The organism is Paractinoplanes ferrugineus, assembly GCF_016862195.1.
In the GTDB taxonomy this organism is placed as follows: domain Bacteria; phylum Actinomycetota; class Actinomycetes; order Mycobacteriales; family Micromonosporaceae; genus Actinoplanes; species Actinoplanes ferrugineus.
Window position 1 is genome coordinate 1 of the sequence record NZ_BOMM01000029.1, and the last position, 224087, is coordinate 224087.

General features: G+C 70.2%; 217 protein-coding genes, 1 tRNA gene and 6 pseudogenes (1 of these 224 running past the window's edge). 108 read left to right on the forward strand and 116 right to left on the reverse strand.

Annotated elements, in window-relative coordinates; translation table 11 throughout:
• Both Afe05nite_RS16220 and Afe05nite_RS16225 read right to left on the reverse strand, forming a co-directional pair.
• Nucleotides 1-616, reverse strand: a pseudogene (locus tag Afe05nite_RS16220) (hypothetical protein); the annotation flags it as partial.
• Between the two features lie 134 nt (nt 617-750).
• Nucleotides 751-1992 (reverse strand): FAD-binding protein, encoded by a 1242-nt coding sequence (locus tag Afe05nite_RS16225; RefSeq protein ID WP_203817944.1) that lies wholly within the window; start codon nt 1990-1992, stop codon nt 751-753.
• Nucleotides 1993-2068: 76 nt separating this feature from the next.
• Here Afe05nite_RS16225 and Afe05nite_RS16230 point away from each other — a divergent pair, with 76 nt between their 5' ends.
• From Afe05nite_RS16230 to Afe05nite_RS16240, 3 genes are all read left to right on the forward strand, one after another.
• Nucleotides 2069-3808 (forward strand): hypothetical protein, encoded by a 1740-nt coding sequence (locus Afe05nite_RS16230; RefSeq protein WP_203817945.1) that lies wholly within the window; start codon nt 2069-2071, stop codon nt 3806-3808.
• 219 nt (nt 3809-4027) lie between these two features.
• Nucleotides 4028-5584, forward strand: a complete 1557-nt coding sequence (locus Afe05nite_RS16235; RefSeq protein ID WP_203817946.1) for a serine/threonine-protein kinase — start codon at nt 4028-4030, stop codon at nt 5582-5584.
• Complete coding sequence (locus Afe05nite_RS16240; protein ID WP_203817947.1) at nt 5563-5796, forward strand: hypothetical protein; 234 nt, start codon at nt 5563-5565, stop codon at nt 5794-5796. The genes Afe05nite_RS16235 and Afe05nite_RS16240 overlap by 22 nt, the downstream gene beginning before the upstream one ends.
• A 49-nt stretch (nt 5797-5845) precedes the next feature.
• Here the strand turns inward: Afe05nite_RS16240 and Afe05nite_RS16245 are convergent, their stop codons facing one another.
• The 3 genes from Afe05nite_RS16245 to Afe05nite_RS16255 are packed head-to-tail and all read right to left on the reverse strand — an operon-like array spanning nt 5846 to nt 8719.
• Nucleotides 5846-6451, reverse strand: coding sequence for a GNAT family N-acetyltransferase (locus Afe05nite_RS16245; protein ID WP_203817948.1), 606 nt, complete (start codon nt 6449-6451; stop codon nt 5846-5848).
• Nucleotides 6452-6507: 56 nt separating this feature from the next.
• Entirely contained in the window at nt 6508-8019 is a 1512-nt protein-coding gene (locus Afe05nite_RS16250) for an APC family permease (protein WP_239117870.1), read from the reverse strand.
• Nucleotides 8020-8068: 49 nt separating this feature from the next.
• Nucleotides 8069-8719, reverse strand: a complete 651-nt coding sequence (locus Afe05nite_RS16255) for a GOLPH3/VPS74 family protein (protein ID WP_203817949.1) — start codon at nt 8717-8719, stop codon at nt 8069-8071.
• 458 nt (nt 8720-9177) lie between these two features.
• Here Afe05nite_RS16255 and Afe05nite_RS16260 point away from each other — a divergent pair, with 458 nt between their 5' ends.
• The gene (locus Afe05nite_RS16260; RefSeq protein ID WP_203818142.1) at nt 9178-9939 is read left to right on the forward strand and encodes a dioxygenase family protein; all 762 of its coding nucleotides are present in this window, start codon (nt 9178-9180) and stop codon (nt 9937-9939) included.
• Between the two features lie 84 nt (nt 9940-10023).
• Nucleotides 10024-11046, forward strand: a complete 1023-nt coding sequence (locus Afe05nite_RS16265; protein ID WP_203817950.1) for a TerC/Alx family metal homeostasis membrane protein — start codon at nt 10024-10026, stop codon at nt 11044-11046.
• Here Afe05nite_RS16265 and Afe05nite_RS16270 read toward each other — a convergent pair.
• The 10 genes from Afe05nite_RS16270 to Afe05nite_RS16315 form a co-directional block, all read right to left on the reverse strand.
• Nucleotides 11034-11291 carry a hypothetical protein gene (locus Afe05nite_RS16270; RefSeq protein ID WP_203817951.1) on the reverse strand — a complete coding sequence of 86 codons (258 nt, stop codon included), beginning with the start codon at nt 11289-11291 and terminating at the stop codon, nt 11034-11036. The genes Afe05nite_RS16265 and Afe05nite_RS16270 overlap by 13 nt on opposite strands.
• A gap of 165 nt (nt 11292-11456) precedes the next feature.
• Nucleotides 11457-14231, reverse strand: a complete 2775-nt coding sequence (locus tag Afe05nite_RS44560) for an AAA family ATPase (RefSeq protein WP_203817952.1) — start codon at nt 14229-14231, stop codon at nt 11457-11459.
• Nucleotides 14232-14434: 203 nt separating this feature from the next.
• Nucleotides 14435-14644, reverse strand: a complete 210-nt coding sequence (locus Afe05nite_RS16280) for a hypothetical protein (RefSeq protein ID WP_203817953.1) — start codon at nt 14642-14644, stop codon at nt 14435-14437.
• Nucleotides 14645-14790: 146 nt separating this feature from the next.
• Nucleotides 14791-15408, reverse strand: a complete 618-nt coding sequence (locus Afe05nite_RS16285) for a hypothetical protein (RefSeq protein WP_203817954.1) — start codon at nt 15406-15408, stop codon at nt 14791-14793.
• Between the two features lie 8 nt (nt 15409-15416).
• A complete protein-coding gene (locus Afe05nite_RS16290; RefSeq protein ID WP_203817955.1) occupies nt 15417-16628 on the reverse strand; it encodes an ABC transporter permease in 1212 nt (403 codons plus the stop codon).
• Nucleotides 16625-17362 (reverse strand): ABC transporter ATP-binding protein, encoded by a 738-nt coding sequence (locus Afe05nite_RS16295; RefSeq protein WP_203817956.1) that lies wholly within the window; start codon nt 17360-17362, stop codon nt 16625-16627. Before Afe05nite_RS16295 ends, Afe05nite_RS16290 begins: the two co-directional genes overlap by 4 nt.
• Nucleotides 17359-18612 carry an efflux RND transporter periplasmic adaptor subunit gene (locus Afe05nite_RS16300; RefSeq protein WP_203817957.1) on the reverse strand — a complete coding sequence of 418 codons (1254 nt, stop codon included), beginning with the start codon at nt 18610-18612 and terminating at the stop codon, nt 17359-17361. The genes Afe05nite_RS16295 and Afe05nite_RS16300 overlap by 4 nt, the downstream gene beginning before the upstream one ends.
• 81 nt (nt 18613-18693) lie before the next feature.
• Nucleotides 18694-20214 (reverse strand): sensor histidine kinase, encoded by a 1521-nt coding sequence (locus tag Afe05nite_RS16305; RefSeq protein WP_203817958.1) that lies wholly within the window; start codon nt 20212-20214, stop codon nt 18694-18696.
• Entirely contained in the window at nt 20211-20972 is a 762-nt protein-coding gene (locus tag Afe05nite_RS16310) for a response regulator transcription factor (protein ID WP_239117871.1), read from the reverse strand. Before Afe05nite_RS16310 ends, Afe05nite_RS16305 begins: the two co-directional genes overlap by 4 nt.
• Before the next feature lie 70 nt (nt 20973-21042).
• On the reverse strand, nt 21043-22374 hold the full coding sequence (locus Afe05nite_RS16315; protein ID WP_203817959.1) for an efflux RND transporter periplasmic adaptor subunit: 1332 nt from the start codon (nt 22372-22374) through the stop codon (nt 21043-21045).
• Between the two features lie 187 nt (nt 22375-22561).
• Here Afe05nite_RS16315 and Afe05nite_RS16320 point away from each other — a divergent pair, with 187 nt between their 5' ends.
• Complete coding sequence (locus Afe05nite_RS16320; RefSeq protein WP_203817960.1) at nt 22562-23137, forward strand: hypothetical protein; 576 nt, start codon at nt 22562-22564, stop codon at nt 23135-23137.
• A 119-nt stretch (nt 23138-23256) separates the two neighbouring features.
• On the opposite strand, the gene Afe05nite_RS16325 is transcribed toward Afe05nite_RS16320, so the two are convergent.
• The 6 genes from Afe05nite_RS16325 to Afe05nite_RS16350 all read right to left on the reverse strand — a co-directional run bounded on the left by Afe05nite_RS16325 (nt 23257) and on the right by Afe05nite_RS16350 (nt 28167).
• Nucleotides 23257-23727 carry a hypothetical protein gene (locus tag Afe05nite_RS16325; RefSeq protein ID WP_203817961.1) on the reverse strand — a complete coding sequence of 157 codons (471 nt, stop codon included), beginning with the start codon at nt 23725-23727 and terminating at the stop codon, nt 23257-23259.
• 104 nt (nt 23728-23831) lie between these two features.
• Complete coding sequence (locus tag Afe05nite_RS16330) at nt 23832-24833, reverse strand: LacI family DNA-binding transcriptional regulator (RefSeq protein ID WP_203817962.1); 1002 nt, start codon at nt 24831-24833, stop codon at nt 23832-23834.
• Nucleotides 24834-24910: 77 nt separating this feature from the next.
• Nucleotides 24911-25540, reverse strand: coding sequence for a methyltransferase domain-containing protein (locus Afe05nite_RS16335; RefSeq protein WP_203817963.1), 630 nt, complete (start codon nt 25538-25540; stop codon nt 24911-24913).
• A 247-nt stretch (nt 25541-25787) separates the two neighbouring features.
• Entirely contained in the window at nt 25788-26000 is a 213-nt protein-coding gene (locus Afe05nite_RS16340; RefSeq protein WP_203817964.1) for a hypothetical protein, read from the reverse strand.
• Nucleotides 26001-26118: 118 nt separating this feature from the next.
• Nucleotides 26119-27513: an MFS transporter gene (locus Afe05nite_RS16345; protein ID WP_203817965.1), complete on the reverse strand. Its 1395-nt coding sequence runs from the start codon at nt 27511-27513 to the stop codon at nt 26119-26121.
• 90 nt (nt 27514-27603) lie between these two features.
• Nucleotides 27604-28167, reverse strand: coding sequence for a histidine phosphatase family protein (locus tag Afe05nite_RS16350; protein ID WP_203817966.1), 564 nt, complete (start codon nt 28165-28167; stop codon nt 27604-27606).
• A 258-nt stretch (nt 28168-28425) separates the two neighbouring features.
• On the opposite strand from Afe05nite_RS16350, the gene Afe05nite_RS16355 reads away from it, so the two are divergent.
• The gene (locus Afe05nite_RS16355; protein WP_203817967.1) at nt 28426-28821 is read left to right on the forward strand and encodes a hypothetical protein; all 396 of its coding nucleotides are present in this window, start codon (nt 28426-28428) and stop codon (nt 28819-28821) included.
• Between the two features lie 22 nt (nt 28822-28843).
• Here Afe05nite_RS16355 and Afe05nite_RS16360 read toward each other — a convergent pair whose 3' ends face one another.
• The 5 genes from Afe05nite_RS16360 to Afe05nite_RS16380 form a co-directional block, all read right to left on the reverse strand.
• Nucleotides 28844-29728, reverse strand: coding sequence for a DUF6879 family protein (locus tag Afe05nite_RS16360; protein WP_203817968.1), 885 nt, complete (start codon nt 29726-29728; stop codon nt 28844-28846).
• Nucleotides 29729-29957: 229 nt separating this feature from the next.
• Complete coding sequence (locus Afe05nite_RS16365; protein WP_203817969.1) at nt 29958-30572, reverse strand: FMN reductase; 615 nt, start codon at nt 30570-30572, stop codon at nt 29958-29960.
• Nucleotides 30569-31648 carry an LLM class flavin-dependent oxidoreductase gene (locus tag Afe05nite_RS16370; RefSeq protein WP_203817970.1) on the reverse strand — a complete coding sequence of 360 codons (1080 nt, stop codon included), beginning with the start codon at nt 31646-31648 and terminating at the stop codon, nt 30569-30571. Before Afe05nite_RS16370 ends, Afe05nite_RS16365 begins: the two co-directional genes overlap by 4 nt.
• Before the next feature lie 733 nt (nt 31649-32381).
• Nucleotides 32382-33449 (reverse strand): anthranilate phosphoribosyltransferase, encoded by a 1068-nt coding sequence (gene trpD / locus Afe05nite_RS16375; RefSeq protein WP_203817971.1) that lies wholly within the window; start codon nt 33447-33449, stop codon nt 32382-32384.
• Nucleotides 33450-33613: 164 nt separating this feature from the next.
• Entirely contained in the window at nt 33614-33874 is a 261-nt protein-coding gene (locus Afe05nite_RS16380) for an HAD family hydrolase (RefSeq protein ID WP_239117904.1), read from the reverse strand.
• Here Afe05nite_RS16380 and Afe05nite_RS43805 point away from each other — a divergent pair.
• The 5 genes from Afe05nite_RS43805 to Afe05nite_RS16405 all read left to right on the forward strand — a co-directional run bounded on the left by Afe05nite_RS43805 (nt 33821) and on the right by Afe05nite_RS16405 (nt 39547).
• Complete coding sequence (locus tag Afe05nite_RS43805; protein ID WP_239117912.1) at nt 33821-34432, forward strand: MFS transporter; 612 nt, start codon at nt 33821-33823, stop codon at nt 34430-34432. The genes Afe05nite_RS16380 and Afe05nite_RS43805 overlap by 54 nt on opposite strands.
• 557 nt (nt 34433-34989) lie before the next feature.
• Nucleotides 34990-35775 carry an SCO2525 family SAM-dependent methyltransferase gene (locus tag Afe05nite_RS16390; protein ID WP_203817973.1) on the forward strand — a complete coding sequence of 262 codons (786 nt, stop codon included), beginning with the start codon at nt 34990-34992 and terminating at the stop codon, nt 35773-35775.
• Nucleotides 35776-35826: 51 nt separating this feature from the next.
• Entirely contained in the window at nt 35827-37671 is a 1845-nt protein-coding gene (locus tag Afe05nite_RS16395; protein WP_203817974.1) for an SCO2524 family protein, read from the forward strand.
• A 2-nt stretch (nt 37672-37673) separates the two neighbouring features.
• Nucleotides 37674-38591 (forward strand): SCO2523 family variant P-loop protein, encoded by a 918-nt coding sequence (locus tag Afe05nite_RS16400; RefSeq protein WP_203817975.1) that lies wholly within the window; start codon nt 37674-37676, stop codon nt 38589-38591.
• Entirely contained in the window at nt 38588-39547 is a 960-nt protein-coding gene (locus Afe05nite_RS16405) for an SCO2522 family protein (protein ID WP_203817976.1), read from the forward strand. Before Afe05nite_RS16400 ends, Afe05nite_RS16405 begins: the two co-directional genes overlap by 4 nt.
• 7 nt (nt 39548-39554) lie before the next feature.
• Here the strand turns inward: Afe05nite_RS16405 and Afe05nite_RS16410 are convergent, their stop codons facing one another.
• A complete protein-coding gene (locus Afe05nite_RS16410; protein WP_203817977.1) occupies nt 39555-40523 on the reverse strand; it encodes a hypothetical protein in 969 nt (322 codons plus the stop codon).
• Nucleotides 40520-41440 (reverse strand): SCO2521 family protein, encoded by a 921-nt coding sequence (locus tag Afe05nite_RS16415; protein WP_239117872.1) that lies wholly within the window; start codon nt 41438-41440, stop codon nt 40520-40522. The genes Afe05nite_RS16410 and Afe05nite_RS16415 overlap by 4 nt, the downstream gene beginning before the upstream one ends.
• Nucleotides 41441-41696: 256 nt before the next feature.
• On the opposite strand from Afe05nite_RS16415, the gene Afe05nite_RS16420 reads away from it, so the two are divergent.
• Nucleotides 41697-42683: an FAD-dependent oxidoreductase gene (locus tag Afe05nite_RS16420; protein ID WP_203817978.1), complete on the forward strand. Its 987-nt coding sequence runs from the start codon at nt 41697-41699 to the stop codon at nt 42681-42683.
• Here the strand turns inward: Afe05nite_RS16420 and Afe05nite_RS16425 are convergent.
• Entirely contained in the window at nt 42645-43178 is a 534-nt protein-coding gene (locus tag Afe05nite_RS16425; RefSeq protein WP_203817979.1) for a helix-turn-helix domain-containing protein, read from the reverse strand. The two genes, Afe05nite_RS16420 and Afe05nite_RS16425, sit on opposite strands and share 39 nt — an antisense overlap.
• Before the next feature lie 36 nt (nt 43179-43214).
• Here Afe05nite_RS16425 and Afe05nite_RS16430 point away from each other — a divergent pair, with 36 nt between their 5' ends.
• Nucleotides 43215-44102: an alpha/beta fold hydrolase gene (locus Afe05nite_RS16430; protein WP_239117873.1), complete on the forward strand. Its 888-nt coding sequence runs from the start codon at nt 43215-43217 to the stop codon at nt 44100-44102.
• Between the two features lie 79 nt (nt 44103-44181).
• On the opposite strand, the gene Afe05nite_RS16435 is transcribed toward Afe05nite_RS16430, so the two are convergent.
• The 3 genes from Afe05nite_RS16435 to pgi all read right to left on the reverse strand — a co-directional run bounded on the left by Afe05nite_RS16435 (nt 44182) and on the right by pgi (nt 48378).
• Nucleotides 44182-45546, reverse strand: a complete 1365-nt coding sequence (locus tag Afe05nite_RS16435) for a carbohydrate-binding protein (RefSeq protein WP_203817980.1) — start codon at nt 45544-45546, stop codon at nt 44182-44184.
• Nucleotides 45547-45622: 76 nt separating this feature from the next.
• Nucleotides 45623-46705 carry a winged helix DNA-binding domain-containing protein gene (locus Afe05nite_RS16440; RefSeq protein WP_203817981.1) on the reverse strand — a complete coding sequence of 361 codons (1083 nt, stop codon included), beginning with the start codon at nt 46703-46705 and terminating at the stop codon, nt 45623-45625.
• A 41-nt stretch (nt 46706-46746) separates the two neighbouring features.
• On the reverse strand, nt 46747-48378 hold the full coding sequence (gene pgi, locus Afe05nite_RS16445; RefSeq protein WP_203817982.1) for a glucose-6-phosphate isomerase: 1632 nt from the start codon (nt 48376-48378) through the stop codon (nt 46747-46749).
• A gap of 184 nt (nt 48379-48562) precedes the next feature.
• On the opposite strand from pgi, the gene Afe05nite_RS16450 reads away from it, so the two are divergent.
• Both Afe05nite_RS16450 and Afe05nite_RS16455 read left to right on the forward strand, forming a co-directional pair.
• Complete coding sequence (locus Afe05nite_RS16450) at nt 48563-50578, forward strand: ArnT family glycosyltransferase (RefSeq protein ID WP_239117874.1); 2016 nt, start codon at nt 48563-48565, stop codon at nt 50576-50578.
• A gap of 54 nt (nt 50579-50632) precedes the next feature.
• Nucleotides 50633-51982: a benzoate/H(+) symporter BenE family transporter gene (locus tag Afe05nite_RS16455; protein WP_275407480.1), complete on the forward strand. Its 1350-nt coding sequence runs from the start codon at nt 50633-50635 to the stop codon at nt 51980-51982.
• A gap of 14 nt (nt 51983-51996) precedes the next feature.
• Here Afe05nite_RS16455 and Afe05nite_RS16460 read toward each other — a convergent pair whose 3' ends face one another.
• From Afe05nite_RS16460 to Afe05nite_RS16470, 3 genes are all read right to left on the reverse strand, one after another.
• A complete protein-coding gene (locus Afe05nite_RS16460; protein ID WP_239117875.1) occupies nt 51997-52422 on the reverse strand; it encodes a pyrophosphohydrolase domain-containing protein in 426 nt (141 codons plus the stop codon).
• Between the two features lie 84 nt (nt 52423-52506).
• A complete protein-coding gene (locus Afe05nite_RS16465) occupies nt 52507-54996 on the reverse strand; it encodes a putative bifunctional diguanylate cyclase/phosphodiesterase (protein ID WP_203817984.1) in 2490 nt (829 codons plus the stop codon).
• A gap of 361 nt (nt 54997-55357) precedes the next feature.
• Nucleotides 55358-55822 (reverse strand): anthrone oxygenase family protein, encoded by a 465-nt coding sequence (locus Afe05nite_RS16470; protein WP_203817985.1) that lies wholly within the window; start codon nt 55820-55822, stop codon nt 55358-55360.
• A gap of 20 nt (nt 55823-55842) precedes the next feature.
• Here Afe05nite_RS16470 and Afe05nite_RS16475 point away from each other — a divergent pair, with 20 nt between their 5' ends.
• The 3 genes from Afe05nite_RS16475 to Afe05nite_RS16485 are packed head-to-tail and all read left to right on the forward strand — an operon-like array spanning nt 55843 to nt 59501.
• The gene (locus Afe05nite_RS16475; RefSeq protein ID WP_203817986.1) at nt 55843-57018 is read left to right on the forward strand and encodes a dipeptidase; all 1176 of its coding nucleotides are present in this window, start codon (nt 55843-55845) and stop codon (nt 57016-57018) included.
• Nucleotides 57019-57054: 36 nt separating this feature from the next.
• Nucleotides 57055-57321: a hypothetical protein gene (locus tag Afe05nite_RS16480; RefSeq protein ID WP_203817987.1), complete on the forward strand. Its 267-nt coding sequence runs from the start codon at nt 57055-57057 to the stop codon at nt 57319-57321.
• Between the two features lie 47 nt (nt 57322-57368).
• Entirely contained in the window at nt 57369-59501 is a 2133-nt protein-coding gene (locus Afe05nite_RS16485) for a M6 family metallopeptidase (RefSeq protein ID WP_239117876.1), read from the forward strand.
• A gap of 1 nt (nt 59502) precedes the next feature.
• Here the strand turns inward: Afe05nite_RS16485 and Afe05nite_RS16490 are convergent, their stop codons facing one another.
• On the reverse strand, nt 59503-60225 hold the full coding sequence (locus Afe05nite_RS16490; RefSeq protein ID WP_239117877.1) for a cyclase family protein: 723 nt from the start codon (nt 60223-60225) through the stop codon (nt 59503-59505).
• 78 nt (nt 60226-60303) lie between these two features.
• On the opposite strand from Afe05nite_RS16490, the gene Afe05nite_RS16495 reads away from it, so the two are divergent.
• Nucleotides 60304-61014 (forward strand): MerR family transcriptional regulator, encoded by a 711-nt coding sequence (locus Afe05nite_RS16495; RefSeq protein ID WP_239117878.1) that lies wholly within the window; start codon nt 60304-60306, stop codon nt 61012-61014.
• Nucleotides 61011-63392, forward strand: coding sequence for a VIT domain-containing protein (locus Afe05nite_RS16500; protein ID WP_203817990.1), 2382 nt, complete (start codon nt 61011-61013; stop codon nt 63390-63392). Before Afe05nite_RS16495 ends, Afe05nite_RS16500 begins: the two co-directional genes overlap by 4 nt.
• Nucleotides 63393-63450: 58 nt before the next feature.
• Here the strand turns inward: Afe05nite_RS16500 and Afe05nite_RS16505 are convergent, their stop codons facing one another.
• Nucleotides 63451-65295 (reverse strand): alpha/beta fold hydrolase, encoded by a 1845-nt coding sequence (locus tag Afe05nite_RS16505; protein WP_203817991.1) that lies wholly within the window; start codon nt 65293-65295, stop codon nt 63451-63453.
• 284 nt (nt 65296-65579) lie between these two features.
• Between Afe05nite_RS16505 and Afe05nite_RS16510 the strand changes: the two genes are divergently transcribed.
• Complete coding sequence (locus Afe05nite_RS16510) at nt 65580-66509, forward strand: ricin-type beta-trefoil lectin domain protein (RefSeq protein WP_203817992.1); 930 nt, start codon at nt 65580-65582, stop codon at nt 66507-66509.
• A gap of 12 nt (nt 66510-66521) precedes the next feature.
• On the opposite strand, the gene Afe05nite_RS16515 is transcribed toward Afe05nite_RS16510, so the two are convergent.
• Nucleotides 66522-68192, reverse strand: coding sequence for an FAD-binding dehydrogenase (locus tag Afe05nite_RS16515; RefSeq protein WP_203817993.1), 1671 nt, complete (start codon nt 68190-68192; stop codon nt 66522-66524).
• A gap of 55 nt (nt 68193-68247) precedes the next feature.
• On the opposite strand from Afe05nite_RS16515, the gene Afe05nite_RS16520 reads away from it, so the two are divergent.
• Nucleotides 68248-68838, forward strand: coding sequence for a TetR/AcrR family transcriptional regulator (locus tag Afe05nite_RS16520; RefSeq protein ID WP_239117879.1), 591 nt, complete (start codon nt 68248-68250; stop codon nt 68836-68838).
• A 200-nt stretch (nt 68839-69038) separates the two neighbouring features.
• Here the strand turns inward: Afe05nite_RS16520 and Afe05nite_RS16525 are convergent, their stop codons facing one another.
• Nucleotides 69039-70160 (reverse strand): Gfo/Idh/MocA family protein, encoded by a 1122-nt coding sequence (locus Afe05nite_RS16525; RefSeq protein WP_203817995.1) that lies wholly within the window; start codon nt 70158-70160, stop codon nt 69039-69041.
• Nucleotides 70130-70825, reverse strand: coding sequence for a ThuA domain-containing protein (locus Afe05nite_RS16530; RefSeq protein ID WP_239117880.1), 696 nt, complete (start codon nt 70823-70825; stop codon nt 70130-70132). The genes Afe05nite_RS16525 and Afe05nite_RS16530 overlap by 31 nt, the downstream gene beginning before the upstream one ends.
• A gap of 130 nt (nt 70826-70955) precedes the next feature.
• On the opposite strand from Afe05nite_RS16530, the gene Afe05nite_RS16535 reads away from it, so the two are divergent.
• Nucleotides 70956-72761 (forward strand): rhamnogalacturonan lyase, encoded by a 1806-nt coding sequence (locus tag Afe05nite_RS16535; protein ID WP_203817996.1) that lies wholly within the window; start codon nt 70956-70958, stop codon nt 72759-72761.
• A gap of 28 nt (nt 72762-72789) precedes the next feature.
• On the opposite strand, the gene Afe05nite_RS16540 is transcribed toward Afe05nite_RS16535, so the two are convergent.
• Entirely contained in the window at nt 72790-73236 is a 447-nt protein-coding gene (locus Afe05nite_RS16540; RefSeq protein ID WP_203817997.1) for a hypothetical protein, read from the reverse strand.
• Between the two features lie 180 nt (nt 73237-73416).
• Between Afe05nite_RS16540 and Afe05nite_RS16545 the strand changes: the two genes are divergently transcribed.
• The 3 genes from Afe05nite_RS16545 to Afe05nite_RS16555 all read left to right on the forward strand — a co-directional run bounded on the left by Afe05nite_RS16545 (nt 73417) and on the right by Afe05nite_RS16555 (nt 75309).
• Entirely contained in the window at nt 73417-74436 is a 1020-nt protein-coding gene (locus tag Afe05nite_RS16545; protein ID WP_203817998.1) for an alpha/beta hydrolase, read from the forward strand.
• Nucleotides 74437-74533: 97 nt separating this feature from the next.
• Nucleotides 74534-75004 (forward strand): hypothetical protein, encoded by a 471-nt coding sequence (locus Afe05nite_RS16550; protein WP_239117882.1) that lies wholly within the window; start codon nt 74534-74536, stop codon nt 75002-75004.
• Nucleotides 75001-75309, forward strand: a complete 309-nt coding sequence (locus Afe05nite_RS16555; RefSeq protein WP_203817999.1) for a winged helix-turn-helix domain-containing protein — start codon at nt 75001-75003, stop codon at nt 75307-75309. The genes Afe05nite_RS16550 and Afe05nite_RS16555 overlap by 4 nt, the downstream gene beginning before the upstream one ends.
• On the opposite strand, the gene Afe05nite_RS16560 is transcribed toward Afe05nite_RS16555, so the two are convergent.
• Complete coding sequence (locus tag Afe05nite_RS16560; protein WP_203818000.1) at nt 75289-77118, reverse strand: diguanylate cyclase domain-containing protein; 1830 nt, start codon at nt 77116-77118, stop codon at nt 75289-75291. The two genes, Afe05nite_RS16555 and Afe05nite_RS16560, sit on opposite strands and share 21 nt — an antisense overlap.
• Nucleotides 77119-77327: 209 nt before the next feature.
• Here Afe05nite_RS16560 and Afe05nite_RS16565 point away from each other — a divergent pair, with 209 nt between their 5' ends.
• Nucleotides 77328-78329: a serine/threonine protein phosphatase gene (locus Afe05nite_RS16565; protein WP_239117883.1), complete on the forward strand. Its 1002-nt coding sequence runs from the start codon at nt 77328-77330 to the stop codon at nt 78327-78329.
• Nucleotides 78330-78373: 44 nt separating this feature from the next.
• Here Afe05nite_RS16565 and Afe05nite_RS16570 read toward each other — a convergent pair whose 3' ends face one another.
• Complete coding sequence (locus Afe05nite_RS16570; RefSeq protein WP_203818001.1) at nt 78374-79147, reverse strand: NPP1 family protein; 774 nt, start codon at nt 79145-79147, stop codon at nt 78374-78376.
• Nucleotides 79148-79407: 260 nt separating this feature from the next.
• On the opposite strand from Afe05nite_RS16570, the gene Afe05nite_RS16575 reads away from it, so the two are divergent.
• Complete coding sequence (locus Afe05nite_RS16575; protein WP_203818002.1) at nt 79408-80565, forward strand: LCP family protein; 1158 nt, start codon at nt 79408-79410, stop codon at nt 80563-80565.
• Here Afe05nite_RS16575 and Afe05nite_RS16580 read toward each other — a convergent pair.
• Nucleotides 80562-81770: a DUF1501 domain-containing protein gene (locus Afe05nite_RS16580; RefSeq protein WP_203818003.1), complete on the reverse strand. Its 1209-nt coding sequence runs from the start codon at nt 81768-81770 to the stop codon at nt 80562-80564. The genes Afe05nite_RS16575 and Afe05nite_RS16580 overlap by 4 nt on opposite strands.
• 11 nt (nt 81771-81781) lie before the next feature.
• The gene (locus Afe05nite_RS16585; RefSeq protein WP_203818004.1) at nt 81782-83092 is read right to left on the reverse strand and encodes a DUF1800 domain-containing protein; all 1311 of its coding nucleotides are present in this window, start codon (nt 83090-83092) and stop codon (nt 81782-81784) included.
• 51 nt (nt 83093-83143) lie between these two features.
• Between Afe05nite_RS16585 and Afe05nite_RS16590 the strand changes: the two genes are divergently transcribed.
• The gene (locus Afe05nite_RS16590; RefSeq protein WP_203818005.1) at nt 83144-83818 is read left to right on the forward strand and encodes a DUF3632 domain-containing protein; all 675 of its coding nucleotides are present in this window, start codon (nt 83144-83146) and stop codon (nt 83816-83818) included.
• Nucleotides 83819-83949: 131 nt separating this feature from the next.
• Here the strand turns inward: Afe05nite_RS16590 and Afe05nite_RS16595 are convergent, their stop codons facing one another.
• The 4 genes from Afe05nite_RS16595 to Afe05nite_RS16610 all read right to left on the reverse strand — a co-directional run bounded on the left by Afe05nite_RS16595 (nt 83950) and on the right by Afe05nite_RS16610 (nt 91280).
• Entirely contained in the window at nt 83950-86673 is a 2724-nt protein-coding gene (locus Afe05nite_RS16595) for an ATP-binding protein (RefSeq protein ID WP_239117884.1), read from the reverse strand.
• Nucleotides 86640-86834, reverse strand: coding sequence for a hypothetical protein (locus Afe05nite_RS16600; RefSeq protein ID WP_203818006.1), 195 nt, complete (start codon nt 86832-86834; stop codon nt 86640-86642). Before Afe05nite_RS16600 ends, Afe05nite_RS16595 begins: the two co-directional genes overlap by 34 nt.
• 130 nt (nt 86835-86964) lie before the next feature.
• On the reverse strand, nt 86965-87252 hold the full coding sequence (locus Afe05nite_RS16605) for an STAS domain-containing protein (protein ID WP_203818007.1): 288 nt from the start codon (nt 87250-87252) through the stop codon (nt 86965-86967).
• Nucleotides 87249-91280, reverse strand: coding sequence for a SpoIIE family protein phosphatase (locus Afe05nite_RS16610; protein ID WP_203818008.1), 4032 nt, complete (start codon nt 91278-91280; stop codon nt 87249-87251). Before Afe05nite_RS16610 ends, Afe05nite_RS16605 begins: the two co-directional genes overlap by 4 nt.
• A 176-nt stretch (nt 91281-91456) precedes the next feature.
• Here Afe05nite_RS16610 and Afe05nite_RS16615 point away from each other — a divergent pair, with 176 nt between their 5' ends.
• Together Afe05nite_RS16615 and Afe05nite_RS16620 are read left to right on the forward strand one after the other, a co-directional pair.
• A complete protein-coding gene (locus Afe05nite_RS16615) occupies nt 91457-93079 on the forward strand; it encodes a PP2C family protein-serine/threonine phosphatase (RefSeq protein ID WP_203818009.1) in 1623 nt (540 codons plus the stop codon).
• 5 nt (nt 93080-93084) lie between these two features.
• A complete protein-coding gene (locus tag Afe05nite_RS16620; RefSeq protein ID WP_239117905.1) occupies nt 93085-93516 on the forward strand; it encodes a response regulator in 432 nt (143 codons plus the stop codon).
• Here the strand turns inward: Afe05nite_RS16620 and Afe05nite_RS16625 are convergent.
• On the reverse strand, nt 93435-95663 hold the full coding sequence (locus Afe05nite_RS16625) for an ATP-binding protein (protein WP_203818011.1): 2229 nt from the start codon (nt 95661-95663) through the stop codon (nt 93435-93437). The genes Afe05nite_RS16620 and Afe05nite_RS16625 overlap by 82 nt on opposite strands.
• Before the next feature lie 226 nt (nt 95664-95889).
• Here Afe05nite_RS16625 and Afe05nite_RS16630 point away from each other — a divergent pair, with 226 nt between their 5' ends.
• From Afe05nite_RS16630 to Afe05nite_RS16635, 3 genes are all read left to right on the forward strand, one after another.
• Nucleotides 95890-97746 carry a HelD family protein gene (locus Afe05nite_RS16630; RefSeq protein WP_239117886.1) on the forward strand — a complete coding sequence of 619 codons (1857 nt, stop codon included), beginning with the start codon at nt 95890-95892 and terminating at the stop codon, nt 97744-97746.
• Entirely contained in the window at nt 97739-97984 is a 246-nt protein-coding gene (locus tag Afe05nite_RS43810) for an ATP-binding domain-containing protein (protein ID WP_239117887.1), read from the forward strand. The genes Afe05nite_RS16630 and Afe05nite_RS43810 overlap by 8 nt, the downstream gene beginning before the upstream one ends.
• Before the next feature lie 854 nt (nt 97985-98838).
• On the forward strand, nt 98839-99579 hold the full coding sequence (locus tag Afe05nite_RS16635; RefSeq protein WP_203818012.1) for a hypothetical protein: 741 nt from the start codon (nt 98839-98841) through the stop codon (nt 99577-99579).
• 190 nt (nt 99580-99769) lie between these two features.
• Here Afe05nite_RS16635 and Afe05nite_RS16640 read toward each other — a convergent pair whose 3' ends face one another.
• Entirely contained in the window at nt 99770-100525 is a 756-nt protein-coding gene (locus Afe05nite_RS16640) for a HEAT repeat domain-containing protein (RefSeq protein ID WP_203818013.1), read from the reverse strand.
• 159 nt (nt 100526-100684) lie between these two features.
• Nucleotides 100685-102256 carry a glycoside hydrolase family 43 protein gene (locus Afe05nite_RS16645; RefSeq protein WP_203818014.1) on the reverse strand — a complete coding sequence of 524 codons (1572 nt, stop codon included), beginning with the start codon at nt 102254-102256 and terminating at the stop codon, nt 100685-100687.
• 170 nt (nt 102257-102426) lie between these two features.
• On the opposite strand from Afe05nite_RS16645, the gene Afe05nite_RS16650 reads away from it, so the two are divergent.
• Nucleotides 102427-102660 carry a hypothetical protein gene (locus Afe05nite_RS16650; RefSeq protein WP_203818015.1) on the forward strand — a complete coding sequence of 78 codons (234 nt, stop codon included), beginning with the start codon at nt 102427-102429 and terminating at the stop codon, nt 102658-102660.
• 13 nt (nt 102661-102673) lie between these two features.
• Here the strand turns inward: Afe05nite_RS16650 and Afe05nite_RS16655 are convergent, their stop codons facing one another.
• Together Afe05nite_RS16655 and Afe05nite_RS16660 are read right to left on the reverse strand one after the other, a co-directional pair.
• Nucleotides 102674-103417: an AAA family ATPase gene (locus Afe05nite_RS16655; protein WP_203818016.1), complete on the reverse strand. Its 744-nt coding sequence runs from the start codon at nt 103415-103417 to the stop codon at nt 102674-102676.
• Between the two features lie 166 nt (nt 103418-103583).
• Nucleotides 103584-104234 carry a DUF4240 domain-containing protein gene (locus tag Afe05nite_RS16660; protein ID WP_203818017.1) on the reverse strand — a complete coding sequence of 217 codons (651 nt, stop codon included), beginning with the start codon at nt 104232-104234 and terminating at the stop codon, nt 103584-103586.
• A 185-nt stretch (nt 104235-104419) separates the two neighbouring features.
• Between Afe05nite_RS16660 and Afe05nite_RS16665 the strand changes: the two genes are divergently transcribed.
• The 3 genes from Afe05nite_RS16665 (at nt 104420) to Afe05nite_RS16675 (ending at nt 105856) form a co-directional block, all read left to right on the forward strand.
• Nucleotides 104420-104608 (forward strand): hypothetical protein, encoded by a 189-nt coding sequence (locus tag Afe05nite_RS16665; RefSeq protein ID WP_203818018.1) that lies wholly within the window; start codon nt 104420-104422, stop codon nt 104606-104608.
• Between the two features lie 144 nt (nt 104609-104752).
• Nucleotides 104753-105031 (forward strand): cupin domain-containing protein, encoded by a 279-nt coding sequence (locus Afe05nite_RS16670; RefSeq protein ID WP_275407478.1) that lies wholly within the window; start codon nt 104753-104755, stop codon nt 105029-105031.
• 114 nt (nt 105032-105145) lie between these two features.
• Nucleotides 105146-105856 carry a helix-turn-helix domain-containing protein gene (locus tag Afe05nite_RS16675; protein WP_203818020.1) on the forward strand — a complete coding sequence of 237 codons (711 nt, stop codon included), beginning with the start codon at nt 105146-105148 and terminating at the stop codon, nt 105854-105856.
• On the opposite strand, the gene Afe05nite_RS16680 is transcribed toward Afe05nite_RS16675, so the two are convergent.
• Nucleotides 105838-106416, reverse strand: a complete 579-nt coding sequence (locus Afe05nite_RS16680) for a dihydrofolate reductase family protein (protein WP_203818021.1) — start codon at nt 106414-106416, stop codon at nt 105838-105840. The two genes, Afe05nite_RS16675 and Afe05nite_RS16680, sit on opposite strands and share 19 nt — an antisense overlap.
• Nucleotides 106417-107023: 607 nt before the next feature.
• Here Afe05nite_RS16680 and Afe05nite_RS16685 point away from each other — a divergent pair.
• On the forward strand, nt 107024-107605 hold the full coding sequence (locus tag Afe05nite_RS16685) for a hypothetical protein (protein WP_203818022.1): 582 nt from the start codon (nt 107024-107026) through the stop codon (nt 107603-107605).
• A 42-nt stretch (nt 107606-107647) separates the two neighbouring features.
• Here the strand turns inward: Afe05nite_RS16685 and Afe05nite_RS16690 are convergent, their stop codons facing one another.
• The 5 genes from Afe05nite_RS16690 to Afe05nite_RS16710 form a co-directional block, all read right to left on the reverse strand.
• Nucleotides 107648-108364 carry a helix-turn-helix transcriptional regulator gene (locus Afe05nite_RS16690; protein ID WP_203818023.1) on the reverse strand — a complete coding sequence of 239 codons (717 nt, stop codon included), beginning with the start codon at nt 108362-108364 and terminating at the stop codon, nt 107648-107650.
• Between the two features lie 35 nt (nt 108365-108399).
• Entirely contained in the window at nt 108400-108798 is a 399-nt protein-coding gene (locus Afe05nite_RS16695) for a nuclear transport factor 2 family protein (RefSeq protein WP_203818024.1), read from the reverse strand.
• A gap of 80 nt (nt 108799-108878) precedes the next feature.
• On the reverse strand, nt 108879-109811 hold the full coding sequence (locus tag Afe05nite_RS16700) for a S41 family peptidase (protein WP_203818025.1): 933 nt from the start codon (nt 109809-109811) through the stop codon (nt 108879-108881).
• A gap of 61 nt (nt 109812-109872) precedes the next feature.
• Entirely contained in the window at nt 109873-111168 is a 1296-nt protein-coding gene (locus Afe05nite_RS16705; RefSeq protein WP_203818026.1) for an MFS transporter, read from the reverse strand.
• Nucleotides 111165-111704, reverse strand: coding sequence for an ArsR/SmtB family transcription factor (locus tag Afe05nite_RS16710; protein WP_203818027.1), 540 nt, complete (start codon nt 111702-111704; stop codon nt 111165-111167). Before Afe05nite_RS16710 ends, Afe05nite_RS16705 begins: the two co-directional genes overlap by 4 nt.
• A gap of 112 nt (nt 111705-111816) precedes the next feature.
• Here Afe05nite_RS16710 and Afe05nite_RS16715 point away from each other — a divergent pair, with 112 nt between their 5' ends.
• From Afe05nite_RS16715 to Afe05nite_RS16730, 4 genes are read left to right on the forward strand one after another with little or no spacing between them, the layout of a single operon-like run.
• Nucleotides 111817-112416, forward strand: coding sequence for a TetR/AcrR family transcriptional regulator (locus Afe05nite_RS16715; protein WP_203818028.1), 600 nt, complete (start codon nt 111817-111819; stop codon nt 112414-112416).
• A gap of 5 nt (nt 112417-112421) precedes the next feature.
• A complete protein-coding gene (locus tag Afe05nite_RS16720) occupies nt 112422-113057 on the forward strand; it encodes a VC0807 family protein (RefSeq protein WP_307835639.1) in 636 nt (211 codons plus the stop codon).
• A complete protein-coding gene (locus Afe05nite_RS16725) occupies nt 113054-114259 on the forward strand; it encodes an FAD-dependent monooxygenase (RefSeq protein ID WP_203818030.1) in 1206 nt (401 codons plus the stop codon). The genes Afe05nite_RS16720 and Afe05nite_RS16725 overlap by 4 nt, the downstream gene beginning before the upstream one ends.
• A gap of 33 nt (nt 114260-114292) precedes the next feature.
• Nucleotides 114293-115606: an MATE family efflux transporter gene (locus Afe05nite_RS16730; RefSeq protein WP_203818031.1), complete on the forward strand. Its 1314-nt coding sequence runs from the start codon at nt 114293-114295 to the stop codon at nt 115604-115606.
• A 403-nt stretch (nt 115607-116009) separates the two neighbouring features.
• Here Afe05nite_RS16730 and Afe05nite_RS16735 read toward each other — a convergent pair whose 3' ends face one another.
• From Afe05nite_RS16735 to Afe05nite_RS16760, 6 genes are all read right to left on the reverse strand, one after another.
• Nucleotides 116010-116474: a hypothetical protein gene (locus tag Afe05nite_RS16735; RefSeq protein WP_203818032.1), complete on the reverse strand. Its 465-nt coding sequence runs from the start codon at nt 116472-116474 to the stop codon at nt 116010-116012.
• Between the two features lie 116 nt (nt 116475-116590).
• The gene (locus Afe05nite_RS16740; RefSeq protein ID WP_203818033.1) at nt 116591-116944 is read right to left on the reverse strand and encodes a hypothetical protein; all 354 of its coding nucleotides are present in this window, start codon (nt 116942-116944) and stop codon (nt 116591-116593) included.
• 186 nt (nt 116945-117130) lie between these two features.
• Nucleotides 117131-118249 carry a hypothetical protein gene (locus Afe05nite_RS16745; RefSeq protein ID WP_203818034.1) on the reverse strand — a complete coding sequence of 373 codons (1119 nt, stop codon included), beginning with the start codon at nt 118247-118249 and terminating at the stop codon, nt 117131-117133.
• Nucleotides 118246-118569, reverse strand: a complete 324-nt coding sequence (locus tag Afe05nite_RS16750) for a helix-turn-helix domain-containing protein (RefSeq protein WP_203818035.1) — start codon at nt 118567-118569, stop codon at nt 118246-118248. Before Afe05nite_RS16750 ends, Afe05nite_RS16745 begins: the two co-directional genes overlap by 4 nt.
• The gene (locus Afe05nite_RS16755; protein ID WP_239117888.1) at nt 118566-118904 is read right to left on the reverse strand and encodes a tyrosine-type recombinase/integrase; all 339 of its coding nucleotides are present in this window, start codon (nt 118902-118904) and stop codon (nt 118566-118568) included. The genes Afe05nite_RS16750 and Afe05nite_RS16755 overlap by 4 nt, the downstream gene beginning before the upstream one ends.
• Before the next feature lie 319 nt (nt 118905-119223).
• On the reverse strand, nt 119224-119955 hold the full coding sequence (locus tag Afe05nite_RS16760; protein ID WP_203818036.1) for a DinB family protein: 732 nt from the start codon (nt 119953-119955) through the stop codon (nt 119224-119226).
• A gap of 98 nt (nt 119956-120053) precedes the next feature.
• Here Afe05nite_RS16760 and Afe05nite_RS16765 point away from each other — a divergent pair, with 98 nt between their 5' ends.
• Nucleotides 120054-121310, forward strand: coding sequence for a PP2C family protein-serine/threonine phosphatase (locus Afe05nite_RS16765; protein ID WP_203818037.1), 1257 nt, complete (start codon nt 120054-120056; stop codon nt 121308-121310).
• Nucleotides 121311-121329: 19 nt separating this feature from the next.
• On the opposite strand, the gene Afe05nite_RS16770 is transcribed toward Afe05nite_RS16765, so the two are convergent.
• The gene (locus Afe05nite_RS16770) at nt 121330-121695 is read right to left on the reverse strand and encodes an STAS domain-containing protein (protein ID WP_239117889.1); all 366 of its coding nucleotides are present in this window, start codon (nt 121693-121695) and stop codon (nt 121330-121332) included.
• A 158-nt stretch (nt 121696-121853) separates the two neighbouring features.
• Between Afe05nite_RS16770 and Afe05nite_RS16775 the strand changes: the two genes are divergently transcribed.
• Nucleotides 121854-122276, forward strand: coding sequence for an ATP-binding protein (locus Afe05nite_RS16775; RefSeq protein ID WP_203818039.1), 423 nt, complete (start codon nt 121854-121856; stop codon nt 122274-122276).
• A complete protein-coding gene (locus tag Afe05nite_RS16780; RefSeq protein ID WP_239117890.1) occupies nt 122273-123115 on the forward strand; it encodes an alpha/beta fold hydrolase in 843 nt (280 codons plus the stop codon). The genes Afe05nite_RS16775 and Afe05nite_RS16780 overlap by 4 nt, the downstream gene beginning before the upstream one ends.
• 5 nt (nt 123116-123120) lie before the next feature.
• Here the strand turns inward: Afe05nite_RS16780 and Afe05nite_RS16785 are convergent, their stop codons facing one another.
• The gene (locus tag Afe05nite_RS16785) at nt 123121-124770 is read right to left on the reverse strand and encodes a glycoside hydrolase family 27 protein (protein WP_203818040.1); all 1650 of its coding nucleotides are present in this window, start codon (nt 124768-124770) and stop codon (nt 123121-123123) included.
• A 276-nt stretch (nt 124771-125046) separates the two neighbouring features.
• Here Afe05nite_RS16785 and Afe05nite_RS16790 point away from each other — a divergent pair, with 276 nt between their 5' ends.
• Complete coding sequence (locus Afe05nite_RS16790) at nt 125047-125391, forward strand: PadR family transcriptional regulator (protein ID WP_203818041.1); 345 nt, start codon at nt 125047-125049, stop codon at nt 125389-125391.
• On the forward strand, nt 125391-126365 hold the full coding sequence (locus Afe05nite_RS16795) for a permease prefix domain 1-containing protein (RefSeq protein WP_203818042.1): 975 nt from the start codon (nt 125391-125393) through the stop codon (nt 126363-126365). Before Afe05nite_RS16790 ends, Afe05nite_RS16795 begins: the two co-directional genes overlap by 1 nt.
• A gap of 105 nt (nt 126366-126470) precedes the next feature.
• Here Afe05nite_RS16795 and Afe05nite_RS45085 read toward each other — a convergent pair.
• Nucleotides 126471-126545, reverse strand: a pseudogene (locus Afe05nite_RS45085) (thiamine pyrophosphate-binding protein); the annotation flags it as partial.
• 118 nt (nt 126546-126663) lie between these two features.
• On the opposite strand from Afe05nite_RS45085, the gene Afe05nite_RS16805 reads away from it, so the two are divergent.
• Nucleotides 126664-127326 carry an HAD family hydrolase gene (locus tag Afe05nite_RS16805; protein WP_203818044.1) on the forward strand — a complete coding sequence of 221 codons (663 nt, stop codon included), beginning with the start codon at nt 126664-126666 and terminating at the stop codon, nt 127324-127326.
• A gap of 79 nt (nt 127327-127405) precedes the next feature.
• On the opposite strand, the gene Afe05nite_RS16810 is transcribed toward Afe05nite_RS16805, so the two are convergent.
• Nucleotides 127406-128104: an SDR family NAD(P)-dependent oxidoreductase gene (locus Afe05nite_RS16810; RefSeq protein WP_203818045.1), complete on the reverse strand. Its 699-nt coding sequence runs from the start codon at nt 128102-128104 to the stop codon at nt 127406-127408.
• Between the two features lie 87 nt (nt 128105-128191).
• Here Afe05nite_RS16810 and Afe05nite_RS16815 point away from each other — a divergent pair, with 87 nt between their 5' ends.
• Nucleotides 128192-129031, forward strand: coding sequence for a helix-turn-helix transcriptional regulator (locus tag Afe05nite_RS16815; RefSeq protein ID WP_203818046.1), 840 nt, complete (start codon nt 128192-128194; stop codon nt 129029-129031).
• A gap of 616 nt (nt 129032-129647) precedes the next feature.
• Here Afe05nite_RS16815 and Afe05nite_RS16820 read toward each other — a convergent pair.
• On the reverse strand, nt 129648-130793 hold the full coding sequence (locus Afe05nite_RS16820; RefSeq protein ID WP_203818047.1) for an acyl-CoA dehydrogenase family protein: 1146 nt from the start codon (nt 130791-130793) through the stop codon (nt 129648-129650).
• Between the two features lie 129 nt (nt 130794-130922).
• Between Afe05nite_RS16820 and Afe05nite_RS16825 the strand changes: the two genes are divergently transcribed.
• Genes Afe05nite_RS16825 through Afe05nite_RS16840 form a run of 4 tightly spaced genes read left to right on the forward strand, consistent with a single transcriptional unit; the run spans nt 130923 to nt 136873 of the window.
• Nucleotides 130923-132653: an acyclic terpene utilization AtuA family protein gene (locus tag Afe05nite_RS16825; RefSeq protein WP_239117906.1), complete on the forward strand. Its 1731-nt coding sequence runs from the start codon at nt 130923-130925 to the stop codon at nt 132651-132653.
• Complete coding sequence (locus Afe05nite_RS16830; protein WP_203818049.1) at nt 132650-134239, forward strand: acyl-CoA carboxylase subunit beta; 1590 nt, start codon at nt 132650-132652, stop codon at nt 134237-134239. Before Afe05nite_RS16825 ends, Afe05nite_RS16830 begins: the two co-directional genes overlap by 4 nt.
• 11 nt (nt 134240-134250) lie before the next feature.
• The gene (locus Afe05nite_RS16835; protein WP_203818050.1) at nt 134251-136278 is read left to right on the forward strand and encodes an acetyl/propionyl/methylcrotonyl-CoA carboxylase subunit alpha; all 2028 of its coding nucleotides are present in this window, start codon (nt 134251-134253) and stop codon (nt 136276-136278) included.
• On the forward strand, nt 136271-136873 hold the full coding sequence (locus tag Afe05nite_RS16840) for a TetR/AcrR family transcriptional regulator (RefSeq protein ID WP_203818051.1): 603 nt from the start codon (nt 136271-136273) through the stop codon (nt 136871-136873). Before Afe05nite_RS16835 ends, Afe05nite_RS16840 begins: the two co-directional genes overlap by 8 nt.
• Before the next feature lie 25 nt (nt 136874-136898).
• On the opposite strand, the gene Afe05nite_RS16845 is transcribed toward Afe05nite_RS16840, so the two are convergent.
• Nucleotides 136899-137414, reverse strand: a complete 516-nt coding sequence (locus tag Afe05nite_RS16845) for a hypothetical protein (RefSeq protein ID WP_203818052.1) — start codon at nt 137412-137414, stop codon at nt 136899-136901.
• Between the two features lie 170 nt (nt 137415-137584).
• Between Afe05nite_RS16845 and Afe05nite_RS16850 the strand changes: the two genes are divergently transcribed.
• Both Afe05nite_RS16850 and Afe05nite_RS16855 read left to right on the forward strand, forming a co-directional pair.
• Nucleotides 137585-138277 carry a DivIVA domain-containing protein gene (locus tag Afe05nite_RS16850; protein ID WP_203818053.1) on the forward strand — a complete coding sequence of 231 codons (693 nt, stop codon included), beginning with the start codon at nt 137585-137587 and terminating at the stop codon, nt 138275-138277.
• A 71-nt stretch (nt 138278-138348) separates the two neighbouring features.
• Nucleotides 138349-138909 (forward strand): protealysin inhibitor emfourin, encoded by a 561-nt coding sequence (locus tag Afe05nite_RS16855; protein WP_203818054.1) that lies wholly within the window; start codon nt 138349-138351, stop codon nt 138907-138909.
• Between the two features lie 57 nt (nt 138910-138966).
• Here Afe05nite_RS16855 and Afe05nite_RS16860 read toward each other — a convergent pair whose 3' ends face one another.
• The gene (locus Afe05nite_RS16860; RefSeq protein ID WP_203818055.1) at nt 138967-139869 is read right to left on the reverse strand and encodes an MSCRAMM family protein; all 903 of its coding nucleotides are present in this window, start codon (nt 139867-139869) and stop codon (nt 138967-138969) included.
• Between the two features lie 128 nt (nt 139870-139997).
• On the opposite strand from Afe05nite_RS16860, the gene Afe05nite_RS16865 reads away from it, so the two are divergent.
• Complete coding sequence (locus Afe05nite_RS16865; RefSeq protein WP_203818056.1) at nt 139998-140828, forward strand: alpha/beta hydrolase; 831 nt, start codon at nt 139998-140000, stop codon at nt 140826-140828.
• A 22-nt stretch (nt 140829-140850) separates the two neighbouring features.
• Here the strand turns inward: Afe05nite_RS16865 and Afe05nite_RS16870 are convergent, their stop codons facing one another.
• The 3 genes from Afe05nite_RS16870 to Afe05nite_RS16880 form a co-directional block, all read right to left on the reverse strand.
• Nucleotides 140851-141477, reverse strand: a complete 627-nt coding sequence (locus Afe05nite_RS16870) for a DUF3455 domain-containing protein (RefSeq protein WP_203818057.1) — start codon at nt 141475-141477, stop codon at nt 140851-140853.
• 133 nt (nt 141478-141610) lie between these two features.
• Complete coding sequence (locus tag Afe05nite_RS16875; protein ID WP_203818058.1) at nt 141611-142645, reverse strand: M4 family metallopeptidase; 1035 nt, start codon at nt 142643-142645, stop codon at nt 141611-141613.
• Nucleotides 142646-143351: 706 nt separating this feature from the next.
• Entirely contained in the window at nt 143352-143729 is a 378-nt protein-coding gene (locus Afe05nite_RS16880; RefSeq protein ID WP_203818059.1) for a VOC family protein, read from the reverse strand.
• A 574-nt stretch (nt 143730-144303) separates the two neighbouring features.
• On the opposite strand from Afe05nite_RS16880, the gene Afe05nite_RS16885 reads away from it, so the two are divergent.
• The 3 genes from Afe05nite_RS16885 (at nt 144304) to Afe05nite_RS16895 (ending at nt 146699) form a co-directional block, all read left to right on the forward strand.
• Nucleotides 144304-144945 carry a hypothetical protein gene (locus Afe05nite_RS16885; RefSeq protein ID WP_203818060.1) on the forward strand — a complete coding sequence of 214 codons (642 nt, stop codon included), beginning with the start codon at nt 144304-144306 and terminating at the stop codon, nt 144943-144945.
• Between the two features lie 77 nt (nt 144946-145022).
• The gene (locus tag Afe05nite_RS16890; RefSeq protein WP_203818061.1) at nt 145023-145841 is read left to right on the forward strand and encodes a pentapeptide repeat-containing protein; all 819 of its coding nucleotides are present in this window, start codon (nt 145023-145025) and stop codon (nt 145839-145841) included.
• A gap of 162 nt (nt 145842-146003) precedes the next feature.
• A complete protein-coding gene (locus tag Afe05nite_RS16895; RefSeq protein WP_239117891.1) occupies nt 146004-146699 on the forward strand; it encodes an RDD family protein in 696 nt (231 codons plus the stop codon).
• 192 nt (nt 146700-146891) lie between these two features.
• Here the strand turns inward: Afe05nite_RS16895 and Afe05nite_RS45220 are convergent.
• Nucleotides 146892-147461 (reverse strand): annotated as a pseudogene (locus Afe05nite_RS45220) (DUF1963 domain-containing protein); the annotation flags it as partial.
• Between the two features lie 90 nt (nt 147462-147551).
• On the opposite strand from Afe05nite_RS45220, the gene Afe05nite_RS45090 reads away from it, so the two are divergent.
• Together Afe05nite_RS45090 and Afe05nite_RS16910 are read left to right on the forward strand one after the other, a co-directional pair.
• On the forward strand, nt 147552-147941 hold the full coding sequence (locus tag Afe05nite_RS45090) for a ClpX C4-type zinc finger protein (protein WP_203818062.1): 390 nt from the start codon (nt 147552-147554) through the stop codon (nt 147939-147941).
• Nucleotides 147942-147980: 39 nt separating this feature from the next.
• Nucleotides 147981-148292: a DUF6334 family protein gene (locus Afe05nite_RS16910; protein ID WP_203818063.1), complete on the forward strand. Its 312-nt coding sequence runs from the start codon at nt 147981-147983 to the stop codon at nt 148290-148292.
• Nucleotides 148293-148346: 54 nt separating this feature from the next.
• Here Afe05nite_RS16910 and Afe05nite_RS16915 read toward each other — a convergent pair whose 3' ends face one another.
• Both Afe05nite_RS16915 and Afe05nite_RS16920 read right to left on the reverse strand, forming a co-directional pair.
• Nucleotides 148347-148676 carry a hypothetical protein gene (locus Afe05nite_RS16915; protein WP_203818064.1) on the reverse strand — a complete coding sequence of 110 codons (330 nt, stop codon included), beginning with the start codon at nt 148674-148676 and terminating at the stop codon, nt 148347-148349.
• Nucleotides 148677-148740: 64 nt separating this feature from the next.
• On the reverse strand, nt 148741-149610 hold the full coding sequence (locus Afe05nite_RS16920; protein ID WP_203818065.1) for a helix-turn-helix transcriptional regulator: 870 nt from the start codon (nt 149608-149610) through the stop codon (nt 148741-148743).
• 101 nt (nt 149611-149711) lie between these two features.
• Between Afe05nite_RS16920 and Afe05nite_RS16925 the strand changes: the two genes are divergently transcribed.
• Both Afe05nite_RS16925 and Afe05nite_RS16930 read left to right on the forward strand, forming a co-directional pair.
• On the forward strand, nt 149712-150467 hold the full coding sequence (locus tag Afe05nite_RS16925) for an SDR family NAD(P)-dependent oxidoreductase (protein WP_203818066.1): 756 nt from the start codon (nt 149712-149714) through the stop codon (nt 150465-150467).
• A gap of 118 nt (nt 150468-150585) precedes the next feature.
• Entirely contained in the window at nt 150586-151791 is a 1206-nt protein-coding gene (locus Afe05nite_RS16930; RefSeq protein WP_239117893.1) for a sialidase family protein, read from the forward strand.
• 19 nt (nt 151792-151810) lie between these two features.
• Here the strand turns inward: Afe05nite_RS16930 and Afe05nite_RS16935 are convergent, their stop codons facing one another.
• A complete protein-coding gene (locus tag Afe05nite_RS16935) occupies nt 151811-152881 on the reverse strand; it encodes an alpha/beta hydrolase family protein (RefSeq protein WP_203818067.1) in 1071 nt (356 codons plus the stop codon).
• 32 nt (nt 152882-152913) lie between these two features.
• On the opposite strand from Afe05nite_RS16935, the gene Afe05nite_RS16940 reads away from it, so the two are divergent.
• Nucleotides 152914-153555 carry an SMI1/KNR4 family protein gene (locus Afe05nite_RS16940; RefSeq protein WP_203818068.1) on the forward strand — a complete coding sequence of 214 codons (642 nt, stop codon included), beginning with the start codon at nt 152914-152916 and terminating at the stop codon, nt 153553-153555.
• Between the two features lie 305 nt (nt 153556-153860).
• Here Afe05nite_RS16940 and Afe05nite_RS16945 read toward each other — a convergent pair whose 3' ends face one another.
• Nucleotides 153861-154148, reverse strand: coding sequence for a hypothetical protein (locus Afe05nite_RS16945; protein ID WP_203818069.1), 288 nt, complete (start codon nt 154146-154148; stop codon nt 153861-153863).
• Between the two features lie 57 nt (nt 154149-154205).
• The gene (locus Afe05nite_RS16950; protein WP_203818070.1) at nt 154206-154907 is read right to left on the reverse strand and encodes a hypothetical protein; all 702 of its coding nucleotides are present in this window, start codon (nt 154905-154907) and stop codon (nt 154206-154208) included.
• A gap of 174 nt (nt 154908-155081) precedes the next feature.
• Here Afe05nite_RS16950 and Afe05nite_RS16955 point away from each other — a divergent pair, with 174 nt between their 5' ends.
• The 5 genes from Afe05nite_RS16955 (at nt 155082) to Afe05nite_RS16975 (ending at nt 159271) form a co-directional block, all read left to right on the forward strand.
• Nucleotides 155082-155234 carry a hypothetical protein gene (locus Afe05nite_RS16955; RefSeq protein WP_203818071.1) on the forward strand — a complete coding sequence of 51 codons (153 nt, stop codon included), beginning with the start codon at nt 155082-155084 and terminating at the stop codon, nt 155232-155234.
• Between the two features lie 160 nt (nt 155235-155394).
• A complete protein-coding gene (locus Afe05nite_RS16960) occupies nt 155395-157698 on the forward strand; it encodes a putative bifunctional diguanylate cyclase/phosphodiesterase (RefSeq protein ID WP_203818072.1) in 2304 nt (767 codons plus the stop codon).
• 23 nt (nt 157699-157721) lie between these two features.
• Nucleotides 157722-158042, forward strand: coding sequence for a PadR family transcriptional regulator (locus Afe05nite_RS16965; protein WP_203818073.1), 321 nt, complete (start codon nt 157722-157724; stop codon nt 158040-158042).
• Nucleotides 158039-158761, forward strand: a complete 723-nt coding sequence (gene lepB / locus Afe05nite_RS16970; RefSeq protein WP_203818074.1) for a signal peptidase I — start codon at nt 158039-158041, stop codon at nt 158759-158761. The genes Afe05nite_RS16965 and lepB overlap by 4 nt, the downstream gene beginning before the upstream one ends.
• 138 nt (nt 158762-158899) lie before the next feature.
• Nucleotides 158900-159271, forward strand: a complete 372-nt coding sequence (locus tag Afe05nite_RS16975; protein WP_203818075.1) for a hypothetical protein — start codon at nt 158900-158902, stop codon at nt 159269-159271.
• Here the strand turns inward: Afe05nite_RS16975 and Afe05nite_RS16980 are convergent.
• Together Afe05nite_RS16980 and Afe05nite_RS16985 are read right to left on the reverse strand one after the other, a co-directional pair.
• Complete coding sequence (locus Afe05nite_RS16980) at nt 159268-159855, reverse strand: hypothetical protein (protein WP_203818076.1); 588 nt, start codon at nt 159853-159855, stop codon at nt 159268-159270. The genes Afe05nite_RS16975 and Afe05nite_RS16980 overlap by 4 nt on opposite strands.
• A 76-nt stretch (nt 159856-159931) precedes the next feature.
• Nucleotides 159932-160648 (reverse strand): SDR family oxidoreductase, encoded by a 717-nt coding sequence (locus tag Afe05nite_RS16985; RefSeq protein WP_239117894.1) that lies wholly within the window; start codon nt 160646-160648, stop codon nt 159932-159934.
• 84 nt (nt 160649-160732) lie between these two features.
• Here Afe05nite_RS16985 and Afe05nite_RS16990 point away from each other — a divergent pair, with 84 nt between their 5' ends.
• Together Afe05nite_RS16990 and Afe05nite_RS16995 are read left to right on the forward strand one after the other, a co-directional pair.
• Nucleotides 160733-161335: a TetR/AcrR family transcriptional regulator gene (locus Afe05nite_RS16990; RefSeq protein ID WP_203818077.1), complete on the forward strand. Its 603-nt coding sequence runs from the start codon at nt 160733-160735 to the stop codon at nt 161333-161335.
• A gap of 106 nt (nt 161336-161441) precedes the next feature.
• Nucleotides 161442-162218, forward strand: coding sequence for a Type 1 glutamine amidotransferase-like domain-containing protein (locus Afe05nite_RS16995; protein WP_203818078.1), 777 nt, complete (start codon nt 161442-161444; stop codon nt 162216-162218).
• A gap of 7 nt (nt 162219-162225) precedes the next feature.
• Here Afe05nite_RS16995 and Afe05nite_RS17000 read toward each other — a convergent pair whose 3' ends face one another.
• Complete coding sequence (locus Afe05nite_RS17000; RefSeq protein WP_203818079.1) at nt 162226-162675, reverse strand: winged helix DNA-binding protein; 450 nt, start codon at nt 162673-162675, stop codon at nt 162226-162228.
• A gap of 51 nt (nt 162676-162726) precedes the next feature.
• Between Afe05nite_RS17000 and Afe05nite_RS17005 the strand changes: the two genes are divergently transcribed.
• Both Afe05nite_RS17005 and Afe05nite_RS17010 read left to right on the forward strand, forming a co-directional pair.
• Entirely contained in the window at nt 162727-163209 is a 483-nt protein-coding gene (locus Afe05nite_RS17005; RefSeq protein ID WP_203818080.1) for a MarR family winged helix-turn-helix transcriptional regulator, read from the forward strand.
• Nucleotides 163210-163440: 231 nt separating this feature from the next.
• Nucleotides 163441-164037 (forward strand): DUF3885 domain-containing protein, encoded by a 597-nt coding sequence (locus Afe05nite_RS17010; RefSeq protein WP_203818081.1) that lies wholly within the window; start codon nt 163441-163443, stop codon nt 164035-164037.
• Nucleotides 164038-164346: 309 nt separating this feature from the next.
• Here Afe05nite_RS17010 and Afe05nite_RS17015 read toward each other — a convergent pair whose 3' ends face one another.
• Entirely contained in the window at nt 164347-166848 is a 2502-nt protein-coding gene (locus Afe05nite_RS17015) for an alpha/beta hydrolase-fold protein (protein ID WP_203818082.1), read from the reverse strand.
• Between the two features lie 263 nt (nt 166849-167111).
• Between Afe05nite_RS17015 and Afe05nite_RS17020 the strand changes: the two genes are divergently transcribed.
• Together Afe05nite_RS17020 and Afe05nite_RS17025 are read left to right on the forward strand one after the other, a co-directional pair.
• Complete coding sequence (locus Afe05nite_RS17020) at nt 167112-168131, forward strand: cellulose binding domain-containing protein (RefSeq protein ID WP_203818083.1); 1020 nt, start codon at nt 167112-167114, stop codon at nt 168129-168131.
• Nucleotides 168132-168282: 151 nt separating this feature from the next.
• On the forward strand, nt 168283-168456 hold the full coding sequence (locus Afe05nite_RS17025) for a hypothetical protein (RefSeq protein WP_203818084.1): 174 nt from the start codon (nt 168283-168285) through the stop codon (nt 168454-168456).
• A 13-nt stretch (nt 168457-168469) separates the two neighbouring features.
• Here Afe05nite_RS17025 and Afe05nite_RS17030 read toward each other — a convergent pair whose 3' ends face one another.
• Together Afe05nite_RS17030 and Afe05nite_RS17035 are read right to left on the reverse strand one after the other, a co-directional pair.
• Nucleotides 168470-168901: an MmpS family transport accessory protein gene (locus Afe05nite_RS17030; protein ID WP_203818085.1), complete on the reverse strand. Its 432-nt coding sequence runs from the start codon at nt 168899-168901 to the stop codon at nt 168470-168472.
• A 295-nt stretch (nt 168902-169196) separates the two neighbouring features.
• Nucleotides 169197-169886 (reverse strand): hypothetical protein, encoded by a 690-nt coding sequence (locus tag Afe05nite_RS17035; RefSeq protein ID WP_203818086.1) that lies wholly within the window; start codon nt 169884-169886, stop codon nt 169197-169199.
• 321 nt (nt 169887-170207) lie between these two features.
• On the opposite strand from Afe05nite_RS17035, the gene Afe05nite_RS17040 reads away from it, so the two are divergent.
• Nucleotides 170208-171221 (forward strand): hypothetical protein, encoded by a 1014-nt coding sequence (locus tag Afe05nite_RS17040; protein ID WP_203818087.1) that lies wholly within the window; start codon nt 170208-170210, stop codon nt 171219-171221.
• A gap of 386 nt (nt 171222-171607) precedes the next feature.
• Here Afe05nite_RS17040 and Afe05nite_RS17045 read toward each other — a convergent pair whose 3' ends face one another.
• Nucleotides 171608-172201 (reverse strand): TetR/AcrR family transcriptional regulator, encoded by a 594-nt coding sequence (locus Afe05nite_RS17045; protein WP_203818088.1) that lies wholly within the window; start codon nt 172199-172201, stop codon nt 171608-171610.
• A 107-nt stretch (nt 172202-172308) separates the two neighbouring features.
• Here Afe05nite_RS17045 and Afe05nite_RS17050 point away from each other — a divergent pair, with 107 nt between their 5' ends.
• Nucleotides 172309-172686, forward strand: coding sequence for a VOC family protein (locus tag Afe05nite_RS17050; protein ID WP_203818089.1), 378 nt, complete (start codon nt 172309-172311; stop codon nt 172684-172686).
• An 85-nt stretch (nt 172687-172771) separates the two neighbouring features.
• Here Afe05nite_RS17050 and Afe05nite_RS17055 read toward each other — a convergent pair whose 3' ends face one another.
• Complete coding sequence (locus Afe05nite_RS17055) at nt 172772-173131, reverse strand: ankyrin repeat domain-containing protein (RefSeq protein WP_203818090.1); 360 nt, start codon at nt 173129-173131, stop codon at nt 172772-172774.
• A 50-nt stretch (nt 173132-173181) separates the two neighbouring features.
• Between Afe05nite_RS17055 and Afe05nite_RS17060 the strand changes: the two genes are divergently transcribed.
• Entirely contained in the window at nt 173182-173565 is a 384-nt protein-coding gene (locus Afe05nite_RS17060) for a VOC family protein (RefSeq protein WP_203818091.1), read from the forward strand.
• 69 nt (nt 173566-173634) lie between these two features.
• Here Afe05nite_RS17060 and Afe05nite_RS17065 read toward each other — a convergent pair whose 3' ends face one another.
• Together Afe05nite_RS17065 and Afe05nite_RS17070 are read right to left on the reverse strand one after the other, a co-directional pair.
• Nucleotides 173635-175581 (reverse strand): NACHT domain-containing protein, encoded by a 1947-nt coding sequence (locus Afe05nite_RS17065; protein ID WP_203818092.1) that lies wholly within the window; start codon nt 175579-175581, stop codon nt 173635-173637.
• 108 nt (nt 175582-175689) lie between these two features.
• Nucleotides 175690-176757 (reverse strand): aldo/keto reductase, encoded by a 1068-nt coding sequence (locus Afe05nite_RS17070; RefSeq protein ID WP_203818093.1) that lies wholly within the window; start codon nt 176755-176757, stop codon nt 175690-175692.
• A 90-nt stretch (nt 176758-176847) separates the two neighbouring features.
• Here Afe05nite_RS17070 and Afe05nite_RS17075 point away from each other — a divergent pair, with 90 nt between their 5' ends.
• Nucleotides 176848-177459 (forward strand): TetR/AcrR family transcriptional regulator, encoded by a 612-nt coding sequence (locus Afe05nite_RS17075; protein WP_203818094.1) that lies wholly within the window; start codon nt 176848-176850, stop codon nt 177457-177459.
• Nucleotides 177460-177698: 239 nt separating this feature from the next.
• A complete protein-coding gene (locus Afe05nite_RS17080; RefSeq protein ID WP_203818095.1) occupies nt 177699-178112 on the forward strand; it encodes a PPOX class F420-dependent oxidoreductase in 414 nt (137 codons plus the stop codon).
• A 37-nt stretch (nt 178113-178149) separates the two neighbouring features.
• Here Afe05nite_RS17080 and Afe05nite_RS43830 read toward each other — a convergent pair whose 3' ends face one another.
• Nucleotides 178150-178962, reverse strand: coding sequence for a hypothetical protein (locus tag Afe05nite_RS43830; RefSeq protein WP_239117895.1), 813 nt, complete (start codon nt 178960-178962; stop codon nt 178150-178152).
• 214 nt (nt 178963-179176) lie between these two features.
• On the opposite strand from Afe05nite_RS43830, the gene Afe05nite_RS43835 reads away from it, so the two are divergent.
• The gene (locus Afe05nite_RS43835) at nt 179177-179446 is read left to right on the forward strand and encodes an SDR family oxidoreductase (protein ID WP_239117896.1); all 270 of its coding nucleotides are present in this window, start codon (nt 179177-179179) and stop codon (nt 179444-179446) included.
• A gap of 61 nt (nt 179447-179507) precedes the next feature.
• Here Afe05nite_RS43835 and Afe05nite_RS17095 read toward each other — a convergent pair whose 3' ends face one another.
• Nucleotides 179508-180344, reverse strand: coding sequence for an NAD(P)H-binding protein (locus Afe05nite_RS17095; RefSeq protein ID WP_203818097.1), 837 nt, complete (start codon nt 180342-180344; stop codon nt 179508-179510).
• Nucleotides 180345-180452: 108 nt separating this feature from the next.
• Between Afe05nite_RS17095 and Afe05nite_RS17100 the strand changes: the two genes are divergently transcribed.
• From Afe05nite_RS17100 to Afe05nite_RS17120, 5 genes are all read left to right on the forward strand, one after another.
• Nucleotides 180453-180812 carry a winged helix-turn-helix transcriptional regulator gene (locus Afe05nite_RS17100; protein ID WP_203818098.1) on the forward strand — a complete coding sequence of 120 codons (360 nt, stop codon included), beginning with the start codon at nt 180453-180455 and terminating at the stop codon, nt 180810-180812.
• Between the two features lie 92 nt (nt 180813-180904).
• Nucleotides 180905-181369, forward strand: a complete 465-nt coding sequence (locus tag Afe05nite_RS17105; protein WP_203818099.1) for a YdeI/OmpD-associated family protein — start codon at nt 180905-180907, stop codon at nt 181367-181369.
• Nucleotides 181370-181422: 53 nt separating this feature from the next.
• A complete protein-coding gene (locus tag Afe05nite_RS17110; RefSeq protein ID WP_203818100.1) occupies nt 181423-181962 on the forward strand; it encodes an NADAR family protein in 540 nt (179 codons plus the stop codon).
• A gap of 171 nt (nt 181963-182133) precedes the next feature.
• A complete protein-coding gene (locus Afe05nite_RS17115; protein ID WP_203818101.1) occupies nt 182134-182424 on the forward strand; it encodes a hypothetical protein in 291 nt (96 codons plus the stop codon).
• Nucleotides 182421-182927 (forward strand): hypothetical protein, encoded by a 507-nt coding sequence (locus Afe05nite_RS17120; protein ID WP_203818102.1) that lies wholly within the window; start codon nt 182421-182423, stop codon nt 182925-182927. The genes Afe05nite_RS17115 and Afe05nite_RS17120 overlap by 4 nt, the downstream gene beginning before the upstream one ends.
• 211 nt (nt 182928-183138) lie before the next feature.
• Here the strand turns inward: Afe05nite_RS17120 and Afe05nite_RS17125 are convergent, their stop codons facing one another.
• Nucleotides 183139-183366 carry a hypothetical protein gene (locus tag Afe05nite_RS17125; RefSeq protein ID WP_203818103.1) on the reverse strand — a complete coding sequence of 76 codons (228 nt, stop codon included), beginning with the start codon at nt 183364-183366 and terminating at the stop codon, nt 183139-183141.
• A gap of 559 nt (nt 183367-183925) precedes the next feature.
• Between Afe05nite_RS17125 and Afe05nite_RS17135 the strand changes: the two genes are divergently transcribed.
• Complete coding sequence (locus tag Afe05nite_RS17135) at nt 183926-184267, forward strand: hypothetical protein (RefSeq protein ID WP_203818104.1); 342 nt, start codon at nt 183926-183928, stop codon at nt 184265-184267.
• 230 nt (nt 184268-184497) lie between these two features.
• Nucleotides 184498-184788, forward strand: coding sequence for a hypothetical protein (locus tag Afe05nite_RS17140; RefSeq protein ID WP_203818105.1), 291 nt, complete (start codon nt 184498-184500; stop codon nt 184786-184788).
• Nucleotides 184789-184831: 43 nt separating this feature from the next.
• On the opposite strand, the gene soxR is transcribed toward Afe05nite_RS17140, so the two are convergent.
• Entirely contained in the window at nt 184832-185227 is a 396-nt protein-coding gene (soxR, locus tag Afe05nite_RS17145; RefSeq protein ID WP_239117897.1) for a redox-sensitive transcriptional activator SoxR, read from the reverse strand.
• A gap of 54 nt (nt 185228-185281) precedes the next feature.
• On the opposite strand from soxR, the pseudogene Afe05nite_RS43840 reads away from it, so the two are divergent.
• Both Afe05nite_RS43840 and Afe05nite_RS43845 read left to right on the forward strand, forming a co-directional pair.
• Nucleotides 185282-186121: pseudogene (locus Afe05nite_RS43840) on the forward strand (NAD(P)H-binding protein); the annotation flags it as partial.
• A gap of 3 nt (nt 186122-186124) precedes the next feature.
• Nucleotides 186125-186505: a nuclear transport factor 2 family protein gene (locus Afe05nite_RS43845; protein WP_275407481.1), complete on the forward strand. Its 381-nt coding sequence runs from the start codon at nt 186125-186127 to the stop codon at nt 186503-186505.
• Here the strand turns inward: Afe05nite_RS43845 and Afe05nite_RS17155 are convergent.
• Nucleotides 186471-187379, reverse strand: coding sequence for an NAD(P)H-binding protein (locus tag Afe05nite_RS17155; protein ID WP_203818107.1), 909 nt, complete (start codon nt 187377-187379; stop codon nt 186471-186473). The two genes, Afe05nite_RS43845 and Afe05nite_RS17155, sit on opposite strands and share 35 nt — an antisense overlap.
• A gap of 62 nt (nt 187380-187441) precedes the next feature.
• On the opposite strand from Afe05nite_RS17155, the gene Afe05nite_RS17160 reads away from it, so the two are divergent.
• Complete coding sequence (locus tag Afe05nite_RS17160; RefSeq protein WP_203818108.1) at nt 187442-188056, forward strand: TetR family transcriptional regulator; 615 nt, start codon at nt 187442-187444, stop codon at nt 188054-188056.
• Here the strand turns inward: Afe05nite_RS17160 and Afe05nite_RS17165 are convergent, their stop codons facing one another.
• On the reverse strand, nt 188057-188512 hold the full coding sequence (locus tag Afe05nite_RS17165) for a cytidine deaminase (protein ID WP_239117898.1): 456 nt from the start codon (nt 188510-188512) through the stop codon (nt 188057-188059).
• 457 nt (nt 188513-188969) lie between these two features.
• Between Afe05nite_RS17165 and Afe05nite_RS17170 the strand changes: the two genes are divergently transcribed.
• Nucleotides 188970-189431: an NUDIX domain-containing protein gene (locus Afe05nite_RS17170; protein WP_239117908.1), complete on the forward strand. Its 462-nt coding sequence runs from the start codon at nt 188970-188972 to the stop codon at nt 189429-189431.
• A gap of 89 nt (nt 189432-189520) precedes the next feature.
• Here Afe05nite_RS17170 and Afe05nite_RS17175 read toward each other — a convergent pair whose 3' ends face one another.
• Complete coding sequence (locus Afe05nite_RS17175; protein ID WP_203818110.1) at nt 189521-190198, reverse strand: hypothetical protein; 678 nt, start codon at nt 190196-190198, stop codon at nt 189521-189523.
• A gap of 72 nt (nt 190199-190270) precedes the next feature.
• Nucleotides 190271-192358, reverse strand: a complete 2088-nt coding sequence (locus tag Afe05nite_RS17180) for a cellulase family glycosylhydrolase (protein WP_203818111.1) — start codon at nt 192356-192358, stop codon at nt 190271-190273.
• A gap of 243 nt (nt 192359-192601) precedes the next feature.
• Between Afe05nite_RS17180 and Afe05nite_RS17185 the strand changes: the two genes are divergently transcribed.
• Complete coding sequence (locus tag Afe05nite_RS17185) at nt 192602-193630, forward strand: LacI family DNA-binding transcriptional regulator (RefSeq protein WP_203818112.1); 1029 nt, start codon at nt 192602-192604, stop codon at nt 193628-193630.
• A gap of 14 nt (nt 193631-193644) precedes the next feature.
• Here the strand turns inward: Afe05nite_RS17185 and Afe05nite_RS17190 are convergent, their stop codons facing one another.
• Nucleotides 193645-195375, reverse strand: coding sequence for a putative bifunctional diguanylate cyclase/phosphodiesterase (locus tag Afe05nite_RS17190; protein WP_203818113.1), 1731 nt, complete (start codon nt 195373-195375; stop codon nt 193645-193647).
• A gap of 281 nt (nt 195376-195656) precedes the next feature.
• Between Afe05nite_RS17190 and Afe05nite_RS17195 the strand changes: the two genes are divergently transcribed.
• A complete protein-coding gene (locus Afe05nite_RS17195; protein WP_203818114.1) occupies nt 195657-196001 on the forward strand; it encodes a hypothetical protein in 345 nt (114 codons plus the stop codon).
• 49 nt (nt 196002-196050) lie between these two features.
• Here the strand turns inward: Afe05nite_RS17195 and Afe05nite_RS17200 are convergent, their stop codons facing one another.
• The 5 genes from Afe05nite_RS17200 to Afe05nite_RS17220 form a co-directional block, all read right to left on the reverse strand.
• Entirely contained in the window at nt 196051-198315 is a 2265-nt protein-coding gene (locus Afe05nite_RS17200) for a transglutaminase TgpA family protein (protein WP_203818162.1), read from the reverse strand.
• Between the two features lie 157 nt (nt 198316-198472).
• Nucleotides 198473-199555, reverse strand: coding sequence for a DUF58 domain-containing protein (locus Afe05nite_RS17205; RefSeq protein ID WP_203818115.1), 1083 nt, complete (start codon nt 199553-199555; stop codon nt 198473-198475).
• A gap of 943 nt (nt 199556-200498) precedes the next feature.
• Entirely contained in the window at nt 200499-201491 is a 993-nt protein-coding gene (locus Afe05nite_RS17210; protein WP_203818116.1) for an AAA family ATPase, read from the reverse strand.
• A 12-nt stretch (nt 201492-201503) separates the two neighbouring features.
• Nucleotides 201504-204059: a fibronectin type III domain-containing protein gene (locus Afe05nite_RS17215; RefSeq protein ID WP_203818117.1), complete on the reverse strand. Its 2556-nt coding sequence runs from the start codon at nt 204057-204059 to the stop codon at nt 201504-201506.
• Between the two features lie 213 nt (nt 204060-204272).
• On the reverse strand, nt 204273-205790 hold the full coding sequence (locus Afe05nite_RS17220) for a tetratricopeptide repeat protein (RefSeq protein ID WP_203818118.1): 1518 nt from the start codon (nt 205788-205790) through the stop codon (nt 204273-204275).
• Between the two features lie 198 nt (nt 205791-205988).
• On the opposite strand from Afe05nite_RS17220, the gene Afe05nite_RS17225 reads away from it, so the two are divergent.
• Nucleotides 205989-206073 (forward strand) — tRNA-Leu (locus tag Afe05nite_RS17225).
• Here the strand turns inward: Afe05nite_RS17225 and Afe05nite_RS17230 are convergent.
• Nucleotides 206038-207732 (reverse strand): recombinase family protein, encoded by a 1695-nt coding sequence (locus tag Afe05nite_RS17230; RefSeq protein WP_203818119.1) that lies wholly within the window; start codon nt 207730-207732, stop codon nt 206038-206040. The genes Afe05nite_RS17225 and Afe05nite_RS17230 overlap by 36 nt on opposite strands.
• A 247-nt stretch (nt 207733-207979) precedes the next feature.
• Between Afe05nite_RS17230 and Afe05nite_RS17235 the strand changes: the two genes are divergently transcribed.
• Complete coding sequence (locus Afe05nite_RS17235; RefSeq protein WP_203818120.1) at nt 207980-208435, forward strand: SMI1/KNR4 family protein; 456 nt, start codon at nt 207980-207982, stop codon at nt 208433-208435.
• An 88-nt stretch (nt 208436-208523) separates the two neighbouring features.
• Here the strand turns inward: Afe05nite_RS17235 and Afe05nite_RS17240 are convergent, their stop codons facing one another.
• Genes Afe05nite_RS17240 through Afe05nite_RS17260 form a run of 5 tightly spaced genes read right to left on the reverse strand, consistent with a single transcriptional unit; the run spans nt 208524 to nt 211468 of the window.
• Entirely contained in the window at nt 208524-210251 is a 1728-nt protein-coding gene (locus Afe05nite_RS17240) for an FtsK/SpoIIIE domain-containing protein (RefSeq protein ID WP_203818121.1), read from the reverse strand.
• Nucleotides 210248-210550, reverse strand: a complete 303-nt coding sequence (locus Afe05nite_RS17245) for a hypothetical protein (RefSeq protein ID WP_203818122.1) — start codon at nt 210548-210550, stop codon at nt 210248-210250. The genes Afe05nite_RS17240 and Afe05nite_RS17245 overlap by 4 nt, the downstream gene beginning before the upstream one ends.
• Entirely contained in the window at nt 210547-211083 is a 537-nt protein-coding gene (locus Afe05nite_RS17250; protein WP_203818123.1) for a hypothetical protein, read from the reverse strand. Before Afe05nite_RS17250 ends, Afe05nite_RS17245 begins: the two co-directional genes overlap by 4 nt.
• Nucleotides 211083-211277 (reverse strand): hypothetical protein, encoded by a 195-nt coding sequence (locus Afe05nite_RS17255; protein WP_203818124.1) that lies wholly within the window; start codon nt 211275-211277, stop codon nt 211083-211085. The genes Afe05nite_RS17250 and Afe05nite_RS17255 overlap by 1 nt, the downstream gene beginning before the upstream one ends.
• Nucleotides 211274-211468: a hypothetical protein gene (locus Afe05nite_RS17260; RefSeq protein ID WP_203818125.1), complete on the reverse strand. Its 195-nt coding sequence runs from the start codon at nt 211466-211468 to the stop codon at nt 211274-211276. Before Afe05nite_RS17260 ends, Afe05nite_RS17255 begins: the two co-directional genes overlap by 4 nt.
• Nucleotides 211469-211779: 311 nt before the next feature.
• Here Afe05nite_RS17260 and Afe05nite_RS17265 point away from each other — a divergent pair, with 311 nt between their 5' ends.
• From Afe05nite_RS17265 to Afe05nite_RS17275, 3 genes are read left to right on the forward strand one after another with little or no spacing between them, the layout of a single operon-like run.
• Complete coding sequence (locus Afe05nite_RS17265) at nt 211780-212352, forward strand: XRE family transcriptional regulator (RefSeq protein ID WP_239117900.1); 573 nt, start codon at nt 211780-211782, stop codon at nt 212350-212352.
• Nucleotides 212353-212359: 7 nt separating this feature from the next.
• Nucleotides 212360-212836 (forward strand): NUDIX hydrolase, encoded by a 477-nt coding sequence (locus Afe05nite_RS17270; protein ID WP_203818127.1) that lies wholly within the window; start codon nt 212360-212362, stop codon nt 212834-212836.
• Nucleotides 212829-213281 carry a hypothetical protein gene (locus Afe05nite_RS17275; RefSeq protein ID WP_203818128.1) on the forward strand — a complete coding sequence of 151 codons (453 nt, stop codon included), beginning with the start codon at nt 212829-212831 and terminating at the stop codon, nt 213279-213281. Before Afe05nite_RS17270 ends, Afe05nite_RS17275 begins: the two co-directional genes overlap by 8 nt.
• Before the next feature lie 2 nt (nt 213282-213283).
• Here Afe05nite_RS17275 and Afe05nite_RS17280 read toward each other — a convergent pair whose 3' ends face one another.
• Together Afe05nite_RS17280 and Afe05nite_RS17285 are read right to left on the reverse strand one after the other, a co-directional pair.
• Nucleotides 213284-213832, reverse strand: a complete 549-nt coding sequence (locus Afe05nite_RS17280) for an HD domain-containing protein (RefSeq protein WP_203818129.1) — start codon at nt 213830-213832, stop codon at nt 213284-213286.
• A gap of 24 nt (nt 213833-213856) precedes the next feature.
• Nucleotides 213857-214066: a hypothetical protein gene (locus tag Afe05nite_RS17285; protein ID WP_203818130.1), complete on the reverse strand. Its 210-nt coding sequence runs from the start codon at nt 214064-214066 to the stop codon at nt 213857-213859.
• Between the two features lie 127 nt (nt 214067-214193).
• Here Afe05nite_RS17285 and Afe05nite_RS17290 point away from each other — a divergent pair, with 127 nt between their 5' ends.
• Nucleotides 214194-214946, forward strand: coding sequence for a helix-turn-helix domain-containing protein (locus tag Afe05nite_RS17290; RefSeq protein ID WP_203818131.1), 753 nt, complete (start codon nt 214194-214196; stop codon nt 214944-214946).
• Between the two features lie 273 nt (nt 214947-215219).
• On the opposite strand, the gene Afe05nite_RS17295 is transcribed toward Afe05nite_RS17290, so the two are convergent.
• A complete protein-coding gene (locus tag Afe05nite_RS17295) occupies nt 215220-215534 on the reverse strand; it encodes a helix-turn-helix transcriptional regulator (protein ID WP_203818166.1) in 315 nt (104 codons plus the stop codon).
• A 333-nt stretch (nt 215535-215867) separates the two neighbouring features.
• Between Afe05nite_RS17295 and Afe05nite_RS17300 the strand changes: the two genes are divergently transcribed.
• The 3 genes and pseudogenes from Afe05nite_RS17300 to Afe05nite_RS17315 all read left to right on the forward strand — a co-directional run.
• Nucleotides 215868-216200, forward strand: coding sequence for a helix-turn-helix domain-containing protein (locus Afe05nite_RS17300; protein ID WP_239117901.1), 333 nt, complete (start codon nt 215868-215870; stop codon nt 216198-216200).
• 236 nt (nt 216201-216436) lie between these two features.
• A complete protein-coding gene (locus Afe05nite_RS17305; protein WP_203818132.1) occupies nt 216437-217678 on the forward strand; it encodes an IS110 family RNA-guided transposase in 1242 nt (413 codons plus the stop codon).
• Nucleotides 217679-217701: 23 nt separating this feature from the next.
• Nucleotides 217702-218585, forward strand: a pseudogene (locus Afe05nite_RS17315) (IS630 family transposase); the annotation flags it as partial.
• Between the two features lie 145 nt (nt 218586-218730).
• Here Afe05nite_RS17315 and Afe05nite_RS17320 read toward each other — a convergent pair.
• Nucleotides 218731-219584 (reverse strand): annotated as a pseudogene (locus tag Afe05nite_RS17320) (IS5 family transposase); the annotation flags it as partial.
• Nucleotides 219585-219897: 313 nt separating this feature from the next.
• Between Afe05nite_RS17320 and Afe05nite_RS17325 the strand changes: the two are divergent.
• The 3 genes from Afe05nite_RS17325 to Afe05nite_RS17335 form a co-directional block, all read left to right on the forward strand.
• A complete protein-coding gene (locus Afe05nite_RS17325; RefSeq protein WP_203818135.1) occupies nt 219898-221097 on the forward strand; it encodes a DNA adenine methylase in 1200 nt (399 codons plus the stop codon).
• Between the two features lie 206 nt (nt 221098-221303).
• Entirely contained in the window at nt 221304-223568 is a 2265-nt protein-coding gene (locus Afe05nite_RS17330; protein ID WP_203818136.1) for a DGQHR domain-containing protein, read from the forward strand.
• 247 nt (nt 223569-223815) lie between these two features.
• A protein-coding gene (locus tag Afe05nite_RS17335) for a hypothetical protein (protein ID WP_203818137.1) crosses the window boundary here: on the forward strand, nt 223816-224087 show its 5' end (the start). It continues 814 nt past the right edge of the window; the window shows 272 of its 1086 coding nt (coding positions 1-272); the start codon lies at nt 223816-223818; its stop codon lies off the right edge, out of view.

Genomic DNA, 224087 nt, shown 5'->3' on the forward strand with positions numbered 1-224087 from the left:
CCTCGGTGATCTGGGTGTTGAGCAGCGCCAGGTTGCGCTGCACCTCGGCGGCGGCCGACTGCGGGACGGCCACGTTGACGTTCACCTGCGGGCAGCTGATGTTGCCGACCGCGTTCGCCGCGCCGTTGCCGTTGTTGCCGGCGGCGGCTCCCCCGCCGTTGCCGGCGACCTGGGTCGGCTGCGCGGCGGAGGCGCCCCCGCCCTGGTTCAGGGTGCAGGTCTTGAGGCCCTCGGCGTTGAGGTCCGGCTTGGCCGCGTTGCGGCCGATCGCGGTCTCGATCCGGTTGATGGTGGCGAACCGCTTGTCGGCCAGCGGGCCGAGGATCGCGTTCTGGATGAAGTTGGCGCCGCCCTGGCCGACCGAGGACTTCAGCCGCGCGTTGGCCTCGTTGATCTGGGTGTTGAGCAGCTGGAGGTTGCTGGCCACCTCGTTCTGCGCCTGGGCCGGCACGGCCACGTTGACGCGCAGGGCGGGACAGTTGACCGTCGGGACGGCCGCGTCGGCGGAGGCGACGCCTAGACCGACACCGACGATGGCAACCGCGACGCCGGCCACGGCGCCGATCTGCCAGCGGCGCGCGTTACTCTGGGGCTTCTTCGACCGGGAGCTGTACATTGGTTCCTGCGCCTTCTCGTATGCCTGACCAACTCGCTACGGCTGGCAATACGGGAGCGCTCCCAGGATCGGATCAACGCTTAAGGATTTTTTTATCCGCGCTGATCAATCGGTCCGCGAACCCCGGTCCGGACTCACCGGCCCAGGATCATGTCGAGCCAGGGGTTCCGGAAGGTGCCGGCCGGGTCGTAACGGCTCACCAGCTCCTTGAAGTCGCCGAACTTCTCGTACTCCGCGGCCAGTGTCGCCGGCGCCGTCGTGAACACCTTGCCCCAGTGCGGGCGCGGGTGCAGATGCGCCAGCCGCTCCTCCACCTGCGCGACCACCGGCAGCACCGCGTCGGTGTCGGCGATCCAGGTGAAGTGCAGCGCCACCGACTCCCGGTGGTAGTTGGGGCTCAGCCACAGCTCGTCGGCCGCGATCCCGCGGATCTCGCAGACCTGCAGCACCGGCGTGATCCGCTCGCGCACCGACGCGACCGCGTCGATCGCGGCCAGGGCGTCGGCGGCGGGGACGTGCCACTCCGACTGGAGCTCCTCGCCCGCGCTCGGGGTGAACTCCATCCGGAAATGCGGCAGCCGGGTGTGCCACGCGCCGGGCTCGCCGGACTGGTCGGTGCTGTTGGCCGGCGGCATGCCGGGCACGGGGTGGCGCGGACCGTCGGCACGGCGGGCGCCGTACCAGTCCCCGGTAAGCTCCGACGCCCGCTTGAGCCAGGCCATGTTGGCGTCGAGGCCGGTCCAGTCGGTGAACAGGCTCACGCTGTAGCCGTCGGCGAGCATCTTCGGCAGGGAACTCTCGATCGAGGCGCGCGGCACGTCGTCGTACACGTACTGCCGCAGTTCGAAGGCCGGCACGACGTCGAGGGTCAGGGCGGTGACGATGCCCGGGGCGCCCAGCCCGACGACCGCGCCGAGCAGGTCGGCGTCGGCCCGGGTGAGCACGACCCGGCGGCCGGTGCCGTCGATCAGCTCCAGGCCGGAGACCGAGGCGGCCAGGTTGGCGTTGCGGATGCCGGAGCCGTGCGTGGCGGTCTGGACCGCCCCGGCGACCGAGATGTGCGGCAGCGAGGCCATGTTCGGCACGGCCAGGCCCGCCTCGTCGAGGGCGACGGCCAGCTCGCCGTACTTGATGCCGCCGTCGATACGCACCGACCGGCGGTCGGCCGCGACCTCCACCGTGCGGGGCAGGCCGCCCAGGCTGATCAGGCCGCCCTCGGTGTCGGCCATCCGGTTGAACGAGTGGCCACTGCCCAGCACCCGCAGGGGTCCGCCGGCGGCAACCAGCTCCTGGATCTGATCGACGCTGGTGGGGCGATGCAACTCCTTCGCTCCGAAGACGATGTTGCCGGCCCAGTTGGTCACGTGCTCGCTCATGTACTCCACCCTACGGTCCTCGGTTCAACTTCTAAAAGATCTTGATCGCCGGGTACGGCGGCCGATTCTCCCCGCTGTGAAGTCCCGATTCCCCGCAGCCGCCGCAGTGGTCCTCGCCGCCGCCTCGTTCGGCCTGTCCGCCGCCCCTGTTCCGGCCCTCGCCGCCACGAGGACCGTCTCGGCCGCCGCGCCCGGCGATCTCGAGACTCACCCGTTGACCATCTCGGCGATCGACGTCAGCCCGGCCTCGCCCGCCGTCGGCGCGATCCTGATCACGCCGACCATCGACGCGTTCGCCGACATCAAGGTCGTCAAGATGACCGTAACCGGCCCCAACGGCCGGGCGGCCAACTTCTCGTCGTCCGTCGCGCCGTACGCGATGACGTGGAACAGTGCCGGTCAGACCGGCAGTGCCAAGATCGTGGTGACCGCCACCGACACGCTCGGCAACACCACCGTCGCCAGCACCACGGTGCTCGTCGACAACACCCCGCCGTCGGCGACCGTCACCCTGCCGTCGCTGGTCGCCGCGACCACGCCGGTGACCCTCGACAACCCGTCCGCCGACACCGCCAAGATGGACGTCTACCTCAAGAACGACCTGATCGGCTCGACCACGTCGGCGCCCTGGACGGTGCCGTGGGACACCACCGGGTACACCGGCACGGTCACCCTCAAGATCGTCGTGACCGACACCGCCGGCAACACCGCCGCCAGCACCAAGACCCTCGGCATCGACAACACCGGCCCGAAGCTGACCTGGGCCGGACCGATCGGCTCGGCCAAGACCGCCATGCGCGGCACGATCCAGGTCAAGGCGGGCGCCGCCGACCCGGCCGGCGTCGTCTCGGTCGAGGTCGTCGGCCCGGACGGCACCGTGCTCGGCGAGGACGCCGTGTCGCCGTACGTGATCCCGGTCGACACCAGTGACTTCAACGGCAGCACCGTGTTCACCCTGCGGTCCACCGACAAGCTGGGCAACACCAGCACCCTCGACCAGACGCTGGTGTTCGACAACACCGCGCCGGTCATCGCCGACGTGGCGATCAGCCCGGCCCCGCCGGCCCGCGGCGTCGTCACGATCGCCCCCGACATCAGCGACAACACCGGCATCAGGGGCGTCAGCATCACGCTCGCGCTGCCCAGCGGCCGCAAGGTCAACCTGGCCGCCAACGTCGCGCCGTACGCCGTGTCGTGGGTCAGCAACGGCACCACCGGCGACGTGACCGCGACCGTCACCGCCACCGACTTCGCCGGCAACGCCAGCACGTCGACCGAGACGTTCCGGGTCGACAACCTGGCGCCGTCCGCGCTCTGGACGCTGCCGAACTACGTCAACGGCGTCGTCCCGATCGCGCTCAGCGACCCGGCCGACGACACCGCCCTGATGGAGCTGCAGATCAAGGGCAAGACGGTCACGCAGATCACCTCGGCGCCGTGGTCGATCGACTGGGACACCACCGGCCTGAGCGGACCGGTGCCGATCGCCATCCGGGTGACCGACACCGCCGGCAACGTCTCGCAGGTCCTCAAGACGATCGTCGCGGACTACACCGGCCCGATCGTGGCGGTCGTCTCGACGAACAAGCTGATCGGCCCGGCCCAGATCCGGCTGAGCGTCACCGACCTGGCCGGCACCGCCTCGGTGGAGCTGCTCGACGCCACCGGCGCGAGCCTCGCCACCGCGACGAACGGCCCCTATACCCTCAACGTCGACACGACGAGCATGAAGAAGGGCCCGGTCACCTGGACCCTGAAGGCGACCGACAAGCTCGGCAACGTCCGCAGCGTCCAGAAGTCGTTCTTCATCTCCTAGGCGGCGCGGGTCACCCCCGTCAGATCCGGAGCGGGCCGAGTCCTCGGCCCGCTCCGTCGTCGTGCGCCGCGAACCGCGAGACGAAACGAGTCAGCCGGAGCCGCGGATACGGGCGCCGTCATCGACTCACGGTGCATGGGAGAACGGGCGCCGCAAGTTGCTCCAACCGGGATCGATACGGACGATCGTCACACCCCGACCTCGGAAGGACGGCGATACGTGCAGTCATCCCTCTCGGCGGGTGGCGATGCCGCCGCCACCGCTGACCTGAGCGGCCGCTGCGTCGGCAGCTCGTACGTCCTCGTCTGCCCGGTCGGCCATGGCGCCACCGGCACCGTCTGGCGCGGCATCGATCGGGCCACCGGCGAGTACGTGGCGGTGAAACTGCTCCACGAAGGCCTGCTGCGGCAGCCGAAACTGGTCATCCGGTTCGTGCAGGAGCGCACCATCCTGATGATGATGCGCCACGAGAACATCGTCGGCGTCCGCGACCTGTTCTCGGTCGGCGGCTCGCTCGCCCTGGTGATGGACTATGTCAGCGGCGGAAGCCTGCGTGCCCGGTTGCAGAGTGCCGGAACGCTGCCGCCGGCGGAGGCGGCGGGCGTGCTCGCCCAGGTCGCGGCGGCCCTGACCCAGGCGCACGAGATGGGCGTGGTGCACCGCGACGTCAAACCGGACAACATCCTCCTCGAGGTCGCCGAGGACGGCCGGCACGCGGTGCGGCTCACCGACTTCGGCATCGCCCGGGTGCTCGACGCGGCCGGCCTGACCACCCCGCACGCGATCGTCGGCACCCCGCACTACATGGCGCCCGAGGCGATCCAGGGCGAGGCCGAACCGGCGTCCGACGTCTACTCGGTGGGCGTCGCGCTGTTCGAGCTGGTGACCGGCCGCCCGCCGTACTCCGGCGAGCCGCTCGCCGTGCTCCGCCGGCACCTGGAGGAGTCGCCGGTGGCCCCGCCCGGCATGCCGGGCGAGGTGTGGTCGCTCGTCGAGTGGTGCATGGACAAGGAACCGGCGCAGCGCCCCACCGCCGGCGAACTGGGCGTCGCGTTGCGCGAGCTGGCCCGGCAGATGTCGGGCGTGCCGGCGCTGACGTCGGTCACCGCGGGCGGTGAGTCGAGGCGCGAGATGACCGCCCCGGTCGGCCCGCCCCATCCGTCGGTGCGGCCGCCGGCCCGCCGCCGCCCGCGGCACAACGGCCCCCGGTCGTGGATGTACCAGCGGCACGGCCTGCTGGCGACACTCGTGGCGGCCGTGGTGGTGCTCGCCGGCCTGGGCGGCTTCAACACCTGGAGGCTGCTCGACGACCGGGACGCCTCGGCGACCACCGGGCTGCCGCTGCTCGCCCCGGGCACGCCCGCCGTCACCGCGAGCGGGTCCGCCGATCCGGCCGGCCCGCGGCCGGCGAGATCGATCCCCGGGCGGTGGCCGGCACCCCACCGGCGCCGACCGGCGGCGGCGCGGCCGGCTCCGGCGCGGCGGGCGGGGACGGCGCCGGCGCCACGGACGGCGCCACGGCGCCGACGGGTGAGCCGGCCGACCCAGTGGGCGGCGGCGCGGTGGGGGGCGGCGCGGTGGGCGGCGGGGCGGTCGGGGGCGGCACGGTCGGGGGCGGCACGCAGGTCGAGTTCGGACCGTGGCGGTGCGGCGACGAGTACGGCTGGAGCCTGGGCCATCCGGTGCTGGCCCGGCCGTGCCACTCGACGGGCTCGGCGGTACGGGTGCTGGGCCAGGCCGAGGCGCCCCCCGGCGTGCAGCTCGACGTGTCGCTGACGGTGCGGGACGCGCGCAGCGACGAGGTGGTGGCCGGCCCGTACACCTGCAAGGGTTTGATGTTCACCGATTTCGCCCTGAAGCACAGCTGCGGACCGGCCGACCTGGAACCGCCGCGCGGCGGGCCCTACGTGGTGGCGGAGACCTGGCGTTACACCGCCCGGCCGCTGCTGCCCGCCGGCAGTGCCCGGGGGCCGGAGTTCAGCTGGTGAAGGCGCGGCCGGACAGCGGCCGCGCCTTCGATGCCCATCCGGACCGGGATCAGCCCTTGCGCCACATCCGGAAGAAGTTGGTGCCGTCCGGAAGCGGCATCTCGAACGGGTCCATGTCGACGTAACCGCTGCGACGGTAGAGACGCACGTTGTTCTCGTTGGTCGCCTCGAGGTACTGCGGAACGCCGGCCGCGTCGAGCTCGTCGTGCGTGTGCTTCATCAGCTTGCCGCCCAGACCGTGGTCCTGGTGGTCGGGGTGGACCGCGAGGAACGCGAGGTGCCAGTGCGGGTCGTGCGGGTGGTGCGCGGCGAAGAGCTCGTCGAGCGCCTGGAACCGGTCGAGGTACGGACCCGCGAGGGCGGCGAGCCGCTCCTCGTAGTTCTCCGGGTCGGGAGCCTCGCGCGTGTAGTCGAACCAGACGGCGGTGGCGGCGATGCCGTTGCCCGACGGGTCGTCGATCACGTCGACCCGGCCGTAGGCGTTCGCGTGCTCGGTGAGCAGGCCGAAGTAGTCGGTGTGTACCTTCAGGCGATCCTCTTCCGGCGGCACCAGATATGCACAGGCGCCGAGGTGGAAGAAGGACTGGCTGATGAGGTGTCCGATGTCGGCGAGTTCGTCCTCGCGCGCGGGCCGGATCTCGGGGTAGTCGGTCACGCTGGGTTTCTCCTTCGACCCGGCCGCCGGAGCGCCGGGGTTGGCTCAGTGCTGGGTCAGACGTTGTTGTCGCCGGCGAGCGCTGCCGCGAACCCGCCGCCGCCGCTGCCCGCGGTCGCGCTGCGGGCACCGAGGCCGATGCCGGAGTAGACGTCGGGCCGGCTGCTGCGCAGCACGAGTGCCCAGAGGACACCGGCGAGGGTGATCACGCCGTAGGCCAGCGGCACGACCCAGGTGGGCGTGCTGCCCGGCTCGACACCGAACAGGGTGGCGATGTTGGACAGCGCCAGGTAGCTCATGACCAGCAGCAGGATGGTGCCGATGACCGGGGCGCCGATGCGGTGCCAGAAGTCCTCGCCCTCCGGACGGCGGGCGAAGTAGCCGATGACCGCGATCGAGGCGACGGTGATCAGCAGCAGGACGCCGATGCCGCCGGCCGAACCGCCCCAGAAGAACATCTGGACCAGCGGGTCCCAGCCCATGATCGCGTAGAGCACGATCATGAAGAGGCCGAGGGCCGACTGGGCGAGCGAGCCGTTCTTGGGCGCGCCGGTGCCCGGCACGGTCTTGCCGAACGCGCGCGGGAGCACGCCCTCGCGGCCGAGCGAGAAGGTGTAGCGCGAGATGATGTTGTGGAACGAGATCATCGCGGCGATCAGCGAGGTCAGGAACAGCGCGTGGCCGAGGTGCACGGCCGTGGAGCCGAGCTGGTCGGCGGCGACGTTGAAGAACAGGTCGGGGCCCTCCTTGCCGGCCCGCTCGACCACGTTGTCCCCGGCGGTCGAGATCATCGCCCAGGCGGCGAAACCGTAGAGCAGGGCGATCAGGGCGATCGAGATGTAGGTGGCCCGCGAGACCGTACGGCGCGGGTCGCGCGACTCCTCGGAGAAGACCACCGACTGCTCGAAGCCGACGAAGCCGGTGATCGCCATGGCCAGCAGCGCACCCGAGCCGGCACCGACGAGGCTGCCCGGGTCGACCGGGGCGGACGAGGCGTGGAAGTTCGGCGAGAACAGATCGGAGAAGCTGAACACCACGACCAGGATGATCTCGGCGACCAGCAGGGTGGCCAGCACCTTGCCGTTGACCGCGACGTCGCGCACCCCGAGCACGGCGGTGATCGCCCAGCAGACCAGGGCGAGGATCCACCACTGGATGTCGACGCCGAACCAGTCGGCGAACAGCGGCTGCGCGATCGCGCCGAAACCGCCGTACGCGGCGATCTGGAAGCAGTTGTAGGCGAGCAGAGCCAGCCAGGACGCACCGACGCCGACCGGGCGGCCGATGCCCTGCGAGATGTATGCGTAGAAAGCGCCGGCGTTGGCGATGTGGCGCGACATGGCGACGTAGCCGACGGCGAAGAGCGCGAGAACGACTGCCATCGCGACGAAGGCGATGGAGATGCCGGTCAGACCGGTGACCGCGAGGCCGGTGGGCACGACGCCCGCGACCACGGTCAGCGGCGCGGCCGCGGACATGACGAAGAAGACCACCGCAGCGACGCCGAGGCGGTCACGGGCCAGTGCGTTGGACAGCTGGCTCTGCGGTGGGGAGGTGGTGGCGGACACGCGTGTCTCCAGGAGGGGGTGAGGGGGTGTGGTGTGGTGGAGGGGGAGTTCAGGCGCGCCGGGCCATGACGGCGTCGCCCACCGCGGCCTCGCAGTGCGCGACGAGGTCCTGCAGCATGGCCGGGAGCCGGCGCCGGAACTGGTCGAACAACGCCGAGCGGCCGCGGGCGTCGAGGGTGAGGAAGACGTGCTGGTCGAGACCGGTGGCCATGATCAGGCCGCCGAGGACCAGGTCGGGGACGTCGAGCAGCTCACCGCGCCCGATGAAGGTGCGGATGCGGGTGGCGGGCCAGCCGGCGACCATCGAGTCGGCCGGGACGAACGACACCTTGGATCCGAGCAGGCCGCGCTTCTCCTGGCGAAGCAGCAGGCCGGCCCGGGAGAGCCGGCGCTCCACCAGGTCGGTGGCGATGCCGGTGGCGAGGAACGAGATCCAGTCCCGCACCGCGCGGTGATGCCCTTCGCGCAACAGCTGGTCCAGCACCGCGGTGGTGGCCGGATCGCCGGTCGGTCGATCATCGATCAACGCGAGTTTCCCGTCGACCAGATCCAGCCGCCGCCAGAAAACGAGCTCGCCGATCAGCGCCGCTGCGAGCCCGAGACCAAGTGTGGCCGGCGTCAGCAGGGACTTTCCCTTGACCGTGTCGTGCGCGGTCAGGAACAGATCATCGGCGAGGGGTAGCTGCGGCGACGACGCCACTGCGGGCCCTCCTTAGTGGTGCGTTACTCCAGGACACAACTACCGACGGTAATTTCCATCGGCGGTTGCTATTGGTTACGTTGAGCGCCCCCCTGCGCAACATCGCGTAGCATGCCAGCGTGACGTGCAAGATGCAACGTCCTATGCGGAGCAAGTTGGAGTCCGGAGTGGCCGGATCGGAAACGCATTCCGGTAAACGCTTCTGACCTGCATCTCGTAACATTTATTTCGATGATTGTAAAGCGGATTTAACGCACGGACGGGTTACCCGCTGTCGATCAAGTCGATCGACGTTGATGCCCGAACTGGGCAGCAATCGACTGATAACGGACAGTATTGATGATCGCCGAAGTCTACACAGAGTAATGTCGACTGACGGTTATTTGACGGCGCAAGTAAACCGGCGTAGGCTTGCCCTAATTAGTTGAAGCTTCAACGGAGGTGTCCTCGTGAGCCGCATGCCCGCCCTGTTCCTGAGCCACGGCGCCCCACCCCTGGTCGACGACGAACGCTGGGTCGCCCAGCTCCGGCAGCTGACCGCCGGACTGCCGCGTCCGAAGGCGATCCTGATGGCCTCCGCGCACTGGGAGTCGGCGCCACTGATGCTCGGTGCCACCGAGACCGTGCCCCTCGTCTACGACTTCGGCGGTTTCGAGCGCCGTTTCTACGAGACCCGATATGCCGCACCCGGCGCGCCGGAACTGGCCGAGCGGGTCGAGAAGCTGATGCCGGACAGTGAGCACGTGACCCGCACGAACCGCGGGCTCGATCACGGCGCGTACGTCCCGCTGACCGTGATGTACCCCGACGCCGACATCCCGGTCCTGCAGATGTCGCTGCCGACCCTCGAACCCGACCGGCTCCTCGAGCTCGGCCGCCGGCTGGCCCCGCTGCGTGACGAGGGGGTGCTGATCGTCGGGTCCGGGTTCACCACGCACGGCCTGCCGTTCCTGCGCGACTGGCGGCCCGAGGCGGCCGCCCCCGGCTGGTCCCGCGAGTTCGACGCCTGGGCCGCCGAGACCCTGGCCCGCGGCGCCGTCGACGAACTGGCCGATTTCCGGGAGCGCGCCCCCGGCATGCCGTGGGCGCACCCGACGATCGAACACTTCGCCCCGATGTTCCTCACCCTGGGCGCTTCCGACGATCCGGAGCGGGCTCCGCAGCAGCCGATCGACGGTTTCTGGATGGGCCTCGCGAAGCGCTCTTTCCAGGTGGGTTAGGCGATCTATCAGGTACTTCCCAGGGGAACCGGGGACAATTCCAGGGAATCACCCCGCTTGATCAAGCCCGGAGGTTCCTAACTGATGCTTGAGGTCACCGCGCTCGGCTGGACGCTGACCATCGGAGTCATCGTCGCCCTGCTCGCCCTCGACCTGACTCTCGGCGTCCTGCGGCCCCATGCCGTCGGCTTCCGGGAGGCGGCCCTGTGGTCCGCGTTCTACATCGCGGTAGCGGTCGCCTTCGGTGTCGTCTTCGGCATGGTGGCGAACTGGGACTTCGGAGCCCAGTACTTCGCCGGGTACATCGTCGAGAAGAGCCTCTCGGTCGACAACCTGTTCGTCTTCGTGATCATCATGTCGACCTTCGCGGTCCCGGAGAAATACCAGCAGGAGGTCCTGACCTTCGGGATCATCATCGCGCTGGTGCTGCGGGTCGTCTTCATCGCCGTCGGCGCCACCCTGCTCAATCACTTCTCGTTCACGTTCCTGCTGTTCGGCCTGCTTCTGATCTACACCGCGATCCAGCTGTTCCGGCATCGTGACGAGGATCCGAGCATCGACGACAACCCGGTGGTCCGGGCCGGCCGCCGGTTCCTGCCGCTGACCGACAAGTACTCCGACGGCAAGATGACGGTCCGCATCGACGGCAAGCGGGTGTTCACCCCACTGTTCCTGGTGCTGATCGCCATCGGCGGCTCCGACATCCTGTTCGCGCTCGACTCGATCCCGGCCGTCTTCGGCGTGACCGACGAGGCCTACATCGTCTTCGTCGCCAACGCCTTCGCCCTGCTCGGCCTGCGCGCGCTGTTCTTCCTCGTCAAGGGCCTGCTCGACCGCCTGGTCTATCTGTCGACCGGCCTGTCGCTGATCCTCGCGTTCATCGGCGTCAAGCTGGTCCTGCACTGGCTCCACAAGGACGTCAGCGCGTCGGTGCCCGAGGTCAGCATCGGCCTCTCGCTCGGCGTCATCCTGGTCGTCCTGGTCGTCACCACGGTGGCGAGCCTGCTCAAGTCACGCAAAGACCCGGACGCGAAAGCCCACGCGGGCAGCGTCCGGGTCGGTTCGGTCAGCTCGTCACCCGACGAGCGGGACAATCAGCCGAGGTAACCGCCCAGGCCGGCGGTCTGCCGGCGGACGGACTGCTGACGTTCCACGTCCTGGCGGTAGAGGATGGCCCGGATCTCCCGGGTCTCCTCGCTGCTGTGGCGGCTCAGGAGCTGGTCGAGCTCGGCCCGCTCCGCGACGGTGCGGAACGCTGCCAGCTCATCGGCGAGCCGGCGGTGGGAGACGCGCATGGTCCGGCGGTTGGCCAGGGAAACACGAGCGTCGCGGAGTCTCCTGGAGAGCTGCATGGTGGCGGGTCTCCTTCTACGGATCGTAGTTTTTTCTCTTGCTCCTGTCACGATCCTCTCCGATCGCAACAACCCCAAATCCACCTGGTAAAACTCTGGCTCCAAAAGTGACGGCGACCACCGATTTCCTGTCGCCCGGATCACCCTGCGTAGACAATGTCCTGGTCAGACCGAGGTGGTGATCTCAGGCACTTCCATCGACTGCAGACGTGACAGCAGCTGGGTGCGCGAGCGCACCCCGAGCTTGCGGTAGACCCGGGTCAGAGTGGCCTCGACGGTCTTCACGCTCAGGTAGAGCTGGGTGGCGATCTCCCGGTTGCTGGCGCCGTCCCGGACCAGGCCGGCGATGCGCAGCTCGGTGGAGGTCAGACCGAGCTCGAGCGGCGGGGTGCCGGGCGCGGAGTTGCCCTCGGTCCGGGCCAGGGCCCGCTCGGTCTGCTCGGCCCACGGCTTCGCGTCGCTGGCCAGGAAGATCGCCAGGGCGGCGCTGATCGCCATCCGGGCGGCCGCGTACCGACGGCGGCGGCGCTCGGCCCCGCCCTGCACGAGCAGCGAGTGGGCCTGCTCGATCGGCTGGTGCAACTGCTCGAAGTGCTGGGCGGCGGCGGCCGAGAGCACCACTGCCGAGTCGGCCTGACCGCTTTCCGAGAGCACCACGGCGGTGGCCCGGTCGAGGTAGCCGAGGGTGGCCGGGGTGTTGCCGAGCCGCTGCGCGGCCGCCCGCGCCTCGGCGAGGGTCGCCGCCGCCTCGGCGTGCTCACCCAGCGCGGCCAGCCCACCGGCCAGATCACCGTGCCACCGCACTATCATCGGGTCGGCACCGCCGGACTCGGCCTCCAGGTCGCGCAGCCGGCGCAGCGCCGCCACCCCGGCCCGGGTGTCCCCGGCCCGCAGCTCGGCCTGGCCCAGGGCGTGCAGGTTACGGCGCAGGAAGAGGCTGTCGCCCTCCTGCTCGGAGGCGCGCACCCCGCGGCGGGCGAACCCGGCCGCGGCGGCGAGGCTCCCGCCGGCCAGCTCGGCGACCGCGGCCGTGTACCAGGTCGGGCCGGGGCTCAGACCGGCGTGCTGGGCGGCCTCGACCGCCCGATGGGCGTACTGCAGGGCGTCGCGGCAGCGCCCGGCCCGGGTGGCGACCTCGGACAGGCTGCGCAACACCTCGACGCGGGCCTCACCGATCCGGTCGTGCTCGGCCACCACCAGCAGCTTGAGCAGCCCCTCGCGGGCCTCCTCGAGCCGGTCGTCCATCATCGCGAAGCGGGCCGCCATGTAACGCGGGCCGTAGTGCAGCCAGTCCGGTGCGGGGGTGGCCGGCAACTCGAGGGCCTGCCGCAGCGTCTCGGCCCAGCGGGGCTCGCCGCGCAGCCGCTGCACCTGGGCGATGAGGCTGAGCGCCATCGCCTCGGTGGTCGGGTCGCCGGCCCGCCGGGCGGCGTCGACGCTGCGGCCGGCCTCGGCGGTGGCCCGGTCGGGGTCGCCGGTGACGAACGCGGCCCAGGTGAGCCGCAACCGGATCGGGGCGATCAGGGCCGGGTCGTCACCGGCCTCGGCGAGTGCGGCGGCGAACATCTCCCCCATCTCGGCGATGCCCTGCCCGGCCAGGTCGAGCAGCACGAGCCGGGCCCGGACCCGGTGCCCGGCCGGCGCGTCGGCCGCGATGACCGCCTCGGCGGCCCGCCCGGCGAGCGCCGACGCACCGCCGGTGAGCGCGGTGCGGGCGGCCACGACCAGCCAGTCCAGCCGATGCGCGGCCAGGGTGTGCGGGCAGCGGTCGGCGGCCAGCAGATAGAGCTCGGCGGCGGTGCGGCCGGCGCCCCGCTCGGCGCAGCGGCCGGCCGCGGCGGCCAACGAGCGGGCCACGGCGGCGTCCGGGCGGGCGGTGCGCAACGCCTCGTGCCGCAACGCCTCCAGCGGCTCGACCGCACCCGCGGCCAGGGCGGTGTGCGCGGCCGACCGGTCGGCCGCGCCGGACTCCTCGGCGAGGATCTGGGCGAGCAGCGGCGGGGTGAACCGGATCGCCTCGCCGGCCAGCTCGACGATGCCCGCGGCGGTGGCCAGCCGCAGGTCGCGGGAGGCGTCGTCGCGGCCGGCCCGCCGCAGCACGGTGGTGGTCGGCTCGGTGGCGAGCGCCGCCACCAGCAGCGTCGTGGTCACCTCGGCGGGCAGCGCGTGCAGCCGGTCGCGAAGCAGCTCCCGAGCGGCCTCCGGCACGCCGGCCGGCCGCCACGCCGGACCGGGGGCGACCGCGCCGCCGAGCGCGAGGGCGAGGAACGGATTGCCGGCGCTGGCCTCGTGCATCCGGCTGGCGATGCGGCACGGCAGGCCCCGCGCCTCGAGCAGGGCGGTCAGGTCGTCGGCGGCGAGGGGCGGCACGGCCAGTTCCAGCACCGGCGCGGGACACAGCCGGGCGGCGCGGCGCTTGCCGGCCGGGTCGGGCCGGCGCTGGGCGGCGAGCACCCGCACCTTGGGGCCGGGGCGGCGGCGCATGGCGAACCCGATCATCTCGGCACTCTCGGCGTCGAGCCATTGGGCGTCGTCCACGACGAGCAGCACCGAGCGGCGACGGGCGCAGTGGGCGAGCAGCAACGGCAGGACGAGGCGGCGGACCAGCGCCGCCGTCCCGCCCCGGGGCGGCAGCCCCTGTCGCAGGGCGTGCAGGGCGGCACGCTGCGCGGGGGGCAGGGCGGCGGCGGCCTCCTCCGGCAACTGCGACACGAGGTCGGCGATCGCGGCGTACGGCAGGGAACGCTCCGTGCGAACCGGCCGCAACCGCAGCACCAGTTCGCCCCGCGCGCTCGCGGTCGCGGCGACCGCGTCGAGGACGGCCGTCTTGCCGATCCCGGCCGGCCCGTGCAGCGCGACCCCGCCGCCGGTGGCGAGGCGGATGTCGACGGCGGCGAGAAGCTCGCCACGACCTCGGATGACGGTCGCGTCGGCCTGCACGCCTCACCCCCTAGGTCTCAGCTGGCTTCAGCGTAGGAACCCGGAGGACAACCATCAATGCCTTCGCACCTGACAACATATCGACCTTGTCACATAGGGAATGAATTCGTGGGCTTCGCCACGAGTCCCGGCACCCGTCGGCGGTCCGAGTGGAAGACGGATCCACTCGGCGGTCCCTTTCAACACGGAGTGACGCATGCCCATCAACCGATCAGGGAGTCGCCTGCCCGCCGGCCTCCAGCACGCCCCGAAACACCGCGCCGCCCCAGGTCGCCCGCCCGCGCGCCGACACCGGCGACGTCGCCGCGGCGGCGGGCGCCTACGTGCTGCCCTACCCGGGCCACAACCCCGACAAGAAAGCCGGGGCCGTCAACCACGCCTTCGACCGGCTCGAGGTTGGTGTCGGCGTCCATGACCAGCACCGTGCTCGGCTACCCGCAACGCATGGAGTACCACCGATTCCCGTCGGCGTCCGCGAATCGAAACTGCGCCTGACGGTCGACGGAGTGCCGGTTTCCCGGTGTAAGCAGCGCCGGCCCCGCCCGGTGACTGCGGGACGCTACTTGGCCGTGGCCACCACTGAGCCGGCCGTGACCGTACCGTCGGCGGCCGTCGTGCCCTGCACCGTGACGGACTGACCGGCCTTGACGTCGCTCACCTTGCCCTTGCTCGCGGTCGACACGCTGGTCTTGCCGTCGGTCCGGACCGTGACCACGTCACCGTCCGGCGTCTGCACGTAGATCGTCGTCCCGTTGACCAGCTTCACCGTTCCGGTGGTGGCGGCGGCCGCGGAACTCGCCCCGCCGTCAGCCCCACCCTGCTGGCCCTGCTGGCCGGTCCCGCCCGGCGCGGCGCCCGGGAAGCCGTAGCGGCCGGCGCCGGTCCCGCCGCCGTAGCGGCCCGCGCCCGTGCCGCCGCCCGGGAAGCCGCCCGTGCCACCGCGGCCGGCGGCGGTCGCGGAGCCGGTGCCCCACTGCTTCTGCGCCTGCAGGCCGCCGGCGAACCCGCCGACCAGCAGCACGGCCGCGGCGAGCACCACGGTCGCCTTGTTCCACCACTTCCGCGGCGCCGCCCGGGCGAGTTCCTGGGCGAGCCCGTCCTCGCGGGGGTCCTCGTCGTGGGCCCCGGCCGGGACGGTGTCGATGATTGCCGTGTCGTCGTTGTTCAGCGGGGTCACAGCGGTCCTCACTCGTAGCGCAGCGCGTCGATGGGGCGCAGCCGGGCGGCGCGGCCCGCGGGCAGGCCGCCGAAGAACAGTCCGATGGCGATGGACACGCCCAGGGCGAGCCCCACCGAGCTGGGCACGATCACCGGCCGGACACCGACGATCTCGAAGTTGCTGCCGATCAGCGCGGCCGCGACACCGAGGGCGCCGCCGATCACGCTCAGCAGGGTGGCCTCGATCAGGAACTGGGTGAGGATCACCCGCCTGGGTGCGCCGAGCGCCTTGCGGATGCCGATCTCCCGGGTCCGCTCGGTGACGGTCACCAGCATGATGTTGGTGATGCCGATGCCGCCGACGAGCAGGCTGATCGCGGCGACGGCGCCGAGCAGCGTGGTGAACGTGTCGGCGGTCTCGGTCTGCGTCTGCAGCAGCTGCGACGCGTTCTGGATCCGGTACGGCGTGGTGCTCGAGCGGTTGCTGGTCGCCGAGACGGCGGTCATCCGCTGGTCCAGGATCGTGGCCACCTCGGACTGCACCTGGTCGACCTTGTCCGGGTTCTTCGCCTCGACCAGGATCGAGCTGAGCGCGCCGTACCCGGAGAGCACCTGGCGTACGGCGTTGAGCGGCGCCACCGCGGTGTCGTTGGCGTCCTGGATGCCGGTGGAGCTCTTCTCGGCCAGCACCCCGATCACGGTGAACAGCGCGCCGCTGACGGTGACCTGCTTGTCGATCGGGTCGACGCCGGGGAACAGCTCCTCGGCCACGGTGCGGCCGATCACCACCACCCGGCGGCCCTGCGCCACGTCGTCGGCGCTGAACGCGGCGCCCGCACCGACCGGCGTGTTGGACGCCTTGAACCAGTCGGTGGTGGTGCCGACGAACGAGTTGACCTGATGGTCGGTGCCCTCGTAGGTGATCGTCGCCGACGAGCTGACCACCGGCGACACCGTCTTGACGTCGGGCGCCAGGGTCTGGTCCTGGAGCGCGTCGGCGATCTCGACGGTGAGCGACGTGTTCGAGGAGCCACCGCGGCCGGCGCTCAGCACCGTGATGGTGTTGGTGCCGAGCGCCTCGATCCGGTCGCTGACCGCCTTGGCCGAGCCGTTGCCGACCGCGACCAGCAGGATCACCGAGGCGACCCCGATCAGGATGCCGAGCATGGTCAGTGCGGAGCGCAGCTTGTTGGCCGACAGTCCGCGCAGCGCGAAGCGCACCACTTCCCAGAAGTTCATCCGGCGTGCCGTCCCGCGAAGGCACCCACCGGGCGCTGGTCGATCGGCGACTGCCGGAGGTCCTCGACGACCCGGCCGTCGACCAGCCGGATCAACCGTTTGGCGCGGGCGCCGACCTCGTCCTCGTGCGTGATGATCACGATGGTGCGGCCGGCCGCGCTGAGCTCGTCGAAGACGTCGAGCACGTCGGAGGTGGAGCGGCTGTCGAGGTTACCGGTGGGCTCGTCGGCGAGCAGCAGGGCCGGCTCGGTGACCAGGGCCCGGGCCACCGCGACGCGCTGCTGCTGACCACCGGAGAGCTGGTTGGGCTCGTGCCTGGCGCGGTCGGCGAGGCCGACCACCCCCAGGGCGGCGAGGGCCCGGCGGCGGCGTTCGCGCGGTTTCACTCCGGCGTACGCGAGGGGAAGCTCCACGTTCGCCAGGGCCGACGTACGCGGGATCAGGTTGAACGCCTGGAAGATGAACCCGATGAGCCGGTTCCGGGCCAGCGCCAACTGCCGGTCGGCGAGCTTGCTGACGTCCACCCCGTCCAGGTGGTAGGTGCCGTGGGTGGGCACGTCGAGCGCGCCGAGGATGTTCATCAGGGTCGACTTCCCGGAGCCGGACGAGCCCATGATGGCCACGTAGTCGCCGCGCTCCACCACGAGCGACACCCCGGCCAGCGCGTGCACGGTCGCCTCGCCCTCGCCGTAGATCTTGCGCAGGTCGCGGACCTCGATGACGGGCCGGTTCATCGGCCACCGGTCCCGCCGCCGCGGTTGCCGCCCCCGCCGAAGTTGCCGGCGCCGCCGCCGGGGAGGCCGCCGCCCGGGAAGCCGCCGGTGTTGCCGGTGGTCGAGGTGGTGGTCGTCTTGAGCACGACGGTCTCGCCGGCCTCGACCCCCGAGGTGATCTGGGTGGCCTCGTCGCCGGCCAGGCCGATCTCGACCGGGCGCATCTCCGAGGTGCCGTTGGTGAGCACCGTGACGCTGTGCCGGGTGCCGACCGTGGTGATCGCCGCCGGGTTGAGGTAGGTGGCGTTCTCGACCGAGCCGGTGGTGACCGAGACCGAGACGGTCTGGCCGACCCGGGCGCCGGCCGGCACCTTGTCCAGGGCGAGGGTCACGCCGTAGGTGACCACGCTGTTGCTGGTGGTCGCGGACGGGTCGATCGCGGTCACCTTCGCGGTCTCGGTGGTGCCGGACAGCGCGTTCCAGGTGACGGTGGCGACCTGCTTCTCCTTGAGCTTGGTCGCGTCGGCCTCGGCGAAGGCGGCACTGATCTGCATCCGGGTCAGATCGGCGATCTCCACGAAGCCCGACGACGAGCCGGAACCCGACGACGAGCCGCCGCTGCTTCCGCTCTGGCCGGCCCCGCTCTGGCCGGTACCGCCCTGGCCGGCCCCACTCTGGCCGGCCCCGCTCGCCCCGGAGCCGCCGGCGGACGACGACGATCCGGTGCCGGCCGAGGAGCTGCCGATCGTGCCGTTGACGGCGGTGACGGTGCCGGCCATCGGGGCGGTGAGCGTGGTGCCGGCGACCCCGGCCTCGGCGTCGGTGACCGCGAGCTTGGCCTGCTCGACCTCGTTCTCGGCGCTGGAGGTGTCCGACCCGGCGGCCTCGGCCCGCTCGAGCGCGTCGCCGGCGGCGTCCCGGTCGGCCTGCGCGGCGGCCAGGGTGCGCCGGGCGGCGGCCGGGTCGACCTTCGCGAGCACCTGGCCCTTCTTCACCACCGACCCGACCCGTACGTCGATCGTGGTGATCGTCCCGCCGGTCACGAAGCTGGCGCTGGCCGTGGCGGCGCTCTGAACGGTCCCGTTGGCGGACACGGTCTTGGTGACCGTGCCCCGCTGGACCCGGACCGAGCGGACCGAGGCGTCGGCGGCCGTCGTGGTGTCCGGTCCGGACAGGGTCTCGTACGCCCAGAAGGCGCCGGCGACGAGGGCGACGCCGAGAGCGGCGTTGACCGCCACCGTCGGGCGTCGCGGGTTGAAGCGCGCTGGCATGCCGGACACTGTGCTGGGGCGGCCTGGGAGGATCTTCGTCGGAACCTCGGAGCCAGCTCGGAATCTCCGGGCCCGTGATCGCTAGGGCTCGGCGGCGGCGGTGGGCAGCAGCACCCGGAAGGTGGCCCCACCGCCGCGCGGCGCATCGAGTTCCACCCAGCCGCCGTGACCGTGCACGATCGCCGCGACGATCGACAGCCCGAGCCCCGATCCGCCGCCCTTGCCCCGGGTGCGGCTGGAGTCGGCCCGGTACAGCCGCTCGAAGACCCGGGGTGCGTGCACCGGGGGCACGCCGGGCCCGTCGTCGGTCACCTCGAGGACGGCCAGCGGCAGACCGGGGCGCACGGTGGCGGGCCCGGACAGCACGGTGGCGACGGTCGGCGGCCGGGCCGGCAGCCGCCCGACCCGCACGGTGACCCGGGCCCGCGCCGGGGTGTGCTGCAGGGCGTTGGCGACCAGGTTGATGGCGACCTGCCGCAGGCCGTGCTCGTCGCCGAGCACGGTGGCCGGCTCGAACGTGTCGTCCTCGTCGGCCAGGCCGGCCAGCCGCACCGGCCGGCCGGGCACCCGGGCGTGCGCGTCGCGGATGGTGTCGGCGGCGATCTCGAGCAGGTCGACGGGGCGCCGCGCGGGCGGCCGCTGCCGGTCGAGCCGGGCCAGCATGAGCATGTCCTCGACCAGCACGCCCATTCGGGCGGCCTCGCTCTCGATCCGGCTCATCGTCTCGTCCAGCGCCGGGCCGGGCGGGGCGCCGCCGCGCCGGTAGAGCTCGGCGAAACCCCGGATCGAGGTGAGCGGGGTACGCAGCTCGTGCGACGCGTCCGCGACGAACTGCCGCAGCCGCTGTTCCCCGGCCGTACGGGCGTCCACCTCACCCTCGATGCGGGTGAGCATGGAGTTGAGGGCGAGGCCGAGCTTGCCCGGCTCGGTGTGCGGGTCGGTGTCGGCGACGCGCCCGGACAGGTTGCCCGCCGAGATGTCGGTGGCCAGCCGCTCCATCGCGGTCAGGGGGCGCAGGCCGAGCCGCACCACGAACCACGCCCCGCCCGCGAGCAGGGCCAGCACCAGCGCCGAGACCCCGGCGTCGATGAGCAGCAGCTGGTCGGTGGTCTGCTGGACCTCGGCGAGGGAGACGCCGATGACCGCGTAGCCGCCGCCGACCGGGTCGGGCATCGCGATCACCCGCCAGTCGTGGGTGGCGCCGCCGAGCGTGTAGGGCTGCGGGTGGGCGGCCTTCGCCTTGATCGCGGCGAAGCTCTGGACCGCCGAGCGCGTGGTGTCGCCGAGGTACGACCGTTCGCTGTTCAGCGTGCCGTCCGCGTTGTAGACGTACGTCAGCTGCTCCGGGCCGAGCCGCCGGAAGGTGCGTGGTGGGTAGCCGCCGGCCGGCCGCTCCCGGTCCTCGGCGAAGGTGAACGGCCGGGACATCCCCCGCAGCTGGTCGTCGATGCGGCCGAGCAGGTAGGTGCGGATCAGCACCAGGCCGGCGACGTTGGCGACGAGCAGGGCGACCGCGGCGAGCGCGGCGACCACCAGGACGAGGCGGGCGCGCAGGGTCCAGTGGCTCCACCGCCGCGGCCGCCGGCGGAGCCGGGAGATCACTCCTCGCCGCCGCGCGGCAGCCGCAGGGCGTAGCCGACCCCGCGGACGGTGTGGATCAGCGGCGGGTCGGTCTTGTCGATCTTGCGGCGGAGATAGTAGACGTACGACTCGACGATGCGTCCGTCGCCGCCGAAGTCGTACTTCCAGACCCGGTCGAGGATCTGTGCCTTGCTGACCACCCGGCCCGCGTTGATCATCAGGTAGCGCAGCAGGTTGAACTCGGTCGGCGACAGGTCGATCAGCCGGCCCGCCCGGCGCACCTCGTGCGCGTCCTCGTCGAGCTCCAGGTCGGCGTACCGCAGCACACCGGCGTCCGCCCCGTTCGCCGCGGCCGGCACCTCGGGCCGGCTGCGCCGCAGGATCGCCCGGATCCGCAGCACGACCTCCTCGAGGCTGAACGGCTTGGTGACGTAGTCGTCCGCACCGGCCGACAACCCGCTGACCCGGTCCTCGACCGCGTCCCGAGCCGTCAGGAACAGCACCGGCACCCGGCTGCCGGTGGCCCGCAGCCGCTTGGCGACGTCGAAGCCGTCGAGGTCGGGCAGCATCACGTCGAGCACGACCAGGTCGGGCTCGAACTCCGCGACGGCGACCAGGGCCCGGTGGCCGGAGTCGGCCACCCGCACCTCGAACTCGACGAGCCGGAGCGTGGCGCTGAGCAGGGCGGAGATGTTGGGCTCGTCGTCGACGACGAGGACCCGGGCGGCCCGCGCCGGGGACTCGCGCAGAGCGAGCGGGGCATGCGAATCAGATAGCACCCGGAATGAGTATCAACGCCGGCTAGGAATTCGCTATGAATGCCGCGAGAGGTAGCTGAGCGAGGCCGCGTCACCAGGACCGGGTCACCTGCTCACCCTCGGTCAGACCCGAGGTCACCTCGGTGTACTGGTCCCCACGGAGCCCGATGCCGACCTCGGCCCGGGCGCCGTTGCGCAGAACCGTGCCCTTGTCGCCGCGCACATCGTGCACGGCGGTGCTCGGCACCCGCAGCACGCCCGTCTTCGAACCGGTGGTGATCCGCACCGCGGCGCTCTGCCCCACCAGCAGATCCTCGGGCGCCTGGTCGAAGGAGAGGACCACGCCGAACTTGACCATCGTGCCGTCGCTGGTGCCGACCGGGTCGACCAGCACGACCGTCGCCTTGAACTGTTTGCCCACCCGGTCGGCGAGGCCGACCACCCCCTTCTGCCCGGCCGCCAGGTGATCCGCGTCGGCCTCCGGGAAGGACGCGCTGATCTGCATGTCGTAGACGTCGGCCAGGGTGATGAACGTGGAGTTCGCGCTGACCTGGCTGCCCACCTTGCCGCCGACGGTCAGGACGCGACCGGCGATCGGGGCGGTGATGGTGGCGCCTTCCAGCGCCTCCTCGGCCTCCGCCAGGGTGGTGTCGGCCTGGGTGACCCGCTGCTCCGCGCTGAAGATCTGGTCCGACCCGGCGCCCTGCTCACCCGTCCGCCCACTCCCGCTCCCGCCGGCCGAACCGCTGCCGGCCCCGCCGGCGCAACTGCCGCTGCCGGACCCGCTACCCGACCCGCCGCCGCTGCCGGGGCGGGTCGAGGTCGGCTTGACGGTCGGCTTGGTGGTCGGCTTGGCAGTCGCGGTTCGCGGCGCGGTAGCGGTCGGCGCGGTGGCGGTCGGCGCGGTGGCGGTCGGCACGGTCGGGGCCGGCGACCCGGTGGTGGCCGGGGTCGGCGAGGTGGCCGGCGCGGTGCCGCCGCCGGTGTGGAAGGCCGCCGCCACGTTGCAGCCGGTGGCCGGCGACGTCGCCCTCGACGCGTTCGACCTGGCCGTGGCCAGCTGGTTCTCGGCGTCGTCGAGGGAGTCCCGGGCGTCGTCGACGGCGGCGGCCGCGGCCGTGTCGTCCACCTTGGCGAGCGCCTGGCCGGCGGTGACCGTGGTGCCGGGCCGCACCGACACGCTCTCGACGGTGCCCTTGACCGCGAACGAGAGGCTGCGTGTCTGCGCCGGCTGCAGAGTGCCCGTCGTGGCCACTTCGGTGGTCACGTCACCGCGGTCGGCCGCCGAGGTGGCGGCCGCTTCCGGCTTCTCGGTGGCGTCCGCGGTCAATGCGTGCACCACCCCGTAGCCGATCAGTGCGAGCACGACGACAGCCGCGGCGACCCAGATCCAGCGCCGTCGACCGGCCAGAGCTTCACCCATGGCGGGACAGTGTTCCGGTCGGTCCTCGCCGGATGCTCGGTCCAGCCTCGGAGTTGGCTCGGAACACCGGACCGCCGCCCGGCCGGGTCACCGCGGCTCCGAGCGAATTCCGAGGCGTCGCCTACGTTGCGTGCAGCTTCGGCGGCTTGGGTGGGGCCGACATCCGTGGCCGAGGAAAGAGGGCAACGTGCGCAAGGTCAATGCTCCCCGCCGGACGGCAGCGCTGTTCGTCGCGTCGGCATCCGTGCTGCTTGTCGCCGCGTGCGGCGGCGGCTCCGACGGCGGCGGGACCACTGCGGGCAACAACGGCAACGGCGGTGGCGGCAACAACGCGTTCGCGGCCTACACCGAGTGCCTGGCGAAGAACGGCGTGACCATCACGATGCCGTCACGGCAGCCCCGCGAGGGCGCCTCCGGTTTCCCCGAGGGCGGCCGGCGGTCGGGCTTCCCGTCCGGTCAGCCACGGCCGTCCGGCAGCTTCGGTGGCGGCGGCCGCGGTGGTTTCCCGGGCGGCCTGGGCAAACCGGTCGGCGTCGACGAGGCGACCTGGCAGAAGGCGCAGCAGGCGTGCGCGTCGGTGCGACCGTCGTTCGGTGCCGGCAACCGCCGGGGCAACGGCGCGGACACGGCCTACCTCAACTGCCTGAAGGAGAACGGCGTCACCGACCCGAGCAAGATCGACTCCGCCGACGCCACCACCAGCAAGGCGCTCGAGACCTGCAAGGTGCTCCGGCCGCAGGCAAGCCCCACCCCGACCGCTTAGCGGTCCATGCTCCGCGCCGCCGGTGGGTATCCCCCGTAACCGCACCGGCGGCGCGGCTCTCTCCGGGCCGTTCGCGGCGTCGGCCCCCCGGCGAACTCGCGAACGGCCCGGACCAGGGCTTATCGCCGGTCCTGCTGGTTGACGTGGGCCCACCGGCCGGCCATCTGCCGGCGGCGGCAGGCGACCAGGTGACTCGCGAGAATCGCCGGCTGACCGCCGCGCACGCAGGCGTCGGCGCCGGCGGTGAGCACGCCGGCGACGATCTCGGCCGGGGCCGCGTCGTCGACCAGGGCGACGATTTGGGTACGGCTGGGAAGCAGTCGCCGGGCCAGCGCGATGTCACGGATCGCCGGGCCGGCGAAGAGCACCAGCTCGTCGGCCGCGACACCGTCGACGTCATCGGCGAATCGCACCGACCACCCGGCCGGCAGATGCCGGGCCAGCCCGCTGACCCGGCCGGCTGATCCGAGCACGGCGACCACCGGTCGCGGGCCGGTGCCGACCGGCAGTCCGGCCGGGTTGAGCGGAAGGTCGGTGCCGGTGGCGCTGAAGTCACGGGCCCCGGACTGGCGATCGATCTGGAGAAGCATGGCGGACCCCCTGGTGGCGGATGATTCCTTCTGGTCCCCCTACCATTCGCCCGCAGCCTTGGTCACTGATGTGCCAAGCCTGTGCGTTTCATGAGCGGACTCGCTCAGGCGCTGTCCCGCTTCACCAGGCTGACCAGCTCCGACGTGGGCACGTCCGGACCCGGGCGCCCGTGGACGGCGGCCACCACGGTCGCCGACAGGTAGGCGGCGAACGCGACCTGATCGGTGGTCACGGTGGTCAGGGCGGGCTCGGCCAGCCGCGCGGGCGGGATGTCGTCCACGCCGATCACGGCAAGACCGGCTCCCCCACCCAGCTTCCGGACGCCGGCCAGGACGGCAAGGGCAACCTCGTCGTTGTACGCGCACACCGCCGTGACGCCGGCCGCGTGCCAACGGCGTACCGCTGCAGCGGCCTGCTCCGCCTCCAGCGCGACCGTCTCGGTCGCCGGGCCGGCCACCCCGCTCTCGCGGCATTCGTCGCGGACCCCCGCCAGCCGCGGCTCGGCGAAGATGCGCACCCGCTCGTCGTCCGGGTAGGCGTAGCCGATCCTGGTGTGGCCGGCCCCGAGCAGGTGCGCCGCCTGGCACCGCCCGATCAGCTGCTGCGGCACCTCCAGCTCGCGGCGGCGCCCGTCCGGCTGACCGTTTCCGAACAGCCCTACCACGAGCGCCACCCCGGCCGCCCGCATCGCCTCGATCTCCCCCGGCGAGAAGTCGGTGAACGCGATCACCGCGGCCGGCGTGATCGCCTTCCAGATCTCGAACATCGGCCGGTCCTCCCGGTTGCCCGGATGCACCACGAGGGTGAACCCTTGCCGGGCGAGCGCGGTCGACAGATTGCCCAGCATCGAGCCGACCTCCGCCCCGATCGGCCAGTCCGGAAGCAGGCAGAGCACCACGTCGGAACGCCCGGTGCGCAGAGTGCGGGCGGCGGCACTCGGCGCGTACCCGAGACGCGCGGCAGCATCGAGCACGCGCGTACGGGTGTCAGCCGAGATGGTCTGATGGGGCGTGTCGTTCATGACGTAGCTGACCGTCGCCCGCGACACCCCGGCAATGCGCGCCACGTCAGCGCTGGTGACGCGGCGAGTGCTGCTCTCAGCCATCCCCCCAGCCTACTTACACGTGTCACCGCCCGCCCGGGGCCGCCCTCCCGTTCCTGGTCCTGTCGTTGCCGGCCCCCCTATCGGAAGGTGAAGAGCCGGTCGGGGGCCGGCGCCGCGGCGGGCTCGGTCAGCCGCGCCATCCCCACCCGGAACCCAGCGTCGGCCGGGGCCTCGAAGGCAAGCTCCGCGAAGCCTCCGGCCGCGAAGGACGCCCGAACCTTCTCGCTCAGGTCGCCGTCGCCCGTACCCCGGCCGCGCGTCCAGATCACCACACCGCCCGGGGTCAGGAACGACGGCAGGGCGGCCACCGTACGGCGCATGTCGCCGTCGCTGACATTGCCGAAGACACCACAGGCCAGCAGTACGTCGACCGGCACCGCATCGGCGAAGGAAGCCGGCCGCCCCGCGTCGGCGGTGCGCACCTCGACACCCGGCAGCCCGAGCGCCGCGGCCGCCGTCCGGGCCCGGCCCGACAACGACGGGTCGAACTCCACGAGCACCGCCCGCATCTGCCGGCCGGCGGGCCGGGCGGCCAGCACCGGCAGGACGTCCCGGCCGTCCCCGGCGCACAGAGCGAGCAGGCTGCGCGGCTCCCCGGTGTCGAGCACCCGGTCGAGAAACCGCTGGACCACGACAAGCCGACGGGCCAGCGACGACCCCGGGGTCTCGTAGTCCTCGTGCCAGCGAACCCAGTCGGTCTCAGCCATCAGCACATTGAAGCCGGTCCCCCGCCCGGTGAGAAGCCGGACCGCCGGCCGGCCCTCTACGCCGCCCGGCCCAAGCGAAGCGGCTGACAGGCCGGTCCGAAGGCGACCGCGCACCGCACAACCCGCCCGCGCCCGCCAGATGCGGCCAGCCGAGCCCAGGAACCGCACCCGCCCGCCCGGCGGCGGGACGGAGGTGCGAGGGGGTCGCGCGAGGTGGGTCCGGCTCTACAGGTCGGTCGATGTGGACCTAGCGTCGTGCGGGCGGCGGGTCGGGGTCGTCCAGTTCGTCGGCGGCTCGGCGTTCGGCGTGGATGCCGGTGGCGCCGGGCCGCTCGGTGTCGTGGACGGGCTGCTCACGGTGCCACGCCCGGGTGTCGGCCAGCACGCCGCCCGGTGGCGGACCGGGCGGCGTGGGGCGGCGCCGGAAGCACCGCCGGAACAGGCGGGAGAGCAGACCCACGTTTCCCCTCCCTCGGACCGCTGACCGATCTTGGAAGGTAGTGCGATCGACGGTCGTGGACTCTCGGCCGACCCGGCGGGGTTGTTGATCATTCGACTGTGCACGGCAAACTGTCCGGTTAGGACCCCGGGCGGGCAGCGCCCCGACCCCGGCCGGTGACCAGGTTTCCGGCCTCGCGGGGCAGGCGGAGAGCGTCGATCGCGGGGATCGCGAGCAGCACGGCCAGGCACAGGAACGCGAACCGGTAGGCGCCGTCCGCGCCGAGATCGGCGCCCAGCCGGACCAGCAGCGCGCCGACCGCCACGCCGAGCCCGCCGCCCAACTCCTGGACCGTCGACATGAGGGTGTTGGCGCTGGTCATCCGCTCGGTCGGCACGTCGGCGAAGGCCACCGAGTTGTAGGTGGTGAAGCCGACCGAGCGGAAGATCCCACTCAGGATCAGAAGCCCGACGAGGAGTACGGGCATTGTCGAGTCACGCAGGAACGCGATCCCGACCAGGCACGCCGCCGACGCCAGCACCGAGCCGAGCATGACGGCGCGGATCCCGAAGCCGCGCATCAGCGGGGTGGTGGCCGGTTTGATGCCGACGTTGCCGGCGAACAGGGCGATCACCACCAGGCCCGCGTGCGCGGCCGTCCAGCCGAAGCCGAGCTGGAAGAACAGTGGCAGCAGGAACGGGATGGCGGTGATCACGGCCCGGAACACCGACCCGCCGAGGGCGGTGACGCGATACGTGCGTACCCGGAGAATGCGCAGGTCGACGAGGGGTTGCCGGGATCGCAGCAGGTGCCGCACGGCGGCCGTGAGGCAGGTGAACGCGACCGCCAGGGCGCCGATGCCGAGCGGCCAGTTCGGCCGGGTGGCGGCCACCTCCTCGAGGCCGAGCACCAGGGCGGCGATGCCGAGGGCGGCGAGCAGGAAACCCTGCCGGTCGAGCCGCCCGGGGTCGTCCGCGCGGACGTCGGGCACCAGGCGCAACGACAGGATCAGGGCGATCGCGCCGAGCGGCACGTTGATCAGGAAGATCCAGCGCCACGACGCGTACTCGCTGAGGAAGCCGCCGACGGCCGGGGCCACCAGGGGGGCGACGAGCGCCGGCCACGTCAGGTACGCGATCACGCGTACCAGATCAGTCTTTTCCGTTGTTCGCATGACCACCAGGCGGCCGACCGGGACCATCATGGCGCCGCCGACGCCCTGCAGCACGCGGGTGCCGACGAGCATGGGCAGGTTCACCGCGGCCGCGCATCCGACCGAGGCCAGGGTGAAGACGGCGATCGCGACGGCGAAGATCCGGCGAGCGCCGAAGCGCTCGGTGAGCCACCCGCTGATCGGGATCAGGACGGCGATGGTCAGGACGTACGCGGTGACGGTGACGTTCACCGTGACCGCCTCGACGCCGAGGTCGGCCGCGATGTGCGGAGCGGCCGGCGCGATGACGGTGGCGTCGAGGAACTCCATGAAATGCGCACCGGCCACCAGCAGGGCCAGCCGGCGCGCACCTCTCGTCATGCCTTAGATCATTACCGAGGTCGCCCAGTCATGCCTTAGATCATTACCGAGGTCGTTCTCCGGGACGGACCCGGGCCGCTCCCGGCGCCGTCAGGCGTTCCAGTAGTCGATCACCGGGTTGTCGTGCTCGAAGCCGAGCGCCGAGATGGTCGCGGTGCCGAGCTTGAGCTTGCCGCCACCACCGGCCGGCAGCCCGATCCAGCGCGCCCCGGCGACCCGCAGCGAATGACCGTGCGCCACCAGGGCGACGTCGCCGCCGGCCAGTGCCTCGCGGGCGCGCGCGAGCACCCGGTCGAGCCGCGCCCCGACCTGCTCGGGCGTCTCCCCGCCGGGCGCCCCGTCGGTCCAGAGCGACCAGTCCGGATCACTCTCGTGGATCTTGGCCGTGGTGATCCCCTCGTACTCGCCGTAGTTCCATTCGGCCAGGTCATCGGTGGTTTCGGTGACCGTCAGCCCGGCCAGCCCGGCGGTGCGCAGGGCCCGCTTGCGCGGGCTGGAGAACACGGCCGCGAACGTCCGCCCGGCCAGGCGCTCCCCGGCCGCGCGGGCCTGCCGCTCGCCCTCCTCGGTGAGTTCGAGATCGGTGTACGAGGTGTGCCGGCCCGCCGCACTCCACTCGGTCTGTCCGTGCCGGATCAGCACAATTTCCGCCATGCCTTGTTTCTACCTCGCCCGCGCGCCGGCGAACGCCACCTCGGCCGGACGCGCCCGGCGGAACCCCCGCGAATTCCGCCCGCCCCCCTTTGTCGGCAGAGAGTCGCAGGTCAGCGGCTTGGTCTCGATACCCTCGAATAATCCTCATTGCGCACGGCCCGTGCATCTGCTTTTGTCGATCTAATCCGGCGGATCGTGGGCGGTCGGGAGGCTTCCGTCAGATCGGGGGTCAGCATGGTTGCGAAGGTTCCAGTGTCCGTGTCGTTCGAGGCAGAAGTGGAGAGGGCGTTCCGTTTCCTGGTCGCCGAGTGCGGCCTGACCGGCCCCTCCCCCACCGACCAGTTGGGGCTGTCCTATTCAGGCCCCGGCGTGACCTACACGATCGTCCTCGACGCGTCGAGCCACACGGTGACGACGAGCATCGCCCGGGACCTGGCCGGCGTACGCCTGCTGGCCGACCTCCCGGCCCTGGTCTTCGGCGCCGCCCTCGGCAACTCGTCAGCGGTCGCGTGCGGAGCGCGCTCGTTCAACGAGCTGCGCATGTCCCTGGCCACCCAGGCGGCCTTCGTCCGCCGCCTCCAGCCCTACCTCACCCCCCTCAACGTCGTCCCGCTGATGAGAGCCGCCCACGCCCGCGAACTCCGCTCGGCCTGACCCGCCGTCAGCCGCCCGCCCGTCAGCGGGCGGCTGACCAGAGCTGTTCGAAACGTTCCTGGCGCTGCTCGACCAGCCGGGGGTCGACGACCAGCGCGACGCCCGCGATCGGCGGGGTCATGCCGTCGTCGAGCACCCGGGCGGCGTGGAACTCGTAGCTGACCTTCCGATCGAACACGATGAAGTCTTCCAGCTCGATCTGCCGCAGAAAGTAGAAGTCATCGGGCCGGATCGCCCGGGTCTCGACCCCGATGCTCTGATGCGGAGCCATCAGGGCCCTGATCCGCTCGGGGTCGGGGACCCGCTCGGTGATCAGGAACAACCGGCGGATACGCACGTTGCGAGCGATCGCCTCGCGCTGCCGCCGAAGATATCGCCGGCCGAGGTCGCTGTCCCAGAACTCGCCCTCCCCGAACGACGCCATCGTGATCGCGTCGATGCCCACCCGAGTCGCGTCGGTCAGGCCGAGCAGCCAGTCCGGGTCGCCCGCGTCCCGCTCGACCCCGTCCGCACGCAGACCGTCCAGGTCGATGAACCCTTCCCTGGCCGCGCCGGCGCCGGGCAGGTCGGCGCCGGGCAGGACGGGGCCGGACGGATCGGCGGCGGGGGCCGAAGGATGGGTGGCGGGGGCGGCGGGTGAGGTCGCGCCGGCGGGGGCGGCAGCACGGGCGCCGGTGGTCACCAGGCGGCTGATCTCGGCGCGGGACAGGGCATTCGCCTTGCGGGCCAGCTCGAGCCGGCGCGCCGACTCGGCGGCTTCGATCAGCAGCTGGGCGACCAGGGTGAACGCACCGACCGCGACGGCGACCCCCGCGCGCCAGATGGGCTGCTGGTCGCCGAGCGCGGTCAGCAGATAGGTGAGGCCGCCGACGCCGGCGGCCACGAGAAGCTTGATTCCGATGCGCACGGTGACCCCCGCGTGACGACAATGCGTTCCATCACAGTGCAGTCACGGCGCGTACGCAAGGCGCGTGCACGATCATCAAAAAGGGGCGCACACCAAAAGCCCGACCAGGTGGTCACATTCCTGGCGGGCCGTCGGTGTCGCCCCGACGCCACACCCGATGGTGGCGCTACGGCCCGGGGTGGCACCCGGCTTGCCGACGGGTGCCACGGGACCGGGGTAGTTCGTACTGTCAGGGGTTGCGCAGCAGGTCTTCGAAGTTGACCGTGAGGGCGAACGGATCGGTGACCGACACCGGGTCGCGCCGTTCGATCTCGCGGGCCAGTTCGCCGGCGGCACGGTCGATGCGCGAGCGCAGGGGGCCGTCGGCCGAGTCGGCGCCCCAGTCGTCGGCGGCCGCGAAAACCGCCGTCAGGACCACTGTGGCCCGCAGGTAGGCGAACAGCGGGCGCAGGGCGTGCTCGAGCGACAGGCTGTGCCGGGCGGTTCCGGCGGTGGCCGCGATGAGCACCGGCTTGTCGGCCAGCGCGTCCTTGTCGAGCACGTCGAAGAAGGACTTGAACAGGCCGCTGTAGCTCGCCGTGAAGATCGGCGTGACCGCGACCAGCGCGTCGGCGGCCTCGACCGTGTCGAGTGCCTCCTTCAGCGCGGCCGGGGGGAAGCCGGTGAGCAGGTGGTTGGCGATGTCGTGGGCGAGGTCGCGGAGCTCGATCACCCGGACCGTGAGTTCTATAGCGCTTCCCGCGGCCTTCTGCACCGCAGCGGCAGCGATCTGGTCTGCGAGCAGGCGAGTTGAAGAAGGCTGACTCAAGCCTGCTGAAACTACCGCCAGGGTCCTCTGCATCATGCGTTCACCATCTTCTGCATCATCGACGCGTGCGTGGGAGCGTCCGGGACGTGCGCCGGCCTCAGTGCGTCGAACTCCTTGCGCAGCACCGGGACGACCTCGCTGCCCAGCAGGTCCAGCTGCTCCAGAACGGTCTTCAGCGGCAGGCCGGCGTGGTCCATCAGGAACAGCTGGCGCTGGTAGTCGCCGACGTAGTCGCGGAAACCGAGCGTGCGGTCGATGACCTGCTGCGGCGAGCCGACCGTCAGCGGCGTCTCGCGGGTGAAGTCCTCCAGCGACGGCCCGTGCCCGTAGACCGGGGCGTTGTCGAAGTAGGGCCGGAACTCCTTCACCGCGTCCTGCGAGTTCTTGTGCATGAACACCTGCCCGCCGAGGCCGACGATGGCCTGGTCGGGGTCGCCGTGGCCGTAGTGGGCGAAGCGCTGGCGGTAGAGCGCGATCATGCGCTGGGTGTGCGAGGCCGGCCAGAAGATGTGGTTGGCGAAGAAGCCGTCACCGTAGAAGGCGGCCTGCTCGGCGATCTCCGGCGACCGGATCGAGCCGTGCCAGACGAACGGCGGGACGTCGTCGAGCGGCCGCGGCGTCGAGGTGAACGACTGCAGCGGGGTGCGGAACTTGCCCTGCCAGTCGACCGTGTGCTCGCGCCACAGCTTGTGCAGCAGCGAGTAGTTCTCGATCGCCAGCGGGATGCCGGCCCGGATGTCCTTGCCGAACCAGGGGTAGACCGGCCCGGTGTTGCCGCGGCCGAGCATGAGGTCGACGCGCCCGTCCGACAGGTGCTGCAGCATCGCGAAGTCCTCGGCGATCTTCACCGGGTCGTTGGTGGTGATCAGCGTGGTCGCGGTGCTGAGCTGAAGCGTCGAGGTCTGCGCCGCGATGTACGCGAGCGTGGTGGTCGGCGACGACGAGAAGAACGGCTCGTTGTGGTGCTCACCGAGGGCGAAGACGTCGAGGCCGACCTCCTCCGCGTGCTTGGCGATGGTGACGATGTCCTTGATGCGCTGCGCCTCGGTCGGCGTCTGCCCGGTGGTCGGGTCCGCGGTGACGTCCGAGACACTGAAGATTCCGAACTGCATGACCCGCTCCTTCGGTGGTACCTGACTTCCTGACCGCCACAACGTCGTTGCCTGCGCAACTATTTCAAAATCAAAGAACCGGCGCAGCGGCGCGCGTCACACCCGATCATCATCGCCGCGAGATCCAAGAAATAACCCGCACGGGTACGCGATGGGATGCGTCCCCGGCGGCACGACGGCGAGCCGGGTGCAACACCGGGCCGTAGCGCCACCTTCGCGTGCGGCGAGGAGTACTCCTCGGGAGATAGCGCGACCGCAACTATGTCGGCATATCGCGTCGGCATGACCGAGCCGCCCCCACGGCGGCTCACCGCCACCGGTTGTATTTCGCGCAGACGGGCGTAGACGTGATGCGGATCCGTGGGGAATTGGGGGTCCGCGATGTCATAGTCGCCGGACTCGGATTCTTCACCTGGTACTGCCCCAGTGCCCCCGTTCCCGCCCGGCACCGATCCGGCCGGTCAGCCGCGAACAGTGCCGCATTCGCCGGGTGCAGGCCCGGTTTTCGCACCGCCCGACGACGGTCAGAGCCAGCAAGGCCAAGCATTGAACGTGATCAACCCCGGCACGCCGCGGTCAAGAGGACCGTAAATTGGACGACGACAGCGCGCCATGCTTGATCGTCGATGGATGAGGTTCAGCCTTCGATCCGGACACCTCGAGACCGGACCGGGATCTGGGGCAGGGTCATTGCGTTGCGGCCAAGGCTGCCACAGGGCCGTGGACCGACCGTTCAGGCGGCTTGCTGGGCCAGTTTCACCCAACGCTGCAGAGTCGCGGCGGCCGCGCCGGAGTCCACCGCCTCGGCGCAGCGGGCGAGTGAATGGGACAGCAGCTCCATGAGGGAACCACCGTTCAGGTCCACGGTGGCCAACGCCGCAGCGGCGTTCAGCAGGACCGCGTCGCGAATGGGGCCCTTCGCGCCGGCCAGGAACTCGCGGGCCACCGCGGCGTTCTCTTCGATGTCGCCCCCGCGGAGCGCGGCCGGGTCGGTCCGCGCGATGCCGAAGTCGGCGGGGTCGACGCGCGATTGCTCGACCGTCCCGTTCCGGACGACCCAGACGTCGGACGGCGCAGCGGTGGTGAGTTCGTCCAGCCCGTCGTGGCCGCGCACGACGAGCGAGGAACACCCACGCTCAGCGAACACGTCCGCCATCACCGGCGCCAGCGGCAAGTAGGAGGCGCCGACCAGCTGATGGCGCGGATCCGCCGGATTGATCAGCGGCGCCAGCACGTTGAACACCGTCGGCACGCCCAGCTCGCGCCGGGTCGACGCGGCGTGCCGCAGCCCCGGGTGGTAGACAGGCGCGAAGCAGAACGTGATGCCGGCCTCGGCCGCGACCCCGGCGACCGCCGTCGGCGACAGGGTCATCGGGATGCCGAGTCGTTCCAGCAAATCGGCCGAGCCGCAACGGGAAGACGCGCCACGACCGCCGTGCTTGACGACCCGGACCCCGGTGGACGCCACGACGACGGCGGCCATGGTCGAGATGTTCATGCCGCCCGCACCGCCGGTGCCGACGATGTCCACGATCGTCCCGGGAACGCTGATCCGGTGGGTGTTGGCCAACAGTGCCTGGGCAAGTCCCTTGATCTCCGCCGAGGACTCGCCCTTGGTCCGTAACGCGGAGAGGAACGCGCCGAGCCGGCCCGGGGTCGCGTTGTCGGCAATGACCTCGCCCATCACCCACGCGGTGTCCGCTTCGGTGAGGTCCTCGCGGCGCATCAGCGTGGCGAGAATGCCCGACCACCGGCCTGCCGTTTCCGCCGTGCTGATCGTTCCGGTTCCGGTTGTCGACATCACTGGACCCTTGTATCTCTAGGACGAAATCTGCAACTTAGTGGACCGCTCCCGGTGGCGGAAGGGCACTTCGCTGTCCGGCGGATCAGCCACGGGCCAGCGTAGGCGACGCGTGCGTTCTGGCCGTGCATGGGAGCGGAACTGACACACCTTCCGAGGTAAACCTAAGCGATAAAGAGTGTGCCGAGGACGCCGGGGAACGGCGGCGGGAGTCGAATCCGTGGCGATCGGTGCGGTCCGGCCCCCGGCAACCGGTCGAGCGGCGACGACACCCCGAGGCGATCGCCGGGCGCAGATGGCCCCCACGGTCCTCGTTTGCCGAGTGCCGACCTGAGGCCGACATCGCTCGCGCCCTTGATGTCGTAGTCCCGATGGTCCCCGACGTAGCGGATCTCCGATGGATCCCCGGGTGCGAGCTCGGCGATGCGGGCGAAGAAGGCGGGGTCGGGCTTCGTGACGCCCCATTCACGGGGTCGGGTTGCTGCTCGCCGGCGACGGGCTCGGCACTCGTCGGCGCCGCCCCGACCAGTTGGTTCACCAATCGGGCCAGCTGGTTCACCGATCGGGTCGGCACCGCTCGCAAGGTGATCATCGCGGCCTTCGTCGGCGTGGCGGGTGCGCTCATCATCCCGCAGGGCACCGGCATCGCGGCCTACGTCGCCTTCGCCGGCGGCAGCTTGGTCTTCGCCGGCTCCTCCATGGTGGGGAGCGTGACCACCCGTACGCATCGCATGCTCGCCAGTCCGCCGGAGCTGCTGTCCCGGGTGATCGCCACGGTCAAGTTCACCTCGTGGGGCGCCATCCCGATCGGCAGTCAGCTCGGCGGCATCCGGGCCGGCGCGATCGGCGCCCGCACCACTCTGCTGATCTTGGGGGCGCTGACCGTGCTGTCCCCGATCATCTACCTGTCGACCCCGAGTCGGCGCCTGCGCGACCTGCCCAGCGAAGCCACCCCGGAACTTGACAGCACGGGCGCTCGGTAAGACTCGTTCTACGGCAGCGTCCGACTTCGACGCCGAGACCGGAGCCGGCGAGACGATCCCGGACTCCAATCTCGGGGATACGGCTCCTGAGTCGACATCCGGCGGGTCATCGGCGGCACGGTGAGCACGGCGCGGGCCGGGGCGCCGCGCGACGATCATGGTCACGGACGGTGACAACGACGTTCTCGTGCGGCCGGTCACGGAGGGCGCCCGGCGACCCCTCCTGATCTCGTGCACGGGCCTCGCAGCCGCCCTGGAGTTGCGGTCCACAGCCAGGCCGGCCCGGGTGATCACCAGGGCAGCCCGCCGCATTCGGACGGCGAGGACAGACAGGCCCTAAGGTTACGAGTGAAAACGGTCAGATTTCGAACCGGTAGCTATCCGCTTGCCGTATTTCTTACTCGTAGGCGATGTCCTAATGTGCATGCGGCAAACGGCGAGCGCCCGGTTGATGCGCGTGACTAGGCTGGGGGTTACCCTGAGTGAACCAGCCGACTCTGCGCGCCTCCCGCACCTCGGCCGCTGACTCACACATCCCCGAGAGGCGGAGGATCCCGGTGCCCGACGACGAAACAGGCGCAGCCGCGGTGGCCGATGTGGCCGACCATGTCATCCACCAGACCGGCAATGCCGACGTCGACTGGGACCAATTCGACTCACAGGCTTACTTCGCGCACAACTACGGCAGTCTTCGCAAGGACGACGCCGAGATAATCAGTATCATGGCCGACTTCTTCGCGGCGAACCTGTCGGACAGCACCATCGGTCACGCGATCGACGTGGGCTCGGGCACCAACCTTTACCCGGCATTGACCATGTTGCCGTACGCCTCGCGGGTGACGCTGTACGAACGGGCCCACACCAACCGCGACTGGTTACGTCACTCGTTGGAGCGACCGCAGTCGACGTGGCTGCAATTCTGGGATCAGATCGCGAGCGACCGGCCGGGTTACCAGCGGATCACCAGGCCGCTGGAACTGCTCGCCGACCGGGCGGAGGTGACGAGGGGCAACGTCTTCGATCTCAAGGCGAACCGCTACCACATGGGCACCATGTTCTTCGTGGCCGAGTCGATCACCACGCGGGACGACGAGTTCCGCCGCGCGACCCGGCTGTTCGTCGACTCGCTGGTGCCCAACTCCCCGTTCGCGGCCGCGTTCATGCTTGACTCCTCGGGTTACGTCGTTGCCGGCCGGCACTTCCCCGCCTGCATGGTGAGCGAGAACGACGTTCGCGGGGCCCTTGAACCGGTTGCGCGCAGAGTGGAAATTCGGATGGTGGACAGTAACGACCTCCGCGACGGTTACGGCGGGATGATGGTCGCTACCGGCCGTAAGAAGTAGCACCGGCCTGACACCCTGAGCTGACAACGCAGACCCACGGACGGGTAGCCGATGCAGATCAAGCCACGTCAACAGCTCCTCGACATCTGGCGGGCCACCGCCCGGGTCTCCTACAAAGACGGATGGAGTCCCGGCGGCCTTCTCGGCAGCAACTCGATCAGTGATGCCGAGCAACTGCTGTGCATCATGGCGCCGGCGACCGAGATCCCGCTGTTCCGGCTCGACCAGCCCGACACGGTCACCGATGACGTCCTCGAAGCGCTCAAGCCGCTCGGCGACAACCTGCAGATCCCGCAGCGGCTGCTGCGCGCCCTGAACGAATATCTGCATCGCTACTCCGCGCCGGACGGCACGCCGGTCTTCTCCGGCGGCACCTACTTCGGCACCGAGGAGCCGGGCGAGAAGGTCGAACAGGAGCAGCTCGACCTGGACGTGGTCGACTCGTTCTCGATCTCCGTCACGCTGACGCTGGCGATCATCGGGTTCACCAAGGTCTTCCGCCAGGTGATCACCCGGGCGGCGCTGCTGCGCCAGGTCGAGGAGGTGGAGCGGCTGGCGAACCGGCGGCTGACCGCCGCCATGGCCGGTCTGCTGCGCAGCTTCGCGGTGAACGTGTTCACCGCGGACAGCTCGCTCGGCCAGGAGCTGGTCCGCACGGTGAACCAGGAACGGCGGGCCACGCACGTGGTCGTCGACGAGTTGCGGGTGGCGCTGCGAGAGATCAACGCCCGGCTGCGTGACGACGTCACCATCGGGTCCGGCGCGGCCGAGGGCAACGAGCTCGACAACCCGAACCGGTTGTTCGAGTGCGGCTGGTCGTGGGGCGTGGTCCAGGACGCGCCGAAGATCGAGACCTCGGCCGATCTGGGCGAGCAGCGTGCAGGCGTGGCGCAGAACGCGCCCTATCTCTATTTCACCACCGTCGCGCTCGACGCCATCCAGGCGCTGTCGTCCGAGCGCACCCGGCTGCTCGGCCTGCTCGACCCGGAGCAGGCCCGTCTCGCGCAGTCGCTGCAGCTGCGGTTCGAGCTGGCCCGTTCCTACTGGGCGACGATCGCGACGTTCGGCTCCGGTCGCTGGCCGCTGGAGGACCTGCCGTGGCGGGCCACCGACGGCATCGAGTTCGACTACTTCGCCCTGCTGATCACCGGCATGGTCATGCAGAACATGCAGTCCGTGCGGGCCACGAACGCGAACATGCGCCGGGTCGCCGACGTGTTGGAGGAGCTGGCCAACCGCAGCCGGATCACCCGCCGTTCGACCGAGCCGGAGACGGCGGTCGGCGTGCACCACCCGGGCCTGCACTTCCCACTGGTGGGCAGCGATGCGCTCGGTGGCCCGCAATTGCAGTGGACGGTCGCCGACATCGCCCCGATGTTGTTCAAGCGCACGCTCACGCTGTCCGGCATGACCACCGACGGCCCGACCCGTAGCCGCCTGCTCGACCTGTCCGACGCCATCTGGCAGCACCTGACGGTCCGGGTGATCCGCGACGGCGACGACCACGGCCTGTGGGACTGGGCGGCCGGGGCGTTCTCCTATCTGCCCGACGGCGTCAGCCAGGTCTCGTGGTACTACACCAAGCGCGTGGTCGACTGCCTGGTCGCCGCGGCCGGGGTCATCAACGAGCCGACGCTGCGCAGCGAGCTGCTGCTGCAGATCGCGGCCGACCTGCTCAACGAGGCCGACCACCTCTACGACCGGGAGCTGCTCAACGGCACCACCACGCGGGGCGAGACGCTGCGGGTCGACCTGGAACGCATCGGGGCCGAGCTGAAGCGGGCCCGGTCGGTGCACCGGGAGAAGCCAGGTGTGGCGGTGGCGGTGGCCGAGGACGTGCTGCGGAAACTGGATCGATTTTCCGCGGCCCGCCGCGCCGACGTCGGGATGACCTGATCATGATCATTTTCGCGACGTCCGACAAGGGTGGCACCGGGCGTTCGGTGACCGGCAGCAACCTCGCCTATCGGCAGGCGCTGCAGGGCAAGGACGCCTGCTATGTCGACTTCGACTTCGGCTCCCCGACGGCGGGCGCCATCTTCGACCTGGGCGAGGTGCAGGCCGGCACCGACGGCGACGGCCTGCACACCTATCTGGAAGGCAACATCGCTCAACCCCGGATGATCAATGTGTGGGCCGAGACGCAACGGGAGGCGCTGCGCAACCGCCCCGCCGGTGTGGGCCGGCTGACGCTGGTGCCCGGCGACCGCGGCGGCGGCGAGTTCCCGTCATCCCCGCCGGCCGTGCAACGCTGCATCGAACTGCTGGTCTCCCTCGACGAGCAGTACGACCTGATCCTGGTCGACCTGAGTGCCGGCCGCTCCTACGCGACCGAGATCGTCCTGGAGGCGACCGCCCACCCCTCGATGGCGGGGGTGGAGGCCCGGTGGGTGGTGTTCCACCGATGGACCCGGCAGCACATCGTCGCCGCCGGCGGCCTGGTGCACGGTACGAAGGGCATTCTCGACACCGGCGAGCTGCACGGTCACGACCGCGGCATCCTGCAGGAGAAGATCCGATTCGTGCGTACGGCGGTGCTCGACCCCTCCGCGTCCGAGCAGGCCGGCCTGCGACCGGAGCAGCTGGCCTGGCTGGACGTGTGCAACCGGCGGCTGCAGGACCTGGCCGCCCAGAACAGGGTGGGCCGGGTACACCTGCTCGGCGTCATCCCGCTCGATCCGGTGCTGCAGTGGCAGGAGCAGTTGCTGACCAACGACGACGTGTGGCTGCACCGCACCGCCAACGAGCGCACCGTCAACGCCCTGGAAGACCTGGCCAAGCGGATCCTCGACATCGATTCGTGGGAGGGACTGTGACCACGGCCGACGATCTGTTCACCGAGGAGAGCGCCTCCCCGGTGGTCCAGTCGGTGGCCCTGTCCCACCTGTCCGTCGAGCTCGGTCACCTCTACATGGAGGATTTCCGGGCCGGCGAGGCGCGGCTGCGCGAGCATTTCCGCCGGGTGGCGCCGTGGGCACAGGCGGCCGTCGAGCAGACCGCCGGCCTGCTCGGTCCCAACCGCACCCCGCGGATCAGCACCTGCTTCCTGATCGACGACTACTTCACCCGGTTCGCCAGCCCGCCCGAGGTGATCTCCGCGCTGGTCACGGCGGCCGCGGCGGCCGGCCTGGAGATCGACTACGTGGCCCGGGAGTCGGGCTGCGCCCGGGCCGGCGACGTCGAGGTGGCCACCCTGGTGGCCGAGCACGTGGTGCACGAGCCGCACGAGGGGGTCAACGGCGGCCGCCCACCGGTCACCGAGTCGGGTTGGCTGTCCAACGGCGAGCGCTCGCCGGTGACGACCGCGGCGGCGATGTCCGGGCCGAGCCGGTGGCGGCCGCCGCGGCAGAGCGCCGTACAGAATCATTCGATCTTCGTGGACATCGAGGTGTGGAGCGGCCCGCCCGAGGATCGCCTCTGGTCCTGCCCGTTCCTGGCGGCGGTGTGGCAGTTGCAGCGGCTCGGGCTGCTGCGGCACCACGGCCGGCCGATCGCCGAGCCGGTCGAGGTCAAGGTGGAGCAGCTGTCGGAGAGCTGGGACGAGATGCCGGCGATCGTTCAGCTCAACCCGCGGGCGAACGCGCTGCGCGCCTATCGCACGTTCACCCCGCTGGACAGCCGGTTCCTGCCGATCGAACTGGCGGTGCGCACCATTCTGGGTCAGGTGTGGATCGACCCGGGCGTCGACGGCCAGGTGTGCGGGCGGGCCCGGGGTGAAGGCATGGAGCTGCCGAACGAACCGGTCGGGCGGATCTCTTACGCCTTCCTGTGAGCGGCCGTCACTCCTCGGGCAGCTCGCGGGCGAGGTCCCACAACTCCCCGAACAGCAGGGTGTATTCGGCCAGCGATGCGGCCTTCAGGATCAGGCGGGTCTCGGCCACCTGCGCCTGTTTCGGGTCGCCGGTGGTCGGCATCGACTCGTACGCGAGGATGTCGTCGAAGATGATCCGGTCGCGGACCTTGACCCGCAGCCGGGCCGGCACGTCCCGCCAGGCGAGCATCCGCACCTGGATGAGGATCTCGCGCTGTTCCCTGTAGACGCGGCGCAGCGCCGGGTCGTGGAACGTCTCCGGTTCGTCGAGCATGAAGATGCGCCGCACGCGCTTGCCGGCCCCGGCCGCCTGCCCTTGGGCGTCGAGGTAGCGCAGGCCGATCTCGCTCTGCCAAAGGTCGTGGTCGACCGCGGCCATGCTGATCGCGTCGATGCTCTTGGTGGCCGCCTTGGTCAGCCCGAGAAGCCAGTCGCGGTCCTCCCCGTTGTAGGTGGCGGTGCCGCCCTTGGTCAGCAGCTCGAACAACTCGGCCATCTCGCTCATCTTCGCCTTGGCGAACTCCAGGACGATCGGCGGCGATTCCGGCGAGATCTTCGTCGAGCTCCGGACCACCCGCGTGATCAGCTCGGTGTGCAGCGAGGACGACTCGATGTCCCGGTACAGCCTTGTCGCCTCGCCGATCTGGCCGAAGGCGCCGGCGACGAGCCGCCGCATCTCGGCCATCCCGTCCTTCTCCAGCTTCTCGACGGCGACCAGCCGTTTCTCGAAGTCGACAAGGAAGCGCACCAGCAACGCGATACCGCCGATCAGGATCGACAGCGTGATGGAGATGCTGGTGTCCTGGTGCGTGCCGTTGGTGATCAGGAAGGTGACGCCGCCGCTGGTGACGGTCAGCAGCGCGGTGCGGATGACGCTGGACGTCTCCCGCAGTTGGGTGGGGCGGGGGTCGGCGGCGACCACCGTCTGGCCGGTCATGCCCGGGCCGCCGAGGAGAGAGCCGCCACCGCCCCGGCCGCCACCTGGTCTCGGATCCGGTTCACCAAGGTGTTCCACTGCCGGCTGAAGCCGACCCGGCCCTCCAGCACGGCCCAGAGCACGCGGGCGATCTCGTCGTCGCCGGACCGGGGCAGCCAGAGGTGCAGAAGGTAGTCGATCGCCGGCAGCAGCCGGGCGATCACCTCGTCGCGGGGCAGCACCCCGATCGCGGCCTTGCGGGTCACCTCGAGCAGGACGGTGACCAGCCAGTCGTGCAGGGCGAGGTCTTCGGCGACGGCGGCCAACCGGGACGGGCTGGCCTCGGCCGCGGTCATGCTGAGCACGCGCAGCTCGTCGCCGTGCACGGCGAACCGGATGCCGACCGGGCTCGGGTCGCACGGCTCGAGCACGACCACCCAGCGCAGGTTGGTACGCGCGGTGCGCAGCGCCGGATGGCCCGCGGCGCGTGCGTTGCGCTGGACCCGGTCGGCGGCCTGCCGGGCGATACCGCCCATGTCGAGGGCGTCGGCAGCCTGCTGCGACGCGCAGAACGCCCCGGCCAACTCGTTCCACCGGGTGCGGCCGACGGTCTCGATGACGCCGGGCCGGGACAGGTAATGCGACCACGGCTTGCGGGCGCTGCCCTCGGCCCGCTCGAGCGTCGCGTACGCCGAGCCCTGCACCACGTGGCCGTCGATGATCGCCGCCCGCTGCCAGGCCGTGCCGATGCCGCGCACCCGACGCACCGGGCCGGGCAGGCCGAGCGGGCAGTCCACGCCCACCGGCTTGTCCGGGGCGCGCACGTGCGAGCGGGGCCGTTCGGAGATCCGGACCGCTTCACCGGCCACGAGATCCACCAGGGCGCCCGCGACGTCGCCGGGCACCGGACCACCCCCGCGAAGCAGTCCGGTCTGCACCTCACCAACGATGAGCAACGTCAAGGCCCCCTAATCCTCGACGACCGCGCGAACCTGGCCGCGTGTCGCCAGCGGTTCGATTGGAACCCACGGATCGGCGTATGGCAACACCCTGAGTGATCAATCGAAGACGATGAGTCATAGTTCCTACCATCTCGACAAGACAACGAACAAGGTCGTAAGGGGATTGTCTTCAGTCGCCGTAGATTTTCCTTTCACCGTACGACCACGTATCCACCACGGTTAGCGTCAGACCGTGCCCTCCAATCCCTCCGATGTGCTCATAGTCGGGGCCGGTGTGTCCGGGCTGACCACTGGCTTCCGGCTCGCCCGCCAGGGCCTTCGCGTCCGGATCCGGGCCGAGGACGCCCCGGGCAGCACCAATTCCGCCGCGGCCGGGGCGATCTGGGACCCGATCTACGCGGAACACCCGCGGGTCGGCGTCTGGGCGGCCCGCAGTTATAAGGTCTTCTCGCGGATGACCGAAAGGGGCTTTCCCGGCGTACGCCTCGTCGATGGCATCGAGGCCTCCCGTGACCCGATGGAGACTCCCGAGTGGGCGCGCCTGCTGCCCGGCTACCGCGAGTGCGAGCTCCGTGAGCTGCCTCCCGGTTTCGAGCACGGCTGGCACTACCGCGCGCCGATCATCGACATGCCGCCCTACCTGGCCCGGCTTGAGCAGCTGGTGCGTGAGGCCGGCGGCGACTTCGAGTTCGGCGTGCACCTGTCCAGCCTGGCCGACGCCGACGCGCCGATCGTGGTCAACTGCAGCGGCGCCGGCGCACACGACCTGGTGCCCGACCCCGAGGTGACCCCGATCCGTGGTCAGCTGGTCCAGATCCGGAACCATGGCGTCACCGACTTCTTCGCCGAGCACACGCCCGAGCTCGGCGAGATGGTCTACCTGCTTCCCCAGGGCGACACGATCCTGCTGGGCGGCAGCGCCGAGCCCGGCATCGCCGACCCCGAGCCCGACCCGGCGGTGGCCGCGGCGATCATCGAACGCTGCATCAGCATCTTCCCGTGGATCGAGCAGGCCGAGGTGGTGGGCCACCGCGGCGGCATCCGCCCGTCCCGTCCGAAGATCCGCCTCGAGCACGAGGAGGCGGACGGCCGGCACGTGGTGCACAACTACGGGCACAGCGGCGCCGGGGTGAGCCTGTCGTGGGGCTGTGCCGACGACGTCACCGATCTTGTCCTCGGCCTACTCGGCCGGGAGCGGAAAGAGGATGGGGCTGAGTAGGTAGGGCGCACGCCCGTCGGCTGGCTCGTTCGCGAGGACCGGCAGGATCGCCTCGCGCAGCCCGGCGATCAGCCGGTCGCGCTCCTCGTCGGTGAGCCAGATCGCGTGCTGGCGGTAACCGACCATGTCCCGCGCCGGGTCCGCGCCGTCGGCGGCGAGATAGGCGCCGAACTCGGCGAGCAGCACCGCCGTCGCGGTGGCGAACGCGCGCCGGTGGTCGTCCACGGTGGCCGAGGCGGCGGTGGCGGCGTCGACGACCGCGCGTGACCGCACGAGGCGGTAGCTGCGTTCGACGAAGCCGCGCATCCGCTGCTCGCCCGCCACCTCGATGATCCCGGCGTCGGCGAGCAGGCCCACGTGCCGGTAGACGGTGGCCTGCGAGACGTCGGGCAGGCGGGCGCACAACTGTGCGGTGGTGACGGTCCGGCCGGTGCCGGACAGCGCGTGCACGATCCGCAGCCGCACGGGGTGCAGGAGGAGTTCGAGCGGGTCCATTCCGCAATGTTCGCACGGCTGCTAATGTTCGCAGCTATGAGAACAATGGTGCGCGGCATCGCGTTCTACCGCCTCGGCAGCGGCGGGCCCACGGTGGTCTATCTGCCCGGCGCGGGCCTGGTCGGGCTCGACTTCCTCAACCTGGCCACCGAGAACCCGGCCACCGAGAACCTGGCCGCCGAGCCCGGCACCCACGTCTTCTACGACCGCGGCGGCACCGGCTGGAGCGATCCGGTCCCGCTCCCGCGCAGCGCCGCCGACGTGGCCCGCGAGCTGCACGAGACGGTGCCGGTGCCAGGGCCGTACATTCTGGTCGGTCATTCGATGGGTGCCGTCTACGCGCGCCGTTTCGCCCAGCTGTTCCCGGCCGATGTCGCCGCGATGTTGTTCCTGGACCCCGGCCACGAGGATCTGTTCGCGCACCTGCCGCCGGAGGCGGCGGCGCTCGGCGCCGAGCTGAAACCGGATCCCGCGGCGCTGCCCGACCTCACCGAGGCGCAGCTCGAGGCGGCCCGGACCGCTTACGCCTCGTTGCTCGCCGCCTGGCCCGATGAGGTACGGGCGGAGCTCACCGACCACCATCTCGCGCACTGGCGGACCGGCCTGCACGAGGCGGCGAACCTGGAGTCCGAGGTCTACGACGAGGTGCGCCACGGCGGCGAGGTCCCGGACGTGCCGGTCATCGTGCTGACCGCCGGCGCCGGCAATCCGGCCTGGTCCGGCCACGGCCCGCCGGAGCTCGTCGCGAAGACCCTGGCCGGCATCCGCGAGCTGCACGCCGGGCTGGCCGCCTCGTTCACCCGCGGCGAGCATCGCGTGCTCGACGGCGCCACCCACCAGTACGCCCACATCGAACAGCCGGGCGCCGTCCGCGCCGCCCTGAGCGACCTGATCGCCAGGTCTTCGCCGCCGGCGGTCCGCTGAGGGGGCTCGGCCCGGCCGGCGGCGCCCGCCCCCGTGCGAACGACCGGGCCGGCGGATCGCCGGCCCGGTCCGGGCTTGCTCAGCGACCCTCGAGCGACTTCACGTTGTCGCCGAAGGTCCAGCCCTTCGAGCCGTCCCAGTTGATCGACCAGGTCATCAGCCCCTTGATGGCGCTGACACCGGCGTAACCCTGCGAGACCAGCGACGGCGTCAGGTAGCCGCCGCCCGCGCCGGACTGGGCGGGCAGGCCCGGGACCTGTTTGTCGTAGGGCACCTTGACGGTGACGCCGCCGATGGTGAGGCCGTTGTTGAGGCACTGGGTCTGCACGGTGAAGCCCTGCACGGTGCCGGCCGAGTACGAGTCGCCGGAGCACCCGTACATCGAGCCGTTGTAGTACTGCATGTTGAGCCACCACAGCCGGCCGTTGTCGACGTACTTCTTGATGATCGGCAGGTAGGAGCCCCAGATCGAGCCGTAGGTGACGCTGCCGCCGGTCACGTAGGCCGTCTCCGGCGCCATGGTCAGGCCGAAGTTCGACGGCATTCCGGCGAGCACCCCGTCGATGATCCGGATCAGGTTGGCCTGCGAGGCGGACAGCGTGCTGATGCTGCCGCTGCCGGTCAGGCCGGTCTCGATGTCGATGTCGATGCCGTCGAAGTTGTACGCCTTGAGGATCGGCACGATGGTCGCGACGAACCGGTCGGCGACGGCGCTGGAGCTCAGGTCGATGCCGGCCGCGGCACCGCCGATCGACATCACGATGGTGGCCCCGGCCGCCTTGGCCGCGCACATCTCGGCGGGCGTGGAGACCTTCACGCCGGCGTCCATGCCGTTCTCCCACAGCACCGTGCCGTCCGAGCGGATCACCGGGAAGGCGGCCGCGATCACGTTGTAGCCGTGCTGCCGGATCCGGCTGTCGTTGATCGGGATCCAGCCGAGCCCGGGGTGCACGCCGTTGGACGCGCCGTCCCAGTTCTCCCAGTAGCCCTGCAGCACCTTCCCGGCCGGCCGCGACTTGACCGCGCAGGTGGAGCCGGTCGGCGGGGCCGTCGTGGGAGGAGTCGTGGGAGTGGTCGTCGGCGGAGTGGTCGTCGGCGGAGCGGTCGTCGGGGTGGTCGTGGGCGGCGTCGTGGTGGGCCGCGTTGTCGTCGGCGTCGTGGTCGGGGACCCGGCACAGGCCCCGAGGTCCTTCCACAGCGACGGGGTCGCGGCCGGGTTCCAGCCCGCGCCCGCGTAGGCGGTGTGCGTCACCAGCGCCTGATAGAGGTGGGCGTTGTAGGTGACCTGCTGGCCGGCGGTATAGGTCGGGCCCTCGGTCCACCCGGTCCCGGAGCACGCCACCGCCGCGAACGATGTGCCCTCCCCCGCGACGACGACGGCCATCGCCCCGGCCGCCACCGCCACCCCTGCGATCAGCGCCAGCACTCGACGTCGGACACCCATGGCTGCTCCCTCGACCGGAGACGGAACGTGAACGTGACGCGCGTCATGCACATCCTGACGTTCACCTTCGTAAATATCAAGGGTTCTTAACAGTCAGCGGGAGCCCGAGAAATGCCGCGAACGGCTCGAGCGCCGCCGCGGCCTTGCGGTGGTCGGCGGCGGTGAACGTCACCAGCGGCCGGACGGTGACGGTCACGCCTCTCGACCCGACGACCCGCTTCCAGGTGGCGACGACCCGCCCGGCCCGTACCAGCGTCGACTGGAACACGCCGTTGCCGCCCGGGATGATCGCCGCGAGGTCGGCCGGCGAGGCCATCAGCGACCGGTCCTTGTAGCCGAGCAGGTATTCGTCGAAGCCGGGCAGCGCCAGCCACGATGTGTCGGACAGCTCGGACTCGGCGGCGCCGGCCCCCATGATCATCTCGACGCCCTCGACGTCGACCGTGGTCAGGGCGTCGCCCGCGACTCCCAGCCCGATCTTGAGGTCGCCCAGGGTCAGCCCGGTCCACCCGGCGAAGTCCTTCCGCGTGGCCGGCCCGTGACTGCGGAAGAACCGCAGCGCGATCAACCCCAGCGCCTCCTCCCGGGAGGGCCGGCACGGCTGCGGCGCCCACTCGTCCAGGAGCACGAACGTCTGCTCCTTGCCCACGTGCGGCGCGATGGCGGTGACGCCGCGCTGCGACGCGTACCACAGAAGGTGGTAGCCCCGCTGGCCGCTCACGTCGATGCCGCCGTCGGTGAGAGTGCGCAGGCACTCGGCTCGCGTCAGGCGTTTCCCGCCGGCCAGGGCGGCGCCGAGCACCTCCGTCGCCATCTGCGCCGTTGCCCGGTCGAGGCCGAGCAGCTCCCAGCGTTTCGCGACGCCGTTGAGCGCGCGCACGCCCATGACCTCGAGCATCCAATGCGCGTCGGCCGCCGGCACGAGGTGGACCGTGCCACGCATCGGCCAGGTCCGCAGAACCTCGCGTTTCTCGAGCGCGTCGTTGACCTCGGACAGCGAAACCCCCGGCATGCGCGCGCCGAGGGACCACAGCATGCTGTTCGCGTCCTGCGACTGCATCGCGCCGAACCACGACACGATGCCGCCCACCGTCGATGGCGCGTTGCCGCGCAGCAGCAGGCTGGTGAGCCGCAGCCCTAGGGCCGTCCGAGCGTCCATGGGACGACCCTAGGGGTTGGGTCCGACAAAATCGGCCGGGATCAGCGGCCGCGACCGGCCCTGTACCACGAGATCAGCTTGTTGGTCGACGAGTCGTCGTCCGTCGCCGGCGCGGACGACGAGGTCAGCTTCGGCGCGAGCTGGTTGGCCATCACCTTGCCGAGCTCGACGCCCCACTGGTCGAAGGAGTTGATCTCCCAGATCGTGCCCTGGGTGAACGTGATGTGCTCGTAGAGGGCGATGAGCTGCCCGAGCACGGCCGGCGTCAGCTTCTCGGCGACGATCGTGGTGGTCGGGTGGTTGCCCTGCATGACCCGGTGCGGCGCGACCTCGGGGTCGGTGCCCTCGGCCTCGACCTGCTCGAGCGTGCGCCCGAAGGCGAGCGCGCCGGTCTGGGCGAAGAAGTTCGACATGAACAGGTCGTGCATGCCGCCGATGTCGTGGTTGGGCTGGGCGAACCCGATGAAGTCGGCCGGGATCAGCTTGGTGCCCTGGTGGATCAGCTGGTAGAACGCGTGCTGCCCGTTGGTGCCGGGCTCGCCCCAGAAGACCTCGCCGGTCTGGAAACCGACCGGGGAGCCGTCCAGGCGCACCGACTTCCCGTTGCTCTCCATGGTGAGCTGCTGGAGGTAGGCGGCGAACCGGTGCAAATACTGCGAGTAGGGCAGGATCGCGTGCGACTGGGCGCCGAGGAACGTGTCGTACCAGACGTTGATCAGGCCGAGCAGGGCCGGCACGTTCGACTCGAGCGGCTGGGTGCGGAAATGCTCGTCGACGGTGTGGTAACCGGCGAGCATGTCGGCGAACTGCTCCTTGCCGATCGCGATCATGACGGACAGGCCGACCGCGCTCGGCAGCGAGTAACGGCCGCCCACCCAGTCCCAGAAGCCGAACATGTTGGCCGTGTCGATGCCGAAGTCGGCCACCCGGGACGCGTTGGTGCTGACCGCGACGAAGTGCTTGGCGACGGCCGAGTCGTCGAAGCCGTCGGCGGCGAGGAGCCAGTTGCGGGCCTCGGTCGCGTTGGTCAGCGTCTCCTGCGTGCCGAACGTCTTGGAGACGATGACGAACAGGGTGGTGGCCGGATCGAGGTCGTGGGTCTTCTCGTACAGATCCGTGGGGTCGATGTTCGAGATGAACCGGCACTCGATCGCCGGCGTCTTGTACGCCTTGAGCGCCTCGTACGCCATCACCGGGCCGAGGTCGGAACCGCCGATGCCGATGTTCACCACGGTCTTGATGCGCTGCCCGGTGTGCCCGGTCCACTCGCCGGAGCGCACCTTGTCGCTGAACGCGCCCATCCGGTCGAGGACCTCGTGCACCTCGGCGACCACGTCCTGGCCGTCGACGACCAGGGTCGCGGATCGGGGCAGGCGCAGCGCGGTGTGCAGCACCGCCCGGTCCTCGGTCACGTTGATGTGCTCGCCGGCGAACATCGCGGCGATCCGCTCGGTCAGCCCGGCGCGGTTGGCCAGCGCCAGGAGGTCGGTCACGACCTCGTCGCTGATCAGGTTCTTGCTGTAGTCGACGGTCAGGTCGGCGACGGTAGCGGTGAGGCGCTCGCCGCGCCCCGGGTCGCTGCCGAACAGATCGCGCAGATGCACGGCCGAGAACTTCTCGGCGTGCCCGGCCAGGGACTGCCATTCGACGCTGTCGGAAACGTGTTCGCTCATTACCCTGTCTCTCGCTCGAACCCGGACTCTCGTCCTCATCCTGGCATGAAACGGTGCCCCCCACCGATCAGTTCAACCCGGTGGCGGCAAGACAGGTCCGAGGGCCCGGTGAGATGAACGGCACATAGAGATCGCACAGGCATGCCACAGAGCGGCCGTAGCCGCCCCGGCGACCGTGGTGGCCATGACGACCCTGATGGAACGCCCCCGGGCGGCCGGCCCCCGGCACCAATCACCGCCACCGTCGCGCCGGACCCGGCGATGGCCCGTTCTGGTCCTGCTCGCCGCCACCGCGGTGCTCTACCTGTGGGATCTCGGCGCGTCCGGCTGGGGCAACAGCTTCTACGCGGCGGCGGCCCAGGCCGGCGCGCAGAGCTGGAAGGCCTGGCTGTTCGGCTCGCTCGACGCCGGTAACGCCATCACCGTCGACAAGCCGCCCGCCGCCATCTGGGTGATGGGCCTGTCGGCCCGCGTCTTCGGGGTCAACAGCTGGGCGATTCTCGCCCCGCAGGCGCTGATCGGGGTGGCGAGCGTCTATCTGCTGTACGCCACCGTCAAGCGCTGGTTCGGCCAGCACACCGGTCTGCTCGCCGGTGCGGCGCTCGCGCTGACCCCGGTCGCGGTGCTGATGTTCCGTTTCGACAACCCGGACGCGCTGCTCGTGCTGCTGATGACGGCGGGCGCCTACTCGACCACCCGGGCGGTCGAGAAGGCGTCGTGGAAGTGGCTGGCGCTGACCGGCGTCCTGCTCGGTTTCGGCTTCCTGACCAAGATGATGCAGGCGTTCCTGGTCCTGCCCGGCTTCGCCCTGGTCTACCTGATCGCCGCGCCGACCGGCCTCGGCAAGCGGATCCGCGACCTGCTGATCGCCGGGGCCGCGCTGATCGTGTCGGCCGGCTGGTACATCGCCCTGGTCTCGCTGTGGCCGGCCTCGTCCCGGCCCTACATCGCCGGTTCGACCAACAACACGCTGTGGGAGCTGGCCCTGGGCTACAACGGCCTCGGCCGCATCTTCGGCGGCGCCGGCAACGGTGGCGGAGGCGGTGGCAACGCCAACTTCGGCGGTGCCACCGGCATCGGCCGGCTGTTCGGCAGCTCGATGGGCACCGAGATCTCGTGGTTGCTGCCGGCCGCGCTGATCGGGCTGCTCACCGTGCTCGCGATCACCTGGACGGCGCCGCGCACCGACCGGGCCCGCGCCGCGATCGTCATGTGGGGCGGCTGGCTGCTGGTCACCGGCATCACGTTCTCCTACATGAGCGGCACCATCCACCCGTACTACACGGTGGCGCTCGCCCCCGCGATCGCCGCCACCGTCGCCATCGGCGGCCGGGTGCTCTGGCTCTACCGCTCGCGCGCCTGGGCGCGCGGCCTCCTCGCCGTGATGATCATGGCGACCGCGGGGTGGGGTTCGGTCCTGCTCGGCCGCGCGGACTGGCTGCCCGCGCTGCGCTGGGCGGCGCTCGTGCTCGGCGCCGTACTCGCCCTGGTCCTGCTCCTGCCGGCAGCGAAGCTGCGCGGTCTCGCGGTGGTCGCGCTGGTGGCCGCGATGCTCTCGGCGGGCGCGTCCGGCGCCGCCTACGCGGCCTCCACGGCCACGGTCGCCCACACCGGTTCGATTCCTTCCGCCGGGCCGTCCGGCCGGTCCGGCATGGGAGGCGGCGGTACGCGGGGCGCCGCCCCCGGCGCGATGGGCGGTCCCGGAACACCCGCCGGCGGTACGGGAAGTGGCTCTACCGGGAGTAGTGGTACGGAAACCGGCTCCAGCGAGAGCGGCTCGACCGGGAGTGGCGCTGCCGACAGCGACCGGACCGACGGCGGCGGGATGGGCGGCACCGGGATGGGCGGCGGCGGCCAGGACAGTGCGGTGACCGCGCTGCTCGAGGCGGCCGGCACCAAGTGGTCGGCCGCGATCAGCGGGGCCACCTCGGCCGCCGAACTGGAGCTCGACAGCGGCACCTCGGTGATCGCGCTCGGCGGTTGGAACGGCAGTGACCCGAGCCCCACGCTCGCCGAGTTCCAGGCCTACGTGGCGGCCGGCCAGATCCACTACTACATCAGCGGCGGCGGGATGGGCGGCGGCGCGAGGGGCGGCAGTGGGGACAGCAGCACGGCCTCCGCGCAGATCGCCACCTGGGTGGCCGCCAACTACCCCGCGACCACCGTCGGCAGCGCCACCGTCTATGACCTGACCAGTTGATTTTCGCCGTCGAGGAGCCCCGCGCCGCAGCCGGCGCGGGGCTCCTCCGTTACGATCCGGCGTTCTATGAGCCTCTTGACCAGAGCCGCGCCGCTCTCCGCCGTGACCGCCGGCCTGCTCGCCATGGTCGTGGGCGTGACGAGCTCGGCCGCGATCGTCTTCAGCGCCGCCCGGGCGGCCGGTGCCGACGACGCCGAACTCGCGTCCTGGATGCTGGCCCTGGGCGTCGGCATGGGCCTGACCTGCATCGGCCTGTCGCTGTGGTACCGGGCCCCGATCATCACCGCGTGGTCGACGCCGGGTGCCGCGCTGCTGGCCACCGGCCTGGACGGGGTGACGCTGCGCGAGGCCACCGGGGCGTTCCTGATCTCGGCCGCCCTGATCACCGTGGCCGGCGCCACCGGCTGGTTCGCCCGGGTGATGAGCCGGGTGCCGGTGCCGCTGGCGGCCGCCCTGCTCGCCGGGGTGCTCGTCCAGTTCGGCATCGGGCTGTTCACCTCGATGCGGGACAGCCCGGTCCTGGTGGCCACGATGTTCGCGGTCTACCTGCTGTGCCGCCGCTTCGTCCCGCGCTACGCGGTGCTGGCCGCCCTGGCCGCCGGGGTCACCGTCGCCGCCGCGTCGAGCTCGCTGCACCTCGCCCAGGTCCACCTGGCCTGGGCGAAACCGATCTTCACCACCCCGGCGTTCTCCTGGCCGGTCGCGGTCGGGGTCGCGCTGCCCCTGTTCGTCGTGACGATGGCGTCGCAGAACCTGCCCGGCGTCGCCGTGCTGCGCAACGACGGCTACCAGGTGCCGGTCTCGCCGCTGATCGCCTGGACCGGCGCCACCAACCTGGTGCTGGCCCCGTTCGGCGCGTTCGGTCTGAACCTGGCCGCCATCACCGCCGCCATCTGCACCGGTCCGCAGGCCCACCCCGACCCGCGGCGCCGCTACGTGGCCGGCGTCTGGGCGGGCGTCTTCTACTTGATCGTGGGCGCCCTGGGGGCCACCGTCGGCGCCCTGCTGACCGCCTTGCCGCAGGCGCTGGTGCTGGGCATCGCCGGCATCGGGCTGCTGGGCACGATCGGCTCGTCGCTGACCTCGTCGCTGTCCGACGACCGCTGGCGCGAGGCCGCGGTGGTGACGTTCCTGGCCACCGCCTCGGGCTTCAAGTTCCTGGGCGTGGGCTCGGCGTTCTGGGGCCTGATCGCGGGCCTGCTGACCGCGGCGGCGACCGGCGCCTTCCGCCCCCGCGACCCGGCACCCACCACCCCACCGGCCCGTGCCGAACCCGCCGCCCCATCGACCCGCGCCGAACCCTCGACTCCCCCGGCCCGCCCGGAACCCCCCGCGCCACCGGCCCGCTCGGAACCCCCTGCGCCCCCGGCTGCTCAGGGCGGGGCCACCGGCTCCGGCGCCTGAGGCCGGGTCCGCGCTCAGCGGGCGGGTCGCTCAGCGGGCGGGTCAGTGGGGAAGAGGGCGGACAGGTCGGGCGGGCGGAAATTGGGGCCCTTGCGCACCTTGCCGTCCTGCAGGACGGGGCGGCCGTCGTCGTCGAGCTTGCTCATGTTCGCCCGGTGGACCTCGGCGAGCACCGCGTCGAGGTCGAAGCCGTGGCTGATGGCGGTGCCGTAGGCCACGTAGACGACGTCGGCCAGTTCGCGGGCCAGGTCGGCCAGGCGCTGCGGGGACGGGTCGAGCTGGGCCGCCGCCGCGGCCTCGGCCACCTCGCCGGTTTCCTCGTCGAGCAGGCGCTGCCGCACGGCGGCCAGCTCCGGGGAGATCGAGGTCGGGTGCTCGGCGTGGGCCAGGCCGAACACCTCGTGGAACTCGCGGACCAGCCGCCATGGTGACTCGCTCACGGCGGGCACCCTATCGCCCGTGCGGGTTGCGCTTGCCGGACCCGCCCAATTCTCGCAGTCCGGGGACTTCCCCGCCCGTACGATTCAACCGGTTTTGATCTTGAGGAAGTTTCGCTCCTCGGTCAGCAGGGCGGTCGCCGCGGCCGCCGGTAGCGGGCGGCTGAGCAGGTAGCCCTGAGCGGTGTCGCAGCCGGCGCCCTGCAGCAGCGTCAGCTGGGTCTCGTTCTCGATGCCCTCGGCGACGGTGGACATGCCGAAGCGCTGGGCGAGCCGGACGATCGTGCGGACCAGCGCCTCGTCCTCGCGCTCGGCCCCCAGGCGGTCGACGAAGGAGCGGTCGATCTTGAGGATGTCCATCGGGAAGCGCCGCAGGTAGGCCAGCGAGGAATAGCCGGTGCCGAAGTCGTCCATCGCCAGCATCACGCCGAGGGCCTTGAGGCTGACGATCCGGGCGAGGTTGTCGTCGGTGTCGGTGAGCAGGACGCTCTCGGTCATCTCGAGGCACAGCCACTGCGGCGGCATGCCGGTCTCCGCGAGCACCTCCTGCACCATCGCGGTGACGTCGTCGTCCTCGAACTGGCGGACCGAGACGTTCACCGCCATCTTCAGCGGGCGGTTCCACTCGACCGCCTGGCGGCAGGCCTCGCGCAGCACCCAGCGGCCCAGCGGCACGATCAGTCCGGTGGCCTCGGCGACGCCGATGAACTCGATCGGCGGGACCAGCCCGCGCGTCGGATGCTGCCAGCGGACCAGGGCCTCGAAGCCGACGATCTCGCCGCTGGTGAGGTCGACGTTGGGCTGGTAGTGCAGCAGCAGCTCGTCGCGCTCCAGGGCCAGGCGCAGGTCGGTGGCGAGGTCGAGCCGGCGGGCGAGGGCGTCGTGCATGTCGGGGTGGTAGGTCGCGTAGCCGCCGCCACCGGCGTCCTTCGCGCGGTACATGGCCAGGTCGGCGTCGCGCAGCAACTGGTCGGCGTCGAGGGTGTCGCCGGAGGTGGCGATGCCGATGGCGGCGGCGATGTGCAGCGCGCGGTCGTCGACCTCGATCGGCTCGGCCAACGCGGCCAGCAGTTCCATCGCGACCAGTTCGGCCTCCTCGCGGGCCGCCGCCGCCTGCACGATCACCGCGAACTCGTCGCCGCCGACCCGGGCGACCACCTTGGGGGCGGGCAACCGGTGGCGGATCCGCTCGGCGACGTGCACGAGCAGGTGGTCGCCGGCGTCGTGGCCGAGGCTGTCGTTGATCTCCTTGAACCCGTCGAGGTCGAGCAGCAGGACCGCCACCCGGCCGGGCTGCTCCTGCGCCACCGCCTCGACCAGCCGCTCGCGGAACCCGGCCCGGTTGACCAGGCCGGTCAGCACGTCGTAATAGGCCTCGTGCCGCAGCTGGTTCTGCAGTTCCTCCTGCTCGCTGATGTCGCGGGTGTTGAAGACGAGCCCGCGCACGTGCTCGTCGTCGAGCAGGTTGGTGATGGTCATCTCGGCCAGGCGGGGCTGCCCGTCGGCGTGCCAGACGGTGATCGGGAACGTGGTGGTGGCCCCGGCGACGTCCTTGACCTCGTCGATCGCGGCCTGCACCCGCCCGCCCACCTTGCGGCCGGCGAACTCGACGAAACGCCTGCCGATGAGCATCGAGGCGGGGTAGCCGAAGATCCGCTGGATGGAGCCGCTCTGGTAGCGGATCGTCGAGTCGGCCTCGGCGATCGCCATCGAATCGGTGCTCTGCTCGACCAGGGCCCGGAACCGCAGCTCGCGGGCGTGCAGGGCGCTGGACCGTTCGGCCACGCGGGTCTCGAGCCGGTGCACGAGCCACCGGTTCTCGATGAGCAGCAGCACCTGGCGGACGGTGACGAGGATCAGGATCAGCGATCGGGTCCAGGTGCCGACGGCCGACGGCTGGCCGCCGAGGCCGAGACGCACCAGGCCGACCACCAGGCTGGCGGCAAGGACGGCGTAGGGCAGCAGGATGGCGAGGTTGCGCCGGTCGTCGGTCTCCGCCGCCGCCTCCGCCCGCGGCTCGCGTGCCGCGGCGACCGCCAGGGCGGCGAAGGCGGCGAGCCAGCCGACCGCGGCCACCGTGTCCAGGCCGCGGTGGGCGGCGGCGCCGGCGGCGACCGCGACGACGACCATCGCGGTGCTGGCCAGCATCAGGGCGCGGCGGTCGGGCAGGGTCCGGCCGACCCGGGTCAGCACCGTCAGGCCGGCGGTGGCCAGCACGATGCCGCCGAGCACGGCCATGGGCAGGCCGACGGTGTCGCGGGGCCGGAGGTGATAGCTCAGCGCCACCACCGACGTACCGATGATCAGCAGGTCGAGAAGGGCGCGCACCTTCTCCGCGGTGGTTCGCGCAGGCATCGGGAGAGCGAAGAGGCCGGCCCAGACGAGTACGACCAGGGCCAGGTAACCGGGTCGCGGGTCGGCGGGGGTGCCGCCGAGGAGACCGGTCGCCGCGGCACCGAGTCCGAGGCCGGCCCACGCGAACCGGACCCGGCCGGCCCGCCGGAGCGCCCGGATCAGGCAGAGCGTCGCGGCGACGAGCGCCACGACGGTGGTGGCAGCACCGATGACCGTGGTCATCGGACCCCCTTCCCCGTCGTGGCCGGTGTGTTCCCGACGCAAGAATCGGGCGCGGAGCCGTGGATCTGAGGGTTGCCGCGGGAAAAGCGAACGCGGGCCGCTCCGGTCCGGAACAGCCCGCGCGCTTGCCGAGCAGGAAGAGCTACTTCTTCTTCTTGCTCTTCTTGTCCTTCTTCTTGTCCTTCTTGTCCTTCTTGGCCATGGTGGGTCTCCCTTCGACAGCCTGCGGCGCGCTGAGTCGCCGTGGCGCCCGGAGCCGCTCTCAACAGCGACCAAGTGCTGACACTACGGAACGACAGGCGTCGTGGGGAGCCCCCTGACCTTTCTGCCCGGTTGTCCCGATCCCTTGCGCCCCAACCGTTCACACTTGCGCCAGCGCCCCGCAGAGCGACACGAACGATCCGGTGCACAACAGAGTCCGGGCGTGATTCCACCGGACCCAGCGCGGCTCGAACGCCCGCCTCGCCGCCGCCGGATCGGCCGAGCCGGCCGCCTCCAGAGCGTTGTTCAGCGGAATGTGCAGCCCCGCGGTCAGCACCAGCTGACCGGCGTAGAGAACCAGGCCGATCGCGGTCGGCAGCAGCACCTCGGCCGGGCCGTCGATCGCGTACAGCACCGTGGCGGCCGCCGAGAAGACCAGCGCCCCCGCGAAGCACAGGAAGAACCAGCCGTTGGTGATGGCCCGGTTGATGCGCTGCATCACCTCGACGAGGACGGCGGCGTCGGCGCCGCGCAGCGCGGGCATCACCGAGATCGAGTACGCGTAGAAGAGTCCCGCCATCATCCCGGTCGTGATGGTGGCGGCCAGCAGTACGGTAAGGCGCATGGTCTGCAACGCTAGACCACATGACGCTGATCATCGACGGCCACAACGACCTGCCCATGCAGTTGCGGGGCCGGTTCGGCTACCGGGTGGAGGGACTCGATCAGGACCGGGACGGGGTGCAGACCACGCTGCCCCGGTTGCGGGCCGGGCGGGTGGGCGGGCAGTTCTGGTCGGTGTACGTGCCGTCCGACCTTTCCGAGCCGGACGCCGTGGTGGCCACGATGGAACAGATCGACGCCGTCTACCGGATGGTGGCGGCCTATCCCGCCGACCTCGCGATCGCCTACAGCGCCGACGACGTCGAGCGGATCATCGGCGAGGGCCGGATCGCGTCGCTGATCGGCATCGAGGGCGGGCACAGCATCGCGACCTCGCTCGGGGTGCTGCGCGGCTTCGGCCGCCTCGGTGTCCGTTACATGACGCTGACCCACAACCACCACACCTCCTGGGCCGACTCGGCGGCGCTCGAACCGGCGGTCGGTGGCCTCAACGACGACGGCCGCGCGGTGGTGCGCGAGATGCAGCGGATCGGCATGCTCGTCGACCTCTCGCACGTGGCCACCGGCACGATGCACGCGGCCCTCGACACCGCGTTCGCCCCGGTGATCTTCAGCCATTCCGGGGCCCGGGCCCGGCACGACCATCCCCGCAACGTGCCCGACGACGTGCTGGTCCGCTTGCGCGACAACGGCGGCGTGATCCAGCTGACCTTCGTGGCGCCGTTCATCTCGGCCGACTACCGCGACTGGTTCGCGGCCGGCAACGCCGAGTGGAAGCGGCTGGGGCTGCCCGAGGTGCAGTGGTGGCCCCGTGCGCCCCGGCCGGCCGAGGATCCGGCGGCGGTGCGCAACTGGCCGGCCGGCGATCCGTTGCGCGAGCCCGCCTTCCAGCCGTGGCTCACCGCCAACCCGCGACCGGAGGTGACGGTCGCCCAGGTCGCGGACCACGTGGAGCACGCCCGTGAGGTGGCCGGGGTGGACCACGTCGGGCTGGGCGGCGACTTCGACGGCACGACCGACCTGCCGGTCGGGCTGACCGACGTCTCCGGCTATCCGCGGCTGCTCGACGAACTGGCCGGCCGGGGCTGGCCGCAGGCCGACCTCGACAAGCTCACCGGGCGCAACATCCTGCGCGTGCTGCGCGAGACGGAACGGCTGGCGCCGGAACCACTCTGGCCCCTGTCGCCGGCCCGCTGAGGGTTTGCCGCCGAGACCCGGGGGTACGCGCCGGACATGCCCATCGGAGCCCAGCCGCCCGGCCGGGACGGCACCGTCGACGAGCCGTACAGCGCGCTCAATCTGCGTCTGGCGCTCGCCGCGTTCGGCTTCGTCGTCTGCGCGCTGCTGTCCGGCTGGCTGTTCAGCCGGGGCTGGACGGTGCCCGGCTGGCTGCTCGCCGCTTGGGCCCTGGCCGCCGTGGTCGACATGGTGGTGGTGCAGCTGCGGCGACGGGCGCGCCGCCGGGCCGAGGGCGGCGCCGACCACTCACTGTTCGAGTAGCGCGTGTCGGCACCCCGGCGGTCACCGGCCGGGTAGCGTCCAATTTCATGGAGCGCGTCCGAAATGTAACTTTTGCCGTGGTCACCCTGCTCGCGCCGTTGGCGTCGCCGCCGATGACGTCGCCGGTGTCCGCCGCCGCGGCTTCGGACCGCTCGGCGACCGACGTCCGCGAACTCGACCGGACCCACTTCACTCTCGACGGCAAACCACTGCCCGACCATCCCCGGTATCAGCGCCCGGAACCCGCGGCACGCACTCCCCGGGGCCGCACGGCCGCACCCCATCCGCCCACGGAGCGCAACCCCCGGGCCCGTACGCCCCCGGTCGGCACGTCCCGGGAGTGGCTCGGCCTCGACGACACGACCGGCAACCTCTACCCGAAGAACTACAAGTTGCGGGCGGTCGGCAAACACATCGAGGTGTGGGTGGCCGACGACATCGCCTTCCCGGCCGCCGACTGCCGCAAGAACTCGGTGGTGGTCGGCGACAAGCAGATCGCCGACCTGGTCCGCGATTTCGACAACCGGATCTATCCGAAGGAGACGGCCACCTTCAGCACGCCGCCCGACCGCGACGGCAGCAACCCGCGGCGCCCCGGCGACTACTCCGGCGACGGCGACAAGACGGTCACGCTGGTCGACAACATCCGCGACGAGAACTACTTCCACTTCCCGGCGGCCGTCACCTACATCGCCGGTTTCTTCTCGGCGCAGCTCAACGAGCTGTTCGACCGCAACGTGATGACGATCGACGCCTACGACTGGAAGCACCGGCTGGGCGCCTACCCGGCCGACGACCCGTCCGACGACCTGTGCACCAGCCGGCCGGCCCGCCCGCGGATGTACGACGCCACCTTCGCCCACGAGTGGCAGCACCTGCTCGAGTACTACATCGAACCGAACGAGGCCAAGTGGGTCAACGAGGGCCTGGCGGACTTCGCCCAGACGCTCGTCGGCTATGTGGACGCCCGCGCCACCGTCGACGACTGGGGCAACGACAACCACATCGTCTGCTACCAGGGTTTCGGCCTGGTGAAGACGAAGTACAACGCCAATCCGCGGCTCTGCGGCGGCCCGCAGAACTCGCTGAACCTGTGGGACGAGGGCGCACCCACCGAGGTGCTCGCCGATTACGGCATCGCCTACTCGTTCCTGATCTACCTGGCCGACCGATTCGGCCTGTCCACCATCACGGAGCTGCACCGCGACGGCACCCACCGCGGCCTCGCCGGCGTGCAGGCCGTCCTGCCCGCCGGCACGCAACTCGCCGATGTGCTGCACGATTTCCAGACCATGACGCTGGTGGACAAGTTCGTCGGCGAGCCCGGCGGGAAGATGACCGGCGTACCGCTGAAGCGGGTGACGTCGGCGGGCCTGCGGTCCACCGTCAACCTCGACAACCCGACCGCCTACGACATGCCCGGGGCCGCCCCCAACGGCGCCGATTACGTGCCGCTGCCGACCCCGCTGACCTCGGTGACCTTCGCCGGCGCCAAGAACCTGCCGGCGCTGCCGACCGGCTGGACGATCGCCGACGGGACCCTGTTCTCCGGCAACCAGCTGAACCTCGATTCGCAGGCCGTCCTGCCGGTCACCGTGCCGTCGGTCAAGTTCCCGACGCTGAAACTCGAGACGTCCTTCGGCATCGAGAACGGTTACGACTTCGCTTACGTCTCCGTCTCCACCGACGGCGGCCGGTCCTACCTCCCGCTGGCGGGTGACCGCACCACCAAGGGCCCGCTCGGACCCGGACTGACCGGCACCAGCGGCACCGGCGGCGCGGTGGTGACCGCCGGTTACGACCTCAGCGCCTACGCCGGCAAGAAGGTGCTGTTGTGCCTGCGCTATGTCAGCGACGGCGCGGTGAACAAGGGCGGCTGGCGGATCGGCCGGATCACCCTCGACGGCAAGGTGCTCAACGACGGCAGCACGCTTGCCGGATGGCGCTCCCCCAGCATGATCGTGCCGACCCCGGTGCACGCCTGGCACGCGACGCTGGTCGGCATCGACGGCAAGCGGGCCCGCCTGGTGCCGATCGCGAAGTGGGCCGAGGTCAAGTCCTACCCCCGGGTCGTGGCCATCATCGCCTACGACGAACCGACCGAGAAGCTCGCGCAATATGCTCCCTATCGCCTCGTCGTGAACGGCGCCCTTCAGCCGGGCGGCGGGAGGATGCCGTAGATCAACGCGGTGGGAGGATGCCGTAGATCAGCGCGGTGGAGCCGGAGCCTGCGCGGTTGAGGGTGCCGCCGCAGAGGATGTGGGCGCCGGTGGGCGGGAGCGCCGCCAGGTTGGCAAGGATCTCCAGGCTGACCCGGTGGCGCTGATAGACCAGCCGTGACACGGCATAGCCGCGATCGATGCCCACGTCGGGACCGAACGTGTCGGTGCCGGTGCCGCCGCGGTGGCCGATCCGCCCGGTGTCGGCCAGCCAGCGCACCGTCTCCAGGGCGAAACCCGGCTGATGCACCACCCCGTCGGCGTCGAGATTGGCATAGGCGGCGGTGCCCCACCTCGCATCCCACCCGGTCCAGATGATCACCATGGACTCGTCGGGGATGCGGCCGTGGCGCTCCTCCCACGACCTGATGTCGTCGGTCGTGACCTGGTAGTCGGCATCGCGGGCGCACCTCTCCCGCACATCGATGCGCACCGCCGGCAGGAACAGGTTGCCCAGGTCGAGCTCGTCGGCGAGGGCCTCGCCCGCGTTGAAGTGGCCGGGCGCGCCCCAGTGGGTGCCGGTGTGCTCCCCCTCCCGGACGAACCGCAGGTAATAACCGTCTTTCTCGACGGTGGCGACCGTCTCGAGTTCGAACGGGGGGTCACCGGGGAAGACGCTTGTGGTGGCCGGGTCGTTGAGGTGGGACAGACTGATCAGTCGCTGCCGCTGTCGCTCGATGCCCATCGCTGTCCCTTCGCTCGTTTCGCCCCCAGACATTGACACTGTCACGATGACAGTGTCAAGCTCGTAAGCGTGTGGACGATGGACGAGTTGGTGGAGCGGGTGCGCCAGGCCCTGGCGGCCGAATATCCGGGCGCCGAATATCCGGGCGCGCCCAACGGCCGTGTCCGGGAGGTGCCCGACCGCCGGGCCATCCGTTGGTATACGACGATCGGCCTGGTCGACCGCCCGCTCGGCATGCGCGGGCGCACCGCGCTCTACGGTCCGCGCCACCTGCAGCAACTGGTGGCGATCAAACGCTGGCAGGCCGAGGGCCGCAGCCTCGCCCAGATCCAGGCGGACTTCGTCTGGCTAAGCCCCGAGCAGTTGTCCGACGCCTCCCGGGTGCCGGATCAGCTCCTGTCCCCCGCCGACGACCCCGCCGGCCCGCCCGAGCCCGCCTCGCCGCGCCCTCGTTTCTGGGCCGACCGCCCGGTCGCCGGGACCGCCGCCGGCGCCTCCCCGGCGGCCCCGGCCGCCTCCACCAACCCAGCCGCCTCCGCCACCCCGGCTGCCTCCGCCACCCCGGCTGCCTCCGCCACCCCGGCCGGTTCGGACGCCCCGGCCAGGCCGGCCGCCCCGCCGATCCCGCCGGCCGTCACCCCCGTGCACGGCGTCGCGCTCGGCGGCGGCGCCGTCCTGCTGCTCCCCCACCCCGCCACCGACACCGACCGCGACGAGATCGCCGTGGCCGCCGCACCGCTGCTCCACCTGCTCGAGGCCCGTGGCCTTATCGATGGGAGTCCCGCATGACCTTGTCCGTCACTCCGATGAGCCCGGCCGAACTCGACCGCATCCGCATCCTGCCCGACGCCGGTTTCGGCAACCTGCGCACCGACCGGGGCAACCTGCCGCTCGACCGGCTCGACGTGCGCGCCCGGGTCAGCGGCCTGGTCGCCCGCACCGTGGTGGTGACCGAGTTCGTCAACGTGCACGACACCGCGCTCGAGGCCACCTATGTGTTCCCGCTGCCCGACCGGGCCGCGGTCACCGGGCTGACGATGACCGCCGACGACCGCACCGTCGAGGCCGAGCTGCAGGAGCGCGGCGCGGCCCGGGAGGCGTACGACCGGGCGATCGAGGCCGGCCAGCGGGCGTCGATCGCCGAGGAGGAGCGGCCCGACGTGTTCACCATGCGGGTCGGCAACATCCGGCCCGGCGAGCGGGTCGTGCTCGAGCTCAGCCTGGTCGGGCCGCTGCCGTTCGAGGACGGTGCGGCCACGTTCCGGTTCCCGCTGGTGGTGGCGCCCCGCTACGTGCCCGGCACCCCGCTGCCCGGACCGTGGGTGGGCGACGGCACGGCGCCCGACACCGATGCGGTTCCCGACGCGTCCCGCATCACTCCCCCGGTGCTGCTGCCGGGCTTCCCCAACCCGTTGCGCCTGTCGATCGGCGTCAGCGTCGACCCGGCCGGCCTCACCCTCGGCGACGTGCGATCCAGCCTGCACACCGTCACCGGCTCCGACGGCACGCTGAGCATCGCGCCCGGTGAGCGCGCCGACCGCGACTTCGTGCTGCGCATCGGCTACGCGGGCGGCACCGAGACGGCGATCGCCGTGCCCGACGAGACGGCCGAGGAGCCCGAGGGCGTCTACCAGCTGGTCGTGCTGCCGCCGGAGAGCGCGGCCACGCCCCGCCCGAAGGACGTGGTGCTGCTGCTCGACCGCTCCGGCAGCATGGGCGGCTGGAAGATGGTGGCCGCCCGCCGGGCCGCGGCCCGGGTCATCGACACGCTCACGTCCGCCGACCGGTTCGCGGTGCTCACGTTCGACCACCAGATCGACCGCCCGGAAGACCTCGGCGCGGGCCTGGCCGAGGCGAGCGACCGCAACCGGTTCCGCGCGGTGGAGCATCTGGCCCGCGCCGGGGCGCGTGGCGGCACCGAGCTGCTCGCGCCGCTGACCGAGGGTCTCGGCCTGCTGCGGGACAGCGAGGGCCGGGACCGGGTGCTGGTGCTGGTCACCGACGGTCAGGTGGGCAACGAGGACCAGATCGTGCACGAGGTCACCCAACTGATCGGACCGACCCGGGTGCACACGATCGGCATCGACCGGGCGGTCAACGCCGGCTTCCTGGGCCGGCTGGCGGCGCTCGGCGCCGGCCGGGCCGAGCTGGTGGAGAGCGAGGACCGGCTCGACGAGGCGATGGAGCACATCCACCGGCGCATCGGCGCGCCGGTCGTCACCGACCTGCGGGTGGAGGCCGACGGTCTGCGCCTGATCGACGACGAGCGCACCCCGGCCCGGCTGCCCGGCCTCTACCCGGGTGTGCCGCTCGTGATCGCCGGCCGGTTCTCCGGCAAACCCGGCGGCCGGCTCACCGTGGTCGGGCGCACCCGTGACGACCAGGAGTTCCGCACCACCGTCGAGGTGCACGAGCGCGCCGAGCCGGCGGTCGTGGCCCAGTGGGCGCGGGCCCGGCTGCGCGATCTGGAGGACGCCTACGCCGCCGGGGACCACAGTCTCGAGCAGCGCATCGTCGCGACGTCCCGGCGTTACGGGGTGCTGTGCCGGTTCACCGCGTTCGTGGCGGTCGACAGCCGGGTCGTCAACGAGGGCGGCCGGAACCGCCGGGTCACCCAGCCGGTCGAGATGCCGTCGGGCTGGGCCGGCGCCGGCGACGTCGCCCCGGCGCTGCTGCGGATGAGCGCGGTGGCCTCGGTGCCGCCCGCCCCGATGGCGGCGCCGGCACCCGGCGGTCCGGCCCGGTTCGCTCCGCCACGGGCCGAGGCCGCCCGTTCCCGGGGCCCGGTGGGCTTTGCCAACGTCCCGTCGATGATGCGGGCCGGCAAGATGGCCGTCCCGGCGGGCGCGGCCCTGACTGCCGAGCAGGTGCGCGAGATCGTGGCCACCGAGGCGGTGCGGCTGCGCGACGCCGCCGGGCTGGCCGCCTACGAGCGCCGCGACCTGCTCGACGACCTGCACAGCCGACTCGAGGTCCTGGTGGGCCCGCTGTCCGACGAGGAGTTCACCCCCCTGCAGCAGCTGATCACGTTCCTGGCCGGCGACGCCACGCTCGACGAGAAGTGGGCCAAGGCGCTGGAGGTGCTGACCTCCTTCGGCGGCGACAGCGGCCCGGCGCAGGGCGGGGGTGGTGGCGGCTCGCCCCGCAAGGCGTTCTGGAAACGCTGAGCGGAAAGGCCGGATGCCCGCCCCTCGCGGGAGCGGGCATCCGGGCCGGCTTGGTGGGTCAGCGGACGGGCGGGAGCTGCTTCGGGGAGTCGGTGGACGGCAGGCCGTGGGCGGCGATCTCGGCCGGGGACGCGGTGGCCAGGTCGAAGGTGTCCGCGGACTGCTCGGTCGCACTGTCCAGGGGGACACGGAACGGCTGGGCGTCGCCGACACAGGTGGTGCCCTTGGCGGGCAGGGCGCGGTAGAGCAGGTAGCGGTCGGTGATTCCGGTGGCGCAGGCGGACGTGCCGTAGGCGGTGTGGCCCCAGTTGTCGCTGGACAGCAGGCGGCTGTCCGGCAGCAGCTTCGACGACGACACGGCGTCGGCGTAGTTGGTGGCCGGGTCCCAGAGGCTGCCGACGATCAGGAGGGGGTGCTTGGTGTGTCGGTTGAACGGGCCGGTGTAGGCGTCCTCGTCGCGGACCGTCCACTTGTCGGCGGCGCACTGGGCGCTTGCCCAGGCCCAGGCGCGACCGAAGTACGGTGCGCGCTGGTCGGCGCGGGCGGCGGCGCGCGGCCAGGACGTGCCGTGCGCGGGGTGGCGGCCGTCGGTGCACATCACGGCGGAGTAGGCGTCGAACGAGTTGTCGTAGGGGAACGCCCGGCCCTCGGCCTGCTTCATCAGACGGCGGATCTCGGTGCCGGTGACCGCGAGCGAGTCCTTGCCGGGGACGTGGCCGGGCGTGGTCAGCTCGAACAGGTCGGCCGCGATGCCGGTGACCTCGGCGCCCGCGGTCGGCTCGTAGAGCGCGCCGAGCACCACGCCGATGAAGGCCGCGTAGGTGACGGTCACGCCGTCGACGGTCAGCGGCTTGTTCTTCAGACGCTCGGCGAGCACCCGGAAGTTCTCCATCGGCTTCGCGCTGAACGCGCACTTCGTGCTCCCGGCCGCCGAGCAGCGGCGCAGGATCTCGGCGAGGGCCCGGTAGGCGCCGTCGGCCGAGTGCAGGCGGTCGTCCTGGATCCGGCCGGCCGTCGATGCGGTGCCCACCCAGGCACGCGGGTCGATCACGCCGTCGACCACGATGGCCCGGAACCGGTCGGGGAACATGTTGGCGTAGTACTGACCGAGGGCGGTGCCGTAACTGAAGCCGAGGTAGGTGAGCTTGCTGTCGCCGACGGCGCGGCGCATCACGTCCAGGTCGCGGGCCACCTCGGCGGTCGACATGGCGCCGGCCAGCGCACGACCGGTGGTCGAGCAGGCGCGGGCCTCCTGACCGGCGGCCTTGAGGTAGGACTTCTCCTCGGCGGCGCCCCACGGGAAACCGATGCCGAGCTTCGCCGTCACCGGCGCCTGCCGGCCGGCGTCCGCGAAGCAGGTGACCCGGTCGCTGAAGCCGATGCCGCGCGGGTCCATGCCGACGACGTCGAAGCGGTCCAGGAGGGCTTCGCTCAGGAAGTACGGGGCGGCCAGCGCCATCGAGACACCGGAACCCCCGGGCCCGCCCGGGTTGACGAACAGGCTGCCGATGCGGTTCTTCTGGTCGCGTGCGCGGACCCGCAGCAGCGCGACGCTGATCTTCTCGCCGTCCGGCCGGTCGTAGTCGAGCGGGACCTTCGCCGTCGCGCACTGGCCCCAGCCGTAGCAGGAATACCAGCTCAGTTTCGGTGTCACGACCGAGTCGACCCGGCGCCGCTCCACCGGACCGGTGCCGGCCGCAGACGTGCCGATTCCGGCCGCAGAGGTGCCGATCCCAGCCGGGGACGAACCGATTCCGGCCGGGAGCGAACCGGCGTCGGCGCGCACCGTGCCGGCGCCGAGCGGGGACGGGGCGGCGGCGACGGGGGACGGGGTGATGAGCGTCCCGGCCAGCGCCAGGCCGGCGGCACCGGCCGCGAGCAGACGGGTGGTGAACGACGCCATGCGTGCCCTCCTGAGAACCCGGCACCGCTGATGTCCCGGATGATCAGAAAGGTAGGTTCGGGGCGGATCTTCTCGGTTCGCCGTCGTGGTGCAGATTCGTTGCGGCCGGTCGGTGCCGTTTTCCCGACCGATCGTCCATCGCCGCTGGCCAGCCTGGTCGGTCCAGCCCGCGGCAGCCACCGGGGAGGAAAAGTCCGACGTTCCGTCATAGGCGTGATCGATGGATACGCGGGTAAGTTGGGCGGTCGATCGTCTCTGACAAGCTCGATGGCGGCGGGTGATTCGTGACGGACGGCGACCACGACGAGGAGCGCGACCCGCTTCTCGTCCGGCCCTACCTGCGAGGGGACGCGCATACCGGCGACGGTGACGCGTCCATCCAGACGTGGCCGGCGGCGACCACGCGCGAGGTCCGGTCGCATCGCGCCCTGGAAGGTGTCGACGACCGGACGGCCGTGCTGTTGCTGCCGGACAAGCCACGGCGCCGGGTGACCCAGCGCCGGGTGCTGGTCCTGTTCCTCGCCTGCGCGCTGGTCCTGATCGGAGCGACCGCGGCGGCCGTGACGCATCTGCGCGCGGGCGGCCGGCCGTCCGCGTCGAGCACCCTGCCGGAGGCGCCGATCCCGGCACTGACCGGGCTGGTTCCGTCGTTGCGGCCGAGTCCGGCGCCAGTCACCTCCTCGCCCGTACCCCGCAAATCGGAACGACGCAGCGCGAGCGCGTCGGCGAGCGCGACCAGCGCGAAGCCTTCCTCCGCACCGGCATCACCCGGTGTCACCGCGACAGTCGAGGGCGGCAAGTCGGCGATCGCACCCGGTAACGCGGTGGCGCCCGAACGGCCGTCGGTCGCCAGCACCGGGGCGATCCGCGGGCAGAACGGCCTGTGCCTCGACCTCGACGGTGGGGTCGCGTTCGAGTTCAACCACGTGCAGGTCGTCAAGTGCAACGGCAGCGGCGCCCAGCGATGGACCCTGGCCACCGACGGCACGCTGCGGGTTCAGGGCATGTGCGCGCTGATCGTCGGCGACGGCACCGTCCACATCACCGGCTGCGACGGGCGGCAGACCGCGCAGTGGCGGGTGTCCGGCCAACTGCTGATCAACGGCTCGAACGGCAAGTGCCTCACCGATCCGGCAAGCGGCGCTACCAACGGTACGGGCGTGACGGTGACGGAATGCAACGGCCGCGCGAACGAGCGTTGGTCGTTGCCCTGACCCGCAGCGGTCCTACAGGGAGCGGGCCAGTGCTCGGCCGGCGGCCCGGCCGCTGAAGAGGCAGCCGCCGAGGAACGTGCCCTCCAGCGCGTTGTAGCCGTGCACGCCGCCGCCGCCGAAGCCGGCCACCTCACCCGCGGCGAACAGGCCGGGGATCGGCTCGCCGGACGCCGACAGCGCCCGCGACTCGAGGTCGGTCTGGATGCCGCCGAGCGTCTTGCGCGTGAGGATGTGCAGCTTGATGCCGATCAGCGGGCCGGCGGACGGATCGAGGAAGCGGTGCGGGGCGACGGTGCGCCCGATCCGGTCGCCCCGGTAGCGCCGCGAGTTGTGGATGCCCTGGATCTGGGAATCCTTGCTGTACGGGTTGGTGATCTGCAGGTCGCGTGACTCGACCTGGCGGCGGATCCCGGCCGGGTCCAGCAGCGGCTCGTCGGTCAGCTTGTTCATGCCGGCGACGAGTTCCTCCAGCGACGACGCCACCACGAAGTCGGCACCGTTGCGCTTGAACGCCTCCACCGGGGGCGGCGCCTGTTTGCCCAGGATGCGGGTGCGCACGAAGGCCCGGCGGTCCGAGGCGGTGATGTCCGGGTTCTGCTCGGAGCCGGACAGCGCGAACTCCTTGCGGATGATCTTCTGGGTCAGGATGAACCAGGAATGGTCGTACGCCGCGATGTCCGGGGTCGTGCGCAGGTGACGCAGCGTGCTCATGGTGTCGTAACCGGGCAGGCACGGATCGGGCAGGCGGCGACCGAGCGCGTCGAACCACATCGACGACGGGGCGGGCAGGATGCGGATGCCGTGGCCGGGCCAGATCGGGTCCCAGTTGCGGATGCCCTCGGTGTAGTGCCACATCCGGTCGCGGTTGACCAGCCGCGCGCCGGCCGCGTCGGAGATCGCCAGCAGGCGGCCGTCCACGTAGGCGGGCACGCCGGTGATCATGTTCGTCGGCGGGACGCCCAGCGAGGACGGCCAGAACTCGCGGACCATCTCGTGGTTGCCGCCGATGCCACCGCTGGTCACGACCACCGCCGGCGCGGTCAATTGGAAATCCGCGAGCTCGTCGCGGTTGGACGGGACGCCGCGAGGCGCGCTGTCCGGGGCAAGGACTTTTCCGCGTACGCCGGTGACGGCGCCCGCCGTCACGATCAGCTCGTCGACCCGGTGCCGGTGATGGAACGTGACCAGCCCCTCGTCGGCCGCCCGCAGCACCGAGGCGACGAACGGGGCCACCACGCCGGTGCCGGTGCCCCAGGTGACGTGGAAGCGCGGGACGCTGTTGCCGTGGCCGTCGGCGCGCAGGCTGCCCCGCTCGGCCCAGCCGACGGTCGGCAGCCAGCTCATGCCGAGCGACTTGAGCCAGGCACGCTTCTCCCCGGCGGCGAACTCGACATAGGCGCGGGCCCACTGGTGGCCCCACGCGTCCTCGTCGCCGAGCCGGTCGAACTGGGCGCTGCCCAGCCAGTCGGACCAGGCCAGCTCGACCGAGTCGCGCACGCCGAGGCGACGCTGCTCGGGGGTGTCGACCAGGAACAGGCCGCCGAACGACCAGAACGCCTGGCCGCCGAGGTTGGCCGCGTTCTCCTGATCGACCAGGGCCACCCGCTTGCCGGCGGTGACGAGCTCATGGGTGGCGGCCAGACCGGCGAGGCCGGCGCCGACGACGATGACGTCCGCATTCACGATTCAGGAATGTATCGGATTCAGCTTTGAATTGGATAGAGTGCGACGAGTGCGGATGACGAAACGGCGGGCCGAGACCCGCGCGCGGCTGCTGGCGGCCGCGTTCCGGGTGTTCGCCGCGAAGGGGTTCGGCCCGGCCCGCATCGACGACGTCTGCGCCGAGGCTGGTTACACCCGCGGCGCGTTCTACTCCAACTTCGCCACTCTCGACGAGCTGTTCTTCGCCCTCTACGACGAGCGCGCGGCGATGATCGCGACCCAGGTGGCCGATGCGCTACGGGCGGACGAGTCCGCCCCGATCGAGCCGTCGATCCACGCCGTGATCGCCCGCACCGCCGCCACCCTGCTGCTCGACCGCGACTGGTTGCTGGTGAAGACCGACTTCCTGCTGTACGCGGCCCGCCGCCCCGAGGTCGCCGGCCGCCTCGCCGGGCACCGCGACCAGTTGCGCGGCGCGATCGAGGCCCGGCTGCTGGGTGTACGCGGCCGGTTGGCGCTCCCGGCCGGCGTCGCCGACGTGCCGGCGGCCGCCCACGCGGTGGTGGCGGCCTACGACGGCGTCACGATCCAGCTGCTGCTCGACGGCGACCTGCCCGCCGCCCGGGCCCGGCTGACCGACCTGCTGACCGCGTTGCTGGTGCGCTGACCCGGCGCCACCCGGCCGCCGCCACCCCGCGGCAGCGCGCCACCCGGCCGCTGTCACCCAGCCGGCGCCACCCGGCAGCGGGCCAGGCGGCAAGGCGCCCCCCGACAGCGTGCCAGGCGGCAAAGGCGCCCCCGCGGCAGCGTGCCAGGCGGCAGGCGCAGCGCGGCAGCGCTGCAGGCGGCAGGCGGCAGGCAGTGCGGTTACGTCGCGGTCTGCCAGGTCTCGGCCGTGGTCAGCGGGACCGGGTCGGGGCGGTCGGTGGTCGTGGTCAGCTCGAGTCGGCGCCCCTCCTCGGCCGACTGCAGCAGTGACGTCATCGCGTCCAGGACGTGCAGGGCCAAGGAGCCGCTGGCGCGCGGGACCGAGGTCGAACCGGCGGCGGAAGCCGGGGCCGAGAGCATGTCGAGCAGGCCGATGCCCCGGGTGGCGGTCAGGTAGCCGGCGGACGGTTCCAGCGTCTGCCAGTCGGAGCCGCCGAGCTCGAACAGGCGTACGTCGCCGGTGAAGTGGTTGGGGTCGGGGACGGCCAGGGTGCCGGCCTCGCCGTGGACCTCGATCGGGGCGGCGGTGGTGCGGACCGCGTCGAAGCTGGTGGTGATGGTGGACAGAGCGCCGTTCGCGTGGTGCAGGACACCGGTGACGTGGGTGTCGGTCAGCACCGGGATCTGCTCGCCCGCTCGCGCGCCGGAGCCGATGACGCGGGACGGGCGCAGCCGGGACGCCGCGCCGGTGACCGACACGATCGGGCCGAGCAGGTGGACCAGGGCCGAGATGTAGTACGGCCCCATGTCGAGCAGCGGGCCGCCGCCGGGCAGGTAGTAGAAGTCGGGATTGTGGTGCCAGCGCTCGTGGCCCGCTGTCGCCATCACGGCCACCGCGGACAGCGGGCGGCCGATCAGGCCGGTGTCGACGGCGGCGCGGGCGGTCTGCACGCCGGTGCCGAGGACCGTGTCGGGGGCGCAGCCGACCCGCACCTCAGCGGCGGCGGCCCGGTCGATGAGGGAACGCGCGGCGGGCATGTCGGCGGCGAGCGGCTTCTCGCCGTACACCTGCTTGCCGTGGCTGATCGCGCCCAGCGCGACCGAGGCGTGGGCGGCGGGCACCGTCAGGTTGAGCACCGTCTCGACGGCGTCGTCGCGCAGCAGTTCGTCGACCCCGACGGCGCGGCAGCCGACGATGCCGGCGGCGACCGACTCGGCGCGCGCGGCGTCGAGGTCGGCCACCGCGGCGATGGTCACGCGGGGGTGGTCACGCAGCGTCTCCAGGTATGCGCCGGAGATCCAGCCGGCGCCTACGATGCCGACGCGGTGCGGCTCGCCCACAGCATGCCCCTTTCGATGACGGTACGCACGTTGGGGTCCTCGAGGACGTCGAGGCTGTGGCCGGGGGTGGTGACGACGATCCGGCCCGCACCCCACTGCCTGGTCCAGATGGCCGGCGAGGTGATCGGGCGATGCCACGGGTGCCACGGCCGCACCGGGTGGGTGGTGGTGGCGAGCACGTCGATGAGGTCGTCGTGCAGCACCCAGTACTGCTCGGTCCGCAGGTCGAAGTCGGCGAGGCCGGCCGTGATCGGGTGCTCGCGCCCGAGGTCGGTGATCTCCACCGAGTGGCGCAGGAAGTTGTCCGTCTCGCCCCCGCGGCACTCCCCCGGTTCCCGGCTCGGATGGGTCGCGAACTGGCCGCCGACCAGCTGCAGATAGTCGGCGGAGGCGCGGAACGAGTCGGCGATGCCGCCGTGCCAGCCGGTGAATCCCGTCCCGGCGGCGACCGCCGAGCGCAACCCGGCCAGTTCCTCGCGGGTGATCGTGGACATGGTCACGCACTGCACGACCAGGTCGACTCCGGACAGATCGAGGTAGGCGGCGGTTGAGTCGGAGATTCGGACGTCGAATCCGTTGTCGGTCAGGAACGGTACGAAGAGCGACGTGGCCTCGATCGGCCGATGCCCTTCCCACCCTCCACGGACCACCAGAGCGTTAGCCACCCCCTACGCCTATCAGATCAAGCGGCTCCGCGCCCACCGAAGGACGCAAAGACATAGACATGTCTCAATTTGGCGACTAGCTTCCGGGGAAAGCGCTTGCCTACCCACCACCGAGTAGGAGAGACCTCGAATGAAACGTGCCAAGACCGCGTTCGCCGCCGCGGCCGTCCTCGCCGTCGTCGGATCCACCGCCGCCGTGGCGAGGGCGGCCACCGAGCCCGCCCGAGCCGCCGCGCCGGCCACGACCACCACCGAGAACCTCGACCGCGGGCTCATCAGCCTGCGCACCGGCAGCGCCAACTTCCTGTCCTGGCGGCAGCTGAGCTCGGACCGGGCCGGGACGACGTACGACGTCTACCGCGGTGCCACCAGGATCGCCACGACCGCCCGGACGAACTACACCGACGCGGGCGGCGCCGTGGGTGCGACCTACACCGTCCGGCCGGCCGGGACGACGGCGCTGGCGGCCGCCCCGGTGACCGCGCTCGCCGCCGCCTACCAGGACGTCCCGATCCAGATCCCGGCCGGCGGCACCACCCCGGACGGCGTCGCCTACACCTACGCGGCCAACGACGCCTCGGTCGGTGACCTGGACGGCGACGGCTCCTACGAGATCGTCCTCAAGTGGGACCCGTCGAACGCCAAGGACAACTCGCAGTCCGGCTACACCGGCAACGTCTTCATCGACGCGTACAAGCTCAACGGCACCCGGCTGTGGCGCCTCGACCTCGGCCGCAACATCCGGGCCGGCGCGCACTACACCCAGTTCCAGGTGTTCGACTACGACGGCGACGGACGGGCCGAGGTCGCCCTGAAGACCGCCGACGGCACCCGGGACGGCACCGGCGCGGTGATCGGCAGTTCGTCCGCCGACTACCGCAACTCCGCCGGGTACGTGCTGTCCGGTCCCGAGTACCTGACGATGTTCAACGGACAGACCGGCCGGGCGATGTCGACGGTCGACTACGTGGTGGCCCGGGGCTCCGTGTCGAGCTGGGGCGACTCGTACGGCAACCGGGTCGACCGGTTCCTGGCCGGCACGGCGTACCTCAACGGGTCCGCTCCGTCGTTGATCACGGCGCGTGGTTATTACACCCGCAGCACCGTCTCGGCCTGGGACTTCCGCAACGGGACCCTGACCCGCAAGTGGACCTTCGACAGCAACTCGTCGACCAACGGCTCCGCGTGGACCGGGCAGGGCAACCACCAGCTCTCGGTCGCCGACGTCGACGGCGACGGCCGGGACGAGATCCTGTACGGGGCGATGGCCGTCGACGACAACGGCGCCGGCCTGTGGCGCAACGGCCAGGGGCACGGGGACGCCTACCACGTCGGCGACCTCATCCCCGGCCGCGCCGGCCTCGAGGTCTTCAAGGTCGACGAGGACACCTCGAAACTGGCCGCCTGGATGGCCGACGCCCGTACCGGCTCGATCATCTGGTCCAACGCGTCCTGCGGCTGCGACAACGGCCGTGGCGTCTCCGACGACATCTACGCCGGCAGCCCCGGGGCCGAGTCCTGGTCGTCCGGCGTGTCCGGGCTGTTCAACACGTCCGGGCAGAACATCGGCCGCAAGCCGTCGAGCGCCAACTTCGTCATCTGGTGGGACGGCGACGCCCAGCGGGAGCTGCTCGACGGCACCCACATCGACAAGTACGGCACCAGCGCCGACACCCGGCTGCTGACCGCGAGCGGCGTGCACTCCAACAACGGCACCAAGTCGACGCCGTCGCTGCAGGCCGACATCCTGGGTGACTGGCGCGAGGAGGTCATCTGGCCGACCACCGACAACCGGGCGCTGCGGATCTACTCGACGACCGACCCGACGAGCATCTCGCGCCCCTCGCTGATGCAGGACCGGATGTACCGCGAGGCGGTGGCCTGGCAGAACACCGCCTACAACCAGCCGCCGCACCCGTCGTTCGCCCTCGGCTGACCACTGCCGGCCGGTCCGGGCCCGGGCGTCACGGCCAGCCCAGCTCGCGCATCCTGGCCACCGTGTCGCGGCCGGCCCAGACGGTGACCTTGTCGAGCCGCCCCGACTCGGTGCGGAACTTGAGGCCCCGGCTCCACCGGCCGGCGACCTCGTGCAGCCCGGTGACCTCGCCGCGGGCCACCCGGATCGGCTCGGGAGCGCTCCACACCCGCAGCTCGGCCTGGTCCGGGCTGACCAGGAGGGTGGCCAGCGGCCACGACACGTTGACGCCGTTGGCCCAGGCACCGCACCGCAGCACCAGGTCGTAGCCGCTGTCGGGCCGGGCGGCGAACTCCCCGGCGCGGACCGCGTCCGGGGGCGGGACCCGGCCGAGACCACCGGTCCGCTCCCGCCGCCGGACGCCCACGAGCAACACCGTCATCGACACCAGCCCGAACGCCAGGAGGACCAGGCCCATCCCCGCACCCGAACTCATCGAAGTCCTTCGCTCGGCACCGATCGAGTATGTCAGCGGCCGCCTCGGTGACCGGCACTCGGATGTGCTGACCCGCCCGGGTGTCGCTGACCGATCGGTGCGGGCGGCCCGCCGTCCGGTGCCCGTTGTCACCTGTTCGCGGCATTCATCGGATTCGTCTTCGTGGGCCACCATCAGGACGTGAAACGTCGACGCGTCCTCGGCCTGGTGCTTACCGTGGTCGCCGTGATGTTCGCCGGCGAGCCCGCGGCCGACGCCGGGACCGGCCCCGGCTTCGACGCGCGCACCGACCTCGCCTACGCCCCCGCCCAGCCCGCCGGGAGCCGTGGCCACCTGCTCGACCTCTACCTGCCCCGGTCCGGCGGCCGGAGCCGGCCACTGCTCGTCGCCATGGGCGGCAGCGGCTGGCACGGCGACGACGGCAAGGCCTACGCCGCCCAGCTCGCGCCCTTCTTCACCGGGGCCGGCTACGTGGTCGCCGGGGTGTCGACCCGGTCGAGCTCCCAGGCGGTCTTCCCGGCGCAGCTGCACGACGTGAAGGCGGCGATCCGCTGGCTGCGGGCGCATGCCACGACGTACGGCATCGACCCCGGCCGGATCGCGGTGCTGGGTGACTCCTCCGGGGGCTGGACCGCCGCGATGGCCGGGGTGACCGGGCACGTAGCGGCGCTGGAGGGCGACGTGGGGGTCACCGGCCCGCCGAGCGACGTGCAGGCGGTCGTCGACCTCTACGGCCCCACCGACTTCCTGCGGATGGACGCGCACATGCGCCCGGGCGCGTGCGACACCTTCAACCGGTCGTTCGGTCTCACCGACTGCCACTCGGATCCGCGCTCGCCCGAGTCGGCACTGCTGGGCCGGCCCATCCGGACGGTGCCGGACCGGGTGGAACAGGCCAATCCGATCACGTACGTCACCGGGCGCGCCCCGGCCTTCCTGATCGCCCACGGTGAGCTGGACGGCCTCGTCCCCACCCGGCAGAGCGAGATGCTCTTCGACGCCCTCGCCGCAGCGGGCGTCCCCGCCACGTATTACCTGGTGCCGGGGGCCGGCCACGACAAGCGGATCGTCTCGCCGGCGAACCGGCCCGCGATCGTGCGCCGCACGGCGGGTGCGGGCCCGGCGGGCACGCGGCCGACGCTGACCACGATCGAGGAGTTCCTGCGCCGCACGCTGGGCCCCGCCCCCGCCCCGGCCTGACCGCCGCGAGCGGAAGCCTCTGGGAAAGTACTTGCCTGAGAGGAAAGTAGAGACCTACACTTTCCTCTCAGGCAAGTTGATTCCTCAGGGGGAAGTCATGAGCATCCCGCCCATCGATGCCGAGCTCGCACTTGCGGAGGTGCGCAGTCGCCGGGCCCAGGTCGTGGACGCCAACCTGGTGCCGGGGTGGTTCTGGCCGGCGGTCGGCGGACTGATGCTGATGTTCGTGGCGGCGGTGGAGAGCGGGCGGCCGGCGGTGGTGGCGGCCGGCAGCGTCGGCTACGCGCTGGGGCTGGCCGGGCTGATCCTGGCTGTGCTGCGGCGGGCGCGGGTGCAGGTTCGCTCGCAGCTCATCGGGGCCCGGGGCGGACTGGCGATCGCGGCGTTCACCCTCGTCCTGGTCGCGGTCGGGGTGGGGCTCGGGCTGGCCCTGGCGGCGGCGGGAGTGCCCTGGCCGGCGACCATCGGCTGCGTGCCGGTGGCGGCGGGACTGGCGTTCGGCGGGCCGGTGCTCATGTCGTACCTGCGCCGGGTGATGCTCTCGCGCCCGCTGGCGGGCCGGCGGTGAGCGCCCGGTTCGACGACCTCATCCACGCGCCCACCCGGCTGTCGATCGTCAGCCTGCTGGCGGCGACGGAGTGGGCCGACTTCAAATATCTGCGGGACACGGTCGGGCTGTCCGACTCGGCGTTGTCGAAGCAGCTGACCACGCTCGAGGAAGCCGGCTACGTGGAGATCCGCAAGGCGTTCGTGGGCAAGCGACCGCGTACGTCGGTGCGGCTCAGCCCGGCCGGGCAGGCGGCGTTCGCCGCGCACGTGGCGGCGTTGCAGGAGATCGTCGCCCGCTCGGGCCTAACGGTGGTGCCCGACTAGGCCGCGGCGGGCCTGCTTGGCGCGGTACATGGCGTCGTCGGCGTCGCGGAGCATGCGTTCGGCCTCGGCCGGGGTGCCGGTGGAGCAGCCGACCGACGCACCGACGACGACCTCGGCGCCGGTGACCGCGATCGGTTCGCCGACCACCCGGCTGATCGTGGCGGCCAGCGCCGCGGCGCGGTCCGGGTCGGTGGCCGGCAGCACCACGGCGAACTCGTCGCCGCCCAGCCGGGCCACTGTTCCCCCGTCGCGCACGACGGTGCGGATGCGGTCGGCCACGGCGATCAGCACCTGGTCGCCGGCGTGGTGGCCGTGCACGTCGTTCACCTGCTTGAAGCCGTCGAGGTCGATGACCAGGACGCTGACCGGCCGGTCGGAGTCGGCGGCGTGCACCCGTTGCTGGAGCAGGAAGCGGTTGGCGAGGCCGGTCAGCGCGTCGTGGGTGGCCTGGTGGCGCAACTCGTCCTGGAGACGGCGGGCCTCGGTGACGTCGCGGCCGTTCCAGACGAGGCCCCGGATGTTGGGGTTGTCGAGCAGGTCGGTGCCGACCACGTGGGTCCAGTGGTAGGTGCCGTCGACGTGCAGGATGCGCAGCTCGGCAGCGGCGGTGCCGGCCGCCTGCATCCGGGTGAACAGCTCCGCCACCACCGGCATGTCGTCGGGGTGGATGCGGCCGCCGAGGTCGGTGCCGGTGTCGTCGCCGTCGCGCAGGCCGAGAAGCCGCACCGCCGACGGGCTGGAGTAGGTGACCCGCCGGTCGCCGTCGCTGACGATGGTGGTGTCGGACGCGTGCTGGGCGAGCGCGCCGAACCACTCGTCGCGCCGGCTGATCTCGGCGAGCAGGCGTTCGTTGTCGTGGAACGCGGCCTGCTGGCGCACCAGTACGAGAGCGGTGCTGACCAGCACACCAGCCGCCACGCCCCAGATCTTCAGATCGGCGCCGACCCCGGGCAGGGCCAGGACCAGCAGCAGCTGGGTGGCGGCCACCGCCGCGTACGGAAGGCGGCTGAAGCGCTTGCTGCGCGTCGCCACCGGCACCTCGGCGTTGCGGCGGTTGAGAAGCTCCTGCATCCGCAGGCTGATCGGGATCAGCAGGCACGGCAGCAGTTGCGCCAGGTAGAGGATCCGCGGGTCGGAGTGCTCCATGAGCAGCGCGGCCAGCGGTGCCGCGACCGCGGTGCCGGTCACCCCGAGCGTGCCGATCACCCCGGGCCATTGCTGGAACGGGGCGTTCGCGCTGAACAGCATTTTGATCAGGGCGAACGTGACGAGCAGCATCACCGCCGAGGTGGCGGCGGCGGCCAGCCGGTCGGCGGCCCGGCCGTCGCCGCTGAGCTCCCCGGCGAGCAGGAAGTACCAGAGGAACACGGCGACCGCGGTGAGCACAGTGGCGGCGTCCAGCCAGAGCCGCAGTCGCAGCCGGCCGGCGCCGCCGAGCGGATGGCACAGCATCGTGATCACCACGACGACCATCCCGGCGACCACCAGTCCGGTCTGCACGATGCTGACCTCGCCGGCCGGATGGCCGCCGAGGACGAGTGCGGTCTGGTAGGAGTCGGCGATCGCGCTGCTGCCCATGCCGACCGCGACCGCGAGCCAGAAGCGGCGGGCGTACCGGTTGGTCTTGGGGACCTGGTAGAGACGCCAGGCGAGGCCGACGGTGAGCAGGTCGACGCCGGCCTGCAGCGTCCAGAGCGCCTGGCCGATGCCGGGCGCGAACAGGAACCACGGGACGAGCAGGACGGCAAGCAGGCCGAGCGCGCACAGCACAGGGTCGAGTCGCGCCGGCACACCCCGTTTCACCCGCATCCGTCCAGTACATGCGGCGTTGGTTGCAGCTCGGGTGCGGATCCGGATTCCGTTCGTTGCCCTGGGGCGAATTACCGGCCGGTACCGGGCCGGACGAGCAAAGCCGCCGCGGACGGTCGCGAAGCTGCCCGGCTGAGCCGCCGCCGGAGCCGCCGGCACCGGCCGTTCGCGCGGCGGGCCGGCCGGCGCCGGCTGGCATGATGGCCGCCATGGGCGGCGACCGGCGGGGGCGGCACGATCGCGTGTCGGCCCGGCTCGCCGCCTGCTCGGACGCGGCGCTGGTGGGGCTGTTGGCGGCGGGCGACGCGGTGGGCGACGCGGTGGGCGTGGTGGACGTCGGCGGCGTGCCGGTGTTCACCAAGCGGATCCCGATCACCGACCGCGAGCTGGCCCGTCCGCACAGCACGGCCAACCTGTTCGACGTTCCGCTCTTCTGCCAGTACGGCATGTTCCGGCTCGCCGGACCCGGCTTCAGCGTCTGGCGGGAGCTGGCCGCGAACATCGACGTCACCGAGGCGGTCCTGGCCGGCGGTACGGAAGCGTTCCCGCTGCTGCACCACTGGCGTGTGCTGCCGGGCCGGCCGCCGGTCATCCCCGACCACCGCGATCTCGGTGCGGTGGTCGACCAGTTCGGCGGCGACCCCGGGATACGCGCCCGCCTGGAAGCACTCGCCGGCGCCACGCACAGCCTCGTACTGTTCGGCGAGTACCTGCCCACGGCGCTGTTCGACGGCCCGACTGTCCGGCCCGGCCGACTCGAGCGGCAACTGTTCGAGATCACCGGCTTCCTGCGCCGCCACGAACTGCTGCACATGGACGGCCATCCCGGCAACATGCGGGCCGACGCCGGCCGCGCCCGTCTCGTCGACTTCGGCCTGGCCGTCTCGCCGCGGTTCGACCTGTCGGCGGCCGAGCGCGCGTTCGTCGCCCGGCACACCGGCCACGACGCCGACTACGCGGCGATGCGCCTGGTCAACTGGCTGGTCACAACGGTGTGCGGCGTCGCCGGACCGGTCCCCGGCGAGCCCGCGGCCCGCGACGCCTACGTCCGCCGGTGCGCCGCCGGGGACCTCCCCGGCGACGTCCCGGAATCGGTGGCGGCGATCCTCGCCCGGCACGCCCCGGCCGCGGCCCGGATGAACGACTTCTGCCGCCGCCTCTGGGACGGCGACCTCACCGCGGTCTACCCGGCCGGTCAAGCCCGGCCATGACCGGCTCCGAGGGCTTGCGGGCCCCCGGAGCCGGGTGCGGGCGACTACGCGTACGGGTTGAAGGGGATGCCGGCCGGCTTGGCGGCGTTCAGCAGTGACTCGAAGCGGCCGTCGCTGATCTTCTGGGTGGCCGAGCCGAAGTCCGCCGTCATGAGCCGGTCGCGCAGTTCGACGGTGGGATAGCCGTCCCAGCCGACGAGCGGTGGGTAGCGCCAGTTGTGGTAGTGGTTCTCCGGGGGCTCGTCGTTGCTGTTGGCGAGCCGGAAGAAGTGGGTCGAGGCGCCGTCCTTGTGGTAGACGACCTTCGGGTGGGTGCCGTCGAAACGGACCTGGGAACGGGCGTACGTCCGCTGGCTCGAATGTTGTGTGGTGCTGACGTATTCGACCTCGCCGGTGGCCTGGTCGACCCAGGAGATGACGTGTTCCCAGTCGTGCCGGTGGCCGCCGAGACCGCTTCCGGCGACCGCTTGGTCCTTCTCGAAATAGCTGGCGTAGACGATCGCGCACCAGCCGTTGTCGCACTTCGAGCGGGAGTACGTCTGGGAGTTGTCGAGGTCCCACTGGTCGCGGCAGCTGCCGTTGACGGCACCGGTGGTCTTGAGTCCACCGTTGAGCGTGCCGTCCGGACCGATGGCGGGGACGGCGTAACAGCCGTCGGTGTCGTAGTCGTAGGCGGGCGAGAACGATTGTTCCCACCCGTTCGCGTTCTGCGGCAGGTTGTGCGGCGGGTCGGCGAACGCCGGTGTGGCGGGAAGCACTATCAGAAGGAGGGCCAGACCGGCGGCGACGCCGATCCGGCGGGGATGGTCACGGCGCATGAGGATGGGGGCCCCTTCGTCGCGTTTTCCGCATTGCGGTAATGGCTCGGAGATCTTTGCGCTCCCGATTGAGCCGAGTCAATGATGAACGAGAAGTCGTCGGTAACTCACTACGGGTCACCTCGCGCAATTTCCAACCCCACGACCGATTGACTGGCGGAACGCGAAGATATATCAAATTCGTGCGGTGTTGGGCCCGGCGCGGGCGGTCTCGCCATTTCGAGGCTTGGAACACGCTCGTTGTCAGGAGGAGTCGACGGATGCCGGCACAGACCGCGGCGAAGGACCCCGCCACGCCCAAGAAGGCCCGCCCGAAGAAGGCGCCGGGCTGGACCAAGGCCCTGCTGGCCTTCGGCGTGGTGCTGTTGCTGCTCAGCGCCAGCGGCCTGGTGGCGTCGCGCTACTACCTCGGCAAACTGACCGACAACATCCAGACGACGTCCAGCGTCCTCGACGACTCCACCGGCAAGGTCGAGTCGGGCAAGCTGCCGGACGGGGCGATGAACCTGCTGATGCTCGGCCTCGACACGCGGGCCGGCTGGGAGCAGAAGGGCGAGCAGTCCCGCTCCGACACGATCATGATCCTGCACATCGCGGCGTCGCACGACCAGGCGTACATGATCTCGATCCCCCGCGACACGATGGCGCAGATCCCGGCGGACAAGGCGATGGGCTTCGGCGGGGCGAGCGCGAAGATCAACTCCGCGTACGCGTACGGGTCGATGAACGGCCGGGGCTGGACCGGTGGCGCGAAGCTGGCCACCAAGGCGGTCAAGGAGCTGACCGGGATCAACTTCGACGGCGTCGTGGTCATCGACTTCGACGGCTTCAAGGGCATCCTCGAGGCGATGGGCGGCGTCTACATGTGCGTCGACAAGGACGCCTGGTCGAGCCACTACGTCATCGTCAACGGCAAGGTCGAGTACGCGGTCGGCGCCAACCCGGACAACGCGCCGAAGAACGCCCTGTGGTTCCGCAAGGGCTGCCGCAACATGGCGCCGTGGGAGGCCCTGGAGTTCTCCCGCATCCGGCACTCCGCCAACGGTGACTACGACCGGCAGAAGCACCAGCAGCAGCTCCTGCGCGCGATGGCGAAGAAGGCCACCAGCAATGGCATCCTGACCAACCCCGGCAAGGTGGCCGACATCCTGGCCGCGGCCGGCTCGTCGCTGAAGATGGACACCCACGGCGTGAAGGTGACCGACTTCCTCTTCGGACTCAAGAGCCTGGCGGCGGCCGACCTGATGCCGATCAAGACGAACGGCGGCACGTTCGCGTCGATCGACGGCGGGCAGGCCGAGAGCATCAACGACGCGACCAGGGACCTGTTCGCCGCGACCGCCGCGGACAAGCTGCCGCAGTTCCTCGGCCGGCACCCGGAGATGCTGATCAGCGACGGTACGGCCGCGAAGTCCTAGGCGAGCACCCCGTCCAGGCGGCCGGTCCAGCCGTTCAGGGTCCGGGCCGGGTCGCTTCCCAGGACGTCGGCGAGCAATGTCGCGTACACGTCGCGGAAGTCGATCTTGAATTTGAGATCGCCCTGGTCGAGGTCGGTGAGGCTGGGCGGCTCGCCGTGCAGTCCGCCCCGCACGCCGGAGCCGAGCAGCAACACGTCCGACGCGGTGCCGTGGTCGGTGCCGTCGGAGGCGTTGGCGTGCACCCGCCGGCCGAACTCGGAGTAGACCGCGATGACCACGTCGTGCGCGGCCATCCGCTCGGCGAACGCGGCGAGCGGCTTGTCGAGCTTGGCCAGCTGGTTCTCCTGCGCCTGCTTCTCGTCGGCGTGCAGGTCGAAGCCGCCCAGCGACACCGAGTAGACCCGGGTCGCCGCACCGGCTTGCACACACTTGGCGACCAGCGCGAGCTGACTCTCGAGCGACTGGCTCGAACCGCCGGTGGCGGTGGCGTCCGCGGAGTCGTCCTCGGTGTCCGCCACGTCGTGCATCAGATCCTGCACCCGGGTCAGGTCGGCGAAACACGCGGCGGCCCGGCCCTGGGCGACCGGCTCCCCCGGCGCGGCCGCCCCCAGCGCGGTCAGCTGCGCGGTGCTGACGTCCTTCGGCAGTCGCACCGACCCGCCCGGCACGGTGGCCCCCGCCGACGTCGCCCCGGCCAGCAGCGGCGGCAGCACCGGCTCGAACGAGACCGCCAGCCGCGGGTCGCCGCCCGCCGCGTCGAGCCAGCGCCCCAGCCAGCCGGTGTTCTCCGGACGGTCGGGCCGGCCGGTCTGCCAGATGTCCATCGACCGGAAGTGACTGCGGTCCGGCCGCGGATAGCCGACACCACGCACCACCGCCAGCTTCTTTTCGCCGAACAGCCGGTGCAGGCCGGTCAGGGCGGGGTTCAGGCCGACCTCGTCGTCCAGCTTCAGGACCGCCCCGGCGTCGTAGGCGAGGGCCGGGCGGGCGGTGGCGTAGGCCGGGTCGGCGTACGGGATGACGGTGTTGAGTCCGTCGTTGCCGCCGTAGAGCGTGACCAGGACCAGGGTGCGCGCGGCCGGGTCGCGGTCGCCGGCGGTCGCGAGGATGTCGCGCAGCGCGTAGGCGGTGCCGCCGGCGGCGAGCAGTCCCCCGCCCGCGACGCCGCTGGCGAGCAGAAACCGGCGGCGGGTGATGACGTCCATGCGATCGCCTCTCAGTGGACTGTGTATTCGGGAGTGGCCAGGGCAAGCGCGAGCAGGCGCGGTGGTGCGGCGGCCACCGGCTTGAGGACGGCGGCGGTACGGTCGGTCCAGCCGTCGACGGCGAGCAGCCGGGCGACGGCGTCGAGGCGCTCCCCGGCCGGTGCCTGCGCGACCTTCTGGACGGTGTCCGGCGCGAGCGCGACAAGCGCCTGCCCCGACCGGAGCCGGGCCTGCGCCGCCGCCGTGGTCAGCCACGCCTGGCCGGCCGGCCAGCCACCGACCGACGGGGGCCGGAACGGAACCTGACCGAGGGCGTGCAGAGCCGCGAGCACCGGTTTGCGGGCCTTCGCCAGATCCGGCACGGCCAATTGCCGCACGGCGCCCACCACCCATTCGATCGGCTGTTTCACCAGATGCCCGGCGGTCGCCGGAAAGGCCTCGTGCACAGCGAGGGCCCGCAGCATCGCCACCACGTTCCCGTCCGTCCCGGTGGATTCCGGGGCCGGATCTCCGGCCGGCAGGATCGCCGAGAGCTCGGCGGGAACCGGGTCGCCCGACCCGTAACGGGCCCAGACCCGCGACGCCAGGAACGGCACGTGGGCCGGATGCCGCACCAGCAGGTCGGCGAACTCGTCCACCCCGAACACGCCGGTCGCCCCGAGCAGGCTCACCGGGGCCGTGTCGTGCCGGCCGGCGACCAGCCGGGCCGTACCCGCCGACCGGTCGACCTGCCACCCGGTCAGCACCTTGGCCGCCGCCTTGACGTCATCCTCGCTGTAGTTGCCGACCCCGAGCGTGAACAGCTCCATGACCTCCCGGGCCAGGTTCTCGTTCGGCGCCTTACGGGTGTTCCGCTGCCCGTCCAGCCAGATGATCAACGCCGGGTCCCGCAGCATGGCCCGCACGAGCGGCCCGCTCGCCCCGGTCCCGTACCGCCGGAAGGCCTGCTGCTGGGCGAGCATCAGGCCGGCCGACCGCACCTTCTGCACGCTGGTCGCCCAGTGCCCGTGCCAGAAGAACGTCAGCTTCTCCGCACCCGACGACCCGGTCGTCACGAGCCGGCTGATCCACCACCACGTGGCCTCCGCGACCTGCGCCGCCATCTGCTGCCGGGCCTGCTGCTTGGCCTCTTTCGTCGCGCCCTTCGGCAGCGCCGCCTCCGCCGCCGGCCCCAGCTGCGGCAGGGCCGGCGGCGGCACCGGTGCCAGCACCTGCCGTACGGTCGCGTCGAGCCCCCGAGCCACCCCGAGGTCGATGTCAGCCGCCGTCGGCCCGGGTGTCAGCCGGCGAAGCACGTGCGCGATCACCCGTCGTTCCGTCATGCCTGCGACGCTAGGGTCGCGATGTAAGCAAGGCGTAAGGGCAAGGATCAGATGACGTACGAGGAAGCACTCGCCCACTACCGATCGGCGCTGACCGATGCCGACGCGTTCGTCGCGCCCCTGCGCGACACCGACGATCCCGAGGCGGTGCTGTGGGCCGCCTGGCAGACGGTCACCGGCGCCGCCGCCACAGCCGACGACCCCGAACTGGCCCGGCTGGTCGACCTGGTCACGGCGGTGCAGCGGCGGGAGCTCCCCGGCGTACGGGTATGGAACCTGCGCGTCTGCACCGACCTGCCGGTGCTGGGCGCCCAGCTGCGCGAGGAATGGAACGGCGGCCGCCCGATCGCCGAGTGGACCGCCCTGAACTCCTTCGCCGCCCGCCTCACCGCCGCCGGCACCCACGACGCCCTGCTGCTCGGCCTGTGGACGATCAGCGCCGCCCTGGAGACCTTCGACGGCCCACCCGAGAACCTGCCCGCCGCCGTCGAGTGGTTCCGCCACGCCGGCTCCCAGCTGGCCGGCGCCACCGTCCACGGCCGCACCTACGCCGCCCGCCTGGGCCCCCTGGCCGAACAGGCGGGCGTGCCCGATCCCCCGGCCGGCTTCAGTTTCCAGCGGTGGGCCTTCTGGCGCCGCCGCCTGGAATCCCTGTCGACGGAGGGCGCCCGACTGATCAAGCGCTACGACTCGACGATCGCCACCGGCCGCCTGGACCCCCGCTAGGCGCGAGGGGGCTGCCGCGCCAAGAGCGGGGACCGCGCAAGCTCACTGACGATGCTGCCTCAAGCACCCGTGACGCAACATCTTCACGGAACTTGCCGAAGGGCCGTGAACGAGGGCGGGCGCTACCGGGGTCAGGGGCGGGTGACCAGGTGGGCGACTTCGGTTCGGGAGGAGACGCCGAGTTTGCGCAGGATGTTTCCGACGTGGACGGCTGCGGTCTTGGGGGAGATGTAGAGGCGGCGGGCCAGTTCGGCGTTGGTGAGGCCGTCGCTGATCAGGAGGGCCACTTCGCGTTCGCGCGGGGTGAGGGCGCCGGCGCCGGTGACGGGGCCGGCGACGCCGGTGGGGGCCATGCCGAGCTGGGCGCGTACGTGGTCGAGCTGGGTGACACGCCAGCCACGCCATTCGGCGAGCAGGGCGGCGGCCGCCTCGGCGTGGGCGGCGGCCTCGGCGCGACGGTCGGCGGCGAGCAGGCAGCGGGCGGCGCCGACACGGACGGTGCCGCGGATCGGGGCGAGCAGGATGTGGGCGTCGGCGATGGACTCGTAGCCGGCGAGCGCCTCGGCGTGGCGGCCGTGGGCTTCGGCCAGTTGGGCGTCGACCAGGGTGCGGAAGGCGTCCCAGACCTCGTCGTCGAGCAGTTCGGTGGCCAGCCGGTCGAGGCGGGGCAGCGGGAGGCCGACCTGCAGGGCCGCCGACATCAGGTCGTGGGCCTGTTCGCCGCTGCGCCACGGCTGGCCGGTCAGGGCGTCCAGGAAGGTGGTCAGCTCCGCCTCGGCGCGATCCGGTTGGCCGCGGCGGCAGGCCAGGTTGAAGGCGAGGCCGGGGATGGTGGTGGGCGGGTTGTTGGGCAGCACGGCCAGGTCCTCGATGATCTGCGCGACCCGGTCGAGGTCGCCGGACTCCAGGCAGAGACCGGCCAGGAAGACGCCGTGGTAGTCGGCCCACCGGCCCCGGCGGCGGTAGCCGCGGTCCTGCTCGCGGCCGTCCTCCAGGGCGGCGATGGCGGCGCGCAGGTCGCCGGCGCGGATGGCGAGGCGGGCGCGGCCCTGGAAGTAGGTGGCCACGGCCAGGGATTCGAAGCCGGCGCGTTCGGCGTCGACCCGCATGCGTTCCAGGGTCTCGGCGTGCTCGGCCGGGTCGGCCGGTGGTTCGCCGTGCACCAGGTTGTTGAGGGCGCGGGCGGCCAGCACCCACTCCCCCGCCGCCTCGGCCTCGTCGACCAGTCCGGACAGGATGCGCCGGCCCTCGGCGGCGGTGACCGGCCGTTCGGTGAGGGTGGAGCCCTTCTCGAGCAGGGCGGTCAGGCGCACCCGGGGCAGGTCGAACTCGTCGGCCAGGGCGAGGGCGCGGTCGCACCAGAGCAGTGCGGTGTCGAGGTCGTCGCGCAGATAGGCGGACTGGGCGATCGCGGTCATCGCGCGGGCCTGGTCGGCGCCCGGCGGCAGTTGCGCGATGAGGGTTTCGATGTGCCGGGTGAGGGTGCGCATCTCGCCGGTGTCACGGGACTCCCAGGCGATGCGCACGAGCAGGTAGAGCGACTCGACCCGGTCGCTGGTGGTGCCGGCGAGGTCGCGCCAGCGGCGGCCGTAGCGCAGGGCGTCGTCGAGCAGGCCGGCCAGCCAGGCGGCGCGGGCCGCGGCGGCGAGCAGGTCGTTGTCGTCGGGAGCCTCGTCGAGGCCCATCTCGGCGAGTTGCAGGGCCTGGTAGGCAGAGCCGATCGACAGGTAGGCGGTGGTGCCGCGGCGGGCGGCGGCGATCATGTCGGCGTAGCGGCCGGCGGCGCGGGCGTGGTGCGCGACCATGGCCGGGTCGCCGTTCCTGGCCAGCAGCACCTCCAGGGCGGCCTCGTGCAGGCGGCGCCGCTGCCGGGCGAGCATCTGGTCGGCGATCGCCTCGCGCACCAGGGCGTGCCGGAACGCGAACTCGTCCTCGCCCGACTCGACGAGCACGCCCCGGGTGCCGAGGTCGCGCAGCACGGTGATCAGTTCGTCCTCGCCGGTGCCGGTGACGTCGGCGAGCAGGTCGAAGGGGATGCGCTGGCCGAGCACGGCGGCGGCTTCGACGACGCGGTGGCTGACCGGGTCGAGGTCTTCGACCTGGCGGCGCAGCACGTCGGCGAGGCTCCACGGAAGCGGCTGATCGACGAGGGCTTCCACGTCGTACCCCGGCAGGGCTCGCAGCAGCTCCTCGAGGAAGAAGGGGTTGCCGCCGGTGCGATGGTGCAGCGCCGTCGCGGCGCGCAGCGGCGCCGGTGAGCCGGTCGCCGCGGCCAGGAAGGCCGCGGTCTGGGCGGGGGTCAGGCGATCCAGGCGTACGTGGGTGACGGTGTGTTTGCGTTCCATCCGCGCCAGCAGGCCGGCGACGGGCCGGCGGCGGGTCACCTCGTCGGGGCGGTAGGTGCCGATCAGCAGCCGGGAACCGCGCTGGTCGGCGAGGCGTTCGAACAGGGCGGCACTCTCCGAGTCGGCCCAGTGCAGGTCCTCGAAGACGAGGACGGCGGGGCGGTCGCCGATCAGGTCGGCGACGATCGCGAGGCCGGCGTGCAGCCGCTCGACCGGGCTGCGGGCCGGGTCCTCCAGGGCGGCGAGTTGCTCGGGCCGCCCGTCGACGGCGTCGAGCAGCACCTCGTACGGCCGGGCCAGTGACCCCGGCTCGGCGTGCCCGACCAGCACCACCGTCTCGGCCGGCAGTGTGGCCAGCAGTTCCTGCACGAGGCGGGTCTTGCCGATGCCGGGCTCGCCGGCGATGATCGCCACCGCCGGGTCACGGGAGGAGGCGAGCCGCGCCAGCCGGCGCAGCTCGCTCTCCCGCCCGATCATCACCGGGCCGGCACCGCCGCGGACGTTTCGCACGACGCCAGGTTACCGGCGGGCCGGCCGCGCACCGCCGGGCCTTTCCGGGCCCGGCGTGCCTCGCCGGCACCGGCCAGCAGGTGGCGCCGCTCGGACTCGGCGATCAGCTCACGGCGCCGGCTGTTGACGAGGTCGAGCATCAGGTCGGAGTGGATCAGCATGGCTTGTTCTCCCGGTCTTCCGTCGATGTGTCAATCGTCGGCCGAGCAGGGAGTTCTTACATCGGAAGCGGTTACCTATCTTGACCGCGGGCGGGGTGCCTAGGCATCGCCCGGCATACCTAGACGGTGCCTATTCGCGGATCGTGGTCAGCTCGTCGAGACCGGCGATGGTGAGCACCGGGGCCAGCAGCGGGTTGGCCACCACCCGCACGTGCTCGACGTGCGGGAACAGGGCGGCCAGGCCGGCGCTGTCGATGTAGTCGACGCCGGTCAGGTCCACGGTGAGCACCGCGGTGCCGGCCGTCTGCCGGGCCTCGCGCAGGGCGGCGGCGAAAGTCGCGGCGTTGCTCATGTCGATCTCCCCGGCGGCGGCGAGGACGTCGGTGCCACCGGTGGTGAAGGTGAGTGGAGTGCTCATCCGGGAATCCTCGTTTGCAACGCGATGGTGGTGCCGGCGGCGCCGGTGGTCACGGTCACCTCACCCATCAGGGCCCGCATCAGGGTCAGGCCGCGGCCCCGGTGCGGGTTGGCGGCCGGCTGCGGTGTCTTCCACCGGCCGCTGTCGGTGATGGTGAGGTGCAGGTGGCCGGCCGTGGCGGAGGCCCACAGCCGGATCTTGCCGGCCGGGCCGTGCCGATGGCCGTGCTCGATCGCGTTGGCGCAGGCCTCGCCCGCCGCGACCAGGACGTTCTGGGTGGTGGTCGGGTCGACGCCGCAGCGGGCGAGCCAGCCGCGCAGGGTGCTGCGCACCGAGTAGAGGGTGGTCGGCTCGGCGGCGAAGTCGATCTCGAGCGGGCCGGGGTGGCGGTAGAGCAGCAACGCCACGTCGTCGTCGTAGCCGGCGTCGGCGGCCATGCCGGACATGACGTCGGTGGCGAGCTCCTCGATGCCGTCCGCGCGGCCCTCGCGCATGGTGTCGGCGAGCCGGTCGATCCCGGTGGTCAGCGGCTGCCGGCGGCGTTCCACCAGGCCGTCGGTGTAGAGCAGCAGGGTGGCGCGGGCCGGCACGAGATAGTGCGCCTCGGGGCGGGGCGCCCTCAGTCGTACGCCGAGGGGCCTCGACCTTCCCTGATCGAGCAGGTCGGTGGCGCCGTCGGGGTGGGTGACGATGGCGGGTGGATGCCCGGCGCTGGAGTAGGTCAGGTCGCCGGTGGCCGGGTCGAGGACGCCGCAGAAGACGGTGGCGCACAGGGCGCCGGGCAGCTGGACGGCGAACCGGTCGAGCGCGGTGAGGGTGTGCGCCGGATCGGTGTTCTGCAGCAGCAGGGCCCGGCAGGCACTGCGGAGCTGACCCATCACGGCGGCGGCGGCGAGCCCGTGGCCGACACAGTCGCCGACCACGATGCCGATCCGGTCGTCGCCGAGCGGGATGGTGTCGTACCAGTCGCCGCCGACCTTCAGGGGGCGGGTGGCGGGGGCGTACCGGACCGCGAAGCCGGCCGGCAGCCGGGCCGGCCCCAGGATGGCGCGCTGCAGCTCGAGCGCGGTCTCGCGCTGCTGGTCGATCTGGTGCATGCGGTGCAGGCCCTGGCCGAGACGCCCGGCGAGCAGGGCGAGCAGGGTCTGGTCCTGCTCGGTGAAGGACCGCTTCTCGGCCAGCTCGACGTGCAGCACCATGGTGCCGTCGGGGTGTTCGAGGGTGATGCCGGTCTGCTCGGCGACCGGGGTGAGCAGTGGTTTGCCGCGCAGCACGGTGAGCGTGTGCCGCTGCCGCTCGGTCAGGGCGGCCCAGCTGGTGCCGGGGCCGGTGGTGGTCACGGCGGGGAGGTCGGAGTCGCCGAAGACGACCGCGTAGACCTCGGTGGCCTGCCACAGGTCCTGCAACGACGACAGGGCGCCCCGCATCGCGCCGGTCAGGCTCTCCGCCTCGGACAGGTGCACGCTCAGCGCGGCCAGGGCGCTGTCCCGCTGGACCGCGTAGTGCTCGGCGGTGACGTCACGGAACGTGCCGACGATGACGTGCCGGCCCGTCTCCGGTTCCCGCACCCGGTTGAACGCGGCGGCGACCCACAGCCGGTGGCCGTCGCGATGGGTGACCGGGATGGTGTACGAGCCACGGGTCTGCCCGACGAGCAGCGTGAACGCGTCGGCCACCTCCTGGTGGCGCTGCGGTTCCTCGACCGGGTCCGGCCACCACGGGTGCACCGGCCGGTAGGGCAGGCCCTCCGGCCCGTACCCGAGGATGTCGGTGAACGTCGGGTTGATCTCGATGACCGCGCCGTCCTCGGCACAGACGAAGAACGCCTCCTGCAGCGAGTCGATCAGTGCCGTACGCCATCGGGCATGGTGGTTGCGCAGGCGGGCCAGTTCGACGTTGGCCCGCACGCGAGCCAGCAGTTCGGCCGCGGAGAACGGCTTGACCAGGTAGTCGTCGGCGCCCGCCTCCAGGCCCTCGATGGACGCCTCCGGCCCGGCACGGGCCGACAGCAGCAGCACCGGGGTGCCGGCCGTGCGCGGGTCGGCGCGCAGGGCCGAGACCAGTTCCAGGCCGTCCATCCCGGGCATCATGACGTCGCTGACGATCAGGTCGGGGGTCCGGGCGCGGGCCTCGTCGAGGGCGTGCCGGCCGTCGCCGACCGCGTGCACCTCGTGGCCGGCGGAGCGCAGCAGCCGGGTGAGGTAGCCGCGCATGTCGGCGTTGTCGTCGGCGACCAGGACCCGAACGTCGCTCGGCGGGCCGGCCGGCATCCCGGCCTCGGTGTCCGCGTCGCCCGGCAGCCAGCGCAGGACCTCCTGGACGTAGGAGTCGGCACCGGTGGAGACGACCGGGCCGGCGGCGGCGGGCACCCGGCCGGCCCGCAGCGGCAGGCGGATGGTGAAGGTCGTGCCCACGCCGAACGTGCTGTCCGCCGTGATGCTGCCGTCCTGGAGTTCGACCAGCTCCTTGACCAGGGCCAGGCCGATGCCGCTGCCCTCGTTGGAGCGGGAGCGGGCGTTCTCGATGCGGTGGAAACGCTCGAACAGCCAGGGCATCTCCTCGGGCGGTACGCCGATGCCGGTGTCGGCCACGGTGACGACGGCCTGATCACCGTCCTGGCCGACGGTGACCCGCACCCCGCCGTCGAAGGTGAACTTCAGGGCGTTGCTGAGCAGGTTGAGGATCACCTTCTCCCACATGCCGCGGTCCAGGTGGACCGGACCGGGCAGGGGCGGGCAGTCGACCTGCAGCCTGAGCCCGGCGCGCTCGACCGCGGAGCGGAAGACACTGGCCAGCTCGGCGGTGGCGGCGGCGAGGTCGACCGGCTCGTCGTGGGCCCGCATCCGGCCGGCCTCGATGCGGGAGAAGTCGAGCAGCGTGTTCACCAGCTTGCCGAGGCGCAGCCCGTTACGGTGGATGACCTCGAGCTCGGCGCGCACCGCGTCGTCCTGGCCGGCCCAGCGGCTGCGCAGCTCCTCCAGCGGTCCCATGATCAAGGTCAGCGGCGTGCGGAACTCGTGGCTGACGTTGGAGAAGAAGGCGGTCTTGGCCCGGTCGAGCTCGGCCAGTTCCTCGGCCCGCCGCTGCTGGGTCTCGTAGTTACGGGCGCTGCCGATGCCGGCCGCCATGTGCCCGGCGGCCAGCTCGACGAAGCCGCGATAAGCCTCGTCGAGCACGCGGTAGCGGTTGAGGCCGGCCACCATGAAGCCGTACGGGGCACCGCCCTGGCGCAGCAGCGGCACGAGCAGGGCCTGGGTCGGCGGTTCCGGCCAGTCACCGGCCGGCAGGTCGCCGGTCAGTTCCACCAGCGCGGTCTCGCCCCGGGCCGGCTCGCCGGCCGGCCAGGGTGGCATCTCGTGGCCGTCGACGCCGGTCGACGCGGCCAGCCGGACGGTGTCGCCGTCGAACAGGTAGGTCATCGTGAACGGCAGATCCCGCCGGTTGCGGCCGAGCTGGGCGGCGGCGAACGCCAGCACCTGGTGCTCGGTGCGGATCGCACTGGGGTCCGACCCGAGGTCCCGCAGCGTCGCCATCCGGCGCTCGCCGATCACCCGCTCGGTCTCCTCGCTGACCACGCACAACATGCCGACCAGCACACCGTCGTCGGCGCGCAGCGGGCTGTAGGAGAACGTGTGGTAGCTCTCCTCGGGGTAGCCGGACCGCTCGACGAACAGCAGCAGCGCCTCGTCCCAGGTCGCCTGCCCGGTGGACAGCACGGTCTCGATGCGCGGCCCGATGTCGGCCCAGATCTCGGCCCACACCTCGCCGGCCGGCCGGCCGAGCGCCCACGGGTATTTGCGGCCGAGGGTGTCGCGCCGGTAGGCGTCGTTGCAGAAGAAGGTCAGCTGCGGGCCCCACGCCATCCACATCGGGAACCGTGAGGACAACAGGATGCTGACGGCGGTCCGCAGGCTCTGCGGCCAGGCCCGCGGGGGCCCGAGCGGCGTCTGCTCCCACGCCACCTCGGCCAGTTGCCGTCCGACGTCTCCCCCACCGGCGAACACGTCGCCGCCAGCCGCCATCCCCATCGCGCGAGCTTCTCCTTACCGAGGTTTCCGCGGTTCGTAGGATAGGCCCATCGGGATGAGCCCGCTCGGTCCGGCGTTTCGCGAACCGGCTAGTTGCTCAAGAACAAGTATTGACGGACAATTCCTCGCCGGTACGGGCGCGACTCGTCGGACAGACTTTCGAAAGGCGGTGCCCGATGCCTCTGCCCTGGGCAGCCGCACTGCACCGACTGTGGCGCGGGGTGTCCGCGCTCAACGACCGGGACGACCTCGCCGAGTTCGTGCTGCCGCCGCTGCTGGAGCTGCCGGGGGTGCGGGCCGTGTGGGGCCTGCGGCACACCGCCGACAACCGGATGCTGGCCTACCGGTGGGCCGGACCGCCGGTGACCGAGGCCGATCGCCCCGCCGCCGCGGCCGCCGCTTTCGGGCCGCAGTCGGTGGTGCCCGCCTTCGGGACGCTCGTCGCGCACGGGGCGGCCCGGGTGGTCCGGGCCCGTTTCGACCTTCCCGAGGACGTGTCCGGTTCGATCCTGGTCGCCGTCGACGACACCGCCGACCTCTCGGTCATCTCGGTGTGCCTCGGGCAGGTCGTCGAGGTGACCAGCGAAGCGGTCCGGCGGATCGCGTTGCACCGGGTCGAGCAGCGGCAGCAGATCCAGGACGCCCTGCTCGCCGAGGCCTCCCTGCAGATGGACGCCGTCCTGGACACCGCGCAGACCATGCAGCGGGTGGCCCGCATGACGGTGCCGGCGATCGCCGAAGGATGCCTCGTCTACGAGTACGACGCCGGCAAACTGATCTTGCGCAGCGCCGTGCACGTCGACATGCGCCGTCTGAACGCCGCGCTCGCCGACCCGGCCGAGGCGGCCCGGTTCGTCGAGTTCGCCAGTGGCGTGGTCCTCGGCGGCGGGCCCTCCCGCCAGTGCGACAAGGCCGACGTGCAGGTGATGCGGGCCCGCGACCGGATCCTCGGCGTGCTGCTCTTCCTGTTCGACCGCGACGCCGACCGGGTACCGCCGGCCGAGTTCCTGCACGACGTGGCCTCCCGCGCGGCCATCGCCGTGGACAACAGCACCCTCTACGAGCAGCGGCGCCGCGAGGTCGCCGCCATGCAGCAGCATCTGCTGCCCAGCCGGCTGCCGGAGGTCGACGGCCTGGTGGTGGCCGCCTCCTACACCGTCGGCGACCAGGTCCTCGAGGTCGGCGGCGACTTCTACGACGTGGTGCTGCGCGAGGACGGCACGATGGCCGCGCTGATCGGCGACGTGTGCGGCCGGGGCGTCGACGCGGCCGCGCTGACCGGCATGGCCCGGCACACCCTGGCCGCCCTGCTGCAGGACGGCGCGTCGCCGGTCCGGGCGATGAGCCGGCTCAACACGCGCCTGCGGCTGAACGGCTCCTGGCGGTTCGTCACCGCCGGGGTGGCCACCGTGCGCCCGGACGGCGACGGGTTCGTCGTGGGCTGGACCTCGGCCGGGCATCCGGCCCCCGTCGTGCTGCGCCGCGACGGGCCGGCCGAACCGGGCCAGGGCGGCGGTTCGCCGCTCGGCATCCTGACCGAACCCCGGCTGGGCCGCTCCGAGCTGCGTCTCGCCGCCGGTGACACCCTGGTGATCTTCACCGATGGGCTCACCGAGAGCCGGAAACCGGGCGGCCGGATGTTCGAGGAGCGAGCATTCGGGGAAACGCTCGCCCGCCTGCGCGGATCCGCCGCGGACGCCGTGGTCAAGGAACTGAGCCTGGCCGCGGCCTCCTACGGCGGGGTGCGGGCGGACGACATCGCCGTGGTGGCGATCCAGGTCAGGGAGACAGCAAGTTGATCTTTGTGGTGGAGGACTCGGACTCCGACGTCGAGGCGATCGGCCGGGCCCTGGGCCGGTCGCACCCCGGCCTGGAGGTGGAGTTCTTCCGGTCCGGCGCCGAGGCGCTGCCCCGGCTCGCCCACGCCCACCCGCGGCTGATGCTGCTCGACCTCAACATGCCCGGCGAGAGCGGCCTCGACCTGATCCGCCAGGTGCGCGCCGACCCCGCCCTGGCCGGCCTCACCCTTGTCGTGTTCACCTCGTCGGAGGAGCCCGCCGAGGCCGACGCCTGCTACGCCGCCGGCGCCGACAGCTACATCTACAAGCCGCTGAACTTCGCGCTGTTCCAGAGCGTGCTCAGCCAGACCCTCGACTACTGGCTGAGCCGGCCCGCCTCCGGGAACGTCGCCCGCACCGTCGTGCCGCCGTCCGGGGAGTCGTCGGCCCAGACCTGACCGCCGTGCCGCTCGACGATCCGCCGCACGATCGCGAGACCCGCGCCGGAGCCCTCCACCCCGGCCCCCGGGTGCAGCCGCCGGAACAGCTCGAACGCCTGCTCCCGCAGATGCGGCGGCATGCCGATGCCGTTGTCGCGCACAAACAGCGTCGCCGGCGCCTCCAGGCCGACCTCGACCCGCCGCGGCCCGTCCGCCCGGGCGTACTTGGCCGCGTTCACCAGCAGATTGACAAGCACCTGGTCGAGCAGCACCGGATCGGCGTCGAGCACCTCACCGGGCGCGGGCAATCCGACCTGCACGGCCATCTCGGTCAGGCGCGGTCCGGCGACCTCCATCGCTTCGCGTACGGCGTGCGCGAGGTCCACCGGTTCCCGGCGCAATTCCGTACGCCCCAGCCGCGAGTAGTACAACAGCGAGTTCAGCAGCTCGTCCATCCGGGCGGCCAGCCGCTGGATCGACTCCAGCCGGCGCGCGGTGACCTCGTCGAGCCCGCCCGCGTCCTCGACGATGAACGTGGCGGTGTTCGCGATGCCCCGCAGTGGCTCCTTGAGGTCGTGCGCGGCCGCGTGCGCGAACGAGTCGAGGTCGATGTTGCTGCGGCTCAGCTCGGTGTTCAGCACGGTCAGCCGCTGCGCGTGGGCGGCCGCGATCCCCATGATCGCCCGGCCCAGCTCGACGGCCATCGCCAGGTCCCCCGCCGACCACGGCATGCTGCGGCCGCGCACCGACGCCAGGAACACCGCGGTCGAGCCCCGCGGGGTCAGCCGGCGGCCGTGCGGGCCGAGCCGCACCGGCTCGTTCGGGTCGGTCGCCCACCGCCGGCCGACGGTCCGCTCCCCGCGCACCCACACCACGCAGTCGCCGGTGGTCCCGGTCGGCAGCACCAGCGCACCGGCCATGCCGGCGGCATAGCCGGCCAGCGCCGGCAGGTCCTCCCCCAGCCGGTCGCTGTGCCACGGCGTGCCCACGGTCTGCTCGGGCAGCGCGTCGAACAACGCCGCCACGGCCTCCTCGCCGAGCTCGGCGCCCTGCACCGCGATCTGCTCGCCGTCCCGCACGATCACCGTGTCGCAGTCGACCACCTGGGTCAGCTCGGCCAGGTCCTGCGGCCACCGGACATCGGTGGTGATCCGCTCCAGCACCCGGGCGATCATCGTGCGCGACCGGTCCCGGGCCCACGTCTCGTCGTGCTCGCGCAACGCGGCCAGATGCAGCGACAACGCCACCCCGAAGAACTCGCAGGCCGCCCGCACCTGCGGGCTCAGCACCGTCTCGTCCCGCCCGTGACAGGCGATCAGCCCCCACAACCGGCCGCCGGACAGCAACGACACCGACATCGACGACCGCACCCCGATGTTGCGCAGGTATTCCAGATGGAACGGCGACACGGTGCGCAGGACCGACATGGACAGGTCGAGCGGTGGCTCGGCCGGCACCAGCCGGGCGGTCACGTCGTCCACGTCGGCGATGACCCGGATCCAGTTGCTCTCGTAGAGCCGGCGGGCCTGCGGCGGGATGTCGGTGGCCGGGAACCACAACCCCAGCCACTTCTCCCAGTCGTCCACCACGTCCTCGGCGATCACCTCACCGGGCCCGTCGGCCGACTCGAACCGATAGGCGACCACCCGGTCGTAGCCGGTGATGGTCCGGATCTCGGTCACCGCCGCCCGGCACGCCGCACCGACGGTCGCGGCCCGCTGCAACCGCATCAACGCCTGCCGGACCGGCCCGTAGAACGCCCCGAACTCCCGCGGCTGCCGGGCCGGCTCGAACTCCAGCACCAGCTTGGCCCCCGACCGGTGCACGGTGACGTCGAACCGGCCCGCCGCCAGCTCCACCGGCATCATCGCGGTGTTGCCGGTGTCGGCGGCGGCCAACTCGGCGAGCGTCGCGAGCTGGGTGTCGCTGATCAGCCGGCCGACCGGCGCCCCGGCCAGCCCGGCCACCCCGAGAATGTCCTCGGCGTTCGCACTGACCACGGTGAGCCGCTCATCTTCCACGGCCACCAGCGCACCGTACGACTGGACGCCGCCGAGCAGATGGATCGGCTCGCGCACACAGGCCGCCAGGTCGAACGCCGCCCCGGCCTCCCGCTCCGCGGCCGCGACCCGCGCACTGACCCAACCGGGCGTTCCCTCGATCACGCCTGCGACCCTATCCGCTCGCCGGCCCCTCGGAGCCCGGAGCCGACTTGCCCCGCGAGCCGGGAAGCGCTGCTCACGAGTCGTGGACGAGGCCACGATCGAGCCTCGATCGCAAGGCGGTGAGACCCTTCTCTCCACCGCCGGCGCTACCGGTTGACCAGGGGAAACTGCCCCTAAGCTGGCGGCCGGAAAGCTCTGGTCCGATCCCGATCCGAGGATTTGTCGAATGCGCCGGAATTCTGCCCTGGACAATGGCGTGGCCTCCGCCGCGATCAGCGAGGAACAGGAGTTTCTCGATCGGGCCACGGTCCGGCGCGACGAGCTTGCCGACCACCTGCGGGCCGAGCTCTCGGCGCAAGCGCTCGACGCGTTGGCGCGGGCTCGGATGCGCGGGCTCCGCCAGCAGTACGAGGAACTGAGCCGGGCCACCGAGGGGCTGGTCTTCGGCCGCCTCGACAGCCTCGACGGCACGGTGCGGCGCATCGGCCGGGTCAGTCTGCGGGGCGACGGGACCGACGAGCCGTTGCTGGTGGACTGGCGCGCCCCCGCGGCCCGGCCGTTCTTCACCGCGACGGCTGTCGACCCGCAAGGTCTGGCCCGGCGCCGGCACATCCGCACGACGGGAGCGGACGTCGTCGTCGTGGACGACGAGCCGCTCGACGGGACCAGCACGACGGATCTCGTCGGCGAGGGTGCCCTCCTGGCCGCCCTGGACCAGCGGCGCACCGGCCGGATGTCGACCGCGATCGCCACGCTGCAACGCGAACAGGACGACATCATCCGGGCCGAGGCCACCGGCCCGCTGATCGTTCAGGGCGGCCCCGGCACCGGCAAGACCGTGGTGGCCCTGCACCGCGTCGCCTACCTGCTCTTCACCCACCGGCCGATGGCCGAGCAGGCGGTCCTGGTCCTGGGCCCGTCCCCGCGGTTCCTTGACTACATCGGCCAGGTGCTGCCCGCGCTCGGCGAGACCGCTGTCGTCGCGGCGACCTGCGACACCCTGCTGCCCGGGATCAGCGTGGGCCGAACCGAAAGCCGTCCGCTCGCCGAGCTCAAGGGCCGCGCCCTCTGGCAATCCGCACTCGAGAACTACGTTGCGTCGCTGCTCCCCCGGGCCCGAGACCTCAGGCTGCGGTGGGCGGGCGAGTTCTACGTCATCCCCGCCGCGGCCGTGACCCAGGTGCTCACGGCGGTGCGCGGACGGCCGTACCATCAGGCTCGCCGGGTCTTCGCCGAGCAGCTGCACCACATCCTCGCCGAAACCGTCGCCGAACAGCGCGAAGCGCTGATGAACCAGATGGAGGAGGGCTTCGAGGACATCCTCGCCGGCGTCGACCGGAGCATGCGGTACGACCCCGGGGCCACCACCGGCGGCGACGACACCGGGCTGCTCTGCGAGGAAGAGGTGGCGGACCTCCGCCGGCGCATCGCGGAGAACGCGGCCATCGCCCGGTTCGTCGAGGCCTGGTGGCCGACCCTGGATGCCGGGACGCTGCTGAGCGAGCTCCTGACCGACGGTGACCGGCTGGCCCGGTTCGCCCCGCAGCTGTCCGCCGAAGAGATCGCCGCCGTCGTGGCCGAGCCCGCGCCGTGGGCGTCGAGTGACATCCCCCCTGCTGGACGCCGTCGCCGAGCTGCTCGGCGCCGCCGAAACCCCGCGGCCGGGCGGGTCCGTCGCCGACCACGCCCGTCGGCAGCGCGGCTGGGTATACGGCCACGTCGCCGTCGACGAGGCGCAGGAACTCTCCGAGATGCAGTGGCACATGGTCGTCCGGCGGTGCCCCAGCCGCTCCATCACCGCGGTCGGCGACATCGACCAGGCCGAGGCGGCGCACCGGCACACCAGCTGGGCCCAGGCGGTGCGGGCCGTCCTCGGCGACCGCTGGACCCCGGCGGAACTGACCATCTGCTACCGGACGCCGCGCGAGGTCATAGAACTCACCGAACCGGTCCTGCGGCAGGCCGGCAGCAACAACACGCCACCCCGGGCCGTACGCGCTTCCGGGATCTCTCCCTGGCAGCGCACCGTCACGTCGGCCCAACTCGGCAACGCAGCCGCCGAAGCCGTACGCGAATTGCGTGAGCGGTGGCACGGCGGCACAGTCGGCGTCATCGCACCGGCCAGCCGCCTCACCGAACTCCGGGCCGTGCTGAACGACCACGTGCCGGTGCTGTCCGCGGCCCAGTCCAAGGGCATGGAATGGGACGCGACCCTCCTCGTCGACCCCGAGGGCATCACCGCCGAACCACGCGGCTGGAACGGCCTCTACGTCGCACTCACCCGCTGCACCCAGGAACTCGGACAACTGCGGCTCGCCTAGTTCTTCTCGGGTCGCGAGTGTTCCGTGCCTGGTGCTGTCCGGTCCGAGGTCGATGAGCTCAGCCAGGAGATCGCCTCGCGTCCGCAGTCGCGCCGACCGGTCCAGCCCACGATCTCGAGAGCCACCCCGCGGCCGCCCGGCGAGTTCGATGGCACTTCTATCCCGAGCACAACAGGCAGCCCACGACATCGCGGGAGGGCATCTGCCTCATCGTCTGCGCCGCGGCGATCACGTTGTTCGACCAGGACACCGACTCGCTCGAGCTCACTCTCCAAGTCGGTTGGTGCCCGCAACTGGCGGTAAGCGCCGCCGTGGAGGTGGCCTGCTGGTGTCCCCAGGACCACAACATCCACCAGGTCCGCGAGCGCAGCCGCTCGGCGACGAACGGAACCGAGTTGGTGAAAGGCTTTACCGCTGGGACCGCGATCGAGGAAGGCGCGATCTGGCAGGTGATGCCGACCGGAGCGGCGCTCAGCCAGGTGGCGCACTCTTCTCCGACGGTCGTTCAATCGACAAAGCCGTCAAGGAAACCTCCACGATCTCCTCCCAGGCCGGATCGAGCATCGGCTCGGTGTCGTGCAACTCGAGCCGGAACGGAACCCACCTGGTGTGCGTGCCGATCTGAAGCTGCCGGCGGGAGCCCGGTCGCGCCATCCTCGCTCGACGTCAATCCGCCTCGTTATCGCGGTGGTTCGGCAAGACTGTTCGGCGCATGTCACGCGCACATCGTCCGGCGGCCACCATGATCACCTCATGAAGGTACGGTGGGCCGCCGATCACTGCGGCACGGTCGAGCCGCGCGGTGATGGCTCGCGTGGAGAAGGAGTCCGATGAGCACCGTAGGTAGGCGTTCCGTGGCAGCCGTGATCGTTGTCGCCGCCCTGCTGCAGGGCGGGTGCACGAGCGGCGCCGTACCGGTGGCGGCGGTTCCGGCGTCGGCTGTGCCTTCCGGGCCGGCGGACAACGGCGTCGACAGTCTCGAGCCGGCGGCGATCTTCGGCAGAGCGAGGGCGGCGCTGACGGAGGCGAAGGCGTTTCGTCTCAACGGCTTCGTCACCGGGGGCGGCAAGGTGACCGGTGTGGATCTCGAGGCGCGGGGGTCCGACGTTCGAGGCACGCTGACGCGCAACAAGGCAAAGGTTGACGTGCTGGTGGTCGGCGGGAACGCATACATCCGCCCGGACCAAGCATTCTGGAGGGCGAACCTCGGCGATGCGAGCCATGCCGCGGCCGTCATTGAGTTGATCAAAGACCGGTGGGCCCGGGTATCGTCGACCGACAAGAACTTCGCCGAACTGTTCACCATCGCCGACGTCAACAATCTGCTGGACGGCAGCGGAGGCTGGATCAAGCAGTACGTCACGAAGGTCGGCACCAGACCGGCTGTCATGCTCAGCCAGGTCGACTCCCGACACAGCACGCTGTGGGTAGCCACCGAGGGCCCGCCGTACCCGCTTCGACTCCAAGGCCCGACCGAGGCTGACGGCAACCTGACGTTCAGTGACTTCGGGGCGACTTTCACTGACTTGCAGACCCCTCCCGCCTCGACGGTCGTCGACTTTGCGGAGTTGCGCAGCCGGACCACTGCCGCATAGGTCTCCCTTGGGACGCCGCCCGCCGAGTACGAGCAACGGCGACGTGGCGATCAAGGGTGGGTGGACGGCTGGCATATGCAGGGCCGGGTCTGGTGTTGTTGACCCGGTCCGGTCCGCTGACGGACAGAATCCGGACCGCGGCGCCCCTCGCGTCCGGATCGGTGATCTGACGCGCCTTGCCGCGCGTCGATCAGTTTGCGTCGGAATCGGACGACGACGAGTCGGAGATCTGCAACCGCTCCCGTAGCCGTCGCGCTTCGCGACCGCGGTACGCCCGCAGGACACTTGCGAGCGTGTCGCGAACGTCCGGATCCGGATGATCGGCCAGGTAAGCCAATTCCTCGGCGCCACCGCGCCGGCCACGGCCCAGGCCACAAAGCACGTCGATGATCTCGTCGGCGGTGGTCGACACCCTCAACTCCGTCATCAGTTCACTCTTCGGCCTGGGCGGGTTGTCGTACGGGAACCGGCGACGTAGCGCGGCCACCTTGAACGCGCCACGCGTCAGGCAGGCCGGGCAAGGACAGGGCCGCCTGCCATGAGCCGCCGGCAGGTACCGCCAACCGACCCCTTGGGGGACATCACGAATCCGCCGGACCTCAGCGGCGGTGACCGCCCGAGGCACGAACACCTCGTATCCCCGTGGATCGTCCAGCTCACGCACCGCCGCGACCGCCTGCGCAGCCGTTACCGCACGTGGAGGCGTGCCGTACCGCCCGACAGTGACCGGCTCGTCGTCAGGCAGCCGTAAATGCACGGCGACCAGCACGCCCGGATGCCAACGCCGCAGCTCACGCACCCACTGGTAGGTCAGCGTGAACGACGACAACACCGGCATGCAGTACACACCCCGGCCAGCAGCCGGACCGCGGCTACGCGCAGCGATCCCCGAGTGCTCGACACGCCGAGCCACCCGCGCCGTGGTGATGTGGACGAACTCCGCCATGAGCAGCGACCGTAGCCGATCAGCCAGCCCGACAGTGACGAATTTCGAGCGCTGACGGAACCCACCGCGCGCGGACGGCAGCAGATCCGTGCACCCGATCTTGATTCGCGGCTTGCGCCGGGCTGCGGCTCCGATGAGCCCTCGGATGAGGGTGTGCTGTCAGTCGGCGGTGGCCGGGCCTGGGCCGGCGTCCGGCTGGGCCCGGTAGTCGAACCAGTCGAAGGCGGCGGTGCCCTCGGTGACGTACATGCCGATGACCCGGCCGGTGAAACCCGCTGCCACCTCGGTCGACAGGTAGCGGCCGTCCAGGGCGGCGAGGACGGCGGGACCATCCCCGGCGTCGAGGGTGAAGGTGACCGTGTCCGGGCCTGCGGCCCGAATTCCGAGTGGCCCGGACCGCTCGGTGAACTGCTCGGCGGAGGTGACCGTGGGCGGGAGCGGATCGGCCGACCGGGCGGTGACGGCCAGGTCCACGGGACCGTCCGGTACGGCGCACTCGGCGACGCTCTGGCGCAGCGGGCCGATGCGGGCCCACACCCGCGCCGTACCCTCGGAGACCTCCAGATCGTAGTGGTGGGCCTCGTCGATCCGGAGGGTCAGACCGGCGCGGCCGGTGGTCTCCATCCGGACGCCGGCCCAGCAGTCGTGGTGCTGCTGGCGCCGCCCGACGATGGTGGCGCCCGGCCGATCCAGCGTCGAGCCGAGGGCGGTGAGGGTGAGCCAGCCGGGCCTGTCGGTGAGCGACCAGCTCTCGTCCGGGCGGCTGCGCGGGGAGATCCAGGACGGATCGAGCCGGTCGGCATCGAAGTCGTCGCGCACGTCAAGCGCTGCCGGCACCGTTGGTGCCGCGACACCGGGTGGCAGGACCATCTCCTCGTCGACCGGCCCGACGACCGGCCAGCCGTCCTCCCACCGAACGGGCGCGAGCATCGTCTCGCGTCCGAGCACGTGGAACGGCGGCCACTGCCCCCTGGGTCGGATGCCCAGCAGCACCATCCACCAGTTGCCGCTCGGATCGTCGACCAGATCGGCGTGACCGGTGGCCTGGATCGGTCGCTGCAGGCCGCGGTGGGTCAGGATCGGGTTGGCCGGAGCCGGTTCCCACGGTCCCCGGACGCTGCGGGACCGGGCCACCGACACCGCGTGCCCGGTGTGCGTGCCGCCCTCGGAGAGCAACAGGTACCACCAGCCGCCGATCCGGTAGAGGTGGGGACTTTCCGGATACTGGCCGCCGGTACCGGACCATAGCGGGATCGGGCCTTCGAACACCTCGCCGGTGGCCGGATCGATGCGGTAGTTCGAGGTGCCGGCCAGGGTGAGCCAGCAGTTGCCGTCATCGTCCCAGGTCAGCGACGGGTCGATGAGCGGGAGCTGGAAGTAGACCGGCTCCGACCACGGCCCGGCCGGGTCGGTCGCGGTGACGATCAGATGCCGCCAGATCCGGACGTTCGTGGTCACCAGGTAGAAGACGCCGTCGTGGTGGCGAATCGTCGGCGCGAAGATCCCCCGCGACGCGTAGGTGTCGGCCGGGAGGTCGAGCTGACTCGGCCGGTCCAGCACGTTGCCGATCTGCCGCCAGGAGATCAGATCGCGGCTGTGGAAGATCGGTACGCCGGGGAAGTACTCGAAGCTCGAGCAAACCAGGTAGTAGTCCTCGCCGGCCCGACAGACGCTGGGATCCGGAAAGAAACCGGGGATCACGGGATTGCGGAAGATCGGCGCAGGTAGCACAGGACTGAACTCTACTGGTGCGCGGCAGGCGGGCGTTGTACCGGCAAACGCTCGCCCGCCCTGCGCGGGGAACGCGCTGCATCCGCGGCAGATCCGGATGCCGTCGTGGTCGGCCCAACGGTGTTTGCCTGGCACTGCGCCGAGTTGCCGAGGTGGAACACACTGCGGGTATGGAGTTCCTGCTGCTGGTCGTCATCGTCGGCTTCGCGGTTGTCGGTTTGATCAAGGCGACCCGGCAACGCCGCGCTTCAGGGCATCGAGCTTTCGGCACGACCGGCGATGCACAGGACCCAGGCGCGGACCCGACGTTTGATGTGGGAGGCGGGCACCACCACTCGTCGGGACACGAAAGCTCCTCCTCGGACAGTTCCGCCGACAGCGACGGTGGCGGCAGCAGCGACTGATCTTGCCCGCTCGCTATCCCTCGCCGACGAGGACCATGGGGGTCAGCATCTCCCCGGCATCCACCGCAGCGCTCAGCTGACGGCCGCCACGAACGGCCTCGAAAGTCCGCGCCTGGAAGCGTACGGCGATCTCCCCGTCTTCCTCCGTCACCGCGGTCCGGCGCACGCGACGGGGATCCAGATGGCACAGCGGCGCTGACCGGGTGCCGTGGTGCCTCTCCAGGGTCTCGAGGATCCGAGCGACGACCAACTCCGGCTCCGCCCTCGTGGTATCGCAGACCAGGTCGTAGTTGTGCAGGCGGGTCTTGTCCACGCCGTACCGGGAAAGGAATCGCTGTCGTTCGCTCTCGCTGCGGCCGGCGAGTTGTTGAAGGGCCTCCTCGACGCTGCGGTAATTCTCGACCGCGTCGCCGGGCCGGCCAAGCACCCGCCGGGCCGCCACCAACGGATCGGTGATGAGGTGAACCTTGCGGGCGTCACCGAAGAAGTGCCAGGCCAACCGGCTGTCGACGACCAGGCGCTCGCCGGAGGCCGCGATGTCGTGCTGCAACTGGTCGATGAGATGGTCGATTTTGTCGTCGAGCTCCGCATGCAGGTTGAACTGCAACGCCGTCATCCCGTGCTCGGCGGCCATCCGCCGGTAGAGATCACCGATGCTTACCCGGCGTACCCCCAACCGTTCCGCCAGCAACACCGACACGGTCGTCTTGCCGCTGCCGAGATCGCCGTTGAGAACAACCGTCCTGGGTAGCGTCATCGAGCAACCATATCGATCCCCGCCGTCCCGGTCCGTAGCGCGGATCGGGGCAGATCCGGACGCGCTGAAGGATCCGACGTTGCCGGACGACGCAGGCGGCAAACTGCTGACTGAGCTGAAGCCGGCCGGAGGTAGCCGAGTCAGGCTCGATCGTCGGTGGTGGCGTTCAGGTGCGTTTGGCGAGTCGGGGCAGGGTGGCGCGCAGTTGTTCGGTTCCGTGTCGCGGGTATCCGCTCGGCGGGGTGCCGGCCGGTGGCGTACCGCCTGGTTCGAGGATGGGGAAGGTTTCGTCCTCGTAGCCGTGCCGGGCGAAGTAGATACCGCTGGCGGCCGCGCCGAACAACTCGCCCGCTCCCGCACACCCGGCGGTGAGATCCTCGACGTCGGCCAGGTTGTCGGGGTCGGCGGCGATGAGTTCGAAGGTGGGGCGGCCCAGGGTGATGACCCACGACCGCCAATCGGTGAATCCGTCGTCACCCAGAGAGCCGCATGCCATGTCGGCCGCTGCGCCGTGTCGCCAGGTGTACAGCCGCGTGCTCGCGGCGACCAACTGCCGTTGGAACCCGCGCAGCACGTCGTCGCCGGCGTCGGCGAAGCGTTCTTCGACTATCTGTGCCATCGCGTCCGGGTCGCCGTCACCGCGCTCGCGTGCGTCCTCGACGATCTGCCAGAACAAGTCCTCGTCCATCGCTTGCGCTGATGTGGTCACGGCCGCGCGCGACGGTTGGGGACGGAGCGGGTGGCCGGCCATCGGTGTGCTGCCGCATCCCGCGACCGCCACGACGATCAGCAGCGCGAGTCCACCAGCTCTGAACATGGCACTGAATGTAGAGCCGGCCAGCCTTCCCGTCGGTCGGCGACAAGGGCCGTAATGATCACGTACGGACTGCGTCGCCCACCCGAACAGGCATCGGGCTTGCTACCGTCGGCGACTCCTGCCGGCAGGTTGAGCGGGGTGGATGGGGGCGATGCATGTCGAGGCTGCGTGCGGGGTGGCGCCTGGTGGCGGGTATTGTGGTCATGACCTGCTCGATGGCCTTGGTTGACCACTTCGTCGAGGGAACGTCCTGGTCCGGGGCGTTGCGCTATGGATTGGTGTTCGGCGTCCTGGCTCAGACGCTGTTGTATCTGGTAGATGCGGCGGCCGCGCACCGCGATCGTCGAAAGCGCCGGCGCGAGCGACTCGACTGAGAACGGCCCAGCCGGCCTCCGCACCCCGATGCGAGGCCCTATGACGGCGTCGTTTGAGCGGAACTGGCTTGGGACACCGACGGGCGGTTACGGAGCATCGCCTGGACGCCGCGCGTTATCGACGGCAGATCCGGACACCGGCGAGTGCGGCCAGAATTGAAGCGAAGGCTGACGAGGGTCTGGCACCCCCAGGAGAGCACTGATGAGTTGTTTCTGGTGGTCCACGGGAGCTCACCATTCGAACTGCGGGACGGCAACGTGGTCTTGCGTCCCGGTCAGCTTTTCGTCGCGCCCCGGGGTGTCGCGCATTGTCCGATCTCCAACGGAGAGGTTCATGCGCTGCTCATCGAGCCGGCCGGCGTGGTCAACACCGGCGATGCCGGCGGGACACTGACCGCCGCCTACGACGACTCGCTGATCTGACCGTTCGCGGGCGGCGCCTCGATGTGGTGTCAGCCGAGCGACCCGATACTTCCGGACCACGCGCGGCTTTCCGAGATCTCTGGATTGCCGCGTACGGGCGACTACCCTGCTCTGGTGACTCTGCTGTTCGAGACGCGCTTGTCCGACTCGCCGTGGGTCGAGTCCGTGTGGACCTCGACGAGCGAGCAGGTCTTCGAGATGACCTCGGTCGCGGCGGTGCGCTGGGGTCTGGTCTTCTGGCAGCGCGAGGGCCGGTCCTACGCGAGCGTAAAGGGTCCGGAGAGCAGGTCCAGCACCGCGCCCGTGCCCGACGGCGCGACTTTCCTCGGCATCGACTTCGCCTTGGGCACGTCACTGCGGAACGTGCCCACCCGAGTGCTGCTCGATGGCGGCATCGAGCTGCCCGACACCACCCACCGGACCTTTCGGCTGGACGGCTCCCGGTGGGACATCCCGCGCCCCGACGATGCGGAGGCGCTCGTCAAGCGCCTCGTCCGCGCGGGCGCCCTGGTCCGTGATCCGGTCGTCGCCGAGGTCCAGCGGGGGCACGTTCCCGAGGTCTCGGACCGCACCGTCGAACGCCGGTTCCGCGCGGCGACCGGGCTCACCCAGGGCGCTGTGCGGCAGATCGAGCGGGCCCGGAAGGCCACGATGCTGCTGACCGCCGGCCTGCCGGTCGCCGATGTCGTCGCCGGACTCGACTACTTCGACGAGCCACACCTGGCCCGCGCCCTGCGCCGATACATCGGGCACCCGGCGCGACAGCTGAGGGAAGGCGTCCAGGGTGCGATCTCGCTGGACCTCGATCAGCGAACGACGTCGTAGAGCAGCTTGACCACACCGTTCGGATAGGCCTCGGACTCGCGTAGACGAAGCATCTGCTTGTCGTTGTCGGCCCGGCTGAACAGACTCTTTCCGGCACCGAGCAGGATCGGGTAGAGCAGTAGGTTGTACCTGTCGATCAGCCCCGCGTCCGCGAGGCGGCGAGCAAGCTCAGCGCTCCCGTGCATGAAGATCGCGCCACCTTCGCTCTTCTTGAGTTCCACGACGTCGTCGGTCGAGCGCAGGATCGTCGTCGGGCCCCAGCCGTCGACGAGCGCGTCGTCGGCCAGGGTGGTCGACAGAACGTACTTCGGCAGTTCCTGGTAGGCGGCATGGTCCGGCGAGTCCCGCCAGACCGGCGCGAACAGCTCGTAGCTGCGCCGGCCGAACAACAGGGCCGTCGTGTCCTGCAACTCCTCACCCTTGAGCGAGAAGACCTCGGGCAGGACCTCGATGTCCTTGATCACCCACCCGCCGCTGCGATGCTCCTCCCCCGGGCCGCCACCCGGGGAATCCAGCACGCCGTCGAGCGACATGAAGCCGGTGTAGACAAGTTCGCGCATGGGAACTCCCTGGTAGATCAACAAAAGCTGGTCCGCCCAGGGTAGGAAACGCCACCGGCCGTCGTCTTGGACGGAAACGACACCCGCGAAGCCGTCAGGTCCGCTCACGGCAGCCGGGCGCGGCGTTGCTGGATGTACGAGACTGGGAGTGGTCCGCCGCTTCTACCATCGGCGCCATGATAGAGGCGGCGTGGATCGCGGTCGGAGGTGTGACGCTGGTTCTGGCGGTTCTCGGGCTGGTCGCGCCGTTCCGGAAGCGGTGGCGGCAGCGAGCAGCTGAGCCCGGGTCCACGGCGATGCTGGAGGCGCGTCGTGCCATTCGGCAGAGCGCTTGTGAACGACGGCGGCGAGGCCGCGGAACCATCCGCGGTCAGGGCTCCGGCGGTGCCGACAGACGGGCCTCCGACGCCGGCTTCTCCAGCGACACCGGCGGCATGCCATGATCCACCTGCGGATTCATGTGGCCAGAATTTGAGGCCACCGTGCTTGCCGCTGGTCAGGAACTCAATAGACACATCCTGAGCAGCGGCAGGGGCGCGCACTGCGATTCGGCCGAGAGGTGCGCGCCGGCGGGCTGTTGACGCGTTCGCCATGGCAAGGTTGGCGCGTGCAGGTCGACGACGAGATCGCCCGGTTCGACTGGGCCGGCATACGGACCTACGTGGGCTACGCCGAGATGGTGCCGCACGCCGTCCGCAGCCTCGTGACCGTCACAGACGCGAAGGAGGCAACTCGCCTCGGCACCTGGATCGAGCGCATCCTGCTCTCCGTGGCCGGCCCCTGCGAGGGCTGCACCCCGGTGGCCACCGTCCTGGTCGCGGCTCTACCGGAGATGACACCCGCCGGACACACCGTGGCGCTCGAGCTCCTCGCGATCATCGCAGCCGCCGAGATCACCGGGCCGGCCCACGAACAGATCGGCAGGGTTGACGCCGGCGAGATCCGCCGGGCAGTGGCGGGCGGGGTTTCCCACTACCTGGCGGTTCTCCGGGCGCCAGACGCCGCTGCGGCGAGCCTGTACTCCTGCGTCGACCTGATGGACGTCCTGGCCTTCCACGACCCCGACCTGAGACCGGAAGCCATCGCCGCGCTCGAGGCGTTACAGACCGGCGGACGCGCCCCCGACCTGGCTGTCCTGGTGCGAAACACGCTCGTCGACCTGATCAACCCGGCGAACGATCAGCCGTGACCGCTACTCCTGCAAACACGCAGAGGGAGCGGGTCGCGCGGGTCAGGCCAGGTTCCGGGTCGGCCACCGGGCCTGGTCGGCCGCGAGCAATGCCGGGTCGCGCGGTGGCGGCACCTCGCCGAGGATCTCGAGCCGGGTGATTCGCTCGATGCGGAAGCCACGGATCGCGTCACGCAGCCGGCACCAGCCCGTGAGCAGCCAGGCGTCGCCCGCGCGGAGAAGTCCCATGGTCTCGACGTCGCGGACCGTACCGGTGGCGGGATCCGGTCCGCCGTCCTCGTTCTCCCCCAGGTAGGTGAGCCGAACCACCCGCCGGGCGGCGATCACGTCGGCGAGGATCCCAAGCGGCACCACGTCGTCTGTCGAAGGGCGGGCGTCGATGACCTGCATGACCCCAAGCATCTCCTGTACGGGCCGGCGATGCTCCTCCTGCACGACGGCCGCGATCTTGGCGCGGGCGCGTCGGGCCGCCCCCTGGTAGGGCGAGGAATCGAGGAGCGCGAGCCCGGCGAGCACCGCCAGCGATTCGGTGGCGGACAGGTTCAGCGGCGGCAGCGAGTACTCACGAAGGATCGAGTAGCCGCCTGCCGCCCCGTGGTCCGCGTAGATGGGCACCCCGGCCAGCTGCAGTGACCCGATGTCGCGTTCGATGGTCCGGGACGACACGCCGAACTCGCCGGCGAGCCGAGCGGCGGACCATGGCCGGCGTGCTCCACGGAGCAGGTCCACCAGCGCGTACTGCCGTTCGGCTCGCTTCATCACCCAAGTCTGGCAAACGTGTCCGGCGGCGTCCGTCAGCTCCGCATGCTCCGCTGTCCGCCCACCGACCAGACCCGCCGGACCCGGCCGTCGTCGGCGAAGTCGAACACGTCGACGCCGCCGGCGAGTTTGCCCGCCGAATCGACGTCCCACAGCAACCGGCCGTGATCGCCGTCGATCGCATCGGCGATCCTGGTGAAGACGACGCCCGGGTTCTGCTCGTGCCACCAGGCGAGATACTTCGCGAAGTCGTCGGCGGTGCGGATGTCGTCCGCCGGGGTCGACCCGTCGGGCTCGGTGACCGCGAAATGAATGCGGAAGTCGTCGGCGCAGATCTGTCGTGCGAGGTCGCCGTCGGTGTTCCACATCGTCAACCACAGGTCGAGGGAGTTCCGGGCGGTGGAAACGGGATGGGGTTTCGAGCTCTCCGTCATGAGCTCACTCTCGGACCCTGACGCGACAACGGTATGTCGGTGTTCTCGAGATCCCCGCGGCCCTGCTCGATCGGGCTCCGTCATTCCAGCGCCGATCGCGCCTCGGTCAGGACGGCCGGCGCGGTGGCAGTGGCCAGGACGTGCTGCAGGGCCATCCGATAGGCCACGTCGAAAGCCTCCCCGGCGGGTACCGCCACGTCCGGCTCCACACCGACGCCTTCCCAGTTGCCGCCGGTGACCGGGTTGACGGCGCGGGCCACCGGAACAGTGATCTCGAAGGTCGGCGAGATGGGGAAGATGTCGGTGGGATGGGCGCCGCCCTTGGTCGTCTCTCCGACCAGGACCGCTCGTCCCTGAGCCTTGAGGTTGTAGCCGAACTCCTCACCGGCCGAAAACGTGGACCCGCTGGTCAACAGGTAGAGGGGCCGATCGAGATAGCGCTCGCCGGGCAGCCACGCATGACTCCAGAACTGCCGGGTGCGACCCGTTGCTCCCTCGAAGATGCTGTTGAGATGGGTTTCCCCGTCCGGGAAGAAGTAGCTCGTCCAGAACACGGCCCCGTCGGGAGATCCACCCCGGTTCTTGCGAAGATCGACTATCAGCGCGTGCGTCTGCGACACCAGCTCCATGGCCGCGGCGATCGCCCGCCCACCCACGCCGGCCGAGGCGACGAACCGCAGATCCAGCAACCCGACGTTGCCGTCCAGCCGCTCCACCCGCGCGATGCCGTAGTTGGTGAGTCGCTGCTGTTCTCGCCGGGCCGCGTCGATCTCGGGCTCGGTGAGCGCCTCGCGAAGGTCCGCGGAACGTGTCCGGACGCGTAGATGACTGTCCTGACAGACTTCGAAGAGTTCCGCCGTCAGCCGCCGACCGAGGGCTTCCTCGTCCAGTTGGTCATAAGCCCCGGCAGCCAGTCGCACGCGGATGGCGTCGGCCGCTTCCTGAGCCCGGTCGGCGAAGATGTAATTGCCGCACAACAGTTCCAGTGCCTTCTCCACCAGCTCCACTGACATCGACGCACCATATCGGAGGCTTGCGCGGCCCGTGGTCCCGTACGGTCGAAGCCGCGAACCCTCACACCAGCTCCGGAGCGCCCTCCCGGACCGGATCCGGGAATGTCGGCTGAGCCGGACCGTCGGCCGGGGTGGCGGCGCGCAGCGCGGCTTCGACCCGGCGGTTGCTGGTCATGGTCGCCGTGACCGCGGTCATGGCGAGCAGGAGGCCGGCGGCGACGAAGAGCGGGGTGCGCACGTCGAAAGTGGCGGCCAGCCCGCCGCCGACGAAGGCGCCGAGCGGGGCGGCACACATGGCGACCATGCGCGAGGAGGAGGTGACCCGGCCCATCAGGTGGCCGGGGACGATCGCCTGGCGCAGCGAGGGTGCGAGCACCATGGTGGCGCCCATGCCGGCTCCGCAGACGGCGAGCGCGAGGCCGGCGACGTACGGGTTCGGGGCGGCGGCCAGGCCCAGGACGGCGAGTCCCTCGACCGCGGCGGTGCAGGTCAGTGCGGTGCCGGTGCCGAGTCGCCGGCCGAGGAAGGACGCGATGCCCGCGCCCAGCAGGCCGCCGGTGGCCTCGACGGTCAGCAGGAGGCCGAAGCCGTAGGTGCCGATGCCGAGGCGGTCGTGGGCGAAGAGGGCGAGGACGGTCTCGACGGCGGTGAAGGCGATGTTCCCGACCGCCGGGCGCAGCGCGAGCCCGAGCAGGAGCCGGTCCGTCAGGACATACGAGGCACCGGCCCGCGCCTGCCGCAGCAGTGACTCGCGGGCCTGCGGTGCGGGCCGGGGCGCGGCCGGAAGCGACCGGACGAGCAGCGCGGAGACCGCGAACGACACCGCGTCGGCGAGCAGCGGAACCGCCCGCCCGAGCGCGAGCAGAGCACTGCCCACGGGCGGGCCCGCGAAGCCGGACATGGCGGTCTGGGCTCCGCGCAGGCGCGCGTTGCCGCGCTCCAGGAGGGCCGGGCGGCGGCCGAGCAGGTCCGGCAGGTAGGACGAGGCGGCCGTGTCGAAGAAGAGGCTGCCGAGGCCGAGCAGGAAGGCGACGGCGGCGAGCAGCGGAATGCTCAGCATGCCGAACGCGGCCGCCGCGGCCGTCACCGCGAGCAGCAGGGCGCGGGTGGCGTCGGTGATCCACATCGTCTGCCGGCGGTCCCAGCGGTCCACGAGGGCGCCGCCGAGCACGCCGAACAGCAGCCACGGCAGCGTCCCCGCCGCCGTGACGACGGCGAGCGCCATCGGTTCCCGGGTCAGGGCCAACGCGAGCAGGGGCAGTGCGGCCCGGGTGACCCCGTCACCGAGTGAGGAGATCGTCTGGGCGCTCCACAGCCGGCCGAATCCGGTCGGCAACTTCTGGATGTCCGAGCTCATTCGGCACCACCGCCGGACTGCCCACGCCGGGCCGGGTGGAACAGCGCGAAGACGAGCGACGCGTCGGGCAGCGCCGGGTCGGACAACTTGCGGTATTCGTCGGCCAGGGCGTGCAGCCGCGCCCCCAGCTCCGCGAACTGTTCGTCGGTGAGCCGCAGATGCGCCATCCGTACCTGCCGCTCGCCCCCCGCCGGCGACTCCTCGAGGTCGGCCACGGCGTGTCGCATCAGTATGTCCGGTCCGCCCTCGCCCGGATCGGGCAGCTCGATCGACCGCGCGGCCATCGCGTAGTACCGCTCGACGACCCCCCGCACCTTCCGGGTCCGGACCACCTTGACCAGGCCGGCCCGCTCGAGCAACCGCACGTGATAGCTGGAACTGCCCTTCGCCACACCCACTCGGTCGGCGATCTGGGTGATCGTGGCGGGCTCGAAGCGGAGCACGGCCATGATGCGGTGACGCGTGAGGTTGGAGACGGCGCGCAGTTGCTCATCCGTCGTGATGTGAAAGGTCTCGGGTAGGTCGTCGGTAGTCATGCCGTAATGGTCAACGATCCTTGACCATTGCGCAAGGGGGTTCCGCACGGCAGCTAGGTGACAGCCGAAAATCGACGTTGACAGAATTACTTGGATGAGTAAAAGTTTACCCATGCGAGTAAATGACACCGTCACGACACGGGCGAGACGAGCCCAGATCATCACCGCCGCCATCGACACCATCGCCGAACTCGGGTACGGCAACGCCTCCTTCGCCCGCATCGCCAACCGAGCCGGGATCAGCAGCACCCGGCTGATCTCCTACCACTTCCGCGACAAGGCCGAACTGGTCCTCGCCGTGGTCGACGCCGTGCTCGCCGAGGCCGCCGAGCACATGGGCAAACGTCTGCGCGCCGCCGGTGACCGCCACCCCGATCTGCTGGCCGCCTACATCGAGTCGAACCTCGAATTCATCGCCGAGCATCCGACCGCGATCCGCGCCGTCATCGAGATCGCCGGCAACGCGCGCACCGACGACGGCACCCCGATCCTGCGGGACGAGCAGGCCGATGCCCCGATCGAACGACTGATCACGCTGTTCCGCGAAGGCCAGGAAACCGGCGAGTTCCGCGCCTTCGACCCGGCGGTCATGGCCGTCACCCTGCGCGCGGCGATCGACGCCGCGGCCGGCCGCCCGCATCTCGATCCGCATGCCTACGCCGCCGAACTGGTGGCCCTGTTCACCAGAGCCACCCGGAAGGACAACGCGTGACCACCATGACCACTTCCAAGCCCGGTCGCGTCACCCTGCTCCGGCCGCTGCTCGTCGACTTCGGCCTCCCGCTGCTCGTGTATTACGGGCTTCGCGCAGCCGGCGTCTCTCAGTGGTGGTCACTGCTTCTCTCCGGCGTCGTCCCGGCGGCCGCGGTGATCATCCGGTTCGCCCGCCGCCGTACCGTCGACTTCTTCGCCCTGTTCGTGCTGTCCATCGTCGCGCTCACCCTCGGCATCTCGGCGATGAGCGGCGACCCCCGCACGATGCTGATCCGCGACGCCTGGGGCGGCCTGCTCGGCGGGCTCATCGCGGTCTGGCTGCTGGCCAGCGTGTGGATCGGCCGGCCCGCTCTGATGTACCTGTACCGCACGTTCGTGCTCGCCAAAGTCGGTCCGGACGGACTGCGCGCCTGGGAAGCCAAGTGGGACCAGGACCGGCGGTTCCGGTCGAGCATGCGGCTGATCACCTTCGTCTGGGGATGCGCCGGCCTGCTGAACGTGCTCGTCACGCTGGCCGCGGCATACCTGCTGCCGATCGACCTGGCCACCGGAGTGCTCAACGTGAGCTGGCCCATCATCGTGGCGCCGACGCTGCTCTTCCACCTCTACTACACCAAGACGCGGGACCTGCGCGCATGACCGCCGACGTGATCGTCGTGGGGGCCGGACCGACCGGCCTGATGCTGGCCGGGGAACTGGCGCTCGGCGGCGCCCGGGTGATCGTGCTGGACCGGCTGGACCGGCGAACCGGGCAGTCGAAGGCCCTGAACCTGCAGCCCCGGTCGGCGGAGGTGCTCGCTTCTCGTGGCCTGCTCGACGACATCCTGGCGACGGCACCGGCGCTGCTGCCGAGCGGGCACTTCGCCGGGCTGCCGCTGGACTATTCGGGGCTGGACACCCCCTACCCGTACCAGATCGGCGTGCCGCAGGCCCGGGTCGAGGAGCGACTCGAAGCATGGGCGAAGTCGCTCGGCGCCGAGATCCGCTATGCGACGGCCGTCACCGAGGTCGCCCAGGACGATGACGGCGTGGTCGTCGACGGGCTGCGGGCCGCCTGGCTGATCGGCTGCGACGGGGCACGCAGCGTCGTCCGTAAGCAGTCGGGCATCGACTTCGTCGGCCGGGACGGCCGGATGTGCGCCCTGGTCGCCGACGTGACACTGGACGGAGTCGGCCCGACCGAGTGGGAACTGCCGAAACCGGAAGGGGACGGCCTGCTCACCGTGCTGCCGCTGGGCGACGGGGTGTTCCGGGTCCTGGCGGCGGGCCCGGCCCAGATGGCCGCCGGGCGCGACGACGCCGTGCCGGACAGCGAGATCGAATCCGCTCTGCGGCGCGGTGGCTGGACACTCGGCGAGGTGCGCTGGGCGAGCCGGTTCACCGACGCCACCCGGCTGGCCGACCGCTACCGCGCCGGGCGGGTGCTGCTGGCCGGCGACGCCGCGCACATCCACGCACCGACCGGCGGCCAGGGCCTCAATCTCGGCCTGCAGGACGCGTTCGATCTGGGCTGGAAGCTCGCCGAGGTGATCCGGGGCGAGGCCGGCGACGAACTGCTTGATACGTACGAGGCCGAGCGCCGACCGGTCGCGGAGCGGGTCCTGCAGTCGACCCGCGCGCAAGGTGTCCTCATGATCCCGGACGACGATGTTCGCGCCACGAGAGCGATGTTCGCGGAACTGGTGGACATGAGGGCGCTGGCCGCCCGGGTGGCCGGCCTGGACCACGGTCGTCGCCTGCCCGGCCTGGACCTCAGCCTCCTGCACGACGGCCGCCGACACGTGGTCACCACACCGGAAGGTCCGGTCGAGGTCCGCCCCGACGGGTTTCGCCGGGCTTGACTCTCACACCGTGTCAGGGCGAACAGTACGAGGATGAGGCGCGACGCGAAGGAGCCAGCCGTCGCCGGGACGTCGTCGTCAGTCGCGCAGGCGATCCGTTTCTCCGCGTCCGTACTGGTGGGGCTGCTGGCCGGAGTGGTGTTGCAGGTCTTCACCCTGGCCTTCCTGGGCCGGCTCGGCGAGGACGCGCTCTATGTGCGAGCGATATACACCCCGATCGGATTTCTGGTCCTGGCCGTCACCGAGGGGCTCGTGGTCGCCGCCCAGGTGTCGGCCGGCATCGCGACCCGCTCCGGGCGACGCGACCCGCTCCGGCCGCTGCCGACCTTCCTGATGCTGGGCGGCGGCGCGTTGATCCTCATCGCCGGGGTGTGCACCGCCGCGGCGGCCCCGATCCTGAACGCGCTCGAGGTCGATCCGGCGGACCGCCCGGCGGTGCTGATCTTCGTTATCGCGGTCTGTCTGAGCACGGTCGTCAGTCTGGTGCCGCTGGCCGGGGGCGCGGTGCTGCGAGGCATGGGACGTACGGTTGCCTCGTCGGTGCTGTCAGTCGGCTTCACGGTCCTGTGCATCGGGGTCATGGTGGTGCTGCGACTCCGGACGGAGCTGGGCATGCTCGCGGTGCCGGCCGGCACCCTGACCGCCGGCGTGGTCGCCGGCGCCGCGTCGTGGTGGCTGTTGCGCGGGAACACGGCCGCCTGTTCATGGTTCCGGCGGGACGCGGCGGCGCAACTGTGGACGTTCGGTGCGCCGGTGGCGGTCACCTTCCTGATGCTGTCCACGGTGAACTTCGGTTACCTGCGGGTGCTCCGCGACGCCACCGGCGCGGACCTCGCCGGATTCAGTCTGGGGCAGGGTGCGAGCTCCGTCTTCATGGTGGTGGCGATCGCGATCGGGTCCGGCACGGCCATCGTCGCCAATCTGCGGCCGGGCGAGGTGCGGCGGCCGATCGACGCGGCCGGCCTGAGCACCGCCGTCCGGATCTCGCTGCCGGCCTACGCCGCGATCGGCCTCCTGGCCCTCGTGTCACGCGATCCCCTGAGCCGGTTGCTGGCCGCGGACACGGACGTGGCGCGGACGACCGCCGGCTACTTCCTGTGGATGGGACCGACGTACGCGGTCTTCGGCGGGACCCTGGCCGTGCTGACCTACCTGGAACAGGTGGGCCGGGCGCGGACCGCGCTGCTGCTCAACGCCGCCTACTTCGCGGTGCTGTTGGTGATCGCCTTCCTGCTCCCTCAGCCGGTCAGCAGCGCCACGCTGACGAAACTGCTCGCGCTCAGCAACGTCGTCGGCTTCCTGACCTGCTGGCAGAGCGCCCGATATCTGCTCGGACATGCTCGCTGACAATCGGCCGGGCCGATGGCGGTGTGCACGGCGAGGTCGGCGAGGCTGCCTTTCCTGGTCGAGCAGACCTTCTCGACCGAACTCAGTTCCGGCGCGTATGCGGGTCGCTGCGGCACCCGCCCGGATCGGCGGGGGTAGGGCACATGATCTTCAACCGGACGCACGGCATCCGCACTCGGGCGGTCATCGTCAGCGACCACGATGGCGCGATCGACCACTGGTTCACGGTCAACGACACCGTCCAGGGCGAGCAGCACAGCGCGAACCCGCGCTATCCGTGGGTCATGGAAGGTCCGCGAGGGCCAGGACCTTCGTGGGTTCGGGGAAACTGAAGGGACTTCAGCGGGAACCCGAGGATCGGATGACGTGTTATGTGGGATCGTTCGGTGGGTTCGTCTCGCACTCAGGGTGAGGCGTCCGGGTCTGCGGGTGTCATTGCCTCATGGAGATGGGTCTCGACCGGACCCAGGTCGTGGTCGTTGGCTAGGACGATTTCGTCAGCAAGGTTAAGGACGCGAATGCTCCCAGCGTCGAACTGCAGTGTGATGCCGACCGCGATGTCGTAGGTGTTGTGCTGGTAGCGAATCTCCTGGCTGGAGAGGATCTGCTGGCCGATGAACGGGGTCATGGGGAAGTCGGGCAGGTTGTCCTCGACCGTGGTGTGGCCGTATTCGTCCATGTCGTAAGGGCCGTGAGGCTGGTCGATTTGCAGGGACAGCCCGTCGCCCGGCGTGTGGAACTGGACGGGGCCGAGGCCGTCCATGTGCAGCCACATGTGCAGGAGAGAGGGTTTGGTCTCCTGGTAGTGGTGCCAGGATGTCGTCACCTTCAGCAGGCGTCTGCCGACCAGGACCTCAGCGTTGATCATTCGCTGACGTTGTCATAGCGGTCAACGACTCGGCATTGGCTTTTTCAGAGGGCAAGCGCGGAGCGTCAGGTGCCGGACCATTGGTTCAGCCGGACTGAGCGGGCTTTCAGCAGGGCTCAAGGATGGTCAATTCTGTTGGATGGTTTCTGCCCCGGGTTCGCACTGATGTCGTGGTGCTCGGCGGCGGGCTCTAGGAGCTGGCGGGCTGTGGTGGCGTAGCGGATCGCGGTCTTGGCGTCGATGCCGAAGACCGCGGCCAGGTGCAGTGGGTCGCCGCCGTGGGTGAGGGCTTCTTCGAGTTGCCGGTCGCGGCGCAGGCGTTCCAGGGTGGCGGCGTGGCCGCGGAGCGCCTTCTTGGTCCAGAAGGTGCTGACGGGGCCGGTCTCGGTCGCGGTCTGCTGGTTGATCAGCAGGTAGGGGTTGGTGGTGACCGGCCAGCGGCGTTGCCGCTGGTCCAGCCATTGCCGCAAGAGCTGGTGGGTGAGGTCGTCCAGAGGCCGGATCCGGCCGGCGATGATGATGCGTCGGTTGCCGAGATCGACGTCGTCGAGGCGCAGGACGCGGATCTGCTGGTGCGTGCGGCGTGCACTGCGGCGAGGGAGAGCACGAGCCGGGCCGCGGGGGTGGTCGCGGCGGTGACGGCCTGGTTGACGTGGTCAGGGTGCAGTGGCTGGAGGATGCCGTAGACGTGCGGGCCGGCCTTGATCCGGATGGTCGGGTTGCGGAAGACCGTCCGGGTCTTGGTGCAGTGGCGGAACAGCGACCGTAGCGCGACCAGCAGGTTCTCCCGCTGTGTTCCCTGCCGTGCGTCGAGTTCGGCGAGGATATCGTCGCGGGTGACTTCGCGCAGGTGTGTGTAGCGGTTCGACCAGGCATGCAAGCTGGGCAGGGGCCTTGTTGAGGTAGTTCCAGACGGTGGCCGGGTGGCGGGCGCGGCTGCGGGGGCCGCCGTCGTGCAGGGTGCGAAGCCAAGCCTCGACGGCGCTGCGGATGCCCGGCGCGAGGCCGGTGAGTTTGCGCCCCAGCCGGGCGTCGAAGCCGGGCTGCCGGTCGTCGGTGAGCACGTTCATGTCGGCGAGAACTTCGCAGACGCGTTCGGCGCCTGCGCCGCCGAGCCGTTTGCAGAGCGCATAGACCTGGGTGATCGTGATCGTGTCGCCGGGGATATGGCTGGACAGCAGGATGGTCAGGATCCGGTCGACGCCGGTGAGCAGCGCCGGGTGCCAGCCGCGGGCCTCGCTGCGGCGGTAGGCCAGATGGCGGGCCCAGGCCAGCCACGGGCCCGGCGGGCTCGCGGAGTAGGTCGTGCTGTCGATGATGCGGGTGTAGTCCCGGCCGATGGCGAACAGCGGTGGCTGGATCCAGGCGACTTGCGGCGGTCCCGCTGGTGGCGGGGCCGTCTTGCGTGGCCGGCCACGCCGGTCACGGGTGTGAACCGGGCCGCTGGTCCGCCGGTGCTTCATCCGGTCGAAGAACAGCTGGTGATGGCGGATCGGCGCCAGGTCGAGCTGGCCGTGCAGGTAGGCGGCGTCGGTGCCGCGGCGGCGACCGGCGGCGTTGCCGTCGAGGGCGGCCTGGTGCCAGCACAACCGGCAGTACCCGTTCTTGATCGCCAGGACGCGATCGCAGCCGGTGCATCGGTCCCGGTCGGGATTGTCGTGGCGGAAGGCCGAGCAGGCGATGCAGCGCTGGCCGCCGAGCCGGCCCCAGGCCAGGCAGTCGATGCAGCTCCTCGGCTTGATCATGTCGGCGGTCCGGCGCCGGGCCGGGCTCATGCCGGTGGCAGCGAGCGTCCGTCCCGGCGCCGTGGTGCCACCATGATCGTGGCTCCGGCCGCGGCCTGCTGCGGCATCTGCTCCGCTGCGGGCCGGGTGACTTTGTCCGGCTCTGGGATGAGCACGTCGGCCACTTCGCAGCCGAGGACGGCGCAGATCACGTCGAGGTCGTCGAGCTTGATGCTGGCCGGATGTCCGGACCATAGCCCGGACATCTTCCCGGCGGAGATGTTCAGACCGCGTTCGGCGAGCATGCGCTGTAGCTCGCTGGCCTTCCAGATGCCGCGTTGAGCGGCTGCTAGCCGCAGGTTCCACTTCACGGCGTCACCAGTCCCTTCAGCCGTTCGGCCGCTCGTTGTTGCCCGGCCACCCAGGCGTCCTCCACATGGGTGCGGTGGATATGGATGTAGTGCAAGGTGGTGGCGATCCAGGCGTGTCCGAGGACCTCCTGAATCGCGATCAGGTCCATCCCACCGGCATAGAGCTGGCTGGCGCAGTAGTGCCGCAACACGTGAGGAGTCAGCGCCTCGGGCCATTCCGGCAGGTGGATGCTCGCGGCCGCGGCAAGCGAGGCGCGTACCGCGTCGTCGCCGACGCGGGCGGCGCTGCTGTCGGCGCACCGGCGTGATCGAGGAACTACTCGGGGATGCGCCAAAGCCCTGACCGGTCGCCCCTGTTCGATGTACCTTCCCCGACCTCACCTCGACCATCGAGGCGTCCGCACGCCGGCGGTGAAGTCCTCCGTGCGGCTCAGCCGGGGAGTTCGGCGGCGCCGAGCGCGAAGTCCCAGGGGCCGATCCCGTTGGCCGCGAGGCCCAGCGTGACGACGCCCGTTCCCTCGGGCCGGCCCGTCGCCAGGACGTTGCGGAAGATGCACCCGGGTCCTCGACAGCGACTCCTTTCCCACCGCCGCCGCCGTGCTCCTCGACCACGCCATCCCCGCGCCGCCACCCCCGCCGGCCCGCGTCGGACGTCTAACCCAGTCGGGCGAGATCCCGCCGGATGTAGCGCAGGTGCGCCCATTCCTCCTCGAGGATCACCCGGACGCAGTCCCCGACGCTGGGATGCCAGTCACCGCCGCCCCACGGGTTCTCCCGTTCCTCGGCGAGCAGTTCCGGCGTGACCGTGGCCAGGAAGTCGGTCACCTGCCGCTGCCGCTCGGCACGTACCTCGAGGATCTCCGGGTAGGCCGGCGGGTCCGCGCGGAAGATCGACATGTCGAAGCCCATCCCGTCGGCCCCGGTGAAGATCTGGCCGATCTCGTGGAAGGGCTGTGGCACCCGCCGGATCCCGCCGCCGAGCCAGGCGTCGGTCGCCAGGATCAGGTGCCGCAGGGTCTGGGCCAACGACCACTCGTCCTCGACGTGGGCGTCCACGAGGTCCGGCGGTGTGTCCGCCACCGTGGTCTGCCATGCGGCCCGTACGGCGGCCCAACCCTCGCGCAGCCCCTCGGGCGTCTGCGCCTTCTGCAACTCGCGGCCCGGGAACCGCCGGTTGAGCTCGGCGTCCACGAGCGGCACCACGTCGATGCCGTTGACGATCAGGCGGCCGAAGAACAGGTCGTGGCTGTCGATGTCGAGCCCGTCCACGTCGACGCCGCGCATCGTCACTCCGCTGACATCGGAGAATCGCAGGGTGGCGCCCTTGAAGCTGGCCTTGACGAAGGTCGCGCCCGCGAACTGATCCGTGCCGGAATAGGTCGTCATCGCTTCATTATCGGCGGCGGCCGGCGAGAGCGGGCCGGGTCGCGAACCGGTTTGCGCCGGTGATGCCGGGGGATCAACGGCTTCCGTACGCTACGAGGGTGGAACGAAGTCAAGGACAGTTGCTGGCCGGCATGTTGGACGCGGCGGAGAACGCCGCACCGGTCGAGGCGGTGGAGGCGGTCACCCGGGAGCTCGCCGCGGAGCTGAGCGCGCTCTCGGTCTCGTTCCTGATCGCCGACCTCAGCGGCCGGGCCCTGGTCCGGCTGACGCACGTGCACACCGGGGCCTTCGGCGGGGGCCGGCGCTCGGGTGACGAGGCAGCCACCGTGCTGCCTTTCGACGGCGGCCCGGCCGAGCAGGCGCTTCGCACCCAGACGGTGCAGGTCCTCGGGCCGGCCGGCGGGTGGACGGTGCTGGCCCCGGTGACCGATCGCGGTGAGGCGATCGGGCTGCTGGAGATGGTCCTGCCGGACGAACCCCAGGAGCGGACACTGCGGGACATCGCCCGCACGGCGCACGCGCTGGCGTTCGTGGTGATCGCCAACCGGCGGCACACCGATCTGTTCGAGTGGGGGCAGCGCACGACCTCGTTCACCCTGTCGGCGGAGGTCCAGCGCCGGCTGCTGCCCAGCGCGTTCACGTGTGAGGCCAGCGCCTTCACCCTGTCCGGATGGCTGGAACCGGCCGCGAGCATCGGCGGGGACACCTTCGACTACAGCCTGGGCCGCGACGTGCTGCACTTCAGCGTCACCGACGCGATGGGCCACGGGGTGGCGAGCGCGCTGACGGCCACCCTCGGCGTGGGCAGCCTGCGCAACAGCCGCCGCCGCGGGGCCGGCCTGGTCGAACAGGCCGCCACCGCGAACATCGCCCTGGCGCAGAACGCCGTCGTGCCGGGCGCCTACGTCACCGCGATCCTCGGCTCCCTCGACCTACGCACCGGCGTCTGCACAATGCTCAACGCCGGCCACGTGGCGCCGCTGCTCGTGCGGGACGGCAACGCCCGCGAGCTGACTCTGCCCGGCAACTTCCCGCTCGGCATGTTCACCGAGGCCGACTACCGCCCGGCGGAGATCTCGCTTGAACCCGGGGACCGCCTGGTCGTGGTCACCGACGGCATGCGCGAGCGGGAGGCGGCCGGCCTCGACCTGGCCGCCCGGCTCCGGCAGATGACCGAACTGCATCCCCGCGAGGCCGTCCGCTCGCTGGCCGACGCCGTACTCGAGATAGCCGGACCGGTCCTGAACGACGACGCCACCCTGTTGATGATCGACTGGCATGATCTGCACGTCGAGGGCCGGCGCAGCAGCTCCGGCGCCGAGCAGGCGCGCACCAGCCCGCCGCTCCCCCGGTGACCAACCACTCCTCCGGTGATCAGCCGCCGGCCGTACCACCGGCCGGCGACACGTCGGCCTCGGCCGCCTCGACGCTGTCGAAGACACCGATCGCCTGATCGACCGTGGTGATGCTCAGGACGTTGCGCACGACCCGCTGCGGCGCGGCGAGACGCAGTCGACCACCGAGGTCGCGCACCGCCTTGAACCCGATCACCAGCGCGCCGAGCGCGCTGGAGTCCATGAAACCCACCCCGGCCAGGTCCACCACGATCTGCCGTTCCCCGGCGTCGATCTGGTGTTGCAAGCTCGCCTGCAGCTCCGGCGACGTCGCCATGTCCAGGTCGCCGTGCACCTGCACCACGGTGCATCCACGGCCCGGCCGGAATGTCACCTGCAGATCCACCCTGACCCCTCTCGCCCGACTCATTTTGTTGTACACCCTATGCGGCCGGGAACCGGAACGCCGCCGGGAAGGCACGTGATCGTTTGACCGTGCCGGGCTCGGGTAACGTCGAGCGCACCGGCGGAGCCCAGACGCACAGGCCGACAAGGAGCAGCGCAGTGCACGTCACGATGAAGTTGTCGCTACCCCGGCAACCATCCAGCGTCACGCGCGCCCGACAGGTGCTCACCACCCTGCTCGGCCTCACCGACGCCGACGAGGAGGCGCGGGGTCACCTCGCGGTTCTCATCTCCGAGGCCTGCGCCAACGCCGTACGGCACTCCGACCCCGAGAGCACCGTCGACCTCACCATCGACATCACCGACAGCACCTGCCGACTCGAGATCAGCAACCGCGGCATCACCCCTGACGGCGCACGCTTCAGCGCGGGACTGCCCGACCCGCTCACCGTCGGCGGACGCGGGCTGCCGTTCATGGCGGCGCTCGCCGACAGTGCCACCTTCGCCGCGGAAGACTCCGGCCAGGTGGTGTTGCGTATCCAGAAGGACCTGCCCGGAGAGAAACTCCTGGGGGCGCTGTGACCGACGACCGGGCCACGGCCAGGCTGCGCCTCGAGGCCGCGATCGCCGCCGCGAGCCCGCCGCACACCGCCACGGTCGTCGTCGAGGACGGCACCACCATCGCTTATCACCGGTGGGAGCCGGACGCGGGCGTCGACGCCGACCCGGTCCCGGTCGTGCTGCAGCATGGCTTCACCGCTGACACCCTGGTCGACTGGCTGGTCCCGGGCACGGTCGCCGCTCTCACCGCGGCCGGGCGCCGGGTGGTGGGGGTCGACGCGCGGGGCCACGGGCGGTCCGGCAAGTCGCCCGACGCCACCCGCTACGGCGAGCGACGGATGGCCGCCGACCTCCTCGCCGTGACGGCGCTGCTGGGGGCGCCCACCGTGGACCTCGCCGGCTACTCGATGGGTGCGGTGATCGCCCTGCTCGCCGCGGCCGGGCAGCCGGCTGTCCGGCGGCTCGTCGTCGGCGGCGTGGGTGCGGGCATCGTCGAGGTCGGCGGGGTCGACACCCGTGCCCTGCCGAGCGACCGGCTGGCCCGAGCCCTGCTGACCGAGGACCCGGGCGACGTACCGCCCGAGGCCGCCGGCATGCGCGCGTTCGCCGAGATGCTCGGCGACGATCTGCCGTCGCTGGCCGCGCAGGCCCGAGCCGTCCATCGCGACGGCATCGACCTCGCCGCCATCACCGCCGAGACCCTCGTGGTCGCGGGCGACGCCGACCCGCTCGCCGAGCGCCCGCACGTCCTCGCCGACGCGATCACCGGTGCCCGGCTGCACCTGGTCGCCGGTGGCCACGACGTGGTGGGCACCAGCCCGCAGTTCCGCTCCGCGGTCGTCGGGTTCCTCACCCGCTGAGCCGGTTACCTCAGCGTCCACCTCTGGTTGGCGCCGGAACCGCAGGCCCAGAGCACGATCTTGGTGCCGTTCGCGGTGGCCGCGCCGCTGGCGTCGAGGCACAGGCCGGACTGGACGCCGGTGACGGTGCCGTCGGCGTTGACGTTCCACTGCTGGTTGTTCTGGCCGTTGCAGTCCCAGATCACGGCCTTGGTGCCGTTGGCGGTGCCGCGGTTGGCGGCGTCCAGGCACTTGTTGCCGATCATCAGTTGCTTGCCCGCGGTGTACGTCCACGCCTGGTTGGCCTGGCCGTTGCAGTCCCACAGCTGGGCCTGCGTGCCGTTGGTGGTGCTGGAGTTGTTCACGTCGAGACAACGGCCGGACTGCCGGCCGACGATCGTCGTGGCGGTGGTGCCGGAACCCGTTCCGTCGGTGCCGCTGAGGGTGAGCAGCACGGCCTGGTTGGCGGGCACGGCGGAGGTGTAGCCGGTGGTCGAGGAGCCGAGGTCGGTGCCGGTCCACGGGTCGCGTACCGCCACCGCGCCGGTCAGACCCACAGCGGACCACCGGACGGTGATGTTCGCGGTGGCGCCGGTGCGGTTGAGCAGCAGGACGGCCCGGTTACCCGTACCGGTCAAGGTCTTGCTGTAGACCTGCAGGCCGGTCGCGTCCTCGGCGACCTTGGTGCCCTGCCGGCCCAGCGGGTCCTGGTCGATCGCGATGACCTCGCGGTTGGTCAGGATGGCCCGGGTCTCCGCGCTCATCGTCGCGAGGTTGTTGCCGGCGAGCAGCGGTGCGCCGGAGATCGCCCACAGGCCCAGGTGGGTGCGGTTCTGGGCGGCGTTGAAGCCGGGCATGCCGACCACGAGCATGTCGGGGTCGTTGTAGTGGCCGGGACTCTGGGCCGTGGGGTGCTGGGCGGAGTCGAAGTTGGTCAGCACCCGGCTCATCGAGGCGTTCTCGCCGTAGTAGATGATGTCCTGGCTGGTGCGCCACATGGTCGAGATGCCCGGCCCCCAGTTCCACGGGCCGCCGTTGCCCCAACTGCAGACCGAGAGAACCATCGGCCGCCCGGTCTGGGCGGTGGCGCGGGCGATGGAGTCACTGATCGCCGTGTACGCGCTCTGCGGGTTGAGGCCTTCGGCGTTGCCGCCGCACCAGTCCACTTTGACGAAGTCGAAGCCCCACCGGGAGAACTGCAGGAAATCCTGGTCGTAGTGGCCTTCACTGCCGGAGCCGGGCGCGGCCGGCCGGCCCGTCGGGTAGTAGTAGCCGCATCCGTCCCGGCCGGCGTCGGTGTAGATGCCCGCCTTGAGGCCCTTGCTGTGGATGTAGTCGGCGATCGCCGCCATCCCACCGGGCCAGTCGGCCGGGTCGACGGTGAAGTTGCCGGCCGAGTCCCGGGTCCCCTGCCACCAGCCCTCGTCGATGTTGACGTACTGGTATCCCGCGTCCTTGAGCCCGGCGGAGATCAGGGCATCGACCTGGCCCTTGATCACGTTGTAGTTGATTTTCGCGGCGAACGAGTTCCAGGACGCCCAGCCCATCGGCGGCGTGCTGACCACATTGTTCGGCGCGGCCACCGCCGGCCTCGCCACGGCGGCGATGGTGACCGCCGCCAGACCCAGTGCCAGCAGGCCGCCGAGTAGATGTCCACCGACCGCGCGCGCATGCATGAGCTGGTCCTCCCGTGGGCTTGCGGCCGGCGACGGTGGCTCCCGGACGCGGGCGGACGTGCCCGGCGAAGCGGAGACGGTCGGCGCTATGTGATCGTTAACATAACCAGCCTCAGCGCGAAACGCAAGAGACACTCATCGATGTATTGGATGCGTGCGCCCGGCCCTTCACGCGGCGGCACAAGCCTGGGCGCCCACTGCCCGCCCCCAACAATTTTGCCGACACATTGGTGTACTCAATTGCCATAGTGTGCGACGCACAGTATCGTGTTGAGCATGACAATGGATGCGACGCTAGCGGGGCACTTGCAGGAGTTACGCCGCGGCACCGTCGTCGTCGCGAGCCTGATCGTTCTGCGCTCGCCGGGCTACGGCTACTCGCTGCTCGAGACGTTGAGCCGGGCCGGCTTCGACGTCGAGGCCAACACGCTCTACCCGCTGCTGCGCCGGCTCGAGGCGCAGGGCCTGCTGACCAGCTCGTGGAACACCGACGAGGCCAGGCCGCGCAAGTTCTACCGCACCACCGAGCAGGGCGACGCACTCGCCGGGACCCTGCGTGACGAGTGGTCACGCATCGACCACGCCATCGGCGACCTTTCGAAGACCACGGGGAGCAACTAATGACCAGCCTCATCGACCGCTACGTCTACACCGCCCTGCGCCGCGTCCCGGAGCAGCAGCGCGGCGACATCGACCGGGAGCTGCGCGCCAGCATCGAGGACGCGGTCGACGCCCGGGTGGACAGCGGCGAGGAGCGCGACGCCGCGATCGAGACCACGCTCGTCGAGCTGGGCGACCCCGGCAGGCTGGCCGACCGGTACGCGGGCCGGTCCAACTTCCTGATCGGGCCCGAGCTCTACCCGATGTGGCGGCGCCTGCTGATCACGCTGCTCGCCACGGTCCTGCCGATCGTCGTGCTCGTCGGCGTGATCGTGCAGATCCTCGACGATCCGAACATCGGCAAGGTGATCGGCGGTGCGGTCACCACCATCCTCACCGTGGGGGTGCAGATGACCTTCTGGGTCACGGCGGCGTTCGCGGTCCTCGAGCACACCGGCGTCGGCCGCGAGTCGATGAAGCTCGACCGCCCCTGGACCCCGAAAGACCTGCCGAGGTACGAGCCCAACAACATCCCCCGCAGCGAGGTGATCACCGGTGTGGTCTGGGCGGTGCTGCTCATCGCCGGCTTGGTGCTCCAGCAGTTCACCTTCAGCGACGTGCCCGTCCTCGATCCCGCGAACTGGACGTTCTGGTGGCCGTACATGATCGTCTCGCTGGTCCTGAGCGCGGCCTTCCACGTCTGGCTCTACCGGCACGGCCGTTATGACCGCAAGGTCACCGTGGTCAACCTGGTGCAGCAGCTGATCTCGATGGTGCCGCTGGTCTGGCTGCTGGTCACCGACCGGTTCTTCAACCCGGAGTTCGACTGGTTCGCCGCCGCCGACGCCGACGTCAAGGGCTGGGTGACCAAGGGTCTGCTGCTCGCGGTCGCCGTCTCGGTCATCGACATCGTCAAGGTGGCGATCCGCGGCGAGCGGGCCCGCCGGGGCCTGCCGTCGAAGGTCCCCGGCACCGGAAACTACAACTTCGGCTGATCCTGACCCAGGAAGACCGCCCGCGGCGTACCGCGGGCGGTCTTCCGGCGTCTCCTGTGCTGCCCGCCCTCAGCTCTTGTCCTGCGGGTCGGCCGGCTCCGGACCGTAGCCGGAGAGGTAGAGCTGGATGTAGAGGGTCAGGCTGGAGTGGCCCCTCGACAGGACGACCCGGTCACGGCCATCGGTAGACGTGCTCCCTCGAGGTCGACGGTCGACGTGCAACCGGCGGCCACCCCTCGGACCGAATTGCACACCGGCGCGCCGATTGACGATCTCCCCGCCGGGGCAGTCCACGACCATGGCAGACACCGCGATCTTCGACGTCGACGGCACCCTCGTCGACACCAACTACCAGCACGCCCTGGCCTGGTTCCGCGCCTTCCGACGCTTCGGCATCACCCGGCCCATGTGGCGCATCCACCGGGGCATCGGCATGGGTGGGGACATGTTCGTGCCCGAGGTCGGCGGCGCCGAGATCGAGCGGGCGCACGGCGACGACCTGCGCGAAGCCTGGGTGCAGGAGTTCGACCAGCTGATCGCGGAGGTCCAGCCCTTCAACGGCGCGCACGAGCTGCTGGCCGAGGTCAAGCAGCGCGGGTTCCGGCTGGTCCTGGCCAGCTCCGGTAAGGCCCAGCACGTCGAGACGTTCCTCGACCTGATCGACGCCAAGTCCCTCGCCGACGCCTGGACCACCTCCGACGACGTGGCCAAGAGCAAACCGGCACCCGACCTCGTCGCCACCGCCCTGGCCAAGGTCGACGGCACCGGCGGCATCATGATCGGCGACTCCGTCTACGACGCGCAGGCCGCGGCCAAGCTCGACATACCGGTGATCGGCGTGCGCACCGGCGGCTTCTCCGTCGGCGAACTCCAGGAAGCCGGCGTCCTGCAGGTCTTCGACTCCCTGGTCGCCTTCCGGCAGGCCCTGGACGGCACCCCGCTCGCGCGCGCCAGCCGCTGAACGCCGCGGCCACTTTCCCCCCGGGTCGAGCGTTCAGCTGCGGGGCCGACCGCCGCCTCGACCGGCGCCGAACCGGGTGTCATGACCAGGAGATCTCCTCGTGGCGGTCGACGAACCGGCCGGATCGGTGGCCCGGGCCCTCGGTGGCCAGGGCCACGATCGCGTCGGTGCCCTCGGTGACCGTCTGCGGGCCGGAGTGGCCGTTGAAGTCGGTGGCGGTGTAGCCCGGGTCGGCCGCGTTGATCCGGATGTGCGGGAACGCCTTCGCATATTGCGTGGTCAGCATGGTCAGGGCCGCCTTGGACGCGGTGTAGACCGGGGCCAGATAGGTCGACTCGGGCCGGGCCGGGTCGTGGGTGGCCTCCAGCGAGCCCATGCCACTGCTCACGTTGATGATGACCGGGTCGGCGGAGCGCTGCAGCAGCGGCAGGAAGGCAGTCGTCGCGCGGACCACACCGGCGACGTTGACGTCCATGACGGCTAGCACGTCGGCGCCGGTCAGGGCGCTCGGGTCGCCGGCCGGGCCGTGGACGCCGGCGTTGTTGACCAGGACGTCGAGCGTGCCCTCGTGGGCCTCGACGTCAGCGGCCGCGGCGGCCACCGAGGCGTCGTCGGTGACGTCGATCGGGACGAAACGGGCGCCCAGCTGATCGGCCGCCAGTTTGCCGGCCCGCTCGTCGCGGGCACCCAGCAGCACCGTGTGGCCCGCCGCGATCAACCGGCGGGCGGTCTCGTAGCCGAGGCTGCGGTTGGCCCCGGTGATGAATGTCGTCGTCATGTCAACCACCCTGCCCGGCTTCCGCGGCCTCATCCAGGGAGAATCACTACCACCCAACTAGCCGCCGGGCGCGGCAGAATCGACGGCATGAACGAGTTCGGCACCACCCTGCGCGCCTGGCGCGACCGGACCTCCCCGGCCGCGGTGGGTCTCCCCCTGGGCCACAGCCGCCGGGCCAAGGGCCTGCGTCGCGAGGAGCTCGCCGAACTCAGCGGCATCTCGGTCGACTACCTGGTCCGGCTCGAGCAGGGCCGGTTCACCAGCCCGTCGGATCAGGTCACGGCCGCGCTGGCCCGGGCGTTGCAGCTGTCCGCCGCCGAACGCGATCACCTCTACCGGCTCGCCGGCCTCAACGCCCCCGGCGCCGCCGAGATCACCGACCACGTCTCGGCGAGCGTCCAGCGGGTGGTCCGGCGCCTCGGTGACGCGGCGGTGGCGGTCTTCGCCGCCGACTGGCAGCTCATCTGGTGGAACCGCAGTTGGGCCGCGCTGTGCGGTGATCCGTCGGAGACGCCGCCACACCTGCGCAACTTCGCCCGTGACACGTTCCTGCCCGGCGAACCGAAGCTCAGCCGGCACCGGGTGACGTCCCTGGTCGCCGGGACGCCCGAGGCCGCCCTGGTCGCCGACCTGCGCCGGGCGACCGGCCGTTTCCCGGACAGCCGCCGCCTCGCCGCGCTGATCGAGGAGCTGACCGCGGGCAGCGAACGGTTCGCGACGCTCTGGGCGGACGGCGTGGTCGGCGCCCACCGCAGCGACCAGAAGATGATCGACCACCCGCAGGTCGGGCCGATCGCGGTCGACTGCGACGTGCTCACCGACGGCGAGGTGGACCTGAAGATCGTCATCATGAGCGCCGCCCCCGACAGCGACGACGAGACAAGGCTGCGCCTGGCCACCCTCGCCGGAGCGGCGAGCGACGCGTGACGCCTGGTGAATGGCGAGCCGCCGGCGACCGTCCTGCCTGGGTCACGGGCGTGAACGCGGCTTGCGCGGCGCGCTGGTCGGCGCTCGTCAGCACAGTCCGCCGGGCGGGGTCGGCGACCGGCCGGGCGCAGGCCGGCTCCCCCACCGCGCCGGCGACGACGCCGGAGACCGGCACCGGCCCCACCGATGCCGAGGCTGCCGAGGCCGGGCCCACGGCCGGGGCCGCGGCGGAATCGGCGGGCGGCGAGCTGTCCCGCAGGGCGAAGGTCATCGCGATGACCGCGAGCGTCAGGAAGCCCGCCGCCGCGCCGGGCCGGGCCGGATCCGCCGGCCCTTACCGGCAGGCTGCCCGTCCGCGATCATGCGCAGCGAGTTGGCAGAGGTGGCGGGCCGTGCCACCCGGGTGGCCACAGGGCCGGCCGGACCGGTTCGACGAGGCCGGCGGCGATGAACCGTTCGTCGGTGCCCGGCCTGCGCACGGCGGAGTGGTGGCCGGTGCCGAGGATGCCGAGTTCCGGATCCCGGCGGAGGATCAGGCCGCCGTCCCCCGCCGGCGACCGTCGGCGATCGAGCCGGCGATCGAGCCGGCGAACGTTCACAAGTGCGCGGGCGGACCTCAGGCGGGCAGGCCGTCGAGGCGGGCGAGGACCTGCAGCATGACCTCGTCGGCGCCGGCCCCGATGGAGGTGAGGCGTACGTCGCGCAGCATCCGGGCGGTCCAGGTCTCCTCGAGGTAACCCATGCCGCCGTGGAACTGCAGGCACCAGTCGGCGACCTCGCGGACCAGCCGGCCCGCCTTCAGCTTCGCGACGGTGCCCATCCGGGTGATGTCCTCGCCCGCCATCAGCGCCTCGGCCGTCTGCAGGTTGTGGCTGCGCAGCAGGTCGACCTCGGCCTGCAGTTCGGTGAGGCGGAACGCGACGTACTGCCGGTCGGCCAGGGGGCGGCCGAAGACCGAGCGGTTCTGCACGAACGCGCGGGTGCGGTCCAGGGCGTACTGGCATTGGCCGGCCGTCGTGTAGGCGGCGAACACCCGCTCCGTGACGAACTGGCGCATCTGCTGCTGGAAGCCCCGGCCGGGTTCGCCGATCGTGTTGGCCACCGGCACCCGCACCTCGTCGAGGGCCAGCTCGGCGGTGTCGGAGCACCGGTTGCCGAGCTTGTCGAACGTGCGCACCACCGAGAAGCCGGGCGAGTCGGTGGGGACGACGATCTGCGACATGCCGCGGTGGCCGCCCTCGTCGGAGGTGCGGGCGAGCAGGCACAGCCAGTCGGCCTGGGCGCCGTTGGTGATGTAGACCTTCCGCCCGGTGATCACCCAGTCGTCGCCGTCGCGGACGGCTCGGGTGCGCAGACGGGAGACGTCGGAACCGGTGTCCGGCTCGGTCACGGCGATCGCGGCCACCGCCGTACCGGAAATCGCTGGTCGCAGGTATTGATCTTTGAGTTCCGGGGTGCCGAAGGCGTGCAGCGACGGGGTGGCCATCATGGCCTGCACGCCCATCGCCATGCCGACGCCACCGGCGTGCATGCGCCCGTATTCCTCGGCGGCGACCAGCTGGAAGCTGTGGTCGGCACCCTCCCCGCCGTAGGCCTCGTCGTATTCGAGGCCGAGCAGCCCCAGCGCCGCGGCCTTGGGGAAGAGATCGTGCAGCGGCACCCGGCCGGCCGCCTCCCAGCCGTCGACGTGCGGGTTGACCTCGGTGTCGACGAAGCGCCGCACGCTGTCCCGGAACGCTGCATGGTCCTCGCTGAGCCGCATGGACCCGACGGTAACTTCGGAGCCCACCCAAAAACAAGCACGCTTGCTTGTTTTTCCGTCCTGTGCGACCGTCACCGGGTGCTGCGCATCGGTAACTGCTCCGGCTTCTACGGCGACCGCCTGTCCGCGATGCGCGAGATGCTCGACGGCGGCGAGCTCGACGTCCTGACCGGCGACTACCTGGCCGAACTGACGATGCTCATCCTCGGCCGGGACCGGGCGGCCGACCCCGAGACGGGTTATGCGCGCACCTTCCTGACCCAGCTGCGTGACTGCCTGGCCCTGGCCCTGGACCGCCGGGTGCGCATCGTGACCAACGCGGGCGGCGTGAACCCGGCCGGCCTGGTGACCGCCATCCGCGCCCTCGGCCTGCCGGCGAAGATCGCCCTGGTCCGGGGCGACGACCTCACCGCGCGAGCCACCGAACTGGGCCTCGGCCGGCCTCTCGGCGCGCACGCCTACCTGGGGGCGTTCGGGATAGCGCGGGCGCTCGACGCCGGCGCCGACGTCGTCGTCACCGGCCGGGTCACCGACGCGTCATTGGTCATCGGCCCGGCGATCGCGCACTTCGGCTGGGGCCGCGACGACCACGACCGGCTCGCCGGCGCCACCGTGGCCGGACACGTACTCGAATGCGGCACCCAGGCCACCGGCGGCAACTACTCGTTCTTCCAGGAGATCGAAGATCTCCGGCACCCCGCCTTCCCGATCGCCGAGATCGCCGAGGACGGGTCGTCGATCATCACGAAACACCCCGGCACCGGCGGCGCGGTCACGGTCGGCACGGTCACCGCCCAACTCGTGTACGAGATCCAGGACGCCCACTACGCCGGACCGGACGTCACCACCCGCCTCGACACCGTGTCACTGCGGCAGGACGGGCCCGACCGGGTCGCCATCGAGGGGGTACGCGGTGCCGCCCCACCCCCGGACCTGAAAGTCTCCCTGACCTCCATCGGCGGGTTCCGCAACGAGCTGACGGTCGTCCTCACCGGCCTCGACATCGACGCGAAGGCCGAGTTGTTCCGCCGCCAGTTCGAGGCCGGCCTGCGCACCCGCCCGGCCGAACTGTCGTGGTCGCTGGCCCGCGTCGACACCCCCGACGCGCACACCCAGCAGCAGGCCTCGGCATTGCTGACCGTGGTGGCCCGCGACCCCGACGAGAAGAAGGCCGGCCGCGGGTTCGCCGACGCGGCGGTTCAGGTGGCGCTGGGGTCCTATCCCGGCTTCTTCAGCGTCGCGTCACCGGGACGAGCACATCCGTACGGCGTGTTCACCGCCGGGTTCGTGCCGCAGGGCGCGGTGGCTCACGAGGTGGTGCTGGCCGACGGCACGGTCGAACAGATCAGCCCGCCCTCGCCGAGCTCACTGCCGCCCAGCCCGCCGACGCCCAGCTCATTGCCGCCCAGCCCGCCCTCCCCGAGGGGGAGCCCCCACAGGCCATTGTCCTCGGAAAACGGGGAGCTCGCCGGATCGGCCGTCGTCGGCTGTGGACAACCTCGAACTGTGGACGGCGTCCCCGCGCGGCGGCTCCCGCTCGGCACGCTCGTCGGCGCCCGGTCCGGTGACAAGGGCGGCGACGCCAACATCGGTCTGTGGACGCGCACCGAGGCGGCCTACACCTGGCTCGCGGACCTGATCCGCGAGGAGCGGGTGCGTGCTCTGCTGCCGGAGACGGCCGACAAGGCTCTGCTCATCACGCGCCTGCCGAACATCTTCGCGGTCAACATCGTCGTGGCCGGGTTGCTCGGTGCCGGCGTCGCCTATCAGGCGCGGTTCGATCCGCAGGCCAAGGGCCTGGGCGAGTGGCTGCGGTCGCGGCTGGTCGACATCCCGGAAACACTGCTGGAGGAAGAATGACGGTCATCCGGTCCGCCCTCGACCAGGCCGACGGCACGGCGGCGCGGGAGTCGATGCTGGCAGCCCTGGCCGAGATCGAGGCCGAGACGGCGAAGGCGGTCGCCGGCGGCGGCGAGAAGGCGGTGGCGCGCCATCACGGCCGGGGGAAGATGACCGCCCGGGAACGCATCGAGCTTCTGCTGGATCTCGACTCGCATTTCCTCGAGCTGGCCGCGCTCGCCGGCTACGGGTCGCAGTTCGCCGTCGGCGGCAGCGTCGTCGCCGGCATCGGGGTGGTCAGCGGTGTGGAGTGCCTGCTCGTCGCCAACGATCCCACGGTCAAGGGCGGGGCCAGCAATCCCTGGTCGCTGCGTAAGACGCTGCGGATGCACGAGATCGCGCGGCAGAACCGGCTTCCGCTCATCGCGCTCGTCGAGTCCGGCGGCGCTGACCTGCCGACCCAGAAGGACGTCTTCATCCCGGGCGGGGCGGTGTTCCGCGATCTCACCCGGTTGTCGGCGAGCGGGATCCCGACGATCGCGATCGTCTTCGGCAACTCGACTGCCGGTGGGGCCTACCTGCCGGGGATGAGCGACCACGTGGTGCTCATCGAGAAGCGGTCCAAGGTGTTCCTGGCCGGGCCGCCGCTGGTCAGGGCGGCCACCGGGGAGGAGTCCGACGACGAGTCGCTGGGCGGGGCCGAGATGCACGCGCGGGTCTCGGGGCTGGCCGACCATTACGCGGTCGACGAGCAGGACGCGATCCGGATCGGGCGGCGGATCGTGGCCCGGCTCAACTGGCGCAAGCTGGGACCGCCGCCGGCGCCGGCGAGGCCGCCGCGTTATCCCGCCGGCGAGTTGCTCGACATCGTCCCGGCCGGGCTCAAGTCGCCGTTCGACCCGCGGGAGGTGATCGCCCGGATCGTCGACGACAGCGACTTCGACGAGGTCAAGCCGCTCTACGGGACCTCGCTGGTGACGGGCTGGGCCACCCTGCACGGTTATCCGATCGGCATTCTGGCCAATGCGCGGGGCGTGCTGTTCAGTGCGGAGGCGCAGAAGGCGGCGCAGTTCATCCAGCTCGCCAACCGTTCGCACACTCCCCTGCTCTTCCTGCACAACACGACCGGCTACATGGTCGGCAAGGAGTACGAGCAGGGCGGGATCATCAAGCACGGCGCCATGATGATCAACGCGGTGTCGAACTCGACGGTCCCGCACATCTCGGTGCTGATCGGCAATTCGTACGGCGCCGGCCATTACGGCATGTGCGGCCGCGCGTACGATCCGCGGTTCGTCTTCGCCTGGCCGAGCGCCCGGTCCGCCGTCATGGGCGCACAGCAGCTCGCCGATGTCACCTATCTGGTTTCCAAGGCCTCGGCGCTGAGCCGGGGCAACCCGTTCGACGAGGACGGCGCGCAGGTGGTGCGCTCGATGATCGAGCAGCAGATCACCGCCGAGTCGATGCCGCTGGTGCTGTCCGGGATGGTGTACGACGACGGCATCATCGACCCGCGCGACACCCGGGACGTGCTCGGGGTGGCGCTTTCCGCGATCCATTCCGCGCCGGTCCAGGGCACCGACGCCTTCGGCGTCTTCCGGATGTAGAGGGGGCCACGATGACGATCACGAGTGTGCTGGTGGCCAACCGCGGCGAGATCGCCCGGCGGATCTTCGGTACGTGCCGCCGCCGGGGCCTGGCCACGGTCGCGGTGTTCTCCGACGCGGATGCCGGTGAGCCGCACGTGCGCGAGGCCGACGCGGCGGTCCGCCTGCCGGGGGTGACGCCGGCGGACACCTATCTGCGGGGCGATCTGATCATCGCGGCGGCGCGGCGGGCGGGCGCCGACGCGGTCCACCCCGGTTACGGCTTCCTGTCGGAGAACGCCGGGTTCGCGCGTGACGTCCGGGCGGCCGGGCTGACCTGGATCGGGCCGTCGCCGGAGGCGATCGAGGTGATGGGCTCCAAGATCGAGTCGAAGCGCCGGATGGCGGTCGCGGGTGTGCCGGTCCTCGACCGGCTCGACGTCGCGGACCTGACGGCGGACGACCTTCCGGTCCTGGTGAAGGCCTCGGCCGGGGGCGGCGGTCGCGGCATGCGGATCGTCCGGTCGATGGCCGAGCTGCCGGACGCGATCGCCTCGGCCGCGCGCGAGGCGGCGGCCGCGTTCGGCGACCCGACCGTGTTCTGCGAGCGTTACCTGGAGTACGGCCATCACGTCGAGGTGCAGGTCATGGCCGACGAGCACGGCACGATCTGGGCGCTCGGCGAACGGGAGTGCTCGCTGCAGCGCCGCCATCAGAAGGTCATCGAGGAGGCTCCGTCGCCGCTGGTCGACCGGCTCGGCGGCGATCTGCGCCGGCGGCTGCTCGGCGCGGGGCGTACGGCGGCGGCCGCGGTCGGTTACCGGGGCGCCGGCACGGTCGAGTTCCTGGCCGACGAGCGGGGCGATTTCTGGTTCCTGGAGATGAACACCCGCCTGCAGGTCGAGCACCCGGTCACCGAGTGCGTCACCGGCGTCGACCTGGTCGGCCTGCAGCTCGACGTGGCGAACGGACGTCCGTTGAGCGGCCCCGAGCCGGCGGTGACCGGCCACGCGATCGAGGCCCGCCTCTACGCCGAGGACCCGGCCGACGACTGGCGCCCGCAGACCGGCACCGTTGTCGCGTTCGACATCCCGGCCGGCGACGGCATCCGGGTCGACGCCGGCGTGCGGCCGGGAAGCGTGGTGGGCATCCATTACGACGCGATGCTGGCCAAGGTCATCGCGTACGGCCCGGACCGGGAAGCGGTGGCGGCCCGGCTCGCGGCGACCCTGCACCGCGCGCGCGTGCATGGCGTGACCACCAACCGCGATCTGCTGGTCGCCAGCCTGCGGCACCCGGATTTCCGGTCGGGCGCGATCGACACCGGTTTCTACTCGAGGAATCCGCCCCGCCGGCTGGTGGCGGCGGGACCGGACCCGGAGATGGCCGCGCTCGTCGCCGCCCTGGCCGACGCCGCCCTCGAGCGGGGGCCGTTGCTCCCCGGCCTGACCAGCGGGTTCCGCAACATCCCGGTCGGCCACCGGAGCCGCACCTACGCCGTCCGAGCGGCCGCCCCGCCGGCGCCGCCCGACGCAACAGAGCCGGCCGCCGCAACCGAGCCGACCGAGCCGGTCGCCCCGCCGGGGCCGGCGATCCCGGGCACCGCGCCGGGCGAGCGGGGCATCGAGGTCCGCTACCGGTTCGGGCGCGACGGCCTCGAGACCGGGGCGGGGGCGACGCTGGTCTCGGCGAGCGCCGAGGAGGTGGTGCTCGAGGTGGACGGGGTCCGGCGTACCTGGTCGGTCGGGCGTTTCGAGGACCGGGTGGTGGTCGACGGGCCGGCCGGGTCGGTCGAGTTGCGCCGGCTGCCCCGCTTCACCGACCCGGCCGAGCTGATGCCGGCCGGGGCCCTCGTGGCGCCGATGCCGGGCACGGTGGTGCGGGTGGGCGCCGAGGTCGGTGACCCCGTCGCGGCCGGGCAGCCGCTGGTCTGGCTGGAGGCGATGAAGATGGAACACGCCGTGCGGGCGCCCGCCGCCGGCACCCTCACCGAGTTGCCGGTCGAGGTCGGTCAGCAGGTCACCCAGGGCACGCCGCTCGCCGTGGTGTCCGGTGACTGACGTCCGGCCCAAGCAGGACCGCAGCCGCGCCACCCGGCAGCGCCTGCTCGAGACCACGATCCGCTGCCTGGCCACGCACGGCTGGGAGGCGTCGACGGTCGGCTTCATCGCGGCCGAGGCGGGCATCAGCCGGGGCGCGGTGCAGCATCACTACCGCACCCGGGAGGCGCTGATCCTGGGCGCGCTCGAGTTCATGTTCGAGGAACGGGCCGCCCTGCTCGACGCGTTGCCCGAGCCGACCGGCACCGGCCCGGACCGGGTGCACCGGGTGGTCGAGGGCCTGGTCGAGGGGATCGGCGGCGAGCTGTTCAAGGCCGCCCTGCAGGTGTGGACGGTGGCCGCGGCGGATCCGGAGTTGCGCGCCGCCGTCGTACCGCTGGAACGTCGTTTTGCCCGCGGGGTGCACGAGCGGGCGGTGCGGCTGCTCGGGGCGGACGACGACGACCCCGAGATCCGCGGGCTGATCCAGGCCACCCTCGACCTGGCGCGCGGCCTGGCGCTGGCGGACGTGCTGACCGACGACTCGCGGCGCCGCGCCCGGGTGGTGCGGGCCTGGTCGGTGCAGCTGACAAGCGCGTTGAGCGCGGCCGATTAGCGAGGCCGCCGCGAGCCGGCCGCGGCTATCCGCGGTCGCGGGCGCGCCGCCGGGTGTGCAGGCTGCGCAGCCAGGCCACCTCGGCGGCGAGGGCGGCGTCGGTGAGTTCGGCGCGGGCGCTCGCGGGCGAGAGGTCGGCGGAGGCGGGCGCCGGGGCGGCCCGCAGCCGGCTCAGCTCCAGCTGGGCCAGGCAGACCTGCACGACCATGTCGAACGTCGCCCGGTCGGTCGCGGCGACGGCGAGCAGCACCCGGATGCGTACGTCATCGGGGGTGAACTCGGCCGGCACCCGCAGCAGCCACATCCGCTGCCGCCGCGCCCCCGCGTCGGTCAGCGCCCAGCTGCGCCGGCGCGGCTGGGCCGGGGTGGCCCGGGACCGCACCAGCCCGAGCCGCTCCTGGCGGCCCAGCGTCCAGGTGACGCGGGAGATGTCGACCCGCTCGTGCGGCCCGAAGGTGTCGGCGTGCCGGCACTGGATCTCGTGGGCGGTGCCCGGCCGATCGCCCAGCAGCACGAGCAACACGTCCGCCAGGGCCAGCACCGGCACACCCCCCTCATGCTCCTACAAGTTGTAAAAGCTAGCACCGGTGGGCCACGGTGTATATTGTCCCGATTTCCGGTACGAGTGATCACGCCCACGTCGCACTCTCAGCGTCGTTGCGTAGGATTTCGGGCCGCGAGACTCTCCGACCGCCGAACCGAGGATTTCCGATGCCGCTCACTCCAGCAGACATCCACAACATGGCCTTCAAGAAGCCACCCATGGGCAAGCGTGGATATGACGAGGAAGAGGTCGACGCCTTCCTCGACGAGGTCGAGCAGGAGCTCATCCGCCTCCTCGAGGAGAACAACGCCCTGTCCGACACGCTCTCGCGTGGCGGCGGCGGGGGTGGCATGGCGCCGTCCAACTCCTCGAACATGGCCCTCAACGCCGAGCTCAACGACCTGGTCGGGCAGCTCGACCGGCTCCAGGAGGCCCGCGCCCGCGCCGAGCAGAACGCCCGCGGCGTGCAGGCCGAGCTGGAACGCGCCCGCAACCAGGCGATCGTCCCGGTGGCCGCACCGGTCGACGACGACCGCAACGCGCGGGTGCTGATGATGGCCCAGCGCACCGCCGACGACCACATGCGCGACGCCAAGGCCGAGTCCGACCAGATCATCGGCTCCGCCCGCTCCAAGGCCGAGCAGGTCACCAGCGAGGCCCAGCTCAACGCGGCGACGATCGAGAGCGACGCGCGGCGCAACCACTCCGAGGCGATCAGCAGCATCGGCACCAAGCGCTCGGCGATGCTCGACGAGATCGATCGGCTGGGCCAGCTTGCGCAGAGTTACCACTCGGCCCTGAACAACCACGTCAACCAGCAGTTGGCGGAGCTCAACGGCGCCCCGGACGGGATCGCCTGACGGCGACACATTGACAGAGATCACCCCGGCCGCATAGGTTCGGCCGTTGATTCGACCGGGGGTGACCAGATTTGCGTACGCGTTGGGCGGCGGCCCTTCTGATCGTGACGCTGGCGGGCTGCACGGAGAGCAGCCCGCCGACCGCGTCCGCTCCGTCATCGGCCACGTCCGACCTGCCCGCGTCGCCGCCGGTCTCGCCGACGCCGGTCGCGCCGTCGCCGGCCGGGCCGTCGTCCGGTGCCACTCCCCCGCCGCCGAGCGACCCCGGCGCCGCGAATCCCGGCAAATTCGACGGCGTCCAACTGGTCCGTTCGGGCGGTATAGCGGGAATCACCGAGACCACCACGATCCGGACGGACGGCACCTGGACCCGGGTCCCCAGCAAGGGTGCGCAGGCCACCGGCCGCACCGACCCCGCCACACTGGGCCGGCTCGCCGAACTGGCGGCCGACCCGCGGCTGGCCGCCGAGGCCGTTCGGAAACAACCGACCCGCGGCAACTGCGCCGACACGTACTCGTACCTGCTGACCGTCGTCGGTAAGCGGACGATCCGGTACGAATCGTGTCCCGGCCGCGACAAGCCCCCGGCCACCGTCGAGATGATCAGCCTCGTCCAGGACGCCGCCAAGTAGCTCGGACACGGCACCGCCCCGGACCGGGTACGCGTCCGGGGCGGCCTGGCCGCACGATCAGGAGACCGGCAGCAGCTGGTCGTCGACGGTGGCGGTGCCGCCGGCGGGCAGCGTGAACGTGTCGGCCTCGGCATAGCTGAGCGCCTGGTACGCCCATTGCAGCTGTCCCTCGGTGGTCCGGAAGTAGACCTTGAAGTCGCCCGGTGGCAGCTTCGCGATCGTGTAGTCGCCGTTCGCGTCGGTGATCGCCGACGCCGAGCCGGCGTTGTTGTCGACGTAGCCGACCTGAGCGCCCGCGACCGGGGCGCCGTCCGCGCCGAGCAGCTTGCCCGACACCGACGCGCCCGGCAGGAGCCGGTTGTCCGCCCGCACCGTGCGGCCGGCACCGACCGGGTGACGCGATGCCGCGGAACGGTCGGCGGTGCTCGGCGCGTACTGGGCGAAGTGGCCGTCGGTGAACCGCAGGACGTAGGTCTCGTTCGGGGCGACCCGCAGCGAGTACCGGCCGTCGGCGGCCGTCGTGCCGGTGAAGTCGCGGGCGTGCTCGTCGTCCTCGGCGCTGACCGCCACCCCGGCGGCGGGCGCCCCCGAGGCGTCGAGCACGCGGCCGGTCAGCCGGCCGGCGGCGGGGACGACGCTGTCGGCGAAAGTGGTGCGACCGGCGACGACCGCGTAGGCGGACGGCGTGTCGGTGCGGCCCGGCGCCCACTCGGCCCAGCCGCCACGGTCGATCTGGATGGTGTAGGCGCCGGCGTCGAGACCGGTCACCTTGAAGTGACCGGCCGCGTCGGTGCGGGCGCGGGCGGCGATGTTCGGTGAGTCGGGAACGAGGACGGTCAGGTCGGCGCCGGCGACAACGGCGCCGCGGGTGTCGTGGACCGCCCCGGCCAGGTTTCCGGTGGTGTGTGCGGGTGCGGGCGGGACGGCCAGGACGGCCGCCAGGATGACGGACTGGAGCATCGGATGATTCCTTCCCCCGTGAACTGCTTGTTGCCGGCGACGCTATCGACGCCCGGGTAGGGTCGGGGACGCCGGAGCGGCAACCCGGCATGAAACCGGTAGTGTCCATTCCGGAACGGAGCGCAACGATGCGGGTCCGGGCGCGCGGCTTGACCTTCGACGTGTTCCGGGGCGGCCCGGCCGGCGGCGGAACCGCGCTGCTGTTGCACGGCTTCCCGCAGAACAGCCGGTCGTGGGCGGCGGTCCAGCCCGGGTTGTGGAACGCCGGGCTGCATACGGTCGCGATCGACCAGCGCGGCTATTCACCCGGTGCGCGGCCCGAGGGGATCGACGCCTACCGCACGGCCGAGGCGGCCGACGACGCCGTAGCCGTCCTCGACGAGCTGGGCCTGGGGCGGGTGCACGTGCTCGGGCACGACTGGGGTTCGCTGACCGGCTGGCAGCTGGCGATCCGCCACCCCGAGCGGGTGCGCACGCTGACCGCGGTGTCGGTGGCCCATCCGGCGGCGCTGTGGCGGGCGCTGAAGATCGACCCCGACCAACGCGAGCGTTTCGGCTACGTCGACCTGTTCCGCGACACCGCGAGGGCGGCGGACGTCCTGCTGGCCGACGGCGGCCGGCGGCTGCGCCGCATGTTCGACGGCAGCGGGCTCAGCGAGGCGGGCATCGAGCGCTATGCGGCACCGATGCGAGATCGGGGCGGTCTGCTCGCGGCGCTCGGGTGGTACGCGGCGATGGCCGAGCCCGACTATCTGGACGCACCCGCGGTCACGGTGCCCACGACGTACGTCTGGAGCGACGGTGACCGGGCGATGGGCCGCACCGCGGCAGAGAGCTGCGGTGACCGGGTGCGGGCGGATTATCGGTTCGTGGAGCTGTCCGGCGTGACCCACTGGATCCCGGATCAGGCCCCCGTCGCGCTGGCCGCGGCCGCCGTCGACCGGATGACCGGTCGTTGACCGCGGCACAGCGCGTCACGGATCAGGAGCCGGCGGGGGCGTCCCAGAAGACGTAGACCGCGCCGTAACGCACCTTCGCCACCTGGCCGGGGGTGCAGCTGCCGGCCGGCTTCGCGCCGCCCGAGGTGAACAGGCGGTTGATGTAGTCGGCCTTGCTCAGGATGCCGGTGCCGGTGTGCGAGTTGATCTTCAGCAGGAGCTCCGGGATGGAGCCGGCCTTGGCCACCCCGTCGTTGACCTTGCCCGCGGTGACCAGCGACTGATCCCGCAGCGACTGCCAGCTCGGCCCGGCGAAGTGGTGGATCTTGCCACCGGTGCCGACCAGTTGCGCCTCCGGCGTGGACGCGGCCGGGAAGACGCCGTCGGCGCCGCAGGTGTAGTTCTGCGTGCCGTTGGTGACCACGAACGCGCCGATCGGCCGGGAACCAGCCGGCGGCTTGATCAGCTGGTTGATGAACGGGATGGAGACGGCGCGGGCATCGGCCCCCTGCGGCGCCGGCGCGACGGCACGCGCATCGGCCGCCTGCGGCGCCGGTGCGGCGGCGACCTCGGCGGCCGACGCGTTGAACGTGACGGCACCGATACCGGCGACGACGGCGGCCATGGCGGCGCCGCCGACGGCGACCCGGGAGCGACGTGTACTCAGCATGGAATTGATCCCCCTGATCGAGTTCTCGGTCGGCAGGCCCCTACCTGCCACCACGCTGTACGAGCACACGGCGCCCGCGGATGAAGATCGACAACACTCTTAACCGTTTGTTCACATTGGAGCGTCGTCCGGCTTACCCCGAAAGGCCTACCCCGGCCCACGCCGCGCCCACCGCACGCTGCTCACGGCCGCCGGCGCCGAACAGCTCACCGGCCTTGTGGAAGGTGGTGGTGGCGAACGCCTGGAAGCCGGTGGTGGCGGTGGACGCCTTCAGCGACTCGTACCAGATGCGTCCCGGCGCCTCCCAGGCGAAGCCGCCGATGCCGGTGGCCGCCAGGTAGAAAGCTCTGTTCGGGATGCCCGAGTTGAGGTGCACGCCGCCGTTGTCGCCCGCCTCGGTGTCGGGCAGATCCTGGTAGCCGTCCATGTGATCGGGCTGCGGGTCCTTGCCGAACAGGTCGTTGTCGTAGGCGGTGCCGGGCGCCTTCATCGACCGCAGCGCGTCGGCCTCGACCCGCGGCGTGAAGATCTCGGCGCCGATCAGCCAGTCGGCCTCCTCCGCCGTCTGCTTGCGCTTCCACTGCTTGACCAGCGAGCCGATCACGTCCGACATCGACTCGTTGAGCGCGCCCGACTGCTTGCGGTACTCCAGCTTGGCGGTGTGCTCGGTGACGCCGTGCCCGAGCTCGTGCGCGATCACGTCGAGCGACCCGGTGAAATCGGTGAAGATCTCGCCGTCCCCGTCGCCGAAGACCATCTCCTGACCGTCCCAGAACGCGTTGTTGTAGTGCCGGCCCCGATGCACGTAACCGAGCAGCCGCATGCCCCGGCCGTCGATCGAGTTGCGCCCGAACACCTCGCGGAAGAAGTCGCGGGTCGCCCCGAGACCGTCGAACGCCTGATTGACCGAGGCGTCGGCGACCGGCCGGTCCCGCTCGGACCGGACCAGCTCGGCGACCGCCAGGAAGGTCCCGTTGTCGCAGTCGAACACGCTGCGGCGCCCACCGCCGGCGGCGGCCAGGGCCCCGGAGATCTGCGCGCGCACCTGACGCTGCCCGCGCAGTTGCGCGGTGCTGAGCAGAGTGGCCAGCGCGGCCCGGCGCACGGCCGCGTCACCGCTGTCGAGCAACCGGTCGAGAAGATACGGCGGCGTGATGCAGTTGATCATGGCTCACCTCGTATGTGGGTAGTTCCGCTTCGAAGCCGGCGAATTCCGCAGAGGTATTTCGGTGGCCCGACGATCCGCGACCATGCGGCCCGCGTGTCGCACTCGACCGCCGACGGCATTTCCGGTCGGCGATCGAGCATCCTCGAGCCGCACCCCCGATGCGCCAGACTGCAAATACTCTGCGTTATCTTCGCTGGTGGAAAGCGCTAGGTCTCCGTTGCGGCAAACCCTCAGCCGTACGGCTGACCCAGCCCCGCCGCCCAGTTGTCGCCCGCCGATGAACGGCGTCCATGGGGAAGTCCATGTGCACGTGCTCGACGACCTGGCTGGTTTGTCACCCGGAGCGCAGGCGTTCCTGAGTCGAAGCGGTGAACGACGCCCGCTCGCCACCGGACGAATACCCACCGACTACCTGCGGGTCCCGGGCAGGTCGGGCCGGCTCATCGCCGCGCCCGTCGAGTTGATCGTCCGAAGAGAGGGATTCGCCGAGCGCTTCGGCGGTCTGCGGTACTGGGTGCGGCCCCGGATGACGATGAGCGGCGATACGTACGAGACGGCCTGCCAGCGGGACTTCACCCTGACCGACTGGCTCCGGCCGGAACACGGTGGCTGGTCGTTCGGGTGGATCGGCGAGCACATTTCCTCCCCGGCGCGCCGCCTGATGCCCACCGACGGCCGGTGCGGCGTGCGGCCCGCAGGAAGTTGGTCAGGCTTGTCGTTCCGCGGCCGAGCACGTCATGCAGAACTCGTTCCCGGCCGGATCGTGCAGAACAACCCAGCCGTCGCCGTCAGACGTCCGATGGTCGCCGACGACGGCCGCGCCCAACGCGACGAGCCGGTCGACTTCCTGGTCGCGGTCCCGGTCGTCCGCCTGCAGGCAGACGTGGACCCGATTCTTCACCGACTTGCCCTCGGGAACAGCCTGGAAGAACAGCCGAGGACCGGCCGGCGGCTGGATGACGACCTCGGCGTCTCCCGGCGCGCACTCCGGCTGGACGGGGTGGCCGACCACCTCGCTCCAGAACCCCGCCAACGCATAGGGGTCGGCGCAGTCGAACGAGACATTCCGAATGAACGACGTCATAGCCGCAAAGCGTAGATGCCCGCCGGCCCTACAGCAGCCCGCGCTCCCGCATCTGCTGGATCTCCGGCCCGATCAGCCGGGTCCAAGAGATCGGTAGGATCAACATTGTGGAGGAAACGCCGCCCAGGTTGAGGCTTCCTCTGCGATGGGCTGCCGCGCGGTGGTCGGCTCGTTGCTGGCAGCAAGTACGGCACTCTGCTGTTTCGCGTTCGCGACGGTCTCAGCCGGATATGACGGCTTCCTCAGCTGGCTCAACCCTGTAGCCTCTGTAAGTTGCTGCGGCGGACTCGTCCTGGGCGTGCTCGCCCTGCTGGTGTGGCCACTCCTGCGCCGCTCTACTCAACCTGGTCAACAAGAGTAGCGACGACTGAATGACGCGCGGCCGGCCATAACGCGGTGAACGTATCCGCGGCATGGGCCGATCGTGTGGTGGGCCGCACGCGGAGCGTTCGCCAACCGTCCTGACCACGGCGTGACTGTTGGTGTCGGCGTCGGCGGGTCCGGTGCTGAGCCTGCTCGGACGGCTGGCAGGGACCCTGCCGCCTGAACGGTCGACGGTGGGTAGCATCGCCGGATGCACAGGGCGCGACAGGGACTCCTCGTGACGGCCGGCCCGCTGCTTCTGGCCGCCGCCGGTCTGGTGCATCCGGGCGGGCTGTCGGCCGAGGCCGCGCACCGCTGGGTGCACCTGCACATCGTGCTTCTGCCGGTCTTCCCGTTCCTTGCCCTGGGCTTCGTGGTGCTGCTGCGCGGCCGGCCCCGGCTCGACGTGGCCGGGGTGGCCACCGTCGTCGCGTGGCTGGGTGCGGCTGTCTACGCGGTCGGCTACACCGGCCTGGACGCGGTCGCGGGGATCGCCGCCGGCACGGTCGCGGGGCAGGACGGCGATCAGGGCGAGCTTCGCCGCCTGGTGCTTGCCCTGTACGACGTCGGCGACCTGCTCGGCCGCGTGGGCGTGTACGCCCTGATCACCGCGGTGCTGGCGGGCACGGTCGCCCTGGTGGTCCGGCACGGCGTCCGGGTGCTCGCGGGCACGGCCGTGCTCCTCGGCGCGGCCTACTCGTTCATCGACAGCCACATCTTCTGGCCGCGTGGTGTGCTGACGATGCTCGCCTTCGCCGCCGGATTCGCGCTCTGGAACTGGGCCGCGACGCAATCACCACGAACCGGCCTCGGCGCCACGACTTCCAGCCCGGCCGAGCCCGCGTCATGGTGACACTGCGCCCCGGTGGCCTCACGCTCTGATGTGCGTACCCTGCGAAGGCGGGCCGTAGTCAACTGATCCGTACCCTCATGATCGGCGCTCTTGGCGCCTTCTTCCTGGTTGTCGCCGGCTGGCTCGTGATCGTCGTGCCCCCGCAGGTCATAGCGCCTTGTTCCGACGCGCGACTGGCCGGCGTCACCGATCGGGCGAAGAACCTGGAACTGCGGGATTCCCGCATCAAGATGCCGAACGATCTGCGTGCCGGCCTCCTGCAATTGGCGGGTGGCATCGCGCTGGCGGCCGGTCTGGTCCTCACCTACCGGCAACTGAGGATGAACCGGGACGGCCAGATCACCGAGCGCTTCACCGCGGCGATCAGCCACCTCGGGCAGGACGAGGACAACCTTTCCGTCACCCTCGGCGGCATCTACGCACTCGAACGCATCGCGCGCGATTCGCACAGCGACCGCAGCGCCATTCAGGAAATCCTTGCCGCGTACGTTCGAGCCCGCGCGCCGTCGCCGCCCCGCAACGGCCTGCCCGGTCCGGACACGCCGCGGGCCGACATGCCACGAATGGCCGCGCGCCTTCCCGCTGTCCAGGCCGCTCTGCCGGTTCTCGGCCGGATGCCGCGGCCGGCCGACGTCGGCAACCGGCTCGACCTGCGGCGGACGGACCTGCGCCGGGTCGACCTGCGTGGCGCCAACCTGCGGTTCGCGGACCTGGAGGAGGCGGATCTGCGATTCGCCGTTCTCGGCGGGGCTGACCTTCGCGACCTGGTCGTCTGCGGCACCGATTTCACCGACGCGCGGTTGAACGACGTGCGGATCTGCGACTTCAAGGGCGGCGACACCGCCACCTGGCCGGCCGGCTTCGATCCGGCGACCGGCACCTGTACGACGTCCTGACGACCGCCGGGTCGTGTCGCCGGCGAGCTTTCGACCGATCATTGGGACACTAGGCGCCGCGGCGTGGACGAATAGGTCTTGGCATTCAAAGCCGTATGCAGGAAGGTGTCTACGCTGCTTCAGCTGCGAGCTTCGCCGCGCCTACCAGAAATGGATCCAGATATGGTCAATCCCGGGCCCTTCGGGGGGCCGTCCGGGGAGGAGTCCGCTCCCTCCGGACACCCCGCACCCCCGCCCCAGCCGCCCTACGGCGCTCCCCAGCCGCCGCCCTACGGCAACACGCCGCCCTCGTACGGCACGCCGCCGCCTTCCTACGGCACGCCGCCGGGAGCCGGTTACCAGCAGGCGCCCTACGGCCAGCAGATGGGTGGGGCTCCGGGGATGCCGGGCACCGGCGTCGGGCAACCCGGCGGCCTGGCCGACCGGTTCCTGGCCCGGTTCATCGACGGTCTGATCGTCGGTGTGGTGTCGGTGATCATCAGCTTCGTGTTGGCGCTCGTCTCGGATTCGTGGATCCTGACCGGGCTCGTCTCCTCGCTGGTGACCGCCGCCCTTTATCTCGGCTACTTCGGCTATCTCGAGTCCAGCCGGGGGCAGACGATCGGCAAGCAGGTCATGAAGCTCAAGGTGTTCGGCCCGGACCGGGTCAGCAACCCGACGATGGAGCAGGCCATCCGCCGCAACATCTACATGGGGTTCGGCGTGCTCCGGATCATCCCGTTCGTCGGCGGCATCCTCAGCTTCCTCGGCGGCGTGGCAGCGGTGATCCTGATCGTGGTCAACATCAACAGCGACCCGCAGCGCCAGCACTGGTTCGACAAGTTCGCCGGCGGCACCCAGGTCATCAAGATCGGCTGACCGTCGGGCTGACGTCCCCGGCCGGGGCTCAAGTGACCTCCGCTTGTGCCCCGGGCCGGTTCGTCGCCACCGGTCAGCTTTGCCAAAGAAAAGCGGCTGACGCGCACGAGTGGCAGCGGAAGCCGTAGCGGATCCACCGCCGCCGAAGTTCATCGAGGTGCGATAGTCGTGGCCCTCCTCGAGCTGCACGACAAACGCCATCGGCTGCGTACAGTTGTCGCAGTTCGGGGTTTCGTCGTTCTGCAGCCAGGCGGGACGGCCGCCGAGCTGACCGACTATCTCCCGCCCGGGCCGGCCGTTTTGCGCACACCATTGCTCCGCGGCGTCGAGATAATCGTCGGCACCGACCTGCTCGAAAGCGACCGCGCAGGCCTCGTCGAGCAGCGTCACACCATCTCCGGGCGAGATCGCGGTGCCGACCGCGTCCTCCGGGAAGACGAATGCCCGGTTACCGCCGGCCCCCGGATCCCATTCGTCGCATAGACCGGGATCGTTCTGGCACATGAAGGCCGAGAACAAACCGGCGCCACCCGATTCGGCGTCGGCCAGCCGGACCTGCGCGAGGAACTGCATGGGACCGCCGCATTCGCGGCACCGCGGCCAGGCAAAATCGCTCGGTACGTACGGGACTCCCCCGGTACGCGTCCCCGGCGCATCCGCGTCCGCCGGCCCGGCGTAGGTCATCAGCTTCACCACGCGAGCAGGGTACGGCAGGTGTTGCCCTGTCTCGCCACGCTGCCGCGCGTGAGCTTCGACCTGCATTTGGAGCGGGCCCCTGGACCTCCCCCGTTGTCAGGCGTAGCCTGACCGTCGTCAGGGTTTACCTGACAAGTCATCCCAGGGGAGGCCCCCATGAACAGCGAAACCGTTGTCGCCGCGGCCACGCTGCAGTTGCGCTGCTCCTTCTGCGCCAAGCCGAGTTCCGAGGTCGAGAAACTCATCGCCGGCCCGGGGGTGTACATCTGCAACGAGTGCGTCGGACTGTGCAACGACGTCCTCGCATCCGAGCAGCCCGACCCGCTCGAATCGGCCACCCGACTGTCAGCGTGGGAGGAAGGCATGACCGATGAGCAGATCCTCGACCAGCTTCCCCGCATCGCGGCGGTCAGCGCTCAGACCGAGGCCGGCCTCCAGCGATTGGTCACCATCCTGCGAGAGCGGCGAGTGACCTGGACACGCATCGGCGCCGCCCTCGGGATCACCCGGCAGTCCGCCTGGGAGCGGTTCGCCGGCGAGGATTAGTCATCATGGTCGGGTGACACCCGGCTCGGCCAGGTCGAGGTGAACCCCGAGGACGACACCGTCGAGGTCGTCCTCGATCCCTCGGCCCGACCGCCGCTTCGCTACAGGGCGGCGGAGTCGGCGTCGATGCCGATGAGCGAGCGCTACGCCGGCTTACTCGGCCGGAACTCCGCCTGGTGGTGGCTTCTTCGCAACCAGCACCAGTACGAGGACGGCTTCCAGATCGAGCTCGGTGCCGCATCGTCGACCACGACGTTGCAGTACCTCGCGATGGCCTCGCGCCTGCATCTCCGGCACGTGATCGAAGCGGTCAGCCCAGCAGAGCCGTTGCCGCCCTCGCCGACGCCCTGACCTCGTCCCACTCAGCTGCCCGGGTCAGAGCCTGCACCCCCACCGGCCGGCGAACTACAGGAGCCTACGGCCGGCGGCGGTGATGTGAGCGGCCAGTACGGTTTCCGTCGTCCTGTCGGACCACGCCTCAGCGCGCCTGCTCTCTTGCGCGAGTTCTTCTCCGGTCAGCAAAACGCCCTCGGTCCACGGCGCGGGCCACCTGGGGAATCGGCGCACCTCGACGAGGCCCCGGGCCGCCAACGAGATCAGACCGGGCGCGAGGATGTCGGCGAGTTGCCCCAACGTTGTCTGCTTGTGCCAGCGCAGTTCCCAGAGCGGCTGCGGCGAGTCATCGAGGGGCTGCAGGACCTGCTCTTCGGAGTCGTCCAACCACTCGTCCGCCACGCCTCCCCCTCTCGGTGGATAAAAGGGAATTCTGGCCCGTCTTTGACCGGCGGGCACTCCGGGGTCAGGTCGTGGTCTCGCCGGCCGGGCTCGGCTCCTGGGGCACGGCTGCCCAACTCGCCAGCAACGGAAGCACCCGCGCCGTGGGCGAGTCGGGTTCGACGGTGTAGACGACCAGGCGCTGTTCCGGATCGTGGGGTCCGACCACGGACTCGATGCCGAAGGTGAGCGGTCCGGCGGTCGGGTGGGCCAGGTGTTTGGTCAGCGAGGTGCGGAAGGTGACGCGCTGGTCGTCCCACCAGCGCGCGACGTCGGGATCGCCGTGGCGCAGTTCGGCCACGAGGTCGACGAGGCGGCGATCGTCGGGGTGGCGTCCGACCTCGTAGCGCAGCGCCCCGACCGCGGCGGCGGCGAAGTCGGCCCAGTTCACGATCCGTACCCGCGCGTCGGGCTCCAGGAAAAGCCAGCGCACGAACGAAGATCCCGGCTCCAGGCCCGGCCCCAGCACCGCACTCAACAGCCCGTTGTGGGCCAGCACCTGCGAGCGCCGCCCCAGCAACAGCACCGGTACGTGGTTCAGAACTCCCATCAGGCGCAGCATCCCCGGGTCGGGTCGTTGCGCGGCCTCCGGTCCGGTCCACCGCCGATGCGAGGTCGGGGCGGCCAGGTCCCGCAGGTGAGCGTGTTCGACCTCGTCGAGCTGCAGCGCCCGCGACAGCGCCCGCACCACCTCGTCGGTGACGTTGTGCTGGCGTCCCTGTTCCAGCCGGCTGTAGTGGTCCGGGCTCAGGCCGGCGAGCACGGCGAGCTCCTCCTTGCGCAACCCGGGAACCCGCCGCGGGCCGGGGAAGGCCGCGATGCCGGCCTGGGCAGGCGTCAGGCGGTCTCGCCGAGACCGCAGGAACGCCCCCAGGGCAGCACGATCAGCAGGCACCCACCCAGCATAGGAGCCGACCATGACGCCTGCCTGGGCATGCGGTGACCAGGCAGGACGCGCCCTGGTGCGGGCCGCGCGTCCCGGGTGAGGTAGTGCTCATGACCGAGCAGACCCGTACCGTTCTGATCACCGGCTCGACCAGCGGCATCGGTGCCGCCACCGCCCGCACCCTGGCCGCGCGGGGCTGGCGCGTCGTCATCACCGGCCGCGACCAGGCCCGCGGCGCGGCAGTCGTCGCCGACATCGAGGGCAGCGGCGGACAAGCCGCCTTCGTCCGCTCCGACCTGACCGGCCCACCCGGATCACTGCGGGACTTCGCCCGCGCCGCCACCGAGGCGGCTGGTGGACAGCTGGACGCTGTGGTCCACAACGCCGCCCTGTGCCCGGCCGTCGACACGGTGAGCCTCAGCGACACCGACCTGGAGGCCACCCTCGCGGTGAACATCCGCGCCCCGCACGTGCTGACCGCGGCGCTGGCTCCCGCGATGGCCGAGCGCGGTCACGGCGCGGTCGTCGTCATCGGCTCCTGGATGGCCCACGTCGGGCACCCCTTCGTGGGGCTGTACTCCGCGACCAAGGCCGCCGAGATCCAGCTCGCCCGCAGCTGGGCCGCGGAGTTCGGGCCCCGCGGCGTGCGGGTCAACACCGTCTCCCCCGGAGCCACCCGGACCCCGATCAACGCATCCGACGGCGACGTCATCGCCCACATGACCGCCGGCACCCCCGCCGGCCGCCCCGGAATCCCCGAGGAGATCGCCGAGGCGGTGGCGTGGTTGCTCTCCGACCAGGCCGGCTACGTCCACGGCGCGGAGATCGCGGTCGACGGAGGCATCACGACCGCCCGTTCCGCTTGAGCCGGGCGACGCCCGCACGTTGACAGCGGCGCGCAAGACACTGATAGCCTTCGATGTCAGCTGCGACCGGCCCGTGGGCCGGCCGACGGATCAGCGGAACTCTCCTCCTGGGGGAACCATGCGACGTCAAGATCAAGCGCGGGCGTCCCGTGATTCGGGCGGGCCGCAACGGGCGAGCCTGTCGCGCCGGGGCCTGCTGGGTGCGGGTGCCGCCGTGGTCGCCGGGTTCTCGCTGAACCTGGCCGAGCCCGCGTCGGCGGCGCCGCCCGGGGCGCCCGAGCCGCTGGACCGGGGGCGGGAGGCACCGTTCGGGCCGGTGGTGGTCACCGATCCGGGCGGCGGCGCCGCGTACGCCCGCGCCGTGCGGCTCGGCGACTCGCGCACCTGGCTGGCGTCGTACCAGCAGTTCGGCGCGGCCGGGTTCCCGATCTTCCGGAGCACCGACGACGGTCACACCTGGCAGCAGCTGAGCAACGTGCCGAGCACCGGCGACGCGTCCGGGGTCTGGCTGCAGCCTGCCCTTTACGAGCTGCCCCGGGCCTTCGCCGGCTTGCCGAAGGGCACGGTGTTGTTCGCCGGCAACGACCTGGGCGACTTCACGAGCACCAGGATCGAGCTGTACGCGAGTCCGGACCGCGGCCGCACGTGGCGCCATCTGAGCACTGTGGCGGAGGGTGGCCCGCCGAACCCGAACAACGGTGGCACGCCCGTGTGGGAGCCGTTCCTGCTGCTGAACAAGAACCGGCTCGTCGTCTACTACTCCGACCAGCGGGACCCGAAACACGGGCAGAAACTCGCCCATCAGACCACCACCGATCTGCGTACGTGGGGTCCGGTCGTCAACGATGTGGCGGATCCCGATTACGACCTGCGGCCGGGGATGACCACCCTCGCCCAGATCCGGCCCCACCTGTGGATCCTGACCTACGAGAACGGCAACGACAAGACCGGCAACCCTTACGCCGTACGCTATCGGTTGGCCTCGGACCCTGAGCTCTTCGATTCCGCGCCCGACTTCGTGCTCCATGACCAGGACGGTTACATCCCGTCGGCAGCGCCGACGGTGTCCTGGTCGGACTCGGGCGGCCCGGCCGGCACCATCGTGGTGACCGCCAACAGCGACCAGGACTTCTTCGTCAACCATCACCTCGGCGACCCCCGCAGGTGGACGCGGGTGACGTCGGCGATCCCGGCCGGCTACAGCCGGCAGACCGTTCCCCTCGCCGGCCCGGGTTCGCGCCGCGAGCCGGGCCTGGTCTTCGTGGTGACCGGCCCGGTCTACGGCGTGGACGGCCCGATTCAGGCCGGCGTGGTGCGGATCTGAGGGACTGCGCCGAGTCAGGTCAGCGGACCGGCGGCACGACCCTGGTGGTCGAGGTGACGCCGTCGATCTTCTGCTGGCCGGTGAGCACCTTCTCGGCGGACCGGTCGCCGTGCAGGAACCGCTCGTAGAACGCGACCGCGTAGGTGACCAGCGCGGAGCTTTGCACCGCGGGCGTGAGCTCCTTCTTGGGGCAGGTGCTGTCGTCCTCACCGAGCGGCGCCGGCGGGGTCCAGGCGGTGTTGTAGTAGTTGTGGTTCGCGTTCTTCAACGAGATCGAGTACGCCGGTTGGTGCGTCCGGCCGGCGGCGTCGTCCAGGTATTGCTGGCCCGCTTCGCCGACCGCACCGTCGCAGCTGGAAGTCACCACGCCGACCGGGATCCGGGTGACCAGGGTGTCGCTGGGGTCGCCCTCGGGGTCGTCGAACTTGACCGGGGCCAGCGCGAGCACGGCCCGCAGCCGCACCCCGGCCGGCACCTCGGCGGCGTGCTTGTCGGAGGCCTCCCACATCGCGCCCTTGCCACCGCGTGAGTGACCCATGGTGCCGACGGCGTCCAGGTTCAGGTGCCCGGTCAGCGCTCCGAGCTTCTTGACCAGCGGCCCCCGGCCGAGCGAGAGGTCGCGCAGCAGTTGCAGGTGCTTGTTCATCAGCCGGGACCGGTCGCCGTAGTCGAACGAGCTCATGTTGATGCCGTCGGCGCTGATCGACACCACCACGAAGCCCCGCTGGGCCAGGGCCCGGCCGAGATAGTCGTAACCGCGGTAGCTGGGAAACGGCGTACCGGCGTCACACGGCCACTCCTGGGCGTCGGGGTCGGTGCACGCGTACCACGAACCGTGCGACTGGATGATCACCGGAAGCTTCCCGGTCAGCTGCGCCGGATAGCTCACGACGGCCCGCAACTCGCTCACGGTTCCGCTCTGCGCATCCTTGAACGCCTTGTCCCCGAGGTCGTACCAGGCGACGGTGACCCGGTCGGCCGGCAGCGGTTTCGGGGTTTCGCCGGCCGACGCGGTCAGCTGAGCTCCCGCGATCAGACCCGCTGCCAATACCACTGACAGGGCCGCGGCCCAGAGGTGTCTCGTCTTCATGCACCGCACGATAGGAAGCAGTTGTGAGGATCATGTTAGGCAACCACCACGAGTCCTCTGATACCAATGATGGCGTGCTGATCGATCCCGCCCTGTCAACACGCTTGGATCGAGTAGCGGCGAAACTCGCGGCCGCAGCGAGACTGCCCGGAGAGCCGGTGATGTTCGGGGCGTCGGCGCACCGGTTCGAGCTGGGGCCGCCCCTGCCCGGCGGCGAGGTGGCCGCATTCGAGCGTGCGCACGGCGTCTCCCTGCCGGAAGACTATCGAGCGTTCATCACCAAGATCGGCAACGGCGGTCCGGGCCGTTGGGGCGGCGCCGGCCCCTACTACGGCCTGCATCCGCTTCAGGACTGGGCCACTTCGTTGTGGGGCATGCCGGAACCGCACATGCTCGCCACGCCTTTTCCCGCCGAGCCGGGACGCGTCTACTCGGATTGGTTGTCCGAGGTCGCGCCGGGCGATGACGACGAGCCATACCGCGGAACTCTGGCGCTCAGTGATCAGGGTTGTGGTTTCCTCTCCGTCCTCGTCGTCAGCGGACCGGCCAGGGGCCGCATCACCGACAACAACGACACTCCGGCCGGGCCGGCCTTCACCGACGACGCGGACTTCCTTACCTGGTACGAGCGCTGGCTCGATGCCGTGCTGGCCGGTGCGACTCATTTCCGCTGAGCAGGACCGGCCGCTGCACGGTGAGGTCGTGCTCAAGGCGGCGAAGGCCGTGCATGTCGGGGTGTCCCGATCGCGGTCGCGGATCGCGAAGGTCACCTGCTCGAACCACATCCGGGTCGTAGAGCCGGGTGCCCGCCACCGACCTGCTCACCTGGTCGCCCGGACTCACCCCGGGACAGCCATCATGACCACGCGGCACGAAGGACGCGACCGATAAACACCGGCTCAACTGTCCAGGAAGGGGACGGCTTCGTCGACGACAGCCAGGAAGTCGGCCGGCGGCCCGTAGTTCGCGGCCCGCCCGGTCAGCTTTTCGAGCGGAGGAGCTTTCGGTACCAGGGCCGGCGGTCCACCGGGTGCTCGACGAACGGGTCGCGCCCGAGAATCCGGATGAAATGCGAGCTCACATCGATTTTCTCGCCGGGGGCGGGGTGGTTCAACTCGGCGAGTACGCGACCGACAGCCGGCATGTCGTCAGCCGAGATGTACGCGACGTAACGCCGGTCGGGCAGTTCCAGAGCCACTTCGAGCACATCGCGATCCGGCGTGAAGGTCCACTTCGCACGGTCGGCGCCGTCGACAACGATAGCCACGGCTGGACTATAGACAGGCGGCTACGTCCACGCTGACCGAGCGAAGGCGGCTGCTCGTCAGGCCAGCAGGACTTCGCGCATCTCCCGGCCCGGGTTGAAGCCGCCGACGATGCGGTGGGCGTCCGGCGCGTACACGTCGATGATGTTGTTCCGGCGCATCAGCTCGCGGATCGGCAGCGGGATGGGCGGTTCCTTGCTCATCGTCATGCGAACGTCGCGAGCCGTGCCGATCAGCTGGCCGGCCAGCGCCGCGCCGTCGGTGTCCACCCGGACCGAGGCGAACTCCCAGCCCGCGACGGTCAGGTCGAGGATCTCGAAGAGATGACCGTGCAGCCGGTCCTGGTCGGTCGTGAGCTTCACCTGGTTGCTGATCGCCCGCAGCGCCCCGGCGACGTGAATGTAGGGGAACAGACCGCACGGCAGGTTGAACAGCGGCCACCGCAGATCCGGCTGGGCCTCCCGCCACATCGGCCGGTAGTTGGTGCGGTCCACCTGGAACCGGTAGCCGACCTGGCGGGACAGTTCGGCGGCCAGCCGCTGGATCTCCGCGTGCGCCGAATCGGCGAACTCGCGCACGATGCCGCCCGCCGCGCCGACGCCGTCCGGGCCGGTCAGCGCCTCGGTCACCGCGGTCGCCTGCTGCTGGAACGAACCCGGCAGGCCGACCCCGAAGCGCTGCCGGACATCGTCGATGATCAACCGCCGCGCTTCGTCGTTCTGGTCGAACCGATCGTCACGTTTCCGCCGGAACCATCGCATATCGCCTCGTCTCGCCGCCGCCTCGAACGCGGCCATGGTAGTCGCCGCGTCCCGGCCTCTCGAACGCAGATCGCCGACCCCGGGCGCGGCCACCCGGGGTCTCAGCTTCTTGCCAGGTTGTCCGGGGCGGTAGGTGGGCAAGTAACAGGTTCGCGATTCGAGGAGGCACCTACCATGGCGACTTTCACCCAGCGCGTGCGCTCGTTCCTGCAGAGCCCGCAAGGTCAGCGGCTGGTCGACCAGGGCCGGCGGCAGCTGGCGAAGCCGGAGAACCAGCGCCGGCTGCGCGGCCTGTTCAGCCGGCTGCAGCAGAGCCGGCGCCGCTGAGGCCGGCAGCCGGCTGAGCCGGGGCCGCCGGCGGCGGAAACGCCCATAGCGGCGGATTACTCCGGCCGCCTGCCGATCCCGCCGGATTCGCTCGCCACAAGTCTCCCCGACGGGTGCTCCCTGCCGATGGTGCGGAGCACCGGCGAGTGGAGGCGACGCGATGGACCGGCTCAGCGGATGGGCCCGGAACGACACCTTGGTGCCGTTCGGTGTGCTGGCGGTGCTCGCCGGCGCTGTCTGGACGGCAGTGGGCCTTGCGCATCACTACCCGCACCCGATCATCGGCTGGCTTCCGCTGCCGGTCGGCGTCATCCTCGCCGGCCGGGCCTGCTGGCTGGCGTCGCGAGCGGCGGACGTCGACGACGGCACCCGCCGGTTCTGGCGGCACCTCACCGTCGCCTGCGTGCTCTTCCTCGGCGGGATCGTCGCGAACGTGGTCGACGCGGTCGGTGGACCGGAGCCGTCCCAGCGGGTCGGCGCGATCACCCTGGCGTGGTACCTAGCCGTGCTGGCGGTAACCCTGTGGGCGCTGCTGCGCCTGCCGTCGTGGCAGCGCACGCGCAGCGACTGGCTTCGGTTCAGCCTCGACACGTGCATCGTTCTGGTCGCCACCAGCGTCTTCGTCTGGCACTTCTCGCTGCGCGAACACGAACGGTGGATGTCCCAGACCGGGTCCGCCGGGGCAATGCTCGCCATCGTCGCGGTCGGCGTCATCTCGGTGGTGACCTTCGTGAAGGTCGCCTTCGCCGGGGCCGGCCAGCTCGATCGGCGCGCCGTGCAGGTGCTCGCCGCCGGGAGCGCGCTCAGCACCCTGGTCGGCGGCATGTCGCCGTTCCTCACCAGTTTCCCCTACCTGTCGTCGAGCCTCGTCGCCGTACCGGTGGCCACCCTGAGCATCCAGCTGGCCGCGACGGCGCAGCGGCGTAAGGTCGGCTCGCCGCCGCGGGAGCGCCGCCGCTCGCTGCGGATCAACGTGATTCCTTACCTCGCGGTCGCCGCGATGGACGCCCTCCTGCTGTCCACTCCGTCGGCCGATCCGGCCGAGAACGACATCATGAAGGTCAGCGCCGTCGCCCTGACCATGCTGGTGATCGCCCGGCAGATCATCGTGCTGCGCGACAACCGGTGCCTGCTGGCCGCGGTCGACGCGCACGTCGCCGACCTGAACCGCTATCAGGGCGAGCTGACCCACCAGGCCACCCACGACCACCTCACCGGCGTGGCCAACCGCGTACTGCTCGACAGCCACCTCGACCAACTGCTCAGGGCCGGCACCGCGGTGCACGTCGCCCTGCTCGACATCGACGACTTCAAGACGATCAACGACAGGCACGGGCATCGTACGGGTGATCGACTCCTCGCTGCCGTCAGCAGCCGGCTGACCGCGACCGTCGGAGCGGCCGGCCTGGTCGCCCGCCTGGGCGGCGACGAGTTCGCGCTCGTACTGGCGGAGCCCGATCCCGAGCGGGTGCGCGAGATCCTCGGCCGGGTGCTGGTCGCTCTGCGGGCCAACAGCGCACCGGTGCGGTCCGTCGCCAGCGTCGGAGCCACCACCAGCCGGCCCGGCGACACCCCCGAGGAGCTGCTGCGCCGCGCGGACGTCGCCATGTACGCCGCCAAGGCGCTCGGCGGAGACCGGCTGCACTGGTTCGACCCGGCGATGGACGAGCTGGCCGCCGAGTCCGCGCGGCTCGGCAGCGACCTCGAACAGGCGTTGCGGCGCGGCGAGATGTTCCTGCTCTACCAGCCGATCGTCGAGCTGCCCAGCCACCGCCCGGCCGGCGTCGAGGCGCTTCTGCGCTGGCGGCACCCCGACCGCGGCCTGGTCTCGCCGGACGTGTTCATCCCGATCGCCGAACGCAGCGGCCTGATCCTCGAGCTGGGGCGCTGGGTGCTGGAGAGCGCCTGCCGGCAGGCGGCCCTCTGGCAGCAGCGCTACGGCACCGACGCGCCGGCCAAGGTCAGCATCAACGTGTCGGCGCGGCAACTCGCCGAGCCCGGTTTCGTGGCCGAGGTCGAGGACATCCTGAGGCGTACGGGGGTGGACCGCTCCCGCCTGCTGCTGGAGATCACCGAAACCGCCGTGCTCGACCCCGGTCCGGCCCTGGCCGCCGTGCGCGAACTGCGGGACCGGAAACTGCGGATCGCCCTCGACGACTTCGGGACCGGCCAGTCGTCGCTCAGCCTGCTGCTGCACTGCCCGGTCGACGTCCTGAAGGTCGACAAGTCGTTCGTCAGCGGCACCGCCGCCACCAGTGACGCCGGCGCCGTCATCGTCGAGAACCTGATCGGCTTCACCACCGGGCTGCACCTCGAGGCAGTCGCTGAGGGCGTGGAGACGGCCGAGCAGGCCGAGCGGCTGTCCGCCGCCGGTTACCGCCTGGCCCAGGGCTACCTCTTCAGCCGGCCGGTCCCCGCCGAAATCATCGAGGCGCAGCTGACGGGCGTCCTTGCGAAGCGTTAGTCGAGTTATGTAGAGTTTCGCCCGTGCCCCGGATACCGCATACGTCACCGCAGACGTTGTCGCTGTTCAGCGCCCTGCTGGAGGAGCCGCAACGCTGGCGCTACGGCTACGACCTGAGCAAACAGACCGCCCTCGCCTCGGGCACGCTCTACCCGATCCTCATGCGGCTCAGCGAGCAGAAACTGCTCGAGACCACGTGGGAACCGTCGGACGAGCCCGGCCGCCCACCGCGCCACCTCTACCGGCTGACCGCCGACGGGGCCGCGCTCGCCGACCAGCGCCTCGCGGCCAGACCGGCGAAACCGCGGACCATCGGCCCGGCGATCCAGGCGCGCACCGCGTGAACGTCGAGCAGACCGTACGCGACAGTGCCGTACGCCGAATCGCGTACGCGTTGCTGCGCGCCGCCGTCCGTGGCCGCCGTGCGCGGGGTGGCGACTGGGGTGAGGCCGTCCTGGCCGAATTCACCGAGACCACCGGGGACCGCGAGGCCGTCCGCTGGGCCGCCGGCGGTCTCCGCGCGGTGTGGCACGAACGCCGGGACCGCCGGCGGGAGCTGCCGCGAATGGTCCGGATCCGGCGCCGAGTCGTCCGCATCGCCCTGCTCGGCATCGCGGCCGGGCTGGTCGTCAACCACTTCGTCCTGACCGTCGGCTACCAGCCCAGCGGCGGCATGGAACCGACCTACCGGATCACCGACCGCTACGTCGTCGATCTTGCGGTCTTCCGCCTCACCGGCGTCCAACGGGGGGACGTCGTCGAGGTCTCGGCGCCCGGCACCCACCGCATCATCCTGGAACGCGTCATCGGCCTGCCCGGCGACACCATCCGATGCGACGACGACCGGGTCGAACGCAACGGCGTCCTGCTGGACGAGCCCTACCTGGCCACCGACGACCTGCACCCGGACTACGCCCATATGACCGGCTGCATCGCCACCCTGACGGTGCCGCCGCACCAGCTCTACGTGCTCGGCGATCACCGCGTCATCTCGCTGGACTCCCGCAGCTTCGGCACGATAGACGAGGCCGACCTGCACGGCCGAGTCCTTCTCCGGTTGTAGCCGTCGCAAGCCCGGCGCCGGGCGCGCGCCGTGACGGTGGCGGTTCCCGGGCGGCGGCGAGGATCCGGAAGATCACAAAAGCGCGACACCCGGGCGTACGGGCGTACATGATCATGGTCTGACGAGGGGAGGGTCGACGTGACAGACGCACCGGACAGGGCAGCGGTCGAGCAGGCGGTCCGGGCTCGGGTCGCCGCGCGGCGGGAGCGGCATCGGCAACGCCCGCTTGTCGTACGGGTGCTCGCCGCGATCGGCGGTTTCCTGACCTGCCTCGTGGGCGCGGTGCTGATCTGGGCGCCCGAGCTGGCGCTGCCCCTGCTCCTGGTCGGGTTCGGGCTGCTCGCCCTCGAGTTCGACTGGGCGACGAAGGCGCAGATCTGGACCGAGCTTCGGATCACCCTGATTCGTGCCCGGCTCAAGAGGCAACCCACCTGGCTCAAGGCCGTACTCGTCGTCCTCGCGGTTTTGTTCGTGGGTGTCGCCGTGTGGTTGGCGCTCGCCGCCGCCTAGGTTTCGTCGCCGGCGATGCGTTTCTGCTGGGCGGCCACGAACGAGGACCACTTCGGGTCCTGCTCGGTGCTGGCCGGGCGGTAGAAGTCGGCGACCGAGGAACGCAACAGCATCACGAAGACGGCAACGACCAAGACGAGTACGGCCACGCCCTGGATCGCGTTCAGTGTCGGGTACCAGTGCGGCAGCAGGTCGTAGTAGGCGCGGCTGTCCGAGTCGGCGTTGGGGCCGGCTGTCGAGCCGGCCGGGTCGGCGCCCGCGTTGAGCCCGAGGAACAGGGCGAGACCGAGGAACCCGAGGACGCACCACGCGGCCGGGCGGACCCAGCGCAACGGGCGCCGGACAACCACCGCGAGCACGACCGCGACCAGCACGGTCAAGGCGGCGACAACCAGGTTGTAGACGAGGGCGGCGCGCACCTGGTCCGCCCCGTGCCGGATGGACCAGTACGCGCTCTCGGCGCTGAAGTGCCGCCACGCGAAGACCGAAGCCCCCACCATCGACGCCGCCAGAACCGCGCAACCGGCCAGAAGCCGAGAACTCCAATCCACCAACAGCGGTCGCTGCCGCTCGCTCGAACTCATAGCCGAAGCCTCCACAACGCCGACAGTGTCGAGGCACCTTAAAGGACAACGGCCGGCCACCGCTGTCCTTCAAGGATCAGCGGGCCAGGTGCAGGCCGCCGTCCGCGACGAGGGTGTGCCCGGTCACGAAGGTGCTGCCGATCAGGAGCATGACCGCCCTCGCCACTTCCTCCGGTTCGGCGACCCGGCCGAGGGGCGTACGCGAAGCGAATTCGGTGAAGAAGGCGGCGCGCTGCGCCGGCGGCATGGACTCCCACCAGGCGGTGTTGACCACGCCAGGGCTCACCGCATTGACGCGGATCGGCGCGAGCTCGGCGGCGAGCGGACGTACGGCCGCCTCGAGCGCGCCGTTCACCGCGGCGAGCCCGACCGTTCCCGGCAGCGCCGCCTGCGCGGAGCCGGCCGTGACCAGCGTGATCGACCCTGAGGCACGCATCGCCGGCAGGGCCGCCTGCACCACTTCCAGCTGGGCGAAGGTCTTGGCGGCGAAAGCTCGGCGAACGGCGTCGAGGTCCAAGCCGGCGAACGGACCGGCGCCCTCGCCGCCGCTGACACACACGACCAGATGGTCGACCGGGGCGAGTCTCGCGAAAAGCTCGTCCAGAGCCGCGCGGTCCATCGCGTCGACCCGCTCGGTGCGAATGGCGGACCTCGCCGCCACCTCCCCCAGCCGGTCCGCGGACCGGCCGGCGACGACGACTTCCGCCCCGGTCTGCGAGAGCAGCTCCGCGGTGGCGCGGCCGATGCCCGAACTGCCACCCACGACGAGTACGCGCTGGTCCTTGAAGTCCACGACCACTCCCCCGATTTGTCTAGACCCGACGTCTCGGTAAACGTAAGCGAGACGTCAGGTCTCGTCAACCAGTAGGGTCTCGGCATGCCCGCGCCTCGCACCCCCGCCCCGCCGATCGGCCCGGCGAACCGGCCCAGCACCGGCCGAACCCGTAATGAGCAGGCGCGCCAGGACATCCTTGCCGCCACCCTCGCACTGGCTCGGCACGATCTCGGCGCCACCACTGTCGACTCCATCGCCGCGCGCGCCGGCGTCGGCAAACAGACGATCTACCGCTGGTGGCCGTCGAAGTGGGCGGTCATCCTGGACGCGCTGCTCGCCCACGCGGAACGCGAGATCCGCACCGGCACCGACTCAGGGCCGCCGGCCGACCGCCTGGCGACCTTCCTCGTGTCGTCCTTCGACCTGCTGACCGGCCCCGACAGCGACGGGCCCCTGCTGCGCGCGCTGATGGCGCAGGCCCAGCTGGATCCGGGCTTCGCCGTCGCCTGGCGGGAGAAGTTCATCCTCCCCCGCCGCCGGGCGCTGGCCCAGCTGCTGAACGCCGGCGCGCAGGACGACCGGGAAGCGGCGGTCGATCTGATCTTCGGCGGCATGTGGTACCGCTTGCTCGTCGAGCACGGCCCCCTCGACGAGGCGTACGCCCGGCGCCTGTCCACAGCGGCGCTGGCCCTGCTGACCGAGTGAGGATCCACCCGGACCACACCGATATGGACGCAAGACACTTCCTCCCCCGATCGGGCAGCGGCGCTCATCAACGAGTCACTGTCGTGCCGGACAGTAGGCTGACTCGATGAAGTTCCTTCTCACGTCGTCGGGCATCGCCAATCCGAGCATCTCCGACGCGCTCGTCGACCTGCTGGGCAAGCCGATCGCCGAATCCACCGCGCTGTTCGTCCCGACCGGCGTCTACCCCTTCGCCGGGGGAGCCGAGAAAGCATGGACGGCGATCCACGGCCGGGCGTCGATCCCGTTGTCCCAGCTGGGCTGGAAATCCGTAGGAATTCTGGAGCTCACCGCCCTGCCGACCATTCGCGAAGAGAACTGGGTCCCGGCCGTCCGGGAAGCCGACGCCATCCTCGTCTGGGGCGGCGACGTGCTTTACCTGACCTACTGGCTGCGCCAGTCCGGCCTGGCCGGCCTCCTGCCGTCGCTCAGTGACACGGTTTACGTGGGAGTCAGCGCCGGGAGCATCGCGGTCACCCCGTACAACTGTGATGCCGAATTCGACCTTCAATTCGTCCCCGACGGCAGCGACATGGCGCAGGGCGCCGACCGGGCGCTGGGGTTGGTGGATTTCACGCTGTATCCCCACCTCAACCACCCCGACATGGAGGACACCGAGCTGTCCCGGATCGAGAAGTGGGCCTCCGGCATCCCGGTCCCGACCTATGCCATCGACGACGACACCGCCCTGAAAGTGGTCGACGGTGCCGTCGAGGTCATTTCCGAAGGAGACTGGAAACTGCTCAACGGTGCCGGTCGTCATGACCGCGGTCAGCGGCGCCAGGCCATCGGCGCCCACGCCACCGGGATGAAGTCTGAGCAGAGTCCGCTGTGGTCGAGCTGAGACCTGTTCAGCCATCGGCCTGTCGCGCGTCCTCCAGGTTTCGGATCATGACTTGGAGGTTGGTGACCGTTCGGTCGTACTCCCGCTGGTCGATGCCGGTGGTGGCCAGTTCGCGGATGGCCGCGACATCGGTCGTCAGCGTCCCGAGAAGGTCTCGTCCGGTGCCGGTGAGCGTGACGGAATCGCCGTCCTGGTGCACGAATCCGGGTCGCTTCAGCGGTTCGATGTGTGGCTGGACGGTTTCACCGGCCGCCGGGTCGAGGAAAGGCGCCAAGCCGTCCGCGAGCTTCGCGAGGGTGGAGCCGCCGTCGGCAAGGGTATTCAATATCTGCCATTGCCGTCGACTGATTCCGCGCTCGCCCAGAGTGCGTTCGAACCGTTCCTCGATCAGCAGGTCGAGCTTGCGCAGGACGTAGCCGATCGGACGCGGACGACCTTCCCCGGTAGTTGTATTCATACAACAGTTGTAGCAGCCGTTGTCAAGTTACAACTGCTGTAGGTTGTCGTCATGAAAGGCGAGCAGGGAACGGATCAGATCATTGCCACGGCCCTCGTCCAGATCCGGCGTGACCAGCAGAGACGTCACCTCCAGCGGCGTGCCGCCGAGGGTGATTCAGCTGCGGCTTCCGCTTCGAACGCCGCCCGCTATCGCTATCTCGATGCCCTCGACGACTCCCCCGCAGGGCTGCCGATCTCGGAGATCGCCGACGCCATCGGCGTGGATCGGCCGCGCGCCAGTCGACTGACGACCCAACTGCTCGACGAGGGCTACGTCGAACGGGAGCCGGCCCCGGGCGACTCGCGGTACGCCCTGATCCGCCTCACCTCCGCGGGAGAAGAGTTCGTCGCCGGCGTCCAGGAGAACCGCCGGCGCGCCGTAGCCGAGGCACTCGCCGATTTCACCGCCGAGGAAGCGCACACGCTGGCCGAACTCTTGACGCGGTTCGTCGACGCCTGGCCACGGGACCCTGGCGCCCACACGCGGACATAGCCGGTGAGCGGATGACTCGGTCCATCCTGCGAATCATGATTGTCCACGGTCATTCGGGACTGAGCGCCGCATTCCATCCCCGTTAGGGTGCCGCACCTGCGGCCCCGAAGGGGGAAATCACGACCCCCACCGTGCGGCAGCATCGCCACAACGCCCAGTGGCTCTGGTGGTGATCGGGGATCGGTGCGCTGTCGGCAGAGTCCGCGTATCCGGACAGAGAGGAGCGAGTGGATGATCGCCGACGGCGTAGTGGACACCGTCGCGTTGTCGATGTTGTGGGATGCCCGGTGGCCGGGCTGCGCAAAGCTGCCCTATGCGATCAGAGCCGTCGGCGACCGCTGGATACGGTTTCACACGCTGCCCGGCTCCAAGCGTTACCCCGAATCCGACGCCGAGTACGAGATGGTCCTCGCCCGGTACAACATCGTCCTCGGCGAGTTGGTGACCGGCGCAACGGTGCTCGTTGCCACTGCCGGCTACTCCGACTCTTCGCAGCCATCGGAGCCATCCCGGTCACCCGAGACCCTGGCCGTACATCCACATGCGGTGTATTGGACGAGCGCCTGCATCGACGACGAGCCGGGATCAGCGAGTTGGCTGCACCTGTACGTCAGCCGATTGACCTGGTCGGCAGGGTGCCTGGATCCGTTGCTGCGCCGGGTCGCTGACGATGTGATCGCCAACGTGCTGGTGGCGGACACCGACTTGCGATGGCTGTATCACCCCTACGACGGGGGCATGGACGTGATGCTGTCCTGCACGGCCGAGCGCGACGCACTCAGGGACCGGCATCAGGACTGGTTGTCGAAGCACCCGGGCGGCTTGTGACTCGCCCTCGAAGCGTCATCGTCGACCCACCCGATGAGTACGGCCGCCGGTGGCACCCCGATCCGGCACGTCGCGTCCGGGGTCGATGGTGCTCAGCGGAGGTCGGGCCACAACCGCGTCGGGCTTGACGCCGCTGCCGAGGATGCGAGCGACCGTCGGGGGCGCCGGTGGAGTGGAAGTAGTCGGATACACCGATGATCGCGCGTGGGTCGACGTCCAGCCCCCGTGACCGGCGGGCGTCCGGAAGCCCTGGAACCGCAGCGACCGGCCCGCCCCGATCCACGGGTGGGCCGGCCGCGTGGCCCGAGGTCAGTCGATGGTCAGCGCAATGGCGTGAACCGAGCTACCCAGGTCGATCTGCAACTCGTAGGCACCGCGGGCGAGCCCCCCGGTGTCCCAGCCGAAGACGTACTCGGCCTTGCCGGCGCTGTAGCGCGCGGTGTTGTCCGCATGCTTCTGAACGGGCTTGGCCGGCACCCGGGCACCGGTCACACCGTCCTTCTTCTTCGCCAGGTAGAGACGCGGCCGCGCATCGGTGACGGTCTTGCCGGCCACGTCGGTCAGGGTGAACTTGACCGGCACGGCGCGTCCGGCTCCGACGACGTCGGAGCCGTCGCCGGCCAGTGGCGGCCGCACCCCGCCGAAGCGGTACTCAGGCGTGAAGAGCCGCGGTACGAAGTCGATCAGGTCCGCCATCCAGATGTCGAAGCCATGCGGTCCGACCCACGTGCCGGCGTACTCGTAGTGGATGCCCTGGGAGGTCAGCCACTGCATCGCGCTCTGGGTGATCGTGTACGTGAAGTCGACGTCACCGGAGTAGAACCGGGCCAGCTTGGTGCTTTCGTTGACCGCCTGGACGTCGACGGTGGGGTTGGACAGCAGGCCCCCCGAAAAGGCGCCGATGTAGGCGAACTCGCCCGGGTGGTTGAGCCAGGTGCCGAGGGTGTTGATGGCTCCCCACGACAGACCGGCGAGCGCCTGCTCATCCGAATCGGTCGAGATGTTGTACTTCTCCGCCGCGGTCGGCATCACGTGCTGGCTGAGGTCGGTCCAGAAGTCGACGCCGTTCTGGTCGGGCATGACCACGACCATCGGCTCCATCGCCCCGTGGAGGGAGAGGTTGTCGAAAATCTGCTTGGCCCGCCCGGTCTCGAGCCAGCTGCCGTAGTTCTGGCCCCCGCCGTGGTACAGGTACAGCACCGGGTAGGAGGCTTGGCGGTCAGGTTCGTAGCCTGGCGGCGTCCAGACGTACGCGTAGCGCTCTGCGCCCTGGCCTGCGTCGTACGTCATCAGCGAGACCGTGCCGCCCCGGCCTTCGGGGACGTCGGCGAGCATCGCGTCGGTCTTTCCCGGCACGAAGAGCTGTGACTCCATCACGTGGGTGTTGACGGTGTCGGCCGGGTCTTTCTTGTCGACGCCGTCGACCACGTACCGGTAGTAGTAATAGCCGTCGAGCGGTCCGACAGTGCTCCGCCAGCGACCGTCGGGCTGCTTGGCCATCGGGATCCGGAACCACTGGCCGTTCGGGGCCCAGTTGCCCCAGATCGTGACGTCCTTGGCGCCGGCCCACTGGACGCCGGTCTCGAACGTGACGATGCCGTGCGGGTCGACGTACGGGGTCGTGATCGATCCGGCCGCAGGGGCCTTGTACGGCCGGGTCAGCGGGCGGTGTCCCGCGCTGGCACCGTGACCGGCGCCCTTCTGCCCGAAGAGCCGGGCGGCGAAGTCTCGCAGGTTCTCCCGCCACGCGTCCCAGGTGCCGCCGTCGTCGGGGTTGACGCCATCGAACTCGAAATCCACTCCGGACCTCTTCAGGTCCACCAGCAGGTCGTAGTTGTCGTTGTACGACGGGTCAAGGGTGTTGCCCACGTACGTCCGCAGCAGTTCGGTGCCCTTGTTGATCGCCTTGGCCTCCGCCTTGGTGATCGAGCCGGCGGCGGATCCGGCGAAGGAGCCGACGTAGGTGAATACACCGGGATCGTCGCGGAGGATGCTGATCGCCTGCTCGGCACCGGTGCCGACACCGGCCAGCGCCTGGCTGCGGGGCCGGGACGAGATGTGGTAGCCGGCCCGCGCTGCCGGGACGATGGCGTCGAGCAGCTCGGCGCGGGGGTCGGCGGAATTGGCGTCAGCCATCACGACCACCATCGGCCTGGCGTCCCGGCCGGTGACCAGGTTGTCGAGGATCTGCTTCGCCCGGCCGAGTTCCACCCACTCACGAGCGGTCTGACCCTTACTGCTCAGCAGGTACAGGACCGGGTACGCCTCGGCCCGGGCGGCGTCGTAGCCGGGCGGCGTCCACACCACAGCGGTACGGTTCTCCCCCGCCGCCGCGCTTCTGTAGGACAGCTCCTCCACCGTCCCGCCCGCAGCGATGTCGTCCATCCACGCGACCGACTCCCCCGGCACGAAGAAGGTGTTCCAGTTCGGCTTCGACGTCACCGCCACCGGGCTTCCCGGCTGGCGGAAGGACACCTTCGACCGGTCCGGCATGGTCGCGGTGTACTGGTAGTAGTACAGCCCGGGCTCGAGCGGACCGACGTTCGCGGCGTAGTCCGAGCCACTCGGGTCGAGCGCGAGCGCCGACCAGGTGCCGCTCGGGCCGATGTTCGCCTCCAGTTCGAGCGTTGCCGGCGTTCCGCCGACGATGCTGCTGACCTGCGACTGCGGCACCTTGAAATAGTGATAGACGTCGTCGTTGGAATGCCATGTGTCGGTCGCGGCAGCCGCCGGGGCGGCCGCGATGGCTGACACCGCCAAAGCCGCGGCGGCGACCAGGCTGGTCATTCGGAAGCCACTGCTGTGTGACATCGCGTCGCTGCTCCTCTCAGAGCATCAAGGCCTCCCGCAACGCAGGCACGCGCCTCACCATCGAGATCAGCCACCGAGACGTTCTTGACAGCCGCGCCAGCGCGCATTCATGTTCGTCAATACATTTCCTACACCGGCGCCGAGCGGATGACAAGCTCCCGCGCATCGGGTCCGTCGGGTCACGGAGAAACCTCAACCGCAGCGCATTCCGCATGCTGACACACCGCATCCTGAATCACCTCCAGCATGTAACGTGCATTGACATGAGTCGATCTGTTTCGCGCGTGTCCGCGATCCTGACCGCACTGGTGGCCGGACTGGCGACGATCATGCTCACTCCGGGACCCGCCCAGGCCGCGACCGCCGCGTTCCTGACGGAGAGCGCCTGGGCCACCGGCTATGTGGGCAGGATGACGGTGACCAACGACGGCGCGGACCGCATGGCGGCTTGGCGGGTGGAGTTCGACCTGCCGGACGGCACCACGCTCGACCACAGCTGGAACGCCGTGGTGACCCGGATCGGTACGCACTACGTCATCACCGGCGCCTCGTGGAACGCGAGTCTCGACCCGGGCGGGTCGACGTCCTTCGGCTGGATCGCTTCCGGTACCGGCGTGCCGCAGTCGTGCCTGCTCAACGGCGGGTCGTGTGCCGGCGGTCCAACCGTCCGCGACGCCCGGCCGCCCAGCACACCGGCCAACTTCCGCAGCGAAACGCAGGGCAGCACCTTCACCCTGCGCTGGGATGCGTCGACTGACGACACCGGCGTCGTCGGTTACGAGATCTCCACCGGCACCGGCTCGGGCCCGATCGCCACGGTGACCACCACCAGCCACAGCATGTCGATACCACCGCCGATGGCGATGACCTTCGGAGTACGGGCGATCGACGCGGCCGGCAACCGTTCCCCGTTCGCGACCCTGGGCCTGGGCACCCCACCGGACGTCACCCCACCCGGCCCGGCGACGAACCTCAGACTCGTCAGCCCGAGCGGCGGCTATTTCACCGCCCAGTGGGATGCTCCCCGGGACGACCAGTTCGTCGCCGGCTACGAGATCGCGGTGGACGGCGCGGTCGTCAGTCGGGTCGGCGGCACCACGGCACCGGTGCGGCTCGGCTTCGGGACATACTTCGTCAGCGTTCGCGCCTTCGACGGCGCCGGCAACCTCTCCCCTTCGACGCAGATCATGATCTCGATCGACCCGGGTCCCAGCTCCTCGGCCAGCTCCAAAGCCGCACCCCATGCGGGACCGACATCCTCCGTGAACACGGCGTCGAGGTGACCGGCGGGTAGCTTTCTCATCGACTGCCCACCGCTGGTTGGTGTGGCTCAGATGTGGCATGCGTGCCGCCGGTCACCGTGGCGCGGAGAGGCTCCAGGGCGCTGCCCTCCTCGCCGGATTCAGTCCTGGTTCGATCGAGGAAGAGGCAGGCATGGGGCAGGTCATCATCGGTATGGATCCGCACAAGCGGTCCACGACCATCGAGATCATCAACGACGGCGAGAAAGTACTGATCAAGCAGATGCTGGCCGCTGCCCTTCCAGCATCGGTGGTCCGCCAGATTCACGCCTTGTCTGCGGCCGATCCGGATGCCGCGAGTTCGTGAGTCGATGTGTTGCCTAGCTTTTGGGCATATTCTCCATGCAGGCTGCGACCTTCTTGGAGGTGCGTTCGACGGTCACCTCGCCGGCGACGATGATCCGACAGATTGCTTCGTCATCGTCGGTGGTCATGACCAGTAGCGTCTTTGACATCTCGGCCTGGTCGTCCGTCGCGGGCAGCGAGATCGACCACGGGGTCTTTGCCTCGGCGACTTGATGACGCTCGTCACTCCCGACGTACCAGTTGATCAGCGGCGCCTTGCCGCTCCTCGTCTCTGCCTCGAACCGGATGCCCCGGTTGTCATCCGCTTTGTTCCGGCCCACGGCGATGGCTGCTACCACCCCGGCCGATGCGAACAGCGCCAGACCCGCCGCGAGGTAGACCGCTCGGCGGGCTCGCCGCGGCCGAGGCGCAATCAGGGAAGGTTCGGCGCCGCCGAGATCTGGCATCGGCGCAGCATAGAGCATCGCCGATCGCTTCCCACTTGGGGGCGGATCACGAATAGGGCCAATGTCAGTGAAGCCAGCGAACGGATCGGCGCGGCGAGCTCATCCTTCTCCCGACAGCGGCAGCGACATCGCCGCCCGGGAACAGCACACAGTGTTCAATTGCGCTGTTCCCGGCACGACCACGCATCGGTCCCGGCCGTCTTGAGTCACACACCGCGGAGGTCCCCAACGAGCCGTCACGCACGGACGGCGGCTACTTGTGGATGCGGAACCGCAAGTATGGCCGCGGGTGCCCCTATCGAAGGGGTTCGTCGATGAGCCAGGTCGTCACGACGGTCGGCACAGGGCTCATGCCACGTCCGTCAGCCGCCAGTCGTGCTTCGAAGCCGTTGATGCACACGAGTCGCTCATCATCGCTCCACCACCCCACCGAGAATCCGCTCGCCGAGTTCACCGGCCGTAGGCCCGGATGACGAGCACGGAGAGCGGTCAGGTGGGCATTGGCATCCGATGGCATCTCCGCGGACAGGAGCCGTTGCTGGCGGGCGTGATGGAGTAGGGCATCACACTCCAGAAAGTGATCAAGCGAGGGAAAAGCCGGCACATCCACGTGCAGGAAGCCGAACCACACCGCTTCGTCGGGCCGCACAAATCCACTGCGACAACCGTCGGGCGTGGCGTCCATGACGGCGTACTCAAAGACAACCTGCCCTGTATCGCGATCCACCTCGAACGCGGGCTCGAACACGATCTCGGCTCCGCGGAAGTGGCTGAAGTAGGTCAACCCCGAATATCGATGCTGGATACGCCGGAAGGTGGCCAGGACGCTCTCGTCGCCGTATCCGAGCACCGACCGCATCACAGCCCGGCACTCGTCATCACTCGGTCCTGGCTCAACAGGCAGTACCCGCGCGTGCGCAGTCAAGAAATCCTGCGCACGCGCGCCCAGCGGCGAAGGGTAGACAAGGACGTGCGCGTGCGACATCAGCCCATTCTCCGACACGGTGAGGCATGCGCGACCATTAGCTCAAGTTCGCTTCTCGGCAAAGTCGGATGCCGACGCGACCACGTCCGGCTCCGGCGCGTGACGTGGTCGGCGACGGCCGGCGCGCCCGCACTGCGGCAGTTGAGGACCTCGGCGCGAAATCCGGTAACGTACTTACGATCGATCGCAGGATTCAGCTGAGACGGTTATCAGCTCGTCTCAGGTCCGCAACAGCCATAGACGCGGATTATGCGACGCATGACCACTGGCCCACCAAAGGTGCGCTACCCAACCGACTCCCGACTATCCGGATCAGGTTCGATGCGCGGGCGGTTCAACGGGCCGACCCTGATCGGCTACGCAGCCTTTCTCGCGCTTCTGCTGTACGGGCTCGCCCACGTTTACTGGGCGTCCGGCGGGGGCGGCTTCCCGTTCGGCGCCGACGACGCCAACCCGGAGTATTCGGCCTTCCAGCACGTCGGCCGGGGGCAGCTGGCGCCGTGGATCGCGGTCTGGTTCCTAGGCAGTGCAGCGGTCGCGTTCCTCATGGCGCTACCGCGCCGGCGGCGGATTCCCACCGGGGTGCTGGTCGGCCCCTCGGTGTTGTCGGCGGCCGTGGTGTTCTTCACGCTGGCCGACTTTCGGATCCTCGGCAACCTCGCCTACGTCTTCATGCTGAGGTTCGGCGCGATCAACTGGACCGTGATCAACCAGCTGTTCGCGGTGGCATCGGTCGGCCTCATGGTCGCGTCGGCGGTCATCTACCAGCGCCGCACGTCCGGCGCGTGCACCCGCTGCGGGCGGTCCGATTCCGACGCCGGCTGGACCTCGCGGGAGTCCGCCGCCCGCTGGGGCAAGAAAGCCGCGTACACGGCCGTCGTCGTCCCGTTGATCTACGCCAGCACCCGGTGGGCCTGGGCGCTGGGCTTCCCGCTCGGCATCTCCGACCAGCTGTGGCAGGAGGGGAAGAAGGACCACCTGTGGATCCTCGGCGCTGCGCTGGCCACCATGGGAGCGCTCGGCTCGCTGCTCACTCTGGGCCTGGTGCAGCGCTGGGGTGAGATCTTCCCCCGGTGGATGGTAGGCCTGCGGGGCCGGCGGGTACCGCTGCTGCTCGCCATCATCCCGGCCGTCCTGGTGTCCATCATGGTGACGATCGCCGGGGTCATGTACATCCGCCTGCACTTCCAGGGGGCCTTCGACAACGAGAAGGACGACTGGGGAGCCACCGTCCCGGAGACGATCTGGCCGGTGTGGGGCCTCGCCCTGGCAGCCGCCACGCTCGCCTACTACTTCCGGCGCCGCGGCATCTGCAAGCGATGCGGCCGCGGCTGAGAAGCGGAAGTCCCGACACCAGACCCGCTGGTTCCGGTCCTTTCGCCTCTCCAGTACATAGAGAAACTTCGAGATCAGACATCCGCTTCTCGGCAGATCCGCGCACCCGCGCCCGAGTGGTTTCATGATCGCTTGTACGCACCGTGAGTGGGCACCCGGCGAACCATCGGCGCCATCCACCGGGCAAGATCCGCCACTGGTGCCGGCTCTCACGAACACCGCGGCGACCGGTGTCAGCAGAGTGGTGCTGAAAGTCGCGAACGTCTAGCGCCCAATCTCGCGAACGAAGCCATGCCGCAGGAGCCTGATCCCGATCTGGCTCAGTATCGGCAGAACCCGACACTCGCGCTCGAAGTTGTGGGGCTGGCGTGAGCAGTGCCTACGCCTCATGTCGAGCGATCCTGCACGCCGAAATGGCTGAGGGCGTCCTCGACGACGCGCCGGACGAACGCGACGTCCAGCGGCTCGCGGGAGAACCAGCGACGGTAGAACAGCGGGCCGGCGACGACGGCGCCGACGTCGGCCGGTCCACGGTCCGCGGCGAGCTCGCCCCGGGCCTGCGCCCGTTCGGTCACGACACCGAACGGAGCCATCAACCGGGCATGCAGACGCGCATGGAGCTCGGCCAGCTCGGGCTCACGTTCGGCGGCATCCACGATGGAGGGCAGGACCGCCGCCCAGCGGGCGCTGCGCAGCTGCTCGGCCAACTCCTCGACCAAGGCGGCGAGATCTGCGCCGAAGCTACCGGTGTCGGGAACCGGTGGCGCCGACCCGATGGTCGAGCATGCCTCGACCAGCAGCGCGGCCCGCGACGGCCAGTGCCGGTAGATCGTCGTCTTGGATACGCCGGAACGCCGCGACACCTCGTCGATACTGACGCCGCCGATCCCACCGGCCGACAACAGCTCGTACGTCTGGGCGAGCACCGCCGCCTTTGACCGCTGGACTCGGGCGTCGACGACGTCCCCGGATCGGGCCACGTTGCGCTCTCCCTGATCTCTTCACCGACTAAACAGTACGGTACTGTACCGTACTGTTTCGTGGAGCCGGGTCGCCCCGGGCCACCGAGAACATCTGGGAGAACGACATGAAGCTCGCCTCGGTCCGCCTCGTCACCGACGACCTGCCCGCCCTGACCGCCTTCTACGCCGCGCTCACGAACACCGAACCGGTGACCCCGTTCGGGCCCGACGACTACGCCGAACTGCACCCCAAGGGCAGCATCATCGCGCTGGCCACCGCCGCCGCGGTGCAGCGTTACAACAACGGCGCGGCCGACGCCGCCGCCAACCGGTCCGCGATCCTCGAATTCGAGGTCGACGACGTCGACGCCGAACGCGCCCGCCTGAGCGAGCAGGTCACCGACTGGGTGCAGGAACCCACCACCCAGCCGTGGGGCTACCGCTCGATGCTGTTGCGCGACCCCGACGGCAACCTCCTCAACCTCTACTCCACCGGCCACTGAGACGGTGCGGCAGTCCGGTCGCCGTTCGCGTCGCTGGTCAAGGGGCACCCGTGAGCAGGGCAAGGGCGCTCTGGTGACCACCGACCTAGGCCCACTCCACTGCCGTACGGCCGGAACCGTGGTCCTCGCGCAGGTCCGGGTCGGCACCGGCCGCCAGTAATTCGCGAACCGCATCGACATGCCCCCAGCACGCCGCGCCGCACAACGGCAGCCCTTCCTCGCCGGTACCGCTCTCGGCATTCGGATCGGCGCCGGCGTCCAGCAGCGCCCGTACGTTGTCGGCCCGGCCCTGCACGCTCGCGCGGTACAGCGGCGTCGCCCCGTCCGGGCCGGCCCGGTTCGGGTCAGCACCGTCCCGCACGAGCCCGACGACACGCCCGACGCCGGCCCAGCCCGCCGCCTCGGTGAGACGCTGCTGCAATTTCTTTCGGCGCCGCCTGTTCACCGCCCCATTGTGAACTCACCAGGTTTTGCATAGTCGCTAAGTTCGGTGCCATGCGGACATCCGGCCGGTTCGCCGGCGTGACGATCGACTGTCGGGACCCGCGGAAGCTCGCCGATTTCTGGTCCGCGGTGCTCGGCGGACGAGTGACCGAGTCCCTTCCCGGCTGGCGGCGGGTCACTGTCGACGACGGCCTGCCGGTATTGACGTTCCAGCCGGTCCCGGAACCTAAAATCGGCAAGACCCGACTGCATCTGGACGTCGCCGTCCCGGACGCCGGCGAAGCAGTGGATCGGATCGAAGCCCTGGGCGGTCGCTGGACCGGCGAACGGCACGACTACCCCGAAGGCACCGTCCTCGTGATGACCGACCCGGAGACCAACGAGTTCTGCATCGTCCAGTACTACAACGCCGTATCTGATCGGCTTGCCGATTGAACACCTTGTCAGCGACACGACGACAATCGCGCCTCGTAGATCACCGTTTTCTCGAAGGACTTTGCTGAGCTATCCGCTGCTGCGGCGCTGATTCGTTGCGTCTGCGAGGCTTTCCTGGAGGCGGTTGTGGCGGAATTGGTAGACGCCGCCACATTGGCGCAGCACTCCCCGGTCGTGGGCCTCACGGAGGAAGCGAACGAGCCGTATCGGCGCGCGACGCCGGGCGGCGAGCATCAGCCGGGCCAGCCCGAATCGGCCCCACGCGCTGTTGAACGCGAACGCCGGCATGATCGTCGCCCACACCACTGGCCCGGCCCACCATTCCGCAGATGCGGCGGCAAACATCGTCGCCCAGAGCAAGGCGAACGCGGCCGCCCCCGCCAGGGACGCCAGCCGGTCCCGGCTCAACAGCGCGGTCGGACTGACGGCTCGCTGCTCGTCGCCGTGCTGGTGGATCAGGCCGAGCCACAGTCCGAAACCAACGGCGAGCACAACCCCCAACGCCAGCCCGATGCCGCGGAACACCCCCATCGCGAAGCCGATCGAGAAGCCCATGATCAGCCCCATCTTGAGCCCCAGTGGGTCGAGCCGTCGCGAGAGCGCACGGCGGGGTGGGCGCCCCCTGGAGCCGCCCACGATCAGGGCGCCGGCGAGCGCCCCGACCCAAGCGCTCGACAACCCGTAGGGCACACCGATGGTCAACCCGCCCAACAGCCCGAACGCTGTCATCGCCACCACCGTGAACTGCCGAGTCGACACGCCTACTTCCAGCCGCCACCAGGCCAGGTCGTAAGTGCCACGATCATGCAGTTGGCGAGCGAGTACGGTGAGCCACTGCCGGGCCTCGTCCGCCGAGGGCTGGTCACGGGCGGCGCACCCGCCGACCGACGCGGTATAGACCGCCGGGATGAGCTGATCCAGCAGCCGTTCCTCGATGCCGTCACGAGTAGCGGCCCAGTCAGCGGTCCGCAGTTCGTCCGGATCGGTGGCGCGCTGCCGGTAGACGTTGCGGGCGAGCCACACCGTGAGCGGCGTCGACAGGGCGACAGCCAGGGGCGACGTCTTGTCATCCGTCAGGTGCTTGACCACCCGATCCCAGCGGGGCACCGGATCATCGGTGCCGCTGACCAGATACTGCACGACATCGGTCGAATTCAATTCCTGAAGTTCAACGACGGGGGTACGGCTCAGGGTCGTCGTCGACTTCACCACCTCCTCGTACACGTCGGTGCGGCAGGTCATCACGAGTTGCCGGCCACGATCGACGACCGTCCCGATGGCGCGCAGCGCGTCCCCGTGCTCGGCGCCGAGCTCGTCGAAGCCGTCCAGAACAGGCAGGATCCGACCGCCGAGCACCAGCTCCTCGGCTAGAGAGCGCCTCGACCCGTCCGGCCCCTCGATGGTCCGGGCGAGGGCCTCATTGTCGTCGGCGAGCCGCAGGGCGATCCAGTTGTCCAGCGGCTGCGCCGGGTCCCAGCCGGCCAGCGACAGCAGCACAGGAACAGGTTCCCGGTCCGGACCGGTGGCGGTCTGCCGGCGTCGCTCGCGGTCCCCCAGCAACTGCAACGTGAGCTGCAGCGCCAGCATCGACTTGCCACTGCCGGGCGCTCCGAGGATGACCAGCCGCCGCACGGATTCGGGACCGGTGAACAGGTCGGCGAGCTGGCCGTGCTCGCCGGCGAGGGGGATCGGGTCCGCGTCCGGGCGGCCCACAATGGCGGCCCAAGTGGTCATTACCGCCCGGGCGCGATCGCTGACCTCGAAGCGCACGGGCAGCGGCCACGGATTGGGCATCTCCCGCGCGGCCGCCTCGGTACGCCACTGCTCCGCCTGCGCCTCGGCCAAGGCCACGACGGCCGCCTCGATCTGGGCCGGCGTCACAGCTCGGGAGGCCGTGCCGGCGGTGTTCAGCCATTTGGCGAGGCTCAGCAACGCGATGGCCAGGCCAAGTCCGAAGCCGAGTGAACTCGACCACTGGTCGGCGTCTTCCAGGCCGGTCGACGCGAGCAGCGCCATGACGCCGACGAAGACGACGGGCAGCGCGGCCCGGGTGGTCTTCCGCCATCCTCGGGGACGTCTCCACCGCGTCGGCATCCGGCCATTATGGCCGTGAGTGACACCCCGTCACACCCTCGATGTGCGTCCCGCGGCGTTGTTCGCGACCGGCGAAGGGTTGAGCCGGGCGAAGCCCTCCTGCCGCTGATAAGGGAAGTACGGGTACGGCGCGGTGCGCGTGCTCGCAGCGTCGAGTCGGGACGCCTGTTCGGGCGTGAGCGACCAGCCGACGGCAGCGATGTTCTGCCGCAGTTGCGCCTCGTTGCGGGCGCCGATGATGACGGTGGCCACCGTGGGTCGTCGCAGCAACCAGTTGAGCGCGATCTGCGGCACCGCCCTGCCGGTTTCCCGGGACAGTTCTTCGAGGACGTCCACGATGCCGAACAGGTGCTCGTCGTCGACCGGCGGACCGAACGAGGCGGTCTCGTGCAGCCGGCTCGTGGCCGGTGGCGGTGTATCGCGGCGGATCTTGCCGGTGAGCCGACCCCAGCCGAGCGGGCTCCACACCACGGCTCCCACGCCCTGGTCGAGGCCCAGGGGCAGCAGTTCCCACTCATAGTCCCGGCCGACCAGGGAGTAGTAGACCTGGTGTGCCACGTACCGGGAGCGGTGGTCCCGATCGGCGGCGGCGAGGGACTTCATCAGCTGCCAGCCCGCGAAGTTGGAGACGCCGAGGTAGCGGATCTTCCCCTGCCGTACCAGATCGTCAAGCGTCGCGACGACCTCCTCGACGGGTGTGGCAGCGTCGAAAGCATGCAGCTGGAAAAGGTCGATGTAGTCGGTACCGAGCCGGCGCAGCGCCGCCTCGACCGAGTGAATGAGCCGGGCGCGTGAGGTTCCCGCGTCGTTCGGTCCGTCGCCGGTCGGCAGGCCGCTCTTGGTCGAGATCAGGACGGCGTCGCGCCGGCCTTTGATCGCCTGCCCCAGCACCTCCTCGGAGGCGCCCTCGGAATACACGTCCGCGGTGTCGAACATGTTGATCCCGGCTTCCAGGCAGATGTCCACGAGGCCTCGTGCCTCGCGGGCGTCCGTGCTGCCCCAGGCGCTGAACAGCGGTCCGGAGCCGCCGAAGGTGCCGGCGCCGAAGCTGAGGGCGGGCACGGTGAGTCCGGATGCCCCGAGTCGTCGGTATTCCATGATCACAACCTTCATTAAAGGGACTGCGGTTCCGTTAAGGTGCCGGTTACGCTAGCAGCCGTACGCGATTAAGGGAACTGGAGGCCCGTTATGGCCGTGGGTGGCACCCGACCCGGAGGGCGGACCGCCCGCGTCCGCACCGCCGTGCTCAACGCCGCGGGTGACGCGCTCGTAGAGCACGGCTTCGACCGCCTCGACCTTGCCGACGTGGCGCGCCGTGCCGAGGTGGGCAAGACGACGGTCTACCGTCGCTGGGGCACGGTCACCGGCCTCGTCGCCGACCTGCTCGCGGACATGGCGGAGCAGTCGCTGCCGCGAACCGACAACGGGTCACTGATCGAGGATCTACGCGCCAACGCCCGGCTCGTGCAACGCACCCTGGTCGATCAGCGTCAGGGTGCCCTGTTCCGAGCGGTCATCGTCGCCGCGACCTGCGACTCCCGCGCCGCCGAGGCCCTGCACCACTTCTACGCCGTCCGCATCGCCGAGTGGACCCCCTGCGTCGAGCAGGCCATCCAGCGCGCGGAACTTCCCCCGGGCACCGACCCGGCCGAGGTCATTCGCGCCGTCTCCGCACCGCTCTACTACCGCCTGCTTCTCAGCGGAGACCCGATCGACGACGCCACGGCGGAACGGGCTGCCCAAGCAGCAGCGGCAGCCGCCCGCGCCGGCGTCTACACAACCGCCGGCGACTCACGCTGAGGCGCTACCCGTCCCGGAACCATCCGACCACCGGAGCGTTGACGTAGCCGTCCATAAGCTCAGGCGGCCAGCGGTCACGCAGATCCTTCAACCCGATATCCGGGTGTGCCGCGAGGCGTGTACGCAGCGCCCGACACAGCGGTACGGCAGGTGATCGCCGATCAGGTGAATCCGTTGCGAGAATCACCCGCCACAACGCCGGGGCGGAGGAAACGCCGGGCAGTCGATAGCGTGTCCCCATGCGGCTTCCCGATTCTCTGCACGCCCTGGTGACCTCCGGCCCGTTGGTCCATCTCAGCACCGTCAACCCCGACGGCAGCCCGCAGGTGAGCGTCATCTGGATCGGTCTCGACGGAGACGACCTGGTCAGCGGCCACATGTCCCGGTACGCCAAGCTACGCAACATCGAACGCGATCCACGAGTGGCACTCTCTTTCGAGGCGCCTCGGGATCCTGAGGCCGTCCTGAGTCCGTACGCGGTCATCCACGCGCGAGCGACGGTCGAGCCGAGCGAGCAGGCGTGGGATCTGCTCGACGACCTCACCAAGATCTACATGGGGCCGGACCAGACCTTCCCCGCTCCGAAGGGGCCGGGATACATCATCCGCTACCGGATCGAGCGTGTCGGCGGCGTCGGACCTTGGGCCGGCTGAGGGCACGCCTACGCGTGCGCTGCGCTCTACGGGGCATTCACGACGGCGTTGTGGGGCGCTCCGACACCTTGGCCTCGACAGCCAGTTCCTTGTGCGTGTCGCATACCAGCGCACCCCGCTGAGAGTTGCGGCAGCGGTCATTCGGCGGCGCGACTCTTCTCGCTACGCATTGGTAAAGACTGTCTTTGGCGGCGTAGACCTCGGAGAGAGCACCTTCGGGGATCACGAACGACCTCGGCGGCTCCGGTGCCTTCGCGATCGCAGCCGCGTGCGCGGTGGTCGGGGCTCGTCCGGGGGGCGACAAACTGCGGCCGTCCCCGACCGCGATCTGCGGTCGGGGGATCTTGAACAGCTTCTGTGACTCCGGGGTCTTCGCGATCGCAGCCACGTGCGCGGTGGTCGGGGCTCGTCCGGGCAGCGACACGCTGCGACGGTCCCCGATCACTACCTCGGAGAAACTCTCGCCGACGGCAAGCAGGGCCGGCGGAATGTGCTGCTGGGTGTGAGCGGCGATGTAGAGCGCGGCCATCGAGTACGTGCCCGGCGGAACGTGGAATCGGTACCAGCCACCGAGCCGGACCCGCGTCATCCAGGTCGCCGCGTCCTCGGTGATCCCCCAGGGGCCGCCGTGCATGAGGATCAACACACTTGGCATCTGGGTCGGCGAACGGTGGGATGCGAGCCCGAGCTTGAGCCCGACCGAGGCGTACGTGCCGCCGCCCATCTCCACTCCGTTCGGTCCGACCCGTCCCAACTGCACGTCGGTAGGCCTGAGCCAGCGCTGCGGCTCGACCACGGCCACGCCCAGGTCGAGGATCTGCGCCACCGCAGCGAGCGACTCGAGTACCACCTACCTACCTCCTCCGGCACCGGTTGTTCCCAATAGTTGCATTAGCGGTGTACTCGCGCTCCTGGCCGTTTGGTGGAGTCGGCAGGCCGAACCGGAGGTCACACCGGACACTCGTGCTGGGCATAGCAACAGCGAGGCGACGCGACTTGAAACCTCAGAAAGACCACCACGACGTCGTCGTGAAGTACGCCGCGTTCCAGGCGGCGGCCTGCCAATGAGCCACCGCCGCTCGCCCCTCAACGTCCTGGTCCCCGGCCCGACCGACCCGCCGGGCCTGCGCAGCATCGCCGGCGACGACCAGACCCAGGTCGCCGCCCTCCTGACGCGGATGGCCGCCTCCACCGCCCTGCGCCGGGTCGCCGACCCCGCTGAGATCGCGCAGGCGGCGCTGTTCCTCGCCGGCGACCGATCCAGCTTCCTGACCGGCAGCGAACTGTTCGCCGACGGCGGCGAGGTTCAGGGGTTCCCCGCCGCCGTCCAGTGAGCCCATTCCGATCCTGCGTAGCGGGTTACCCACGCCGGGCAACCGCTCATCCGGCGGAGGGTCAGCGGAAGGCACCGATGTTGCGGACGGCCCAGGCGGCGAAGGGCTTCGGGGGCCGGCCCAGCACGTCCGTCACGTCGGGGCTGATTCGCTGCTCGCGTACGGTCGGTGCGCCGAGGATCGCCAGCGTGCCGTCCACCACCGGCGGAGGCATGAACGCCAGCATCTGTCGGCGGGCGTCGTCCGGCGACTGCTCGACGAAGTGGATCGGCTCGCCGAGGGCGGCGGCGAGATCCGCGGCGCGTTGGCGTGGCGTGCGCAGCTCCGGGCCGGTCAGCTCGTACGTGTGCCCGTCGTGTCCGCCCTGCAGCGCCTTCGCGGCCACCTCGGCGATGTCGTCAGGGTCGATCACCGGGAGGCCGACGTCGCCGAAGGGTGCGACCACCGTCCGGTCGGACCGAACCGAGTCGGCCCAGGCGAACGCATTGGCGGCGAAACCGCCGGGACGCAGGATCGTCCAGGCGAAACCGGACTGACGTACGAGATCCTCGATGGCCTGCAGCGGAGCGTGCGAGGCCGTCCCCGGCCGGGTCCCGACGGCCTGTGAGGATTGCAGCACGATCCGCTTGACCCCGGCCTCGGCCGCCACTTTGCGGATCGCGGGCCCGTCAAGGTTCGCGCCCGCGCCTTCTACCAGCAGGAACATGGCTTCGGCACCGGCAAGTGCCCGACGCAGGCTCGCCGGGTCCTCGAGGTCCGCGCGGTGGTGGCGAACTCCGTCCGGTACGACGACCGGGCGTCGTCCGCGCGATACAGCCGTGACCTCGGCGCCCGACTTCGCCAGGATCGACGACAGCGCCCGGCCGACGTTGCCGGTGGCTCCTGTTACGACAAACATGTCTCGTCCCCCGTTCAGCCGCGTCGCTCGCGCGGTCGAGTGGGGACGGTAGTAGCTTTCGTATAGTAGGTACCTAGAGGATAGTAAGGACTTTGTGGCGGAGGGCACATGCAGCGATCAGCGGACCCCGAGATCGCGTGTCCGGTCGCGCCGGTCGTCGACATCGTGTTCAGCCGGTGGACGACCCCGGTCCTGTGGGCCCTGCACGAGTACGGTCGGCAGCGATTCGTGGAGCTGGAACGCCGGCTGACCAGCATCACGCCGAAGGTGCTCACCCAGCGGCTACGCCAGCTGGAACGCGACGGACTCGTGGCGCGCACCTACTACGCCGGAGTGCCACCCCGAGTCGAGTACGAGATCACCGATCTGGGCGCCAGCCTCGGCCCGCTCTTCGCTCACCTGGCCACCTGGGCCGACGCCCACCTTCCGGCGGTGGAGCGGGCACGAAGCGCCTACGACAGCAGATAGCCGGCCCGCAACCGGTCGAGCACGGCGACCCCGCCGCTTCGGACGACCTTCGGGAGACGCCCGCGACCAGGAATGCTGGCAGTATCGGTGGCATGAAGTCCCAACACTTCGTCGCCCGGGTCACCGCGGGGCCGGGCGGCAAGCTGCTGGTGCCGGTCCCGTTCGACCCCGACTCGGTCTGGGGCACCAAACCCCGCCACCACGTCGCCGGCACCGTCGACGGCGCCCGGATGCGGGCGGTCGTGGAAGCCGCCGGCGACGGCTTCGGGTTCACCCTCGGCCCGAAATCGCCGGGCGTTCGCGGACTGGCCGCCGGTGTCGAGGTCACGGTGGACATCGCCCCGGAAGGGCCGCAACGCGAGGACCTCGCCGACGACGTCGCCGCGGCCTTGGCCGCCGATCCCGAGGCCGGGGCGTTCTTCGACTCGCTCGCGCAGTTCTACCGCCGGGCCTACCTACGCTGGATCGACGCGACCAAACGCCGGCCCGAACAGCGCGCCGAACGCATCGCGGAAATGGTGGAGCTGCTCAAAGCCGGTACGAAGGCCCGCCCTTGACGCCGCCATGATCGCAGTAAGACTGTCGTACCCCGGCCGTAATGTGCCCGGGTGTGACAACGGTCGAGGATCGGTTGTACTACTTCTCCGGCTCGGCGGACCGGCCGCCTGGGCAGGGAGCCCATGAGCAAGTCGCGGACGCGGCCCGCTATGCCGAGTTGGCGGGCGTGCGGCACTGGCGCCGGATGCTGTCGAACTTCTGGCCGGCGCAGTTCGTGCTGGGCGAGCGCACCTATGGCACCGTCGAGCACGCGTTCCAGGCGGCGAAGATCGCTGTGGTCGACCCGGGGCCGGCCGAGCGGTTCGCGCTGGAGAGCGGCGACGAACTGGCATACGGCGACGGCGCCACAGCACGCCGGCACCGCAAGCTTGTGCTGCTGGACGACGAGCAGCTGCGCCGGTGGGATCAGCTCAAGGACGCCGTGATGCGGGACGCGATGCGCGCCAAATTCAACCAGCATCAACCATTGCGTACGGTGCTGCTGGCGACCCGGACGGCGCGGCTCTGGCACGGCACCGGTCGTGGGCAGCCACCCACCCGAATCCACGACCTGGAGACCATCCGGGACGAGCTGCTGCCCGGACATCCTTGAACTTGTCAACACGGGTGCCGTCACCGGTCAAGCAGCGCGTCGAAGGTTGACCGCGATCGGTTCGCTCTCGCCGGCCGAACCCAGCTTCCTTTGATCAACTACGCTTGCCCTGTGGTTGAACGCGTTCAAGTTAGCTTGAGTAGCCGGGTTGGTGTCCTTCTCGGTTCGATCGTGGTGGTTCGTCCGGGCACAGCGCTGGCGACGTTGTTCGTGTGCGGCCCGCTGCCGGGTTTCGCGGACGTACTGCTGCTCGCCTCATCAGATTTGTGGCTTGCCGTCGAGTCCCTCGCCGCCGCTGTCCTGATCCTGGCCGGCATCGGATGCCGTTGCTGGTCGGGTCTGGGCGACGTCCGCCCGTTGTCGCCGGTAGCGCTGCTGACCGGTCCCGTCCTGGTGGCGAACACCGTTGTGCCGATCATCATGGGTATCCGGGTGGCGAGACGCGTGGCGGTCGGCGCATGACGGCGGCGGTTGCTCTGCGCCGGTGGGCGGTATCGACGATCGTCGCCGCGGTGCTGATCCGCGCCGTGACGAGTGTGTTCACGTTCTTCATGGTCGGGCCGTTGACGGGATTTGTCCTGACGTGGTGGTACGGCTCCGGGGCGGGTCTGGGTCTGCTGGTCGTGGAGTACTTCGCCGCGGTTGTCGCCGCGCTCGCCGGGATCGTCGGCGCCGCCCAGGCAGCGACCGGAGGCCACGCGGCGATCCGCCGTGCCACCGCGCTCGGCTGGGTCCTGCTGGCCGACATCGCCACGTACGTGGGGTCCGCGACGGTCCCCGCGATGGTTTACGGCGACTGGTCAGCACTCGCCGGCGGGGCGTACCTACTGATCGTGGGCCCGAACCTGGCGCTGGCCGCCGCTGCGGGGATGATCGTGCGGCGAGGCAGAGACGCGAAACGCCAGCAGGTTCTGCTGGCCGGTCCGTACCGGCGCAAGCCACGCCTATCGCAACTCGACTGGTAGGTCCAACGCCGTTCAGTTGAGCGTGGTCAGCGCTGGTCACCCCAGAACCAGGAATCGTCACGGTATCCGCGGGCGTCCTCGGGCCTGGCCGTCCCGGCGAGTTGACCAAGCTCGTCCCGTTCGACATGGTCGCCGAAGCCTCGATCATGGCCCCTCACTCAAGCAGGATCAATATTCCGTATAGCAAGGGTCGTGGCAGCCACGGGCCGGGTTATGCGTCGCCGAAGGTCTTGACGGCGCGGTCGATGAGCACGTCGACATCCACGGTGTCGTCGATGGTGAGGCGAACGATGAAACCTTGCAGAGTGGTCAGCAGCGCATCGGCGAGAGCTTCGGCGGCCGGTTCGCCCTGGTGCCGCTGCGAGCTGTGCTGGCGGCACCAGGGCAGCAGCACGGCGGCGAGCAAAGTTCGGAGATCAAGGGTGGTGTCCCGCGCCACGGCGGCGAGTTCCGGGTCCAGGTGAGCTTTCGTCGAGCAGTACCGCAGCAAACCTGATCTGGCCAGAGTGCCCCGCCCGCTCTCGGTCCGGCAGGTGACCGGCTGGATGTGCCGACACCCGGACAACCTCGTCAGTCGCGACGCCGAGTAGCTTCAGAGCATTCTCGACCGGTGCCCTGAGCTGCGTTCCGCTGTCGATCTGGTGCGTTCGTTCGCCGACATGATGACCCACCTGCACGGCGAACGGCTCCCCGCGTGGATCACCGCGGCCGAACAAGCTGCGCTTCCCCGGCATCAGCCGTTTCGCCGGCGGCCTCACCGCCGACGTCGCCGCGGTCACCGCCGGGCTCAGCTTGAACTTCAGTTCCGGACCGGTCGAGGGCAACGTCAACCGCATCAAAATGATCAAAAGACAGATGTACGGTCGAGCAGGCTTCGATCTACTCCGTAAGCGAATCTTGCTCGCCTAGCGAGCGATGACACTCCTGGATCATGAAGGCGTCTCCTCAAAACCGCACTCCACGACCCTTGTTCGGCATGATCCAGATAGCCTCGTCAAGTGACCGACGAACTGCCCTGGGAGAACTACGATCGGGACCGGCTGAGGTCGGGACGGTCCTACCCCGTCGGGCGAGACTTCGTCGAACGCTGCCTGCGAGAGACGGGAGCGGTGGTCGGCTCGTTGAGCTTCGTCGGTGGGACCGCGGATCCGCAGCACACAGCGGAAAGGTTCGGCCTTCTCGACCTTTTCTGGTTCAGTGACGTTCCCGGCCGCATTGCCTTCAACCGGGCCAGATCGCCGGCGAGTCACCTGTTTATGAGGGTGTGGGCCGTGCCGTCCGGGCAGCGCCGACAGGCGGCCCAACTTCTCGCGGACGGGCTGCCGACGGCTTGCCGTTAGGCCGTGGCGGCGTTGAGCCGGATCGGCACGGGCTGGTCGAGTTCGCAGCACGTTCTAACCTTGTCGCAGGTGAACCAGGCATTGCAGATAGAAGAGACCTGACTGTGCCGCAAGTAGGTACCTGGGAACCGATCCGACCTATTGGTGCATGAACGTGAACCGCTAGGCCATCACGGACATGGCGACCGAACCCGGATGCTTGCCGGAGTTGCAGAGATCATTCACTGAAAATGCGCCAGAACCCCGAACTCACGAACAAAACCATCGCGGACTACCACCAGATCCACGTTTTCGACGAGGGACCGGAGACGCACCTCGGCGACGAGTGGACCGGTAGAGCAACTGATGACCACCTAGCTGCCGGCCCGGTCGCGGTCGGCACCACGGTCGAGGTCAACATCGCGGTCAGGGCGAGCAGCCGGTTGGCTGCGATTGCAGGTGTGGTCGGCCGCGGAAGCGCCGGTGGTGGTGTCCAAGCGTTGGCGGCCGCCGGCGTAGAGATTCTTCTGCCAGATCACTGACGGCCAGTGGTGTCGCCACTGAAGACCGGAGCCAGGAGGACGGTCAGGTGACCAGTGTGCAGGTGTCGAAAGACAGGCAACCGCAACCGGCGCAGGCCGTGAACTGTTCACGTTCGCGTTCCAAGCGGGCGATACGTTCGTCGACGGCCCGGCCCCAGCATTGGGAAGCGCGCTGCCAGAACGCGCGGGTCGGGGCGACGCCCTCGGGCAGGAACGCCAGGACCTCGCTGATCTGCGCGAGCGTCATGCCGACGCGCTGCGAGGCTCGCACGAACGCCACGCGGCGCAGGGCGTTGTCGTCGTAACGGCGCTGGTTGCCGGCGGTGCGGTGGCTGCTGATCAGGCCCTGCCGCTCGTAGAAGCGCAGCGTCGAGGCGGGCGCACCACTCCGGCTGGCCAATTCACCGGTCGTGAGCATCGGCATGAGGTCGGCCGTCACCGGGCCAGCGTAACGCTTGACGTGAACCTTGGTTCACCACGAAGCATGGCCGGCATGACAGACATCAAGCAGACTCTGGTGATCGGGGCGACCGGCAACATCGGCCGGCATGTCGTACGGTCGCTGCGCGACCGAGGTCTCGGGGTGCGCGGGCTGGCCCGTGACGTGAGTGGCCTGCCCGAGGGCGTCGACCGGGTGAGTGCGGACGTGCGGGACCTCGACGCGCTTCGTGCCGCCGTACGCGATGTCGACGCCGTGTTGTTGATTTGGCCCTTCATGGCGGCCGACGCGGTCGCCGAGGTCGCGGCCGTGCTCGGCCGGCCGGGACGGCGGGTGGTGTACGTCTCGGCGATGAGCGTGCGCGACGACGCCCCGCCCGAGCGCAACGGCGTGTGGGGCCAGGTCGAGGACGCCATCCGGCGCAGCGGCGCCGACTGGACGTTCCTGCGGGCCAGCGGCTTCGCGACCAACACCCTGCAGTGGGCGCCGGCGATCCGGGCCGGGCGCCCGGTGCGGATCCCGTACCTGAACGCGAGCCGGTCGTTGATCGACGAGCGCGACATCGCGGACGTCGCGGTCCTGGCCATGACCTCGCCCGGCCACGCCGGGCGGGCCTACAACCTCACCGGGCCGGCGGCGGTCACCCAGGCCGAGCAGGTACGGCTGATCGGGGCGGCGGCCGGTCGGCCGGTGTCGGCCGAGGAAGCCGGACATGACGAGGCGCGGGCGGACATGGCGAGCTGGGCGGAGCCGGCTTTCGCCGACGCCGCGCTGGCGTACTGGGCCTCTCTGGTCGCCACGCCGGAGCCGGTGACAGATACCGTACGGGAATTGACCGGCTCGCCGGCCCGATCGTTCGCGTCGTGGGCCCGTGCCCACGCTGCCGACTTCCGCCCGCTGCCGGTCGAGGAGGTCGCCCGGCGTTACGTCGAGGCGTTCCGGGCCGGGCGGATGGACCGCGCGCTGACGCTCACCGACCCCGACCTTGTCCGGGTCGCGCCCACCGAGACCGGCGGGGAGCGTACGGAGTTGCGCGGCCTGCCCGACATCATGGCCAACGCCGAGCGGCTGACCGCCGACCTGGAGATCCACGCCGTGACCGCCGACGGCCCGTTCGTCGGCGGCGACCGCTTCGTCGTCCGGTTCACCTTCGAGCAGACCTATCGCCCCACCGGGCGGCGCACCGAGGCGACAAAACTGTCCCTCTATACCGTGGCGGGCGGCGCGATCGTCCGTGAGGAGGTCAGCTACTTCGATCCCCCGACCCCTCGCCAGTGAAAGCGGTGGCGTGGTCGGTGGCCCACTGACGGAACGTCTTTGGTGGTCGTCCGAGTTGGTCGGCAACCGTGGAGGTGACGTATGCGGGCTGTCCCGTGGCGGCGTTCCAGGCGGCCAGCAGCATGTCCGCCGCCGGGCGCGAGATCTCCGGGGTCCGGCGCCGGAATTCGTCGGGCGTCAGTTCCTCGAAGGTGATCGGGCGGCCCAGCACCTCGCCGATGATGCGCACCTGTTCGGCCTGAGTGAGCGACTCGGGGCCGGTCAGGACGTAGTCACCGCCGGCGTGTCCGTCTTCGGACAGGGTTCGCGCGACGACGGCGGTGACGTCCCGGTCGTCGATGGGGGCTGTCTCCGCTGAGCCGTACGGCCATCGGACCGTGCCGTCGTCGCGGATGGAGGCGGCCCACCAGAACAGGGCGTTCGATGCGAACATGCCCGGTCGGATGATCGTCGATTCGAGTCCGGTGGCCGAGATGAGCCGCTCGATCTCGGCGTGCAGCGCTGCCATCGGGTTCGGCTGCTGGAAGAACGGGTGCGGGGTCCGGTGCGGGGCGGACAGGTAGACGACGCGCCGCGGGTGGGCGGCCAGCCGATCGACGACGGCGGCGGCGGTCTGCGGCGGTGCGGTCCAGACGAGGAAGACCGCACTGACACCGCGTAGCGCGGCGTCGAGGGATTCGGGCACGGTGAGATCGCCGGTGACGACTTCGACGCCGGCGGGAAGGGACACCGCCGATTCGGGCCGGCGCACGAGGGCTCGGACCGGCACCCCCTCGTCGGCCAACTGTTCGACCACGGCGCGGCCGATCCGCCCGGTCGCCCCCGTGACGAGCACCGGGGATCCTGCGGCGGAAGTCGCGTTCGTCTGCTTCATGAAGTCAGTCAAACGTTACCGGGTTAAAAAAACAACTCAGTAACAAATGATACTCTGTCGAAGTGATCGAGTCGGCCGGGCTGCGGGCACGCAAGAAGCTGCGCACACGCGACGCCATCGCGGACGCAGCCATCTCGCTGTTCCTGGCGCGCGGGTTCGACCAGGTCTCGGTGTCCGACATCGCCGCGACGGCCGAGGTGTCGAAACCGACGCTGTTCCGCTACTTCCCCACCAAAGAAGACCTGGTTCTGCACCGCTTCGCCGACCACAGCGGGGAGGCCGCACGCGTCGTGCGCGGCCGACCTCCCGACGTCCCGCCGATGGCCGCCCTGCACCGGCATTTCCGAGCTGGTCTCGATCGTTTCGAGCCGGTCACCGGCCTCAACGACCACCCCGAGGTGGTCGCGTTTCATCGGCTGGTGTTCGCCACCGCGAGCCTGACCGGACGACTCACGCAGTACCAGCTCGACGACGAGGAGGCACTGGCTGCCGCCTTCGGATCGGGCATCGAGGGGCGGTTGCAGGCCGCGCAGGTGATCGCTGTTCAACGCGTGCTCGCCCGGACCAACTGGCAGAAGATCGCCGACGGGCGGACCGCACACGATGTGCAACCCGAGGCGATCGCCGACGCCGACCGAGCCTTCGCCCGACTGCGCCACGGAGAAGTCAATTCCTAGTCAGGTGGTCCAGCCGGCGTCTACCTCGTCCGGGAAGGCCGTCATCCAGTAGTCGGGCAGGACCTCCTTGAGGGCCTTCCACACGACGATGGTCGGGTCGCGGTGATCGGCCACGGCCACCAGGACGCCCGGGCCGTACACCGCAAGGCGTTCTCGGCACACGCCGCAGGGACTGAGAACGACGGTGCGGCCGCTCGATTGCCGATGCAGGCAGACGGACGCGACGACGGGCTGGTTCAGGCGGAAGGCCCCGCAATAGGGCTCCACCTCGTGACAGACCTCGACGGAGGCGTTCATGGCGTCCGGCGCGGTACCGGTGAGAATGGACCCGTCGGCGAGCAGCATCGCTGCGGCGCCACGATCTTCGTCGTCCGGAAAACGCGACTTGATCAACGCCAGGCAAGCGGCCACGGTTGCGGCGAGGCCGGCGGCCCGCGGCGACTCTTCTTCGATCACGCCCGAAGCGTAGGTCTATGGCGGTGACACCCGCTCACCGTTTCCGAGCACAGTGGTCGGCATACTACGTCCGGGCCGGTGGCAGAGCCGGTTTATCGCAGCGCTCAGGGTCGGATGCCGGGCCCACCCGGGCGGCTCGAAGGTGCGTGGGGCCGCCGGTGTGCCGTACCCCACCGGGCGGGGTGGGCGCGTCGGGCGGTCTGACGCCGGGCCGTTCCCGGTTCCGCGTCTCCGGGTACGCGGTGGCTCACCGCTCGTGCGTGTTGACGGGTGTCCGGAGTCGGTCGGTCGACATGACGTGATGCGGTCTTCGCAGGTGTATGAGCGCAGGCCGGTGCTGAAGGCGACTCCCGCGATGAACCGTTCGCCGAGCGTTTCGCGCAGCGTCCGGAGGCCCTTCACGCTGGGAGTCCCGAGGTGAGAGGCGGCGGGGTACGGCTACTGTGCTCGGGTGGGGATGTCTGCGCACCTGGCTCGGCTGCGGGCCCTGGTCGGCCACGAGTTGATCCAGCTGCCGTCGGTGTCGGTCATCGTGGTCGACGATGAGGAACGGCTGCTGCTGGTGCGGCATACCGGTGACCTTGCCGGGTGGGCGGTGCCGGGCGGGGCGGTCGATCTCGGGGAGACGCCGGCTCGGGCGGCGGTGCGGGAGATCAGCGAAGAGACCGGTCTGCGGGTCGGTGGGCTGCGGCTGCTGGACGTGCTCGGCGGCGCCGACTACGAGGTGATCTACCCGAACGGGGACCGGGTCGCCTATGTCACCGCGGTCTACGAGGCGCGGGTCGTGGGCGGGACGGCCGAGCCTGACCTGGCGGAGGTCAGCGAGCTGGGCTGGTTCGCCCGGGCCGAGCTGGCCGTCGTTGATCTCAACCGGTTCGCCGGGGCGTTGCTGCGGGCCACCGGGCATCTGGCCCGCTGACGGCGAGGCAACCGGGGGCGAGGCCGACCCCGGGGCGAGGCCGACCCCGGGGCGAGGCGGACCCGGCAGCGGGCCGGACGCGCTGAGGGCTACTGCAGGCGGGTGTCGGCGCGGAGCCGAGATCTGGTCGGGATCAGGTCGATGGTGGCGGTCTTGTCGCGGCCCTGGATGTGGACGTAACAGTGCTGGGCGAGCGGTTTGCCGGTCGGCGCCAGGGCCACTTCGGGGAAGTCCTCGCACCGCAGGTCGCTGAACCGGGCGTTGCGGAACCGGTCGGCGACGCTGCTGAGCAGACCGGCCCGGGTCACGACGTTCTGGGTGGTGTCGGCGTCCCAGGTGAACGTGCGACTGCTGCTCGGCTTGGTGTTGACCTCGAACGTGACGGCCTTCGTGTCGTACGTGACGGTGCATCGGAAGTTGGCGGCGGAGCCGCCGTTGAAGCCGCTGGGTGGGGCGCAGGAGCTCTTGGTGGGCTTCGCGACGCCCGCCGATTCCAGCACCCACGACTCCAGCTCGTACTCGATCTGCGTCTGGGGGTCGGGGTCGGTGAGCTCGTTCGGTGGTTTCCACGTGGGCGACGGGGCGGCCACGCTGGCACTGGCGGCGGGGACCGGGGTGCCGAGGCCGGCGAGCGGATCACGGCTGGTGATCTTCGTGATGAGTTGGAAAACGCCACACAACGCCAGCACACCGACGATCAGACCGACCACCACGAAAACGGTCTTTTTCCTGCTGGCGGGCGCTTTCGGCGGGGCTGGAGGCGTCATGATCGGCAACCCTAGCCGGACGCCGGGCGGCGCGCATCGCGAGCGTGCCGCCCGGTCCTGAACCGGTGGGGATCAGCCGGCGACGACGCCGGTGACGGTGCTCCCGGATTTGGTGATCTTGTATTTGGTGGTGGCGCCGCTCCAGTACTGGAAGGTCAGGGTGACGGTGCCGTCGTTGACTTCGGCGAAGAAGGCCGAGGTCAGGGTGATGGTGTCGGCGGAGTAGCTGGGCACGAAGTTGTCCCAGAACGCCTTGTACGGGGTCCAGTTGGCCGGGCCGGCGGGGGTGCCATCGGCGTACACGGCTTGCATGGTCTGTAGTTGATCGCCGTTGAATCGGGTCGGGATGATCAGTGAGCCGGTGGTACCGGTGGCGGCGGACTGGGCCGGCGGGTCGGAGCTGATGATGTTGATCGGCCACGGGACGCCGGCCGAGAAGCGGGCCTCGATCGTGGCGTCGACACCGTAGCCGCGGTTGCCGGCCAGGCGGGTGAGGGCGGCCGCGGTGAGCGTCAGGGTGGCGCCGGAGACGGTGTAGTCGCGGCCGGCGGTCAGCGCGGTGCCGTTCTGGTAGAGCCCGGTGAACGAGGTGCCGTTGAGGTTGAGGGTCAGCGACCTGGCGGTGATGGTGCCGGTGTGCGGCAGATAGACCTGGTCGGACGACGCGGTGCCGGAGCGGGTGGTCCAGCCGGCCTTCATCATGTCGAAGACGACCTGGTCACGCCACGTCAGCGTGGTGCGATTGAGGAACTGGCCGGCGTCCCAGACCATCGTGGTGACCCCGGCGGTGCGGGCGTGGTAGCCGACGTCCTCGATGAACTTGAGGAACTCGCCGGTCTCGATGATGCCGGGTCTGGTGTGGTCCCAGCTGAGCAGCGCCCATTCGCCGATGACGACCGGGATGCCCTTGTCGACGAACGAGGCCTTGACGCGGTCGAACGTGGCCGCCAGGTCGGCCTGGGCGGTGGCGTCGTAGCGGTAGCCGCCGGCGATGTTCACGCTGAACGGCCAGTATCCGTAGAAGTGGACGGTCGCGGCCAGGTTCGGGTCCTTCAGCGCGGTGAAGGTCGCGTTCAGGGCGTCGAGGCGGGCCTGGTCGGTGCTGGTGTGCAGGGTGGGCAGCACCAGCAGCCGGGTGGCGTTGCCGCCGCCGGTGCCGCGGATCAGGTGGACGAACTCGGTGTTGAGCACGTCGGTCACCCGGTCGCCGGCGGCGTCGTCGGCCGTGCCGGTGAACTGCGGCTCGTTGATGCTCTCGAAGACCAGCTTGGCCGGGTAGTCACGGAACGCGGTGCCGATCTGCGTCCACAACGCCCGGTAGCGGGTCATCACGGTGGTGGGATCGGCCGGGTACGTGTTGATCCACTGCCACGAGTCGTGATGCAGGTTGATCAGCACGTAGAGGTTCTCGGTGAGCCCCATGTCGACGACCTGCTTGACCCGGGCCAGCCAGGCGGCGTCGATCGGGTAGTCCGGGGCGCTGCCCTGGTGGTTGCTCCAGGTGATCGGGATCCGGATGCTGCGGTAGCCCTCGGAGCGCACCTTGTGCAGCAGTTCCGGGCTGGTCAGGGGGTTGCCCCAGGATGTCTCGTCGGGGATCGCGTCGAGGGTGTTGCCCAGGTTCCAGCCCGGCTGCATGGCCGCCACGATCGCCTTGGCGTCGGCCGGCCCCGGCGACGACGTCGGTGTCGGCGTCGGTGTCGGTGTGGGGGTGGGGGTGGGGGTGGGGGTGGGGGTGGGGGTGGCGCCGGTGCAGGCGATCCCGTTGAGCGTGAAGGACGCGGGCACCGGGTTGCTCCCCGTCCACGAGCCGTTGAAGCCGAAGGAGACGCTCGCGTTCGTCGCCACGGCGCCGTTCCAGCTGACGTTGGTCGCGGTCGTCTCGGCGCCGGTGGTGCTGACGATCGCGTTCCACGGCTGCGTCACCCGCTGGCCGGCGGCGAACGTCCACTTCAGGCTCCAGCCGGTGAGCGGGTCACCGAGGTTGGTCACGGTGACGTTCGCCGTGAAGCCGCCCGGCCACTGCGACGGCACCGCATAGCCGACCCGGCAGCCGCTCGCGGCCGACGCGCTGGTCGCCAGCACCGTCCCGACCAGCATCAACAGGGTCGAGAACACGGCGAGCAGGCCTATTCGGCTTCGCACACTGGGTCTGGGCATGAAGGGACTCCTCGTCGACGGGAGGCCCGGCACGCGCTCCGTGCGGAACGCGAGCCCACTCCGGGCCGACTAGAAAGTTTCCAGATTCATGCTGGAAAGTTTCGGTTCGAGGCTAGCCATGACATCGACACCAGTCAACGCGTTGCGGGTTGAGGCAGCGAATAGGATGAGCTCTCGCATCCGGGGCCGGGAGAAAGCATCCGGTTCCGGGAGAGAGCATCCGGGGCAGGGAGGAAAGTGCGCATGCCTGAGGACGACCGTCCCGCCGGCGACCCGTCCCGGCCGGTGACCATCTCCTACATCGCCGAGTCCGCGGGCGTGTCCGTCCCGACCGTCTCGAAGGTGATCAACGGCCGCTCCGGGGTGGCGGCGGACACCCGCGCCCGCGTCAAGGCCCTGATCAACGCGTACGGCTATCGCAAGACCACCGCGCCGCCGCGCAGCAACCTGATGGAGCTCGTCTTCACCGAGTTGGAAAGCATGTGGGGCGTCGAGATCATCCGCGGGGTCCAGCGGGCGGCTCGCAAGCACCGGCTCGGCGTCGTGCTGTCGGAGTTCGGCCCGGCCGGCAGCACCATTCATTACTGGGTCGAGGGCGCCCTGACCCGGCGCCCCGCGTGTGTCGTCACCGTCGCCCAGCTCTCCGCCGCCGACCGCGAGAGGCTCCGCGACCGGGACATCCCCTTCGTCGTGTTCGACCCCACCCACGAGCTGCCCGACGACGTCCCGTTCGTCGGCGCCACGAACTGGACCGGCGGCCGCTCGGCCGGACGTCACCTGAGCCAGCTCGGACACCGGCGCATCGCCATGGTCACCGGTCCCGACCGGATCCTGTGCTGCCGCGCCCGGTTCGACGGCTACCGCTCGGCGGTCGAGGCGGCGGGCCTGGGCTTCGATCCGGCACTGGCGGTGCAGGCGGAGCTCACCCAGGCCGGTGGGCACGCCGCCGCCCGTACGCTGCTCGCCCGGCCCGAGCCGCCGACCGCCATCCTGACGACCAACGACCTGCAGGCCGCCGGGGTCTACCAGGCGACCCGGGAGGCCGGCCTGCGGATCCCGGCCGACCTCAGCGTCGTCGGGTTCGACGATCTGCCGATCACCGCGCTGATGGACCCGCCGCTGACCACCGTGCACCAGCCGCTCGCCGAGATGGCGGTCGCCGCCACCGAGATGGCCCTCGCGCTGGGCCGCGGCGAACGCCCGGCGCAGATCGGTGTCGAACTCGCGACCACCCTGACGGTACGGGCGAGCACCGCTCCCCCACGCGTCTGACAGCCGCGCCGAGATCAGCGGCCGGTCGCGGAGACCTCGACCGCCGGGCACCGGTCGGCGCCGGCCGGCCCCCACCCGCCGATGCCCGACATGGCCGCCTCGAACATGTCGGACGGCACCGGTGGACTGATGTAGTAGCCCTGGATGGTCGGCACCCCGGCGGCCGACAACGTCGTCCACTCGCCGGTCTCCTCGACCCCCTCGGCGGTGACCGACATGCCGAGCGACCGGGCGAGCCACAGCACCGCCGAGATGATCGACGACTTGCGCTCGTCGCGGTCGGCGCCGGTGACGAACGACCGGTCCAGCTTGACGATGTCGGCCGGCACCGACTGGAGCCAGGTCAGCGAGCTGTAGCCGGTGCCGAAGTCGTCAAGCGCGATCCGGACGCCGAGCGCCTTGATCGCGCTGAGCCGGTCACGGACGTCGACCGTGCTGGCCAGCATCGCGGTCTCGGTGATCTCCAGGACGAGCCGGCCCGGCCCGAGCTGCGGATATTCGGCGAGCAGCCGGGCGAGCATGGGCACGAAGCCCGGCTCGGCCAGCTGGCGCGGGCTGACGTTCACCGACATGTAGTCCAGGCCGTCGCGCCACTGCCACAACCGCTGGACCGCCTGCCGCAGCACGTGCTCGCCGAGCGCGATCACCAGTCCGGTCTCCTCGGCGGCGGCGATGAACCAGCCCGGGGCGAGGATGGTTCCGTCCGGGGTACACAACCGGATCAGCGCCTCGGCGCCGACGACCCGGCAGTCGGTGGTCGACATCACCGGCTGGAACCAGACCGGCAGGGTCCGGTCGAGGTCGCCGCCGAGCGCGTCCCGCAGCTGCTGCTCGGCGAGGACCCGCTCCTGGACGCGGCGGTGCATGTGGTCGGTGAAGACCTCCAGCCGGTTCCCGCCGGCCTGCTTGGCCACGTACATCGCGGTGTCGGCCGCCCGCAACGCGTCCTCGCCCGGCCCGGCGACCGCGGTGGCCAGCCCGATGCTCGCCGCCAGCTGGATCCGCCGGCCGCACAGCGTCAGGGGTTCGCGCACGGCGGCCAGCATCGCCCCACCGGTCCGCTGCCCGGTCCGCAGCGTGCCCGGCAACGCGACGGCGAACTCGTCACCACCGATGCGGGCGACGATCGCGCCGGGCGGCACCGCACCCCGCAGCCGGGCGGCGAGTTCGCGCAGTACGTCGTTGCCGGCGCCGTGCCCGGAGCCGTCGTTGATCGACTTGAACCGGTCGACGTCGAGCCAGAGGACGGCCACCGACTCCGTGCCCTCGGCCAGCAGCTCGCGGAGATCCTGCTCGAACCCGGAGCGGGAGAGCAGACCGGTGAGCGCGTCGTGCCGGACCTGATGCCGCAACTGCCGCTGATGGTGGTAGTTGGCGGTCACGTCCAGGCACTGGGCGAAGATCGTGCCGGGCCGCCCCTCGCTGTCGAGCAGCGCGGTGCTGTGCACCTCGACCCAGATCAGCGAACCGTCGTCGATGCGCCGATATTGCCTGGTCACGTTCAGGTATCCGCCGGCCCGCAACATGATGTCGAAGAGCGGTTCGGTGTTGTCCCCGACCGCGATGAGCGGCAGGTCCCTTACCCCGAACCCGGCCGGCAGCTCCGCCGGCAACCCCAGCCACTCGCGGTAGGTCGCGTTCGTCCGCAGGATCAGGCCGTCCGGGGCGAAGATCGCCATGGGTACGGGACTCGCGTCGAAGATCGCACCCAGTTGTTCCCGGCTGTTGTCGGCACTGGCGTCCATAGCGCCACGATCGACGGCGCACGATCATGTCTTGAGTCCCGGCCGGTTGCGATTGCGGTGCGACTTTCCGCCACTCGCCAACCGCCGCCGCCCGGCGACCGCCGGAAGTCTCCCGGGCAGCGGCTCAGACCGGGCCGCCCGGCCGCCGACACCCCCGGCTGTGAAGCGGGTCGGCAGTGCCCCCCTCTTCCTGCCGGTGGTGGTCCGGATGAAACGAGGGCTGCCCTCTCCTGGAGAGAAAAACCGGTTAAGGAGAGGGATCGGAGGGAAAGCATGGACGCATGTCGATCGAATGCGAAGAACTGATGATCTGCCCGGCCCGGATCACGCTCGACGCGGCCCAGATGGCTTTCTTCAACGGCTTGCCGACCGAGGCGCCGAGCGTGCAGGCCGAGCTCGGCTGCGAGCTCGAACAGGGCCACGACGGCTCGCACGCCTCCCTGGGTCAGCAGGTAGAGGACACGATGTGGTGGGTTCAGTGGACGCTGAGCGCCTCCGAGGTCAACCCGTACACCTGGTGCCGGCCGCACCGGTCAGCCGCCACCGGCGACTGCAACTTGTTCACCGGCCACCCCGGCGGCCATTCCGCGACGAAACGCCAATGGCGGACCGAGGAAGCGGCCTGAACCGGTTCACCTTCGTCCGGTGGCCGATCGGTGCGGCTCGGCCACCCGGTCAGGTGTCGCGGTGCCAGCGCAGCGGTCCCGGATGCAGGCTCCACCAGAGACGCCGCCACCAGGAACGCCGCGACCGCAGCGCCTGCGCGTAGTCGACCGCCTGCCTGGCAGCCCACTCGGCCTGCGCGCTGGTGGCCGCCCCGGGCGCGAAACCGACCGTGTTGATCCCGGTGACCAACTTGTCCAGCGGCGGCAACGGAAGCTCCCCCGCCCCCGGCTCCCCCGCCCCCGACTCCGCAGCGGGGGCGAGCACAGCCACTCCCCCCTGCGCTTGCGCCACCTGCGGGGACGGGCTACTCGGCGCGGCGCGCCGCAGACGGCCGGGTTTCGGCGGGGCGGGCGTGGCCGCGTACGCCGCCGCCTCGGAAGCCGCCAGATGACGCGGCAGGGGGTGGCCCGCCAAGCGCAAGGCGTCACGCAGCTCGGCCCACGCCCCGGTGATCCGGGCGTCGGGCGTGCCCGACCGCAGCCGGCGCAGACTCAGACCGCGCCGCATCCGCGTGATCGTCAACGCCGCGGCCAGCACGATCAGCAGCAGTGACCCGGACGCTGCGCCGGCCACCACGACCGCACCCGGCCCGTTTCCCGCCCCGGCGGCCGGCCCGGCGGCCGGAGCCGACGACGTAGCCGGTTGACTCGCGGTCGGCGCCTCCGACGGCGGCGACGGCGGGCGGGTCGGCTTGGGCACGAAATCCTCCTCGACCGGGCGCGGGTTCTTCGACTTCGGCATCGGGTCGAACGGCACCCAGCCCAGCCCGTCGAACAGCACCTCCGGCCAGGCGATCGCGTCCCCACCGGTCACCGCGCCGCCACCGGCCGGCGCGTCGAAGCCGACCACCACCCGCGACGGCAGGCCGGTGAGCCGGGCAAGCAGGGCGAACGACGCCGCGAACTGCTCCGACGTGCCCACCTGCCCGCCCTGCGGGCGGGAACCGAACAGGAAGAAAGCCAGATTGGGGTACGCGTGCCCGCTCGGCGCGTCGGCCACCTGCTTGTAGTGCTCGGCGAGGAACGACTCGATGGCCGCGGCCCGGTCGTAGGCGGCGCCGTTGCCGTCGGACAGCTGCTCGGCGAGCCGGGTGATCTGTTCCGGAACGCCCGCACCGACGGTCAGATAGCGGGCGACCGCCGCACCGGCGGGCACGTCCGCGGTCGGCAGCAGGTTGTAGTCGGGGGTCTGCACCTGCGAGTCCACGCTGTACTTCAGGCCGGCGGTCAGCGGATCGGAGCCGATGAGCGTGCCGGTGACCGCGTCGTAGGCCACCCGCGCCCCGGTGACCTGAGTCGGCGCGGGCACCACCGGAAGCAGCCGCCCGGTCAGCCCGTCGATGGTGATCTCCTGGTGTACGCCGGTGACGGTCGCGTCGGCGCCGGCCGGCTGGGTGGGCAGCACCCGCCCCGCGTTGCGGTAGGTCGCCCCGACCCGCCAGGTGATCCCGTCGTAGTCGGGCAGCACCGCGAGCCGCAGCCGGGTCTTCGTGGTGATCCCGCGGACCTCGAGGAGCCGCTCCTTGGGGCTCAGCGACCACCCCGAGATCCGGTTGAGGGGGCTTTCGTCGAGGCTGTCGACCTGCGGCGGTTCCACATATCTACGCGGATCCACCGGCGTCGCCGCCACCTGCGAGCCGATCCAGGGCCCGACCGCCGCCCCCAGCACGAGGACCGCCGCAAGTCCGGCCGCCGCCCCCGCCAGCGCCCGCCCCCGCACCTTGGCCCGCGCCGAGGCCGGCAGCCCACCGGCCACCGGCGAGCGGGCGCTGACCGCGAGCGCGACGATCGCCAGCCCGGCGAACCCGAGCGTCGTCCACCCCGAGGCCGACGCGTTGGGCCCGACCACGTAGAGCACCCCGGCGTAGAACCCCACCGCCGGCAGCAGCCCGAACAGCACCCGCCCGGCCCGGACCGCGATCTCCGCCCCGGCCAGCCCGGCCAGCCACGCCGCGATCACCGGCACCACCACGGTGTCCGGCGTCGGTTCCACCGGAATCATCGCGGTGAGCAGCCGCGGAATCCCGTTCACCAGCGAGTCGCGCGCGATCTGCGCGAGCGGTTCGCTGAGCTCCGCGCGCCCGGCGCTGATCCACAGGACCAAGATGGTGTACGCCCCGAGCAGTACCGCCGACAACGGCGCCACCACCCAGTTGGGCAGCCGCCGCGCCGCCAGGCCGAGCCCCACCGAGCCGACCGCCGCCCCCGCGACCAGCTGCACCGCCAGCGCATCGGCGAAGATCCCGCCCAGCACCACCCCGCCCAGCGAGATCATCCCCGCCAGGCACACCGAGATCACGATCGGCCGCACCCACCTGCTCACGGCCGTATCCCTCGCTCCCCCGCACCGGCCGGGCGTGCCCTTCCGGCCGGGCGCGTCGTTTCGCCGGCCGGGCGCATCGTTTCGCCCTCGCGTTGCGGGCGGGTGGGGCTCACCATCCGCGCACCCCGTCCCAGGCCGCGGCGAACTCCTCGCCGTTCGCGGCCTCGATCACGATCAGGCCGTCGCCGGCCGACACCGGGGCCGCGTCCCGGTCGCCGAACAACCCCGCCATGACCACCGGGTAGGGGCCGCGCAGTGCACTCACCGAGCCCAGATCGCCGCGGCCACCCGGCCCGGTCAGGAAGACGAGGGTGTCACCGAGCCGCCCGGCCCGCATCCGGCGCAACGTCGTGTCGAGGTCCCCCGCCCGCAGCGTGGCCTCGGTCAGCACGTCCAGATAGGGCCCGGCCGGCACGGACGTCACCAGGTGCAGACTCACCGGCAGGTCTTCGCGGACCGCCGCCGCCACGATGGACGCCGCCGCCTCACACGCCGACTCGAACGACTCCGCGATCCCGTCGCGGCCCCGCGGATGAGCCACCGCCCGGTCGTCGAGCAGCACCACGATCGTCGGCTCCGAGGTGTCGAGCTGCTCGCGCACCATCAGCTCGCCCACCTTCGCCGAACTGCGCCAGTGCACCCGCCGCAACTCGTCACCGACCACATATTCGCGCAGCGAGTCGAACGTGATCGTCCCGTGCGGAACCTTGTCGATCCGCCCGTCGAGACTGCGCGCCATCCCCGCCGGGACCGCCCGCAGCAGATGAATCCGCGGATGCACCCAGACCTTGGCCACCCCACCATAGGTACGCCCGAGCCGGATCAGCCCGAGCGGATCCCCCCGAGTGACCCGCAGCGGCCCGACCGGCACGATGCCACGCCGGCTGGTCGGCACCGGATACTCGACCGTCGTGTCCTTGCCGGGCCGCAGCCGCAGCAGCGGAACCGGCACACTGTCCGCCCCACAACGGTCGCTGGCCACCAGGTTGGCCGCCCGCAGCCGACTGGTGTTGCGCACCGTGAGCGTCATCCGAGCCGGTTCCCCACGGGCCACCCGATCCGGATCAGCCACCCGCTCGACCCCGAGACGAGGCCGCCAGAACGCGAAGACCACCCCACACACCACCGCCACGAAGGCAACCGCACCGAGCAGAGCCAGATCCGGATAGCCGAACCGGAACCCGCCGAGCATCAACAGACCGGCCCCGAGCCCCAACCCGACCCCCCGAGCCGTGACCCCACCGTCCCCCCACCCACGTAAGGCGGGCAGCGTGCGCCCGGTGAGCAGCCTTCGCCCGCCGCTGAGAAGGCGGCCGGTCGACGGGCGGGCGCTCGACGGGGCGGTGCCCGACAGGCCGGTGCTCGACGGGGTGGCACTCGACAGGGCGGCGCTCGACGGGGCGGTGCTCGACAGGCCGGCACTCGACAGGCCGGCGCCGGGCAGGCGGCCGGCGGATGGGTCGCCGGCGGGAGCGTCGCCGCCGGAAGGGGAAGCGGCGTTGAAAGGGGAAGCGGCGTCGGAAGGGCCGCTACTCGACGAGCCGCTGTTGGCAGGGGCGCCGCTCGACGGGGCGGCGCTGGGAAAGCCGGGGCCCGACCGGCCGCCGCCCGACGGGCTGGCGCCCGACGGGCTGGCGCCCGACGGGCTGGCGCTGGAAGGGGTGGGGGTCTGGTTGCGCTGGTGGGAAGCGGTGCCGGTGTGGCCGCGGCCGTTGGGACCCGCACCGCGCGCATCGGTTTTGACCGGAATGTCGCCTGCGGGGCCGGCCTGGTTCGGCGAGCCGCCGGGCCGGGTCGGACCCTCGCCGTGCTGGGTCGGACTGTCGCCGCCCTGGGTCGGACCGTCGCCGGCCGGCGGAGCGCTGCCGGCCGGCGACGGCGTTACGGTCCCCGCTGGTTTCGAGTGTGCCGTTCCAGGTGCTGAAGTGACGCCTTTCGGGCCGGCTGCCGCTTTGCCCCCGGTGCCAGCATCAGCGGTGGCGCCGGTCCCGACGCGGGCCTCGGCACCAGCACCAGGACCAGCACCGGTCCCAGACCCGGCTTCCGCGGTCATGGCCCGGCCTCCTCGGTCATGGCCGCCTTGGGCCTGGCCGCCTTGGGCCTGGCCGCCTTGGGCCTGGCCGCGGCTTTCTTGGTCACGCTCCGGCCGGGATGCGGTTGCCGTCGGGCAGCGGCACCGGCACTGAGCGGATTGCGTCGTCGAGCACCTCGGTGGCGGTGATGCCGCGCAGCTGGGCGTCGGCGGAGAGCAGCACGCGGTGGGCGAAGACCGGGCCGATCAGTTCCTTGAGGTCTTCGGGCAACACGTAGCCGCGGCCGTTGATCAGGGCGAACGCGCAGGCGGCCCGGGTCAGGGCGATGACGCCGCGGGGGCTGACGCCGACGCGGACCTGCGGGTGGTTGCGGGTGGCGGTGGCGAGGCGGACGGCGTAGCCGTACAGCGGGTCGGCGATGTGCACGTGGGTGGCCATCTTGACCATCTCGCCGATCGTCGTGGTGTCGGTGATCGGTTCGAGGTTGTCGGGTGAGCGCAGCGCCGCGCCGCGCAGCACCTCGATCTCGACCTCCTCGCTGGGGTAGCCGACCGAGAGTTTGACCAGGAACCTGTCGAGCTGGGCTTCCGGAAGGCGGTAGGTGCCGTCCATCTCGACCGGGTTCTGGGTGGCGACGACGAGGAACGGTTGGGGCACCGGGTGGGGCACGCCGTCGACCGTGACCCGGCGCTCCTCCATGACCTCGAGCAGCGCGGACTGGGTTTTCGGGGAGGCCCGGTTGATCTCGTCGGCGATGACGATGTTGGCGAAGACCGGGCCGGGGTGGAACTCGAAGCCGCGACTGGCCTGGTTGAAGATCGTCACGCCGGAGACGTCGGAGGGCAGCAGGTCGGGGGTGAACTGGATGCGCCGCCACTGGCCGTGGATGGACGCGGCGAGGGCACGGGCGAGGGTGGTCTTGCCGACGCCGGGCACGTCCTCGAGCAGGACGTGCCCTTGCGCGAACAGGGCGGTGAGGGCGAGCCGCACCACGTCGGCCTTGCCCAGCACGACCGAGCCGATCCGGTCGGCGAGTTGGGCGGCCACCTGGGCGAAACCCAGGATGTGTTGCGGGGGCAGCGGATCGTTTTGCACGGGGCTCAGTCCTCAGCAGGTGGCCAGGTCGTTGAGGTCGTCCCCGCCTTCGAGGTTGAGCCACGCCCAGGGGATGTAGTTCTTACCGCTGTAGTTGACCTGGACCCACCAGGTGCTGACCTTGTTGTGGTTGTAGATGTACGCGTCGACCTTCTTGCCGGTCTTCTTGCAGTACGCCTGCAGACGGGTGCCCGGCTCGGCCCAGCCGACCTGCTTGTCGTTGTCCTGGTCGGTGATGCTGAAGATCTCGTTGCCGTTGCGGCCGGAGACGTCCTTGTCGCAGTAGGTGGCGGTTTCGCCGTTCTCGCCGTTGTTGCAGGTGGCGATGCCGTAGCGGTAGTCGGTGGTCTTGGTGGCCTTGGCGGTGACCGAGCCGGCCGCATTTTTGGCGGTGACGGTGAACGTGTAGGACGTGCCCGCGGTCAGCTTGGTGACGGACAGTTTGGTGCAGCTGCCCGAGGATCCCGTGCCACCGGTCGAGGCGACGGAGCAACCGGCGGTGCCGCCGCCCTGGTCGACGGTGAACGAGACCGCTGCCGAGTCGACCGCCGGATCGACCCCGGTGATCGTCACCTGCGGCGGGGCGACGGTCTTGGCGGTCGCCGTGCCGGGGTCGCCCTCGCCGGCCTCGTTGACCGCCCGCACCTCGACGGCGACGGTCTCGCCCGCGCCGAAACCGGTGAGGGTCGTGGAGGTGCCGTTGGTGACGTCCGTCGACTTGTCGCCGGCTTTCACCACGTATTTGCTGATGGCGCGTCCGTTGTCGGCGGGTGCCTGCCAGGCGACCGTAATCGCGCCGGCGGTCTCGGCGACCGTGGCGGCGTCGACGTTGGTCGGCTTGGCGGGTTTGCTGTAGGGCACGACACTGCCGCTGACCGGTGACGTCTTCGAGCCGGCGCCGCGTTCGTTGACCGCGACGACGGTGAACGCGTATTGCTTGCCGTATTCGAGCTGACCGTTGGCGATGGTCAGCGAGGTGCCGGTGGCGTCGCCGATCGGGGCGCTGCCGCCCTCGGAGACGGCGGTGACCGTGTAGCGCTTGATCTCCAGGCCTTGGCCGTTGGCGGCCGGCCAGGTCACCACGACGGTGCCGTCGGGTTTGGCCTCGGCGGTCACCGCGGTCGGGGCGTCGGGCACCTCGGCGGTCGGCTTGACACTGTTGCTGGTGCGGGCCGGGCCGTCGCCCTTGCGGTTCACCGCGTGCACCGCGAACTGGTAGGTCTCGCCGTTGGTCAGGCCGGTCACGGTCAGCGAGCGCTGGTCGGCGCCGACCTGGAACGTACGGCCGGCGCCCTCCACCACGTACTTGCTGATGGCGGCGTGGTTGGAGTCGGCCGCCTGCCAGGTCACCCGGGCCTCGGCGTTGCCGGCGGCGGCCCGCACGTTGCGCGGTGCTCCCGGCTTGGCCTCGACCGGCTTCTTCGGCTTGGGCGGGGGCGGCGGATCCTGCTGCGGCGTCTGCGGCGGGTCGCTGCCGAGTACGTCGTCGGCGTATTTGTCGACGGTGCGCACACCGTGGTTGTTGTCGACGACCCGTGCCGTGGCGGAGCCCGGGGCGTTGATGAACAGGTAGCCCTCGCGTACGTCGAGTTCGAGCGCGCCGCCCGGTTTCTTGAAGTCGATGTCCTTCTGCGCCTTGCCGCCCGAGTCGAAGACGTGAACCTTGCCGGTGGCCGAGTCGGCGACGTAGAAGTAGCCCTCCCAGGCGACGGCGGGTTGCAGTTCGTCGCCGCTGCCGGGGACGGTGAAGTCGGTGCGCACGCCCTGCTCGCCGACCACCCAGACGTGCCGCGAGTCGGTCACGGTGACCGGCACGGACGCGCCGTCGGTGTGGGTGGCGAGGGTGCCCGGCCCGGTCAACGGCAGCGGTGACTTCAGCGGTTTCGCCTCACCGCGGATCGTGAAGAGATCGTTGGTGGTGCGGTCGAGCACGGCCACGCCGTCTTCCAGAGTGGACACGGCCAGGTCATGGCTCTGCACGGCGACGGCTTCCGACCGTACGATGGCTGGGCCTTTGGAGTCGCCCGGCCCTTGGGAGGGAAGCGCCGCAGGCGCGATCGCCGTGACCGTTCCCTCGCTGGGCGCCGCGATCCACAGCTTGCCCTTGCCGTCGAAGACGCCGCCGGTGATGCCCGGCGGGAAGCGCAGCGGGTTGCCGATCGGGCCCAGCGTGCGCGGGTCGAGCTGCTGTACCTGCCCCTGGACGGTGTCGACGACGAACGCCGCGTCGTCGTCGAGGGCCACCCGCACGCCCAGACCGGGGCTGGACGAGTTGGACCAGAATTCCTGCAGGGTGGTCAGGTCCATCGAGCCGATCGCGCCGGTGTTGACGTCGCGCAGCAGCACGAACCGGTCGGTCTGGCTCACCTCGAGCGCGTGTCCGCGCGCGTTGGGCACGTCGACGCGGGTGTCCACCTTGGCGGTCACCCCGTTGATCCGGGCGACCTCGCCCTGGGCCCGGCTCCACACCCACGACGCCGCGTCGAAGCTGGCCACAGCCTGGTCGGCCGAGCCCAGCCCGAGCACGGTGAGCCCGAGCCCGCCGGCGAGACTGAGGACGGTCCCCATCGTGACGAGGTAGCCGCGACTACGCCACCGACGTCGCTGCGCGGTCGCCCGCACACCCTCCGTGGTGCCGCTATCTGCGCTGCTCACTCCCGTGATCCTCCCCCTGGTACGGACCCCCTCCGTAAGGACGAAGGCCACTATAGGGGGCCGTGGATGGCTGAGGTAACCCGGAAGTCACCGTTGTGGACAACTGCGATCGCCCACAGTGATCTTTTACTGGGTGGCCGACGGCGCCGGCCGGCTCGTGCAGGCCTGCTGCGAGGTGGCGAACTTGTTGTTGCGATAGACCGCCACCACCGCGAAGCAGTAGTTCAGCGCCGGATTGAGCGCACTCACCTCATAGGTCGTCTGCCCAGGTCCCAGCGTCGTCACCGGCTTCAGCTGCTCCCCCGGATGCCCCATCGCGACGAGGAACGAGACCGTCCCGTCGGTCGGATCCACCCAAGTGATCTTGATGGTGGACCCGTTGTCGACGATCTTCACCCCGGCCGGCGGCGACCCACCCAGAGTTGGCACATCGGAATTGTCGCCCCGGTCACTCGACCGATCGGCAAGCACAAAAACCAGCGCGGCCACCGCGATCACCGCCGCCAGAACAGCGGCAATCGCCGCGAAGATCCCCATCCCCCGCTTTTGGTACGACGATGGTGGCGCCTCCGTTGAGTACGCGGGTGCAGCGCCCTGCCCCCACACGGGCGACGCCGAGTCGGACCGGATGATCGCCGGCTCGCCCTGCTGAGGCACCAGCGGATGCGGCGCGGGCGTCGGCGGCGCCGTCGACTGCGGCACGGGCGTCGGCGGCACTGTTGACTGCGGCGCGGTCGACTGCGGCACCGTAGGCGGCGGCACCGTCGACTGCGGCGCGGGCGTCGGCGTCGGCGGCGAGCCCCAGGCCTGCGGCTCGAAGTAGCCCGGTCCGGGATCCTGCCGGGGCGCCCGCGTGCCGAACCGCACCGGCGCCACCCCCGGCCGAGGCAGCCCGCCATCCCCCCGCGGGGTGATCGCCGGGTGGACCGCTGTCGGTTCCTCGAGCGGGTTCGGCGGCGTCTCCTGAGCTGGACTCACGTCCGGCGTAGTGGATCGCACCTGCTGGCTGTCCGGAGCGGGCGGCTCCTGCTCCCCTGCCGGCACGTCCGTCCCCTGGTCGGCCGTCAGCCCGACCGGGGTGGGGGGATCCTCGGCGGGGGCCGGTGGGGGGTTCGCCGACGTGAAGCGCGGCTGCCAGGTGGAGTCGCTGGGCATGGAGGGCAGGGGCGGTGCCGACTGCGGTTGGGTCGCGGCCCCGTCGCGTACCTCCGCCGGTGTTTCCTGCCCCAGATAAGCCCGCGCCCGCGCGACCGCCTGATGCCCCGCACCCAGCGTGGCCGGCCCCAACTCAGCCACCCGACTGAAGGCTTTACGCGCTTCGTGGCGATTGCCGAGCTCCTCCGCAACCACCCCGATGTCGTGCGAGATCTCCAACATGAGCGCATTCGCGTCGCCCAACCGCCAGAGCCCCGCCGCGTACGCCTCCTCGAGCACCCGCCGAGCCGCCATCGGATCGTCGGCCTTCTGCAGAACCGTCCCCAGCTGGTACGCCGTGGCCAGAACGTCCGGATCATCCTCGGACAGGTTTATCTTCCCGAGCTCCACCGCGCGCTCGAGCACAGCACGAGCCCCCACCAGATCGCCCGAGTCGACGAGAGCTTGAGCGCGCTGCCGCGCGGGAGTGAGCGGAGACGGCTGCGACACCCGAGCCATGCTGCCGGTTGCGCCCGTTCTGCGCCAGGGAGGACACCCCTGGGTGGTTGTATGCCCCAGAATGTCCGCGCCCCCACCCTCCCTGCACCCCCACTTCGGGGCCGTGTACAGTTCTCTCCTGTGCGGCTCGCCGGACACGCGATACTCGGTGCGAAACCGGGCATCAGTGCAGGTAGAGTCGTAGTGCAGGTCCGGGTGGCGGAATGGCAGACGCGCTAGCTTGAGGTGCTAGTGCCCTTTATCGGGCGTGGGGGTTCAAGTCCCCCTCCGGACACATATCAAAGACACGAAGATCGGCCGGGGTTGCGACCTCGGCCATCAGTGTTTCTGGGCCAGGTTGGTAGGTCATCCGCAGGCCGAGGCGGCTGTACAGCTCGGCGCGGTCGCGCGGGTCGGCGTCCCGGAGCAGGCTGAGAAGATCTTTGAACGCCTCGGCGATGGCGTCGAGTTGTTCGGTAGGCATGCGCTGCGGTGGCGCCTCGGTGAGGCCGAGTCGGGCCTGAGCTGTCCTCTTGATCGCGGTGGTTTCGGCGATCCAGCCGGCGATGAGCGCAGGGTCGCCGCCCGCATCGAGGGTGGCGCGGTATCCGTTGATCTTTCGGTCGGCTTCGGTGATGGTCCGGCGCAGCTTTTCGATCTCGCCAGCGTCGCCGTAGGCGGCGAGCGCGGCGCGATGTTGCGCTTCCGCCACGCGGCGGAGGTTGTCGGTGAGACTTCCCCCGGTCAACTCGTCGCGGAGGAACTCGTCGACCGGGCGGATGATCGCGTCCTCGCGCAGGTAAAGCGCGGGCGGATGGCTGATCTGGCGCTGGCGGACGAAGTCACGGCTGGCGGTGCAGCGGTAGTAGAGGCGTCCGTGGTTGGGGTTGCCGACCATCTTGCGGTCGCACAGGCCGCAGGTGATCAGGCCCCGGAAGAGGTACGGCTTGCCGGTGTGGCGGGGCGCCCTGCCGGTGTCGCTGTTCGTGCCGCGCCTCTTGATCGTCTGCTGGGCGCGCTCATAGAGGTCGGTGCTGATCAGCGGCTCGTGCGCCTCGATACGGGACCAGGCCCATTGACTCGGGTCGTTCCAGCGGTGGCGGTTCTCGTGGCCGAGCGCCACGTCTTCCACGTCGATCAAGACCTCATCCGTGCGCGCCCGGTTCCAGACCTGACGGCCGGTGTAGCGCGGGTTCAGCAGGATCGCGCGGATGGCGGTGGTCTCCCAGACCTGCGCGTGCCGGTGCGGGTTGCGCGCCCGGTCGTAGGCCGACGGGCACGCGATGCCGTCCTGGGTGAGGCCACGCGCAATCGAGGTCATGCCCCGCCCGGCGACGTACTCGGTGAAGATCCTCTGCGCTACCGGTGCCGTGACCGGGTCGGGTTCGAGCCGGTGGAGCCGCTTGCCCTCGGCGGCCTTGCCGGGGTTGGGGTGCGGGCCGGCGTCGGCGAGCCGGTAGCCGTAAGGCGGCCGGCCGCCGAGATAGCGGCCCTCCAACTCCGTCTGCGCCTTCATCGCCGACCGGACGCGGACCTTGATCCGGTTGCGCTCCCCCTTGCTCATGCCGCCGTAGAGCGCCATCACGAGATCGTGGGCGTCCGAGCCGGGATCGATAGCGCCACCAATCTCAGGCACCCACATGCTTACGCCGTAGTGCACGAAGACAGGAAAGGTCATGCCGAACTGGCTGCCGTAGAACGCGCGCTGCGGCTCGCCGATCACCACAGCGTCGAAGTCCCGCCCTGCGCTCTTGATTGTGTCGAGCAGGCGCAGCGCTTCGGGACGCCGCTTCCATGGCAGCGAGCGCGACTGCCCAATGTCGAAGAACTCAGCAACGACCTCTCCGCCGCTCGGCTCAATCAGGCTGCGAGCGCGAGAGAGCTGCCAGGCTTTCGACGCCTGCGGATCCTGTTGGTCTTCGGTCGACACGCGTCCGTAGAAGGCGAACCTCATGTCTGCCGAGTCTTCCGGGCGCGTTCGATGATGCGCCACAGCACGTCAGCGGCGGCATCGGAGATCGGGACTTCTAGGGACGTCTTGAGCTGCCCGTTCTCGATTTCGAGGGTCGTACACGTTCGTATACTGCGATTTCTCCTCTCGTCGGTGCGGTCTTCGGAAGTGATCGTGAGGCCTCCTCTCTGATCGGTGAGAATGTGGGCGTGTCCCGGCAATGCTGGGCCGCGCGGTTTGGAGTGACGGTATGGATCCGACAGAGTTCGATGCGCTTGCCGAAGGGATGCATGCAAAGTCGGCTGCATCGCAGGCCAACTACGGCTTCGCGCTCATTGACGGGCGAGTCGCCGGCGATGACGAGATCGCCTTTGTCGAGCGGCGGATGGGCGTAGCCCTGCCGACCGCATTCAAGGCGTTCATGCGGAGCTACGGCGGCGGCATGTTCGGCTTTATCGACCTGCTGCCGATCGTCGTCGAGCCGGACGGGCGTGAAGACGATCTCCTGACGGTCAACGATCGCGAGTTCCCCGATCGCAGCTTCGTCGCGGTCGCGCCGGTCGGCACAGGTGACTACTGGGCTTTCCCAGTGGCTGACGGGCGCTGCCGCGACGAGGTTTGGTTCTGCTTCCATGACGGCGGTGAACCGGAGGCCGTCGCCGCCGACTTCCTTGAGTTCGTCGCGAGCCACGGGCTCAAGTCGTGACGTGGGTCGTCGTCCGTCCGCTCGTCCGTCCGCGCGTTAATATGCGCAGACGCGCGCGAGCGGACGGACGTCCGCGCGGAAGATCGGGTCAGGCGCGCCAGCGTCCGCGTGAGACCTGCCGGGCACGGCCGGCGGCGGCGAGCGCTTGGAGCCGGTCGTAGATCCAGGTGCGGCGCATGCCGGTCACGTCGATGAGTTCCGGGATCGTGAGTCCGTCGTCGGGTGCCCCGCCGAGCGCTGTCAGGAGCGCTTGTTCCGGATCGTCGGTGCCGGATGACGGTGGTTCGATGGCACGCGGCTGGTGGTCGATGGCGGCCTGGGAGAGCGGGTCGAGTTCCGGGCGCTGGTCGGCGTACCGGGCGGCGGTCTCCCGCACGTGCTCGTCGGTCACGAGGTAGGCGCGGGCGCGGCGCGGCTGGTTGTGTCCGTCGGCGAGGACGTAGAACTTGCCGGGCGCGTCGAGGGTATGGGCGTGCCAGCCGGCGGCGAGCATTCCCTTGTCAAGGATGAGGTCGACGTCGCGGCGCTCCCGCACGCGCAGGCAGACCCGAACGCTCATCTGCGAACGCAGCGCTCCCCCACCCATAGCCTTCTGCGTCGGGCGCTGGGTCGCGGCGAGCAGGTCTACGGCGACGGCACGGCCGCGCCGGGCGACCGATTCGGCGTACGCGACGGCGGCCGGCGCCGTGTCGGCGAGTTCGGCGTACTCGTCGATGACGATGACCAGCGCCGGTACGGCCGGTGTGGGTTCCCAGACGCGGATGTTGTCGCGGCTGGCCGCGTGGGCGCGGGCGTCCAGCACCGTTACGGCGTCGGCAAGCAGCCGGGTTGCCTCGTCGGGTGTGGTCGCGAGCCGGGCCAGGCAGGACGCCCACGGTCGTAGCTCCATGCCGCCCTTGAGGTCGATGCCCCACAGGACCACGTCGGAGCAGGCAGCGAGGTTGCCGAGCACGACGTTCAGGACGCCGCTCTTGCCCGAGTCGGTGGTGCCGCCGATCAGGGCGTGTCGCCGAAGCAACGGCACGCGGACGGTAGTCGCGTCCTCGAAGACGCCGAGTTCGATCGGATCGGCCAGCGATCGAGCTGCCGGTCCGGGCCACGGGATCGCGCCGGCGTGTGGGTCGACGGCGAGGACGCGCATCGTGCAGCGGCCGGCGTGCGCCGGATCCTGCTCGACGCGGACGGCACCGGGACGCGTTCCCAAGGCCGACTCGATGGCCGGGATGCGGGCGACGACGTCCGCGACGCTCTGGCCCGGCCGGAGCTTCACGCGTCCGCGCCAGCCCCAGGTGTCCACGACGGCCGACATGATGCGCGATCCGTCGAGCCCGATCGTGTCCGCCAGATCGGGCCAGGCATGGATAACCCGATCGACGCGGACCCGTGCTCGGCGGCGGCGGTGCGCCCACCACGGAATGCCGAGCACCAAGACGGCGAGCAGGAGAACGGTCGGAAGAGGCTTAGTACCAGGACCAACCGCGGTCGCGGTGGCGAGCCAGCCGCCCGCCACGGCCGTGGTCGTAGCCGCATAAGCGCGTTCTGCGGGGCGGCGAATGCGAAGGCCGGCTACCAGGGCCGTAATTGCCGCGACGAGTGCGACGGCGGGCCAGGATCCGGGGTGCTTGTGGTGGAGGACGAGTCCGGCCGCCGCGAGGACGAGTCCGACGCCGAACGGTGCGAGTCCCGAGCGGTACCGGAACAGCATCCGGCCGATAGCGGAGACGGCGGCGGCGAACAGCGATTCGTCGGGCACGAGCAGGAGCGGTTGCGGGTTGCGGCGGCTCCACCGTCGGTGCCGGCGTCCGTAGGCTCTCATTCGAGCGCGACCCCTGCCCGGTGTTGGTCGGTCTCGTCGCGGAGGTAGGCCAGCGGGTCGGACTCGCCGCCCTGGTCGGCGGAGAGGGTCGCGTTGGCGGCGGCGAGCAGGTTGGCGAAGTCTCGTCGGGTCCGGTTGAGCAGTCGGGCGAGGCGGTCGACCTCGGCGAGTAGGACAGGGATGTCACCGACGGCGGTCCACAGCGTGGTAGGCGTCTGCCTGCGTCGAGCGGCGTGTAGGTGGGTGAGAACTGCCTCCTGATCGAGGGTCGGACGCGGTGTGCGCGGTTCGTTGGTCATGGGCGGGGTGATGCCTCCTTTCGGTCGGTTTCTGCGGCGAGTTGTCGCCGTAGTTCGGTTGCTTTCGGTCCGGCGATACGGAGAACCGAGCGCAATCCGTCGCGGCTGATCGGACGTCCTGCGTGTGCGGCGCGGTGCTGGGCGTCGGCCGCGCGTGCGGCTTTCAGGAGGTCGGTATCGGTCCGGACCCGAGGACGGACCTCGGGACTGCGACTTACGGCGGTGAGCGCGTGAAGGTGTGCGGTGAGTCCGAGGACGGCGGCCGGGACGGCACCGACAAGGACGACGATCGGCCAGGAGATGGCGACGATTCCGGCGGCGATCAGGTGGTAGCCGGCGTTGCCAACGATGCTCGTCGCGATGGCCCCGATCGCGTTGGCACGGGCGAAGCTGCAGGCGTCTTCTCCGCCGACGGTCCCGGCGAGCCATACCCGGGCCGAGGTCATCGCGTATGCGTCGATCGTCACCGGCAGGAGCCAGGCGAGTTGGTCGGGCCAGCCGACAATGACCCACCAGTCGCGTCGTCCGCTCATCAGAGATCCAGTCCGGCGACGAACCCGGCCAGTGCTCGGAGTCCGTCGCCGATCGTGGGGCCGATGGATGACGCGGCGAGGTAGTACCCGAACGCCGAGCAGACCGCTGCCTGCCAGAGCGGCAGCCGGGCGTACCTCCAGAGCAGGAAGACGAAGACGCCGAGTAGGACGACGGCGGAGACGGCGATCGTCATGCGCCACGATCCTTGCGGTTGCGGCGCGTACGGATTCCCTTGTCCGCGCCGTTGTGGCTACCGCGCGCCCGGTGCCGGCGGACCCAGCGGTTGCGGGCCGTGCACTTGCGGCAGAACGTCGAGTTGCCCGCGCCGAGCTGGGCGCCGCACGCGCAGGTCGGGGCCTCGTTCGTGAAGTGTTGGATCTGCATTTCTGATCTCCTCTCGGTCGGCGATGCGTGTTCCGCATCGACGCCATTGAGAGTGCGACCAGGCGACGGGACGTGATCAGGTCATGGCTGGACGTGTTCGAGATGTCTAGCCTAGGGTTGGCGAGCTGACGGACGTCCTTTATGGGGAGACGATGCCGAACGAGCGACTACGCTCCGCAATGCTGCAACGAGGGGTTACCCCGGCTGGCCTTGCGGAAGCGATCAAAGTTGATCCGAAGAGCATCGAGCGCTGGATCAGCGGACGGATGCCGTACCGGCGTCACCGATACGCGGCGGCTGCTCACCTCGGCGTGGATGAGGTGTACCTCTGGCCCGAAGCGCTCGGCGCTGACCAGGTCGCCAGCGCCAGCGGAAGCGAGATCATCAACATTTACCCGCACCGCTGGACCGTGCCGTCCGAGCTCTGGCGCAACTTCTTCGACGATGCCGAGTCGGAGATCGGGGTCCTGGTCTACAGCGGGCTCTTCCTGTCCGAGGACGCCGGCGTACGCCGGATCTTCCGCCAGAAAGCCGAGGCAGGAGCACGCGTACGCATCCTCCTCGGTGATCCGGAGTCCGAGGTCGTGGCGCAACGCGACGCTGACGAGGGCATCGAAAGCCTCGCCGCGAAGATCAAGAACGCCATCGTGATGTACCGACCCCTGCTCAGCCTCGAAGGCGTCGAGCTGCGGTTGCACCGCACGGTGCTCTACAACTCGATCTACCGTGCGGATGAGCAACTGCTGGTCAACACGCACATCTACAGCTTCCCCGCGTCCGAAGCACCGGTCTTCCACCTGCGGCGCGTCGCCGGGGCGACCATGGTGTCGACGTACGTGGAGAGCTTCGAGCACGTGTGGGACGCCGCGATACCGCTGGAATGAGGACGACGTGGGACGACGTATCGACTACTACAACGACCCCGAGGCGCCCAAGGCCAACAGCGTCGTCCCGTCGGCGAACGTCGTCGTGGTCAACGACGACGGCGCAATCCTGCTGATCCGCCGCTCGGACAACGACAACTGGGCACTGCCGGGCGGAGGCATGGATCTCGGCGAGTCGCTGCCCACTACCGCGGTAAGAGAGACGGCGGAGGAGACCGGGATCGACGTGGAGGTGACTGGCCTAGTCGGCATCTACACGGATCCGAACCACGTCATCCTCTACACCAGCAACAACGAGGCCCGGCAGGAGTTCTCGGTGGTGTTCACCGCCCGGCCGATTGGCGGGACACCGACGCCGAGCGACGAGTCGACCGAGGTCCGATGGGTTCCGCCGGCCGAGATCGGCGCGCTGCCGATGGACCGCTCGATGCGTATGCGGATCGACCAGTACCTGACCTCACCGCTCGACATTCACCTTGGATAGCGACGGGCTCAGCGCCTTCGCGGACGTCTTCTCCGCCGTCGGCACGGTCGGCGCCTTCGGCCTCGGATTCTTGCTCCTACGTCGAGAGCACCGACGCGAAGCCGACCGCGCCGAGGACGAACGCCGCTCGCAGGCCGAACGGATCAGCGCCTGGGTAGAGCTGACGCACAGACTCGAAGGCCGCCGCGAACTGGCGTTCCACATCCACAACGCGAGCGCGATGCCCATCTACGAGGTGGAGTTGCCGCTTCCCGCCCACGACGGCGAAGAACCCCGGTCAGAGTTCGTCGGCCTCGTCCCGCCGGGCCGCACAGTCCAGCGACCCGCACCGGGAGAGTGGCTTCGGACGTACGTCGAACCAGAGCCCGTACAGATCGAATTCTTGGACAGCGCCGGCCGCCGGTGGAGCCGGGACGAGCAGGGAGCCCTTTCCCGCACGGAGTGACGTCAGCCCTCGGCGAGTGCCGCCCTGATCCTTTGCACGGACCCGATGATCAGCGGGCCTGCTTCGCTAATCGACCGGGCCACGAGGTGATCCGGCCCGTAGCGGTCCAAGATCTCCGCGAGACGCTGCTCCACTTCGATGGGCTCGCCGTCCGGGGTGGTTGTCATGTCGGCGTACGTGATGGCGTCCGATATCACGCCTCCGACCGGCGGAAACTCATCCGAGAGTTGGTCGCCGAGCCCGCGGTTCCTGCCCTCGATGAACGCGCACGAGTGGTGAGCGACCAGCCGGCAGACCAGATCATCAGCGCGGGCGACTTCCCGCAGGTAGCGAGCCCCGTCGAGCTGATGCATGCCGGTCACGACAAGGTCCGGCGAATACCCCACGTCGTGAAGCCAAGAGGCGGCGACCAGGGCCGGGCCGTCGTCACCGACCAGGGCCGCGACTGACTCGGCTTTCCGTCCGACGCCCTGGCTGTGGGACCAGCGGCGAGGGAGCGGCACGGCCAGTAATCGACGTGCAAGGTCACGGGCGCCCTCGACTTGATCCACATAGGCAGCCTAGTGCCGGGCTAGTCACCTGTCGCCATAGTCAACCCGCAAGGCGTCGGCAAGCCGGTCGGCGACCGCCGGTAGGACGTCTCCAAGCCGTACGACCGGGCTTCCCCGGTGGCCGATGGCGTCGCTCAACGCCGGGAACTCCTGGCCGACGTCGAACCCTGCATTCTCCAGCGCCTGCGCCAGCCGATCCGCCGACGATCTCGCTGCTTCCGCGTCGCTCTCCATGACGTCCCGTCCGTTCTCTCTGTTCCGCCAAGTCTTCACTCAAAGTGACGGACGCTGAACCACGCGTCGGGACGTCTAGGGACTTCTTGGCTACCATGGGGTCTCACCCAGGGATGGGAGCGGACGCATGAACCACCTGCTCGCCCGAGCACTGAGTGGCGCCAGGCTCGACATCGTCGACGTAGCCGCCCAACTTCGCGTCGACCCCAAGACCGTGCAGCGCTGGATCAGCAGCGGCCGCATCCCGTACCCCCGTCATCGCGACGCGCTGGTCAGCCTCACGGGATGGTCGGCATACGACTTGTGGCCGAGCTTGCCTCGCCCGGTCGAGCCCCTGGCCACCACCGACGAGATCCGGATCGTCTACCCGCACCGATCGGCCGTGCCGTCCGACTCGTGGTCACGCCTGCTCAGCCGGGCCGAGCGAGAGATCGACATCCTGGTCTACAGCGCAAGCTTTCTTGCCGACGACGTCGCCGTGCTCAACCTGCTGCGACAAAAGGCCAAGGGGGGCGTACGGATACGCATCGCCCTCGGCGACCCAGACGGCGAACACATCGCCAGCCGCGGGGCCGAGGAACGTATCGGCGTCGGCATGAGCGCCCGCATCCGTACCGCACTCGTCAGCCTCCAGCCACTCGCCGAAGAGCCCGGCATTGAGCTACGGCTGCACGACACCGTGCTCTACAACTCGACCTACCGCGCCGACGACGAAATGCTCATCAACTCCCACATCTACGGCCGACCCGCAGCCCAGGCGCCCGTCATGCATCTCAAGCGCACCGACGCCGAAGGCATGGTCTCAGCTCACATGACCTCGTTTGAGCGAGTCTGGGCCACGGCAAAGGCGTCAAAGCTGACGGCACCGCCAGCGATATAGACGCCCGCTACACCCGGCCGTCGGCGCGGCAGAACGCCGTACCTGTTGAACACGGCGAGCGCCGCGTACCGAGCACGGCAAGGCTCAGGCTCCGAACAGCCGAGACACAGCCCACCCGGAGTGACGACGAGATGGTCGTAAAGCGAAGCCTCCGTTCGCGCCAAGACGTCCTGGCGGCTCTCCGGCGCGCATCGCGCCTCCACCTGAACTCGACGGCCAGCATCGGAACTCGCGTTCGACAGATCAGGCTCAAAGCCAGTTCCTGTCCGGACGTCATGGCTGGCCATCCGGCTCCCTCCGTTCGTCCTCGTCTTGCCGCTCTCCCAAGGGGCCGGCTTCGGCTTCCGATATCTCCGGTTCGGGCCGATGGAGTTTCGGCCGGTGGGCGCGAACCCAGGCACCAACGTCAGCTGCGAGCCAGACCCATCCGGACGCCAACTCGGCGACAGGCGCGGGAAAGCCCTCCAGGTGCGTAATCTGATGAACGCGCTGCCGGCTGACACCCAACAGCGCCCTGATCTCGTAGTTGCCCATAAAGCGGTGTGCCTCCGAATCCAGGCACCCCACCTCGGCCGCTTCCTCATCCATCCGCAGTCCTCGGCAGTCGGTGACATCCCAGCCGCCCGGAGCGAGTCACGGACGGCCGGGCCTTACGTCACCGGTGTCCCAAGACCCACAACTCTGGAAACCGGCTACCGAAAGGCTCTCGTGACAGGACGTCCCGGTAGACCGCGTCTCCTGGGACGTCCGGAGACTTCTAGTCGTTCCCATGGGGTCCGAAGGACGGGTCTGCAACGCGGTGGTCGGTCGGCGCGGGTAGGAGGGCTCGCGATCATTTCGATCTAAACGGCTGCGGGGCAGCTCAGACTCGAAAATGCGCTCCTGCGCTGGCTAGTGCCGTGACCACGAACGTTCACGGTGTTGGATGACACGCCGCTCGGGCTGACGGCCGAGCTGCGTCGTGGCGGTCAGGCTGTGACGGTGGCAGATCCTGTACGCGTGCGGCGGCTCAGTGACCACGAGGGTCAGCAGCTGCCGAGAATCACCCGTCGAGGCACGGGTTCACCGATCCGATTACGCCGAGCCATGGTCGTGCTCGCCTCGGCCGGCGGGAACACCGTGCGGGCTATCGCCCGTCTCGTGCAGGCCGACGAGGACACGATCCGGCAGGTGATCCATCGGTTCAACGAGATGGGGATGGCCAGCCTGGACCCTAATGGGTCTTCCCGGGAGCCTGGTGGCGTTACTTGTTGATGTTGCTGGGAAAGACTCGGGCGGCAGCCGCGGGCGGGTGAGCACTCTTGGACCCTGGATCTTGAGTCCTGCACTGAGACCGTGCCCCCGCCGGCGTTGCGGGGAGGTTTGACCGTTGATGGGGTGTCGTGCCGTCCGGGCGTGATTCTGTTCGGGCCGAGCACTGATCCATTAGGGCGCGTGCTGTCCTCCTCCTGGCTGCTGACCGTTGCAGGCGAGGGTGAGGAAGGGCAACGTTGCTGTTCGTCGGTGATGACTGGGCTGAGGACCACCATGATGTGGAGTTGCAGGACGCATCCGGGCGCGTTCTGGCGCGGAGGCGGCTTGCCGAAGGCATCGCGGGGATCGCCGACCTTCACGCCCTGATCGTCGAGCGCTCCGACGGTTCGGATGCTGCGCAGCAGGTGTCCGATGCGGCGGGGGTGGTCATCGGTATCGAGACGGATCGCGGGCCGTGGGTCGAAGCGCTGATCGCCGCTGGTTACCAGGTGTTCGCGATCAACCCGAAGCAGGCAAGCCGGTTCAAGGAACGCTACGCAAACTCGGGGGCCAAGAGCGACAAGGGCGACGCGCACGCGTTGGCGGACATGGTCCGCATCGACCGGGACCAGCTGCGACCAGTCGCCGGTGACACGTCCGCGGCGCAGGCGATCAAGGTGGTCGCCCGGGCACATCAGACCATGGTCTGGGAGCGCACTCGCGCGATGCTGCGGCTGAGGTCCGCGCTTCGCGACTACTTCCCGGCCGCGTTGACCGCATACGAGCAACTCGGACTGGCCGGCGCGGACACCCTCGAGCTGCTGCAGGCGGCGCCGTCTCCAGCGCAGGCTGCTGCGCTTGATGTCGAAGTCGTCATCGCGGCACTGCGGCGGATGCACCGGCACAGAGTCCAGGCCAAGGCTGCGGCCATCACCGCGGTTCTGCGCAAGCCGCATCTGGGTCGCTCAGCGGCGGTCACCGAGGCCTACGCGTCCACAGTCAGTGCGTTGAGCGCGGTGATCGCCGTCTTCAACACACAGATCAAGCAGCTGGAGAAGCAGATCGAGACGCACTTCAGTGCCCATCCACAGGCGGGCATCTACCGATCCCAGCCCGGCATCGGGCTAATCACTGGGGCGAGGCTGCTGGCCGAGTTCGGCGACGACCCGGGCCGTTACCGCAGTGCGAAGGCGCGCAAGAACTACGCCGCGACCAGCCCGGTCACCAAAGCCTCAGGCCGCAGCAGAGTCGTTATGGCCAGGTTCGTGCACAACGATCGCTTGATCGACGCCCTGCACGCTCAAGCGTTCTCCGCGATCAACGGCTCGACCGGCGCCCGCGCCTACTACGACAAACAACGCGCCCGCGAGGTCGACCACGGGCCGGCCTTGCGGCAAGTCGCCAACCGGCTGGTCGGCATCCTGCACGGATGCCTCAAAAACGGCACCCCCTACGACGAGAACACCGCCTGGCAACATCAGCCAGCCACCTCTGCTTGACAGTCAACCGGCATGGGGTGTCTCAGTGGGCGGGTGGCCGTCCCCGCCAGATCAGTCCTGACGACGAGCAGTACATCGTCACGACGGCCAACACCCGCCCCGAAGCCTTGGGACGGCCGTTCACCCGCTGGAGCGTCCGCAAACTCGCCGACCACCTCACCACACAGGCCGCCCGCCCGATCAAGATCGGGCGCGAACGGCTGCGTCAACTGCTGACCAAACACGGCATCACCTTCCAACGGACGAAAACGTGGAAGGAATCGAACGATCCGCAGCGAGACACGAAACTGGCCGCATCGACTACGTAACCAGCAACTTTCCGCAGCGGGTGTTCGCGTTCGACGAGTTCGGGCCCCTGGTGATCCGTCCGCAGGCCGGTTCAGGCTGGGCGCCCAAGAGCCATCCGCGCAGATTGCCCGCGAACTATCACAAGCTGCACGGCGTCCGACAGTTCCACGGCTGCTACAGCGTCGGCGACGACCAACTCCGGGGCGTAGTCCACCGGCGCAAAGGCGCCGCGAACACCCTGGCCGCACTCACATCGATCCGCCGGCAACGGCCGGACGGCGCACCGATCTACGTCGTCCTGGACAACCTGTCCGCGCATAAAGGCAAGACGATCCGGGCCTGGGCGGCCCGCAACAAGGTCGAGCTGTGTTTCACCCCGACCTACGCCTCCTGGGCCAACCCGATCGAGGCCCAGTTCGGGCCGCTGCGCACCTTCGTGATCGCCGGCTCAGATCATGCGAACCATCCCACGCTGACCCGCCACCTGCACCACTACCTGCGCTGGCGCAACGCCAACGCCCGCCACCCCGACGTCCTCGCCGCCCAACGACGCGAACGCGCCCGCATCCGCAGCGAACGACAACGCCGTTGGGGCCAACCTGCCACCCCGGCAGCCTGACCCCCACCACCCCAAACGTTCGTGGTCACGACACTAGCTGCTGTGAAAGCCCTTCCCCCGGTGAGCTTGCCAGCGCCGCCCAGCTCCACAGAGTGCTCGTTCCCAGCGGGCAATGCTGCCTCAGTGAGTGTTTTAGAGGGTTGTAGCTCGGGCTTGTTGGAGGGTGCGGCGTTGCTGTCGTGCGGCGGGCTTGCCGCGGGCGACGCGACGCAGCATCTGGTTGATCGCGGCCCAGCGGATCATCTCCTCGGAGACTTCCGGGTCGCGTTCGTAGTCGCGGGCCAGCCGGCGGTGGGCGGTCAGCCATGCCAGCGTTCGTTCGACAACCCATCGCTTCCGGTGCACCTCGAACCCGCGCTGCTCGGGCGGCTTGCGGACGATGTCGATCACCATGCTCAAGGTGCGGGCGGCCCAGTCGAGTAGCCGGCCGGCGAAGCCCTGGTCAGCGAACACGAACCGGATCGGGGTGAACAGATAGACGCTCAGCAGCGCCGTTCTGGCGCCGTCACGGTCCTGCCACGACGCGGCCAAAACGGTGACGCTTACCAGCAGGCCGAGAGTGTCGGTGACGATGAATCGCTTACGCCCGTTGATTTTCTTGCCTGCGTCGTAGCCGCGGGTGTCGCGGCTGACGGTGTCGGCGGCCTTGACCGATTGCGAGTCGATGACCCCGGCCGAGGGTTCGGCGTTACGGCCCTCGGCCAGGCGGATCTGCTCACGTAGTTCGTCGAGGATCCGTTCGGTGACGCCGCGTTCCTTCCACCGCTGGAACCAGCCGTAGACGGTCTGCCAGGGAGGGAAATCCACCGGCAGTTGGCGCCAGGAACACCCGGACCGGTCGAGATACAAGATCGCGTCCACGATGTCGCGGAACGGATGCTTCGGGATCCGACCGGGTTCCTTGATCAGCGGGAGCATCGGCTCGATGATCTCCCACTGCTCATCGGTCAGATCCGACGGATACACGCGTTGACGACCCACCCTACGACCATCGCGCAGCCCTGAAGATCACCGCGGACACGCCGTCCGGCACTCCTCAGAAACACTCACTCAGTGCTAGACGCGGCCAGTGTTGCATCTCGACCTCCTTAACCGATCCCGGGGTACATGCTCGATACTTCCGCAGGAGAACATGATCATTACCTCTCGAAAATCGTCCCTTCGGACGAGCCATTCCGACCTGGGTTGCGTTAACGTGCAGAACAGGAAGATCCACTGTGGGTGGTACGATAACGGACCGTTTCACCTGGTATCTGTTGCCCACCGCATGTCCAGGTGTAGTCGCCGCTGGACGCCTCGGAGGCTGAGTCAGATGCCGGTCCGGTACATGGGAACCAAACGGTACCTCGCGGCGGATGTAAGAGCAGCGATCGAGTCGGTTCAGCCAGCTGGACCAGTGGTCGACCTCTTCTCAGGGATCGGAGCCGTGGCGTCGGCGCTCTCGCCTGACCACCATGTCATCACAAACGATGCCCTCAGTTTCACCACGGTATTAGCTCGCGCACGCTTCGGCCCCGGACGTCGAAGCGAAGCCGCTGACCTATTGCCGAGAATCTGCGCGCGTTATCGAGAGCGAGAAAACGAACTGAGGGCCGCCTACGGAACGGAGCTTGCCGCAGAATCTGCGGCGTTGAAGGGCAGCTGGGAGAAACTAGCAAGATTCATGTTGGAGCACCCACACGTTGGCACAGACGCCGATACTATGAGTTTGGCGAAGAGCCACGCCGGATCCGAAACAAGTGACCGATATAGCCTTACGACTTTGTACTTCGCTGCCGGCTACTTCAGCGTTCGCCAGGCAATCCAGATTGATTCACTGAGATGCGCCATCGACCAAGAAGCCATACGTAAAGCCGACTGGGACTGGATGACGGCTTCATGGCTTAGCTCAACAGCCTCTGTCATGAACGCACCAGGCCACACGGCGCAATATTTAAGGGTGTCGGGCGATCTCTCGCAGACGAGGGTCCGACGTGCGTGGTCCAGGGATATCTGGAACGTCTTCGTCGACCGTGTAGCTGCGTTAGTTCAGGAAGGAACACCTGATTGGCGAGCTGGTAACGTCGCCTGCAGTTTTGATGCCCTCGATTTCATCTCATCCGACGCATTAAAAGGCGCCGGCGTCGTGTATGCCGATCCTCCATACACAAAGGATCACTACTCGCGCTATTACCACGTTTACGAGACCCTTTACCGGTACGACTACCCGGCTTCGGTCGGCGCGGGCCGATATCGCGACGATCGTTTTGTCACCGACTTTTCAGTAAAATCCAGGGTAGAGGAAGCATTTGAGGCGCTTGCATCTGGTGTTAAGTCGAGGGGCCTGCCCTTGGTGCTCTCCTACCCGGATAATGGGCTGCTCGTACTCGCAGGGGTAAACCTTTTTGGCCTACTCGCGTCAAAATTCGACTCCGTTGTTCTCAGGAGCCACGCGCATAGCCATTCCACTCTCGGCGCAGCGGGCGGAAAGCAGAAGAAGAAGGCGGTGGAAAATATCTATGTCTGTTCTTGACAGAGATGTGTCGAGCCCTGACGGTACGCCCACAGAGCCCATCCCGGGACGCGACAGCCAGCGGTCCTCCGCATCTGCCTTCCACCCAGAGGGTGCCTGCAGCTTTTGGAGACTTCCCTCTTACCGAATTAACGCGATCGGCGGTCCTGCGGCCGCGCGGGGCACGGCGACGGAGTATTTTTGCACAGGAAGCGCTGATGCGACCCGTGTCTGACGACATTGAGTTCCTGCAGAATCCCAGGGCCATTGCCCGACAGGCCCGGGAGCGCCTCTCATCTCATTCCCACCGAACTGTCCCCCGCAAGGAAATACAGTCCTATGAGGACCAAGGGTGGGCGGTTGAATCCTTCGGGCAGAGAACCGCGCGGATGCGCCTACTTAAAGACGATGATGTCGCCTTCCGCGATCGGGTATGGGCGACATTTGCCCGCCTTCAATTCGATGTCATGAACTCCGGCGACGGCTTTGAGATCGGAATAAGTTCAGGAGAAAGGGCGCGATTCTCCGTTCTGGCAGCGGACAATGAGACAGCTCTAGCTATCCAGTGCGTTTCTTTCCCGGACGTTCGGTCATCGCAACTGAAGGCCGAGATTCAAGCCCTTCGCGATGTACGAATCGAAACTATTCGGGCGCTTCGACGAATCTTTCCCGACAGAAAGACGAAGGTTATACTCGCAACTAAGAATATCGCTGTCATGCCGAACGCCCAGGAACTTCTGAGTTCTGCTGACATCACTCACCTGGATGAAGAATCGGTTAGCTACTTCCTGTTGCTGGCGGACCATCTCGGTAAGGCCGCACGATTCCAGCTCCTAGGCAACTTGTTTGCTGGACAGCGAATACAGGGCCTTGACTCAGAAGTCAATGCCCTACGCGGTAAAATGGGCGGACAAACTTACTACTCATTCGCAATCGAACCTGACAGATTGCTTAAGATTGCCTACGTACTGCACCGGAACCGGGCTAACAGCGATCTTATGCCCACATACCAGCGTTTAATAAGGCGATCGAGACTTCAAGAGGTTTCTAGATTTGTCGAGTCCGGCGGGTTTTTCCCGAACTCAATCATTCTGAATCTCGACACGGGGCGGTCCCCGCGCTTTGATGCAGTATCGAAGTCAGTTGATGGACCCGTAATGGGTGTCTTGCATCTACCGCAAACATACCGTTCTGCATATATTATCGACGGTCAGCATCGGCTATATGGGTATGCCAATTCTGAGCGAGCGGCATCGGAGCTGATCCCCGTCGTAGCGTTCGTAAACTTGCCTCAGTCGGAGCAGATCCGGCTCTTTATGCAGATCAACGAGAATCAACAGGCGGTTCCAAAGAATTTGCGCAATACTCTGAATGCCGACTTGTTGTGGGAATCGGATGATCTCCGGGAGAGAAGTAGGGCTCTCAAGCTACGTATTGCTCAGCATCTAGGCGAATCGAAGGTGTCGCCCATCCATGGAAGAGTCATCCTAGGCGAGAATACGAGAACAGCATTGCGCTGTCTAACAATCGAAGCAATCAGCAATGGTTTGACGCGCGGCAACCTCGTAGGAACCTTCAATAAGGCAAGCGTCAAAGAGGTTGGAACTTTCTACGCCGGCACCAACGACGCAACTTTTGCGATTCTCGTCCCGTTCTTAGAGAGCTGCCTACGCCATATTCGCGATGAACTCTCGGCTCAATGGTTACTGGGTAGCGCTGAGGGCGGATTTGTCTTCATCAACTCTGGCGTCGAGTCCTTGCTACGAATCACTAGCGATATTGTCGACCACCTGAAACTTCAAGGAGTGGCAGATCCCCGCGTCACGCCTACGGAGGAAGTGTACAGCCAATCGCTGGTGTATCTCGACGCTGTAATCGAATACCTTCAGTCACTGGGTATCGAGCAGGCTGCGGAATACCGCCGAATGTACGGATCCGGTGGAACTACGAGGTACTGGCGACGGCTCCAACTCGCTATACGAGAAAAGCTCCCTGATTTCGATCCCCCTGGTCTGAGCGAATTCCTTGAAGACGAGGCCAAGACGTTCAACACCGAGTCCTTCAAAATGATCCGTGAGATCGAGACCTTCCTAAATGAAGACGTTGAGCGCCGGCTCAAGGAAAAGTATGGGGAGAAGAATTGGTTTGCATTAGGTGTACCGCGCAAGGTTCGTGAATCGTCGATGACATTGGCGGCCCAAAAGAATGTCGACCTTCCGCCCGACAAGCAGGTTGGATACTGGGACTGCCTTCACATGATCGATTACCACGCAATCGTCACGAATAGCCAAGAAATATGGTCAGAGCTTTTCGCCAAGCGATATACGCTTCCCGACAGCGGGAACCCTAGGGCAAGTTGGAGGTCGCGCTCCAGTTGGATGACTGAACTGAACCGAATTCGCAACGAGAACGTTCACACTTATACTGTCAAGCCAAACGAGTACGAGTTTCTTGTTAAGGTCGCGGGTTGGCTGCTGGCAGAGGAAGAGTAAGCCCATTCGGCTTTCTTTAGATGTTGGCGTCGATGTTGATCGGTGAAGACGCTTGGCGCAAAGACTCCCTTCTTGGGACCGTTGACGGCAGCCGCGAGGATCTTCAAGGGACACACCGAGAAGCGTTTAAGGATCTAGCCCGAGGTCCTGACGGGCTAGATGGACTAACGATGTAATTGCCGTCTGATGGCAACTCGCCCGTACCGCTTGGCATCTGGACCGCGCATGTTCGGTAGATAATATGCACATGCCTAGCCTGTTCGCACCCAAGGTCCCTGACAACAAGGCGAACCCGCTCTTCCTTAACTTTCGCGACTCACCTGCATTCCGACCTGCGCGAGTACTCATGGACGCGATATATTCTCAATATCGCGACAAAGATGGGAGTTTCATCCAGGAATTCCAGACGAGAGGTTTCTCTGCAAGAGTTTGGGAGCTCTCACTATTTGCTTACTTGCAAGAGGCTGAGCTCGAAATTGACGAATCGTTCGTCTTCCCCGACTACGTGATTACTGCACC

Excerpts from the sequence above, each read along its gene's own strand:
- Afe05nite_RS16225 (WP_203817944.1), bottom strand. The coding sequence starts at position 1,992 with ATGAGCGAGCACGTGACCAACTGGGCCGGCAACATCGTCTTCGGAGCG.
- Afe05nite_RS16260 (WP_203818142.1), top strand. The coding sequence starts at position 9,178 with ATGCCCGCCCTGTTCCTGAGCCACGGCGCCCCACCCCTGGTCGACGAC.
- Afe05nite_RS16265 (WP_203817950.1), top strand. The coding sequence starts at position 10,024 with ATGCTTGAGGTCACCGCGCTCGGCTGGACGCTGACCATCGGAGTCATC.
- Afe05nite_RS16270 (WP_203817951.1), bottom strand. The coding sequence starts at position 11,291 with ATGCAGCTCTCCAGGAGACTCCGCGACGCTCGTGTTTCCCTGGCCAAC.
- Afe05nite_RS16280 (WP_203817953.1), bottom strand. The coding sequence starts at position 14,644 with ATGGACGCCGACACCAACCTCGAGCCGGTCGAAGGCGTGGTTGACGGC.
- Afe05nite_RS16290 (WP_203817955.1), bottom strand. The coding sequence starts at position 16,628 with ATGAACTTCTGGGAAGTGGTGCGCTTCGCGCTGCGCGGACTGTCGGCC.
- Afe05nite_RS16295 (WP_203817956.1), bottom strand. The coding sequence starts at position 17,362 with ATGAACCGGCCCGTCATCGAGGTCCGCGACCTGCGCAAGATCTACGGC.
- Afe05nite_RS16300 (WP_203817957.1), bottom strand. The coding sequence starts at position 18,612 with ATGCCAGCGCGCTTCAACCCGCGACGCCCGACGGTGGCGGTCAACGCC.
- Afe05nite_RS16315 (WP_203817959.1), bottom strand. The coding sequence starts at position 22,374 with ATGGGTGAAGCTCTGGCCGGTCGACGGCGCTGGATCTGGGTCGCCGCG.
- Afe05nite_RS16325 (WP_203817961.1), bottom strand. The coding sequence starts at position 23,727 with ATGCTTCTCCAGATCGATCGCCAGTCCGGGGCCCGTGACTTCAGCGCC.
- Afe05nite_RS16330 (WP_203817962.1), bottom strand. The coding sequence starts at position 24,833 with ATGGCTGAGAGCAGCACTCGCCGCGTCACCAGCGCTGACGTGGCGCGC.
- Afe05nite_RS16335 (WP_203817963.1), bottom strand. The coding sequence starts at position 25,540 with ATGGCTGAGACCGACTGGGTTCGCTGGCACGAGGACTACGAGACCCCG.
- Afe05nite_RS16345 (WP_203817965.1), bottom strand. The coding sequence starts at position 27,513 with ATGACGAGAGGTGCGCGCCGGCTGGCCCTGCTGGTGGCCGGTGCGCAT.
- Afe05nite_RS16350 (WP_203817966.1), bottom strand. The coding sequence starts at position 28,167 with ATGGCGGAAATTGTGCTGATCCGGCACGGACAGACCGAGTGGAGTGCG.
- Afe05nite_RS16365 (WP_203817969.1), bottom strand. The coding sequence starts at position 30,572 with ATGATGCAGAGGACCCTGGCGGTAGTTTCAGCAGGCTTGAGTCAGCCT.
- Afe05nite_RS16370 (WP_203817970.1), bottom strand. The coding sequence starts at position 31,648 with ATGCAGTTCGGAATCTTCAGTGTCTCGGACGTCACCGCGGACCCGACC.
- trpD (WP_203817971.1), bottom strand. The coding sequence starts at position 33,449 with ATGTCGACAACCGGAACCGGAACGATCAGCACGGCGGAAACGGCAGGC.
- Afe05nite_RS43805 (WP_239117912.1), top strand. The coding sequence starts at position 33,821 with ATGGTCCCCGACGTAGCGGATCTCCGATGGATCCCCGGGTGCGAGCTC.
- Afe05nite_RS16395 (WP_203817974.1), top strand. The coding sequence starts at position 35,827 with ATGCAGATCAAGCCACGTCAACAGCTCCTCGACATCTGGCGGGCCACC.
- Afe05nite_RS16400 (WP_203817975.1), top strand. The coding sequence starts at position 37,674 with ATGATCATTTTCGCGACGTCCGACAAGGGTGGCACCGGGCGTTCGGTG.
- Afe05nite_RS16410 (WP_203817977.1), bottom strand. The coding sequence starts at position 40,523 with ATGACCGGCCAGACGGTGGTCGCCGCCGACCCCCGCCCCACCCAACTG.
- Afe05nite_RS16425 (WP_203817979.1), bottom strand. The coding sequence starts at position 43,178 with ATGGACCCGCTCGAACTCCTCCTGCACCCCGTGCGGCTGCGGATCGTG.
- Afe05nite_RS16430 (WP_239117873.1), top strand. The coding sequence starts at position 43,215 with ATGAGAACAATGGTGCGCGGCATCGCGTTCTACCGCCTCGGCAGCGGC.
- Afe05nite_RS16435 (WP_203817980.1), bottom strand. The coding sequence starts at position 45,546 with ATGGGTGTCCGACGTCGAGTGCTGGCGCTGATCGCAGGGGTGGCGGTG.
- Afe05nite_RS16440 (WP_203817981.1), bottom strand. The coding sequence starts at position 46,705 with ATGGACGCTCGGACGGCCCTAGGGCTGCGGCTCACCAGCCTGCTGCTG.
- pgi (WP_203817982.1), bottom strand. The coding sequence starts at position 48,378 with ATGAGCGAACACGTTTCCGACAGCGTCGAATGGCAGTCCCTGGCCGGG.
- Afe05nite_RS16450 (WP_239117874.1), top strand. The coding sequence starts at position 48,563 with ATGACGACCCTGATGGAACGCCCCCGGGCGGCCGGCCCCCGGCACCAA.
- Afe05nite_RS16465 (WP_203817984.1), bottom strand. The coding sequence starts at position 54,996 with ATGACCACGGTCATCGGTGCTGCCACCACCGTCGTGGCGCTCGTCGCC.
- Afe05nite_RS16470 (WP_203817985.1), bottom strand. The coding sequence starts at position 55,822 with ATGCGCCTTACCGTACTGCTGGCCGCCACCATCACGACCGGGATGATG.
- Afe05nite_RS16475 (WP_203817986.1), top strand. The coding sequence starts at position 55,843 with ATGACGCTGATCATCGACGGCCACAACGACCTGCCCATGCAGTTGCGG.
- Afe05nite_RS16480 (WP_203817987.1), top strand. The coding sequence starts at position 57,055 with ATGCCCATCGGAGCCCAGCCGCCCGGCCGGGACGGCACCGTCGACGAG.
- Afe05nite_RS16485 (WP_239117876.1), top strand. The coding sequence starts at position 57,369 with ATGGAGCGCGTCCGAAATGTAACTTTTGCCGTGGTCACCCTGCTCGCG.
- Afe05nite_RS16490 (WP_239117877.1), bottom strand. The coding sequence starts at position 60,225 with ATGGGCATCGAGCGACAGCGGCAGCGACTGATCAGTCTGTCCCACCTC.
- Afe05nite_RS16495 (WP_239117878.1), top strand. The coding sequence starts at position 60,304 with ATGGACGAGTTGGTGGAGCGGGTGCGCCAGGCCCTGGCGGCCGAATAT.
- Afe05nite_RS16500 (WP_203817990.1), top strand. The coding sequence starts at position 61,011 with ATGACCTTGTCCGTCACTCCGATGAGCCCGGCCGAACTCGACCGCATC.
- Afe05nite_RS16505 (WP_203817991.1), bottom strand. The coding sequence starts at position 65,295 with ATGGCGTCGTTCACCACCCGTCTGCTCGCGGCCGGTGCCGCCGGCCTG.
- Afe05nite_RS16520 (WP_239117879.1), top strand. The coding sequence starts at position 68,248 with ATGACGAAACGGCGGGCCGAGACCCGCGCGCGGCTGCTGGCGGCCGCG.
- Afe05nite_RS16535 (WP_203817996.1), top strand. The coding sequence starts at position 70,956 with ATGAAACGTGCCAAGACCGCGTTCGCCGCCGCGGCCGTCCTCGCCGTC.
- Afe05nite_RS16540 (WP_203817997.1), bottom strand. The coding sequence starts at position 73,236 with ATGAGTTCGGGTGCGGGGATGGGCCTGGTCCTCCTGGCGTTCGGGCTG.
- Afe05nite_RS16550 (WP_239117882.1), top strand. The coding sequence starts at position 74,534 with ATGAGCATCCCGCCCATCGATGCCGAGCTCGCACTTGCGGAGGTGCGC.
- Afe05nite_RS16560 (WP_203818000.1), bottom strand. The coding sequence starts at position 77,118 with ATGCGGGTGAAACGGGGTGTGCCGGCGCGACTCGACCCTGTGCTGTGC.
- Afe05nite_RS16565 (WP_239117883.1), top strand. The coding sequence starts at position 77,328 with ATGGGCGGCGACCGGCGGGGGCGGCACGATCGCGTGTCGGCCCGGCTC.
- Afe05nite_RS16570 (WP_203818001.1), bottom strand. The coding sequence starts at position 79,147 with ATGCGCCGTGACCATCCCCGCCGGATCGGCGTCGCCGCCGGTCTGGCC.
- Afe05nite_RS16575 (WP_203818002.1), top strand. The coding sequence starts at position 79,408 with ATGCCGGCACAGACCGCGGCGAAGGACCCCGCCACGCCCAAGAAGGCC.
- Afe05nite_RS16580 (WP_203818003.1), bottom strand. The coding sequence starts at position 81,770 with ATGGACGTCATCACCCGCCGCCGGTTTCTGCTCGCCAGCGGCGTCGCG.
- Afe05nite_RS16585 (WP_203818004.1), bottom strand. The coding sequence starts at position 83,092 with ATGACGGAACGACGGGTGATCGCGCACGTGCTTCGCCGGCTGACACCC.
- Afe05nite_RS16590 (WP_203818005.1), top strand. The coding sequence starts at position 83,144 with ATGACGTACGAGGAAGCACTCGCCCACTACCGATCGGCGCTGACCGAT.
- Afe05nite_RS16600 (WP_203818006.1), bottom strand. The coding sequence starts at position 86,834 with ATGCTGATCCACTCCGACCTGATGCTCGACCTCGTCAACAGCCGGCGC.
- Afe05nite_RS16605 (WP_203818007.1), bottom strand. The coding sequence starts at position 87,252 with ATGAGCACTCCACTCACCTTCACCACCGGTGGCACCGACGTCCTCGCC.
- Afe05nite_RS16610 (WP_203818008.1), bottom strand. The coding sequence starts at position 91,280 with ATGGGGATGGCGGCTGGCGGCGACGTGTTCGCCGGTGGGGGAGACGTC.
- Afe05nite_RS16615 (WP_203818009.1), top strand. The coding sequence starts at position 91,457 with ATGCCTCTGCCCTGGGCAGCCGCACTGCACCGACTGTGGCGCGGGGTG.
- Afe05nite_RS16630 (WP_239117886.1), top strand. The coding sequence starts at position 95,890 with ATGCGCCGGAATTCTGCCCTGGACAATGGCGTGGCCTCCGCCGCGATC.
- Afe05nite_RS16640 (WP_203818013.1), bottom strand. The coding sequence starts at position 100,525 with ATGGCGGAGTTCGTCCACATCACCACGGCGCGGGTGGCTCGGCGTGTC.
- Afe05nite_RS16650 (WP_203818015.1), top strand. The coding sequence starts at position 102,427 with ATGGAGTTCCTGCTGCTGGTCGTCATCGTCGGCTTCGCGGTTGTCGGT.
- Afe05nite_RS16655 (WP_203818016.1), bottom strand. The coding sequence starts at position 103,417 with ATGACGCTACCCAGGACGGTTGTTCTCAACGGCGATCTCGGCAGCGGC.
- Afe05nite_RS16660 (WP_203818017.1), bottom strand. The coding sequence starts at position 104,234 with ATGTTCAGAGCTGGTGGACTCGCGCTGCTGATCGTCGTGGCGGTCGCG.
- Afe05nite_RS16680 (WP_203818021.1), bottom strand. The coding sequence starts at position 106,416 with ATGCGCGAACTTGTCTACACCGGCTTCATGTCGCTCGACGGCGTGCTG.
- Afe05nite_RS16690 (WP_203818023.1), bottom strand. The coding sequence starts at position 108,364 with ATGAAGCGAGCCGAACGGCAGTACGCGCTGGTGGACCTGCTCCGTGGA.
- Afe05nite_RS16695 (WP_203818024.1), bottom strand. The coding sequence starts at position 108,798 with ATGACGGAGAGCTCGAAACCCCATCCCGTTTCCACCGCCCGGAACTCC.
- Afe05nite_RS16700 (WP_203818025.1), bottom strand. The coding sequence starts at position 109,811 with ATGTCAGTGGAGCTGGTGGAGAAGGCACTGGAACTGTTGTGCGGCAAT.
- Afe05nite_RS16705 (WP_203818026.1), bottom strand. The coding sequence starts at position 111,168 with ATGAGCTCGGACATCCAGAAGTTGCCGACCGGATTCGGCCGGCTGTGG.
- Afe05nite_RS16710 (WP_203818027.1), bottom strand. The coding sequence starts at position 111,704 with ATGACTACCGACGACCTACCCGAGACCTTTCACATCACGACGGATGAG.
- Afe05nite_RS16715 (WP_203818028.1), top strand. The coding sequence starts at position 111,817 with ATGCGAGTAAATGACACCGTCACGACACGGGCGAGACGAGCCCAGATC.
- Afe05nite_RS16720 (WP_307835639.1), top strand. The coding sequence starts at position 112,422 with ATGACCACTTCCAAGCCCGGTCGCGTCACCCTGCTCCGGCCGCTGCTC.
- Afe05nite_RS16725 (WP_203818030.1), top strand. The coding sequence starts at position 113,054 with ATGACCGCCGACGTGATCGTCGTGGGGGCCGGACCGACCGGCCTGATG.
- Afe05nite_RS16730 (WP_203818031.1), top strand. The coding sequence starts at position 114,293 with ATGAGGCGCGACGCGAAGGAGCCAGCCGTCGCCGGGACGTCGTCGTCA.
- Afe05nite_RS16735 (WP_203818032.1), bottom strand. The coding sequence starts at position 116,474 with ATGATCAACGCTGAGGTCCTGGTCGGCAGACGCCTGCTGAAGGTGACG.
- Afe05nite_RS16745 (WP_203818034.1), bottom strand. The coding sequence starts at position 118,249 with ATGAGCCCGGCCCGGCGCCGGACCGCCGACATGATCAAGCCGAGGAGC.
- Afe05nite_RS16760 (WP_203818036.1), bottom strand. The coding sequence starts at position 119,955 with ATGACGACCTATTCCGGCACGGATCAGTTCGCGGGCGCGACCTTCGTC.
- Afe05nite_RS16785 (WP_203818040.1), bottom strand. The coding sequence starts at position 124,770 with ATGCATGCGCGCGCGGTCGGTGGACATCTACTCGGCGGCCTGCTGGCA.
- Afe05nite_RS16790 (WP_203818041.1), top strand. The coding sequence starts at position 125,047 with ATGACAATGGATGCGACGCTAGCGGGGCACTTGCAGGAGTTACGCCGC.
- Afe05nite_RS16795 (WP_203818042.1), top strand. The coding sequence starts at position 125,391 with ATGACCAGCCTCATCGACCGCTACGTCTACACCGCCCTGCGCCGCGTC.
- Afe05nite_RS16805 (WP_203818044.1), top strand. The coding sequence starts at position 126,664 with ATGGCAGACACCGCGATCTTCGACGTCGACGGCACCCTCGTCGACACC.
- Afe05nite_RS16810 (WP_203818045.1), bottom strand. The coding sequence starts at position 128,104 with ATGACGACGACATTCATCACCGGGGCCAACCGCAGCCTCGGCTACGAG.
- Afe05nite_RS16815 (WP_203818046.1), top strand. The coding sequence starts at position 128,192 with ATGAACGAGTTCGGCACCACCCTGCGCGCCTGGCGCGACCGGACCTCC.
- Afe05nite_RS16820 (WP_203818047.1), bottom strand. The coding sequence starts at position 130,793 with ATGCGGCTCAGCGAGGACCATGCAGCGTTCCGGGACAGCGTGCGGCGC.
- Afe05nite_RS16825 (WP_239117906.1), top strand. The coding sequence starts at position 130,923 with ATGCGCGAGATGCTCGACGGCGGCGAGCTCGACGTCCTGACCGGCGAC.
- Afe05nite_RS16830 (WP_203818049.1), top strand. The coding sequence starts at position 132,650 with ATGACGGTCATCCGGTCCGCCCTCGACCAGGCCGACGGCACGGCGGCG.
- Afe05nite_RS16835 (WP_203818050.1), top strand. The coding sequence starts at position 134,251 with ATGACGATCACGAGTGTGCTGGTGGCCAACCGCGGCGAGATCGCCCGG.
- Afe05nite_RS16850 (WP_203818053.1), top strand. The coding sequence starts at position 137,585 with ATGCCGCTCACTCCAGCAGACATCCACAACATGGCCTTCAAGAAGCCA.
- Afe05nite_RS16860 (WP_203818055.1), bottom strand. The coding sequence starts at position 139,869 with ATGCTCCAGTCCGTCATCCTGGCGGCCGTCCTGGCCGTCCCGCCCGCA.
- Afe05nite_RS16865 (WP_203818056.1), top strand. The coding sequence starts at position 139,998 with ATGCGGGTCCGGGCGCGCGGCTTGACCTTCGACGTGTTCCGGGGCGGC.
- Afe05nite_RS16870 (WP_203818057.1), bottom strand. The coding sequence starts at position 141,477 with ATGCTGAGTACACGTCGCTCCCGGGTCGCCGTCGGCGGCGCCGCCATG.
- Afe05nite_RS16875 (WP_203818058.1), bottom strand. The coding sequence starts at position 142,645 with ATGATCAACTGCATCACGCCGCCGTATCTTCTCGACCGGTTGCTCGAC.
- Afe05nite_RS16880 (WP_203818059.1), bottom strand. The coding sequence starts at position 143,729 with ATGACGTCGTTCATTCGGAATGTCTCGTTCGACTGCGCCGACCCCTAT.
- Afe05nite_RS16885 (WP_203818060.1), top strand. The coding sequence starts at position 144,304 with ATGCACAGGGCGCGACAGGGACTCCTCGTGACGGCCGGCCCGCTGCTT.
- Afe05nite_RS16890 (WP_203818061.1), top strand. The coding sequence starts at position 145,023 with ATGATCGGCGCTCTTGGCGCCTTCTTCCTGGTTGTCGCCGGCTGGCTC.
- Afe05nite_RS16895 (WP_239117891.1), top strand. The coding sequence starts at position 146,004 with ATGGTCAATCCCGGGCCCTTCGGGGGGCCGTCCGGGGAGGAGTCCGCT.
- Afe05nite_RS45090 (WP_203818062.1), top strand. The coding sequence starts at position 147,552 with ATGAACAGCGAAACCGTTGTCGCCGCGGCCACGCTGCAGTTGCGCTGC.
- Afe05nite_RS16925 (WP_203818066.1), top strand. The coding sequence starts at position 149,712 with ATGACCGAGCAGACCCGTACCGTTCTGATCACCGGCTCGACCAGCGGC.
- Afe05nite_RS16930 (WP_239117893.1), top strand. The coding sequence starts at position 150,586 with ATGCGACGTCAAGATCAAGCGCGGGCGTCCCGTGATTCGGGCGGGCCG.
- Afe05nite_RS16935 (WP_203818067.1), bottom strand. The coding sequence starts at position 152,881 with ATGAAGACGAGACACCTCTGGGCCGCGGCCCTGTCAGTGGTATTGGCA.
- Afe05nite_RS16940 (WP_203818068.1), top strand. The coding sequence starts at position 152,914 with ATGTTAGGCAACCACCACGAGTCCTCTGATACCAATGATGGCGTGCTG.
- Afe05nite_RS16950 (WP_203818070.1), bottom strand. The coding sequence starts at position 154,907 with ATGCGATGGTTCCGGCGGAAACGTGACGATCGGTTCGACCAGAACGAC.
- Afe05nite_RS16955 (WP_203818071.1), top strand. The coding sequence starts at position 155,082 with ATGGCGACTTTCACCCAGCGCGTGCGCTCGTTCCTGCAGAGCCCGCAA.
- Afe05nite_RS16960 (WP_203818072.1), top strand. The coding sequence starts at position 155,395 with ATGGACCGGCTCAGCGGATGGGCCCGGAACGACACCTTGGTGCCGTTC.
- Afe05nite_RS16980 (WP_203818076.1), bottom strand. The coding sequence starts at position 159,855 with ATGAGTTCGAGCGAGCGGCAGCGACCGCTGTTGGTGGATTGGAGTTCT.
- Afe05nite_RS16990 (WP_203818077.1), top strand. The coding sequence starts at position 160,733 with ATGCCCGCGCCTCGCACCCCCGCCCCGCCGATCGGCCCGGCGAACCGG.
- Afe05nite_RS16995 (WP_203818078.1), top strand. The coding sequence starts at position 161,442 with ATGAAGTTCCTTCTCACGTCGTCGGGCATCGCCAATCCGAGCATCTCC.
- Afe05nite_RS17000 (WP_203818079.1), bottom strand. The coding sequence starts at position 162,675 with ATGAATACAACTACCGGGGAAGGTCGTCCGCGTCCGATCGGCTACGTC.
- Afe05nite_RS17005 (WP_203818080.1), top strand. The coding sequence starts at position 162,727 with ATGAAAGGCGAGCAGGGAACGGATCAGATCATTGCCACGGCCCTCGTC.
- Afe05nite_RS17010 (WP_203818081.1), top strand. The coding sequence starts at position 163,441 with ATGATCGCCGACGGCGTAGTGGACACCGTCGCGTTGTCGATGTTGTGG.
- Afe05nite_RS17015 (WP_203818082.1), bottom strand. The coding sequence starts at position 166,848 with ATGTCACACAGCAGTGGCTTCCGAATGACCAGCCTGGTCGCCGCCGCG.
- Afe05nite_RS17020 (WP_203818083.1), top strand. The coding sequence starts at position 167,112 with ATGAGTCGATCTGTTTCGCGCGTGTCCGCGATCCTGACCGCACTGGTG.
- Afe05nite_RS17025 (WP_203818084.1), top strand. The coding sequence starts at position 168,283 with ATGGGGCAGGTCATCATCGGTATGGATCCGCACAAGCGGTCCACGACC.
- Afe05nite_RS17030 (WP_203818085.1), bottom strand. The coding sequence starts at position 168,901 with ATGCCAGATCTCGGCGGCGCCGAACCTTCCCTGATTGCGCCTCGGCCG.
- Afe05nite_RS17035 (WP_203818086.1), bottom strand. The coding sequence starts at position 169,886 with ATGTCGCACGCGCACGTCCTTGTCTACCCTTCGCCGCTGGGCGCGCGT.
- Afe05nite_RS17040 (WP_203818087.1), top strand. The coding sequence starts at position 170,208 with ATGCGCGGGCGGTTCAACGGGCCGACCCTGATCGGCTACGCAGCCTTT.
- Afe05nite_RS17050 (WP_203818089.1), top strand. The coding sequence starts at position 172,309 with ATGAAGCTCGCCTCGGTCCGCCTCGTCACCGACGACCTGCCCGCCCTG.
- Afe05nite_RS17060 (WP_203818091.1), top strand. The coding sequence starts at position 173,182 with ATGCGGACATCCGGCCGGTTCGCCGGCGTGACGATCGACTGTCGGGAC.
- Afe05nite_RS17065 (WP_203818092.1), bottom strand. The coding sequence starts at position 175,581 with ATGGCGCTGCTCGCGTCGACCGGCCTGGAAGACGCCGACCAGTGGTCG.
- Afe05nite_RS17070 (WP_203818093.1), bottom strand. The coding sequence starts at position 176,757 with ATGGAATACCGACGACTCGGGGCATCCGGACTCACCGTGCCCGCCCTC.
- Afe05nite_RS17075 (WP_203818094.1), top strand. The coding sequence starts at position 176,848 with ATGGCCGTGGGTGGCACCCGACCCGGAGGGCGGACCGCCCGCGTCCGC.
- Afe05nite_RS17080 (WP_203818095.1), top strand. The coding sequence starts at position 177,699 with ATGCGGCTTCCCGATTCTCTGCACGCCCTGGTGACCTCCGGCCCGTTG.
- Afe05nite_RS43835 (WP_239117896.1), top strand. The coding sequence starts at position 179,177 with ATGAGCCACCGCCGCTCGCCCCTCAACGTCCTGGTCCCCGGCCCGACC.
- Afe05nite_RS17095 (WP_203818097.1), bottom strand. The coding sequence starts at position 180,344 with ATGTTTGTCGTAACAGGAGCCACCGGCAACGTCGGCCGGGCGCTGTCG.
- Afe05nite_RS17100 (WP_203818098.1), top strand. The coding sequence starts at position 180,453 with ATGCAGCGATCAGCGGACCCCGAGATCGCGTGTCCGGTCGCGCCGGTC.
- Afe05nite_RS17105 (WP_203818099.1), top strand. The coding sequence starts at position 180,905 with ATGAAGTCCCAACACTTCGTCGCCCGGGTCACCGCGGGGCCGGGCGGC.
- Afe05nite_RS17120 (WP_203818102.1), top strand. The coding sequence starts at position 182,421 with ATGACGGCGGCGGTTGCTCTGCGCCGGTGGGCGGTATCGACGATCGTC.
- Afe05nite_RS17140 (WP_203818105.1), top strand. The coding sequence starts at position 184,498 with ATGCGCCAGAACCCCGAACTCACGAACAAAACCATCGCGGACTACCAC.
- Afe05nite_RS17155 (WP_203818107.1), bottom strand. The coding sequence starts at position 187,379 with ATGAAGCAGACGAACGCGACTTCCGCCGCAGGATCCCCGGTGCTCGTC.
- Afe05nite_RS17170 (WP_239117908.1), top strand. The coding sequence starts at position 188,970 with ATGTCTGCGCACCTGGCTCGGCTGCGGGCCCTGGTCGGCCACGAGTTG.
- Afe05nite_RS17175 (WP_203818110.1), bottom strand. The coding sequence starts at position 190,198 with ATGACGCCTCCAGCCCCGCCGAAAGCGCCCGCCAGCAGGAAAAAGACC.
- Afe05nite_RS17180 (WP_203818111.1), bottom strand. The coding sequence starts at position 192,358 with ATGCCCAGACCCAGTGTGCGAAGCCGAATAGGCCTGCTCGCCGTGTTC.
- Afe05nite_RS17185 (WP_203818112.1), top strand. The coding sequence starts at position 192,602 with ATGCCTGAGGACGACCGTCCCGCCGGCGACCCGTCCCGGCCGGTGACC.
- Afe05nite_RS17190 (WP_203818113.1), bottom strand. The coding sequence starts at position 195,375 with ATGGACGCCAGTGCCGACAACAGCCGGGAACAACTGGGTGCGATCTTC.
- Afe05nite_RS17195 (WP_203818114.1), top strand. The coding sequence starts at position 195,657 with ATGTCGATCGAATGCGAAGAACTGATGATCTGCCCGGCCCGGATCACG.
- Afe05nite_RS17200 (WP_203818162.1), bottom strand. The coding sequence starts at position 198,315 with ATGATCTCGCTGGGCGGGGTGGTGCTGGGCGGGATCTTCGCCGATGCG.
- Afe05nite_RS17205 (WP_203818115.1), bottom strand. The coding sequence starts at position 199,555 with ATGCTCGGCGGGTTCCGGTTCGGCTATCCGGATCTGGCTCTGCTCGGT.
- Afe05nite_RS17215 (WP_203818117.1), bottom strand. The coding sequence starts at position 204,059 with ATGGGGACCGTCCTCAGTCTCGCCGGCGGGCTCGGGCTCACCGTGCTC.
- Afe05nite_RS17230 (WP_203818119.1), bottom strand. The coding sequence starts at position 207,732 with ATGAGGTTCGCCTTCTACGGACGCGTGTCGACCGAAGACCAACAGGAT.
- Afe05nite_RS17235 (WP_203818120.1), top strand. The coding sequence starts at position 207,980 with ATGGATCCGACAGAGTTCGATGCGCTTGCCGAAGGGATGCATGCAAAG.
- Afe05nite_RS17240 (WP_203818121.1), bottom strand. The coding sequence starts at position 210,251 with ATGAGAGCCTACGGACGCCGGCACCGACGGTGGAGCCGCCGCAACCCG.
- Afe05nite_RS17245 (WP_203818122.1), bottom strand. The coding sequence starts at position 210,550 with ATGACCAACGAACCGCGCACACCGCGTCCGACCCTCGATCAGGAGGCA.
- Afe05nite_RS17250 (WP_203818123.1), bottom strand. The coding sequence starts at position 211,083 with ATGAGCGGACGACGCGACTGGTGGGTCATTGTCGGCTGGCCCGACCAA.
- Afe05nite_RS17255 (WP_203818124.1), bottom strand. The coding sequence starts at position 211,277 with ATGACGATCGCCGTCTCCGCCGTCGTCCTACTCGGCGTCTTCGTCTTC.
- Afe05nite_RS17260 (WP_203818125.1), bottom strand. The coding sequence starts at position 211,468 with ATGCAGATCCAACACTTCACGAACGAGGCCCCGACCTGCGCGTGCGGC.
- Afe05nite_RS17285 (WP_203818130.1), bottom strand. The coding sequence starts at position 214,066 with ATGGAGAGCGACGCGGAAGCAGCGAGATCGTCGGCGGATCGGCTGGCG.
- Afe05nite_RS17290 (WP_203818131.1), top strand. The coding sequence starts at position 214,194 with ATGAACCACCTGCTCGCCCGAGCACTGAGTGGCGCCAGGCTCGACATC.
- Afe05nite_RS17295 (WP_203818166.1), bottom strand. The coding sequence starts at position 215,534 with ATGGATGAGGAAGCGGCCGAGGTGGGGTGCCTGGATTCGGAGGCACAC.
- Afe05nite_RS17325 (WP_203818135.1), top strand. The coding sequence starts at position 219,898 with ATGCCGGTCCGGTACATGGGAACCAAACGGTACCTCGCGGCGGATGTA.